Here is a 166,096-nt window from a genome sequence, read left to right on the forward strand (position 1 = left end):
AGACATTATTTGTTTTACTTCTTTATCGTCTGCCAGTTTTATAAAACCAATTAACTCATTGGTTGATTTATCAATCGTAATGCCAACTAAATTATTATATTTTAACATCGGTAAATGCTTTTTAAAGAATTCATTCATTATTACAATTTAAGGTAATTATAACAAACAAAACCAAAAATCATTAGCAAAAAGACAAAAAGCTGAAACAATTAGTTCATACGAATTTCACATGAATCTATTACTATAAGAATTGTACATAGTGAAATTACTAACAATGACGTTTATTCATATATAATTTCATTTGAAAGGGGTTGAAAAGATGAAAACTAAATATCGCTTTATGATCTCATCATTTGCTGCTTGCGCCTACATGATTTGGTGTTTAGTATAATAACAACTTCACTTGTAAATAAGAAAAGGTGTGTATATAAATGGAATATAACCAATCAACCGTTAACTACTGGAAAGCTTTTGTATTACCTTATACATTTGCTTTAGAAGAGTTAAAAACTAAATTTGAAATTATGAACCGGGAAGCTCAATTTTTAGAAGACTACAACCCGTTTGAACATATAAAAACAAGACTTAAACAACCCGAAAGTATCATCAGGAAGCTTGAGCGTAAAAACTTATCACCAACAGTTGAAAATGCTCAAACACAATTACAAGATATTATTGGCATCCGTATTACATGTTGCTTTGTAGAAGATATTTATCATTTAAAAGAAGTTATTGAAAATCGTGGAGATATGGAAATTGTAGAAGTAAAAGATTATATTGCTAATCCAAAAGGAAATGGCTATAAAAGTTTGCATATGATTATTAAATATCCATTGTCACTAAATTCTGGTACGAAAGATGTCTTTGCAGAAATTCAATTACGTACACTTGCCATGGACTTTTGGGCAAGTTTAGAACATAAACTTTACTACAAATATGAAGGAAATATACCTGATTATTTGAAGGATGAACTACATGACGCTGCTATGAAAGCTGAAGATCTCGATAATAAGATGGCAACAATCCGTCAAGATATTGATGACATTGAAGCATGTTCAAACCAAATTTTATTACCACTATAACAAGGTTCTCTCCTATGAGAACCTTGTTTATCCCGATTGGTGATGGCTAATAATCAGTGGGGGATGGACAAAACCCCCACTGATTAAAGTTTCACTTTATTTCTTCTCTATCGTACGAACCTCTTCAATCTTCCACCCTTCGTCTTCTTTTCCAAGTGCATACCGCATTTTCTTTTGAAGAGTAACCCCTCCATCTACTTCTTTTTCCTCCGTTTCAACAATAACAAGCCCACCTTTAAGAGCTTTCATATTCATATGTTCTAACTCTATTTCCTTATTTCCCTTTTGAAATGCCGCTTCCTTTTGTGTTTTTAAGTCTTCAGCACTAGGCATCTTCTTTGAAAATAACTCCATATGTTCAGCAAGATTTTTTTCATTCGTCGTCCGTACAAATGCCTCAATAACATCTTGAATGAATTTCTCTTCTTCTTTCGTTATATGTACCTTTTCCTCAGTTTTTCCAGCAGATTTTTCTTCTATATTATTCTCTTGAGATTGACATCCAACTAGCAATAATACAAATACTAGAAGGAATCTTAATTTCCCTAAAAAAACGCTCATCTTTCCATCTCCTAAAAAGAAAAGTGAGGCATTTCGCCTCACTTTCATTTATAATTAGCGTCTTCCTTTATTTGGATCGCCGCCGCCAATAATGTCAAAGACACGTTTAGCTATATTTGTATTCTCTTGAACGCCAGAGAATAAGTATTTACCTGGTCCGAATGCATATACGTTCACATCTTCACCTGTATGTCCACCCGTTGTCCAACCTGTAACCGAACGCTTATTGAAGATATCTTCAATTGCATTATCAATCTTTGTTACATCTTTTGATGGAGCTATATCATTTACAGCTTTAATTTCTTCTGGTGTTAATTGTAGATCAATATACTTTTTCAATGTTTCTTCTACATTTGCACCTTTTACAATCTCACTTGCCATAAAGTCTGGCGTACGTTTCGCAGCTTTAATCGGATCTACTTTAAAATTATACTCACCATTCGCACCTAAAGATAATCCGCCAGTAGAATGATCTGCAGTTGCAACAACTAATGTGTTCTTATCTTTTTTCGCAAACTCAATTGCTGCTTTAAACGCTTTTTCGAAGTCTTCCATTTCACTCATTGCACCGACAATATCATTATCATGTCCAGCCCAATCAATTTGACTACCTTCGACCATTAAGAAGAAACCGTCTTTATTTTTGTTCAAGCGCTCAATCGCTGCATTTGTCATCTCTTCTAATGAAGGTGTTTTGTCAGTACGGTCAATCATTTTGTCTAAACCACCTGGTGCAAATAAGCCAAGAACTTGATCGCTTTTATCATTTAATAATTGATTACGATCTGTTACATAACTATAACCAGACTTCTTAAATTCTTCTGTAAGATTGCGGTCTTTTCTAACAAAGTTATTTACACCACCGCCAAGCATAACATCTATTTTATGCTTACCTTTAATTTTCTCATCAAAGTAATCATTTGCAATTGCGTCCATATTTTTACGACTAATATCATGTGCACCGAATGCAGCTGGTGTTGCATGCGTAATTTCAGAAGTTGCAACGAGTCCCGTTGACTTCCCTTTTTCTTTCGCTTGCTCCAATACTGTTTTCACTTCAGCTTTATCATTATCTACTGCAATAGCTGCGTTATATGTTTTTATACCTGCTGACATCGCAGTAGCTGCCGATGCAGAGTCTGTAATATTTTCATGTTCATCTTCTGGATATGTTTTTTGTGTTCCTACAAGATGCTTATCAAATTCTGTAGATTCCATCTCAAATGTTTTTGGATTATCTTTCATATAACGATGAGCTGTCATATATGAAGGCCCCATACCGTCCCCAATTAATACAATGACATTTTTAATTTTTGCATTGTTTCCGTTCTCATCTGCATTAACCTCACTAGAACGCGTAAAATTCCATGTTGCTACTGAAGTAACTGCTAACGACGCCACAACTGCAAATGGCCATGCTTTTTTTACAAACTTTTTCACTGTCTTGTCCCCCTAATTAGGTTATTCATTTCCCTCTATCAAATTTAATAGAAGACTGTTAAGAGAAAATGAGTTATATGTAAATTTTTTGTTAACTTATGTAAATTTAAGTTATAATTTGTATAAGTTTGTCTTTTCATATCAAGCATACTCCCCTTTACAAAGATAAATATAAACATGTTGGATTTCTTTTAATACGAACCTATTATTTTACATTTCGTAATATTATTCTTATTTTTTCTAATTTAAATAGAAATATGGTGAACTTTATGAAAACAGTAAAACTAGACGCATCTTCCATTCCAGATTTACTCTCTCTTTGCAAATCAGTCGGGTGGTTACAGCATGAGAGTTTTATGAAAGAGCAATTCCATATGTACCTTTCCATTGGCACAATTTTTGGCTATGTACATGAGAATAAACTTATTGCAGCGGGCGGGGTCTTTTCGTTTGCCCCTGGATATTCTTCTATCGGTATGTTAATCGTGCATCCTGATTTTCAAAGAAAAGGAATTGGCCGTATTTTGTTAAACAATAGCTTAAAAGTAACTTATCCATCGCTCCCTATTACGCTCATTGCAACAAAAGCTGGTGAATCCTTATATGAATCTTATGGATTTCAATCAATAACAACAATTCATCGTTTCGAAAAACAAGCGGCTCATATAAGTATAAATTCTTTTCCCATAAAACAAATTCAGCAAGCCGATCTTCAATCTCTCATTTTTCTTGATCAAACTGCGACTGGTGCAGATCGTTCTAATCTTTATTTATCACTACTATCGAGAGCAACTTACTCCTTTAAAATAGAGCGGGATAATCAAATAGATGCTTTTGCTTTATGCATACAAAAAGGAGATGTACTATGTATCACTCCACTTATTTCAAAAAAAGAAAAAGACGCTATTCAGTTATTAGAAATAATTTGTAACTCGTGGAATGGGTCAATACGCATTGATGTTCCGCACTCACAATTCATTTTCCGTCAATTTCTTCAAACAGAAAATTTCCAGGAAACGCTCCTTTCACCTCTTATGATAAAGAATGGTAATCAACTTCCTGGAAATCGTAATATACTATTTGCTATGATAGATGCAGCATTATGTTAGAAAGGAGACACCTAATTGAAGCAATTTAGCTATTTTATGGTAGGTTGTCTTACTCTTACACTATTAGTAGGATGTAGTGCAGCAAAAAAGCCAGTAGAACAAGTAAAACAAGTTAAAAATACAATTACAGCGAAACTAGCTACCGAGGAAAAAATGGTAGAGATAGATGGTCAAACGATTTACTTTAAAAAGATTGGTGATGAAAAACCACCTTTACTTATGATCCATGGATTTGGAGGATCATCCGATGGTTTTCAAAAGGTTTACTCAGATTTAGCAAAAGATCATACGATTATTTCTGTTGATGCTTTAGGATTCGGACGTTCCTCTAAACCGATGGATTTTTATTATTCTTTCCCAACTCATGCAAATTTGTATTATAAGTTAATGAAAAAACTAGGGTATGACTCATTCGCAATACTGGGACATTCTATGGGCGGAGAAATTTCTCTTAATTTAACATATTTATACCCCGAAGCGGTTACCCACCTTATTTTAACTGATGCTACAGGCGGCCCTCATACGTTCGTTAATAAACAAGGTTCACCAAAACCAAAGTTGTCGACTGATTTAAGTGCCGTTTCTTCTATTGCAGATTATGATGAGAGCAAAGTTAAATTCAAGCGTAATGATGAAGAGCATTATAATAAAATGAAATTATGGCCTAGGCGTCTTCAAATCAATGCAACTGAAATCAAGCAACCAACTTTAATTATATGGGGAAGAAATGATAGTAGCGTTTCTTGGAAAGAAGGAGAAACTTATCATCAATTCTTAAAAAATAGCACTTTCCATATTATTGAAAAAGGTTATCATGCTCCATTTCGTCAAGAGCCACAAGAATTTGTAGGGTATGTAAAAGATTTCTTCGAGAAAAATCCTATAAGTGCTGAAAAATAAACGGGTATCTCATTTTGAGATACCCGTTTTCATATATTAAGCAGCTTGCTTTTGGCGTTTTTGAATTTTTGATCCTAGTACTTTTGGAATAACTAAGCCATCAATTCCAAGTTTTCCAGCATTCATACCAGAAACAAGAACGAACATGGATAAGATAACCATTTCAGGGTTTACACCAATTGACCCACTAAACATATAGGAAAAGTTCATTACAAGGCCGAAAAAGACCGCTGTTTTTGTTAAACAGCCTACAATTAAACCAATTCCGACTAAAATTTCTCCCCACGTCACAAGTGTATTAAATAAATCAACGTTTGGAATTGCAAAATCTTGTAAGAATGATGCCCACCAAGATTGAACAGCTGGTTGTGCTCCTTTAGATTTTTCAATTGCACCTTGTAAATAACCAGTTGCATCGAAGCCTTTTCCTTGTAGTTTACCGATTCCAGCCATTACCCATGTGTAACCAAGATACACTCGAATTATCGCTAATACAAAAGAAACTGCTTTGTTTTCTCTTAAAAATTGAATAATCATATCTTCCTCCTAAAGTTGTAATTAAGTCAGTTACAGATAATATAATAACATTAGTTGCTTACTTTTAAAATGTTAATCGTGAATAATTTGTGACATACATAAAAAACATTAAATACTAACGTTTATATAGTAACTTTCATTACCTGTAAAAACTTGAACATATCATACCACAGGTGATAATCATTTTCATTGAATAAAATGTAAAAAAACTGTGAGTTAAATGTGAAACGCATTTATTCGAATATAGAATAAATCCGTTTCATATTGTTTATATACTCGAAATGTACATGTCTCCTCATCGGTTAATCTCGCTTCTCGAACAACTTCTTCTAACGTTTTGTCATGGTTAATAAACCCGTAAAATAGGCGTATTGTAAACATAATTGCTACATTTCCATCTACATAATCTATCAATCCAACATATGATTTTACACCACTATGTAAAAAGGATTCTACTAGTTTCAACTCCCCAAACTTATACCAACCATTTACAATATGTGTAATATGCAATTTTGCATATTACTTAATTTCCGCTACGCTAAAGTATACTCTCGGCTCATTTAAGTCGTACACATCTTCTCCTAACTCTTCCATTACAAATTTCCTCTCCTATAAGTCCATTTCATATATACCCGTTTCTTTCAAAAAATCAGCTCTAGTTAAAGCGACTTTCTGTAAATATTGCCTATACGCTGTAATTGTTCCATCGTGTGCAACGATACAAATTTTTTCTGCTTTTAACTGATAGCACCAGTGCAGAAATTCATCTACTATTTGCTGAAATTCCATCTCCAAGATGATATTGACTCCCTCATTCCATAACAATTCATTTCTACTTTCTTCTAATGAAAAATGTGGAAATAAATTTTGTATTATCTTTCGATCTAACAATTGATCGCACGGTAATGTTTTGGCGGATTCCCGATAAGGAAAAATACGCGGGGATATATATGGGTGAACAATTTTTTGACAAGCAACTTCCGCACTCCATATTGTCGCAGTTTGTAAAGTTCGAAGTGTAGGACTAGCGATTAATATATCCTTTTCTTGTAATGGTACATCGCACTGAAGCAATTTAGCCTGCTTCTTTCCCACGCCTGTCAATGGCGGATTCACTGCTTGTAAACTTAATGGTAAATCTTTCGTATGTTCACCTTCACCATGCCGAACAAAAATAAGTTTCATTCTCCTCTTCCTCTCACTATCAAATAGTCTCACATATTTCTTCCCTATTTTTTTCTTTACTCCTGCTATTTTAAAAAGCAGAATGTAAAAAGTCTTTAACATCAACGTTTGGAAAATATTACAATTATATATAAAAAATATTTTTTACAAGAAGAGGAGGATTACAAATATGAAATGGATTATCGTCTTTATGGGAATGATCATATGGGGATACATAAATGGCTTTTTTAATAGTGATAAAACTGCTAATCCTTGGATTACAGATGATGAGCGTGAAACAAAAAGCAATTATCGCAAGCTGGTCTGGTGTTTTCATATTTTGTATCATTAACCTCTTAAACAAATGGTTAGGTTTAGGAACGAGCGATACATCACCTTACTTACCATCTTCTGTCGCAACTATTTTAAAAGAAAATGTAGAGTTACAAGTTTTACTTATGTTATTCATTACGTACGGACTATTTTACTTATACTACCGAAGAAAACTAAGCGCTTAACTTTTATCTCATGATTTTCCTCCTAAATGGTTATAGTAACTAGGACGCAATGAAAAAAGGAGAGATATAAAAATGAGTAACTCAAATGACTTTTTAGATACATTACATGAAAAACAAGCAAAAGATGAACAAAATAGAAAGCGCCAAGGGAACGGAAACCCTGCGAAAAAAAAGCCAAATAAAACACATAAATAACATTGAAAAACCTGCCTGAAAATTATATTTCAGGCAGGTTTTTTTACTCGTCTTTAACCGAAACGACATCTTCCCAATTCCATTTCTCATAATACCACTCTGGCACATCTATATTTTCAATCCACTTCTTCTCATGTTTTCCATCGTTATGAGCAAGCCATACATCAGCTTTCTTACGATTTGAACGGAGCCACATTAATTGGTTGCTTTTCTTACTAAAAATAGGGTTATAATCGCCTTGGCTATTTGATGGCTTTGTAATTTGATGTTGTTCATCTGTTGTACTATTTATTTCATATAAAGATGGTAGTGGTCTTTTTTCTAGAGGGACCGATAGCTCTGCTTCCCTTGCCCTTGAAACGATAATTACATTATCGTTCTTCCATGTGAAATCCCAATCAACATAGCCTTTTGGAGTAAATGTATTTTGCTGGAGAGCCGGCAATTCTTTTATTTTTAAATGCTTATTCTCTAAAGCCACTCTCCCGCTTCCTTCAATATAGGCTAATATATTCTTTGATGGCGCCCATTTGAACCATTGTGTGTTTAATAACATTTGATCTACTGTTTCAAAACGACTGCCGTCTGATCGAATTAAGCAAAGGGTATTACTATCAGCTGACAAAGAAGCTGTTGGTACTGCCAAAAACGAAATCCATTTTTGATCTGGCGACCAATTAAATCCACTTCCAACTAATGCTAAAAAGTCATCATGCTCATTCGGTAGTGCATATAAATGCTTCATCTTATGAGGATTCATATTTGCATCCTTTTGTATTTCATATAACTGAGCACCTGTCCATCCTGTTGGAAGCAAGTACGCTTCTGATGATACAAGAAACTTCTTACCATCAGGATACCATGCATAGTCACCTACACCATTAGCTACGTTTTCAAAATCTGCTTTCTTTTTTTCAGCATCAAATGTATTTAATGTGCGTGCAAATACAAATGCAATTATATTCTCTGTTGGTGACCATTGATAATTCGATACTTCTGATTGAGATGGTGTAACTTTCTTTCCATCTTTTAGCCGATACAGTTCAAAGTGATTTCGCTTCTTTCCTTTTGCATATGCAAGCCATTCTCCATTATGTGACCATTTCGGCCCTGTTATGTAATCTCCTTTTGTAATTTGTTTTTCTTTTTCACCGACTTTAATCCATAGATTATGATTACGAATAAAGGCAACTTTCACTCCATTGTTTTCTGCCCTAGTAATAGAACTTGAACAGAAAAAAAGGAACAAAATCACGATTCCACTTACTATAAACCTTTTCATGTAGCACCCCCATTTTCCCCTTTAGCATTCCTCATATTCCGCTTACTATATGCAAATTTTAGCCATTCGACATAATCCCAAAAAATTTCCCAAGAAATTTTCAATTCAAAGAGGATTGGTATGAATTATGTCGAATGTATAGTCTAGCCAACATCCGCACCTATAATTAACGATAAAAATGTAATATTTATTTTCGTAAAATTGACACTTTTTATTAGGGGGAGTTTCAATGAAGAAAACTACATCAACACTATTAAGTATAGCGCTCGTCTTTTCGAGCTTTGGAGCATTAAGCGCCCATGCTGAATCACTGCAAAAAGAGAAGCAATTTAGCCCACAGTTAAAAGCAAATATTGAACAATGGGGAGAAAACAAAATCGCGCAAAATGTTGAAACAAAAACATCAAAAGAAATTTCAGTTATTGTAGAATTGCAACATGCTCCGGACCTACAAAATAGCAATGTGCAATCATACCATGCACAACTAAAAAAAGCACAAGAGGATACAACAAAGAAAATAAAAGAAAAAGCACCGAAAGCAACCATAAAAGAAACGTATAGTACGTTATTTTCTGGATTTTCTATTTCTATCCCAGGGGATCAAATTGCCGCTCTAGCTTCTTTACCTGAAGTAAAAGCAATTTATCCGAACTTAACATATAAATTACATGAAACGTCAAAAAGCCTAGCAGATCAAGAAACACCAAACGTTGGAGGCCCTACAGTTGGTGCACCTGAAGCTTGGAATTTAAAAGATCCGACTGGCAAACCCCTTGATGGAAAAGGGATGAAAGTCGCTATTATCGATTCAGGTGTCGACTATACCCATCCTGATTTACAAGCAAATTATATCGGTGGCTATGATACAGTCGATGAAGATAATGATCCGATGGATGGAAACGTCCACGGTACCCATGTTGCAGGAATTATTGCTGGTAACGGAAAAATAAAGGGGATTGCTCCGAATGCTTCTATACTCGCTTACCGTGTCATGAATGATGGTGGTACCGGTACGACCGATGATATTATTCAAGGTATTGAGCGAGCTATTCAAGATGGTGCCGATGTTTTAAATCTATCTCTTGGTCAAGATTTGAATGTACCTGATCAACCTGTAACAATGACGTTAGAACGCGCAGCAAAACTTGGTGTTACTGCAGTCGTCTCAAATGGAAATGATGGACCAAAACCTTGGTCTGTTGACGCTCCTGGTAACGCAAGTAGTGTCATCTCTGTTGGTGCATCTACTGTTTCTATTCCATTTCCAACATTCCAAGTAGCTGGTTCCAATAAATCTTACCAAGGATTACCGTTATCAAAATCAGATTTCCAAGTAGGCAACGATGCTCAGCTTATATATGTTGGTTATGGTAATTCAAGTGATTACGCTAAACAAGATGTGAAAGGTAAGTTCGCCCTTGTTTTACAAGGAACCTCAAGCACGTTAGTAAAAGCAGAACAAGCGAAACAAGCTGGTGCTCTTGGCGTGCTACTAATTTCTAATGAAAAAGAAATTAATATTATGCCCGAATATTTTGGACGTGAAAATCTAGCTGTTCCAGTAATGCAGTTATCAAATACAAATGGCGAAGAGTTAAAAACTTTAATTACAAAACGAAAGAAAAATATAAAAATTGGACAACCAAAGCAAACAGAACTTATTGGTAACTTTAGTTCAAGAGGACCATCACAAGGTAGTTGGCTAATAAAGCCTGATATTGTTGCACCTGGAGTACAAATTACTAGTACAGTGCCGAGAGGTGGCTATGAATCTCACAACGGGACAAGTATGGCTGCGCCACAAGTGGCGGGAGCTGTTGCCCTACTCCGTCAAATGCATCCTGATTGGACGACAGAACAATTGAAAGCAGCTCTTGCCAACACTGCAAAAACATTAAAGGATGTCAATGAAAATACATATCCTGTCATGGCACAAGGATCTGGTTTAATTAACATTCCAAAAGCAGCCCAAACAGATGCATTAGTGAAACCTAACAATGTAAGTTTCGGTCTTATTAAACCTAATAGCGGCAAAGTGAAGTTAACACAAAATATTACGTTACAAAATCTTTCTAACAAAAAGAAAAACTTTTCAACTCGCATTGAATTACTAGATACAAAAACAAAAATCCAGACTTCTTTCTCTTCTTCTATTAGTGTGAAACCTAATAGTAACAGCGAAAAGCCCTTTACTATTACTGTAGATAGCTCCTTACCACAGGGTGTATATACAGGAAATCTATATGTGAAAGAGCAAGGGAAGACTGAAGAAATGCGTATTCCATTTACGTTTAGCATTGATCCGAAAGAATACAAACGTATTGATGGTCTTGAAATCGTTAATTCTACTTTTAGTCCAAATAATGATGGAATACTAGATGACAACCTGATCAATTACTATTTAGTTACACCAGTGGAGGATGTAACATTTCACGCTAATTTAATTACGAAAGACCGTGTAACATATCAAGGCATGATACATCAAGGTAAAAACGAAACACCTGGTTATAAATCTTTCAAATGGAATGGTACGAAAACTGACGGATCTCCTCTACCTGATGGCTTATACCAAATCGAAGCTGTTGCTTCTAACTCTGGTGGAGAAACGAAACAGACAGGAGCTGTGTTTGTCGATCGTACTGCACCGAAATTATCGTCTGAAGTAGATCAAGAAAACCTCGTAATTAGAGGTAAAGTAGATGATATACTTTTAGATTGGATGGCAGAATCCGGATGGGTTGCTCCAGGACATCCCGTAACGATACAGTATGAAATTAACGGAAACGGAGCATGGGAAAGTGCATACCTAAATCCTTGGGAGAAAAACTATGAAATTTATTTCGATCGTAGTCAATTACAACAAGGAAAGAATACAATTCATATTGTAGCAACCGATGCAGCTGGAAATAAATCTAATTTAAACGTCGATTTAGAAGTGAAATAATAAAATTATTGTTGACAAGCTTTTAAATATAGTTTTATAATACAAAACATAGTTTAGTTGAACGAATTATATATCGGCTTTGAAGGAATACTAGTAGCGACTTATATCCCTGTCTCAGAGAACTGATGGTTGGTGCGAATCAGTACATATACAAGCGTGAATTACAATTCTGGAGCTTCTTTCCCGTAATGCTTTTTATGCATGAAGAGAAAGACGGATCTTTCCGTTATCTTAAAGTAAGTGGTAAACAATTAATTGTTTACAAATAGGGTGGTACCGCGATTTTTATCGTCCCTATCGGATTTTCCGATAGGGGCTTTTTTGCGTCCTTCCCTTTTAAATAACTTCATATATACGCGTTGAAAGAATCGCAGTAGTATCTTGTATCCCTGTTTCAGAGAGCTAATGGTCGGTGGGAATTAGCACATATATAAGTACGAATTACAATTCTGGAGCTTCTTTTTCGTAGTGCTTTTATGCATGAAGGAAAAGACGGAATTTTTCCGTTATCATTAGTTGAGATGTAAGTATATTTTCACTTACAAATAGGGTGGTACCGCGATTTTTTCGCCCCTATCGGATTTTCCGATAGGGGCTTTTTCTATTTCTCACGCAAACAGTTGTTAAATAATTTAGAATGTTATGATAAAATTTTATAAGCGCTTACAATTCTGAAAGGAGGTGGTACAAGCTATACAAAACTGGTATTCATTTTTATAGAGAAAAAGGAGGACGTCTAAATGACAAAAAAAACAGAAATTCCATCACATTTAAAACCATTCGTATCCACACAGCATTATGATCAATACACACCGGTGAATCACGCTGTTTGGCGTTACATTATGAGACAAAACCATAGCTTCTTAAAAGATGTTGCTCATCCATCCTATGTTAACGGACTACAATCATCTGGTATTAATATAGATGCAATTCCCAAAGTAGAAGAAATGAATGACTGTTTAGCACCAAGCGGCTGGGGTGCCGTAACGATTGACGGCCTTATTCCCGGCGTCGCATTCTTCGATTTTCAGGGGCATGGATTACTACCAATCGCAACAGATATTCGTAAAGTAGAAAATATCGAGTATACACCCGCTCCTGATATCGTTCATGAAGCTGCAGGCCACGCACCGATTTTGCTTGATTCTACATATGCAAAATATGTGAAACGCTTTGGACAAATTGGAGCGAAAGCTTTCTCCACAAAAGAAGAACATGATGCTTTTGAAGCCGTTCGTACATTAACGATCGTAAAAGAAAGCCCTACTTCTACACCTGAAGAAGTTGCAGTTGCTGAAAATGCTGTAATCGAAAAACAAAACTTAGTTTCTGGTTTATCAGAAGCAGAACAAATTTCACGTTTATTCTGGTGGACAGTGGAATACGGCTTAATCGGCAATATAAATGATCCGAAAATTTACGGTGCTGGTCTCCTTTCCTCTGTCGGTGAAAGTAAGCATTGCTTAACAAACGCTGTAAAGAAAGTCCCATTCTCAATTGAAGCTTGCACCGGGACAACTTATGATGTGACAAAAATGCAACCACAGCTATTTGTTTGTGAATCATTTGAAGAATTGACTGAGGCCCTTGAGCAGTTCTCTACAACGATGGCATTTAAGACAGGTGGCACAGAAGGATTAGAAAAAGCAATCCGCTCCGAAAATCATGCTACAACTGAGCTAAGTAGTGGATTACAAATTACGGGTACATTTACAGAGGCAATTAAAAATGATACTGGTGAAGTTATTTACACACGAACAAGCTCACCAACTGCATTAGCAATTCATAATAAACAACTAGCAAATCATTCTACATCTGTGCACAGCGATGGATTCGGGACACCAATCGGATTACTAGATGGAGATATTGCATTAGAAAATTGTACAGAAGAACAATTACAATCATTAGGCATTACAATTGGAAGCAGTGCAGAGTTTACTTTTGCAAGTGGCATTCATGTAAAAGGAACAGTAACAGACATTGTAAAGAATGATAAAAAAATTGCTCTTATCTCCTTTATAAATTGTGCAGTTACTCATAAAGATCGCTTATTATTTGATCCTTCATGGGGAGCATTTGATATGGCTGTCGGCTCACAAATCACTTCTGTATTCCCAGGAGCGGCAGATGCGGCTGCATTTTTCCCGATGAATGAAGAAGTACAAGAAACGCCTGATCCACTTGTACTGAATAAGCTTGAACGTATGTATCAAACAGTTCGAGATATACGTAACGATAGTATTTTACACGATACTCATACTAATCAATTAATAGCTATTCAAGAAGTATTAAATAAATTTTATCCGAAAGAATGGTTGCTTCGTCTTGAAATTTTAGAATTGCTTTTAGAACATAACAAAGGTCACGAAGCATCAGCAGCATTATTACAACAACTTTCTACTTTCACAACTGAAGAATCTGTAACACGTCTTATTAACAATGGTCTTGCGTTACTGCAGGTAAAGGATGTGAAAAATGATGCTACGATTAACTAATGAAGAAGTACAAGAGGAATTAACAAAGCTGGATAAATGGACAGTGAAAGATGAAAAATGGATTGAAAGAAAATATATGTTTTCCGACTACTTAAAAGGAGTCGAATTTGTCTCTGAAGCCGCCAAACTATCAGAAGAACATAATCACCACCCATTTATCCTTATCCAGTATAAAGCAGTCATTATTACTTTGTCATCATGGAATGCAAAAGGTTTAACGAAACTAGATTTTGACCTTGCAAAGCAATTTGATGAACTATTTTTACAAAATGAAAAAGCTATTATAAGAAAGTGAAAAAAGAGAAGCCTTTTTAGGCTTCTCCTTTCACTTTAAAATGTATACAATGTCCAAACGGATCCTTGGCCTGTAATATTCCATCTTTATACGTAGCAACTACGCCCATATATTTTAAACTTTCACACACTTGCTCTTTTTGTTTTTCATCTGCTAGTACAATTGTGAAATATTTCAAACCAACGGAATTTGGCATTTGTGGTGGTATACCTTCACCCTGCCATGTATTTAAACCGATATGGTGATGATAACCACCTGCTGATACGAACAACGCTCCATTACGAGCTGGAATCGTTACATCAAAACCAAGGCCATCAACATAGAAATGTTTCGCTTCTTCTAAGTCAGCTACATGTAAATGAATGTGCCCCATCACAGTACCAGCGGGGAACCCATTCCATGTACTTCCTTGCTGTAATAATCCTTCGCCGTCTAACGGGTTACTAACAAATGGTAGCTCTCCATTTTCATCATGCCAAACTTCTTTTTGGCGATCATGATAAATTTCAATCCCGTTTCCATCTGGATCAGCTAAATAAAGAGCTTCACTAAAGTAATGGTCAGCCCCACCATGTAATGGGTGTACTCTCTCAACAAAATGACGAAGAATATTTGCTAAGTCTTGTCTGTTTGGTAATAAAATTGCATAGTGATATAAACCAGTTCGACCTCTTTGCTTCGGAAGAGCGTCTTCCTTTTCTTCTATTATGAGAAGTGGCTCATTGTCCTCATTACCAAACGTAACGATTGTACTTTTTTCTTCCAGTACCTTCATACGCAATACTTCTGTATAAAACTCTAGCGATTTCTTTAAATTTGATACATATAAATGAACAACCCCAAGTGTTGTTTCGGGATGAAGTGGAAAGCCCATTTTGTTATACCCCCATTTTAATTAATTCTTCTTTAACATTTTCTCTTTTAAGAAATTATCTACAAAACCATTAGCTTTCGCAACAAATAAGTAAGCACCCATCGCTAATAATGCAAGTTCTAACTCAAATCCAGGATTTTTCCCGTCTCCTAACAAACCAGCTGACCATTTTACTTTCACAATCGCTCCAACCATAACAAGTGCAAATAATAAGCCAATATACCTTACGCCTAAACCTAGAATTAACAATAGACCTCCAACTAATTCAACTGTTGCTACACCGTATGCAAGTCCTCCTGGTAAACCAATGCTTGTAAACCACCCTGCAATATTGTCAATTCCTGATTGGAATTTTGTTAAACCGTGCATAAAGAACGTTACCCCTAACACGATACGAATAATTAAGTTACCAATATGTTGATTCATTTCTTTCTCTCCTTTATAGTTTTGTTATACAAAACTTTTATTTACATTACAAAACATACACTAATTATTTTTATTCGTCAATTCATTTTTCATGAGAAAAAATATTTTTTTTTTGCTATGATACAAATAGTTGTTTACAAAAAGGAGCATGATTTTATGAATATCGGTTCTGCGATTCGTGAAATTCGTCAACGTAGAGGAATTACGATTGCCCAAATTTGTGAAGGAACAGGTCTTTCTAAAGGCTTTATGAGTCAGGTTGAAAACAATAAAACATCACCATCTATCTCAACTTTAGAAATGATCGCTAATTTTTTAAATGTCCCCCTTCCATATTTATTGTTAGAACAAAAAGATCGTTTGAAAATTGTAAAAAAAGAAGAGCGTAAATACAGTGTGTATGGAAAAGATGAACAAAGAATTGAGCATGTTGCGGAGCAAGGTGGTCTCCGCCTATCTCTAGTAGAAATTTCTGCCGGATTCCCGAAAGAAAACTCACCAAATGCTCATGAAGGTGAAGAGTGTCATCTTGTATTACGCGGAAAACTAGAAGTTCAACATGGAGAAGATATTGCGATTGTAGAAGAAGGTGATTCTTTCTCTTGGAATGCATGCGTTCCTCATATTGTTCGCAATATAGGTGAAGAATCTGCATTATTACTTATCTCTAGTCATGCGGAAAATCGAAAACGTGTTTACTAAACGATAAAAAGAAGCCTGTTTCGTAACAGGCTTCTTTTTTATCCCCTTATAATTCCATAACTCGTCCCAACTAGTACGGTCTTTTCATGTTGATTGCGATAAACTGACTCAATTGAAACTTTTTTATATCCTTCCATTTGCTCAATATTTGTTAAAGTTAATTCACAAGTAACCGTATCCCCTGTAAAAACTGGTCTAATAAACTCACTTACTAATTCCCTCGCTATGTAATGTAACTCTTCGCCTACTTTCGTCCCAATGCTAGCAGTCAATAAACCATGGACCATTAATCGTCCATTCTCATCATATTCCATATGATGTCTACCTTTATCGCCTGTAATATTTGCAAATTCAAAAACTTCTTCCTCGGTAAATCTTCTTTCGTATTTAAATATATCCCCAACTTTTACATTCATTTTTATCCCCCGTTTAATAAACTGAATTTTCTTTTATTTTATCACAAAATGAGTCTCAGTTCAGTTTATATTATTAAAATAGCAATCCTTTTTCTTTATTACCTTATAAGTTATCGATGCCCTTCCTCTTTGGCCACTTGATACCCATAGTACGCACATGTTCCATTTCTTGATAACTCTCTTACTTCAAAATCACAACTTCTATAAAAATCAAAATTGTTAGCGGACGTATGCGCAAACCAATCGCCATGCGGAAGCTTTTGTAAACAAAGAGCTACAAGTTTCTTACCTAACCCTTTCCCCCTATACTCACACTTCACAACTAAATTTACTATGTTAGCAACCATGATTTGATCAGAAATCACTCTAACCATCGCGACCATTTCTTCTTCATCCCAAATTGTGAAAGCCCATGTTGAATTTTCAAATGCAATCGTAAACTTTTCAATTTGCCAAGAAGGGATATTATCATTACTCCAGCCAGCATCTTCAAATAATGTCTTAATCGCATATGCTGGCACTCCATTCGTTCCTTCACGAATAATTAATCCATTATGATAAATATACATGTAATCCCTCCCTTTATTTTTTATATACCATTCTCCAAAAAATGCAATTCACCTTTTTTCATCCAACCCGCTTAATGGAATAAACGAGAACTTCCATCTCATGAAATGAAGTTGTTTTCTCATAACTAAGCCCTGTTTTTCTAGCAACAAATATTGAAGCTGGGTGGTTCGGATTAATAAGTGAAATTAATTTATTCATTTGTAATGCTTGAAAACCATAGTCTCGAAAAGCCGCCGCAGCCTCTTTCGCATACCCTTTCCCCCAATATTTAGGAAGTAGCCAATAGCCAATCTCAATTTCCTCTTTTCCATCTACCTTCTGCTTGACAAGTCCTGCATGACCAATTCTTATCCCTGTTTCCTTTTCAATCATTACAAATAAACCGAGACCATTTTTATAATTTGGAAGTACCCTCTCCTCCAAACTTTTTTTACATTGCATAAATGTTTTTAACGTTCCATTTCCAATATAGCGCATTACCTTCTCATCCCCCCATAAAGAAGCATAAAATGGTAAATCATCCATTGTATATTTGCGAAATTGTAAGCGATCTGTATGGAACACTCTTTTATTCACTCCCATCATTTTGAACCTCATTACATAACAACATATTTCAAACTACGTAAGTGTTGAATAATTCATATCAAGAAAGTTACCAAAAAGAAAGAAAATTCAATCTTATAAAAGTGTATTATATCAAAAAAAAGCAGTAGACAAAAGAGTGTCTACTGCATCCATATCATAACTAGTATAAAGAAAACTACAATTGAGGGGGTGTAGGATTTTCAAATATACTAGATACTTATCCCGTTCTAACGGGCGGTAAACCTTCCAATCCTTTGAGTGGAAAGTTTACCGCACATAAGAACTTTGCGGTCATTAAGAAAGCACTGTTAAGTACTCAAATACACGCTGAGCTTTTTCTCCACCCATTCGTGCATGTTGAAGAAGAGAGATGCCATGTGGGCCAGATGCACGTAATGCTTCTGGTTGTGCTACTAAAATGGCTTGTACGACTTCAAGTTCACCCAGCATAGCTGCTGCAAAAATATCCATCCGAGCTCCCTTTTCCAGTAAATAAAGAGCAATATCTTTACGGCCTACATGGGCCGCTGCTCCTAAGGCACTTTCCCAATCTGAGCCACCCCAATTATAAGAAGCATGAAGTAAGCTCGGTGATTCGGCCAAAAGCTCCTGTACTCTTTCTAGATCTCCGTGAGCTGCCATAACAAATTCCCTTACTAACTCAGTGGTAATACGCTCGTCTGTTTGCATCTCTCTTCTCCCTTTTCACAAATTCGTTTCGGTGTAAAAAATGGCTTGTCACTCCCTTGGAATATATCAACTTCAATTCCAAATACACGCTGAAACATTTGATGACATAGTACTTCTTCTGGTACGCCATCATACTGAATCTTCCCTTGTTTTAATACGAGTAAACGATCGCTATATTGAGCCGCTTGATTAATATCATGTAAAACCATTACAATCGTCATACCAAACTCTTCGTTTAATCGTTTAACAAGTTCCATTACTTCTAACTGATGGACGATATCTAAAAAGGTTGTTGGTTCATCTAATAGTAAGACATTTGTGCGTTGTGCAAGCGTCATTGCAATCCAAGCACGTTGCCTTTCTCCTCCTGATAAGGATTGTAAAAGACGATATTCATACCCTTCAAGCTTTGTAACAGACAATGCCCAATCAACAATTTCTTCATCTTCTTTATTTAAGCGACTACTCCATGATTTATGAGGACCTCTTCCGAACTCTATTAGTTCTTTCACTGTTAAATCTAATTGATGATCGTGCATTTGTGGTAACATCGCTAATTGCTTCGCTACATCTGCACTCTTCATCGTATAAATATTTTCCCCATCTAAAATGATGTCTCCTTCGCTTTGTTTAAGTAGCCGTGCTATTAAACGAAGCAAAGTAGATTTCCCCGATCCATTCGGGCCGATTAAACTAACGATTTCTCCAGCTTTAATATGTACATTCATATTTTGCATTTGAAATCTTTCAGAATGTGCGTAAAACACTTTGTTAACGGAAATCACGTTGTTTTCCTCCTCTATGGATTAAATATAAGAAGAACGGACCACCTAAGAAGGACAATAAAATACCAACAGGCAATTCGATTGGATCGAACCAACTTCGAGCTATCGCATCCGCAAAAACAAGTAATATCCCACCGCCAAGGCATGATAATGGCAGTAAATATTTATAGTCATTTCCAACTAATAAACGTAACATATGCGGTACAACAAGACCGACAAATCCAATAAGACCAGAAACACTAACTGCTATTCCAGCTAACATTGTACTTACTACTATTAAATAAAACCGACTTCTTTCCACGTTATACCCTAATAATTTTGCCATTTCATCCCCAAGCATTAATACTCGAATATGTTTAATACCGAAGAAAGCTAATATAATAGCGAATATCGCATAGTAAATAATCATATTTAAATGTGCCCAACTAACACCACCAATACCACCAGCTAACCACGGTAAAACTGATTGTACTTTGTCGCTATGTAATAACATTAGCGCTGAAGTCGCTGCACCAATTAATGCGTTTATTGAAACACCTACTAATACAATTCGTGAAGGTGGCGCCCCCTTTTGCCATGATAGTGCGTAAATGACCATTGCTGTAATAAAAGCTCCTAAAAACGCTCCTAGTGGTAAGAATGCCATATGTTGAGGAAATAAAATCATGATTATAATTGCTACAAGACCTGCTCCTGATGAAACTCCGATAATTCCAGGATCTGCAAGAGGATTTCTCATAACCCCTTGCAATAATGCTCCTGATGCAGCTAAACACGTTCCTACTATAAAACCAACGAGCACTCTCGGTATACGAAGATCCCATACAATTCGATGAACTGTCGAACCTTCATCTTGTATACCTTCTATAATGTCTCGTAAAGAAAAAGATAAGCTCCCTGCAAAAAGGCCATAAAAAAGACCTAGAACAGTTAATACGACTAAAGTAACTGTTATTATCCACCTTTTTCTCGCAAAAGGATGTTCCTTTTCTCTTACTATTTCACTACTCTCCATACTTATCATTTCCTTACATCTTGTATACTTTTATACATAAAGTCCATCGCTTCTGTAACTTTTGTCCCAGGATTTGATCCAAATAAATCTGGTGGTAAAATAACTACACGATTTTGTTTTACTGCATCTAAATTTTTCCATGCTTCATTTTTCATCATTTCGCCTTCAAATGCTTTTTTCACACTATTGGGATCTCCATGTGTAATTAAATAAATCACATCTGGATTTGCTTCAATAATACGTTCTACACTTAGCTGTGCATATTGCGGATACTCTTTCATTTCTGGAAAACTAGCTGCGATATTTTTCCCGCCTGTTTTTTCTAAAATATCCCCTGATAGAGATGTTGGTAATGCTGCTAAATAAGTGCCTGGTGCTCCATAAACTAGCAACGCTTTAACGTCACTCTTTTTCTCATATTTCTTCATTTGATCATTAATTTTTTGGTTAAGCTCTTTTGCTTTATCTTCTTTCTTCATTACTGTTCCATACATTTCAATACCCTTTTGAATATCTTTTACAGAGTTGGCTGAAGAAATGATTACTTTTGTTCCTTGTCCTTCGACCGTTGGAATGTTCTTTTGGAATCCATTGTTAGCAACAAGTACATCCGGTTTTAAACTAGCAATTTGCTCAAAATTCGGTTGATGTGCATTCCCGATTACTTGTGCTTTCTTTAATTCCTCTGGGAGAGTTAATTTTGTATCCGGACGACCTACTATTTTTCCACCTAAAGCATGAATAATATCCATGTCTCCCATACTCAACGTAGCAAAACTTTCAGGGACTTTATTGAATGTTATCTTTCTGTCTGAGAGATCGGTAATTTCGATTTTGTCTGTTCCTTTGTCTGTTTTTGTTGCGGATGCTTTTTCGTTTTCTTTTGCACTGCAACCTATTAATAAGAAAAAAATAGATAAGATCGCTGTGAACAGCGTAATAGATTTGTTCATTCTTTCACCTCTAATTGATAATAATAATCATTAACTACTATCCTACTTTAATTGATAAGGATTATCATTGTCAATATGAAACGCATACATTTTCTACAAAAATGAAAAAACGCTACAAAAAGATTTCTTCTTTTCGTAGCGCCCTATTTAACAATTTTCTTCATATTCGCTGTCCTCTAATTGATCACGCATCGTTCTAACACGCTTAAAGAAGAAAAAAGCAAGAACTAAAAATACAATAATACTCCCCATCATAACAAAAGACTGTACCATACTTTTTATTCCACTTGGAATTAATAAACCGATCATTAAAAATGTACTTATAGCTAAAAGTACTTGTGCAAACCGGGTATAATCTGCTATTTTTTCTTGTAATTCTTTCATCTGCTTATCACTCCCATCCTCACTTTATCACATTCTATCAAGCTTAAAGACAAGTAAATAGAACCAATCTGGGAGATGTTTTCCAAAGTAAAAAAGAGCCGCTTACTCGCGGCTCTTTTTTATCTATTATACGCCTTTATATGCTTCTATATAGATTTCTTTCAGCTCTGAAATGAGCGGTAATTTTGGATTAGCTGTTGTACATTGATCTTCAAAAGCTCTTTCTGCTAATAATCCAACAACCCCTTCAAATTGGTCTTTAGCAACTCCTTGTCCTGCAATACTCATATTTATATTTAAGCTTTTTCCAAGCTCAATAATTGCTTGGACGAGTGATTCCACACCTTCCGCTGTTGAGCTTGCTGGAAGCCCGAGCATTCTCGCAATATGTGCATAGCGTTCATCAGCCACAAAGTGCTCATATTTTGGGAACAATGCGTGTTTTCTTGGCTTAATAGCATTATAGCGAACTACGTGCGGCATAAGAATTGCATTCGCACGTCCATGCGGAATATGGAATTCCGGTCCAATTTTATGCGCTAAACTATGATTAATACCTAGGAAAGCATTTGCAAATGCCATCCCTGCGATTGCGGAAGCATTATGCATTTTTTCTCGTGCTTCTTCATCATTTCCATCTTTATATGCTCTCGGCAAATATTTAAATACGAGATCAATTGCTTTTAATGCTAAACCATCAGTATAGTCATTTGCCAGAACAGACACATACGCTTCAATTGCATGTGTTAATACGTCCATACCAGTATCTGCCGTCACATGAGGTGGTACTGTCATTACAAATTGCGGATCAACAATCGCTACATCTGGTGTTAATTCATAATCCGCAAGCGGGTATTTAATATTATTTTTCTTATCTGTAATAACCGCAAATGGCGTCACTTCTGATCCCGTCCCTGATGTTGTTGGAATGGCAACAAATTGTGCTTTATTTCCCAAGTTCGGATACTTACATGTACGTTTTCTTATATCTAAAAACTTCTGTTTTATTCCATAGAATGTCGTTTCTGGGTGCTCATAGAATAGCCACATCCCTTTTGCTGCATCCATAGCTGAACCGCCACCAAGCGCGATAATTACATCTGGTTTAAAGCTTTTCATCATGTCCGCACCTTTAAATACAGTTTCATCTGATGGATCTGGCTCAACTTCAAAGAAAACTTCAACTTTCACATCATTTGTATGCTTACGTAAATAGTGCGTAACTGTATCTACATAACCGTGCTCAACCATCCCTGGATCCGTTACAATAAATGCGCGGGAAATGTTAGGCATGTTTGCTAAATATGCTGTCGCATGTTTTTCAAAATAAATTTTGGGTGGTAATTTGAACCACTGCATATTCTTTTTTCTATTTGCCAACCTTTTTATATTTAATAAATGAGTCGCCGTTACGTTTTGGGAAACTGAGTTTTTCCCGTAGGAGCCACAACCAAGCGTAAGTGATGGAATAAATCCATTATATATATCACCAATTCCACCTTGTGATGAAGGTGCATTTACAATGAGACGGCAGGCTTTCATACGTAACCCAAATTGTTTTTGTACTTCTTTATTTGTAGAATGGATAACCGCTGAATGCCCTAGGCCACCAAGCTCTAACATTTCTTCGCAATATGTAAATCCTTCTTCTAATGAATTTGCTTTTACACAAGCTAACACTGGGCTCAGTTTCTCACGAGATAGTGGATACGCTGCTCCGATGCCTTTAATTTCAGCTACAAGCATTTTTGTATGTTCAGGTACAGTAATTCCTACTAATTCAGCAATATACTGTGCTGATTTCCCAACAATATCACTATTTACTGCACATGTATTTTCATTAATAACAAGCTTTTCTAATTTCTTTCTCTCTTCCTCTGTTACAAAATAACAATTATTTGCAATCATTTCTGCTTTAACATCATTATAGATTTCCTTATCTACAATGATGGCTTGTTCTGACGCACAAATCATACCGTTATCAAATGTTTTCGATAAAATCAAATCATTAACAGCACGTTTTACATGTGCCGATTTCTCTATATAACATGGTACATTACCTGGCCCTACACCTAGCGCGGGTTTACCAGTAGAATAAGCCGATTTCACCATACCAGCCCCTCCAGTTGCTAGAACGAGTGCGACACCATCATGGTTCATTAATTGTTTCGTTGCTTCCACAGAAGGTCTTTCAATCCATTGAATACAATGCTTTGGTGCACCAGCTTTCACTGCTGCATCATATACTGTTTTTGCCGCTGCAACGGAACAGTTTTGTGCAGAAGGATGAAATGCGAAAATAATTGGATTTCTCGTTTTTATCGCGATTAATGCTTTAAACATTGTTGTCGATGTTGGGTTCGTTACTGGCGTTACCCCAGCTACTACACCGACAGGTTCTGCGATTTCTATTATTTCTTCATGAGGATCTTCATGAATAATCCCTACCGTTTTATCTTTCTTTATACTATGCCAAATATATTCAGTGGCAAAAATATTTTTAATGCATTTATCTTCATATACGCCACGGCCCGTTTCTTCAACAGCCAACTTCGCAAGCGGCATATGTTGATCGACACCCGCAAGCGCCATTTCATGAACAATGTTGTCAATTTGCTCTTGTGTAAAACTTTCTAATGCTTGTAAAGCTTTTTGACCGTTATTTACTAACGTATCAATCATCTCTTTTACCTCTTGCATTTCATTTACAACTTTCTCTTTGACTACCATGTAAATTTCCTCCTATTCTGTTATCACGGTCTTTATAAGTCCCTATAGGTCATAACAAGTCCCGATTAGCGAAAAAAAATAGAGTTTCCGTCCTACATGAATCTCATTGTTTGTGAAATATTTCACAAATTTATTCGTGAATAACATTTCATGAATTCAATATACATGAAATCATTTCATTTGTGTATGTCTAATTTGTGAAATGTTACACAAATTAATATAATAAAAATGCACTGCTCTACATTAGCAGTGCATTTTTATTATGCTAGCGCTTGTGCTAAATCTTCAATTAAATCTTCACCATCTTCAATTCCGACAGAGATACGAATTAATGTATCTGTAATTCCTAATTCTTTACGGCGATCTGCTGGGATTGATGCATGTGTCATTTGAGATGGGATAGAAATTAAACTTTCTACTGCTCCTAAGCTTTCAGCAAGTGTAAAGTATTGCAGTTTCTCAAGTACTTTATTCAACGTTTCCGCACTATCTACATCAAATGAGATGATAGCACCAAATCCATTTGCTTGTTCTGTTGCTAGTTCATGGTTTTGATGGGATTCAAGACCTGGATAATATACTTTATTTACTTTTGGATGGTTATTTAAAAACTCGGCAATCGCACGTGAATTCGTTTCATGTTCTTCCATACGAATTCCTAATGTTTTTAAACCACGAAGTAGTAAGAAGCTATCTTGTGGGCCAAGAATACCTCCTGTTGAGTTTTGTACAAAGTGAAGGTCTTCTGCTAATTGCGGGCTATTTACAACTACTAGGCCTGCAACTACATCACTATGTCCTCCTAAATATTTCGTTGCACTATGAAGCACAATGTCTGCTCCTAAAGAAATTGGCGACTGCCAATATGGCGTCATGAATGTGTTATCAATAATTGTTAATAAATCTTTCTCTTTAGCAAGAGCAGATATTTTCTTAATATCAGTAATTTTTAGTAATGGGTTCGTTGGTGTTTCTACATAAATCGCTTTCGTATTTGGACGAATCGCTTCTACAACTTCCTCTAGGTTTGTTGTATCTACAAATGTATGCTCAATGCCGAAGCGGTTTAATACTTTTGTAATAACACGGTACGTTCCGCCATAAACATCATCTGTTAAAATGACGTGATCTCCTTTTGAGAATAGCATAATAGTTGCTGTAATAGCTGCCATCCCTGAACCAAATGCAAATCCAGCATGACCATTTTCTAAGACTGCAATCATTTCTTCTAAAGCTGCACGTGTTGGGTTGCCTGTACGTGAATATTCATATCCTTGATGCTTACCAACTGCTTCTTGTTTATACGTACTTGTTTGATAAATCGGTACGTTTACAGATCCAGTTGAAGGTTCTCCTATGCGAATACCATGAATTAATTTTGTCTTTGCTCTCATTTTTTATTCCCATCCTTTGTATATGTCTTTACTTAAATAGCGCTCACTACTATCAGGAAAAATCGTTACAATATTCGTACCTGGTGCTGCTTTCTCTGCCTCAAGTAAGCTTGCATGAAACGCTGCTCCTGAAGAGCTCCCAACGAGAAGGCCTTCTTTTTGCGCTAACTCTTTCACTCGTAAAAATGCATGTCGATCAGAAATTGTATGAATTTCATCAAAATAAGATGTTTTTAAAAATGGCGGGATGAATTCAAGACCAATCCCTTCTGTTTCATGTGAACCAGCTTTACCACCATTTAAAATAGATCCTTCTGGTTCTACAATAACCGTCTTAATATCAATGTTTTTCTCTTTTAAATAAGACGCAGTTCCCATAAACGTACCGCCAGTTCCTGCCCCTGCAACAAATATGTTAATTTCTCCATTCAATGCATCCCAAAGTTCAGGACCTAATGTTTTGAAATAAGCACGAGGGTTTGCTTCATTCGCAAACTGACTTGGAGAGTATGAATTCGGTATTTCATTTACTAATTCTTTTGCCTTTGCAATTGCGCCGGTCATTCCTTGCTCAGTCGGTGTATGCACGACCTTTGCACCTAGTGCTTTCATTATTTCTTGTTTTTCAATACTAAATTTCTCTGGTACACAAACAATAACGCGTAAATCATGTTCTAACGCTGCAAGTGCCAGTCCAATGCCGGTATTTCCAGCCGTCGGTTCAATAATTGTTCCGCCCTCTGCAACAAGCCCTTTTTCTAGCGCATCTTCAATTAATTCTCTTCCTAAACGATCCTTAACGCTTCCGCCTGGGTTGTAAAATTCAAGCTTTGCAAATAAACGGACTCCTTTCGGAAGTGAAAAACGAGTAATTTCTACGATTGGTGTATGGCCAATCAACTCATGAACTCCACGATATACATTCATCGTGTTCTCCCCCTTATTTGCCAATAAAGAAAAGGCAACTGTATGTATTTTCTTTATATGAGACAGTTGCCTTTTTGTTACATTACTTTAACTCTTCTAGTACTTTTACGATAAAGTTTGTAGAATGAAGAGCTGCTTGATCTAAAAATTGATCAAATGAAACATTTGATTCTTTACCAGCAATATCAGAAAGTGCACGAATAATAACAAACGGAACTTCATATTGGTGGCATACTTGCGCAACAGCTGCTGCTTCCATTTCTACTGCATAAAGGTCTTCAAATTTATCACGAATTGCTGCAACGCGGTTCGGATCACTCATAAATGAATCACCTGTTGCAATCATACCTTTTACAACTTGAATATTTTCTTCTGCCTGCATACATTTCTCAGCTAATGCAACTAATGCCTCATCAGCTTTAAATCCAGGTGGCATTCCTGGCACTTGACCATATTCGTAGTTAAATGCTGTTACATCTACGTCATGGTGACGAACTTCTGTTGAAATAACTACATCACCAACATTTAGAGAGTGATGGAATCCACCAGCTGAACCAGTATTAATTACTTTTTCAGGCTTATATTTTTCTAATAAAATTGTCGTTGACATCGCTGCATTTACTTTACCAATACCAGACTTTAGCAAGATTACTTCATGTCCTGCCAATAGCCCTTTCGTAAATTCACAACCTGCAACAGTTTCTGTTTCTGCTTGTTCTAGTTTGTCACGTAAAATACGTACTTCTTCTTCCATTGCTCCAATTACAGCAATTCTCAATCTAATCCCTCTTTCTATTGCTTAGTTGCCTCCATTACCCAAACGAAATGATTTAATCTCGTAAACGTTACGTGGAAGCCATTGTTTTCAAAAATAGATTGCATGATCGGAATACGTGTATAGTATTCTGTTTGCAAATCGTTTGCTAACTGATGAAAACCTCTTTGTTTTGCTACTTCGACAGTTTTATCATATGCATCTTGATCTGCAAATATCGTATCAGCAAACACTATTTTACCACCTTTGTTTAGCAATTGACTATACTTCGCAATTGCTACGTCTTTTTCTTCATCTATTAAATGATGAAATGCGTAAGTGCTCACAATAGTATCGATTGAATTTGGGACTTCAAATGAAAGAAAATCACCCTCTGTAATTGAAAATTCTTTTGGTAATTTCTCTTTTGCAATAGTACGCATTTCGCGTGACGGTTCTATACCGTAAACAGTGCGACCAGCAAGTAATAATTTATTTGTTAAATTGCCAGTACCAACACCAAATTCTAATACGTTGCCAAATGACTTGTTAACTACATCCTCTAAAATGTCCTCATAACGGGCGAAAACTTCTTTATATTGTATATCTTCGCCTTGTACAAATGAGTCGTACGTATGAGCCCATTCATCAAATAAACCATTAAATTCTGTTCCCATAAAAATTCCCCTTTTTCTTATCGGTTTTATCAGTATGATATTCTCTCTTTCTAAAAATGTCAATTGAAATGTGCGTAGTATTTCCTTCTTTTCTTTGTTACACTATAGGTGATTATCATAGGAGAGGGGGCATCTTCGTGTCATTTACCTTTGAAATGTTAGAAGATAAAGTAGAATTTTTCGAGGCTGCAAACTTAGTTTCTCTAGAAAAAAAAATTAACGAACAAATTGATAATAATAAAGCACTTATGCTCGAAGTTCATCATATTTCTCACCAAATGATTATGGATCCTGAAAGCAAAAGACCTTATTATAGTGCGGTTGTTCATTTTAAATTAAAGAAATTACGCTAACTAAAAAAAGAGAGGCTCTTAAGAGCCTCTCTTTTTTTAGTTTAGAGTTTGAACGAGTACTGGTTTCCAGCCCTCATTGTCTACCCAATCAATATTCACATAATATTTTTTACCTGATTGTTTATCTTGTACGTTACCGTAAGCTTTATTCTTACCGTTATTTCCAATTCTATGGATAACTAATTGATTTACTGGAACGTCAATTGCAGCTGAAATCGCTTGATTCATCTCATTCCAATCTGCTGTACCTTTTTTAAACGTCATCGCAGGTGTTGCACCTTGCTCTGTACCTACTGGCTTCCAAGAAGATTTCGTATAAGCATCTGTTGCCTGTGACTGTGTTTTTTCAGCTGGTGCTTTCTCGTTAGCTTTCGCTTCTTCTTCAGCTTTTTTCTTTTCTTCCTCAGCCTTTTGCTTCTCTTCTTCTTCCTTCTTCTTAGCCTCTGTCTTATCTTGCTCATTCTTCTTCGGCTCTTCTTTACCTTTAGCTTTCTCAGCTTTATTCTCTTTTGTTGTTTGCTGAGCTACCTTTTTATCATTAGAAGACGCTTGCTCTTTTGTGTCAGGAACAAACAATTGATATGCTACAATAGCTACTGCTACTAATACAATAGCGATTGCAATATTTAAAACACCGTTTTGACGACGTTTTTGTTGTTTCTGTTGGAATCTAGATCCTCCTGCCATTCTTCAAACCTCCATGCAGTTTTTCATACTTGCTATTGTAACATTAAATCTAGAAAGGTTGAACATTTACAATAATATTTTCACGAAATGAAAACATTTCATAAATAATTGCAAGATTACTTTTCAATTTCTAATTGATGAATTGCCTCTACCATTTCTGCAAAAACTGGTGTGACTACATTTTCATTACTATCTGTTTCTATATCAACTACAACTAAAGCATATCTTGGGTTTTCATATGGAAAATAACCTGCAAACCAGCGATTCACCCTCTCTCCTTTTCCTGTTTGTGCCGTCCCAGATTTTCCAGCGACAGTTAGTGGCAACGAACGGAATGCGGTTCCCGTTCCTTTCTCCATCGTTACAACGGCTCTTAACAACTGTTGTAATTTTTTCATCGTTTCATAAGAAAGCTGTTTCCCATTTAATTTATGATTTTCAAATGCAAAAAAGTCGGTTCCATTTTTATACACTATTTTTTTCACAGCTTTCACTTCCATCTTCTCTCCACCTCTAGCAATTGTCGCCATCATATTCACTATAGCTAGAGGTGACACACGTACATCTTTTTGTCCGACCATCGTTTGAGCAATCGCTTTTCTACTATCTTTATTTTCTTCGCTTCCCCAAATAATAGCACTCTTTTCTTCTGGCAATTGCTCAAATTCTGGTGTATGAAACACTGAACCTTTCCAACCTACCTTCTCACTTGCTCCTAAGGCCTCTAAATACGTTTCTAATACTTCCCTATCCTTTTGCATTAGTTCATCACCTAATACGGCAAACGTTCGATTACAGCTTCTAGCAAAGCTTTCCTTAAAGTTTAATGACCCCATCATAACTTGTGGAAGATTTTCACCGTATAAATCCGTATTACAGTTAAATGTACGATTAAACCGCACCAAATTCTCATCAATTACTGCTGCTGCAACTACTGTTTTAAAAACAGACCCCGGAAAATGAGGAGTTAACATTTGATTTTCAAGTGTAGATTTATATATCCTCCTATCATTCATCTGTAAAGAAGGCCTACTTACCATTGCTAAAACTTCACTATTCTTTATGTCTAGTAATACTAACCCACCTTTTTTTATTCCGTTTTCATCTATAATCTTCTCTGCTCGTCGTTGCAACGTTTTATGTATTGTTGTTTGAATAGTAACTGGATAAAATGGATTTCCTGGTGAAGTGTATTTCGCCTGCTTCCCAAAAATCGGTTCTCCTTGTCGATCCACTTGATATAGTACTTTCGCTTCTCCATCAGTCAGTAAAAATTCATCAAATGATTGTTGCAATCCAGAAATACCAATTGGCGTTTGTTTCGAAGTTTTTTTCATTTCTCCATAACGCTTTTGAAATTCCTGTTCATTCTCTCCCACATCACCAATTAAATGATTTGCCTCCCCCATTTGCTTCAGTCGAACTTCTGCTGCTACAATACCTAAAATATCTAATTGATTTACCTTCTTCATCTGCTCGAGCGTTAATTGAAATGGGGTATTCTCCTTTCGTAATATAAATGCTTGATTCTTATTTTTCATTTGCAGTCTTATCTCTTGTCTCGACACACCAATGATATGCGCAATTTTCTCTAACATGTCATTTTTTATTTGTAAAAATGGAAAAACAATTAAGACTGGATATTTCTCTTCACCAATTTCCTTACCATTTCGATCTGTAAAATGCCCTCTTCCATTATCTACTGTAAGTGATTGTGTTCGTTGCGTAACACTTTTTTCAATCAGATTGATATTTCGGTCAGTAAATGATTCCGTATCTATAATCTGTATTTGGATTAAACGACAAAGTAATAAAAAAATCACACCCATAAAACAAATTAAAACAATTATAATTCTCCGTTTCATTTTCATAAAAAACACCTCGTCTATTGTAGTTTAGACGAGGTGTTTCACCTTTTATACAAATAAAAAACCACTCGTTTTTACACGAGTGATTTTTTACGTTATTTTACAGAGATAATCTCTACTTGCATTTCTCCACCTGGTGTTTGGATTGCTACCTTTTCACCAATTTGCTTACCTAATAAGCTTTTTGCGATTGGAGAATCGTTAGAAATTCTTCCTTCAAATGGATCGGCTTCTGCGCTACCTACGATTATGTACGCTTCTTCGTCTCCACCTGGTAACTCTTTAAATATTACTGTTTTACCTAATGTTACAACTGTAGACTCTTCACCATTGTCTTCAATGATAACCGCATTACGAATCATGTTTTCAAGTTGTGTAATACGTCCTTCTACGAATGCTTGCTCATCTTTCGCTGCATCATACTCAGAGTTCTCTGAAAGATCTCCGAAGCTACGTGCGATCTTAATACGCTCTACAACTTCTTTACGTCTTACTGTTTTTAATTGTTCAACTTCGTTCTCTAGTTTTTGCTTACCCTCTTGCGTCATAGGGTATGTTTTTTCTGTTGCCATGTTTTCCACTCCTTTTATATACCAATCCCCCGAAAAAAAGAGGAGTTCCATATGAAAACTCCTCCGCTTATATAGCGGAGGTTTCTAGCACACGTAGCACTAGTGGAGTTGTCACATACAACCCCTTATTCTCCAATTCTTCCTTATATAAAGAAGGTATGTATGGAAAGTTGATATAAATATGCCCTCACCTATTGGTAGGTGAGGTTTCATGTTTCATTGTATTCGATAAGAAGGGAAAAAATCCCTTCCTATCGTATATCTTTTACTATGCTATTACAAATTTACTTTTTGTTCAAGAATTGTTGCAATTTTTGTAACCATAATATCAATTGCAACATGGTTTTGTCCACCTTCAGGGATAATAATATCCGCGAATTTCTTAGAAGGCTCAATAAATTGATTATGCATTGGACGTACAACGTTTACGTATTGGTCGATAACTGAATCCATTGTACGACCGCGCTCTTCAATATCGCGCTGCATGCGGCGTAAAATACGAAGGTCTGCATCTGTATCAACGAACACCTTAATATCCATTAACTCACAAAGACGTGGGTCTTCTAAAATAAGAATTCCTTCTAAAATGATTACATCTTTCGGCTCAACTGGAATAATTTTTTCTGAACGCGTATGCAATGTATAGTCATATATAGGCTTTTCCACTTGCTCATATGCAAGCAACTGCTGCAAATGGTCAATTAACAAATCATTATCAAACGCTAACGGATGATCGTAATTTGTTTTTAAACGTTCTTCCATTGGTAAATGGCTTTGATCTTTGTAATAATAATCTTGCTCCAAGATTAAAATGGAATGACCTTTAAAATGGTCAAAAATCGCTTTCGTTACACTTGTTTTTCCTGATCCTGAACCACCAGCGATTCCAATTACAACAGGCTTATTCGTCCCCATTCGACTACCACTCTTTCTTATTGAAGTATGTTTTTGCGCATCATATTATTCACATACACTGGTTGATCCACTTTGAATTTCACGATTTGCAACGGATGTCTCGCTGCATCTAATTCGTTTCCATCCTCATCCCAAATTTTCTCCACCGTCTGCGTAAAGTTTTCTATTTCTGGCCCAAAGAACTCCACTTCATGTCCTGGTTTGAAGTGATTACGTTGCTCAAGCGTTACGATGCCCGTTTCTTCATTATAATCTAACACTAAACCAGCAAAATCATACGTTGTTTTCTTACTATGATTTCCAAACATTTGCTCTTGATGTCCTGGAACCCCTTCAAAGAATGCAGGAGCTGTATCACGATTTGCACATTTATCAAGTTCATCTAACCATTCTTGTTTAAACTCAAAGTTATCCGGATCCGCACAATACGCATCAATTACTTTACGATATACAGTTGCTACAGTCGCTACGTAATGGATAGATTTCATACGTCCTTCAACTTTTAAGCTATCAATTCCAATTTCAATCATTTTCGGAATTGATAAGATTAAATTTAAATCTTTTGGGCTCATCGCAAAGTGAGCATCTTCTTCTTGGAATAGAGGAAGCTCTTTTGCATCTTTATGTTGTGATACCGTTTGAACTAAATCATAATCCCAGCGGCAAGATTGACAACAACCACCACGGTTAGAGTCACGCGCTGTCATATGGTTACTTAATGTACATCTCCCTGAATACGCGATACACATTGCACCATGGACGAATGCTTCAATTTCAACATCAACTTTTTCTTTAATTTCTTTCATTTCTTCATAGCTTGCTTCACGAGCTAATACAAGACGATGTAAACCTTCTTCTTTCCAATACTGTGCTGCTTTCCAGTTGGATAGTGATTGTTGTGTACTTAAATGCACCTCAACAGAAGGAGCTACACGTTTACATGTCTCAATAATAAGCGGATCGGCAACGATAATTCCCGTTACGCCAGCTTTTTCAATCCCTTTTAAATATTCCTCTAGCCCATCCATATTTTCATTATGTGCAAAAATATTTGTTGTCACGTATATTTTTGCTCCATATTTCTTTGCAAATTCAACGCCTTCTGCCATGTCTTCCAGCGTAAAGTTACCTGCATTAGAACGAAGACCAAATTCTTGTCCACCTAAATATACAGCATCTGCCCCATAATGGATAGCTACTTTTAATTTTTCTAAGTTACCCGCAGGGATTAACAGTTCAGGTTTTTTCACAATAACGCGTTTGCCATCGATCACTCGTGAAATTTCTTGTACAGTCATTTCCTACACCCTCCTCGTTTAGTAAACCGTTTCTTTAAAGAAGAATCCTGTATCTAACGGACGATTTACCGGTTGTATTTCTTCTATCTCTTTAAATAAATCATCTTTCACGTCATAATACGCATCACGATCTTCTACACATAAATCAATCGCCTTACGATATTTCTTCGTCACCTCAATAATGTACTCAGAACTTTTTAGGACACCATCAATTTTTAAGCTATCGACTTCAGCATCGATTAGTTCCTCTAACTCATCGATGAAACAAATATCATTCGGACTCATAATGTGAGTACCATTTTCATCTTCATAAATTGGATATTTGTTATTACGTTCTGGGTCGTATAAGAACATATTCTCTTCATACTTTTTCTTTTCGATGTCGAGATTACGCCCTTGATACTCAAAGTAGTTTCCTACTAGTGAACGCTTCGATTGGAACATACAAGTCATACCGTGAATTTGCACTTCAAGTTCCACTTCAGCATTTTCTTTTAATTCAGCAATTTCATCTAAGCTAAGCTCACGAGCTAATACAGCGCGTTTCGCTCCTCTTTGCCCCCAATAGTTACAAGTAAACCAGTTTGTTGCTGTCGTTTCTGTATTCCAGTGAAGTTGCATATTTGGTGCAACTTCACGAACAGCCATTAATACCGCTGGATCTCCGAAAACAATCGCATCTACATTTACCTCATTTAAAAAGGCAACATAGTCCGTTAATTCTTCTACTTTATCATTGTGGAACATCGCATTCATTGCAACGTATACTTTCACACCATTTTCATGTGCAATGTTTACAGCTTGTTTCACATCTTCACGTGAAAACTCTCCTGCCAAACGTAAACCAAACTTTTGTTCACCAACCATTACTGCATCTGCCCCTGCTTTCGCAAGAGGTTCAATATCCGCCACCGCTCTAGGCGTTACTAACAATTCAGGTTTCTTCATACTTTTGTCACCCTCTCTTTTTACTTACAGCCACTCCATCGCCAATTGGGAAAATCGTTGTATCATATCCTTCATGATTCATAAGCCATTCATTGTACGTCTTAATACGACGAATCAAACCACGGGTACGTCTATTTTCAATTTTCTCTTTTGTCGTCACAAGACCATGGTACATAACGTTATCTGAAATAATAACGCCACCAGGATTTAATAACGGTTCGTATAAGTCAAAAAAGCGACGATACTGCCCTTTCGCTGCATCAATAAAAATAACATCAAATGTTCCATGTTCTTTCACTTGTTCGCCCGTTTCTAAAGCATCACCGTAAATAACAGAAATACGGTCTGTTACCGAGGAACATTCTATATATTCAAGTGCCTTTTCATATCGTTCACGATTGCGCTCTACTGTCACAATGCGAGAGTTCGGAATAGCTTGCATCATACGAATACTAGAATAACCGATTGCTGTTCCAAGTTCTAAAATACTTTCCGGTCCAACTAAACGTAAAAATTGCAGCATAAATTCCATTCCAAGTCGATCCATAATCGGCACATGGTTTTCAGTTGCATACTCTTCCATTTCAAGAATTAATTTATCTTTTGGATCAATAAATGATAATAGGTACTCGTTAACTGCATCCTCCATAATTGGTCCTCCTTATTTACATGGAGAAGTGCCTCTATGACGCGTCAACCTTTGTCTTTTCACACATAGAATGCAATAAAAATACAAGCCAGTTTCACCCTTAGCTTGTACGTCCCGTTTTGATATTAAAAACGATTCTTCTGCCAGTTTTTAACCCGATATATTTTACCACAAAAAAGAGGGATATGCGACCCTTTTCGCTATCCCTCCCCATTTCACTGTTTTTTCGTAATGTATTTTTGCTTTAATGCATTATGTTCTTCTAATGTTTTCGCATAATACACTTCACCACTTGGTGCAGCTAAGAAATAATAATAATCTGTTTGCTCAGGATCTAACGCTGCTTCCACTGAATGTTTACCAGAGTTTGCAATCGGTCCAACTGGCAACCCTTTCACAACATACGTATTGTACGGTGAGTTTATTTTCAAGTCTTCGTATAATACACGTTGTTTATGCTTTCCAAGCGCGTATAATACCGTCGGATCCGTTTGAAGCGGCATGCCTTTCGCTAAACGATTATAGAAAACACTAGAGATTTTTTGGCGATCAGTAAAGCCAGTAGCCTCTTCTTCAATAAGTGAAGACAACGTGAGAAGTTGATGAACATCCCAGTTCTTCGCTTTCATTTTCGCCTCATTTTGAACAATAATTGCATTTGTTTTCTCAAGCATCGGGATTACAATTTCTTCTAATTTCGTATCCTTTTTATAGAAAGAATACGTTGCTGGATATAAGTATCCTTCTAGTGGATATTTAATGTTGCTATCAAAAATTTTATCCGTTAATAGCTTCGGATACTTTTGCTGCATTTTTTGAATAAATGCTTTATCGTTTAATTGACGCACAACATCATCTTTATTCCACTTTGATTCTGCCGCAATCACTTCAGCAATTTCATTTACTTGCGCTCCTTCTTTAATCGTCACTTTATAAAGAGCCGGACGATGTACGTTGCCAGATGACATTTGTTCAATGACATCGTTAGCACTCATCGAAGGATTTAATAAATATGTACCTGCTTGTAAGCTTTTCGACTTAAATTTCGTATAAAAACTAAAAACTGTACTGCTTTTCACAGCACCTTTTTCTTCTAAAATCTCACCGATTTTACTTGTAGATGACCCCTTTGGAATCTCTACCTCAATCTCTTTTTTATTTCCACTATCAACTGGCCCTAATGCAGATGAAATATACGCATAGACTGATCCACAAACTAAAAGCAGTGCGATAATCGAAATTAAAAAAATGCGTCTACGCTTCTTCTTCACTTGATTCTCTACCAAAATTCTTCCTCCTTATTTAATTGTAGACCGTATACACTTCCTCTATACAATGCCCTACAAACATAAAGCAAAACCAATCATTTCTAAATAATCGGTGACAGCTACTTATTTAAAGCCTTTTTTCATACAACCCGTCTTATTATACTATAAACAATTAAGTAGTTTCGACAAAAAATCTGTCATTTTGCATATGAATACAAAAAAGGCGAACTGTGTACACAGTTCGCCTTTTTATCCATTACTATTCTTCTTCTTGCTCATCAGCAAGAGTGTTAAACATTTCTTGTACCATTTCCCACTCTTCTTCAGATTCAATTGAAAGTAATGTTCCGCCCTCTTCTTCGCTTTGCTCGTATGCCATTGCATCGAAGATTTGGTCTCCATCTTCGTCTACTTCACCGATTGGAGAGAAGACTACGTAAGATTTTTTGCCGAATTTTTCAGCATCAAAAGTGAAAATAATTTCACATAAATGTTCGTTTCCTTTTTCGTCTACAATTGTAATTTGATTTTCTTCCATTTTGGTCACCTCTTATTTACTATCTAAAAATCCTTGTAAGATCACGACTGCAGCCATCTTATCGATTACCTGTTTTCGCTTCTTACGGCTCACATCAGCTGAAATGAGCAGACGTTCCGCTGCCATCGTCGACAAACGCTCGTCCCACATTACAACTTCTAATTGTAACAGATTTCGCAGGTTTTCTGCAAATTGCTGGCACGCTTCACCACGAGGGCCGATTGTACCATTCATATTTTTAGGTAAACCTACTACTATTTTGTCCACATTGTACTGTTTTACCAACTCAGAAATACGGTCAAAACCAAAGTGGCCTCGTTCTTCGTTAATCCTGATTGTTTCCAGCCCTTGTGCTGTCCAGCCCATCTCATCGCTCATTGCAACACCGACTGTTTTAGTACCAACATCTAAACCTAATATCCGCATAAACTACTCCTCACGATGATGTTTCAAGTAAGACTTCACAAGCTCTTCAATTATCTCATCACGTTCAAGCTTGCGAACGATGCTTCGTGCATCTTTATGGCGAGGTATGTATGCTGGATCTCCACTTAATAAATAACCGACGATTTGGTTAATCGGATTATAACCTTTTTCTTGAAGTGCATCATACACAGTTAAAAGTACATCATTTACATGGACACTCTGTTTTTCATCTTGAATGCTAAACTTCATTGTCTTATCAAAACCGTCCATTTCAAGCACCTCACTTGTAAGTAGTAAGTATAGGGAGAAGAACTTCTCCTCTCCCTACCATTGTACACTACTATCTCTTTATTTTGAAACAGATTTAACGTACTCTTGTACAAACGCTAAAGCTTCCTCTACTTGCGCTGGGTTTTTACCGCCTGCTTGTGCCATATCAGGACGGCCACCACCGCCGCCTCCACAACGAGAAGCTACTTCTTTCACAAGTTTACCCGCATGGTAACCTTGACTAATTAAATCTTTCGTTACGCCAGCTAAAATATTTACTTTATCTTCATTTACAGACGCTAATACAACAACTGCAGACTCTAATTTATTTTTAAGGTCATCCATCATTGTACGTAAGTTGTTCATATCTGCAACATTTACTTTTGCCGCTAATACGTTCACGCCATCAACTGTCATTACTGAATCAGTTAAGTTTCCAGCTTCGATATTGCTTAATTTCGCAGCAAGAGATTCGTTTTCTTTTTGAAGTTGTTTTACTTCAGCAAATAAACCATCAACTCTTGTTAAAATATCTTTCGGATTTGTTTTCATTTTTCCTGCTGCTTCTTTTAATAAACCTACTTGATCGTTCATTAATTCGTATGCAGACTTACCAGTTACCGCCTCAATACGACGAGTTCCTGCACCGATACCAGACTCAGCAACGATTTTGAAAATACCGATAGAAGCTGTGTTATCAACGTGACAACCACCGCAAAGCTCTAAGCTGTAATCGCCTACTTGTACAACGCGTACAACATCACCGTATTTTTCACCGAATAATGCCATTGCGCCCATTTCTTTCGCTTCTTCGATTGCTTTTTGAGAAATCGCAACATCAATACTTTCCCAAATTTTTTCGTTTACGATACGCTCAATTTTTTCTAATTCATCAGCTTGTACTTGACCGAAGTGAGAGAAGTCAAAACGTAAACGTTCAGATGTTACAAGAGAACCCGCTTGGTTAACATGCGTTCCAAGTATATCTTTTAATGCTTGGTGCAGTAAGTGAGTTGCTGTATGGTTTTTCACAACGCTACTACGGTTTTTCGTATCGATAAGAGCTTTTACAGCCGCTTCTTTCGTTAATGTACCCTCTTCAACAACAACTTTGTGTAAGTTTTGACCATTTGGTGCTTTTTGTACGTCTTTTACAACAACTTTCACGCCGTCAGCAAGAAGATAACCACGGTCTGCAATTTGCCCACCGCTCTCAGCGTAGAATGGCGTTACATCAAGCATTAATTGTCCTTCTTCACCTGCTTGTAAGCTATCTGTATACTCACCATTTTTCACAAGTGCAACAACGTTACTTTCTGTTGCAACTGTACCGTAACCAACGAATTCGCTCGCTACTTTAACTTCACCAAGTACACCGCCTTGAACTTGCATAGAATCAACGTCTTGACGAGCAGCACGTGCACGCTCACGTTGTTTCTCCATTTCATTTTCAAAGCCCGCTTGATCAACTGTCATACCAGCTTCTTCTGCATATTCTTCTGTTAATTCAATTGGGAAACCGTACGTGTCGTATAGGCGGAACGCATCTACGCCAGAAATAACAGTTGTTTTTTCTTCTTTCGCTTTTGCAATTACTTCAGCTAAAATTGATTCACCATCATGAAGTGTTTCATGGAAACGCTCTTCTTCATTCTTCACAACTTTTGCGATGAAATCTTTCTTTTCAAGTACTTCTGGATAGAAGTCTTTCATTACTTCTCCAACAACCGGTACTAATTCAAACATGAACGGACGGTTGATGTTTAATTTCTTAGAATAACGAACAGCACGGCGTAATAAACGACGTAACACATAACCACGGCCTTCGTTAGATGGAAGAGCACCGTCACCAACAGCGAATGTTACTGTACGGATATGGTCAGCAATTACTTTAAACGCCATATCTTTTTCTAAATCGCCATTACGATATTTCTCACCAGAAATTGATTCTGTTGCACCAATCATCGGCATGAATAGGTCTGTATCAAAGTTCGTAGGTACATCTTGAACGATAGATGTCATACGCTCTAGACCCATTCCTGTATCGATGTTTTTCTTAGGAAGTGGCGTATATGAACCGTCTGGATTATGGTTAAATTGAGAGAATACAAGGTTCCATACTTCTAAGTAACGCTCGTTTTCTCCGCCCGGATATAATTCTGGGTCACTAAAGTCATTACCGTAAGATTCACCGCGGTCATAGAAAATTTCTGTATTCGGTCCACTTGGTCCTTCACCGATATCCCAGAAGTTTTCTTCTAAACGGATGATGCGTTCTTTTGGAACACCCATTTTCTCATTCCAAATTGTGAATGCTTCTTCATCTTCCGGATGAATTGTAACAGATAGTAATTCTTTATCGAATCCGATCCATTTGTCGCTCGTTAGAAATTCCCAAGCCCAAGTAATTGCTTCTTCTTTGAAGTAATCACCGATTGAGAAGTTCCCTAACATTTCAAAGAATGTATGGTGACGAGCCGTTTTCCCAACGTTTTCAATATCGTTTGTACGAATTGATTTTTGTGCATTTGTAATACGTGGATTTTGTGGGATTACACGACCATCAAAATATTTCTTTAATGTCGCTACACCACTATTAATCCATAGAAGAGATGGATCCTCATGAGGAACTAGTGATGCACTTGGTTCTACTGCATGTCCTTTTTCTTGGAAAAAGTCTAAAAACATTTGACGAATTTGTGCGCCTGTTAGTTGTTTCATTGTATTTTCCTCCTTAAATATAAAAAACTCCCGCCCCTAATAAAAGGGACGAGAGTTAACTCGCGATACCACCCTAATTATGAATTGATTATTATAACAATCAATTCATCACCTCATGGTGCCGTAACGTGGCAAGACGGCAGTGATTAGCTGCTCTCAGGATTAGCTTTCTGTTACCCTTCATTTAAAGCTTCTTTCAGCCATTGGAAGCTTCTCTCTATAAATGGACTGTAACATACTTGTTCCGTCATTGATTTAATGTATTATATGACTAAATATAATAGAATTCTCTTAAGTTTGTCAATGTAGATAATAATAATTATATTGTACTACACACATTTTCGTTAGCTACATAAGCATCTACTTTTCATTTTAAATATCTTCTCTTTTCCAAAGAGGCCTCACATGAACGATCACTGTACGAATAACAGCTAAAATTGGAACCGATATTAGCAATCCTACAATCCCGGCTATCTCTCCTCCAACTAGTAATGCGAGCATAATAATAACGGGATGCATACGAAGCGACTTACCAACGATGTAAGGCGATAAAATGTTACTTTCCAAAAATTGCAAAATAGCAATTGTAATCCCCGCCTTAATGAGTAAACTCGTTGATACCGTTGCCGCAATCATCAACGTGGGAATCGCCCCTAAAATAGGACCAAAGTACGGGATTATATCCGTTACCCCAATAATAATGCCGAGCAGCAATGGATATTTCATACCGATAAACCAAAAAGAAAGAACAGATACTCCCCCTAATACTAAGCAAACAAATAACTGTCCTCGAATATAACTTCCGAGTGACTTATCAATTTCTTTCGCAAGCATTTGACCCGTACTACGCCACTTACTCGGGACTAATTTCCAAAATATATGATAAAACTCACCGTAATCTTTTAATATGTAAAATACAATGAATGGAATTAAGAAAATAATGAGTAACGAATCCAGTACACCACGAGCTGTGCTCATGACTTTATTTAAAAGCGCTTGAATCTTCGTTTCTACACCACCAAAAATTTGTTTCACCTTTTCATGAATAAATGATGGGAAATTCGCTGTTTGTTCTGTAACTCCATCCATCCAAGAATCGTACATTTTTGTAAACTGTGGAAATTGTTCATTAATTTCTTGTAACTGTTTAATAACAACTGGCGTTCCTTTATAAATTCCATAGCCAATTCCGCCAAAGAAAAGAATATAAATGAGCAAAATAGCAAGTGTGCGTGGCATTCCTTCCTTATGGATTTTTTCAATTAAAGGGTGTAATAAATAAGCAATAAAACAAGCAATAAAGAACGGTGTGATCGCCACTTTAAATACAAAAATAATCGGTGCCCATAGTGGCTTAATTTTTAAAAAGACGAGCAAACAAAGAAAAACGAGTAACAATAATCCTAAACGATATATCCAAATGATTTTAAGATTCTTCACACGAAAAACCTCCTCCATCTTTATTTTGAAAATAAATAGGTTAGGTTATGTGCAAAAGTTTTAAAATCTTTTTATACAGACCATACTGTTTTTTAAAGACGTACATATATTTAACATAATAAGGACAACCACCCCTGAAAATACAGAATGTCAAAATATAATCAGGAGGGCTCATAATGATCTTATTTATGCTTGCATTATCCGCACTTTTTATGCTTCTTGAATGGATTTGTATCGGGTTTGGTATTTGGAAAGGCTTCTTTATTCGTTCCTCACGAAAGGAAAGAGCTAAGCACTTATGGCATTATGGAATGCTTGGCGTTGGATGCTACGGTTTATCTTATCTCTTCTCTGAAATCGGACTTTTATATTTGCATACAAGCGCATAAAAAAACTCCCTTATCATAAAGGGAGTTTTTTACGCCTTATAAATAAGACTTAATCATCTTACGTGCTTTTTTCACATTGCGTTTTGAGAATACATCTTGTTTGCGAGCATATTGATATGCTGCAGCTCCAACACCTAATGCGATTAATGAATTGCGTAGATTCAAAGTAAATCCCCCTTTTCGTTATCCGATCGTTCTTTCATTATCATCAAATAAATCATCAAGAGAGCTTAATGAACCATCTTCCTCTACTTGATGTGTATGGATTTTCCCCTTTGAAACCGATAATTCGATATAACAATTCCAGCAATAAAATTGGTTGACACCTATTTTTCCGATGTCTTTCCCTTTACAATTTGGACAACTGAACATATGGCTTTCATCTCCTTACAGTCTCCCAGATTCTATTCGCCATTATGTCCAAACTGCATTCATTTATACATTGCTAGAACCTTTCAACGTTATACGTTTGAAAGGTTCACTATATAATTTCACCTTGTTACATGAAATCATACGGTGAAATGTTTTCCACGTCCATTTCTTCACCATTAACCGTCACCATCTGCACTTCTCCTTGTGATTCTTGCAATCGGCCAGCTAAAGTCGTTTGACGCATTGCATCATCAAGGCGATTTACACCGGATTGAAACGCTGCTTCCTCCCCGCAAATAATAAGGAATTTCTTACTCCTTGTAATACCCGTGTAAATTAAATTACGACGTAACATACGGTAGTAGCTCTTTACAATTGGCATAATAACTATTGGGAATTCACTACCTTGTGATTTATGAATCGAGCAGCAATAGGCATGCGTAATTTGATTTAAATCCGGCTTTGTATATGTTACTTCAATTCCATCAAATGAAACGATAATCATATCTTGTTGCTCGACATTTTCTTTCGCATAAAATACTGAAACAATTTCTCCAATATCACCATTAAACACTTGGCTTTCCGGCTGATTGACTAATTGAAGTACTTTATCACCTCGCCGGTATACAACGTCACCGTAGGCAATTTCTTTACTCTTTTCTTTTTTCGGATTAAACACTTCTTGAAGAGCTTCATTTAACACATTAATACCTGCTGGTCCGCGGTACATTGGTGCCAACACTTGTACATCTCTTGCACTAAAGCCTTTTGTCTTAGCATTTTCACAAACCTTTTTAACAACCTCAACAATTTGAGCACCTGCACAGCTGATAAATGAACGATCTTTTTTATTTTGTGCTAAATCTGACGGAAGTGTTCCGTCTTTTATCGCATGGGCAAGCTGAATAACAGACGAACCTTCTGCCTGACGATAAATTTCTGTGAGTTTTACCGTTGGAATGGCACCTGCATTTAATAAATCTTTCAACACTTGTCCAGGTCCTACCGATGGTAATTGGTCTTCATCACCTACAACGATTACTTGGATGTTCGTCGGCAAGGATTTAAACAATTGATTTGCCAGCCAAATATCTACCATCGAAAACTCATCAATAATAAGGAGCTTCCCTTGAACAGGGTCTGTTTCATTGCGCTGGAAAGACCCTTCTGGCGTCCATCCAAGCAGGCGATGAATTGTGCACGCCGGAAGCCCCGTCGATTCACTCATTCGCTTCGCTGCTCTTCCTGTTGGAGCCGTTAATAGTATTGGAAATGGATTATCATCACTATATTCATTCGGATTTAATGATACTCCGTGAAGTGACGCATACATTTCAACAATTCCTTTAATAACTGTTGTTTTCCCCGTCCCTGGTCCACCTGTTAATAACATCATCGGCTTATGAAGTGCAGTTTGAACTGCTTCTTGCTGAAGCGGCGCATACTGTACCTTTAGCTGTTCTTCAATTTCACCTAATGTCTTTAACACTTCTGCTTCAGGAAATGCAGGGGTTTCTTCTTGATTCATAAGCCTGCGAATGGACTTTACAACGCCTTTTTCAGAGTAAAATAACGAAGCTAAATACACACGCTCTTCTTCTATGATGACTTTCCCTTCACTTTGCATCATTTCAACGCAGCCTACAATATCTTCCTCAGTCACTCCGCCTTCTTGATTATTTAAAAGTGACATCGTTTCTCTTACAAGCTGACCTTTTTCCATATACACGTGACCGAGTTGTAATGAAATATTCTCTAACGTATAAAAACACCCTGCACGTACACGGTCGTCGTGATTGCCCGTTATTCCGATTGCACGCCCTATATCATCTGCTCTTCCAAATCCAATTCCGTCCACTTCTTCAATAAGTTTATACGGATTATTACGAATCACTTCTAATGTCATCTCTTTATATTGCTGATAAATTTTAATAGAAAGTTTTGTTCCAAAACCGTAACCATTTAAAAAACTCATCACTTTCTCGAGCCCTTGATGCTCAATAATCGTCTCATATATTTCCTGCGCCTTTTGCTTGTTTACAACACCATTTAGCGCATCAGGATCATCCATAATTTTAGAAATCGCATGCTCACCGAGATGGTCCACGATCTTTTCGGCTGTACGCTTTCCAATCCCTTTAAATAAATCGCTCGCTAAATATTGCACCATACCTGCTTTTGTTTGTGGCAGTTCTTTTTTAAACGTTTCAACTAAATATTGTTTTCCATACTTTGGGTGGTCTTTAAAATGACCTGTTAATGTAAACACTTCATCTTCATGCATACGGGGAAAATGACCGTTTATCATTACTTTTTTTTCGTCGTATGTTTCATTCGTTTCAATGACTTTCATACTGACAACGGAATAGAGGTTTTCTTCGTTGTGGAAAATGGTATGAAGAACTTGCGCTTTTATAAATTTTTTCTCTTCCTCAAACAAATCCATTGCATGTTGATTTCCCATATTTCCTCTCCTTTCCGAGTTCTTTTCACTTTAATGAGCAGTACATCCCCCACCTCTTTCACAGTCTTTAGATGAGGGGTAACTGCGCATTAAACTATAATTTCACTTTATTCAGCTTCTTGCTCTAATAAACGAATACCATTACCAGCTAAAAAGTGGTCTGCTTGAATTTCAGTCGCTTTCTTAAATAAAGTAAGAGCTTTCTCGTTATTTTCTTCGAATACGTACGCAACACCTAAATTATAATACGCATCTGCATGCTCTTCATCCATTTCTAATACCTTTTCAAAATAAGGTTTCGCCTCTTGAATATGTTCTAGTCGCGCGAAGCAAAGTCCGCATTGGAAAACAGCTTCTACATCATTTTCATCTAATTCAGTTGCTCTTTGTAAAAATGGCAGCGCAAGACGGTCATTGCCAAGTTGCACATGCGTGATACCTAACATAAATGTTACATCAGCTGATTGTAATCCCACTTGCATCGCTTGTTCAAATACAGCCTTTGCCTCTGCAAATTGCTCTTGACCGTAATATACATTTCCTAAGCCATAATAAGCAGCCGCAGATTTACCATCTAATTCTAATGCACGTTTATAAAATACAATTGCTCGCTCACTATCACCTAATACATCTAATAAATTCGCAAAGTTAATGTATCCAAGCGCATCTTTCGGATTTTCTTCGATTGCTTCTGTGAAATTTTTAGCTGCTTCTTCCCAGTTTCCTTCTTGCATATATTTAATACCTGTTTCAAGTTTGTTTGACATATCCTTCACCTCTACAACAAATTATAACAAAGAATGTATTTTCCAAGCGAACAAAAATTCGCTTTATGTAAAAGAAACCTCTAACCGCTAATCGGCAGAGGCTTCTCGTGTTATCCTAAATAATCTAATTTCTTACCACTATGATATACTTCATCAATTGTAGCGCCGCCTAAGCACTCATCTCCATCATAGAAAACAACTGCTTGGCCTGGCGTAATCGCACGAATTGGCTCATCACAAAGAATACGAACTGTATTTTCATCAACGATTTGAACCGTTACTTTATTGTCTGCTTGACGATAACGGAATTTCGCTGTACACGTAAATTCTTTTTCCTTCGCTTTATTACTTACCCAGCCTACATTCGTAGCAATAACTTCATCACCATATAGAAGTTCGTTATGGAATCCTTGATCAACATATAAAATGTTTTCTTTCAAGTTTTTCCCCACAGCAAACCACGGATCACCATTACCACCAATACCAAGGCCATGACGTTGTCCAATTGTATAATACATTAAACCATCATGTTTCCCTTTCACTTCACCAGATAATGTTTGCATCACACCTGGTTGCGCCGGTAAATAGTTACTTAAGAAATCTTTAAAGTTACGCTCACCGATGAAGCAAATACCAGTACTATCTTTCTTCGCCGCTGTCGCTAAACCAGCTTCTGTCGCCATTTCGCGAATTTGTGGTTTCTTTAATTCACCTAATGGGAACATTGTTTTTGATAGTTGCTCTTGGCTTAATTGATTTAAGAAATATGTTTGATCTTTATTGTCATCAACGCCGCGAAGCATTTTATATTCGCCGTCCATATAAGCAACGCGTGCATAATGACCTGTTGCTACATAATCAGCACCAAGTGCAATTGCATGCTCTAAAAATGCTTTAAATTTAATTTCTTTGTTACACATTACATCTGGGTTTGGTGTACGACCAGCTCGGTACTCATCTAAAAAGTACGTAAATACTTTATCCCAGTATTGTTTTTCAAAGTTTACTGCATAATACGGAATGCCGATTTGGTTACACACTTCAATTACATCATTGTAATCTTCTGTTGCTGTGCAGACACCATTTGCATCTGTATCATCCCAGTTTTTCATAAAAATTCCGATTACATCATAACCTTGCTCTTTTAATAAAAGAGCTGCTACAGATGAATCGACGCCACCGGACATCCCGATGACAACGCGTGTTTCTTGAGGTAGTTTGTTCATCATGTCACCTCCCATGCTAATTTTGTGTTAATCGCTTCACGATTTTCACTGTTTCGTACGCCGCTTTTTCAATTTGCTCTTTCGTATTTCCAAGTCCGAAACTAAAGCGTACGGATGAACGTATTTGATCGGAGTCTTTTCCGAACATCGCCACTAATACATGTGATGGATCAATCGAACCAGCTGTACAAGCAGAACCACTTGATACTGCAATACCAGCTAAGTCTAGGTTTACAAGAAACGGTTCAATATTCATTCCTGTAAAACTTATATTAAACACATGTGGTAAGCGATATTCCAAGTCTCCGTTTACCTCGAAATGAATGTCCTCATTTTTGAAGACAGATACCATTATATCTTTAAACTCTTCATATTGGGCATTTTTTTGCTCACGAGTTTTTTCAGCTAGCGAAACTGCATGTTGAAGTCCAGCAATACTAGGTACATTTTCAGTACCAGCACGACGTTTTCTTTCTTGCTCTCCGCCTATTAATAACGGTTCAAATTTCACATTTGCACCAGCATATAGGAACCCTACACCTTTTGGGCCGTTAATTTTGTGAGCAGAAATCGATAATAAATCAATACCAAACTCTTTCACATCTATTTCTATTAAACCGTAAGCTTGTACAGCATCTGTGTGGAAATAAGCTTGATGCTCTTTTAACAGCTTTCCTATTTCCACAATTGGTTGTATTGTCCCTACTTCATTATTCCCGAACATAATAGATACAAGAATCGTCTCTTCCGTTAGTGCCTTTTGTATGTCAGAAACTTGAACACGCCCTGTTTCATCAACAGGTAAATATGTCACTTCAAATCCTTCACGCTCTAACAATTCACACGTATGCAAAATCGCATGATGTTCAATTTGCGTTGTAATAATGTGGTTACCTTTATGACGATTCGCACGCGCTACACCTATAAGTGCTAAATTATCAGCTTCTGTACCACCGCTCGTGAATATAATTTCATTTGGACTCGCGTGAATGCTACGTGCACACACACGTCTCGCCTCATCTACCGCATGGCGCGTTTGACGCCCATAAAAGTGAATACTAGACGGGTTTCCAAATGTTTCTGTCATATATGGAATCATCTTTTCGACCACTTCTGGGTGAGTCGGAGATGTCGCAGCATGATCTAAGTAAATGCGTTCCATTAAATCTCCTTCTTTCCAAATCGTTTCACAAGGAATTAAATGTAAAACATATAGCCCCCGTGATTTTCTTCCTCATAACGTACTAAATCTTCTAAAGTTGTACTATCTAATACTTCTTGCACCGCATCACGAACACGCATCCATAATTGGCGTTGTGCTGGTTCTTCTTCTTCTATCATTTCTACAACACTAATTGGACCCTCTAGTACACGGATTACATCTCCAGCTGTAATGTTGACTGGCTGATCAGATAATACATATCCGCCATATGCCCCGCGCGTACTCTTTACAAGACGAGCGTTACGAAGTGGTGAAATTAATTGCTCTAAGTAATGCTCAGATAGGTCATGTGCCTGTGCAATTGATTTTAATGAAATTGGGCCTTCACCAAACTTTTTTGCAAGGTCGATCATAATTGTTAAGCCGTAGCGGCCTTTTGTTGAAATCTTCATCTATTTTGCACCTCTTTTCAAATTTTCACTTCTATTGGTTATATCTTATTTATCCCGCTATTTGCGGGCAGTAAAACTCCCACCTCACAATTCGGCTGGAGCAAAGAAGTAAGGTGGGGGATGAACAAAACCCCCACTAATTAAAGTTTCACTTTATAAAAGAACACAATTTAAAATCCTATGAAATTATAGCATAATATAGTATTATAAGAAATTTCAACTTGTGTATCAAAATGATAACATAAAATCACATTGAAAAACTCGGAAATTATTACAATTGAAAGAAAAATAGGAATATTCGTATTCGTTTTCCCCACAAAACAGCATCCTATTTCAAATTTCATCAAAAAAAATGATACGATAGAATGAGATTATACATTAAGGGAGAGGGTCAAATGAAACAACCACTCGCACATCGAATGCGCCCTACAAATATTCAAGAAATTATCGGACAACAGCACTTAGTTGGTGAAGGCAAGATTTTATGGCGTATGGTCCAAGCAAATCATTTTCAATCAATGATTTTATACGGTCCTCCAGGCACAGGAAAAACATCAATCGCTAGCGCAATTGCAGGAAGTACTGGAACCCTGTTTCGCCTCTTAAACGCTGTTACTCATAATAAAAAAGATATGGAAGTTGTCGTACAAGAAGCGAAGATGCATCGGCACCTCGTTTTAATTTTGGATGAAGTTCATAGGCTAGATAAAGCGAAGCAAGACTTTCTATTACCCCATTTAGAAAGCGGACTTCTTACTTTAATTGGTGCAACGACAAGCAATCCGTTCCATGCTATTAATTCTGCTATTCGAAGTCGTTGTCAAATCTTCGAATTACACGCATTAACAGAAGATGATATTTTAATTGGCTTAAAACGAGCGCTTGAAGATAAAGAAAAAGGGCTTGGGGAATATGATGTAACTGTTACGGATGAAGCATTACATCACTTTGCAAATGCGTCAGGCGGAGATATGCGCTCAGCTTATAATGCACTTGAACTAGCTGTTTTATCTAGCTTTACAACTGACGACAAAGCCGCGGAAATTACACTTGAAATCGCGGAAGAATGCTTACAGAAAAAGAGTTTTGTTCACGACAAAGGTGGCGATGCTCACTATGACGTTTTATCTGCTTTTCAAAAATCAGTACGCGGAAGTGATGTGAACGCCGCGCTTCATTATTTAGCACGTCTTATTGAAGCTGGTGACTTACAAAGCATCGGTAGACGTCTGCTTATTATGGCATATGAGGATATCGGACTTGCTAGCCCACAAGCTGGACAACGTACACTTGCAGCGATTGAATCAGCTGAACGGGTCGGCTTCCCAGAGGCACGCATACCACTTGCAAATGCTGTTATTGAACTTTGTCTATCACCGAAATCAAACTCGGCCTATAAAGCACTCGATGCCGCACTACACGATTTACGTAATGGCCAAACAGGCGATATTCCAAGTCATTTAAAAGATAGTCATTATAAAGGAGCCGAATCGTTAGGAAGAGGCATCGGATACTTATATCCACACGATCACCCAAACGGTTGGGTACAACAACAATACTTACCTGATAAAATTAAAAACAAGCAATATTATAAACCGAAAACGACAGGAAAATTTGAACAAGCACTTTCTACTGTTTATGAAAGATTACAAAGTTCGCATAAAACGAAGAATAAAGGGTAATATAAGCGAAAACGTCACCATTACGGAGGGTTCGCTTATGAAAACACGTCAAGATGCATGGACAAAAGAAGACGATCTCCTTTTAGCAGAAACTGTTTTACGACATATTCGCAGCGGAAGTACACAAATAAAAGCATTCGATGAAGTCGGTGATACATTAAACCGAACTTCAGCAGCTTGTGGCTTTAGATGGAATGCTGAAGTAAGACCATATTATGAAGATGCGGTGCAAATCGCAAAAAAACAACGTAAAGAATTAAAGCGTTCGGAAGCTAAAATAGAAAAAGAGCAGTTCACACAAACTCGGCAGCTCGTAATCGATGCCGAGTTTTCAGAAGATATTGTCCCAAATAAACAAGGTCTTACAATGCAAAATGTCATCTCATTTTTGCAAAACTTGGAGCACAATAACCCTTCACTCGCAAAGTTACAAACTGAAAATGACGTATTACAAGATCAGCTCACTTCCCTGCAAAAAATGAATAATGAACTTGAAGCAAAATTAGCTGTTCTCACAAAAAAACAACAAGCAATCGAAGAAGATTATGCAATGCTTGTTAGAATTATGGATCGTGCTCGAAAACTTGTTTCGGTCGAAGAACAAGAAGAGCAAATTGCTCCGATTTTCAAAACCGATCAAAATGGAAATTTAGATATTATATATTCTGCAGAAAACTAAAAACAGGGATGCCACTTTTTCAACTAAGTGACATCCCTGTTTATTTTCCCTTAGTAAAAAAGCACCACAGTAAATGTAATTATATTAACGATTCGACATCGATATTTCTTTAAAACATACAAAAAGCATATATCCTAAACGATATATGCTTCCTTTTTATTCTTGCCCTACACGCTTCACTTCTACGTTTTTAATACGCTCACGTACAACGTGACTTGCCATAATTAAACCAGCCACAGATGGTACGAACGCATTTGAAGAAGGTGGTAATTTCGCTTTACGAATTTTTGCATTTTCGTCTGGTACGATTTCTTTACGTACTTCTTCACGAATTACGATTGGGTTTTCGTCAGAGAAGACAACTTTTACACCTTTTTTAATACCATCTTTACGAAGCTTCGTACGAATTACTTTCGCAATTGGATCTGTATGCGTTTTAGAAATGTCCGCAATACGGAAACGAGTTGGGTCCATTTTATTTGCCGCACCCATACATGAGATAATTTTGATTTTACGACGTAAACATTGTTTAATTAAATGAATTTTGAACGTAATCGTATCAGATGCATCTACTACGAAATCTAAACCGTGTTTAAAGAACTCTTCATATGTTTCATCTGTATAAAACATCTCTAGTCCAATTACTTCACACTCTGGATTAATATCTACAATACGCTCTTTCATTAATTCTACTTTTGAACGTCCTACAGTAGATACTAACGCGTGAATTTGACGGTTTACGTTTGTAATATCTACAACATCTTTGTCAACTAATACAAGACGTCCTACGCCAGAACGTGCTAACGCTTCTGCCGAAAATGATCCTACACCGCCAATACCTAAAATACCGACTGTACTATTTTTTAATATTTCAAGGCCTTCTTTTCCAAAGGCTAATTCATTACGTGAAAATTGATGTAACATTCAGCTCTACACTCCTATTACAAAAATGGTCTACCATGTATTCTAGCGTTTTTCCGACTATTTGTATAGAAAAAGTTATAGAATCCTTAAAAATACATATTTTAAAAATGAAAACATAGTGTAAACCGGGCTTTTACTTCTTCCTAAATGCAAGTTTACAAAGGAGGATTCAGATGGCCGAGCAGATCGAGGCACTTATGCTAGGAGAAGCACAGTGTAGCTTTACTACTCGAGCACCGGACTAGCATAAGCAACGATGAGATGCGACGGTTATCTGAACCGGACTTTTTAAACAACCTCTTCAATATACGTTTAAAAAGGAGGATTTAGAGAACCGAGCAGATCGAGGCACTTATGCTAGGAGGAGCACAGTGTAGCTTTACTACTCGAGCACCGGACTAGCATAAGCAACGATGAGATGCGACGGTTATCTGAACCGGACTTTTTAAACAACCTCTATAAAAAAAGCCTAGATGGGGTTAGTATAACCATCTAGACTCTATTCTTACTTCTCTTCTTTCAAGCTCAATTTTAAGCTTAGCTCTTCAAGCTGAGCTTCTGCAACTGGGCTTGGCGCTTCTGTTAATAAGCAGCTTGCGCTTGCTGTTTTCGGGAATGCAATTGTATCACGAAGGTTCGTACGACCTGCAAGTAACATAACAAGACGGTCTAAACCTAATGCGATTCCGCCGTGTGGTGGTGTACCGTATTCGAATGCTTCTAATAAGAATCCGAATTGTTCTTGTGCTTCTTCTTGTGAGAATCCAAGTGCTTTGAACATTTTTTCTTGTACGTCACGCTCGTAAATACGAAGTGATCCACCACCAAGCTCATAACCGTTTAATACAAGGTCATATGCTTGTGCACGTGCTTTTTCTGGTGCTGTTTCTAATAACTCAACGTCTTCACGGAATGGCATTGTGAATGGGTGGTGAGCTGCGAAGTAACGATCTGCATCTTCATCGTACTCAAGAAGTGGCCAATCAGTTACCCATAGGAAGTTAAATTTACTTTCGTCAATTAACTCAAGCTCTTTACCTAAACGTAAACGAAGTGCACCTAAGCTATCTGCAACAACGCTTTTCTTATCTGCTACGAATAGTAATAAGTCACCAGCATCCGCTTCTAATGTACTCATTAACACGTTTGCATCTTCTTCACCGAAGAATTTCGCAATCGGTCCTTTTAAGCCGTCTTCTTCAACTTTAAGCCAAGCTAGACCTTTTGCACCGTATACTTTGGCGAATTCAGTTAATGCATCGATGTCTTTACGAGAGTATTTGCTCGCTGCACCTTTTGCGTTAATCGCTTTTACTTGTCCGCCGTTTTCTACAGCACTTGTAAATACTTTAAATCCACAACCTACTGCAAATTCAGATAGGTCTTTTAGTTCCATTTCAAAGCGTGTATCCGGCTTATCAGAACCAAAGCGAGCCATTGCATCAGCATATTTCATACGAGGGAATGGTGCACTAACTTCTACACCTTTTGCATCCTTCATGACTTTCGTCATCATACGCTCCATCATTTCTAAAATTTCATCTTGCGTTAAGAATGATGCCTCGATATCAATTTGCGTGAATTCCGGTTGACGGTCCGCACGTAAATCTTCGTCACGGAAACAACGTGCTACTTGATAGTAACGTTCAAATCCACCGACCATAAGAAGCTGTTTAAATAGCTGCGGAGATTGAGGTAATGCATAAAATTCACCATCATGCACACGGCTTGGTACTAAATAGTCGCGAGCTCCTTCTGGCGTGCTCTTCGTTAAAATTGGTGTTTCAACTTCTAAGAACTCTTCTGTATCTAAGAAGTTACGAATTGTTTTCGTTACGTCATGACGCATTTTGAATGTGTTGAACATTGCAGGACGACGTAAGTCTAAGTAACGATATTTTAAACGCACATCTTCTGATGCATCTGTATCATCAGCAATAATGATTGGCGTTGTTTTCGCTGCGTTTAATACATTTACTTTCGATGCTTGTACTTCAATACGACCAGTTGCCATATTATCATTAATTGCGCCTTCACCACGTTCAACAACTGTACCTTCTACGTGTAATACGTATTCGCTACGAATCGTTTCTGCTACTTCTAACGCTTCTTTTGATGTTTCAGGATTAAATACAACTTGTACGATACCTGTACGGTCACGTAAGTCGATAAAGATTAATCCACCTAAATCACGGCGTTTTTGTACCCAACCTTTTAATTGAACTGTTTGTCCAACCGCTTCTACTGTTACTTTCCCGCATGCATGTGTTCTTTCAGCCACTTTAAGTTCCCCCTATATTAATTTCTCTGCTACATATGAAGCAAATACATCTAACGCTACTTCTTCTTGTCCGCCTGTTGCCATATCTTTTAAGTTAATGATGCCTTTATCTAGCTCATCTTCCCCTAATACAGCTACGTATTTCGCATTTAAACGATCTGCAGATTTAAATTGTGCTTTCATTTTGCGATCTAAATAATCTTTTTCAACTGATAATCCAGCTTTACGAAGATCGAACGCAACTTTTGCAGCACGGTCTTTCGCTTTTTCACCAAGTGCTACAACGTAACAATCAATACTATGTTCAATTGGTAACTCAATATTTTCAGCCTTCAGTGCCATAATTAAACGCTCAATACTCATCGCAAAACCGATACCTGGCATTTCCGGTCCACCGATTTCTTGTACAAGTCCGTTATAACGGCCACCGCCACTTAATGTTGTGATGGCACCGAAACCTTCTGCCTCACTCATAATTTCAAAAACAGTGTGTTGGTAGTAGTCTAAACCACGTACTAAATTCGGATCTTTCTCAAATGGAACATCCATCATCGTTAGTAGTTCTTGTACTTTGTCGTAGTATACTGCTGAATCTTCGTTTAAGTATTCTGTAATAGATGGTGCCGTGCTCATTAATTCATGATTACGGTCCTTCTTACAGTCTAAAATACGAAGAGGGTTTTTTTCTAAGCGAGATTGGCAATCAGAACAGAATTCTCCGATGCGCGGCTCAAAGTGAGCAATTAACGCATCACGGTGTGCTTGACGACTCGCTGCATCACCTAAGCTATTTAATACAACTTTAATATTTTTTAAGCCCATACCGCGGTAAAACTCTACAGCAAGTGCAATTACTTCTGCATCAATTGCTGGGTCGTTACTACCAATTGCTTCAATACCGAATTGTACGAATTGACGATAGCGACCTGCTTGTGGTCTTTCATAACGGAACATTTGGCCGATATAGTATAATTTTGTTGGTTGTGTTGCATCACCGAACATTTTGTTCTCAACGTAAGAACGTACAACAGGTGCAGTACCTTCTGGACGTAATGTTAAACTACGCTCTCCACGGTCTTGGAATGAATACATTTCTTTTTGTACGATATCTGTCGTATCACCAACACCACGTAAAAATAGCTCTGTGTGCTCAAAAATTGGTGTACGAATTTCTTTATAATTGTAACGACGGCAAATGTCGCGCGCTTGCCCTTCGATATACTGCCATAACTCAACACTACCTGGAAGAATATCTTGCGTTCCGCGTGGGATTTGAATAGACATATTCAGTTCCTCCTCAAATTGTTTTAATCTTAATAAAAATAAAAAAACTCCCGCCTCTACTGTTTGAACAGTAGGGACGAGAGTATTATACCCGTGGTGCCACCCTAATTGAAGCACGTATGCTTCCACTTTTTTAATAACGCTTAAATTTGCGTTCATCTCTACTAAGCGTATAAGCCTTTCAAGTTGAAACCTACAGAGTGTCATTCAATCAGTCATCATGTAGAAATGTTTTCAGCCTAGGACATTTCTTCTCTTTCCATGTGTATCTCATTTACTCTCCTCTATCAACGGCTATATTCATATGTAAATATAAAATTACTATACGTTTGTTGAGTAGGATTGTCAAGTGCTCTAAGAGCGCTCAATTTGCTTCTTTAGGCGCTTTACATCTTGCAGTGAAATTCCGAACTCTGAAGCAAGCTCCATTGAAGTATTGTTTTGCTCTTTTGAAATAAAATCATGAAAATTCACGTTAAACAGTTGATTTGCACCATTTGTAACAGAATGCCCTTTTTCATTCATACGCATACGTATATCCCTCACATTCAATATGGATGTTTTACTTGTTATTGTTCCATATTGATGAAAGAGTTATACATAACTGAAAACAGCTATTGATTCCAAATAAAGTGAAACTTTAATGAATAGGGGTTTTGTCCATCGCCACTCATTATTAGCCCTCACTAATCAGGCTTTTACGAGCAGTGGATCTCCCACAAATAGCGGGATAAATGAACAAAACATACAACAATGTATAAAAAAGAGAGGATTATATAATCCCCTCTTCTTAAGCAACACTATTTACTATCCACAATTAAGGTCACCGGACCATCATTGATTAAAGAAACGTCCATCATTGCTCCGAACTGTCCTGTCTCCACATGCAGTCCTTGTTTACGAACTTCTTCATTAAAGAAATCATATAAATGTTCTGCATAATCAGGTTTCGCAGCATCCATAAAGTTTGGACGTCTTCCCTTGCGGCAATCTCCGTATAATGTAAATTGCGAAATAGATAGAACTTGTCCCTTCATATCAAGTACAGAGTGGTTCATCTTTCCGCTCTCATCTTCAAAAATACGTAGGTTTGCAATTTTTTCTGCGATATAAGTTGCATCTTTTTCTGTATCTTCATGCGTAATGCCAACTAGTAATGTTAAACCGAATGGAATTTGTCCTACAATCTCGCCATCTACTGTGACAGACGCTTCCTTTGATCGTTGTAAAACAACTCTCATCTTTTCTACACTCCCTATTAATGCATCATGCGTCGTACGGCATAAATTTCCGGAACACGTTTAATGCGCTCTACTACTTTTTTCAAGTGTTGTAAGTTTCGAATAGAAATCGACATGTTAATCGTTGCCATCTTATTACGATCACTTCTACCAGAAACAGCTGAGATATACGTCTTCGTTTCTGTAACAGCTTGTAATACTTCATTCAATAAACCACGACGATCATAGCCTGAAATTTCAATATCAACATTGTACTCAATTTCTTTTTCAGGACTACCTTCCCAATCTACTTCTAGTAAACGCTCCACCGCTTCTTCTGTATGCACATTGACGCAATCGCAACGGTGAATTGATACGCCTCGACCTTTCGTAATATAACCAACGATATCATCACCTGGAACTGGGTTACAGCATTTTGATAAACGAATTAACAAATTATCTGCACCACTTACCTTTACACCAGAATCCCATTTTCGAATTTTCATCGGTTTACGAACTTCTTTAACTTCAACGATGTCTTCTTCTTCACGTTGTTTACGGAACTTGTCCGTTAGTCGCGTAACAATTTGCGCTGCTGTAATTCCGTTATATCCAACTGCTGCAAACATATCTTCTTCATTTGCAAAGTTAAACTTCTCAGCGACACGTTTTAAATTATCAAGCGCTAATACTTCTTTCATCTCATACTCTAAGCCACGCACTTCTTTTTCAACAAGCTCACGGCCTTTTTCAATATTTTCATCTCTACGTTGTTTCTTAAAGAATTGACGTATTTTATTTTTCGCATGAGATGTTTGAGCAAGCTTTACCCAATCTTGACTTGGGCCATAAGAATGTTTCGATGTTAAAATTTCAATGATGTCACCCGTTTTTAATTTATAATCAAGGGTCACCATTTTCCCATTTACTTTTGCACCAATTGTTTTATTCCCAATCTCTGAATGGACACGATACGAAAAGTCAATTGGAACAGATCCAAGTGGTAATTCCATTACATCGCCTTTCGGTGTGAAGACGAATACCATGTCAGAGAACAAATCAATTTTTAATGATTCCATAAACTCTTCTGCATTAGAAGCTTCATTTTGCCATTCTAATATTTGACGGAACCAAGTTAGTTTCTTCTCTAATGTACCAGTTGTTTCTGCTGTTTTTCCTTCTTTATACGCCCAGTGTGCCGCGATTCCGAATTCTGCAATCTCATGCATTTCTTTCGTACGAATTTGCACTTCTAGCGGATCACCTTTTGGTCCAATTACAGTCGTATGAAGAGATTGATATAAATTTGCTTTCGGCATTGCAATATAATCTTTAAAACGACCTGGCATTGGTTTCCAGCACGTATGAATAATTCCAAGCACCGCATAGCAATCTTTAATACTATTCACAACGACACGTACAGCTAGTAAATCGTAAATTTCATTGAATTGTTTATTTTGCAATGCCATTTTACGATAAATACTGTAAATATGTTTTGGTCTTCCAGAAATCTCAGGTTGAATTGAAACTTCTTTTAATTTCTCACGAATACCAGTCATTACTTCATCTAAATATTCTTCACGCTCTGCACGTTTACGCTTCATTAAATTTACAATACGATAATATTGCTGTGGGTTTAAATAGCGGAGTGACGTATCCTCTAACTCCCATTTAATAGTACTAATTCCGAGTCTATGTGCTAAAGGTGCAAAGATTTCTAACGTTTCATTCGCAATGCGACGCTGCTTCTCTTGAGGCAAATGTTTCAATGTACGCATGTTATGAAGACGATCAGCTAGTTTAATTAAAATAACTCGAATATCTTGAGCCATTGCAATAAACATTTTGCGATGGTTTTCTGCTTGTTGCTGCTCATGGGATTTATATTTAATCTTTCCAAGCTTTGTAACACCATCGACAAGCATAGCGATTTCTTTATTAAATTCCCGTTCAATGTCTTCTAATGTAATTTCTGTATCTTCCACTACATCATGTAAGAAACCTGCCGATACTGTAGCCGGATCCATGTGTAAATCAACTAAAATACCTGCAACTTGAATTGGGTGAATAATATATGGTTCACCCGATTTTCTATATTGTTCGCTATGTGCATCACGCGCATATTCATAGGCACGTGCCACTAGCTCAATATCTCCATCCGCTAAATATTGACTTGCTTTCTCGAGTACCTGTTCAGCTGTTAGTACTTGCTCATTTGCCATCGAATCACCTTTTATTGAAAATTGACTTTATCTTTATTGAATAGAATAAATTATATTCTATCATTATAACCCAATGATTGTGAATTGTGAAAAGGAAAAGATTTTACTGACATTTCACCATGTTTTTTTGTGCAATTATACAAAAGTACCCGCTCCTCTCCAAGAGATTCACGGGTACTTTTTTATCACCGTAGTTTCACCTATATAATGATTAGTATTTTTCTAATACTAATACATCGTAACCATCTAACATTTTACGACCATCTAAGTAAGTAAGCTCTACTAAAAATGCAATTCCTGCTACAACTCCACCAAGTTCTTCAACTAGTTTAATTGTCGCTTCGATTGTTCCACCTGTAGCTAATAAGTCATCTGTAATTAATACACGTTGGCCTGGCTTAATTGCATCTTTATGGATTGTTAAAACATCCGTTCCATATTCTTTACCGTAGTCAACTGTAATTACTTCACGTGGTAATTTTCCTAATTTACGAACTGGTGCGAAACCTACTTCTAATGCATAAGAAACTGGGCAACCAATAATAAAACCACGCGCTTCTGGTCCTACTACAACATCAATGTCTCTTTTATTTGCATACTCAACGATTGCATCTGTTGCTGCTTTATATGCTTTTCCGTCGTTCATTAAAGGTGTAATGTCTTTAAACACAATACCTTCTTTCGGATAATCTGGTACAATTGCGATATGTTGCTTGAAATCCATATTTCTGAATCCTCCTCAGATATAAAAGGTTTGTAAATACAAATCCTTTACCCTAACTGTTCTACTTATTTATGATCACGAATCGTTTCAAACCATGTATATAGTTGCTGATATGTGCTATAAACCAATTCTTTCTCTAATTGTAAGTGGTTCATTTTCTCACGATATGTGTTCGATTCAATTAAATCACGCTTTTGTTTTTTGTCTGCCATAAAAATGACACCGTCTTTTATTGTAACAAATTCTAACTCAAAAAACACCTGTGTCATGAAATTTACTGTATCTTTTGACCAACCTTTATGACGACACAGTTGTTCCCCATATTGCCTTAAAGAAAATGGTGTTTTTTGGCTTAAGAAAGAATAGTACCATTTAAAATGTTCCCTCGTTGGGACCGTACTAAATAAATGATTATTCTCTTGATAAAATAGCGTGTAAATTCGAGCTGGGAATCCAGCCTTAAATACATCACCTAATTCATCTGTTCCTTTCGGCAAATCAAGTAGCACAATGTATTGATCATCAAAATGAGCTACCTCTGATGCATGCACGAGCTGTTCTTTATAGCCTTCTAAAGAAAATTTATTCAATACCTCTTCAGAAAAATACACCATTGTTATTTTTTCTTTCGGAAGTTCTGCTAAATTTGCTTCTACATTACGCATACTACGCCAGTCAAATAATTGCCATGCCTCTACAGCAATATCTTGCACCATTAATTGCGGCTTTTTAAAGTTATTCCATTCATTAATGGACACTTCTCCTACTACAGAAACCTTCGCAACTGGAGAGATTTCTTTCGCATAAGTACCAAATCCAAATCCAATCGTGTCCAGTGTTGCTTGTCCATCACGAAGAGCCATTTTCAAATGCGAACCATCAGATCCAATTGCACGGATACTTTCTAAGTCGGCATCTTTCACCGCAATACGCGGTTTCGGATTTCCTACGCCAAATGGCGCTAACTTTTGCATATCCTCAATCGCGGCAAGCGTTACATCCTCTACTTTACAAAATGCATCCACTGCTGTAATCGGAATAAAATCTTCTGCTGTTAAAATTACATCAGCTTGCTCATTTAACCTGCGTCTTAATTCATCCACATCATTCATATTAAGCGTCATTCCCGCTGCCATCGGATGACCTCCGAAATGCGGTAACAATTCACGGCAATCTGAAAGGTTTGCAAACAAATCAAATCCTGCAATACTACGAGCCGATCCCTTTGCTGTTTCTTTATGAGGATCAATGCTTAATACAATCGTCGGACGATAAAAACGTTCAACTAACTTAGAAGCGACAATTCCAATTACCCCTGGATTCCAACCTTCTTTTGCAAGGACTAATACTTTATTTTCTTCTGGCGGGAAATTATTTTCGACTTCAGCGATAGCTTCTTCAGTAATTTGCTTTACAATATCTTTTCGAAGTTTGTTCAGCTCATCAATTTCTTCAGCTAGCTCTTTCGCTTCCTCTGGATCTTCTGATAATAAAAGGTGTACAGCAGGTGTTGCATCTTCCAAACGACCAACCGCATTAATACGAGGTGCGAGTGAGAATCCGATGCTTTCTTCTGTAATTTCGCTTTGCGAAACGTTAGCGACTTTAAATAACGCCTTTAAACCGATATTTCGAGTCATTCGCATATGCTTCAGTCCACGCTGTACTAATAATCTATTTTCACCGTGAAGCGATACTAAATCGGCTACCGTACCGATTACTGCAATTTCCAACAAATGCTCTGGTACACGACCCAAAAGTGCATGTGCAACTTTAAATGCAACACCAACACCCGCTAAATAATGAAACGGATAAACACCGCCTTCTAATTTCGGATGAATAATCGCAAGTGCCTCTGGTAATTCTGGTGGTGGCTCATGATGATCTGTAATAATAAGATCTATTCCAAGTTCCTTCGCTACCTTCGCTTCATGTACCGCTGCGATACCAGTATCGACAGTAATAATTAGTGAGAACCCTGCACTGTGCGCCCAACGAAACGCTTCTTCATTTGGCCCATAGCCTTCAGTAAAACGATTTGGAATATAAAACTCTACTTCTGCACCTAATTCTTTGAGAGCAAGATATAACACAGTCGTACTACTTACTCCGTCCGCATCGTAATCGCCAAATATTAATATTTGTTCTCCATTTTCAATAGCTTTTTTCACACGTTCTACAGTCCGATCCATTCCTTCAAGTAAAAATGGATCATGAAATTCTTGATCTGCTGTATTTAAAAAGTCTACAATCTTATCTTCTGTATTTAAGCCTCTGCCAAGAAATAATGAAGTCACAAGAGGTGATAGTTGCAATTTATTTGCTAATTCACTCACTAGTTCCTCATTATATTCTTTTTCTTTCCAACGCGTCTTCGGTTGTAACACGAAATCACCCCTTAACCTATCCATTATACAAGACAGATTAAGGGGTGACAATATAATGCAAACTACGATTAGATATCTATATAATTAAATATCTGTTATGTTTAATTTGGAGAATACGGATTAATATGTACAAAAACGTTTTGTACGTTATCTTGTTTCATAAGTTTTTCTTTTACATGTTTTCCGATGCGGTGACCTTCTTCTACAGTGATATATGGATCTACAGATACTTTAATATCGACAATAACATAGTGGCCATGTTCTCTTGCATATAAAGAGCCGATTTTTTTCACACCTTCCACTTGAAAAACTGCCTCCCTAAGCGGAACAACATCTTCTTCATGCAGAACATGATCGAGCGTTGCATGAATAGCTTCTGCTCCAATACTCCACGCCATCTTAGCAACGAGAATTGAAACAAATAATCCCGCAATTGGATCGGCATATACAAGCCAATCTATACCTAACTTACCGCCGATAATAGCTGCACAAATGCCGATTAAAGCTGCAATTGAAGAAAACACATCCGAACGATGTTCATATGCATTTGCAATAATTGCAGCACTATTTATCCTCTTCCCTAATCGATATTTATACTGAAACATCCCTTCTTTCACTACAATCGAAAGAATAACTGCAAAAATCGTAATTCCTTTTGGTGGTTCCAAATCTTGTGAAAAAGCTTTTATAGACGAAATCGCTATCTCTATTCCAACAATAAATAATAATACCGCAACAATAATCGCTGAAATCGATTCCGCTTTACCATGACCATACGGATGATCTTCATCAGGCGGTTGCTTTGCCGCTCGTAATCCAAAAAGTACAGCTAACGAGCCAATTACATCTGATCCAGAATGCACTGCATCCGCTAAAAGTGCCTTACTGTTTCCAATATAACCAATTACCGCTTTTACAATCGCTAATATAATATTACCAACGATTCCGACAATAGCACCAAACTCGGCCTGTTTAAAACGTTCATCTTTTTCCATAATTGAAATCCCTTCTTTTCTTAACCTATCTTTTTATCCCGCTATTTGCGCCCCACCTCAAAATCCGGCAAATACAAGGAAGTTAGGTGGGAGATCAACTGCCCGTAAAAGCCCGATTGGTGAGGGCTAATAATAAGTGGGGATGAACAAAACCCCCCACTTATTAAAGTTTCACTTTATTTTAACAAAATCAGCGATAACATCACCACTTTATTCCATTTCATTCTTTCAAAAGTTGCTATCTTATTGTATCCACAAACGAAAAAAGAGATGCCTCATAATGAGACATCATCTTTTTTATACTTGCGGTTCAGGTTCTTCTTTCTCAACCTTCTTCTTGTTTTTTCCCCTTTTCAAACGACGGTTTTCAAGCATTAACCAAATTTGAGAAGCAACGAAAATAGAAGAGTACGTACCTACAACTAATCCAATTAATAACGCAAGTGAGAAGTTACGCAGTGATTCACTACCGAAAATAAGTAGTGCAATTACTGGGAACAACACTGTTAAAACAGTATTAATTGAACGACCAATTGTTTGGCGAATACTTGAGTTTACGATTTCTTCTAGGTCTTTTATGTCGCGAACTCGTTTTTTCTGTTTGTATAACTCACGGTTTCTATCAAACGTAACGATTGAGTCATTGATAGAGTAACCAATAATCGTTAATACCGCAGCGATAAACGTTAAGTCTACCTCTATCTGGAAAAGACTAAACACAACAATCATAACGAACGCATCATGTAATAATGCGATTACTGCAGATACTGCGTACGTAAGACGGAAACGAATACTTACGTATAAAACGATTACTGCAGAAGCAATTAATACTGCGATAAATGCATTTCGTGCAATCTCTTTACCGATTGTCGGTGAAACTGTACTTACATTCGGATCTGTACCGTATTTATCGTGGAAGAATGTTTTTGTTTTCGCAATTTCATCTTTTGATAGAACACCTAATGTACGAACTGCGAAACCTTTATTGTCATCTCCAGTCGGTACAATATTTTCTTCCTTCACATCGATGTTCAATTCTTTAAAATCTTTATGAACATCAGACACAGTAACTGCTTGTTTTGATTGCAAGTCGATACGTGTCCCACTTGCAAAGTCAATACCAAGATTCATTTTGAAAATCGGTAATATAATTGCCCCAGCAATTACGACTACAATTGAGAATAAGAAGAATTTATGACCGATATTTACGAAGTTAATACGATCAAATCTCGTTGGCGGATGTACTACACCTTTTGTTAATGGAATAATATCCTTTTCCTTAACACCAAAGTAAGATTGTTTTTTATCGAAGTAACGGCTCTTTACAAGTAAACCTAGTAAGAAACGAGTACCGAATACGTTCGTAATGAAACCGACTAAAATACTAACAATTAAACTTGTTGCGAAACCTTTTACAGAGCTATTACCGTAAGCAAATAATACACCCGCTGCTGCAATCGTTGTAATGTTCGCATCTAAAATTGTTGCTAATGAACGATGGTTACCAGCACGAAATGCTGACATCATTGACTTACCAATTTTCAGCTCTTCCTTTAACCTCTCGTACGTAATAATATTCGCATCTACTGCGATACCTACCCCGAGCACTAATGCCGCAATACCTGGCAACGTGAGAACCGCATGCATCCAGTTAAAGACAAGTAATGTAACGAAAATGTATAAACCTAACATAATAACCGCTACAAGCCCTGGTAAACGGTAGAATACAAGCATGAATAAGAAGATAATAGCAATACCGATTGCACTAGCGAAAATCGTTTGCTCTAATGCTTGTTGACCAAATTTTGCTCCAACAGATGTTGAATACATTTCTTTTAAATCAACAGGAAGTGCACCTGCATTTAATAAAGATGACAGTTCTTTCGCACTTTCAACTGTAAAGTTTCCACCTACGATAGATACTTCAGCTTGATTAAATACTTGTTCTACTGTTGCCGCTGATAAAAACTTTGGATTCGGTTTTGCAGATTCTGCTTTATACGAATCTTTTCCTTCTTCAAAATCAAGCCAAATTACCATTAAATTCGTTGGTGGTGGCATTTTTGAAATCTTCTCTGTTACTTCACGGAATTTTTCAGCGCTTTTTAACGTAAGTCCAACACTTGGACGACCTTTATCATCAAATGTTTGCTTCGCTCCGCCGCCTTTTAAATCCGCTCCATCCATAAGAAGGTTGTCATCTACATCACGGAATGTTAATTTCGCTTGCGTTGATAACATTTCACGTGCTTTTTGCTGATCTTGTACACCAGCAAGCTGCACACGAATTCGATCCTGTCCTTCGATTTGAATGTTCGGCTCACTTACACCGAGTGCATTGACACGATTTTCAAGAGCACCTACTGTACTTACAAGTGCCTCTCGGTCAATTTTATCACCTTTTTTGGCTGGTTTTACTTCATACAGAATTTCAAAACCACCGCGAAGGTCTAGTCCTAGACTAATTCCTTTTGCTATGTCTTTTCCTGCCGCACCAATTACGCCACCGATTAATAAAACGATGAGGAAAAAGGCGGCAATTCTTGTACCACGCTTTGCCATATGTACCCTCTTTCTGCTACTAACACTTTCAATAAATCTCTTACGATTCATTTTCGCACGTGTGCATACGCCTAGTTAGTAGACTTACTTTCTATAAAATACATGTATTTCCGCTAGTTCATCACTAGCTGTGTCGGTAAGCTTTTCACAATACCTACACTATTCATTATTTATTTTCCCTCTTCACTACCTCCTTTATATATAATCTTAGACATAATTAATTCCTCTTTATCAATACCTATCATTATACTGCAAAAGGAAGAACAAACCAATTACAGCCGGTTATTTATTTTCATATTCATCAAACGACCAAAGTGGCGCTTGATATGCTTCAACAGTTAAATAATTCATATATTCATTAGTACTTACTCTTAATACATCATTTACTAATTCATATAACCTAACATCACTATCTATCTTTTTCCACTTTTTCGCCTTGAGAAACTTCCAAATATCATTATCTGTCACTCGGTCGTAACCGAACAACTGAAACTCTTCTACTTTACTTTCTAAAACGACTTGTAACTGTCCGCGGTATGATTCTACCAAAGCCTCTTTATCCAACATATATAACATCTCCTTCTTATTTCAGCACGAAAAGTCGCTTTTAATCCCGCTCTAATGGACAGTAATAACTTCTTTCAAGAGTACCATTCATACTTCACTCTCTTAAATGCTTGTCATTCTTGTCTCATACGTGCATATAAATTATTGTAAATCATTCCATTGATTTTGAGAAGGTAGGAGAAGAGTATGACGAGACAAAGCTTTTTAAAAGGCGCATTTATTTTAATGATAGCCGGTTTTATTACAAAAATCCTTGGATTTATTAACCGCATTGTAATGGCACGTATTTTAGGAGAAGAAGGCGTTGGCCTTTATATGATGGCTGTCCCCACCTTCATTTTAGCAATTACATTAACACAAATTGGCCTTCCTGTTGCGATTGCAAAATTTGTAGCAGAAGCGGAAGCAGTGAACGACAAACAAAGAGTTAAAAAAATATTAACCGTCTCCCTAGCTGTTACATCCTTTATTAGTATCATTTTAACAATTGGTATTATGCTACTCACACCTATTTTAGCAAAAACATTATTAACAGATGAAAGAACTTACTATCCATTAATGGCTATTTTACCTGTCGTCCCCGTTATTGCAGTTTCTTCCGTTTTACGTGGTTATTTCCAAGGGAAACAAAACATGAAGCCGAGCGCTTACGCTCAAGTCATAGAACAAGTTGTCCGCATTACAATTATCGCTGTATGCATTCGGTTATTTTTACCTTACGGCGTAGAATATGCTGCAGCCGGTGCTATGCTATCAGCTGTTCTTGGCGAAGTTGCATCTTTATTATTTTTACTTACTTTATTCCAGCGCGAAAAACATTTATCTATACGCTCTGGTTTTTTCACTACGGTAAAGGAGAGCAAAAATACATTTTATTCTCTTATGGATATCGCACTTCCAACTACAGGAAGCCGTTTAATCGGTTCCGTTTCATATTTCTTTGAACCTATCGTTGTTATGCAAAGCTTAGCAATTGCCGGGGTTGCCGCTTCTGTCGCAACACAGCAATACGGTATATTGAACGGTTACGCCTTCCCGCTTCTATCACTACCTGCCTTTATTACATACGCTCTTTCTACAGCACTCGTCCCATCAATTAGCGAGGCAATGGCAAAGAGACAGCACAAATTAGTGGAACACCGTTTACAACAAGCCCTTCGAATTTCCTTAATTACTGGTGGATGGTCAGTCGTTATTTTATATGTATTTGCTTCACCCATCTTAACGCTTATGTATGGATCGGACAGTGCAACAGCGTTCATCCAACTTCTTGCACCTTGCTTTTTATTTCATTATTTTCAAAGCCCACTTACATCTGTGTTGCAAGCTTTAAACTTAGCAAGAGCTGCAATGATGAACACATTTATTGGCGCTATCGTGAAATTAATCGTTATTTTTGTACTAGCTTCAAAGCCAGAGTTTCAAATGATGGGAGTTGCCCTCGCTATTGCAGCAAATATAGTGACCGTAACATTCCTTCACTATGCTACTGTTTTAAAGAAAATTAAATTTACCATTTATGCAAAAGACTATATTTTTGGAGGACTTGCCATCGGTATTGCAGGCGCCTTCGGTTTTTACCTTCATAAGTATATTATTTTCTCTCATTCACTTGGCGTACAAACATTATGGGAAATCACTTTAACAACAATCGTTTATATTTTCCTCCTCTTTGCTTTCAAACTCATTCGAAAAGAAGAATTAAGTCGTCTCCCTATCATTCGGAAACTTTCATTTTTGAAGTAAGCAGGCTTGCCATTCAAAATGGTAAGCCTCTAATTTTCTTTCAAATCAACGAAAAACTGTCCATTTTGAAAACTACAATATAAAATCTGTTTCACATCTTTATAACCTAAGTTATTCAGTTTCTCAACGAGCCACCCATCTGTATGTTCGATCATTTGCAAATGATTGTATTGAATTTCTCCATCAATAATTAGTGGGAGTGTAAAAATTGGTGTATCATTTTTGCTCTTTTTACTTTTTTGTTTTTGAAAGACAGATAACTTTCCAGATGGTTCTAAAATAGCGTATTCTACATCACGCACATCTCCGATTCCTTGCTCACGTAGTTGCATCAATAAATCATCTATGTTATATCGCTGCTTCCGCATCTTTTTTTCATCAATTTTACCTGCATTCACAAGAATCGCAGGCTCCCCTTCTATTAAATGCCGAAAACGCTGGAACTTTAAAGAAATGACCGACAAAATGATTTGTATACACATAAGAAAAGTCATTGGAACTAATTGATGCCAAAGTGATTTATCTGTATTTTCAATTGCCACTACAGCCATTTCACCTAGCATAATGAATACAACTAAATCTAATACACTTAATTCTCCAATTTCACGTTTACCCATAAGACGAAAAATAATTAAAATGATTATATATAAAAGCATTGTTCGTCCGATTATTGATACCCATTCCATTTCTACATCCCCTTTTTTTACTTATAGGCTCCCCTACAAAAAAGAAACTAGTCTAACTTAAACAAAATGAAAATATGCTTGTATTAAAAAGGGGGAATGCATAATGGATGGAACGAAAAAATTATCGAGCGCAATCGGCTTCGGTATTATTACCCTATTAATCCTCGCATCTATTACAAGTATGGTCATGGCTCTTTTATTAAAATTTACGAATATTAATGAAGGGACATTAGTAATTATTATTTTTATAATAGCCCTTCTGTCTATGCTTATATCTGGATTTATTGCTGGTAAAAAGGCACAAGGAAAAGGATGGCTAGTAGGTTTCACAACAGGCCTTACATTCGCTATTCTCGTCTTTCTCGTTAACTATTTAGGCTTCTCTCAAACTTTATCGAACTCACAGTTACTCTACCAATTAGCATTAATGGGTGCGAGTACACTCGGAGGTATTTTCGGTGTAAATATGTCAAAACAAAATAGTTAAAAAAAGGCCCTGCACATTTCATGCAGGGCCTTCATCATTAGTTTTTCACAACTTCACGAATCGCATTGCGATCGAAAGTTAAGTGTGCACCACCAGATTTAACAACAATTTTTGTTTCATCCACTGATTCGATTGTAGCGTGTAAACCACCGATTGTTACGATAGCATCACCTTTTTTGATTTCATTTTGCATTTGTGCAACTGCTTTTTGACGCTTTTGTTGCGGGCGAATTAATAAGAAATAGAAAATCGCAAACATCGCAACAATCATAACGATATTCATCATACCTGCATTCATCTTGTGTTCCTCCTTTTAAATTATGTATTAGAAGTTTTTAGCATTCGGTTTATTAAAGCCATACTGTTCAAAGAACTCTTCGCGGAAATCGCCAAGACGGTCTTCACGAATAGCTTGTCTCACCTGCTCCATTAAGTTTAACAGAAAATGAAGGTTGTGATAAGACGTTAAACGAATTCCGAACGTTTCATCACATTTCATTAAGTGACGAATGTACGCACGAGAATAGTTTTTACATGTGTAGCAATCACAGTTCGGATCAAGCGGCCCGAAGTCTCTAGCGAATTTCGCATTTTTCACAACTAAGCGGCCTTCACTTGTCATACATGTACCATTTCGAGCGATACGAGTTGGAAGTACACAGTCAAACATATCAACACCGCGAATCGCACCATCAATTAACGAGTCAGGAGAACCTACACCCATTAAGTAGCGTGGTTTATCATCAGGAAGAAGTGGTGTTGTAAACTCAAGAACACGATTCATAATATCCTTCGGTTCACCAACAGATAGACCGCCTATAGCATAGCCAGGGAAGTCCATTGAAACAAGATCTTTCGCACTTTGACGACGAAGCTCTTCAAACTCCCCGCCCTGTACAATACCGAATAAACCTTGATCTTGTGGACGTTCATGCGCCTTTAGGCAACGCTCTGCCCAGCGGCTTGTACGCTCTACAGACTTTTTCATGTATTCAAAAGTAGCAGGGAACGGTGGACACTCATCAAATGCCATCATGATATCTGAACCTAATGCATTTTGGATTTCCATCGCTTTTTCTGGAGATAAGAATAATTTATCGCCATTTAAGTGATTGCGGAAATGAACACCTTCCTCTTCAATGCGTCGGAAATCACTTAAGCTAAATACTTGGAATCCACCTGAATCCGTTAAGATTGCACGATCCCAGTTCATAAACTTATGCAAGCCACCTGCTTCACGAATAATTTCGTGGCCTGGACGTAGCCATAAATGATACGTATTGCTTAAAATAATGCCAGAATCCATTGCTTTTAATTCTTCTGGTGACATTGTTTTAACTGTTGCAAGTGTACCAACTGGCATAAATGTCGGTGTATCAAATGAGCCGTGTGGCGTGTGCACTCGACCTAAACGCGCACCCGTTTGTTTACAAGTTTTAATAAATTCATAACGAATTGCTGTCATAATTTACTCCTTTTATTTGTTTCTCATTTTAGCGTGAGATGCAACGAACATCGCATCACCGAAACTAAAGAAACGATATTTTTCTTTTACTGCTTCATTATAAGCATGAAGTACATTATCTCTATTTGAAAATGCACTTACAAGCATAATTAATGTTGATTTCGGCAAATGGAAGTTTGTAATTAAACCATCAATTGCTTTAAATTCATATCCTGGGTACATAAAAATATCTGTCCAGCCAGAAGCTGCGCAAAGCTTACCACTATGATCTGTCGCAATCGTTTCTAACGTACGTGTTGATGTCGTACCTACAGTAATAATACGGCCGCCATCCTCTTTCACGCGGTTTAATAAAGCCGCAGTCTCTTCAGACATATGGTAATACTCTGCGTGCATATGATGCTCTTCAATAGTATCTGCAGAAACTGGTCTAAATGTTCCAAGTCCTACATGGAGTGTAATGAATGCTAACCCGACGCCTTTTTGCTTCAATTTCTCAAGTAACTCTTCTGTAAAGTGAAGGCCAGCCGTCGGTGCTGCTGCTGAACCGATTTCCTTCGCATATACCGTTTGATAACGATCGCGATCTTCTAGCGTCTCTTTAATATATGGAGGAAGTGGCATTTCTCCAAGCTCGTCTAAAATTTCATAAAAGATGCCGTCATATGAAAACTCAAGTTGACGCCCACCTTGATCTGCTGTTCCAATGCAAGTTGCTTTTAACTTTCCTTCACCAAAAGAGATGACAGTTCCTTCTTTTACACGCTTCGCTGGCTTTATAAGCGTTTCCCACTTATCGCCTTCCTCTTGTTTCAAAAGAAGCACTTCAATGTGTGCACCTGTATCTTCTTTCACACCGTGCAAGCGAGCTGGCATCACTTTCGTTTCATTTAAAACTAAGCAATCCCCCTCTTGTAAGTAAGAAAGAATGTCCGTAAAATGTTTATGCTCAATATCTCCTGTTTCACGGTCTAACACCATCAATCTTGATGTTTCACGCTCTTCAAGCGGAATTTGTGCAATGAGTTCTTCTGGTAAATGAAAATCAAACAGATTAATATCCATAACTGTATCCACCTATTTCTTATTTGAATCGATTTATTATATACATAATGAAAGATAATGCAATACTTAACACAATACATGTAATGATAGGAAAATAAAAGGTAACGTTACCTTTTTTCACAAAAATATCGCCTGGAAGCCTTCCTATGAACTTCCAAGCTAATCCAACAACAATGAGCAAAATACCAGCTGTAATAAGCAGCTTTGGCATCTCCGTCATACTTTTGGCATCTCCATTCCGAAATGCTCATATGCAAGCGGTGTTACGATCCGGCCTCTTGGCGTTCTTTGTAAAAAGCCAATTTGTAATAAATACGGTTCATACACATCTTCAATCGTATGCGATTCTTCTCCAATCGTTGCTGAAACAGTTTCTAATCCAACTGGACCACCGCGGAACTTTTCAATAATACCAAGCAGTAATTTATGGTCGATATGATCAAGTCCTAATTTATCTACTTGTAATAGTTCTAACGCCATTTGTGTAATTTCCATCGCAATCGTTCCGTCACTGCGAACTTGTGCGAAGTCACGTACACGTCGTAATAGACGATTCGCAATACGAGGTGTACCACGGGCACGTCTTGCAATTTCTAATGCTGCTAACGAATCTATTTCAACTTCAAACACTTCTGCTGTACGTTCTACAATCGCAGAAAGCTGATCTACTGTATAGTACTCTAATCGTGAAAGTACACCGAAACGGTCACGAAGTGGTGCTGATAATGCACCTGCACGCGTCGTTGCCCCAACTAGCGTAAATGGAGGTAAATCTAGACGTACAGAGCGAGCTGACGGTCCTTTCCCAATAACGATATCAAGGCAAAAGTCTTCCATCGCTGGGTATAGCACTTCTTCAATAGATCTATGCAAACGATGAATTTCATCAATAAATAATACATCTCCTGGCTGAAGCGCTGTTAATACAGCTGCTAAATCTCCTGGTCTTTCAATTGCGGGACCTGACGTCGTTCGAATGTTAACACCCATTTCATTGGCAATAATATTCGCAAGCGTCGTTTTACCAAGTCCAGGTGGGCCATATAAAAGTACGTGATCTAACGTTTCTTCACGCATTTTCGCCGCTTCAATAAACACTTCTAAATTATGTTTCGCTTTATCTTGGCCAATATACTGACGGAGCGTCTGTGGCCGTAATGAATACTCTAAATCCGCATCTTCGTATCCAGATTCCCCTGAAAGGAGACGTTCGTCCATTATACTCACCTCTTACCATTTAGTAAAAGACTAAGTGCCTTTTTAATATATTGATCCGTCGTTAGTGATTCTTTTAATAACTCTGGTACAACGCGAGAGACTTCTCGTTCTGCATAGCCAAGTGCACGCAGTGCTTCCAGTGCTTCATCAAGTTCAACTGATGAACCTTTCTTCGTATCAAAACTTTCAGTATCTGAGAACAAATCAACAAACGCATCTGGTACAACATCTGCTAGTTTTCCTTTTAAATCTAAAATCATTTGGCGCGCTGTTTTCTTTCCGACGCCTGGGAACTTCACTATGAACTTCTCATCTTCATGTTCAATCGCTTGAACGACCTGTCCGGTTTGACCAGAAGCTAAAATTGCAAGAGCACCTTTTGGTCCAATCCCCGATACACCTAACAATTTTGTAAATAATAAACGCTCTTCACGTGTTTTAAACCCGTAAAGTGCCATAATATCTTCTCTCACATAGTGATATGTATAGACACGGATTTCTTGCTTACTTCTTTGAAATACATACGGATTTGGTGTGAAAATTTGATAACCAATTCCATTATGGTCAATTACGACATATTCCGGTCCTACATACTCCACGTAACCTGTAACATATTCAAACAAAATACGATCTCTCCCTCTCAAATCATGTATTCCATTTTAACATATTTAACAATAGAAAAGCGAGACTGCCCCAACAAATGTTCCCCGTTTACAATTTCCGTTTTTTTCTATTGACATAAATACAAAAAGAACATTAATATACAGAAGTCGATAATGATTATCAATATTAATTAAAGGGGTTACATCAGGATGAAACAAAAGCTATTTATTTTATTTACTATTATGCTAGTTGTTCTTTCTATCGTTGGCTGTTCTTCTCAAAAAGAAGAAGCAAAAGCAAAAGAACAACCGAAAACAAAAGTTGTAAAACATGCTAAAGGGGAAGCAACAATTCCAGCTAATCCAAAGAGAATTGTTGATTTATCTGGATCAACAGAGGAATTATTAATCCTTGGACATAAACCTGTTGGCACAGCAAACACATATAAAGATAAAATCCAAAATCACTTAACGGACAAGCTAGACGGTGTAAAGGCAGTCGGCTGGTACTGGGCACCTAAAGTTGACCTAGAGGCTGTTACAGCTTTAAAACCAGACTTAATTATTTTAAACAATCGTCAATTGAAAATTTATGATCAACTAGAAAAAGTGGCACCGACAGTTGTTCTAGAAACAAATCTAGAAGACTGGCGCGGTAAGTTTAAAGAAGTAGGTAAACTATTTGGCGAAGAAAAGAAAGCCGACAAATGGATTGCAGATTACGATAAAAAAGCAGACTCTTTATCTAAAAAAATTAAAGAGAAAACAAAAGATGAGAACTTTATGTTCGTTGCAGTAACACCACAAAACTTCCGTGTATACGGTAGCTTCGGATATGGTGACATCATCTTTAACGACTTAAAACTTCCAGCAACAAAAGGTACAGATTTAAAACAAACGATGGCACAAGTATCACTAGAAGGTCTTGTTGCATTCCAGCCTGATCAAATGTTTATTGTAAACTTCGGCGGAGAAGCTGATAAAGTGTACGAAGACTATAAAAACAGTGCGGTTTGGAAAGATAATAAAGCAGTAAAAAACAATCACGTATATGAAGTATCGAATGAAATCTTCAATACGAAAGCATTCAATCCAATCGGAAAAGATATGCTAATTGATGAAATCGCAAAAGAGATTTTAGCTAAGAATAAATAAGAAAAAAAGCAGCTCACCCTGAGCTGCTTTTTTTCTTATTTTGCACTGCGTATTGCTTCATTTTTTCGATTGTCTTTACAAAACCTTCTTTTGATTTTATGCGAATACCACGTTTCAATTCCGCACGCTCATAACTTTCAAGCTTTTTCATATCAATTTGAAAGAAGGAATGGATCGCGTTATCACTTTTCGGTACCCCTTTAAAAATTTGCAATATCCCTTCCTCTGAAACACCAAAATAACCGCTCGTTTTCAGTAAAGGAGAAATATCATCAACTTTCCTTTGTAATACGATTTGCACATCATCACGATCAACAAGTTGCCATTCTTTATATTGCTGCAAAAACTTTTCTAAATCCGCTACTTTTTCTGTCAGTATTTCCTCGCTTACTTCTCCATCAACATACATACGCTCTAATAAAATTGTAACCTCAGGTACTTTTTCTGTTATTTCTGCCCTCACATCGGATCCATAAGCTAAGCAAAACATCACAACAAAAGCTTGCACTGCAATTAGCATCCATTTCATTTCCGTTCACCTCTTCTAGGCAAAATCATACTTTCATTTGTAGCTTTTCCGGAAATGGGGGTTTTATCCATATAAACAATAGCATTAAATTTCTAAGGAAAATAAAAAATGCAGATAAGGGTTAATCCTCATCTGCATGTATCATTTACTTTTATATAAAATGAAAGACGCCTGCAAAGCAGGCGTCTGATGCGTTTACGGCGAAAGACCAGGCGACCACATTCGCGTGTTTAGCACTTAAGCATATCTCTCGACTTACGTAAATTAGCTCATCGCTTTGCTAATATAACATTAACAAGGTAGAAGCGCAATATATTTCTAAATATATTTTTCTTCCTCTTTCAACCAATTGAAATCTATGTAAATTATAAATTGATTAATGCAATATATATGTTACAATTGATACTATAAATATAAACAGGGGATGAATGCTTTGAAAAAAATTAAAGATGAACGCCTCATACTTCAAACGTTAAAAAACATACGTATTGCCTTTCTTTTTCAATCAATTGGTATAATCGGAATTTTAGGCTATATCGGATTCACAGAAGGAATGGATCAAATTACGAAATCTCCATTGTGGTTATTATTTATTCTTACAAGTATTGTACTTAGTTATTTACAGTTAAGCGTTTCTATCGATGTAGAAGAAAGCGAAAAGGAAATAAAGTTAACTCCTTATTACAAAATTATTTTACGCTCTCTTATTGTAGGAATTATCATAGCTATTATTTATATCATTTTCAGTCCAGAAAGACCTCTATTTGAAGCTATTTTAACAGGTGGTATTCTCTTCATATGCTTTTTAGCGTCTTACTCCGTTAGTTATTTTATAACAAAACGCCGTTTACAAGACGATGATGAATAAAGAGGAAGGGCTAGCCCTTCCTCTTTAATTTGTTATCGCATAGTACCAGTCAGGCCGTAACGAATGTCTCGGAACATATTTGTTATGTCACGATTAAAATCGTTTGTAGCTGTGCCGTTACGTAAACGCGTACTCATTGCATCGACACGAGTAAACATGTCATTTCTTACAGAAACATATACGTTTCTATTTCCAACTTCATTCACAACAGCTTGACGAATTTCGTTCGCCATCGCTGTTTCATTCGTCGCTGTATTACGTGGTTTTACCGCAATCGCTACATCGTTTCCATATACAACTGTAGAAACTCGGTCTACGTTATTCATACGTTTCACACGATTCGTAATTTTCTCCGCAGTTTTACCATCATTGTTAATGTATGAATTGTTCATTGTAATATTACGAGTTGGATGTGGATTAGCAATTTGCCCATTGTAATTTACATCACGGTAATAATTATTATATCCTGTATCGTTACGACCGTTTCTATATGTTACATAATCTGTAGAACGATCGTTACGCGCTACATTATCACGATACTGGTGTGTATCATTATAAGATGTACGCTCGTAATTATAGTTACGTCCATCCATCGCATTATTATCTTTTGGTGTACCACATGCAGCTAATGCACTGGTAACTAACAAAGAAGCAGCAATAACTTTTACTTTCGTATTCAATACAAAAACCCCCTCTGTTAGAATGAACTTCTCTTTCGAAAAGCTCCCCCTTATGATGAGTAACAGAGAGGTTTTTTACACTGTTAATATTTCACTAGGAATTTTCTAACACTTAATGTAAATTCACCATATTCCTAACTATCACGAATACAAAAAAGGTGGGAATAACCCCACCTTTTTTTAAACTTCCTCTTCGTCCTCTTCTTCTGAAACTGGTTCTCCAAATACGTTTGGTGGGTCCGGCTGATAATACATCGTTCCTGGCTGTGGTGCATATGCTGGCTGAGTTGGTTGATAATATAAAGGATTAGCATATTGTGGTCCACCCGGTTGTGGACTATATAACCTACTTTCTCCTCCGCATCCACAATCTTCTTCACCTTGCACGAGTGGCGGCATATTATTATCCATTGGCATCATATTTGGATTTGGCATAGAAGTATATTGCGGTGCCATTTGTTGATACGGCATTTGATTGTATGGATTTTGTTGCTGATATTGCGGATATGGCGGCATCATTGGCTGTTGATATGGCATCATGTTTGGCATTTGATTGTTATCCATTATCGGCATCATGTTTGGCATTTGATTGTTATCCATTATCGGCATCATGTTCGGCATTTGATTGTTATCCATCATCGGCATCATGTTCGGCATTTGATTGTTATCCATTACTGGCATCATATTTGGCATTTGATTGTTATCCATTATTGGCATCATATTTGGCATTTGGTTGTTATCCATTATCGGCATCATGTTTGGCATTTGATTGTTATCCATTATCGGCATCATATTTGGCATTTGGTTGTTATCCATTATCGGCATCATATTTGGCATTTGGTTGTTATCCATTATCGGCATCATGTTTGGCATTTGATTGTTATCCATTATCGGCATCATGTTCGGTATTTGATTGTTATCCATTACTGGCATCATGTTTGGCATTTGATTGTTATCCATTATCGGCATCATGTTTGGCATTTGGTTGTTATCCATTATCGGCATCATGTTTGGCATTTGATTGTTATCCATTATCGGCATCATGTTTGGCATTTGATTGTTATCCATTATCGGCATCATGTTCGACATTTGATTGTTATCCATTATTGGCATTATATTTGGCATTTGATTGTTATCCATTATTGGCATTATATTCGGCACTTGAATATTAGGCGGTATTACTTGCGGGATAATAACACTTTCTTTTGATACGTTTGGTGAGACTATGCTTCCTATATTTTCTTTCTTCACTTGTGGCGAGACTATGCTTCCTACATTCTCTTTCTTCACTTGCGGCGACACTATATTCCCTACATTCTCTTTCTTCACTTGCGGCGACACTATATTCCCTACATTTTCTTTTTTCACTTGCGGCGACACTATATTCCCTACATTCTCTTTCTTCACTTGCGGCGACACTATATTCCCTATATTTTCTTTTTTCACTTGCGGCGACACTATATTCCCTACATTCTCTTTCTTCACTTGCGGTGACACTATGTTTCCTATATTGTCTTTTTTCGTTTGCGGAGAAATGACATTGTTAGGTTTCATTTTATTAATTTGAGGAGCAATTAACTCGCTTCCCTTTTTTATTACATCTGAAATTTTATATTCTTTTTTCGCTTTAATTGGTGGTTGCGGTGGCTGTGGTAACACATTGATAGAAAATTTAGTGTTTTCTTTCGTAGTAGGTTTTAGTTTTTCTACTTTCTCTACAACAGGTGGTTTTTGAATGACAGGCGGCTTTTCAACTGGCTTCTCTTTTTGAATCGGAATTTCTTTTTGCACTTCTTTTTGTGGCTTCACTTGCACTTCCTTTTGCGGCTTCACCTGTATTTCCTTTTGCGGCTTCACTTGCATTTCCTTTTGCGGCTTCACCTGCATTTCTTTTTGCGGTTTTATCTGCATTTCTTTTTGCGTTTGTTGCATAGCTGGTTGTTGTGTAATAGGTGTTGATTGATACGTGATCTCATCTTCATCTTCTATTGCAAGTGGCGTTGGTGTTGATGCAAACTCTTTTTGCTGCACCTCTTTTACATATTGTTTCGGGGGCGCTGAACCCGATCCAGTTTGTTGTTTCACATGAACGCTATGCGATGGCACTTTAATTTTCATCCCTGGCATAATTAGGTCTGGATTACTAAGCTGTGTATTTGTTTTTTTTAGCGTTTCAAAATCCACTCCGTACTTTTTTGCAATTTTCCAAAGGGTCTCCCCTTTTTGCACGATATGAATTTTCAAATTTTCCCCCTCCTGTATAACTTATCTATAAGTAAAAACACTTTGAAGTAACACTTTCTAAACAACATTAACTTCTTTTACTTTTATCACTTCTTCTATTTTCAATATGATTCGAAGTGGAATAAGCATAGAAAAACCGCAATGATTTCCTCAACACAATGTATGCCTATTTCATCCTTGTTATGATTATATGTACGAAAAAAAGCAACGGAAATCCCGCTGCTTTAAACGCGCTCTAACATACGATTTAATGCAAGAACTGCCTCTTCTGTTACTTGTTTCTCTACACGAATAACGTTAATTTGTTCTCCTCTTTCTATGTTCTCAAGTGCCCATAACAGGTGAGGTAAGTCAATTCGGTTCATCGTTAAGCAAGGACACATAAACGGATTTAGCGAAATAATTTCTTTATCTGGATGTTGCTGAATAATTCGGTTCACTAAATTCATCTCTGTACCAATCGCCCACTTACTTCCCGCCGGAGCTGCTTCAATCATATCAATAATATATTTCGTTGATCCTGCATAATCAGAAGCAGCAACCACTTCATAACAACATTCAGGGTGAACAATAATATTCATATCCGGATGATTTTCCCGCACATTTTCAATATTTTTCACAGTGAAGTTTTGATGAACAGAACAATGGCCTTTCCATAAAATCACTTGAATTTCTTCTATATCTCCATCGTACTCTAATGAATCTGTATGCGGGTTCCACACTGCCATTTTTTCTAACGGAATACCTAAATCATACGCTGTATTTCTTCCTAAATGTTGGTCTGGTAAAAAGACGAGACGCTCTTTTTGTGTAAACGCCCAAGACACCATTTGTTTTGCATTAGAAGAGGTTACTGTTGCCCCTCCATTACGACCACAAAACGCTTTGATCGCAGCTGTTGAATTTACATACGTTAATGGAATCATCGTATCCCCAAATAATTTCGCGAGCTCTTTCCACGCTCTTTCTGTTTGTTCAATATCTGCCATATCTGCCATAGAACAGCCGGCACGCATATCTGGTAAGATGACAATTTGATCATCTGTCGTTAACATATCTGCCGTTTCTGCCATAAAGTGCACACCACAAAACACAATATATTTTGCCTCTTTATTATTCGCTGCAACTTGCGCGAGTTGCAGTGAGTCCCCTGCTGCATCTGAAAATTGCACCACTTCATCTTTTTGATAATGATGTCCTGGAATAAATAGTAATGCCCCCATTTTTTCTTTAATTTCACGGACACGCTCTTCCATCTCTAATGTAGACATCGTTTGATAACGCTCTGGTAACATTACTTCAATTGGCTGAACTTTCTCTAAAATACCCATTTATGATTCTCCCCCTCTAAACCACTCTCATTAGGCCTCAATATTAAAACTAATATCAAGTGCTTTCACTGAATGTGTTAACGCTCCAAGTGAAATATAATCTACCCCTGTTTTTCCGTATTTTGATAAATCTTCAATTGTAATACCACCTGAAGCCTCCGTAACGATGGCACTTGGTACAATTTTTGAAAACTCACGAATCTCTTCTGGCGTACGATTATCGAACATAATAACATCTGCGCCGGCCTCTACTGCTTCTCTTACTTGCGCCTCTGTCTCTGTTTCGACTTCTACTTTCACCATATGTCCCAATCTTTCTTTCACCGATGTAACAGCTTTTGTAATCGAGCCAGCAAAAGCAATGTGATTGTCTTTAATCATGACACCATCATATAAACCGAATCTGTGGTTAAATCCGCCCCCGCATACTACAGCATATTTATCAAACATACGTAGTCCTGGCATCGTTTTTCTCGTATCACAAATGCGTGTATGACTGCTATCTAAAGCAAAAACCGCCTTACGTGTCATCGTCGCTATCCCGCTCATACGCTGAATAACGTTTAATATAACGCGCTCTGCCGTTAATAATGATGCGATTGGGCCTTGCACGGTTGCAATTATTTCGCCTTTTTCTACAAGATCCCCATCTTTTTTATGAAGTTCAACTTCAATTCTCTGATCAATTAATTTAAATCCTTCTTCAATTACTAAGCACCCTGCAAATACCCCTGTATCCTTTACAAGAAACGTTCCTTTCGCAAGTGCATTATCGGGAAAGATAAGCTGAGATGTTACATCTCTTTCTCCTATATCTTCTAGAAAAAATCGATTTAATGCTTCCTTAACTTTTAACGTATTCATAAAATCCCTCTTCCCCTTATTAAACAAGTTGTAGTTTTCTTCTCACTCGGATAATCTCTTTTTTCACGCTATTTCTTTCTGGATAATCAATGCGATAATGACCACCAACACTGTCTTCTCTTTGCAAAGCTGATACTGTTATAAGCTCACAAACTGTTAACATATTAATAAGCGTTATCTCTTCATTTGTAAGTGCATCATATTGTAAGATCATATTTCGCACACCGTACCTACTAAACCATCTCTGAGCATATGATAAATTTTTCTCAGTTCGCACAATCCCAACATGCTTCATCATGTATTCTTGTATTTCTTCTTTCAACGGTAAATCATTAAGAGCTATAAAACTTTTCCCTCTCTCTTCCGGCACATTTTTTCTTTCCTCTGCTGGCTTAGCTAAAATGTGTTTTCCTATTCGTCTTCCAAACACAAGACCTTCTAATAATGAATTACTCGCCAATCTATTCGCACCATGAACTCCATTACAAGCCACTTCACCGACCGCATATAAGTTTGAAATGGACGTCTCTCCGTCACAATTCGTCTTCACGCCGCCCATATGAAAATGAGCGCCCGGTACGACCGGAATAGAATTTTCTTTTAAATCAACACCATTCTTTTTACATAATGATGAGACGGTCGGAAAACGTTGTTCAAAGTTTTGAATGGTTTCGATGTTTAAGTACACTGTTTCACCCGCAAGAAGTTGTTCATGAATAGCCCTTGCCACTACATCACGCGGTGCGAGATCTTTCCCGGGATGTATATCCATCATAAAACGCTGTCCTTTTGCATTTATAAGGACAGCTCCTTCACCACGGACTGCTTCAGAAACGAGACCACAACATCGCCCGTCCACATATAACATTGTCGGATGAAATTGTACAAATTCTAAATCAACAAGTTCTCCCCCAGCTCGATATATCATCGCAAGTCCATCGCCTGTAATTGTCTCATCATTCGATGTAAAGGCGTACAAACCACCTATTCCTCCTGATGCTAACACCGTATTATCAGCATAGTAACGCTTCAGCTTCCCTTCACTATTTCGCGTTAAAGCTCCTATGCATTTATTATTTTCTATAATAAAATCGAGTACCATTTCATGCTCAACGACAGTAACGTTCGGAACTACTTCTTGTATTAAATGCTCTAATAGATTTTTACCAGTTGCATCTCCTCCGGCATGTAAAATGCGCCGTTTTCGATGCGCCCCTTCTTTACCAAGGTGGATCCCTTTTTCATCCCCATCAAATTTCATTCCATTCGTAATAAGCTTACTTATTTCTTTCGGTCCCTCTTCAACTAAATAACGAACTGCTTCTTCGTTGTTATAATGGCAACCTGCCACTAATGTATCTTCAAAATGCCCACTCGGATCGTCATATGTAGCAACAGCTGCTGCAATTCCTCCTTGAGCTAAATGTGTATTGTTATTACGTCCTGTTTTTTTTGTGATAATTATCACATTCTTTTCGTGACAAAGCTCTTTCGCAACACGAAGCGCTGCAACGCCGCTTCCGATAATCAAGACATCTGCACTTGGCATAATTGTTGCCTCCTACTTTACACTTTTCAACTGTCTTGACACCTATATTTACATAGTTTTAAAATAATGACAAGAGTTTTTTTACAATTCTTATTTTCACTACCATTCTAAAAACGAAAACAAATGTCACTCTTACTGAAGAGAGGAAATTACATGATGATATATCTAGATTATGCAGCGACAACACCTATGAGCGAAGAAGCCTTAGAAACATATATAGCAGCGGCAAAAACATATTTCGGAAATGAACAAAGTTTACACGATATCGGCGGAAGTGCATCATCTTTATTACAAGTTTGTAGAGAAACATTTGCAGAAATGATTGGGGGTAAGGAACAAGGTGTATTCTTTACAAGCGGCGGTTCAGAATCTAACTACCTTGCGATTCAATCCCTTCTAAATGCTAGAAATGGAAAGCACATTATTACGACACCTATGGAACACGCATCGATTCGAAGTTATTTCCAATCCTTACAATCGCAAGGTTATACTATTACTGAGATTCCTGTGGATAAAAGTGGGATAATTCATTTAGTTGATTTAGAAGCAGCTATTACAGAAGATACTGCTCTAGCAAGTATACAGCACGGAAACTCTGAAATCGGGACCGTTCAAAACATTGCAGAGATCGGAGCACTTTTAAAAAAATATAATGTTTTATTTCATTCGGATTGTGTTCAAACGTTTGGTAAACTTCCAATAGACGTTAAAGCGATGGAGATTGATAGTCTCTCTGTTTCAGCTCATAAAATATACGGACCAAAAGGAGTTGGAGCTTGCTATATAAATCCGCAAGTTCGCTGGGAACAAGTATTTCCGGGAACTTCTCATGAAAAAGGCTTTCGCCCTGGTACAGTGAACGTTCCTGGAATTGCTGCTTTTTTAACAGCCGCAGAGCATATATTAAAGAATCAAAAGGAAGAGAGCTTCCGTTTTAAACAATTACGATCTTATTTTTTAGAGCAATTACAAACACTTCCTCTAGAAATTGAAGTGAAAGGACATTCTACTTCTTGTTTACCACATATTATTGGGGTTACAATAAAAGGAATAGAAGGTCAGTATACAATGTTAGAATGTAACCGTCATGGTATAGCCATTTCAACTGGAAGTGCTTGCCAAGTCGGTAAACAAGACCCTTCAAAAACAATGCTTGCAATTGGAAAAACGTATGAAGAGGCAAAACAATATGTCCGCTTTTCTTTCGGACATCACACAACGAAAGAACAAATTGATACAACTATTCATGCACTACACACAATTGGAAATCAATTTTATAGAGGTGTTAAATCATAATGAAACAAAATGATCAAAAAAAGATTTTAGGCGAAGAAAGACGACAACTCATCCTTGAGTGGCTTCTTGCTGCAAATGAACCGTTATCGGGGAATGAGCTATCTAAAAAGACAAACGTAAGTAGGCAAGTTATCGTTCAAGACATTTCCTTACTAAAAGCACGAAATGAACCAATTATTGCGACTGCACAAGGGTATTTATATTTAAAACCACAAACAAGACAACAAGCTTTTGAACGCGTAATCGTATGCCAACATAAACCGGCAGAAGTACGTCAAGAACTTACTATGTTAGTTGACCACGGCATTACGATTAAAGACGTAAAAGTTGAGCATCCTGTATACGGCGATTTAACAGCATCAATTATGGTAAGTAATCGCTTTGATGTAGAGCAATATTTACAAAAAATCGAAAACACAAACGCTTCCTATCTTTCGCAACTAACAGATGGTATTCACTTACATACAATTGAAGCAGATTCTAAAGAGAAATTAGATGCCGCTTGCGAGGCACTAGACCGCGCTGGATTTCTCGTTTATTAATGTAAAGCACAGAGTTTTTTATCATTCTCTGTGCTTTTTTAGTGATATAATATTGTAATCAATTGTAAAGGGGGTCAAATATGGGAATTGAACTCGTTCACTTTAGCACCGGTAAACCGAAACAAATGAAATATGGCGAAGATAAAGAAATGATAACAGGTATATGTAAAGATCCTACAGAAGAGGCCTTCCTCTCAAAAGACGGATTCCGTGGTGATGATGTAGCGGATTTAAAACACCACGGGGGACCTGATCGCGCAGTTTGCGTGTACCCACACGAGCATTACGCACTATGGGAAGAAGAATTTCAAACTACACTTCCGGCTTCCACATTTGGCGAAAACATTACCGTAACAAATATGTTAGAGCGTGATGTATGCATCGGAGATACATATCAACTAGGCGAAGCAATCATTCAAGTTACACAAGCGAGAGTACCTTGTAGCACAATTTCAAAACGCCTTGGTATTCCTGGTATTTTGCCACGCATTGTAGCAACTGGATATACTGGTTATTTATGCCGCGTTCTTCAAGAAGGTACTGTACGTCAAGATTCTAAAATTACATTATTAGAGCGTCCATCAAACAATGTATCTGTTTTGTTCTCTAACGAAATTTATTTTCATAATAGGAAAGATAAAGATGGCATTGAGAAGGTTCTTGCTGTTCCAGAACTAGCCGAGATTTGGCGTGGTCAGTTAGAGGATCGTCTTGCGAAGTTAAAATAAATAGAATCCCACCATTTATAGGTGGGATTCTATTTATCTATCACAAAATGTATTATCCGATAAAATTATATCAGCGATTAGAAGGGAAATATCGACAGTTCATCCACCTCTCTTACAACCAATAAGAAGAATAACTCCCCAGCACTGTAACAGAAAAACCGAGTGCTTCAAGTTCCATCATTACGCCTGGCAATAATACGTCATCATATGCTTTATCTACGTCGATTAAGAAAAAGTAATTTCCAAGACCTGTTTTCATCGGGCGAGATTCGATTTTTGATAAGTTTAATTTTCTCCATGCGAAAGCTGATAACACTTGATATAGTGCCCCTGCGTAATCAGCAGGTAACGTTATCATAAGCGTCGTTTTCTCTCCTCGGTTTTCTCCGTTATTTGGGAGTACTGCTTTCTTTTTCTTATGGAGAACAAGGAAACGTGTATGATTGTTTTTATGCGTATGAATATCACGCCTTACAATTGTTAATCCGTATTTTTCTGCCGCTGCTTCATTTGCAATAGCTGCAATTTTTTCTTCAGGATGTTCTTTCACATATTGCGCAGCAGCGCTTGTTGATGTCATATCGCGAACGGTTACCCCTTTTAATTCCTCATTTAAAAATTTATGGCACTGTGCAATGGCATGCGGATGAGAATGTACAGCGTATACTTCTTTCCACACTTCTTCGTACTGCGGGTGTACGAGTAAATGCTGCTGAATTGGCACTGTAATTTCTCCTACAATGGAAAGTGGCTGCTCATGTACGAGATAATCAACCGTTATATTAACTGAACCTTCTATGGCGTTCTCTAACGGTACGACCGCATAATCTACATTTTCATTTGCAGCTGCATCAATACAATCTGGAATCGTTCGATACGGTACATGCTCTGCTTCCGGAAAAAAACGACTCACCGCCATATTTGTAAATGTTGCCTCTGGTCCTAAATATCCTACTCGAATCATCGTCTTTTCCCTCTCTTTTTCGTTTTCTTACTGTTATACCACAATTTTAAATATTCTTCTATGTAAATTTCGAATATTTAAAAAATACTAGCATTCGCTAGTCTAAATGTTTCCTATATTCTCTTTGAGCGAAGAAGAAATACATAATGCATGCAGCAATGTAAAATAAAATAAACAAGCCTACTTTTCTTAATGAACCGTCCATAAAGATCGTATTATGAAACGTATATAACGCAACTGCACTATGCATACTCCCTACTATAATAGGCGCAAAAAATAGCATACATAATTGCCAACGAGAAATCTTCCACACCTCTTCCTTTGTCATCCCAAGTTTAGAGAGTGCACCATACTGTTTACGATCCGATGCAATATTATGAAACCATTTAAAATATACGATACTGCATGAAGTAAGGAAGAATAATATACTAATGAATGAGCCTACAAATAGAGTAATATTACCGAACTCTTTCATATTCACATATAACTCCATATTACTTCGAAATGCATCATTTGTATCTTGTTTCATATGTTTCCGTAAATCTGCATTCAAATCTTTCGTATTTTCGATATTTGGTAATGTGTAACCTCTATATATCATTTTTTCAGAATCCGTAATTGTATTTGATATAATCTCAAAATCTTCATCATTCATGACGAAAAACAGACCATTAATGTGCGAAGGGTGATAGTTAAATTGTACCCCTTCTTTCTGACCGTTAAATGCAAATTGATATGTTTGATTTATTACTTGTAATTGAATCTCTTTTTGATTATATACATTCGGATGATTGTGTTTATTATAATAAACAAGTGTAACTGTTCCTTTTTTAGGATGATACGTTTTCTGTTTTTGTTTTCTCGCCTCTTGATTGTATTCACTTTCCTTTATAAGCGGCGCTACCTCTGTTTCTCCCTTATTGGACTGAAAAGATGCATACACTCCAACAAAACTCATATATTGAAAATCATCATATCCATATTGATGTAATAAGTTTTCAACCTTGTCTTTCTCGAAAACTTCATGAGCAGAAGTGCCTTTTTCTATGTATGAAAATGAGTGTACTCCTCCGCCACGCCACATATCTTGCATGCTAGAAAAATATAAGAACACCGTACCTGTCGCCGTAACGACAAACGTTGTTGCCATAGACAACAGAAAGAAAAAGCGACTATTTTCCTTCATTCGATGTGACAATTGATTCACTATAAATAAATACGGATATGTATACATAATCCTTTTATTTCTTTTTATCACTTCTAATATTTGTGTAGCGCCATGTGTAAATGAAAAATACGTCCCAAAAGAAATGAGTATAACAACCGGAAAAAAGTATAATGCTATCGTTGTCATCGTCACTTGTAGCGCTAACGCATATCCCGTCCCTAAACAAGCAAAACCGAATAAACAAAGCCACTTTGATGTTTTCCTCTCTCGTTTATCTGTTCGAAATTCTTTTAATAACCGTATGATTTTTATATTCCATATACGTAAAGCACTTATAAAAGATAACAGAACAAAGACAAGCATATATGTAACAAACGTTACACCAATCGCTCTCATGTCAAATATGACAGGGAGTTCTTTCGGAAGATGAAGTAACATACTAAATACCATAAAAAAGAGTTTTAAAGAAATCATGCCCAGCCCAATACCGAAAATATTAGCGAAAATTCCGATCAATATTTGCTCGGTCATAATCACTCCTATTACGTTAGACTTCGTCGCTCCCATTAACATATATAACCCTAATTCTTTCTTACGTGCTTCTATGAAAATAGAAGTAGAGTACAAAATAAATATGACGAAAAAAGAAATAATTATAACGTTACATATGATAAGTCCCCAGCGTACATTTTGATACCACATCGTCTCTTGCATATACGGATGTACAATGACAGACATGTATGCATAAGAAGCAAATATTGCAAAACAACTACTTAAGAAAAACACTTTATAATTACGCCAATTTCCCTTTATATTTTGTAGCGCTAGTTGCCGAATGTTCATCTATCGTCCTCCTGTACCTTACTACATAGGCAAAAAGCTAGAGGTTTCCCTAGCTTTTCACGTGTTTTAAATATCCTCTTTGCGCGATCATAAAGTAAATGGCAGAAGCTAAAATATAAGCCCCTATTACAATCGCACCTGATTTCCATAAATCGATATAAAGCATTTTCCCTAACGTATGAAGAGCAAACCCACTATGAATTGTACCGATTAAAATTGGGATAAAGAAGATAACACCCATCTGACGAATTGCAATTTTACGAATTTCTTTATCTGTCATACCAATTCTTTTTAATGACTTAAATTGAATACGATCTTGTTCTTTATCATTAAACCATTTAAAGTATGTCATGCTACAAGCAAAGAAGAAGAACAGTACTGCTACGAAGAAGCCGATGAACATTGTAATCGCTCCTTGCTCCTTTATCGCTTTATACGTAAGGATAGAATTGTGGAAATTCTGTTGTTGTTCTTGTGCAATTTCTTTCTTTAAGTCTAGTACAAGATTTTCTGTTCCTTTCCAATCTTCAATATAATATCCATAATATTTTGTCTTTTCTTCATCTGCTACGAGCTGTGAATATTTCACAAAATCCTCATCATTCACAATCAAATAGCCATCATCATTAAAAACAGACTTTGATACTGGATCATTTAGCTTAATAGACTGTTTTTGTCCGTTCAATTTAAATTCAAATGGCTTCGTAAGATCCGGCTTGACAATATCATTCATCATATCAACTACAACCATCGTTGCACTTCCCGGCTTATTTTGCACTTCTGGCACGTTCTGTTTACGCGCTTCTTTATTATATTCCTTTTCAGAGATAATCCCTAACGGCATCTCATGTTCACCGTTAAACATCGTTACCTTTTGAGTTGCAGGAAGTTTTACATACATTACTTTTCGCGCTTCTTCAAATCCGTGTTTTTTTATTAGTTCTTGTGCTTTCCCTTCACTAATGATGTTATGCGTATTTACCCCCTTTTCTTCATACGAAATAGCATGCGGAGCACTAGCCACTGTTTTATAACTCATATCCTCAAAGAACACGTACAGTGTACCAACTGCTGAAGAAACAACCGCCGTAATGATAGAAATTACAAATAGAAAACGAGCATTATCTTTCATTTTGTAAATAAGATTGCTAAATACGAACATATTTGGATACGTATAAAAAGATTGTTTTCTTTTTTGCAGTGCTTTTAATACGACTGTACTACCTTGCGTAAACAGTAAATACGTTCCGCCTATTGTCAGCCCTACAATCGGTAAAAACAGCATTATAAAATTCATAAATGTCACTTGGAAGCTAAGCACATATGCAGCAATAATACAGCCTATACCAACTACCCCTAACCATGTAAATGCAAAAGGTTCTACTTTTTGTTTTCTTGCCTCTCTTAATAAATCAATAATTTGCAAGCGGCCTACTGTCCAAACACTAAACAATGATAGTATTAAAAAGAGGACAAAGTATATACCAACTGTAATAAGAACTACTTTTCCATTCCACACAAGCGGCAGTGTTTTATCAATTTTTAGTAAGACACTGAGTGCTTGGAAGAAAAGTTTTGAACAAAGCATTCCAATCCCAATACCTACTACAATGGCAATACTCCCTAACATCAGTTGCTCTAATATAATCATTCGGCCGAGCTGAGACTTTGTTCCACCTATTAACGTTAATAAGCCAAATTCTTTTTTTCTTGCTCGTAAAAACGTTGAATTCGCATATAAAATAAAGAGTGCTGAGAAGATGACTACAATATAATTCATCGATTCTAACCCTTTTGTAATCATCGTCTTCATACTAATATTACCGCTTACGACATCTGGATGATAAATGAAGGAAGCATACATGAAAAATACGACAATCGATAAACAACTACTAATAAGAAACGCTTTATAATTACGCCAATTTCCTTTTACATTATTAAGCGCGAGCTGGCGAAAGTTCATGATATTCTCCTCCTAGCATCGCAAGTACGTCTAAAATTTCTTGGAAAAAGGCTTGCTTCGTTCTTCCTTTATGTATTTCTGAAAAAATCTCTCCATCACGTATGAAAAGGATACGTTCGCAATAACTAGCGGCTACTGGATCATGTGTTACCATTGCAATCGTTACTTTCTTTTGCTCATGCAAATCTTGAAGTGCTCCCATTAATGATTTCGCTGACTTAGAATCTAGGTTTCCTGTTGGCTCATCCGCTAAAATTAATGTTGGTTCATGAATAATCGCCCTTGCAGCTGCTGCACGTTGTTGTTGTCCACCTGATACTTCGTATACTTTTTTATTTAAAATTTCTTCAATGTTTAAAAACCTCGCAATTTCAAGTACTTTCGCATCAATTTCTTTTACAGATTTCTTCGCCATTACAAGCGGCAAAATAATATTTTCTTTAATCGATAATGTATCAAGTAAGTTGAAATCTTGGAAAATGAATCCTAGATGTGTACGGCGAAATTCCGCCAATTTTGCAGCACGCATTTGATTAATTTCTTCACCATTTACAAGCACATGACCTGAAGTTTGCTTATCAATTGTTGCTAATAAATTTAAAAGCGTTGTTTTTCCGCTTCCTGAAGGCCCCATAATCCCTACAAACTCGCCTTCTTCAATTTTAAAATTTATATCATTTAAAGCAGTCGTCGCTACTGAACCTTTTGATTGGTACACCTTTGTTAATCCTTTTACTTCAAGAACACTCATTTCTAATCCCCCTATGTGTTTTCTTCTTACACTTACTATAAGAAAAATAAGAAAAAGAAACGAGTGATTTCCCTTACAAAACGTTTTGTTATCTTACAGTTTTGTCATTTTTCTCATTAATGTATGATATTCTTCATCTTTTGCAAATTGGAACGTGAATGTTGTCCCTTCCCCTTCAGCCGATTGCACATACATTCCATGATGTAAATTATCGCAAATTTCCTTCGTAATATATAAACCCATACCTGTCGCTTCCCTTGTTTTACGGCCGTTTATTCCCGTAAAGAACGGATCAAATATACGCTTTACATCTTGCTCAGGAATACCAATTCCATTGTCCTTAATATGTAATAACACCTTTTGATCTTTCTCTTCAATTTGAAATTGAATTTCTTTTTTCTCTGCTTCTGAAATTTTTGTATACTTAATTGCATTCACAACAATTTGGCTCATCGCGATACTAAGCCACTTTCTATCAGACGCAATCATACAAGTCTCTTCTTCAAACATCATTTTCGGAAATACAGAAGATTGAATGAACGACTTCCGATTTTCATTAATAATATCTCGAATGACCTCTATAACATTTACTACTTCTACTTTATAGTCTTTCGAAAATTGATCTAACCTTGCCATATGTAAAGCTAAATCTAACCCATTTAAAATACGGTTATTTTCTTCACGAATACTTTCAATCGTTCCCCTTGCTTCACGGTGTTCCTTACCATATTTCTGTAACAATAATTCAATAACGGATACTGGTGTTTTCATTTGATGGATCCACTGGTTCATAAAAATCATTTGCTGTTGCTCTTTTGCATGCTGCTTATGAACCTCATTCATATATTGCTGCCTTAATAGCGTAAACGCTTCAACGACCAGTTCTTGCTCTGCTGTATAAGAAGTATCAATAAGTAAAGAGTCATGTAATGTATGTCCACCGGCAATATACTGTTCTATCCTCTTTAAAAACACACTTCGTTTTCGGTAATCGTAAATAAGGTATACACTAAACACAACTGTCCCTAATAAAAGTCCGTATAACCATGTACTCCAGTCCAGCGCACGCTTTTCTAAAAGGCTTTGCAGCTGCAATACGAGTCCAAATAAACAAAGGCTTACAATATAAGTAATAATTAAAGAAAAGCGGTCTATGAGGTAATTTTTAACCTTCATGCCCTTCGCCCCACTCAGTAAGAAGAGCATAACCGTACCCACGCTTTGTGACAATTGCATTTTTAATGCCTAACTCCTCAAGTTTCTTCCTTACACGCTTTACATTCACGGTTAATGTATTATCATCAACAAAAGCTACTTCATCCCATAAAGCCTCTAACAGCTCTTCACGTGTCACGTATTGATTTGATTGTTTCATTAAACATTCTAATAAATAAAACTCATTTTTTGTAAGTTCCGTTTGTTGACCTTTCCACTCTACTGTGTGCTGTGATGGGAATAATAACAATCCATTAACACCTAAGCAGTCACTTTCCGCGGCCAAAGCATACTCACCATACCCGCGGCGGAGTGCACTTTTCACCTTTGCCATTACGATATCTAAATGGAATGGCTTTGTAATGTAATCATCTCCGCCATTTTCAATCGCCATTACTTGATCCATTTCCCCTGTTCTTGCAGAAACAAAAATAATCGGCGCATTCGATACAGTGCGGATTTGGCGGCACCAGTAGAAGCCATCAAAGTATGGTAAATTAATATCAAGTAACACAAGATGAGGACTTACTTTTACAAACTCATCTTTTATATGCCGTAAATCGCTCACTCTGAAAGATTGATATCCATACCTTTCTAAATGCTCCTCTAATATCTCTGCAATTTTTTCATCATCTTCTACAATTAATATTTTATACATATTCCTTTTCTCCCCATAAAATATTCTTCTAAAATCACTCCTTTTTCTATTATAAATTGAAACTTTAATCAATGGGGATTTTTTCCTATATCGACTTATGGTTCACCTATATGAATTGGGTTTTTACTGGACTCAAATAACGAAAAAAAAAGACCGCCATATTTCGGCAGTCTTAATCGATAAATTCAAATTGATATTCAAGAATTTTTACAATATCTCCGTCTGTTGCACCACGTGCACGAAGGGCTTCATCAATACCCATTCCACGCATTTGACGAGCAAATCGGCGTACAGATTCATCACGTGAGAAGTCTGTCATCTTGAATGTTTTCTCAATGTCATAACCAGAAATAACAAATGTGCCATCACTTTCGCGTGTAATTTCAAAATTAGATTCAGATTCAAATTTGTACATTACACTTGCTTCAGATTCTTCTACATCATCGTACATTGGGAATTCTGGTGTTGTTTCTAATAAGTTCGCTACTTCAAATAGTAAGTCACGAACACCTTGTTTCGTTACAGCTGAGATTGGGAAAATTTTCACTTCGTCTCCCAATTTCTCTTTAAATGCTTGTAAGTTTTCTTCTGCATCTGGCATATCCATTTTGTTTGCAACAACAACTTGTGGACGCTCAGTTAAACGCATATTGTATTCTTTTAGTTCATTATTGATTGTGACATAATCTTCATATGGCTCACGTCCTTCTAAACCAGACATATCGATAACGTGTACAATTACACGTGTACGTTCGATATGACGTAAGAATTGGTGTCCAAGTCCAACGCCGGAGTGTGCGCCTTCAATTAGTCCAGGAAGGTCAGCCATAACGAAGCTGCGGTTATCACCAGTTTCAACAACACCAAGATTCGGAACGATTGTTGTAAAGTGATATTCTGCAATTTTCGGACGCGCTGATGATACAACAGATAATAATGTAGATTTACCTACACTTGGGAATCCAACAAGTCCAACATCTGCTAGCACTTTAAGTTCTAGCGTGACATCACGTTCTTGACCTGGTTCCCCGTTCTCAGCGATTTCTGGCGCTGGGTTCGTCGCTGTTGCGAAACGTGAATTACCACGGCCACCACGGCCACCTCTTGCGATTACAGCTGTTTGTTCATGCGTTACTAAATCGGCAAGAATTTCACCTGTTTTTTCATCTTTCACTATTGTTCCTGGTGGAACCTTTACGATTAAATCTTCAGATTTACGACCGTGCTGACCTTTACTCATTCCGTGCTGACCGCGATCAGCTTTGAAATGACGTTGGTAGCGGAAGTCCATTAATGTACGTAAGCCTTCCTCAACAACAAAAACAACATCTGCACCTTTACCACCGTCGCCACCTGCTGGGCCACCTTTAGGTACATACTTCTCACGACGATACGCAACCATTCCGTTACCACCGTCGCCGCCTTTTACATATATCTTGACCTGATCTACAAACATTATTTCACCACACTTTTTTCGATTAGTTGTAATATAACTGAGACTTCTTCGTCTCGTACTGTATAAGAAATGGAATACCATTTATTGTTTTCGTTCGCAAGCCACGTTTGTAGTTCTTCTACATTCGTTAGCTTTCCACGAAAATCAAAAAAGAAACGAGCATTCTCCGCGTCACTTTCAATTGTGATACAAACATAATTTTCAACATATACGTCTAAACTATGCTGAAGCATTAAGAAAAACTGATTCGTCCATGTACATACAGTCTCATCTAGATGAGATAAGTTATGTAATTTTCCTAATACTTCGTACTCCAATAAGCACGGTTGCTGTTTCCAATTATATGTTAAAATCCACTCTGAAAATAAAGGCATTGATAGCCCCATCAGATTGGATTCTTGTCTCGCTTCTTGGACAAAACGATCGATGAGCCTATGAATCTCTTCCACTTTTCCAAGGGAAAGATTTCCTTTAACCATCTGCAAACGATTGAGCCAATCATGTCTCGAGTGGCTCAACGCATCTATAATTGTCCATTTTTCATTCATTTAGATACCCCTTAATATAGAAAAACTCTAACCTGCACTCAGGTTAGAGTTTTCCGTGAGTTCTTATGCTTCTTGAGCAACAGGATATACGCTCACTTGTTTGCGGTCACGACCAAGACGCTCAAAGCGTACTACGCCGTCAACTTTCGCGTATAAAGTGTCATCGCCACCACGACCAACGTTAACACCTGGATAAATTTTTGTACCGCGTTGACGGTAAAGAATTGAACCACCTGAAACCGTTTGACCATCTGCGCGTTTAGCACCAAGACGTTTTGACTGAGAGTCACGACCGTTCTTTGTACTACCTACACCTTTCTTAGATGCGAAAAACTGAAGATCTAATCTTAACATACGTTACACCTCCTGCACTTTTTCTATTAAACGGATATACTTTCCGTAATCAAGTTCAATCGTCTTAAGTGAAACAACCAATCCTTCTAAAAGTATTTGTGCTTTTTCTGCTGTATGAACGTCTAAATCATTAGGCAATTCATACGTCAAGAATCCGCCATCACTTCCGAGTTCAATAGTTGCCTGCACATTACAAAGTTCTTCCACTGCATTTATAGAACCAAACACAACCGCTGTAGTTCCAGCACAGACAAGATCTTGTCCATGTGGCGCATAATTGGCATGTCCAGTCATTTTAAATGATCGGATACTTCCTAGTTTCGTGCGACTTATCGTAATCTTAATCATCTTAACCAGAATTAAGCGTTGATAGCTTCAACTACTAGCTTAGTGTAAGGTTGACGATGACCTTGTTTCTTACGATTGTTCTTTTTCGCTTTGTATTTGAAAACGATGATTTTCTTAGCGCGACCTTGTTTTTCAACTTTCGCAGTAACTGTTGCACCCTCTACAACTGGGCTACCAACTTTCACGTTTTCGCCACCAACGAAAAGAACTTTGTCAAAAGTAACAGTTTCACCAGCTTCAACATCTAATTTTTCAATGTAGATTGCTTGACCAGCTTCAACTTTAATTTGTTTTCCACCTGTTTCGATAATTGCGTACATACTTGCACCTCCTCTTAATTACTAAGACTCGCCAAAAACGAGGTAGACATAAAATGTCTTTAGGGAACCTGTCTTGTGCGGTTGTAGCATATAGCAGTTTAGGTGCTATAAACTATAACATAAAAATATTACCATGACTCATTGACTATTGTCAATGAATGTTCTGCTAACTATTTTTTCCGTTCTACAATTTCTTTCTTACTTCCAAAACGGATAATAGCGTACTTTTCGATAATATCATCTTTGAAATAAATTTCAAATGGAATATTTTTTTGTAATTCTTTTTGTGAAAAATGTTTTTGTACTTTTTTTGAAGCACCAATCAATACAGCTTCATCCTCTATATTACCATAAGTAATAAGCTCTCTCTCTAGCTCATACGCAATTGTTTCATTAGATATAACGTAACCTGTCGCTTTACAAGGCGCACACTCTTCTAATAATACGTCACGTAACGAATGTTTCTTGCGCTTACGCGTCATCTCTAAAATACCTAACTCTGTAAACCCAAGCACTCTTGTATATGTGCGATCATCTTGTAAAGCTATCATTAAACGCTCTCTTACCTTCTCTTTATCTTCTCGTCTTTTCATATTAATAAAATCAATTAATATCATCCCGCCAATATCACGAAGTCTTAATTGACGAGCAATCTCTTCAGCAGCCATTTCATTTGTGCGAAATACGGTATCTTGTAAATTTTGTTTTCCAGTAAATTTACCTGTATTCACATCAATTACAGTCATCGTCTCCATTTGTTCTACAATTAGATAGGCACCATTTGGTAGCCACACAATTTTTTGAAGTGCTTTCTCGATTTCACGATCTATTCCAAAATGGTTAAACATCGAAGATTTTTCATTATAAAAGGATACTCTTTCTTTCCCTACTTTTTCTTCTAATTCTTTTACTATACTTCTCGTATCTACAACTATTTTTTCAATTGTTTCAATTGGGTTCTCCTGAAATACACGATCTAAAAACGTCGCTGGTTGATGAAGTAGTAAGGGCGCTTTCCCTTGATCTTCTTTTCTTTTTAACTCTTCATATAACTGCTGCAACCCTTGCATTTCAGCATGTATTTCATCGATTGTTCCTTTTTCAGAAGCAGAACGGAAAATATATCCACCTGTTCCTTCTACTTCAATTCCCAGTAACTGTTGTCTTCTTTTATTATTTTTTATTTTTCGAGAAACAGCGCGCATGTCATCATAGGGCATGTAAACGACATATTTTCCGGTAAATTCTATCTTCGCCGTTAATTTTGGCCCCTTCGTATCAATTGCCTCTTTCACAACTTGTACAAGTATCGCCTGTCCTTCATGTATGCGATATGAAGATGGTACATCATCAAATGAAAGATATGCATGTTTTTCTAATCCGATATTTACAAAGGCTGCGTTCATTCCAGCAATTGTTCTTACGATACGCCCAACATAAATATGTCCGACAATCTCCTGCTCTTCATTCCGTTTCCATAAAAGCTCGACAACTTTTTGCTTCTCTTCTATCGCAACACGCTTTTCCGAACCAGTGTAGTTAATATATAACGTCTTCAAAATTCTTTCCTCACTTTTCATTTCTTTTCCTTACAATATAAAGTGAAACTTTAATCAGTGGGGGTTTTATTCATCCCCCACTGATTATTAGTTGAACCAATCGGGCGTTTACGGGCAGTTAATGCGGGGTAAAAGGTTAGTGTCGTCGTCAACACTAACCAATTAATTCTTCAACAGATGAGGTTGTTCGTTTTTCAGCAAAATACGCATACAACAATTCATTTTCGTCCAATGTGTAATGCTCTTTATATTTTCCATGGACGATAATAGAGTGTTTATATCCTCTGCGAAATTTTGTGAAAATCGTATATAAATGATCTTCCGTTTTCACCTCAATAGGTGCTATTTTTTCAATATCTCTTTTATTCCCATAATAACGCTCTAATAAAAAACGCATAAATGCGTACCGTCTTTGTTTCCATTCTTGATATAAAGAAATCGCTAGAAAAACGAGTAATACCCACATCATAATGTTATTACTATTCCAAAGTAACTGCCATCCTAATATTACACTAAAAAAAACACATGACAATTTCATCATCTTTTCATGTGCTTGTAAATAGGGAAAACGATATGATAATACATTAAATAATACTTTTCCGCCATCAAGTGGCCAAATAGGCAATAAATTAAACCCTAAAATAATGACATTATTCCATACAAAGAAATGGTACAAATCATCAGTTACCCAGCCCGCTTTATACAAAATATAAGCGACCGCAATCATCCATATATGCTGAATTGGCCCCGCCATAACGACAATTAATTCTTCTTTTAATGATTTATTCCCATGTTCTTCCATCTCGACTACGCCACCAAACGGCAAAAGCTGAATTTGTTTAATACGCCAATTATAATACGCTGCGGCAAAAGCATGCCCAAGTTCATGAACTAAAACGATACAAAATAACAATAGTAACTCTTTAAAACGCGCCGTAAAAATACCAATGACAATAATAACCCAAAATAACGGATGCACAGAAATTTTCGTGAAAACATCCCTATATTTAATCAAATGAAATCACCTGAATTGGATCAATAAATTTTTCATTCTTTTTTATTGCAAAATAAAATTTTCCATTTTTATTGTTTTCATCATTACTCACTATTCCAATTCTTTGTTTCTTGGAAACGTAATCATATAATTTTACTGACATATCATTTAAATTTGCATACCATGACTCCGTGCCATCAGCGTGCTGAATTTGAACTGTATTTCCAAGTTCCTCTTTCTTGCCCGCAAAAACAACTATACCTTCATTTACTGACTCCACCGTTGCATTTGTAGCCGTTTGAACAAATACACCCTGGCCGTTTTTTTGAAATCCTTGCATCACCTTTCCAGAGGCAGGAATCGCATAATCCTTTTGCTGAATAGCCTCTTCTTTTTTCTCATTTGGAGAAAAGAACACGAGAGGTTTTCCAAACTGATTTTCATACCATTTCGATATAGTAGCAAATTGAAATTCTTCTTGCATAACTTTTTCTGTAACAGCTCTAGTACCATCAAAAGAAGAAGGTGCGTTCTTAAATAAAATAGCAACCGAAAGAACTAATATTGCTGATAGCAAAACTTTGAAGAGAAAAACTTCTTTTCGAAATAGAGGATGAATTTCCTTCTCCCCCTCTTCAATAAAGACCGTTTCGCTATCAAAATCTCCTCCCGCAAAATACTGCTCTTCTTCTAGCAATTCTTGCTCTGCTTTCCTTTTCGCAATCCGCTTTTTAATTTCTTCCACACGTCTATTCTTCATACTGTCTCCTTTCTTTCGTTAGCCTTATTCAAATAGAAACAGTTATATACAGTTTGTACATATGTATGAGTTATAGAAGGAAGATATTCATGCGAAGAAAAAAGAAAGCACTCCGCATTTATGCGAAGTGCTTTTAACGGATTCCAAAGAAATTTTTCATCTTTGTAAATACCGATACTTTTTCTTGTTCAAATGCTTGTAATGGTACATTCTCACCTAACAAGCGTCTTGCAATATTACGATAAGCTATTGCTGCTTTCCCACTAGGTTGCAGCGCTACAGGTTCACCTGTATTCGTAGCACGAATAACTTCATCATCATCCTCGACAACTCCAAGAAGCTCGATTGACAGTGTACGTACGATTTCATCAACGTCTAACATATCCTGTTCATGAAGCATATGACTACGCACACGGTTAATGACAAGTTTCGGTGGTTCAATATCCTCTTTCTCTAAAAGCCCGATAATACGATCCGCATCACGCATTGAGGATACTTCTGGTGTTGTTACAACGATTGCTTTATCCGCACCTGCTACTGCATTTTTAAACCCCTGCTCAATCCCCGCAGGACAATCAATTAATATGTAATCATAATCTTGACGTAATACTTGTATTAATTCATCCATTTGTTCAGGTGTTACCGCCGATTTATCGCTCGTTTGTGCTGCAGGTAATAAATAAAGATCATCAAAACGCTTATCTTTAATAAGAGCCTGAGGTAAACGACAACGCCCTTCAACGACATCAACAAGATCAAATACAATACGATTTTCTAGCCCCATTACTACGTCTAAATTGCGTAAACCGATATCTGTATCAATTAAACACACTTTTTTTCCAGATAACGCAAGGGCTGTACCAATGTTCGCAGACGTTGTAGTTTTACCTACTCCGCCTTTTCCAGATGTAATTACTATTGCCTCTCCCACAGCTATACAATTCCCCTTTCTAACTTTGTTAAATTAGGTCTAAGATGAGTGAGAAGTTGCAGGCGATCGACAACAATGTGATTATTCTCATTAATGTACGCACATTCTGCCGCCTCTGCTCCGTCTTCTTTCTCTTCCGGAGCCCGCATTGTCACATCACTAATTCGGAGTTGCATAGGGTTCATAATAGATGCAGCAATAACAGCTTCTGAATCTCCATCATACCCCGCATGTGCAATTCCTCTTAATGATCCCAAGACAAAAATATTCCCCCCAGCGATAACCGTTCCGCCTGGATTAACATCTCCAATTAATAATAAATTGCCTTTTACATGTAACACTTGTCCAGAGCGAACAATTTTGGAAATAGGGACAATTTCTGTTTCTTCTTTCCAAGCTATTGCTTCTGCTTTTGTTATAACATCACTTTCGATTGATTCTACAACAAGGTTCTTCTTATTGCGAATTAACGTACGAATCTCTTCTTGTTGTACTTCTGTTAAATAGCGATTTCCTACTTTAACACGCACTTCAATTAAAGAACGTCCGTCACTCTCATAGTAATGTGTAGAAAGCTTTTCATCCAATTCTTTTAGTAGCTCAGAGAATGAACAGCAATCATCTAAATGAAGTGTTATTCCATCTTTTGTCCCTTTTATCGTTACATTTTGTTGCTTTTTTTCTTCCACTAAAGTTCACCCCACCGATTCAATTCGACATAAAATTAGAAAATCCTTTTTTCTTTTTCTTCTATCGCTTTTGAAAGACGCACTAAATATCGTCTCAGTGGGAAACAAACTATTAATAAGAAAATTCCATTTAGCAATAAAGTAGCAAGGAGACGATCTGTGAAAAAGACAGATGCTGACATGTGAGTACGTCCTAACAAAGTTAAAAACCCATACACATAATACTCTAATGCTGCAATGCCAGCCAGTACGATAGAAGCGACAATAAATAAATTCAATTGTAATACTTTCATCACACTATAAACTAAATAAGCTAAAATCGGATAAGCAAATATATATATACCGACAAGTTCCGTGTATACGGTATCAAATAAGAAACCAAATAATAGTCCGTAGTAAATCCCTTGAACCGGACTATAGTACACTGTAATAAAACATAACACAATTATAAAGAAATGCGGTGCTGCTATACTGCCTTTCCAAAAGACGTCTGTTGGAACAACAGTAGAGAACATATTTTCAAATAAAAAAACAAAAAGGAGCAAAAGAGGAAGAGCTGCTCTTTTTAAAATCGTCATCATCTCTTCTCTCCCTCCTATTCTAACGGCGCTGTAGGCATATCACGTTTTGCAACTATAATATGCTCTACATCATTCAAATCAGCGGATGGTTTTACATAAGCTGTTTTTGTTAAACCGTATGGATCTGGCTGAACATCAACAATTTTCCCAATCGCAAGACCTTTTGGGAAGATATCACCAAGTCCAGATGTTACAACTAGTTGATCTTTTTCTACTTTTGCATCAGAGCTAATCTTTGTGAAAAGAAGTAGTTGTTTTTCTTTATCGTAACCTTCAATTAATCCAAAGATATTTTCTTGTCCTTGTACAATAGCAGAAACACGGTTTGTTCGGCTCATCGAACTTAACAACTCTACTGAAGATGTAAACTGAGATACACTTTTTACGCGTCCAACTAAACCTTTCGGAGTTACAACAGCCATATCTTTTTTGATCCCCTGCTGTGCTCCTTTATCAATTCCAACTAAATCGTACCATTTATCGGGATTACGAGAAACCACACTAGCTTGTACTTCCGTATAATCACCACGGGACTTTTCTTTACCAGTTAATTCTCGTAGTTTTTTATTCTCATCGTCTAAATTTTTCACTACTGCAGATAAATCTGCGGTAGAATCTAATTTTGCTTTCAGCTTTTTATTCTCTTCATACGTGCGCTTTACATCTTCTACGTTCTCGAAGAATCCGGCAACATAATTCGCTGGCTTTTGGAATACACGTTCTACAACACCGACAGTATCTTTTATAAACTGCTCTGGCCATGATAAACTGTTCCGTTCTTTCAATGAGATTCCAATCAATGCCACGAGAAGAATAATACTAACTAACAAAACAATTAATCTTTTGTTTAAGAAAAACTGTGGCACGTTCACACCCTCTTAATTTCATTGATTTTTATTTTGCAATATTATCGAGCAGCAGTTTTGAAAAGGTCGATATTGTCTAATGCTTTACCCGTTCCAATTGCTACGCAATCTAATGGATCCTCTGCAACAAGAACTGGCATATTTGTTTCTTCACTAATAACTTTATCTAAGTTACGTAGTAATGCCCCGCCACCCGTTAATACGATACCGCGGTCCATAATATCCGCTGCTAATTCAGGTGGAGTTTTTTCTAACGTATTTTTAACTGATTCTACAATTGCATCTACTGTATCTTTTAATGCATCTGCAATTTCTTCTGGTTGAATTAGTACTGTTTTAGGTAAACCACTTACTAAATCACGACCGCGAATTTCCATAGGCTCAATACCTTCTGGCTCGCCTGCAGAACCGATTTCTAATTTTAGTGCTTCTGCTGTTCTTTCACCAATCATTAAGTTGTAGCTTTTCTTAATGTACTGAATGATTGAATCGTCCATATCATCACCAGCAACACGAACTGATTGACTTGTTACGATACCACCTAAAGAAATAATTGCAACTTCTGTTGTACCACCACCGATATCAACAACCATACTACCAGTCGGCTCCCAAACAGGTAAGTTTGCACCAATTGCTGCTGCAAATGGCTCTTCGATTGGATAAGCATCACGAGCACCAGCTTGACGAGTCGCATCGATTACTGCACGTCTTTCTACAGCTGTAATACCAGATGGTACACATACCATTACATATGGTTTACGTGAGAAGAATCCATTTGATTTTTGAGCTTGTTGAATGTAGTATTTCATCATTATTGCTGTTGTTTCGTAATCAGCAATTACACCATCTTTCATAGGGCGAAGTGCCACTACATTTCCTGGTGTACGACCAATCATTTGTTTTGCATCGCTACCTACCGCAACGATTTGTTTCGTATCAGTTTGTAATGCTACTACTGAAGGTTCACGTAAAACTACACCTTTCCCTTTCACATATACAAGCGTGTTCGCCGTTCCTAAGTCTATTCCAAGATCGCGAGTAAATCCACCAAATCCAAACATATCATTTATCTTCCCTTCTTATTTTCACGGACTCATTTTTCTTACTTTATATTTATAAAAACAGTACGTTTTTTTATATCTGCATCCTTTTTGTAGATAATTTTCTACAAAAAACTCATAAATCACATTATAAAACAAAATAAGTAAAAAGAATAGTCTTAAATATGACCTTTTTCCTTTAAACTCACGAATTTATGGTCACCTATTATGATATGATCAAGTACTTCAATTCCGATAATTCGACCACATTCTACTAATCGTTTTGTAACTTCAATATCTTCACGGCTCGGCGCCGGATCTCCTGAGGGATGGTTATGAAGACATATAATAGAGGCTGCTGCCCGACGGAACGCTTCTTTAAAAACTTCCCTTGGGTGCACAATCGACGTATTTAAACTTCCAATAAAAATAGTTTGCCTATGTATAACTTGATTTTTCGTATTCAAATATAAACAAACAAAATGCTCCTGTTGCAAAAAACGCATCTCTTCCATCATATAACTCGCACAATCTTCTGGACTTCGAATACTATATCTATTTTGATATTCTAAACGTACCATTCTTCTACCTAATTCAAAAGCAGCCATAAGCTGCGACGCCTTTGCAATCCCAACACCATGAATGCTCATCATCTCTTCTAACGTTGCATCCTTTAACATTCGTAAGCCGTCAAAATGATGTAGAATATTATCTGATAACGTTAACACCGTTTCTTCTTTAGAACCCGTTCTGAGTAAAACTGCAAGAAGTTCTCGATTCGATAAACTTCCTGCTCCTTCTAACAATAAACGCTCCCGTGGCTGTTCTTCTCTCACAACATCACGAATACCGTTCATCTCTCCACCCCTTTTTTTACGATTTCTCCTAAAGAAAACCCCATGCAATTTTACACATGGGTTACATCGCTATCAAACTGTTTTAATTCACGGACAAGACGTGCAATTGGCAAGCCAACTACACTGTAGTAGTCCCCTTGAATATGTTGAACAAAAATAGACCCTTTACCTTGAATTCCATAGCTTCCTGCCTTATCAAGTGGTTCCTTCGATGCAACGTATACGTCTATTTCTTCTTCTGTTAATCCCCAAAATGTTACTTCTGTACGTTCATAAAAAGTTACAGTTTTTTCTTTCGATATAATTGCAACACCTGTGTATACTTCGTGTGTTTTCCCTGATAATAATTGTAGCATTTCTTTCGCCTCAGCCCCATTAGACGGCTTTCCAAGAATACGCGAATCATATGTAACAATTGTATCTGCACCTAGTACAACTTGATTACTATGGTTTTCTGCCACAGCAGATGCTTTTTGCAAAGCAAGCGACATGACAATATCAGAAGGTGATGAATATGCACCAATCTTCTCTTCTACTTCACTAACAACGATGTCAAATGGCACATCTGCTAATTCAAGCAGTTCCTTCCTCCTAGGTGACCCTGAAGCTAAAATAATTTTCCTCATATTTTCTCCTTCCCTTCTCACATGAAGCAGAATAATTCAAATCAATCGTATCAAAGGAATAGTTTCCCCACAAATTCTAGAAATATCATTTTCTCTAAACAAAATAATAGTTCTTTTTAAATACGATTATATGCTGCCCATACAGAAAGCACTTTGTTCTAAATTCAAAAGAAAAGAAAGAAGTATATGTACTTCTTTCCCCTTCATCATTATCTTATTATTTTACTTTTTGTGAAACCATTTTTTCATACGAAAGTATACCATCAATAATAACTTGATTTAATTTAGCTACAGATTCCTTATCGCTCTTCCCTTCCTTAATCGTTTGCACCGCTATTGACGTATACGTATAAAGCTTCTTTGCATCTTCACGCTTCATACTCTTCCCTTCCTTTTCCATAGCTTTCCACTCTTTTTGAATCGCTTCTATATCTTTTGGATTACTTTTTCCACTAGTTTGTACGCTGGACACATATTTTGCTAAATGAGTATATAATGGCTGCACTTTCGCTAAAAACATTCCTACTTCTTTATCATTTTTGAGCAATGCTTTATCTGTAATATCCCAATTTTTTTTCAAAACTGAAACACCATCTTGCTTATACTGATCTATTAATTGATTAACAGCCTGTTCATCGCTCGTAATAGCAACAACTAACGCATACTTATCACCACTCGGTTTCAAAGTAGCCACGCCCCCATTACTTTTCCACTCTTCAATAGCAGCCTGTCCTTTTTCTTCAGAGGAATAAAGCCCTCCTTGAACGAAAAATAGTTTCATTGGGTCTAATGACGTTCCTACCTGTGCTTTTGGTTTTTCCTCTTTCGGTGTTGGTGTTTGTTCTGCCGTTCCACCCACCTTTTGTTCCTCATTACCTGCCTGCTTCGAAGCCGTTACCTTACCTTCTTCTGTCGTCCCTTGTCCAGTTAATAAATGAATCATACCCATCCCAAATGCAGTACCAATAATTATTGCAGTTGCAACGATTGCGATTATTGTATTGCTCCACTTCTTTCGATATTTTTCCATAGATACTGATTTCGCTTTTTGAAACGGAACGACATTTTTCGGTCTCTCACTTTCTGCTACCATCCAGTCAAACTCATCCTTCTTTTTTTCCTCATACTTCGCTTCTGTTCCATTTACTTTCACCGAGATCGTTCGTGATTGCTTGTCCATACACTCACACCTCACCTCTTGTCATTGTCCGCATCATATCATATTCATTCCACAAAAAAACGAGATATTTGTCAGAGGAATTCGTCAAATAACCCTATATTATTATCTTATATGTATGCATTTGACTTCATTTGTAGAACAAAAAACTAGATAGCAAAGACTATCTAGTTTTTCTCGCGAATATATTTTCGAACTTCAGAAATGAAATAAAGAGAACCTGTTATGATAAAGACATCATTTTCTCCAATCATATCAACTTTTGTATCAATTGCCTCTTTCCAATCTTCAAAAACTAATTTTGATTCTTGTTGTGAATACGATGCAAGCTTGTCAGCAGAAATGGCACGATCAAAGGCAAACGTCGTAAATATTATTTCATCAGCAACTTTTTCTAATTGCCCTACCATGTTATGTAACTGTTTGTCACCAAGAGCAGTAAATAAAACTATTACATTCTTCTTTTTATAATGTGCCTCTACTGTTTTTACAAGACTTTCAATACCTTCTGGATTATGAGCACCATCTATTATAATATCTGGATTACTTTGTAACTTTTCAAATCGACCAATCCAGTATGCTTCTTGTAAGCCAGCTTTTATTTCCTCTTCATTAATTAAAAATGATAAATATGTTTTTAAATACATGACTGCCATAAGTGCTAGCGCTGCATTGCCTACTTGATGAATACCTTTCATTGAAATCCGAACATTTTCAAACGAGGCGAATGGACAAGCAAAATCAAAATGTTCCCCATCTTTATTAGAATGTTTATGTAATGTTGTAAACTGTTTTCCAAATTCATATAAGCTTGCATGATTTTCCTTAGCAACCTTTTGAATTACTTGCAATGCTTCTTCATTTTTCACACCAGTAATAACTGGAACACCAGACTTAATAATCCCTGCCTTTTCATATGCAATTTCTCCTAGTGTATTGCCTAAAATATGCATATGATCGTGACCGATATTCGTAATAATCGTGAGAACCGGATGAATAACATTTGTAGAATCAAATCTTCCCCCAAGCCCCGTTTCAAATAAAACGACATCACAGAAATTAACTCTACCGAAATAATAAATTGCCATTACTGTAATAATTTCAAACTCAGTCGCTTCTCCTAAATCCGTCTCATCTAATTTTTCAACGACTGGCTTTACCATATTTACAAGTTCTGCAATCTCTTCATCTGCAATCGGTATTCCGTTTACACTAATACGTTCATTGAATGTTTCTATGTAAGGCGATGTAAACGATCCTACTTTATATTTCGCACCTTCTAACATGTAGCGCATGTATGTTAAAGTTGAACCTTTTCCATTTGTGCCGGCTAGATGAACACATTTTATATGACGCTCTGGATTTCCGAGTTCTTCTAACATCCATTGCATTCTTTCTAGCCCTGGTTTTATCCCAAATTTCAATCGGCTATGAATCCAGTTTATCGCTTCTTCGTATGTATGTATCACGTGTGTTATTCCCCTTTCAAAAGACAACCTTCATACTTCTATTATACGCAAAGAAAAGAGACTCACCAATATAGTGAGTCTCTGAAAAACATTTTTATTTCTCAAGATCAGCTAGACGTTGACGAACCGCTTCGCGTTTTTCTAGATAATCTTGCTCTTTCGCACGCTCTCCGTCAATAACTTCTGCAGGAGCTTTCGCTACGAATCCTTGGTTTGAAAGTTTCTTCTGTACACGTTCTACTTCTTTACCAAACTTCTCAAGTTCTTTTTCAAGACGCGCTTTCTCTTCATCAAGATTGATAAGATCAGCTAACGGTAAGAATAACTCTGCACCTGATACGATTGCAGTCATCGCTTTTTCTGGCGCTTGTAAATCAATCTTAATTGTTAGTTCACTTGGGTTACAGAAACGCTCAATGTAAGAGCTATTTTTCGTAAGCTGGGCTAGTACTGCCTCGTCTTTTGCTTTAATTTGCATTTGAACTTTTTTGCTCATTGGCGTATTTACTTCCGCACGGATGTTACGAACAGAGCGAATGATATCAACTAGAAGGTGCATTTCCGCTGCCGCTTCTTTATCTTGTAAATCTTCGCGAACTGTTGGCCATGCTGCTACTGTAATAGACTCGCCTTCATGCGGTAAATGCTGCCAAATTTTCTCTGTTACAAATGGCATGAATGGATGTAATAGACGCATTGTTTGGTCTAATACGTAAGCTAAAATCGAACGAGTTGTTTTCTTAGCTGCTTCATCTTCACCGTATAGTGGAAGTTTCGCCATCTCAATGTACCAGTCACAGAAATCATCCCAAATGAAGTTGTATAATGAACGACCAGCTTCACCGAACTCATATTTATCCATGTTACGTGTTACACTTTCGATTGTTTCGTTTAAGCGAGTTAAAACCCACTTATCTGCAACTGATTTTTCACCAGTTAAATCGATTTCTTCATACTTCATGTCATCCATGTTCATTAATACGAAACGTGATGCGTTCCAAATTTTATTAATGAAGTTCCAAGTAGATTCTACTTTTTCCATGCTGAAACGTAAATCTTGACCTGGTGCACTTCCTGTTGATAAGAAGTAACGCATCGCATCTGCACCGTACTTCTCGATAACATCCATCGGATCAATACCGTTACCAAGAGATTTACTCATTTTACGTCCTTGCTCATCACGAACTAAACCGTGAATTAATACATCTTTAAATGGACGCTCTCCTGTAAACTCTAAACCTTGGAAAATCATACGAGATACCCAGAAGAAGATGATGTCATAACCAGTTACTAAAGCATCTGTTGAATAGAACTTTTTAAAGTCTGCTGCATCTTCATTCGGCCAGCCAAGTGTTGAGAATGGCCATAATGCTGAACTGAACCATGTATCAAGCACGTCATTATCTTGATTCCAGTTTTCAAGATCTGCTGGCGCTTCTGTACCTACGTATACTTCACCAGTTTCTTTATGATACCAAGCTGGAATGCGGTGTCCCCACCATAATTGACGAGAAATACACCAGTCATGAATGTTTTCCATCCAGCGTAAGTATGTGTTTTCAAAACGCTCTGGTACGAACGTTACTTTTTCTTCTTCTTTTTGTTGAAGTTCTACCGCTTTTTCTGCAAGTGGAGCCATTTTTACGAACCATTGTGTTGATAAATAAGGCTCAACAACTGCACCGCTACGCTCACTATGACCTACTGAGTGCATATGAGGCTCGATTTCTACTAATACGCCAGCTTCTTGTAAATCTTTCACTAACTCTTTACGGCATTCGAAACGATCCATACCGTTATACTTACCAGCTTTTTCGTTCATCGTTCCATCTTCGTTCATTACTAAAATACGTGGTAAGTCATGACGGTTACCTACTTCAAAGTCATTCGGGTCATGAGCTGGTGTAATTTTCACAACGCCTGTTCCGAAGTCTTTTTCTACGTATTCATCAGCAATAATCGGAATCTCTCGGCCTACGATTGGAAGTGTAACTGTTTTTCCGATTAAATGTTTGTAGCGATCATCTTCTGGATGAACTGCTACCGCTGTATCACCAAGCATTGTTTCTGGACGAGTAGTTGCAAGGCGAATGTGACCAGAACCGTCTGTTAGCGGATAGTTCATATGGTAGAATGCACCTTGAACTTCTTTATGAATTACTTCAATATCAGAAAGAGCTGTGCGTGTTGCTGGATCCCAGTTGATGATATACTCACCGCGGTAAATTAAGCCTTTTTCATATAATTGAACGAATACTTTATTAACAGCGTTAGATAAACCTTCGTCTAATGTGAAGCGTTCACGAGAATAGTCTAGTCCTAAACCAACTTTCCCCCATTGTTGACGAATGTGAGAAGCGTATTCTTCTTTCCATTCCCAAGCTTTTTCAAGGAATTTCTCACGACCAAGATCGTAACGTGAAATACCTTCTTCACGAAGTTTCCCTTCTACTTTCGCTTGCGTTGCGATACCAGCATGATCCATTCCTGGAAGCCATAATACATCGTAACCTTGCATACGCTTTGTACGAGTTAAAATATCTTGAAGCGTCGTATCCCAGGCGTGACCTAAGTGTAACTTACCAGTTACGTTCGGAGGTGGAATTACAATTGTATATGGTTGTTTCTTCTCATCTCCTGTTGCTTCGAAATATTTGCCTTCAAGCCACCACTTGTAAAGGCCTTCTTCAACGGACATATGATCATATTTAGTTGGTAAATTATTTTCCGTGTTTGACATTATTTTCCCTCCTTAAAATAAAAAATGCCCCTCATCCAAAAAAGGACGAGGGACATCGCGGTACCACCTTTATTTACAAACAAATTCAGAATTTGCTTATACTCTTAATTTGATAACGGACAAATCCGTCTTTTCCTAATAAGAATCATTCCGTTCAGAAAAGATGCTCCAGGGCTACCTTCTAACATAACTATCTAGAGAACCTCCCAGCCAATGGTTCCCCTCTCTGAAGACGTTTCATGTTATACTCTTCCCCTTCAATGCATTTATGTGATTGTTAATTATTATATACAATAGTGTAAAAAACGAAACCTTATTCGTCAAGATAAATTTGAAACTACGGCTTTTATCTCTTTATGGAACTAATAAAAAAAGATAAGCAGGGTTCTCCCTACTTATCTTCTTTATCCGTTCCCTTGCTGGGCAGCTTGTAATTGCGAAAGGAAATATTCTGTATTACTAATGAGCCAATGCGATTGCTGCAGAATTTTCACCCCGCGAAGCTCATTTTCTTCATTACGACTCTTTCTTCTTTTCGTATACGACTGAATTTGCCGAATAAAATGCGACGGGTACGTCATATACGCAAACATAAGAAGCTGCTCCTCTTTCGTAAATGGAAAATTTTTTTGATACATTTGATACCATTCAAAGCGGTCGCTCCGCGCAATTGGATATGTGTTCAAAGACCTTGAATAAAAGCTGACGATATCCTGTACCGGTGTAGCAAACTGAGACTTTTCTAAACTAATAAAATAACCGTTTCGTTCATAATCAAATAAAAAGTGATTAAGCGATACATTTCCATGAACGAAAGTAGTACGTGTTTTTTCCTTTTCTTTCATTGCATCATGCCATTCACTTAATTGTTTCGTTGCGAACTCACGTGCTCTCATAACGTGGTGATAATACGTACAATATTGTAATTCAAATGGAGACATATACCACTTCGCTTCAGATTCTATGAGAAACTCTTCTAATATCTCGCCATCATTTTCCCAACGGTCGGATATATTTGTATAATGTTTTTCTAAATCTTCTTCTGTATAAGTCTCCTCTTTCACCGTTTTTTGATGCAACGTCCCGAGCGTTTGAAACATCTTATGGTATTGATCATTATCTTCGCCGTTTCCTTCCGCACGTTCTAACCAAGGCATTAAATAATAGCTATACGCCCCATCACTTAAAACATAATTCCCGTCCGTCGTGTGATAGATAGGTACATAATTCGAAAAACCTTTCTCCTTCAAATATTGAATATGGTGTAAAAAATTATTCCGCTCTAATTTTCTATCTTGTATTTTCTTTAACGCATACGGACCTTGATTCGTATAAATTTTCATTACACTTCCGTGCTCTTCCATATGCTGAGTGTCCAATCTATATTGCCTCACAATGGGTTCATAGCGATTTCGTAATTCAATATCCATACGAATAACCCTTTCTTATTCAAAACATAGCTTCTAGGAAAAGAAAAGAGGTGAGTGAAAAAACTCACTCACTTATTTCACTGTTGCTTTTGAAACAGGAATATATATAATTTGCCCTGTAGTTAAATATATATCTTCTGATTGATTTACACGATATAAGCTTTGTACAGTCGTTTCATAACGTTCTGCAACCGATTCAATTGTATCTCCTTCTTGTACGAAGTACATTCTTAACTTCGTAAATTCTTCTTCTGGTTCTTTCGTAAATAATTTCGTTAAATAAAGTGCATTTTCATCTCGCTGTGAATATGCTTCTTCCTCTGGCTCTTCCTGCTTTTTCGCTTTTTCTTTCTTGAAATTTTTCCGCCCGAACAATTCAAATTGTGGCGTCTTTTCTTGCTCCTCTTCACGCTCCACAAGTTCATGTTCTTCTAATGCCTCTTCTTCTATTTCTTGCTCTTTTCTTTCCTCTAGCTGAAACGGTTCAAATGCATAATCTTCCCATCCATCTGATTCTTTATAGACTGGTACCTCTTCGTGCAGCACAGGTCTACTTTCATCCTCTTCAGCTGAATCAGCTTCCAACTCAGCATACACCGTCTCTTCCTCTTCATCCTCGGTTCTTTCCTCATCACATAAGCCTGTAATAGATATATCCGCTAATAGTTGTAAGCAACCATTTTCCTTTAATTCATAATCAAATTCCTCGATTGATACATATAATTCTTCAATTACTTTCACTCGATTTCTTGGAATTGATATTTCGAGCGGAAAGGAATGGACAAGCTCATTAACCCCGTCTCCCCTTGTTTCTACATAATCAATTGCCTTTGCTGGTGATAGCTCTCTTAATGAATAAGCTGAATCATCTTGCCTTGCAACGTACTCTCCCGTTAAATCTAATTGCCCCCTCACGATAACTTCATGATCGAGCTCCTCTATCTCAACGTCTGGATCTAACGAAATTGACAAAAGTTCTTCGACTTCCTGTCCCTTCTGGAACCAAACAGATTCTTTTAATGAAAATCGTAATGAATGATCTGTTGCCACTTCTTTTCCCCCTCCCAAACTATATGTCATTACAGATTTATGTTCCCTAAGGCTACTTTATGAATAAAAAAAATCGCTCCCCTAATGGAAAGCGATTTTCTCTAAGAAATTATGCTTTTAATTTTGACATTGCAATTTCGGCCGCTGCAATTGTCGCCTCAATATCTGCATCACTATGTGCTGTCGATAAGAATAAACCTTCAAATTGAGAAGGTGGTAAAAATACACCTTGTTCTACCATTTCACGATAGTAAGCTGCAAAGAATTCTAAGTTTGAAGATTTTGCTGCATCATAATTAATAACTTGCTCATCCGTAAAGAAAATACCAATCATAGAACCTGCACGATTAATGTGATGCGGGATATTATGCTTTTCAGCTGCCTTACGTAGTCCAGCCTCTAATATTTCTGCTTTACGCTCAAATTCCACATATGATTCTGGCGTTAACTGCACTAACGTTTCATAACCTGCTGTCATTGCAAGTGGATTACCCGATAATGTTCCAGCTTGGTAAATCGGTCCGCTTGGTGCAACTTGACGCATAATCTCTGCCTTCCCACCGTATGCTCCTACCGGCAAGCCACCACCGATTACTTTACCTAAACAAGTTAAGTCAGGAGTTACACCGTAATAACCTTGTCCACAATTATAAGCAACACGGAATCCTGTCATTACTTCATCAAAAATAAGTAGTGCACCGTTTTGCTCTGTCACTTCACGAAGTCCTTCTAAAAACCCTGGTTGCGGGGGAACAACACCCATATTCCCTGCCACTGGTTCTACAATTATACAAGCGATGTCATCACCGAATTGTTCGAAAGCATATTTTACACTTTCTAAATCGTTATACGCTACTGTAATCGTATTTTTCGCTACACCTTCTGGTACACCAGGGCTATCTGGTAAACCTAGCGTTGCTACACCCGAACCTGCTTTAATCAATAAAGAATCACCATGACCGTGATAACAACCAATGAATTTCAAAATTTTGTTACGTCCAGTGTAACCACGAGCTAAACGTAGTGCACTCATTGTCGCCTCTGTTCCAGAGTTAACCATACGCACAATCTCAATTGATGGTACACGCTCAATAACAAGCTGCGCTAATTTATTTTCAATTTCTGTTGGTGCACCAAAGCTTGTTCCTTTTTCAGCAACAGCTTTTAAAGCCTCAACAACACGATCATTCGCATGACCATGAATTAAAGGTCCCCACGATAATACGTAATCGATGTATTCATTCCCATCGATATCATATACTTTAGAGCCTTTTCCGCGCTCCATAAACAGCGGATTCATACCAACAGACTTAAAAGCACGAACAGGGCTGTTTACGCCTCCAGGCATTAAATTTTGAGCCTCTTCAAACGCCGCAATCGACTTATCAAATTTTTTCATTATTTAGCGCCTCCTTCTTGTAACCATCTTGCTGCATCTTTTGCATGATACGTAATAATCAAGTCTGCTCCTGCGCGTTTCATGCTAATTAATTTCTCAAGTACAACTTCTTTTTCATTAATCCAACCATTTTGTGCTGCTGCTTTAATCATCGAATATTCACCACTTACGTTATAAGCAACGACTGGTAAGTTAAAGTTATTTTTCACATCACGAACGATATCTAGATAAGAAAGAGCTGGCTTTACAATTAAGAAGTCTGCCCCTTCCATTACATCTGATTCTGCTTCACGGAATGCTTCCATACGGTTCGCTGGGTCCATTTGATATGTTTTACGGTCACCAAACTGCGGTGCACCGTGTGCTGCATCACGGAACGGTCCGTAAAATGCTGATGAATATTTCACAGCGTACGACATAACTGGTACGTGCGCGAAACCATTTTCATCTAATGCATGGCGAATTGCTGTTACAAATCCGTCCATCATGTTAGATGGTGCAATAATGTCTGCCCCTGCTTTCGCTTGACTTACAGCTGTTTTTGCAAGAGCTGCAAGAGACTCATCATTTAAAATAACGCCATCTTCAATAACACCGCAATGACCATGGCTTGTGAATTGACATAAACATGTATCTGCAACTACTACTAGCTCTGGGAACTCATCTTTAATTTGCTTAATTGCACGCTGTACAATTCCATGCTCACAATATGCCGATGATCCAACTTCGTCCTTTTCAGCAGGTAAACCAAATACAATAACAGAACGAATACCTAAATCAACGACCTCTTGCATTTCAGCTTGCAATAAATCTAAAGACATTTGATATACGCCTGGCATAGAAGGAACTTCATTACGAGTATTTTCTCCTTCTAATACAAAAATAGGGTAAATAAAATCTTCTGTATGTAAAAATGTTTCACGTACAAGCGCACGCATGCCCCCGCTTTGTCTTAAACGACGATGACGATTAAATTGTAAAGAATTCATAGATTTCTATCCCCATTCTTTTATTTTATAGATTCACAAATGCATTGCAGTAATGCTTCTACAGTGTACTCTTTTGGCACAATAACATGTGGAAAATAGAGGTTCGCCTCTTTTTCCGTAATAGGCCCTATACAAGCAATTGTACATTTTTTCGTCCATTCTCTCCAGTTTGTACCCTCAAGTAAACGAACAAAACTATCAACAGTTGAAGGGCTCGTAAATGTAATAATATTTACTTCTCCTAATTTCAATGCTGTTATAAGTTCTTGTTTTTTCTCTACATTCACCTTCGTACCATATACAATTAACTCATCTAGAAAAACACCAAACTCCCTAAGTTTAACCGGGATTACATCTCTTGCTAAATTCCCTTTCGGAAATAAAATACGCTCGTTTCCACTTAATTCTTTTAGAAACTCTTCGGCAAATGTTTCTGCAACAAACGAGGTCGGAACAAAATGAACTTGATAGCCCCTTTTTTCTAACTCTAATTTTGTTTTCACGCCTACCGCAGCGATTTTAATAGTTAATGGTATTTTTGTTTCTAAACCATCTAGAAAAAAAGCTACACCATTTTTACTCGTAAAAATAACCCAGTCATACGAATGTAGTTGCCTTGTTATACGTTGAATTTGCCTATGAGATGTGCCTTTCATACGCAAAAGCGGAATTTCCAATGGAATTCCGCTCCTTTCTTTCACTGCTACACTCATTTGTTTCGCTTGATGCTGGGCACGTGTAATCAATACTGTTTTGCCAGCGAGAGCGTTCATATTTATTGTTGCTCCTTATTTGCAGCAAGGATGAGCTCTTTTGCTCCTTGTTTAATTAAACGGTCCGCAGCCTCTAATCCAACTTGCTTCGGATCATTGCCTACTACTATCTCTTTCAATAAAACAGAACCGTCCATAGAACCGACAAGCGCTGTTAATTCGATTGCATCATTTTCTTTAAGAGTTGCATATCCAGCGATTGGAACTTGGCATCCACCTTCAAGTTTATGAAGAAATACTCGTTCAGCAGCCACTGTTCTTTCTGTTACTGCATCATTAATATGCGCTAACAACTGAAGTAAATCCGTATCATCCTCACGACATTCAATCGCTAATGCACCTTGCCCTACGGCTGGTACACATAACGTTTCATCTAAATGTTCTGTAATAACTTCTCCGTCCCAGCCCATTCTCTGTAATCCAGCTGTCGCTAAAATAATTGCATCGTAATCTTCATCTTTTAACTTACGTAAGCGTGTATCGATATTCCCACGAATCCATTTCACTTGTAAATCTGGTCTCGCAGCTAGTAGTTGTGCACTACGTCTCAAACTACTCGTTCCTAAGATCGCGCCTTCTGCTAAGTCTTTAAACGATTCTCCGTTTTTAGAAATAAAAGCATCACGAGGGTCAACGCGCTTTGGCGTACAACCAATCGTTAATCCATCTGGAAGTACAGCTGGCATATCTTTCATACTATGTACAGCCATATCAATTTCTTTCGTAAGTAACGCATGTTCAATTTCCTTTACAAATAAACCTTTTCCGCCTACTTTTGAAAGAGTAACATCTAAAATAACATCACCTTTTGTGACGATTTCTTTCACTTCAAATTCATATGGTAAACCAAGCGCTTTTAATTGATCAATAAACCAATTAGTTTGTGTTAATGCTAGTTTACTCTTTCGTGAACCTACAATAATTTTGCGCATAATTCTCTCTCCTCATTATAAATACCAAAAGTGGAAATTAGATAAACTGCTTAATAGAAAAATGTTAACTAGCATTACGAGAAATGCCCCGATATTCCACTGCACAATTTTCTTACCTTGCAACACATCTGCCGCTCGTAAATATAAGCCCACGCAATATACAAATAGAACGACAAAAGACCCAATTACTTTCGTATCATACCAATGGAAATTATCCAATTTTGTATATCCCCATATGCATCCTAATATAATTGCTAATAAGAAAAACGGAACAGAAAATAAATTTAATCCGTAAGACATAGATTCAAGCTTCGGCAAATTTCCTAATCTTCTTAATCTCGCATTCCACTTTTTCTTTTTTAATAGTCGGTATTGCAATAAATACATAATAGAAAAAATAAACGATACAGTAAACGTTGCATAAGAAATAATCGCCATACCGACATGCACGTATACAAGTTCTGAAACTAGTTGCTCTGCAAGTACTGGCGACATCTTCCCGAGCGGTGTAAAAATAGAAAAAGCGCTTACGCCAAATGCTACAACATTTGTAAAAAAGACTAAAAAGTCAATACGCATAAATCGATTAATGACTAATGACATCGTAATCAATAACCAAACATAAAAATAAATCCCTGATAATAAAGTTAAAATAGGATTCGTTTCTGAATCTGTAGCCCTAAGCAACATAAAGATAGACTGCAGAACCCATACAATCGAAAGTAACCAAAAAGCAAAGCGGTTCGCCTTTCGGTTACTTTGGAAATAATCTATAAAATATAAACTAATGCTACAAGCATATAAAATAATTGCAATATGATAAATAATACTGTTATTTAAAAAACTCATCCGATCATCCTTCCAAGTTATAAAGATGGAACGGATGGTGTCCACGCTCTTTTATGTTCTACTTCTTCCGTATTTCCCGCTTCTTCCACTTCTAAATCAAAAATCTTCGCAAATAAAGCTAATTTTTCGCCAGCTCCCTCTTCAACAGCTAATTCTTTAGCTACTAAAATTGGGTCTTTTAACAATTGGTTAATAATACTTTTCGTATGTTTACTAATTACTTTTTTCTCACGATCACTAAGGTTTGGTATTTTTCGCTCAAGGCTTTCCATCGTATCACTTTGAATTGCTAGCGCTTTATCACGAAGAGCTGATATTAACGGTACAACACCTAGCGTACTTAACCACGTTTTAAATAAAACCATTTCTTCTTCAATCATAAATTGAATTTTCTCTGCTTCTTTTAAACGTTCAGCACGGTTTGCTTCAACTACACCTTGCAGATCGTCGATATCATATAAGAAAGAGCCTTCTAATTCATCAATCGCCGGATCAATATCACGTGGTACTGCAATATCAACCATAAATAACGGACGACCAGAGCGCATTCTCTCTACTTTTGTCATCATTTCTTTCGTAATGACATATTCTGATGCACCCGTTGAACTAATTAAAATATCCGCTTCTAATAATGCACATTGCAATTCACTTAAAGGCTTTGCATGTCCCATATATTTCTCAGCCATCACTTCCGCTTTCGTAAGCGTCCTATTCATAACCGTTACTTTACGAGCTCCACTTCCGTATAAGTTTTGCAGTGCAAGTTCACCCATCTTACCCGCACCAAGAATAAGTACATGACAATCTGTTAAATCGCCAAATATTTTCTTTCCGAGCTCAACAGCAGCATAACTAACAGACATCGCACTTTCACCAATCGTTGTTTCTGAGTGCGCACGTTTTGCTAACGTAACCACTTGCTTAAACAACTCATTAAAAATTGTACCTGTCGCTTTTACTTGTTGTGCTTCTAAAAAGCTATCTTTTATTTGACCTAAAATTTGCGTCTCTCCAACAACCATAGAATCCAAACCGCATGTTACGCGGAATAAATGATCTATTGCGCCATCTTGTTCAAAAATAGACAAGTATGGTGCGACTTCTTCTATTTCAAGCTGAAACCAATCAGCTAAAAACTTCTTAATGTAATACCGTCCCGTGTGTAATTGATCGACAACAGCGTAAATCTCAGTGCGATTACAAGTTGATACAATGACATTTTCTAGCACGCTCTTTTGGTTTTGTAATGTAGTCATTGCTTGCTCTAGCTCTGCTGCCTGAAATGTGAGTTTCTCACGAAATTCTACAGGGGCTGTTCGATAATTTACACTAACAACAAGAATATGCACGCAGCATGTCCCCCTTCACCCGTTTTATCACTTTATCTACTATCATAATACAACTTTCCTCTTATGAATCTGACAATCGTGTGAACAACTGATTATTTTTTATTTATTCTCCATATGTAATAAAGGAGCTTCAGTAAGATTAATAAAGAACTTTCTACTTTATAATAATTATAAAATAATAACTCTATTTGTACGTTACCAAAAAAAGTCCTCATAATCAAGTGATGGAAACTATTCCATATTAATTATAACATCATCTTTTCTATCTTCTTTCATCATGAAGGAAAATATGTATGATTGTTCCAAAATATAGTACTCACTTTCTCGATGCAATGCATTTGACATTGTATTTCTTTTTCGTTATATTGGTTTTACAAAATTAAATTGTGCACAACTTAAAAATATAAGGAGTTGCCTATGAAAGAAAATCCTTTGCATCTAGATAACCAACTTTGTTTTTCTATTTACGCTTGTTCTAGAGAGGTTACCCGTTTTTACCGCCCCTATTTAGAAGAAATGGGCATTACGTATCCCCAGTACATTACTTTACTCGTACTCTGGGAACAAGACGGACTAACAGTGAAAGAAATTGGAGAACGTCTATTTTTAGATTCTGGTACTTTAACACCTATGTTAAAACGGATGGAATCATTAAAACTTGTACAACGTGTTCGTTCAAAAGAAGACGAGCGAAAAGTTTGTATTGAATTAACAGAACAAGGTAAAGATTTAAAAGAAATAGCTTGTTCATTACCAACAACGATGGCTACAAATTTAGGAATTACAGAGCAAGAATATCATTCTTTATTAATCCAATTAAACACATTAATTGAAACAATGAAAAAAATTAATGACAGAAAAGGGGAATAAACATGGATAAATTATATACTGCTTCAGTAACAGCAACAGGTGGAAGAAACGGTAAGGTAGTTTCAGATGATGGCATATTAAATCTTGATGTAAAAATGCCAAAAGCATTAGGTGGCGCAGGCGGAGAAGCAACAAATCCAGAACAATTATTTGCAGCTGGTTATGCAGCTTGCTTTGATAGTGCATTGCAACTTGTAATTCGTACAAAACGTATGAAGGTGGAAAGTACAGAAGTGGCTGCACACGTTTCTATCGGTAAAGATACAGATGGTGGTTTCGGACTATCTGCTGTACTTGACGTACATGTTGCTGGTGTTTCTCATGCCGAAGCACAAGAACTTGTAGAAGCCGCTCACGGTGTATGTCCTTACTCTAAAGCAACAAGAGGAAATATTGAAGTTACATTAAACGTACGCTAAAAATTTAGTAAATAAAAAAAACGCGCGACATTCGTCACGCGTTTTTTGTTTTTGTCATTTTATGAATTGCTTTCCATGCTTCTTCTTTTCCAAGTCCTGTTTCAGAAGAGAATAGAACGATTTCATCGCCAATTTCAACAGCAAGCGTTTCTTTTACAACTTTTAAATGCTTTTGCCATTTCCCTTTCGGAATTTTATCGGCTTTCGTTGCAATAATAATTGTTGGGATTTCATAATGCTTTAAGAAATCATACATCATAATGTCATCTTTTGTTGGTTGGTGACGTAAATCAACTACTAATACAGCTGCGTCTAATTGCGTACGTGTTGTAAAGTAAGTCTCAATCATTCTGCCCCATGCCGCGCGCTCTGTTTTAGATACTTTCGCATATCCATAACCTGGAACGTCAACAAAATGCATCATTTCATTGATTAAGAAAAAGTTCAGCGTTTGCGTTTTTCCTGGTTTAGAAGAAATACGTACTAACTTTTTACGATTTAAAATTTTATTAATAAAGGAAGACTTCCCGACATTAGAACGACCTGCTAAGGCAATTTCTGGTAAATCACTGTCTGGATATTGTTCCGGTTTAACGGCACTAATTACAATATCTGCTTTTGTTACTTTCATTGTTTCACTCCTACTAATGCGTGCTCCAATACTTCGTCTAAATGAGATGCAAGCACAAACGTAAGGTTTTCTTTTACGCTCTCTGGAATATCATCTAAATCTTTCTCATTTTCCGCCGGTAAAATAATTTTTGTTAATCCCGCGCGGTGAGCACTTAATGTTTTTTCTTTCAAACCACCAATCGGTAATACACGACCACGAAGTGTAATTTCACCTGTCATACCAACTTCTTTACTTACAGGAATACCTGTTAGTGCAGAAATAAGTGCCGTTGCCATCGTAATACCTGCTGACGGTCCATCTTTTGGAACTGCTCCTTCTGGAACATGAATATGAATATCGTTTTTCTCATGGAAATCCGGATCAATATGAAGTTCTTCTGCACGAGAACGAATATAGCTAAACGCGGCTTGTGCGGATTCTTTCATAACATCCCCAAGTTTCCCTGTTAAAATTAATTTCCCTTTTCCTGGCGCTACAGACACTTCAATTGCAAGTGTATCGCCGCCCGCTGCTGTGTAAGCTAAACCTGTTGCCATACCAACTTGGTCTGTTTTTTCAGCTTGACCATAACGGAATATATGCTTACCAAGTAAATCAACAATATTTTTCTCTGTTACAACAATGCGCTTGCGTTCTGCTGTAACGATAATTTTTGCTGCTTTACGGCAAACTTTTGCAATTTGACGCTCTAACGTACGAACACCAGCCTCGCGTGTATAATAACGAATAATTTCAAGAAGCGCTTCATCACGTACTTGCAAATTACCTTTTCGCAAACCGTGCTCTTTTAATTGTTTCGGCAATAAGTGCTCACGAGCAATATGCACCTTTTCAAGTTCTGTATAACCAGCAATCGAAATGATTTCCATACGGTCAAGCAATGGGCCTGGAACACTTGCAAGTGTATTAGCAGTTGCAACGAACATAACTTTCGATAAATCATATGGCTCTTCAATGTAATGATCACTGAAGTTATGGTTTTGTTCTGGATCTAACACTTCAAGTAACGCCGCTGATGGGTCTCCCCTGAAATCGTTAGACATTTTATCAATCTCATCTAATAAGAAGACTGGATTAACTGTTTTCGCCTTTTTCATACCTTGAATAATACGTCCTGGCATCGCTCCTACATATGTACGACGGTGACCACGAATTTCAGATTCATCACGCACACCACCAAGAGAAACACGTACAAAATTACGATTTAACGATGTTGCAATAGAACGTGCTAACGAAGTTTTCCCAACCCCAGGAGGTCCTACTAGACAAAGAATTGGCCCTTTTAATGAATTCGTTAACTTCTGTACAGCTAAATATTCAAGTACTCGCTCTTTCACTTTTTCAAGACCGTAATGATCTTTATTTAAAATTTCTTCCGAATGAGTGAGGTCAATCATATCCTCTGTTGCTGTTGTCCATGGGAGAGCTAATAACCAATCAATATAATTACGAATGACACCACTCTCAGCAGAACTTACAGGTAATTTTTCATAACGATCTAATTCTTTCAGTGCAGCCTGCATTGTTTCTTCAGGCATTCCTGACTGTTCAATTTTCTCACGAAGTTCTTCAACTTCCCCGCCCTTGCCTTCTTTATCACCAAGTTCAGTTTGAATTGCCTTCATTTGCTCACGTAAGAAATATTCTTTTTGCGTGCGCTCCATTGAACGTTTCACTTTTTGTCCAATTTTCTTTTCTAGGCTAAGTAACTCTTGTTCATCTTGAATAATTGAAATAAGTGTATGTAGTCGTTCTTTCACAGATACAATCTCTAAAATCTCTTGTTTCTGCTTCGTTTTAATCGGTAAGTGAGAAGCAATTAAATCAGCTAGTCTTCCCGGTTCTTCTACATCAGCTACCGTTGCAAATGTTTCATTTGAAACTTTTTTCGAAACTTTAATATATTGTTCGAAATGCTCCAGTAACGTACGCATAAGAGCCTTCTCTTCTAAATCATCTTCTACTTCTTCCGTTACCGTTTTAATAGAAACTTGCACTATATTTTCTTCTTCGATAAACTCTACTACTTCTGCTCTATGTAAACCTTCTACAAGGACACGAAGCGTACCGTTCGGCAATTTTAACATTTGCTTCACTTTCGCCACTGTACCTACACTATATATGTCATCTTCTTTCGGATCGTCGATATTCATTTCTTTTTGCATTGCTAAAAAGATGATATTTTCATCCATTGCCGCCTGCTCTAGTGCTTGTATCGATTTATCACGTCCTACATCAAGATGCAGAACCATCGTTGGATATACGAGAATGCCTCTTAATGGTAGGAGGGGCACAATTCTTTCATTCGTATTCATACTAGACATAGCACCTCCATAATAAATTAAACTCCTGTTCAACTATTTTATATTACAATACATCTAGATGCAATTGCAGAGATTCTTCGCAATTGTTAATCCCCTGTTTTTTTGTGCCTCACGAAAAGAAAAAAGACTCCGCTTAAGCATACAAACTTAAACGAAGTCTGGCAAATTTTTATTATTGTATATTCTCACATTGATTGTGCATCTGTTTCGTCCAAATCATTATGTGCATCAAGCTCACGATGCATATTTTCCTGCATAAATGTTAATTCAAATACTTCTTTTAATTTGCGAACAGGAATGATCTCAATTCCCTTTATTGTATACAAAAATGGTTGCATGTTTTCAGCCGGAATGATGACTTTCTTAGCTCCCGCTTTTTTCGCAGCTTTTATTTTTGCGTACACACCACCAATAGGTTTCACTTCTCCGTGGATACTTATCTCACCTGTCATCGCTACTTCATTATTCACATACGTACGATGCACTGCTGAATAGACACCTGTTGCCATAGCAATACCTGCTGAAGGACCATCAATCGGGATACCACCAGGAAAATTAATATGTATATCATATCCTTCTGGCAACACATCTAGAGAACGAAGTACTGTTAACACATTATCAACAGAACCTTTCGCCATACTTTTACGGCGGATTGATTTCGTTTGATTTCCAATACTTTCCTCTTCTACAATTCCAGTGACATTTACTGATCCTTTATCTTTCGCAGGAATAGCTGTTACCTCAATTTCTAATAACGCACCTGTATTCGGCCCATATACAGCAAGCCCGTTCACAAGACCGATTCTCGGAATTGGATAAATACGTTTTTCGTACTTTGGTGTAAGCTGACTAGAATGAACAACCCACTCAATATCTTCATCTTTAATGAAAGGTCGTTCTTCATTTATCGCCATACCAGCAGAAATTTGCACGAGATTAATTGCTTCTCGTCCATTTCTTGCATACATTCCAATCATTTCGATACCGTTCTCACCTACTTGCATCTCCACTTTGTCAGCTGCATTTTTCGCTACTTTTTGAATTTCTTCTGTATCTAACTCACGGAAGAACACTTCTAAACAACGCGACCTAATTGCAGGAGGAATTTCCTCTGGTGAACGTGTCGTTGCACCAACTAAGCGAAAATCTGCAGGTAAACCTTTTTGAAAAATATCATGTATATACGTTGGAATCATCGAATTTTCTTCACTATAATACGCACTTTCCAAAAACACTTTCCGATCTTCTAACACCTTTAGCATTTTATTCATTTGAATTGGATGTAATTCACCAATCTCATCAATGAACAAAATACCACCATGCGCATCTGTTACAGCCCCTTTTTTCGGTTGCGGGATACCCGCTTGTCCCATTGCACCTGCTCCTTGATAAATAGGATCATGCACTGAACCAATTAATGGATCCGCAATACCACGCTCATCAAACCTAGCTGTCGTCGCATCAAGTTCGATAAATGTTGCATTTGTACGAAATGGAGATTTCGGATTTCGTTTCGCTTCTTCTAATACAAGGCGTGCTGCCGCTGTCTTTCCGACACCTGGCGGACCGTATATGATCACATGTTGCGGATTAGGACCACAAAGAGCCGCTTTTAACGACTTAATCCCGTCTTCTTGCCCTACAATGTCTATAAAGGATGTAGGACGTACCTTTTCCGCAAGCGGCTCTGTTAAAGAAACCTCACGCATTTTACGAAGCTGCTCTAATTCTTTTTTCGATTCTCGATCAATTGAAACTTTTTGTGTTCGCTGATTTCGAAGTAAATGCCAAAAATACAATCCGACAATTACGCCAAAAACAAGTTGAACAAGTAAAAATATATTTGTCCAGCTCATAATTCATTTCCTCCCGCTATGTTTTACCTTTTAGTATTTCCTGGGAGGAATAGTGCTAAACATAAAGAAAAACAGCAATTATAAAAATTGCTGTTTCTTCTTCGAATTATGCAGATGTTTTTGTATCAAGTACAGTACCGTCTTGTAACACCAATTTCGGCGGTTCATTATCAGCTACTGTTTCTTTCGTAAGAATACACTTCTCGATATCTTTGCGAGATGGAAGTTCGAACATTACATCAAGCATCAAACCTTCAATAATAGAACGAAGTCCACGAGCACCTGTTTTACGTTCAATTGCTTTTTTCGCAATCTCAACTAGTGCACCTTCTTCAAACTCTAACTCAACATCGTCAAGCTCCAATAATTTTTGGAATTGCTTAACAAGTGCATTTTTCGGTTTAGTTAAAATATCTACAAGAGCATCTTCATCAAGCGGCTCTAGGTTCGCAATAACTGGAAGACGACCGATAAACTCCGGAATTAAACCGAATCTTAAAAGATCCTCTGGTAAAACGTGAGATAAAACATGCTTCTCATTTACATCAGCATTTTTCTTCTCAGCACCAAATCCAATTACTTTCTCACCAAGGCGACGTTTAATAATAGGCTCGATGCCATCAAACGCTCCACCACAAATGAATAGGATGTTCGTTGTATCAATTTGAATAAACTCTTGATGTGGGTGCTTACGACCACCTTGAGGTGGAACGCTTGCTACAGTACCTTCTAAAATTTTCAGAAGTGCCTGCTGTACACCTTCACCAGATACATCACGTGTAATTGATGGATTTTCGGACTTACGTGCCACTTTATCAATCTCATCAATATAAATAATTCCTTTTTCCGCTTTTTCTACATCGTAATCAGCCGCTTGAATTAGTTTTAGTAAGATGTTTTCTACATCTTCCCCAACGTATCCAGCTTCTGTTAAAGATGTTGCGTCCGCGATTGCAAATGGAACATTTAAAATACGCGCTAATGTTTGTGCCAATAATGTTTTACCACTACCAGTTGGCCCAATAAGTGAAATATTACTCTTCGCTAATTCTACATCATCAATTTTGCTGTTAGAATTAATGCGTTTGTAATGGTTATATACCGCTACCGCTAGTGCTTTTTTCGCGTTATCTTGTCCGATGACATACTCATCTAAGATTTCACGAATTTCTACCGGTTTCGGTACATCTTTGAATTCTACTTCTTCGTCCTTCGCAAGCTCCTCTTGTACAATTTCAGTACAAAGCTCGATACACTCGTCACAAATGTAAACACCTGGACCTGCAACTAACTTTCGAACTTGCGTTTGTGTTTTACCACAGAAAGAACATTTTAATTGACCTTTTTCATCATTAAATTTAAACATATTTTCACACCCCTTACAAAGTGCTAACCTCTTGCCTTCGTATGTACACGATAAATGTATCGTATGTAAATACATATTATGTCACTACGTAGCGAGAAATACAAATAATATGACTAGTTATGTACAAATAAAAAAATTTTAAAACTTTTGAAATATGTATATTCGACTTACAAAGGCACTTTTCCTTCTTCATCGAAAAGTTTTATAAATATATTTCTATATTTATAAAACAAGGCACGATTAAAATCGCGCCTTGTTATTTTATTATGCAGCGTTGTCTACTAAGAAGTCTACAGCTTTACGCACTTTAAGATCTTCAGATAAAGCGTCTACGCTTCCAAGAGCTTGCTTGATAGCGTCTACTGGCATACCGTACATTTCAGCCATTTTTTCAACTTCTGCAGTTACTTCTTCTTCAGTAACTTCGATGTTTTCAGCTTCAATGATAGCTTCAAGAACAAGATTGATTCTTACACGTTTTTGTGCGTCCTCTTTCATTTGCTCTTTTAATTTGTCAGCGTCAGTACCTGTGAATTGGTAGTAAAGCTCAAGGTTCATACCTTGTTGGCTTAAACGTTGCTCGAATTCACGAACCATACGATCTAACTCAGTGTCGATCATAGCTTCTGGAATGTCGATTTCAGCGTTAGCAGCAGCTAATTCTACTACTTCGTCACGTACTTTGTGCTCAGCTTCGTGCTTTTTGCCTTCTTCTAAGTTTGTACGAAGTTTTGTTTTTAATTCATCAAGAGTTGCAACTTCTTCGTCAGCATCTTTAGCGAACTCGTCGTTTAACTCAGGAAGTTCTTTTGTTTTGATTTCGTGAATTGTTACTTTGAATGTTGCTGGTTTACCAGCTAATTCAGCAGCATGGTACTCTTCTGGGAATGATACTTCAACTTCTTTAGAATCACCAGATTTAAGACCAATTACTTGCTCTTCGAAACCTGGGATGAAAGTACCAGAACCGATTGCAAGAGAATAGTTTTCGCCTTTTCCGCCTTCAAATGCTTCGCCATCAACGAAACCTTCGAAGTCGATTACAGCTGTATCACCATCTGCAGCAGTTCCTTCTTCTTTAACAACTAGTTCAGCTTGACGCTCTTGTAAAGCTTTTACTTCGTTTTCTACATCCTCGTCAGTTACAGTTGTTTCAACTTTTTCTACTGCTAAACCTTTGTAATCACCTAATTTAACTTCAGGTTTTACAGTAACTTTTGCAGTGAAAATTAAGTTTTGGCCTTTTTCGAATTTCTCGATGTCAATCTCAGGATGAGCAACTGGGAAGATACCAGCTTCATCGATTGCTTCACCGTATGCTTTTGGTAAGATGATATCTAAAGCATCTTGGTATAAAGATTCAATACCAAAGCGTTGTTCGAATAATGGACGAGGCATTTTCCCTTTACGGAAACCTGGTACATTAATTGTTTTTACTACTTTTTTGAATGCAGCGTCGATAGAGTTATTTACTTCTTTAGCATCAACTTCGATTGTTAAAACGCCAACGTTACCTTCTAATTTTTCCCATTTTGTAGACATTTATTCTTTCCCTCCAACTATAATAATGTATGCACATACCTTTATAGATCAAAATTTTTATTATCTCTTTCTTGAAATAACAAATGTACAAATAACCCTCTAGCAAAAAGCTTTCAGATACAATGTTCCAATCTACTAATTGTCTAAAAGACAACTACGGTATATTTTGTTCGAGACTAATATGAAACATATTAAGTAAGAGAATTATACTCCTCTTCTCTTACAAACAGGCAGATTTCTGCCTTTTGCAACCCTTACATTATAACATAGAATGTGCTCGTTTCAATAACTGAACGATTCTTTTTCATAATTATACGGGCAAATACCCTTCTCTTTCAATGCGCAGTAACCATTGATAGGCAATATGAAATTCCTCAAACTCAATATTGTATGCTGTCATAAGTTCTTCTTCATCAATAGCCAATCCGAAACGCTTTCTTCCAATTCTCTCTAAGACAGCAGCCCAAATTTCTACTTTATCCATTAATAGAGGGAACGGAAAAATGCTAATTTGTAATTCTTTCCAGTATGTAACCATCGTACTAAATATATCTGGATAATTTTGCTCTAATCGGTTTGAGAATTTATGTATAATTTTATCGGATTGCTCCTCATTATGACCTGTAAATGCTGGAATCACCTTTATCGTATTTCCAAACTTCTCTACTTCTATCTCTTCTTCTATTTGATTTTCTACCATTTTATACAAAATAGAAGTTTTTAAATAAGGATGCTGATCTTCGTCTATTAAAAATTTCTTTAAAGTAGGAAGTGCGAGATCCAGGTCTTTTAACGAAAGTTTCTGGATCACTCTTAGCTTTTGACCAAAGTTTTCTCCAAAAAGCCCATCGGTAAATTCTTCTAATTCAAAATTCGAATCCACTAGCGGTTTATCTTCTTCATTCAGCATCCCTTGCGCAAACAAAGCAAGCTGCGCCAATTTTTCCTTTTGCTCAGGAATTATATCTTTCGTTTGCAAAACTTCCTCAACAGTTTCAATGACACCTTCATAATCATTTGTTTGAACTAAAATAGTTACATACGTTTCAAGAATATCACCAAATAATACAGCTCCTGTTTCAAGCAACTGCTCACATTTTTCTTTCGCTTCTTCCATACGTTTTAATTCTAGCAAACAAATAACGGAAGCTAATTCTGTTTGTTCCGTTTCTGCATTATACTGACGTAATATTTCAAAGCAGCGCAATGCATCTTCGAATTCCCGCTCTTTCAACGCTAAAAAACCTTTATCAATATAGCGTTCTGATAGTTGCGGAAACAATACGACCGTATTTTCTTTTTTATCCATACGTCCGCCTCTTTTTCTAGATTTTAATGATCTTCAAAGTAAATATATCAAATGCGTAATGAGAACACAACATTCCAAAATCATTTATTCGAAATATAGGAATATTCTATTTTCATAACAAAAAAGCAACAAACTTCTAAATGAAATTCATTTTTCACAAACAAAAACCCTCAGCAACAGACGGCAGAGGGTTCATCATTAATGGAAAGCTTTTATAATTGTGGGGTATATAACAAGGGTAATAATTTGGAGAACAATAATTGCCATAACAATCATGCTAAAATAGAAGATTGGTTTACTTCGCTTCATTAAAAACATAATAATGAGCATCGTACAAGCAAACAAACTTAAAAAAAACAAACTCGTTGTCGAACTGAGTATACCACTCGGGACAAAGAACAATAAAACTACACTACAAGTACCTATAATTCCAAATAACCATTCCATTCATTCACTCATTCCCTTTCCCTCTCATGGCAGTTTTTTCTACGCTACTAAATGTTTTACAACATCAATTACATATGTTAACTTTTCATACGCCACAAACCCAAAAGCTACTGTTAAACCCGTTACGATTAATCCTTTCATCATCTCTTCCTCCTCATTTATCGTTGTTATCTTCATTATATAGGATTAGTAATTTGTTACCATCGAACTTCCTTACACTTACCTTACAGAATTGTAAGATTTCAAAAATAGATTTAAAATCATGTTAATATATTTTTGTACAATTAAGAATTTAATTTACAAGGGGGATTATATATGTTCAAAAAAATGGCAGCTGACGTTTTAGGATTAAGCGATGTAGGTTCCGTTATCACACCAAAAGATTACGATAAGGTCGATGCTGATGATTACGTAATGCATGAAGATGGGGAGAAAATTTACTTTCTTATTAAATCAAAATCAGATGAATATTGTTTCACAAACAAAGGATTAATTCACCTAGATGGTACAAGTGCCACAAGCAAAAAACGTACATTACGCCGCTTTAGCTATAGTAAATATCAAATTAAAAACGTAGCACTTGAAACTGCAGGAACGATTGATTTAGATGTAGAAATTAAATTTCAAATGGGAGATGAGCATTACTCAATTGATGTTCATAAAAAACATATTGAAGAATTAAAAGATTTATATAAGGCTCTTCTTAAAATCGAAGAAATTTCATACGACAACGACATTAAATTGCAGTATGCACATAAAAGTTTAGATATGGCATCTAACGCTTTCAGCCGTATTTCAAATGCACAAGTAAATTTAGCAGAACAGTTTAAAGAGATGAACGAGATCGCCTTTAACTGGCTCGTTGATACGAAAAAGCAATATAACGTGAAAGATTACGGTTTTGTCTTTGAAAAATTTATTAATAACTAATTTAAAACAAACAAAAAACCTTGTTATCAAAAGATAACAAGGTTTTGTTAGCGTCCCAGGAGAGATTCGAACTCCCGACCGTACGCTTAGAAGGCGTATGCTCTATCCGGCTGAGCTACTGGGACATGGAGCGGGTGAAGAGAATCGAACTCTCGACCAGAGCTTGGAAGGCTCTTGTTTTACCACTAAACTACACCCGCATATGTTATTTTATTTTTCTTCGTTAGCGCCGTTGCCCTATCGACAATATTTATTATATTCATAACTACTTATAAAGTCAACACTTTTTTAAAAGAGGATAATTTTTCTTATCCTCTTTTAAAAATTGCTTGTTCCACCAGCTGTCCATCTAATGTTTCAAAACGAACTTCTATATGATTTTCATCCATTTCTAATAAAGCGAATGTCTTTTCCACACGAGAGCGTGGGAGCAAAATACTTCCTGGATTAATAAATAAAATCCCATCAATTAATTCTGCCCCTAATATATGAGAATGTCCAAAGCATGCTACTTGCGCTCCTACTTCTCCTGCATGATACGCTAACGTTTGTAACGTCATTTTCACATTATGACGATGACCGTGTACAACTAAGAAACGAATTCCATCTACATCAGTTACAATTTCATCTTGAAAGTTAGCATAATCACAATTCCCTTTTACAACTTGGAAACCTTGTAGCTCTTCGTGAGCAGGCGTTAGCTCTGAATCACCACAATGAATCATGGCATCTACTTTCCCTTCGTAATTCTCTTTTAACTGCTGTAATTCCTTCACAGAGCTATGACTATCGCTTACGATTAAAGCTTTCATCAATCTCTCTCCCTTATTCTTCTAAAAACCATTCTGGGATTTTTTCTTCTAATTTACGAAGAGCGCGTCCGCGGTGACTAATCGCATTTTTCTCATCCGAATTTAGCTCAGCCATCGATTTTTTATATTCTTCTACATAAAAAATCGGATCGTATCCGAAACCATTTTCCCCGCGGCGCTGTTCTAGAATTTTCCCTTCGCACGTTCCGTTTACAATAACCGGCTCTTTATCCACTTCAGGGAAAGCAACTGCTAGCGCACAGTAAAAACGAGCTGTACGTTTTTCTAAATCGAAGTCAGTTAACCCTTGTAACACCTTATCTATATTCGCCTGATCATCTTTCGGCTCCCCAGCAAAACGAGCTGAATACACACCTGGTTTCCCGTTTAAGGCATCTACAATAAGACCAGAGTCATCCGCAATTACGATGGAATTCAACTGTCTACTAAGACTGTCCGCCTTTAAAATTGCATTTTCTTCAAATGTTTCACCAGTTTCTTCGACTTCTTCAATATGAGGAAAATCGTGTAAAGATTTCACTTCTAAGTCAAATCTCTCAAATAACTCAGCAAACTCACGTACTTTCCCAAGATTTTTCGTCGCTACAACAACTTGCTTCATATTTTCCACCTCTACTCTATATGAGATACGATGTCACCTAATGCTTCTTTTTGCTTTTCAACAAGTTGGAAAATCCCTTGTTCAGCAGCATCAAGTAATTCATTTAATTCAGCTCTGCTAAACGTCGCTTCTTCTCCAGTTCCTTGCACTTCAACAAACTGACCTTTTCCAGTCATAATAACGTTCATATCAACGTCTGCTTTAGAATCTTCAGCATAATTTAAATCTAAAACAACACCTTGTTCTTCAACAACACCTACTGACGTTGCCGCTAAATAATCTTTCACCGGAATTTTAGATACTTTGTCTGCTTGCAATAATTTTTCAAAAGCTAATACCATCGCTACATAAGCACCTGTAATAGAAGCTGTTCTCGTTCCGCCATCCGCTTGAATTACATCGCAGTCAATCCAAACCGTTCTTTCGCCAAGCGCTTCTAAATCAACAACCGCACGCAATGCTCGTCCAATTAAACGCTGGATCTCCATTGTGCGCCCTGTTACTTTCCCTTTACTTGACTCCCTGATTGTACGTTGCTCTGTCGCACGTGGAATCATTGAATATTCTGCTGTTACCCAGCCTTTTCCTTCTCCGCGCATAAACGGCGGTACACGCTCTTCAATTGTCGCTGAACAAATTACCTTTGTATCCCCAACTTCAATTAGTACTGATCCCTCTGGATGTTTTAAATAATTTGTATGAATATGTATATGGCGTAGCTCTGCTTTTCCTCTACCATCTACTCGCATAAAAATAACCCCCTCATAAATACTCTCATTAGTATAGCCAAATTTAAATGTACGATATGTATAACAATAAAAGAAGGGGAACTCAAAAAGCAATTCCCCTTTCTTACATAAGTATATCAAATTATTCGCGATTAAAAACTACCTGTATTCACGTTTTGTGGACGATTAACAGGTTTTATTAACTTTTCACCTTTCTCATCCATAAGATTTGCTTTCCCATTCACTTCAATAGAAACATTTTTCACACCTTGTTTTTCCGTTAAAGATAAGACTAACGATTTCAACACATAATTTGAAATCATATTTTTGTCTGGGTTCACAAATATATTTTCATTAAAGTTTAATGTAATATTTCCGTCCTTCACTTTCGGATTCGTAATAAGCTTAGCTCCTGGATTAAAATCATTTAGTAGTGATCCTTGAATCGGACCTTTTACAAGCTCATCCACAATTGCCGAGTAATCATTTTCTTTTCCTTCTGCAACGCGCCTTGTTACCGGTACGTAATATTGCTGCTTATTATTTTGCGCCATAAAGTAAAGTGTAACCGGTTTTGTATGCGTCACATCTGCTACTTGTTCATCATCAAAGTTAATTCCATTCGCACGACTTACACCTTCACCAAGCGGTGTACCCGCAACAGGCATCTTCGCTAACTTTTCACCATTTATTTGGAACTGCACTTGTTTTATTTCTGTAAATTGAGTCAAAGTCCACGCTACTGATTCAACAATTTGACGTTCTTCTTCTTTTGAATAATTTTTCATTTCTTTAGAGAAATCAATTACTGCTGTCCCGCCTTTTTTCAAATTCAAGGTCATCGTCGTATTCGCTGGAAGGACTGCTCGAAATCCATTTGGCAATAAATTTGTAACTGGTCCATCTTTCACAAGATACTCTAACGTTTGCTGTACAACTTCATTCGCTTTCGGAGTAGGCATTGCAATAGTTTGCGGTACGACATATCCATTTTTATCAACGAGGTATAACTCTCTATTTACTGTTTGCTCTTGTTTATCTTTTTTAGCAGTTTCTTTCTTTTCACCTTCTGTATACGTAACTTTTTTTGGCGGATCAATTTGTTCTGTCGCTTTCTCTTGATTTAACAAGCCACACCCTGATAATAAAATCGCACTCACAGTAGCACCAACAACCCATTTAAAAGTGGATTTAGGCATGCCATTCCCCCCTAAAATCTAAGTTTGTACTTTTATGTATACGAGCTGTTTCATATTTTAGAACAAGCTATAGCTACTTACACAGAAAAAACCCCTGATTTCTCAGGAGTTCTCTTATATGAATCTACTATTATTCTGTTTCTAAATTGATATGCTTCACATTTTCAATCGGCTGACCGAACCACTTTGATGCAATTTCTTTAAACAGACCTATTTTACCAGTCGTTAAGAAGAGATGATCACTTTGTTCTTCTCCCTCATTTAACATCTTACTATGGTATAAAATCGTGCTTACCTCACGCGCTGTTTCATCACCCGAACTAATTAATTGTACTTGATCCCCCATTACCTTTTTAATAACAGGACCTAAAATCGGATAATGTGTACATCCTAGAATAAGCGTATCAATGTCAGTACTTTTCAACGGTTGCAATGTTTCTCTTACAACTTCATACGCCATTTCACTTTCGAAATTCCCACTCTCTACAAGCTCAACGAAAGGTGGGCACGCTAAACTTTCTACCATAACACGGTTATTAATAGACTTTAGTGCCTCTTCATAGGCGCCACTTTTTACTGTTCCAATCGTTCCAATAATCCCAACATGATACGTATTTGTCACTTTTAAAGCTGTACGTGATCCTGGATGAATAACTCCAACTACTGGAATTGGTAATTGTTTCTGCATTTCTTCTAAGACAACCGCAGTTGCTGTATTACACGCAATAACTAACATTTTGATATTTAAATCTAATAAATGCTCCGTCATTTCCCACGTAAATTGACGCACTTCTTCACGAGAACGCGGACCATAAGGGCAACGTGCTGTATCTCCTAAATATATAATACGTTCTTTCGGCAACTGACGAATTAATTCCTTCGCTACTGTTAAACCGCCCACTCCTGAATCAATAACACCGATCGCTCTATTCAACTTAATCACCCGTTTTCTCATTCATCATCTTATTTTATCATTATATTTTATACACTTTAAGTTCGCTCACTTAAACTGCTTCTGTATGAAAATTTTCATTTGTACCTGTATAGACTAGGACCTTTTTTATTTTGCTCCTTTTTTTCATAATTTGCAAGACAGAAAAATAACCGACCTTCTATATGAAAGTCGGTTTCTTCCATACAAAATACGCATTTATCCCACTAATTAAAGTTTCACTTTATTGCTCCATCTTTTTTTGGAAAGAAGACATCCCTATTAATAAGAAGAAATGAGCAGAAATTAAAATGATGATTAAAATAAAATTCAAACGATAACTATTTGTAGATTCCATAACTTTGCTCGCTACAGCTGGTCCAAATGCCATACCGAAAAAGTTAATTAAATTATATAAACCAAGACCGACTCCAACTTTAGCTGGATGTAATGTTTTCGGTATAAATGTGTTTAATGATACTTGAATAGCTGAATAACTCATAAATGTTAAAATAATCGCCAATACAATAACGACTATGCTTCCATTCGGAATAAACCCTAAAATTAAAAAGCCAACGATCATAATGACAGACGCTACATAAATCATATTCACATTTCCAAACGAAGGGACAATCTTTCCCGTAATAAAACTAGATACAATACCAAAGAGTGATGCAACAAACAGTGCAATTCCGATAACGAATGGCGACAATCCGTGCACTCTTCCTAACAGTGATGGCAATAATAATAGACTAGCACATAACGCCACATTAATTATAAACCCGACCGCTATTAAACGAAGAAATGGTTTGTTCGAAAATAACTCAATATCAATAAATGCATGCTCCGCGTTCTTCATACGAACCGTGAATAAAAATAAGAAAGCTACCGATAACACAAATAGCCAACTATTAATATTGACACCTAATAAAACAGTCGTAATGAATGCAAATAATAACGCCGCTCCAATGTAATCAAAATGAAACGCTTCATCCGTATGCTGCGCTTCTTCTGGCATAAATTTTATAAGCAAGAAAATCCCAACTACTGAAATAACCATAAATAAAAATAAATATGGCCACCCTAATGTATTTGTAATAGCCCCGCCAACTAAAGGACCAATGCCTATTGCTAATGCAATAGAAGAACTAATCATCGCTAATGCACCAGGCTTCTTAGCAGGAGCAACTAATTTTGCCACTACAATCATACTAAGCGCAATAAACGCCGCGCCCCCACTCGCCTGCACTAATCTTGCAAGAATGGTAATCGCATAAGATTGATTCATAAATCCAATAATAGAACCCGCTACAAATATGATAATTGAAATAATCAATAGTTTTTTTACGCTATAACGATCAGCCAACTTCCCATATATCATCGAACCAATACCGACAACTAAGGAATAACCTACTACAACCCAACTTACTTTCTATTGACTAATAGATAAATCATTAGCAATATCCTCTAACGCTACATTAAATAAAACCGCATTCATCGGTCCTAATAAAACGATAAAACATAATGTGAAAACAAACCATTTTGAATGGTTACTTATATCTTTCCCCATGCGTAACACCTCTTCTGATTGTAGTAACTGTAAATGAAAAATAAAGTTGTTTAGCTCCTCTATCACTACTAAACAACTTCATCAAATGTATAAATTTATCGCGCGACAAATTGAATTCGAAACGTAACATTATGTTGTTCGATATTCATGGAACTATCATAGTTTCAGCATTACAGTTTGTCAACGAAAAATATACAAAGTAAACTAATTTAGTGTTTTTAGTTTACTTTGTCCAAAAATTGTTATACACTAATTTCGAATCCGGTATAAGGGGGACTGACATGGTTATTCAAATTTGCAATTTCTAACTTAATAAAATCAAGTAAATAAAGAACTTTTATATAGAAGAAACATTACAGGAGGATTATGATGAAGAAAAAAATGTTAGTTGTATTAACGAGCGTAGAAAAATACCCAAATTTAAATAGAGCTACTGGGCTTTGGCTTGGTGAAGCTGTCCATTTCGTTAAAAAAGTAGAAGAAGCTGGTTACGAAGTAGATTATGTCAGTCCACAAGGCGGCTATACACCGATTGATCCGCATAGTTTAGCGATGGCGGAGAGCATCGATTGGGAATGGTATCAAAAGAAAGAATTTATGAATCGTCTCGGCTCTACAATGAAACCGAGTGAAGTGGATCAAGAAGACTACGCTGTTATTTATTACGCGGGTGGTCACGGAGTTATTTGGGACTTCCCAGAAAACAAAGAACTTCAAAATATTAGCCGCAACATTTATGAAAATGGCGGAATTGTTTCCTCTGTTTGTCACGGAGCTGCTGGTTTATTCCATATCACATTAAGTAACGGGGATCGTTTAATTAACGATAAAAAAGTAACAGGATTCTCAAATGAAGAAGAGAAACTAGCTGAATTGGATCAATTCGTTCCATTTTTAACAGAAGATGAACTCATTAAAAATGGAGGGCTTTACGAAAAAGCTGCGCAGCCTTGGGAAGCTTACGCTGTAGAAGATAATCGTGTAATTACTGGTCAAAACCCTGCTTCAGGTGGTCCAGTAGCTGAATTAGTATTAAAACAGTTGCAAAAATAATATGTACTAAAAAAGCAGATTTCCCTCTAGTAAGGGAAATCTGCTTTTTTTACGAAATCATTTGTAAATTAGCTTTAATTTCTTTTTCAATTTCAGAATCATCAACTACATCTAAAAATTCCGGTTTAAACAGTTGATATTTCTTCAAATTGTAGAAATCAAGTATCGCTTGCTTTAACGTAATATCGTACTGAATGCAAAAAGTATGATCTATAATGCGTCTTAACATCACATCATCTTGCACCATAAATAGTTGCGCATTCATTTTATTAAAGTAACCTTGTTCCATACCCGACTCAAAAAACATTTGCAAATTACGATTGCGATTTTGTTGTGCAGCGACTAATTGATCCGACAAATGCGGATACGCTTCTTTCAAATCTTGTAAAAAGACATCCGAAATATACGTCACACATTTTAAAGAATGGATAAACGTCTTTTGGAAACGTTCTGTAAACGACATACTTTCATCTTGATTATCCGCATCTCCTTCAAGAAGATAGTTTATAAAATCCTCTACTACTGCCTCAATAATCTCATCTTTCGAAGAAAAACGTTTATATAAAGTAGCTTTACTAATATCCATATATTTCGCAATTTCATCTATTTTTAATTGGCTAAAACTCGTCTTTCGAATAACGGGCTTTATTTTATTAATATAAGTATTTGCACACGCTACTTTTCTCATTTAAAAGAGCCTCCTCTTTTGTTCATACAAAATAGTATAGCAAATTCATGAATGTTTATAAATGAAGTTATTATACTCATTACGTCTTTTTAGTTTATTACAATTTCAATCTACGCTATACATAAAAAGTACCCGCTACCTTTGTTAGTAGCGGGCACCTTTTCTATAACTTATTTACAGCTCTTTTTATAGCCTTACCTATTCCCATACTAGACTGCGGATTCTGCCCTGTAATCAAACGCCCATCTACTACAACATGCGGCGTGAAATTAGGTGCTACATAAAATAATGCCCCTTCTTCTTTCAACTTACTTTCTAGCAAAAAAGGAACTCGATTTTCTAAATGTACAGCTTTTTCTTCATCGTTTGTATAACCTGTTATACGCTTACCAGCAACAAAAAACGAGCCATCTTTATTTTTCACACCAACTAAAGAACTTACCCCGTGACAAACAGCCGCTACAACCCGGTTATTGTTATACATATTTACAATCAAATTCGCTACATATGTATTACCAGGAAAATCTACAATAGCCCCGTGCCCACCACCAAATAAAACTGCATCATAATCTGAAAAATGAACCTTCGAAATCGGCTTCGTATTTTGCAATATCGTAGCTACCTGCTTAAATTCACGAGGTATCCCATTTGGAATTGACACTCTATCAATAGGTACCCTTCCACCTTCTATAGATACAAGATCAACATCGAACTTAGCCTTTTTAAATAAATTATACGGAGCTGCGAGCTCTTCAAGCCATAAACCAGTCGGGTGTCCATTCAAGTTATGAGCGCTTGTTGAAACTAATAATACCCTTTTCAACATATCCCCTCCTTACTACCTATTTATGTAGGAAACATTCTTATCATTCATATGGAGCATGAAATAAATAGAAAAATAGCCGACCTCTTTTATAAAAGTCGGCTGCTTTCTTATAGTTCGAGCTCTCCCATACGAAGAAGCTCAACAACTGCTTGTGAACGTCCTTTAACCCCTAGCTTTTGCATTGCGTTTGAGATGTGATTACGTACTGTTTTTTCACTTATAAACAGTTCACCTGCAATTTCCTTCGTCGTTTTATCTTGAACCAGTAATTCAAATACTTCTCTTTCTCTCTTTGTGAGTAACGGTTTAGATTGATACGCTTTTTCCTTCAACTGGTATAACCCTCCTTGCTTAAGCCAGAGCTGTATATGTGTAAGTTGGGTGTTTATTTAGTCAAGATATTGTATGAACGAAATGTGCAGGTGGTGAATGAAAATGGGCTTTATTTCTTATGTTATTTTAGACTTTTATACAGTGCGTACACTCTTTTTATCCACTTACTTTTCAGTACGCCATATTTGTTCTAGTAATATGCTGACAACTGTACCTACGAACAAGCCATTTCCGAATATATATTGCATCACAGACGGCAAGGATTGGAGTGCTCCAGACGGTAAAAACATAACACCACTTCCAAATAATATAGCAACTCCTAAAATCGTTATATTCCTTTCGCTCATTGGCACTTGTTTTATATTATGAAACCCAATTCCAATTAACTGTACGAACGAAGCCATTAAAACCGCAGATGCGACCGCGGATGGCAGAGAGGCTAAGTAGCGGATAATACTTGGAAATAGCGACATACCGACTAATAGTACACATGCAAATAAGAATGAACGCATGTACTTTTGATTTGTTAAACGTATGAAACCTGCCGTTGCTGGTAATGGAACGACACCTACAGTTGAAAACAAAGAGGAAATCATATGCGAAATCCCTCCGACCCACGTACCATTTCTCAACTGTTTTTGTTCAATAGTCGCTTTATGAATCGTAGCTTGATTGATTGCTATAATAGCTGCCACTGTATTTGAAACTAAAATACATACCATAACGAAACTTGATACAGCCATACCTGTATTCCATTTTGGAATTCCCCACGCGAATATATGTGGAAGTTGCACAAAATGAGTTACTTGAGATGGGATCGTCACTTTTCCTGCAATGAGAAAAATAATCCAGCCACTAATTAACCCTATTAAAACCGCATAACTTTTAACAAACCCTTTTCCGAAGTTGGAGAGTATGACTACGAATAAAAATATGCCAAAAGCAATTAATGCTGTAAATCCATCAATTTGAGAAACAGTAGCTGTAATTCCTAGCATTCCTTTTAAAAATACACCACTTAATTGTAAACATAATAAAAGTAAGAACGTCCCTGTCACGAGCGGCGTAAATAAAAATAAAATACGCCCAATAACTCCCGTTACTCCTAGCGCTATTAAAACAACTCCCGCAACCATCATTCCTAATTCTAAAATTTGCAATGTACTATGTAATTGATCCTGCCCTACAGTTGCATAAGCAAGCACGGTAAATACACCAACCCAAGATCCAGCTGGTCCATCCGCAATCGGAAGCTTATGTCCAAGCCATCCTTGTAAAAAAGAAGATATACCAACTACGAAAAACGTACGCTGCATTAAATAAAATACTTCTTCCGTCGTAAGATGAAATAATCCGCCAACAACAATTGGTAGCGCGATTGAGTTTGCTAATAAAAAAATAAACCATTGCAAAGTTCCCATAATATGATTTTGATTATGTTGATTGTCCAAACTTTTCATCCCTTCTTGCTTCCTTATAAGGAAGTATAGTACTTCCCTGTTTCTACTAAATAAAAAAGAAGGGTTCTATTTTCACAATTAGAACCCTTCTCAAAACATCTAAACGATTCCTCTATACAAGATTATCAGATTTCACTTGATCTAAATCTCCTATAACAACATTCCCTTTATACATAACTACACGCTTCTCTGTTTGACGAGCCACTGCTTCCGCGGCGCATGTTGCATTCGTCAAGACAAAACTTGCCTCATCTCCTACATTTGGCCATAATCTCTTGCCTTCATCGTTTAGCGTAGCTTTCCCTCCTGTAATAAAACGAAGAGCTTTTCCTAAAGATTTTTCATCACTCCAACCAAATCGTTCTGCCAATCGATTTGCCTTTTGAAGCATATCACCTGTGCCAAACGGAGACCAATGATCTGTAATACTATCATTTCCTAATGAAACTTTAACTCCTTTTCGATCTAGTAACGGAATTGGGATTACTTGTTTACCGATTGGAACGGTTGAAGTGATATCAATCTTTAATGCTGCTAGTCTTTCTGCCACTTCTTCAGCTTCTTTATTAGTAACACCACCAAGTCCAAGCGCATGACTAATTGTTACACGACCTTGCCATCCTGCTTCCTCTGTTAGACTTGCCAATCTCTTCATTGTAAACGTTCCAAGGTTATTTGCATCATGCAAATGAATATCAACATCCGCGTTAAATTCTACCGCAATGTCCATAATCGTATGTAATGATTTTTCAATATCATTATCTACTGTAGCTGGGTCCACTCCGCCAACTAATTGTGCGCCCATACGCATCGCATCTTTCACAAGTTGCATAGAATTACTTCGCAATAATCCATGTTGCGGAAATGCAACTATTCTACCAGACAACCGATCTTTATATGTTTCTAAAGCTGCTAACGTTGCCTCTAAATTACGAAGTCCAATAACCGGATCCACATTACAATGAGTTCTAATATTTGTTGCGCCATTTCGAAGCAATAACTCTAGCATATTTTCCGCCCTGTCTTGAGCAGTTGCTAATTGCTTTGGTAAAATCGTTTTTTCTTCATTAAAACGTGTAAAAATATTTTTTGCTGGCATACAAGCTTTCCAAGGCCCACTATAATATGTTTTATCAATATGAATATGCATCTCTTCAAAAGCTGGTAAAACTAATAAACGATTAGCATCAAAAGTTAACGTCCCTTCCTCTTGGGCGATTCCCGATATAATTCTTTTAATTCGCCCATCTTCAATAAGAAGACTGCATATCTCAGTTTCCGTTTGTGAAATTTTCGCTTCTTCATATGTATAACCTGTTTCAAGCTTTACATTAGTCAACCAATATAATGTCATTACCATTTCCCCACCTTATATTAGAAAATACGTCACACCCTCATTTTCATTTTAATACCAACTGAAAATTAAGACAATTAATCCACTGTATTGTCCTTTCACAAAAAAATGTAATATAACCTAATGGTCTTCTCATAAAGTGAAACTATAATCAGTGGGGGGTTCATCCTCCACTGATTATTAGCCTTCACCAATCGGGCGTTTACGGGCAGTTGATCTCCCACCTAACTTCTTTGCTTCAGCCGAATTTTGAGGTGGGAGTTTTACTGCCCACAAATAGCGGGATAAATTTCCATATAGAATAAAAGTACACTGTATCACTCATACATAACAGCGGTGATATAAAAAGGAGAGGATCATAATATGTCGAAGAGGTTATATAAATCCGAAACTGATAAAATGTTATTTGGTATATGCGGTGGTTTAGGAGAATATTTTGATATTAGCTCTACTCTCATTCGTATTATTTGGGTCATTGCTATTCTATGTTTTGGAACGGGATTTTTAGTTTATTTTATTTGTTTATTACTTATGCCACGCGCGTACTAACTGGTATCATTCCATATACGTAAGAAGAGCATATAAAAAATCACCTATAGAATTCTTTTCTATAGGTGATTTTTTCATGAAGAATATTTCATCGTTAAATGTAATACCGCCACTTCATCCTCTTCATTTTTATAACTATGTTTCTTATTCGCTTCAAACTGAATGGAGTCAAACTCATTTAGCACATATACGTCATTCTCAACTTGAATAGAAACTTTCCCTTTCATTACTGTTACAAGCTCAATTGCTCCTTCATGATGAGCTTCCGGTTCATATATACTATTCGCTCTTAAACAAGCACGGTGCATTTCCATCCCTGTTTCTTTCGTGTAACGGAACATCGTTTCTAAATGCCATGCTTGTCCTACATCTACTGCAAATCCTTCTCCGCAGCGCGCAACAGCTACAGGTTCTCCAACAACCATTAATCTCGATAAAGGAATCGATAACCCTTTCGTTATTTTCCAAATGACAGCTAACGTTGGATTCGTTTCACCTCTCTCAATTTTCCCTAATGTTAATTTACTAACCCCTGTTTTTTGGGCTAAATCTTCTAAACTTAATTTTTGTTCATTTCGAATTTGTCTTAATAACTGACCTACTTGCTGGATCACTTCTTTTGTTTGCATGTCCTCATTTTCTTTCATCTATAAAACCACCTTAAAATATAAAATAGTTTACTTTTATTCACTTTAAGTATATTATACTATACATAAATACTCAATTTCGAAAGGAGTGCCATACTTCATGCGCGCAATACTACTAGGTCTTTTATCATCGGCCTTTTTTTCTGCAACCTTTATTATTAACAGAGCAATGAATGTATCTGGAACAAGCTGGGCTTGGACTGCTTCCTTCCGTTTTCTATTTGCTCTCCCTATTTTATTCCTTATCGTTTTATTTCGCAAAAACTTAGGAGCTTTATGGGAAGAATTAAAAAAACATCCATTTGTATGGATCGGGTGGGGCTCTGTCGCTGGCATCGGCTTCTATTCTTTATTAAGTTTCGCAGCTGTTTTTTCTCCAGCTTGGCTCGTTGCTGGAACTTGGCAAGTTACGATATTAGCAGGTTTACTTTTATCGCCATTATTCTTCATTAAAATAGAAACAAAATCAGGTACAAAACTTGTACGTGGAAAAATCCCACTGCGCAGTTTATACGTCGCTTTATTTATTTTACTTGGTGTACTTTGTATGCAAGCTACTGAAGCAGGGCATATTACAATGACTCAATTCATTTCTGGTTTTTTACCTGTCGTTTTAGCAGCTTTCTTATATCCCTTCGGTAACCGAAAAATGATGGAACTTGTTGGCGGGCGTCTTGATACATTCCAACGTGTATTAGGAATGGCAATCGGAAGTCTCCCTATTACAATTCTACTTGCTATATACGGATTTTCCACTACCGGTATTCCATCATCAAATCAAATGATGCAAGGATTTTTGTTAGCATTATGTTCCGGAGTTATTGCGACGATGACATTTTTCTTTGCTACTGACTTAGCAAAAAACAATCTTGCTTTACTTGGAGCTGTTGAAGCAACACAAGCTGGAACGATGGTCTTCACTGTGCTTGGTGAGATTATTTTCTTAAATGGTTCATTCCCTAGCGGTCTGTCACTGATTGGGATGATTATTATCATGCTAGGAATGGTCGTAAATAGTGTTTTAAACCGTTCTGTTCCAGTCATTAAACAAAAAAAATCAGCATAAAAATGGATATGGTTCTTCTTTATAGAACCATATCCATTTTTATTGTCTCCCTATTTCGCCTTATCAGAATAGTATTTCATTAGCTATTTATACTAAAACCTATGTTATAATACGTTTCATGCGCATTAATAGGAGGTAAATTATGTTAAAAAAAGCAATTGCTGAATTTATTGGTACATTTGTACTTGTATTATTCGGAACTGGAGTAGCTGTCATTGGTGGCGGAATTGAAGGAATTGGAACGTTAGGTATCGCTATGGCTTTCGGATTATCTATCGTGGCTATGGCATATAGTATTGGAACAATTTCTGGGTGTCATATTAATCCAGCAGTATCAATCGCTATGTTCATCAATAAAAGAATGAACGCTATGGAACTTAGCTATTATTTATTAGCCCAAATTTTAGGTGGTTTATTAGGAACTGCAACGTTAGTAACAATTTTACGATCTGCTAAATTACCTTTAGATAATTTAGGACAAAATAGTTTTGGAACTCTTGGTTTATCTGGAGCATTTTTAGTTGAATTCATTTTAACTTTCGTATTTGTTTTAGTTATCGTTGCTGTAACAGGTAAAAAGGGAAGTTCTTCTTTAGCTGGACTAGTAATTGGTTTCACATTAGTATTAATTCACTTATTAGGTATTCCGTTAACTGGAACATCTGTTAACCCAGCTCGTAGTATCGCACCAGCTCTATTCGCTGGCGGAGAAGCAATTTCTCAACTATGGGTGTTCATCGTTGCCCCAATTTTTGGTGGTATCGTAGCAGCTGTTGTAGGAAAGTTTATTTTAAATACTGAAAAATAGAATTTTCAATATTTCCGAATAAAAAAATGCGAGCCCTCATCATGAGGAAGCTCGCTTTTTTTTATTCTTTAATTTTCGACTTTAAATTTGTAACTAATTGCTGCACCGTTACATTTGCAAGTACGTTTTCCATCGCTTCTTGCGATTGTATTAAAACAATCTCTAATACCGATTGAATATTAGCTCCTACTGGACATTCAATGTTGGGATTTTCATGGAAAGAAAATAGATGTCCTTCTTCTACAACTTCCACAGCTTTATATACATCAAGTAATGTAATTTCATCTAAATCACGAGCAAGTGTCGTACCACCTTTACCAGCTTGTACATCAACAAGTCCTGCTCTCTTCAACATTCCTGTAATGCGACGAATCACAACTGGATTTGTATTCACACTACCAGCAATCCATTCAGAGGTACAGCGAGAGTTTCGATCTATTGCAAGTAACGTTAACATATGAACACCTACTGTAAAACGACTACTAATTCCCATCTGCACACCCTCCTTTTTATTCATTCTATTAAAAGACAACTCTTATTATTATATACTATTTTTAATTTATACATAAAGTGAAACTTTAATCAGTGGGGGTTTTGTTCATCCCCCACTGATTATTAGTTGAACCAATCGGGCGTTTACGGGCAGTTGATCTCCCATCTAACTTCTTTGCTCCAGCTGAATTTTGAGATGGGAGTTTTACTGCCCGTTAATGCGGGGTAAAGAAAAAGCATGATTCCATTAGAAAATCATGCTTTTCTCCCATTATTGACGCTTTATAAATTTCGCCAAATCTTTAAACTTCACTTTATCAGAGTAATTCATTACACCATTTACATAGATACGGCTTGTAATAGCATTTAATATACCAATCGTCGCCAATAAAACTACTAATGTTATCGTAATCTCTAACATACCAGCTTCACCAGCTACAATCCGCGAGAAGGTAACCATCGGTGTGAAAAACGGAACATACGAACTTACAACAACAATAGTACTATTCGGATCACTTAATGATTTAATACTAATGAAGAATGCAGCCATGATCAAAATCATTACTGGGAAAGATACAGCTTGTAAATCCTCTGTCTTAGACACAACAGCTCCAGCCGCAGCGTACATCATCGCATAAAGTAAATACCCCGTAATGAAATAAACAAGGAACATACTTATAACCTTTGCATCTAATTTTGTAAAGTCAATGGGAACACCAAATAATGAAGCACTTTCTAAATCGACCCAACCTAACAAATAAGGAATAAGATAACCACAAGCCAATATTACAAGTTGCAATAACGCCGTTGAAACAACCGCTAAGATTTTCGCATACATCATCGTAAGAGGCTTTACTTTCGGAAGCATTACTTCCATTACACGTGACGCCTTTTCAGATGCAATATTCATTGCGATTGTATTTCCGAAAGCTACAATAAACATATACAAAGCAAATGTAAAGAAATATGCAATTCCGAAAGAAGATGTACGATCTTTTATCGCTTCTTGCTTCACTTGAATTTCTGCTTGTAATTGCTGCGCAATTTCTGGTGAAACATTATTTTTTGCAATCGTCACCTTCGTATATTGTTGTTTTAAATAACCCGCCATAATCGCAGAAGTCGCTTGGCTTGGAAATCCATTATACATATATGTAACTGCTGGAGTCCCATCCTTTTCCGTCACATGGAATAGACCATCTAAATCTCCCTCTTCTACTTGCTTATGTAGTTTATCAAAATCATCTTTTGAACCGACCGTTATTTTTGCTGATGGCAATAGCTTATTTAGCTCTTCTTTTTGTACTTTGTATGTGGAACTCTCTACTACAACTGCAATTTTATCTTTATCCTTATTTTTATCATCGCCTGAAGTAAAATGATTAAATGCAAAAATCCCAAACACAACCAAAAATAAAATCGCACTCGTAATTAATGATTTTTTAGATAAAAATGCTTCTTTAAAATAAAATGAAAATACATGAGAAAATTTACGCATCTTTATTTCGCCCTCTCTACAAAGATTTCGTTTAACGTCGGCTCTAACATTTTAAATTGTCGTAAACCAACACCTTGTTCTTGCAACTGTTGCAAAATCTTTAGAGCTTCTGCATCGCCTTGTACTTTTACATAAAGAAGGCCTTGTTGTTTTTCATACGGAACGTGTATAGCTTCTAATCCCTTTTCATTCTCTACTGTATCTTCAATCGTTAAATTACGAAAACCGTATTCTTTCTTAATATCACTTAACTGTCCTTCTACAACCGCTTCGCCTTTTTTCAAAATACATACATGTTGGCAAAAAGCCTCTACTTGCTCCATACGGTGACTTGATAAAATAATTGTCTTTCCGTCCTGTACTTGTTCTCCAATAATACTAGCTAGCATTCCCGCATTAACTGGATCAAGTCCGCTAAATGGTTCATCTAAAATAAGAAGTTCTGGATCATGAAGAAGAGCAGCAATCAATTGAATTTTTTGCTGATTCCCTTTCGAAAGTTCTCCCGCCGTTTTAAATTTATATTCTGGAATTGCTAAGCGTTCTAACCAGTGATCAATTGCAAGATCCACTTCTTTTTTCGTCATTCCTTCTAATCTGCCAAAATATCGCAACTGATCTATTACTCTACTTTTTGTATATAATCCTCTTTCTTCTGGTAAATATCCAATTGTTACCCCGCTATCACCAAATGATTTTCCATCCCACGTAATAGAACCTTCATTTGGCGTTAATAAACCTAGTAACATTTTAATTGTCGTTGTTTTCCCTGCACCATTTCGGCCAAGTAACCCTAACACTTCACCTTTCGGTAACGAGATTTGCAAACCATTAACTGCTTTAGATTCTCCGAATATTTTTGTTAAGTTTTGAATTTGTAAACTCAATGTATAAAGCCTCCCCTTTAGTATCATTCGTACCCTCTGTTAAAGCCTATGATTGTTCAGAATGAAATATAGTACTATATTTCATTCTCTTATATGTATCACTACATCTAACCCATCATTTGTTTCATTTAGTTAAAATTGTAAATAAAAATCCTGTTTTTGTCAATTATAATTGTCATTACGACAATAAAACTTGTCAAAATAATTATTATTATTTAACCCATCTTTCTAATATAGGACAAACTACTACATATACAAAAGACAATATGCAAATGTTCATAAAAAAAAATATAAAAAGCATTATATTTTAATATATAATATTAAATGATTTACTAACATCAAGGAGGATACATATGAAGATGAAGAGGGGTATTACCACTTTATTATCTGTAGCCGTTCTTTCCACATCGCTTGTAGCATGTTCAGGAACAGCTGAGAAAACAGTGGCGAAAGAAGAAAAAGTAAAATTAACAGACCAGCAATTGATGGCTGATTTATGGTATCAAACAGCTGGTGAAACGAAAGCACTATACTACCAAGGATATAATATTGGTCAATTGAAGCTTGATGCAGCTCTTGCAAAAGGCACAAACAAAAAACCTGCTATCGTACTTGATTTAGATGAAACTGTTTTAGATAACAGTCCTCATCAAGCAATGAGCGTAAAAACAGGAAAAGGCTATCCTTATAAATGGGACGATTGGATTAGTAAAGCTGAAGCTGAAGCTCTTCCAGGCGCGATTGATTTCTTAAAATATACAGAGTCTAAAGGTGTAGATATTTACTACATCTCAAATCGCAAAACGAATCAACTAGATGCAACTATTAAAAACCTTGAGCGCGTAGGGGCTCCTCAAGCAACGAAAGAGCATATCTTATTACAAGATCCGAAAGAAAAAGGGAAAGAAAAACGTCGTGAACTTGTTTCTCAAACACATGACATCGTCCTATTCTTCGGTGACAACTTATCTGATTTCACTGGTTTTGATGGAAAATCTGTAAAAGATCGCAATGAAACAGTGGCAGAATCAAAAGCACAATTTGGTGAAAAATTCATCATTTTCCCTAACCCAATGTACGGTGACTGGGAAGGCGCTTTATACGATTATAATTTCAAAAAATCAGATGCAGAAAAAGACAAAATTCGTCATGAAAACTTAAAATCATTTGATGCAAAATAACAAAGAGGATGGCTTGCGCCATCCTCTTTTATTGCATATTTCTTGTTAAAGGCAAGATAAACACTTCAACACGTCTATTTTTCGCTTTTCCTTCTGGCGTATCATTTGGTGCAATTGAGCGGTATTCTCCATAACCAACTGCACTAAATTTTTCTGGTTGCAATTCTTTATTTTGGAGTAACACCTGCATGAAATTAACTGCACGCTGTGTACTTAACTCCCAGTTTGATGCAAACTGAGCATTTGCGATAGGAACCGTATCTGTATGACCCGACACTGTAATTTCACGAGGTGATGCTGAAACAAGTAGGTTAGACATCTCTTTTGCAATCCCTAACGATTCCAACTTCACATCTGCTTTCCCTGAATCAAATAGTACATTTTCTAATATCGTTAACATTAATCCTTTTTCAGTTAACTTAGTTTGAAAAGAAGAGGATAATTGTTTCTCATTAATATATTGATCAATCTTTTTTTGTAATGCTTTCAACTCATCCATTTCTTTTTTTTCTTTAGCTCTATCTTCCGCTTGTTTTTTTGCTTGTTCTGCCTCAAGGCTATTTGCTGATAATTCTTTTTCCTCATTTGGTTTTTGATCGCTTAAAAATTCTTTATTTCCTGTTCCACCGGCTAACTCACTTCGAAAAGCAACTGCCATCTGTTTAAACTTCGCAGCATCTATACTACTCATTGCGAATAATACGATGAACAATGCAAATAACAACGTTAACATATCAGAATATGGAATTAACCAAGTTTCATCGATATGCTCATCATGTTTTTTCTTTTTACCTCTTCTATTTTTCTTACTCCGCATTTTTTTCTGCTCCTTTTTCTAGCTTTTTACGCTCAGTTGCAGAAAGTGCACCTAAAATACGGTTCTTCATAATAAACGGATATGTACCTTCTTGTAACATTAATAAACAATCAATAATTAAACGTTTCTTCTCTAATTCAGCAGCAGACTTTTGCTTCAATTTGTTTGCAAATGGATGCCATAATACGTAACCTGAAAAAATACCGAAAATCGTTGCAATAAACGCACCTGAAATAGCATGCCCTAGCTTTTCAATATCAGTTAAATTTCCAAGTGCAGCTACAAGACCAATAACAGCACCTAAAACCCCTAGTGTAGGTGCATATGTACCAGCTTGCGAAAAAATAGCAGCCCCTTTTGCATGTCTCTCTTCAATCGCTTCTAATTCGGCTTCTAAAATTTGTTCTAAATCCTCTGCAGATACACCATCAATAACAAATTTCATACCACGCAAAAGAAATTCATCTTCAATTTCATCTAATTGTTGCTCTAAAGACAAAATACCGTATTTTCTACTCTCAGATGTCCAATGAACAAATAATTCTAGCAATTGTTCATAACTTAAATCTTTTTTATTTGAACCAAAAAGAACTTTAAATAATTTTGGAACTCTTTTTAGTTGATTCATCGGAAATGCAATACACACTGCAGCAAATGTACCGACGAAAATAATTAGTGCTGCCGCAGGGTTTAGTAAGGCTGTTATGTCAGCACCCTTGACGACCATTCCTACTACTACTGCCAACACTCCTAAAATGATTCCAATAATTGTTGCAAAATCCATTCCCATTCACTCCTAGTCTATACAAGAAGTCCTTTATCCTTAATAATCGCTACATCTTCTTATATACATATATTACATAAAAAATGAACTTCATGAAAGATAATAAATGAATTATATGAAAAAACACTACATTTTCTGACATTTTCTTTGCGTTTCTATTACGTTATGACTCTTATATTTCTTTTTCAATAAACTAGACTTATAATAAAAACGATACATATTTTATTAAGAAAGGACAGTGATTACAAGGTATCATGAAAAAGATAATAATTATTTCTGTCACTACTATTGTAATCGGTATCACATCTTTCGCTTACTTTGGTTCTAAATCACCACTGCAAAATGAGGCGAAAGCTGTCGAAAGTCAAAAACATAGTAACCATCCAAAAGAAGAGATTCCTGCTTTCCCAAAAGCTGATCATAATGCAAAGAAACTAGATGATAATTTTTCCGTTGTAACAAACCCAGATTCTGCTCTTGTGTTAGTCAATAAACATCGTAAATTACCAGATGGGTACATTCCAGAAGATTTAACGAAACCGAACGTACCATTTACTAGTCCAAAAGATAAAGAGAAAACATTACTTCGCAAAGATGCTGCAGACGCTCTTGAAAAAATGTTCCAAGCAGCGAAAAAAGAAAGTTTAGAACTTACAGCAGTTTCAGGTTACCGTTCTTACAAACGCCAACAGTCATTACATAATACATATATTAAACGCCAAGGAAAAGCTGAGGCTGATTCGGTAAGTGCAATTCCTGGAACAAGTGAGCATCAAACTGGTCTAGCAATGGATATTAGCTCAAAATCCGCCAAATTCCAATTAGAACCAATTTTCGGAGAGACAGCAGAAGGAAAATGGGTTGCAGAACATGCCCATGAGTTCGGATTTGTCATTCATTATTTAGAGGATAAAACAGAGACAACAGAATATTCATATGAACCGTGGCACTTACGCTACGTTGGCAATCCATATGCCGCATACATATATAAGCACCACCTAACATTAGAAGAGGCAACGAAGGACAAAAAATAAGAGAGCGAATCGCTCTCTTATTTTTCTTTTATTCTATTATTGTAATAATTCCTTCCATTCCTCAGGCCACGGTTCGCCTCTTCCAGTTTTTTTCGATGCTTGGACCATCATACCGCGTCCAACTAAACAAACTTCTCCTTCTGCATTTTTGACCATATAGTGTAAATCTAAAGAGGAATTCCCAACCGCTCCCGCCTTTACATATACTTTCAACTGCTCATCAAAATAAATTTGTTTAATAAAATTGCATTGTAGATCTGCGACGACTATCATCGTTTCTGATGATTCATGTGTCCATTCTTGCATAAATCCGAGTTCTTTAAACAATGCGATACGCGCTTCTTCAAAATATGTAAAAGCAACGACATTATTTACATGTCCAAACATATCTACTTCACCAAAACGAACTTTGACAGGATTATAAAATGAAAAACCACTTTCCCATTGCTCAAAGTCTTCAATATAAGAAATTCTCTTCATCGTTCCCTCTCCTTTTCGCCCTTAAAATAAAGTGAAACTTTAATCAGTGGGGGTTTTGTTCATCCCCCAATGATTATTAGTTGAATCAATCGGGCGTTTACGGGCAGTTGATCTCCCACCTAGCTTCTTTGCTCCACCTGAATTTTGAGGTGGGAGTTTTACTGCCCGTTAATGCGGGATAAACAGAATAAACAGAAATATAAAGTTATAAATATTGCCTCTTCAACATGAAGAGGCAATATTTATTAATAGTTATTGTCGCTACCAAAGAAATCTTTGAACGATTGAATTGTTGTATCACGGTTTAATGCTGCAATTGAAGTTGTTAATGGAATACCTTTCGGACATGATTGCACACAGTTTTGAGAGTTACCACAGTTTGCAAGTCCTCCATCACCCATAATTGCACGTAAGCGATCTGCTTTATGCATTTCACCAGTTGGATGCGAGTTAAATAAACGCGCTTGTGAAAGCGGTGCTGGTCCAATAAAGTCAGACTTACTGTTTACGTTCGGACATGACTCTAAGCAAACACCACATGTCATACATTTCGAAAGTTCATATGCCCATTGACGCTTTTTCTCTGGCATTCTTGGACCTGGCCCTAGGTCGTACGTACCGTCGATTGGAATCCAAGCTTTAACACGTTTTAACGCGTTAAACATACGGCTACGGTCAACTTGTAAATCACGTACAATCGGGAATGTCTTCATCGGCTTTAAGCGAATTGGTTGCTCTAACTGGTCAATAAGGGCTGTACATGATTGACGTGGTTTTCCGTTAATCACCATCGAACATGCTCCACATACTTCCTCTAAGCAGTTCATATCCCATGCGATCGGAGTTGTTTGGTTCCCTTTTGAGTCGACAGGATTACGGCGAATTTCCATAAGCGCCGAAATAATATTCATATTAGGACGATATGGAATTTCAAACTCTTGGTCAAACTCTTGTGCATCTGGGCCATCTTGTCTCGTAATGATGAGGCGGATTGTTTTCTCAGACATGTTGTTTATCCCCCTTCTCTTCACCCTTAGCAGCTACATCATGTTTTGAGGAATAGTCACGTTTACGTGGTTTAATTAATGAAACATCCACTTCTTCGTAATGGAATGCTGGTGCCTTTCCTTCTCCCTCAAATTTCGCCATCGTAGTTTTTAAGAAGTTTGCATCATCACGATTTGGGAATTCTGGTTTGTAATGCGCTCCGCGGCTTTCATTACGGTTATATGCGCCAATTGTAATAACACGTGCTAACTCGAACATATTTGCAAGTTGGCGTGTAAATGAAGCACCCTGGTTACTCCATCTTGCTGTATCGTTAATGTTAATGCGTTTGTAACGCGCCATTAACTCTTCAATTTTCGCATCAGTTTCTAGTAACTTTTTATTTTCACGAACTACTGTAACGTTATCTGTCATCCATTCTCCAAGCTCTTTATGAAGAACATATGCATTTTCGTTACCATCAAGCATTAAAATATTGTTAAATTTCTCTGTTTCGATTAATTCATTTTGCTCATATACAGTAGATGAAACAGCATCAGATGATTTAGAAAGACCTTTCATATACTCAATTGCGTTCGGTCCTGCTACCATACCACCGTAAATTGCTGATAATAATGAGTTCGCACCAAGGCGGTTACCACCGTGCATAGAATAATCACACTCACCTGCTGCAAATAAACCTGGAATGCTTGTCATTTGCTTATAATCAACCCATAATCCGCCCATTGAATAGTGAACTGCTGGGAAGATTTTCATTGGTAGTTTACGAGGATCATCACCTGTAAATTTCTCATAGATTTCAATAATTCCACCAAGTTTAATATCTAGTTCTTTCGGATCTTTATGAGAAAGATCTAAGTACACCATGTTTTCACCGTTAATACCTAGTTTTTGCTCTACGCAAACATCAAAGATTTCACGCGTTGCAATATCACGAGGTACAAGGTTTCCGTAAGCTGGATATTTTTCTTCTAAGAAGTACCATGGCTTACCATCTTTATACGTCCAAACACGTCCACCTTCACCACGTGCAGATTCACTCATAAGACGTAACTTATCGTCTCCAGGAATTGCCGTTGGATGAATTTGAATGAACTCACCGTTCGCATAATATGCACCTTGTTGATATACAGCAGACGCTGCTGTACCTGTATTAATAATAGAGTTTGTTGATTTTCCAAAGATGATACCAGGGCCCCCTGTTGCCATAATCACGGCATCAGCTTGGAAACTTTTTATCTCCATAGTTTGTAAGTCTTGCGCGACGATTCCTCGGCACACACCTTCATCATCTACAACAGCTCGTAAGAAATCCCAACCTTCATATTTCGTTACAAGTCCTGCTACTTCATGACGACGTACTTGCTCATCTAATGCATATAGTAATTGTTGACCAGTTGTTGCGCCAGCAAATGCTGTACGGTGATGTTGTGTTCCACCGAAACGACGGAAATCCAGAAGTCCTTCTTCCGTACGGTTGAACATAACACCCATGCGGTCCATTAAATGAATAATACCAGGTGCTGCATCACACATCGCTTTAACTGGTGGTTGGTTCGCTAAGAAGTCCCCACCATAAATTGTATCGTCAAAGTGGATCCATGGAGAATCCCCTTCACCTTTTGTATTTACGGCACCGTTAATTCCACCTTGGGCACATACAGAATGTGAACGTTTTACTGGTACTAAAGAAAATAGTTCAACATTTACTCCTGCTTCTGCCGCTTTAATCGTTGCCATTAAGCCGGCCAAGCCACCGCCGACTACTATAAGTTTCCCTTTCATGCTCTCCCACTCCTTACTGGTTTGCTAGCTGTGGATCGATGAACGCTAATAATGCACTCACACCTACATAAGATAGACCTAAGAAAATAGCTAATGTTACATAAGTAGAGATTCTTTGTGAACGTGGAGATACTGTAATTCCCCAGCTTATGCAGAATGTCCATAGTCCATTTGCAAAGTGGAAAATTGTTGAAACAACACCAACTAAATAGAAACCAAACATAAATGGGTTGTTTAAAATATCTGCCATCATATCATAGTTTACCTCTTTACCTAACAATGCTTGAATACGAGTTTCCCAGACGTGCCAAGAAATGAAGATCAGCGTAACGATACCTGAAATTCGTTGGAAGACGAACATCCAGTTACGGAAATAGCCGTAAGATACCGCATTGTTCTTAGCTGTAAATGCAATATATAAGCCATATATAGCATGGTACAGTATAGGTAAAAAGATGATGAAAATTTCTAGCGCATACCGGAATGGAAGGAGCTCCATAAAGCCTGCAGCTTTGTTAAAAGCCTCTGCTCCTCTTGTTGCAAAGTTGTTTACAATTAAATGTTGCGTCAAAAAGACACCAACCGGGATGACCCCCATTAATGAGTGCCACTTACGAAACGTATACTCGCGGCCTTTCATGTCCCCATTACCCCCTTGAATGTTTGACTGCTGTTTTCAGATTAATTTACAACAATAATGTTTTTTCACTATTGGCATAAGAAAAACTGAAAAAATTATTCAAAATATTTCAGCATAATTTGATTCCAAGTTCATTTTACCCCTATTTTTGTCGAAGCGTCAAGAAAACGTATACATAATTTGCATATAATTTGCCAATTCTTTTTTTTTCTTATATATTCAGATTTACCCAAAGAAAAATCTGTTTTTATAAATGAAAAATGTTATATAATAATCCCTATAGAAAGAGGGGAATATTGTGAGCAAAAATACAATCGATATAACATCTTTAGAAGATGTTTCATTGAACGCCTTCGCTTATGAATTGCTACGTGAAGAATTACTACCTGATTTAATTGGTAACGATTTAGATGGTATTTTATACTGGGCCGGTAGAAACCTTGGGAGAAAATATCCGCTAGAAACAATTGAAGAAGTCATTCAGTTTTTTGAAAAAGCTGGTTGGGGCACTTTAAGCATCATTGAACATAAACGTCGTGAAATGCAGTTTCAACTTAAAGGTACACTTATTACTGAGCGTCAAAAACAAAAAAGACATTCATCTTATCAATTAGAAGCTGGATTTATCGCCGAGCAAATTCAAAGACAAAGAAACGTCGTTGCAGAGTCCTATGAGGAACAGAAAAAACGTTCAGACTCTATTACATTTCTTGTTAAATGGGATATGAAAGATCTCATTGAAGTGTAGCATCTACTTACAGTCAACTAGACATATAAGTTTAGTTGACTTTTTTGTATATTCATTCAGGTGAGTTTATTTTAAATATTCAGAAATTATACCAAAAAACAGAAGACGTTGTAAACTACAACGTCTTCTTATCTGTTAAATAAGTATATATCATCTCTGCAACATTTTTCGGCATACCTGCTTCGACAAATTCAGCTATGGAAGCTTCTTTCATCTTTTTTAACGAGCCAAAATGTTTTAACAATACCTTTTTTCGTTTATCGCCGATTCCTGGAATATCATCCAATGCTGATTGAATGACCGATTTCCCGTGCAACTGGCGATGGAATGTAATTGCAAATCTATGCACTTCATCTTGAATGCGTTGTAATAAATAAAATTCTTGGCTATTCCTCTCAAGCATCACAGGTTCAGGCGGATCTCCAATGATTAAATGTGATGTTTTATGTTTGTCATCTTTTACAAGCCCTGCCATTGGAATATATAATCCGAGTTCATTCTCCAGAACATCACTTGTAGCGGCCAGATGGCCTTTTCCACCATCAATAATGATTAAATCTGGTAAAGGTAAATTTTCTTTAAGCGCCCTCGTATAACGGCGTCTTACAACTTCCCTCATAGACTCGTAATCATCAGGACCTTGAACCGTTTTAATTTTATATTTCCGATATTCTTTCTTCGCTGGTTTCCCATCGATAAAAGCAATCATTGCTGAAACAGGATTTGTTCCTTGAATATTCGAATTATCAAACGCTTCAATACGATATGGTGTTTCAATCCCTAGTTGCTTCCCGAGATTATCAACAGCTTTAATCGTCCGTTCTTCATCACGTTCAATTAAGTGAAATTTCTCTTCTAGTGCAATTTTTGCATTTTTATTTGCTAATTCCACAAGATCTTTTTTCTTCCCACGCTTCGGCTGTGTCGCTTCAACTTCTAAAAAGCGCTCTACTAATTCTGAATCTATACTTCCTGGAACAACAATTTCCTTCGGCTTGAAATGACTACTGTTTTCATAAAATTGACCGATAAAAGTTAAAAATCCCTCTTCTGGTTCATCATAAATCGGGAACATAGAAACATCACGTTCAATTAGCTTTCCTTTTCGAACGAAGAAAACTTGAACACACATCCACCCTTTATCAACTGCATATCCAAACACATCACGATCCACTAAATCACTCATAATCATCTTTTGCTTTTCCATAATTGCATCAATATGAGCAATTTGATCTCGCAACTCTTTCGCCCGTTCAAATTCTAGCTTTTCTGAAGCCTCATACATCTTCGTTTCTAATTCTGAACGAATTTCTTTATGCCCACCGTTTAAGAATTTAATAATTTCATCAACAATTTCTTTGTTTTGCTCATCCGTTACTTCTTTCACACAAGGTGCTAAACATTGACCCATATGATAATACAAGCAAACTTTATCTGGCATATTTGAACATTTACGAAGTGGATACATACGATCTAATAATTTCTTTGTTTCATGTGCCGATTGCGCATTTGGATAAGGCCCAAAGTACTTTCCTTTATCCTTTTTTACATTTCGCGTAATGAGTAAGCGCGGCTGTTTTTCAGCTGTAATTTTAATGAAAGGATATGTTTTATCATCTTTTAATTGAATATTATATTTTGGATCATATTTTTTTATTAAATTTAACTCTAAAATAAGAGCCTCCAAATTTGAGGAAGTCACAATATATTCAAAATCAACAATTTCTCCAACAAGCCGAAGTGTTTTCCCATCATGCGAACCAGTAAAGTACGAGCGCACACGATTTTTGAGTACCTTTGCTTTTCCGACATATATAACCGTTCCCTGCTTATCCTTCATTAAATAACAACCAGGTTGATCGGGCAAAATTGCTAACTTCTCTTTTAAATGCTCGTGCACTCGTCTCCCTCCATTTCTACATGCTTATCATTTTTATTTTCACATAAAAACATACTATGCCAAAACACCCAACATACGTTCTTTTATTGTAACGGAAAGGTTGTAAAAAAGAAAATAAAAAAAGCTACCAACTGGTAGCTTCTTTATTTTAGAAGTGTTTAGAAACTAATTCTACTAACGCTTCTTTCGGTTTATATCCTAACGCTTGATCAACCACTTTACCATCTTTTAATACGAAAAGAGCTGGAATGCTCATTACTTCGAATTGACGAGCAGTTTCTTGGTTTTCATCAACGTCAACTTTTACTACTTTTACTTTCTCGCCTAACTCTGAATCGATTTCCTCTAATACAGGAGCGATCATTTTACAAGGTCCGCACCAAGGCGCCCAGAAATCTAATAGTACAACACCTTCGCTAGTTTCAGCTGCGAAGCTTTGGTCATTTGCATTTATAATTGCCATTTTATTTCCTCCTTCAAGTATATTCTACCAAGAGTATATCATTAACTTTTATACGTGGCGAATATTATGTATCGTTATGTATTGTAACAAAAAAATGTTCCTTTATACTATATAAAAATATGGATGAAATACTAAAAAGATGAGAGACAGGGGATCTCTCACCTTTTTCTATATATAGGGGTACTTCACTTGGAACTCAAGGGTACTCAAATCATGAATGTACTTTTAACTTTTTAAACTCTTCTGTTAAAAGAGGTAATACTTCAAACAGATCACCGACAATACCATAGTCAGCTACTTTGAAGATACTAGCTTCTGGATCTTTATTAATCGCAACAATTATTTTTGAATTAGACATACCAGCTAAATGCTGAATCGCACCAGAAATCCCGCATGCAATGTATAGGTCTGGTGTAACAACTTTACCTGTTTGACCAATTTGTAATGAATAATCACAGTACTCTGCATCACAAGCACCACGAGATGCTCCAACAGCGCCGCCTAGTACGTCAGCTAATTCTTTTAACGGTTTAAATCCTTCTTCACTCTTCACACCACGTCCACCAGCGATAATAACTTTCGCTTCAGAAAGATCAACACCTTCTGCCGTTTTACGGACAACGTCTTGAATGATTGTACGTAGATCTTTCACATCAACTGTAATAGAAGACGCTTCACCTGTGCGAGATTCATCTTTTTCAAGAGTTGCGATATTATTTGGGCGCACTGTCGCAAATAATATACCATCTGTTACAATCTTCTTCTCGAATGCTTTACCAGAGTAAATTGGACGAGTGAAGATAACATTTCCACCTTCAACTTCTAAAGCCGTCACGTCAGAAATTAAACCAGCTTCAAGCTTCGCTGCTAATTTTGGTGATAAATCTTTACCAAGTGCTGTATGTCCAAATACAATGCCTTCTGGATTTTCTTCAGCATATACAGCTAAAAATGCTTGTGCATAACCATCAGATGTATATGATTTTAATTTATCATTTTCAACTGTCACAACGCGATCTGCACCGTAATGAATCAATTCATTTGCAAAAGAGGCAACGCTGTCTCCAACTAGAAGACCTACCACTTCACCGCCTTCTGCAATTGTTTTTGCTGCTGCTACCGCTTCAAACGAAACGTTACGTAGCGATCCATCACGAACTTCACCCATTACTAATACTTTACGAGCCATAGATTTTCCCTCCTGCATATATAATTTCGTATTTTATTAGATTACTTTCGCTTCTGTATGGAGCAACGATACAAGTTCTTTTACTTGATCTTGCAGCTCGCCTTGTAACACTTTTCCTGCATCTTTCTTAGGAGGCAAATAGATTTCAATTGTTTTTGTTTTTGCTTCCACATCATCTTCTTCTAAATCTAAATCATCTAATTCTACTTCTTCTAGTGGCTTCTTCTTCGCTTTCATAATACCTGGAAGTGATGGATAACGCGGTTCATTTAAACCTTGTTGCGCTGTTACTAGAATAGGTAATGATGATTCAATTACTTCTGTATCCCCTTCAACATCACGCTCAATCTTCACATTTGTACCATCAATTTCAAGCTTCGTAATCGTCGTTACGTATGGGATATTTAACGCTTCAGCTAATCGTGGACCAACTTGTCCAGATGCACCGTCAATCGCAACGTTCCCGCCTAAAATTAAATCTATTTCTTTATCTTTTAAATATTCAGCAAGTACTTTTGCTGTTGTAAATTGGTCACCATTCTCAACATCATCTTCAATGTTAATTAGTACCGCTTTATCGCAGCCCATCGCCAATGCTGTGCGAAGTTCTTTTTCACTATCCTCGCCACCAACTGTTATAACAGTAACTTCTCCACCTTGTGCATCTCTTACTTGAATTGCTTCTTCAATCGCATATTCATCGTAAGGGTTGATGATGAATTCCGCTTCGCCATCGTAAATTGCACCGTTTTTAATTACGATTTTTTCTTCTGTATCAAATGTTCGTTTCATGAGTACGTAGATGTTCATTTCATTTACCCCCTTATTTTTCAGAAAGATTCTATCAATTTTAAAATTCTGTTAATTTGCATTAAAAAAATAATTGGATTACCTACCACTAAATGAAGGCTTACGTTTTTCTAAAAACGCTGCTACGCCTTCTCTTCCATCTTCACTCGTAAATACTTCACCAAAAATCTGTGATTCACGCTGTACACCTTCATAATAATGAGACGATTTTGTCGTTTGTAATAACTCTAGCACAGCACGAGTTGTTGCTGGGCTTTTTCCAGCAATCTGTTTTGCAATTTTAAGCGTATCTTCTAAAATGGATTCTTCAGAAAACACTCCGTTAACAAGTCCCCATTGTAATGCTTCTGCGCCAGTAATTGGTGTACTTGTTAACATCATTTCACAAGCTTTCGCTTTACCAACATAACGTGGTAAGCGCTGTGTACCTGCAAAACCAGGAATTAATCCAAGTGTTAATTCAGGTAAACCAAGCTTTGTACTTTCAGTTACAAAGCGCATGTGGCAAGACATAGCAAACTCCAGGCCGCCGCCAAGTGCCGCTCCATGAATTGCCGCAATAACTGGTTTTGAACATTTTTCAACACGCTCAAACGTAACTTGTCCAAGCTGTGCTAACTCTGTTGCTTGCTTCGCTTCAGTAACAGATGTAAATTCTTTAATATCTGCCCCTGCTGAGAAGAAGCGTCCTTCACCATGTAGAACAACAACACGAATGTTATCATCCTTTTCCACTTGATCGATTAATTCAGTAACGTCATGCATAACTTGTGAAGACATCGCATTAGCTGGAGCATGGTTTAACGTCGCCACCGCGATATGATCTTCAACTTTTACAGATAGGAATTTCAACATGATCCCTCCCATTATTTACGATAACCACAAGCTGCAATAAGTAGCCCATGTACCGTTTTTGAAAGTGCGACCAGATCATACTTATGATCGCTCATTACCCAATTGGTCACAACTTCATCTACTGTTCCAAAGATCATTTGTCTTGCCACGCGAACGTTTAAATCCGCCTGAAATTCACCTTGCTTTATACCTGTCTCTAAAATCTCATCCATAACTTGTAAGTAGCCTTTTAATACTTCATTTATTTTAAGGCGCAAGTCTTGATTGGACTGCCTTAGCTCTAATTGCGTAACGATAGCAAGAGGATCATTCTGTGACAACAGCAAGAAGTGCGTTTCTACCAACATGAATAACTTCGCTACAGCGCTTTCAATTCCTGCTATTTTTTGACGAATTGTTTCAACAAATTCTCCCATCTTCTCTTGGAATAAGGATATTAATATATCTTCTTTATTTTTAAAATATAAATAAATCGTGCCATCAGCTACCCCAGCTTGCTTTGCAATTTTAGAAACTTGCGCTTGATGGTATCCATTCTCCGCAATCACAATGACTGCAGCATCAATAATCTGATTGTATTTCGGTCTATTTTTCTTCACTTTACTGTCCCCTTCAAGAAGATGACTGAATGAATAGTCATTCATATTCTTATAATACTGACTATTTAGAAAAGTGTCAATCCTATTTTTTCAAAAAGAAAGGGCCTTAGCCCGTTTGCTCATCCTCATTCTTTCTCTTCTCTTCATCTATTAGGACACGACGTAAAATTTTTCCGACTGTCGTCTTCGGCAACTCACTTCTAAACTCATATACCTTCGGAACTTTGTAAGCTGCTAAATATTTACGTGCAAACTGATCTAATTCTTCTTCAGAACACTCAGCGCCTTCTTTCAAAACAACAAACGCTTTTACAGTTTCCCCTCGATACGGATCAGGAACACCGATTGTTACCACTTCTTGCACCTTTTCGTGCTCATATAACACTTCTTCTACTTCACGAGGATATACGTTAAAGCCACTAGCAACGATCATATCTTTCTTACGATCTTTCACATAGAAAAAGCCATCCTCATCCATGCATCCTACATCACCTGTATGGAGCCAGCCATCTTGCAGTACAGCTGCCGTTTCTTCTGGCTTATTCCAATACCCTTTCATAATTTGTGGGCCCTTTACAACAATTTCACCAATTTCACCTGGAGGTAATGACTCTCCTGTTTCAAGTGACATGATGATTGCCTCTGTATCCGGCCACGGTACCCCAATACTTCCCGGCACACGCTTTTCCCACAAAAAATTCCCATGTGTAACTGGTGATGACTCCGTTAATCCATAACCCTCTACTAATTTACCACCTGTAACTCTCTCAAACTCCTCCTGCACTTCTACAGGAAGCGGTGCAGAACCACTAATACAAGCCTGAATTGAAGAAATATCATATTCTTTTAAAAGAGGACTATTTAATAGAGCAATATAAATGGTTGGTGCTCCTGGAAATAGTGTAACTTTATGTTTCTTAATTGCTTCAAAAACCATTTTCATATCAAACTTCGGAATAAGCACCATTTTATATCCTTGCATAATACTTAAATTCATTACAGCTGTCATCCCGTACACATGAAAAAACGGAAGAACACCAAGAATTACCTCTTCTCCTTCTTTACAATTATATAACCAATGCGCTCCCATTAAAGTGTTCGAAACGAGGTTTTTATGCGTTAACATAACCCCTTTTGGAAACCCTGTCGTTCCCCCTGTATACTGCAAAAGGGCTAAATCATTTTCAGGATCACATGGAACTTCAACATTAGTACTACTTTCCCTTTCTACCGATTTCCAAAGATGAATCGTTTCGCTTTCCGACACATTCACAACAAGATTTGCCTGCTTTTTTTGTACAAATGGATAAAGTAAATTTTTAGGAAATGGTAAAAAATCTGCAATACGGGTCACGATAATGTGCTCAAGCTTTGTTGCAGTTTGAACGTTAGTAACTCTCGGAAACACTAAATCCAGGCAAAGAATAACTTTTGCCCCTGAGTCATGAAGTTGGTACTCCAGCTCTCTTTCTGTATAAAGAGGATTCGTTTGTACGACAATCCCTCCCGCAAGCAAAGTACCATAATAACCAATTACAGATTGCGGACAATTCGGTAACATAATCGCAACTCTATCGCCTTTTTCAATACCAAGCCTTTGAAGGTAATTCGCAAATTTCTTTACCTTGTCATGGAAATCTGAAAATGTAACATCTTTACCTAAAAAGTGAAGCGCTTTCTTTTCTGGATAACGAGCAGCCATTTTCTCTAAATATCCATGAAGTGGCTGAATATCATAAGAAATTGTCCCTGGAATTTCATCTGGATAACTCTGCAGCCAAGGTTTTTCCACTCTCATTCCCCCTTCCAATACTTGTGAAAATAAATGAATGTTCATTCATGATAGTTGTTTTCATTATATTATAGTCATAACAGCGTTACAATCATAATATTCTGACTTTTTTATAACTATGCTTTACTTCCTTAACTTCTTATTATATGTAGAAACTCTCCTAATTTTAAAAGAATAAGAGAGTTCACGTTACTTAGCTTAATCTTATAATCGTTAAAACTGCACCAGGTGTAGTCGTTGATAACGTGGCAACAGCTAACAATCCAAATAACTGCAAACTAATTGCACTCCCCGCTGCAAGAGTCGTAATAATTGTTGCACTAAATGATGTCGTTGCTAATGCAGGGGAATTGATAGTTCCAGCAAGCGGTGCACCATTAATTGTAATTCGCGAACTAACTAATAATGAAGCCGTTATATTAATTGTATATGAAATATAATAATTCCCCGCATTTGCGGCCGTAAATACTGTGTTCCCCCCCGATACTGTAATTCCTGGACCGATATTTTGATTATTTGGAAGTGGGACATTTGTTCCACCAAGAAGCACTGATATTGCCGCTCCTGATGTATTATTCGCAAATGCATACGTCGCAGTTATACTTGTACCTGTTACTCCCGTCGCTCCTGTTTCACCCGTTGCTCCCGTTATTCCCGTTGCTCCTGTTGCTCCTGTTGCTCCTGTTGGGCCTGTTGGACCTGTTGGACCTGTCGCTCCTGTTGCTCCCGTTGCTCCTGTTGCTCCTGTTGCTCCCGTTGCTCCTGTTGCTCCCGTTGCTCCCGTTGCTCCCGTTGAACCTGTCGCTCCCGTTGGACCCGTTGCTCCCGTTATTCCCGTTGCTCCTGTTGCTCCCGTTGCTCCTGTTGCTCCTGTTGCTCCTGTTGCTCCTGTTGCTCCTGTTGCTCCTGTTGCTCCTGTTGGGCCTGTTGGACCTGTTGGACCTGTCGCTCCTGTTGCTCCCGTTGAACCTGTCGCTCCCGTTGCTCCCGTTGCTCCCATTATTCCCGTTGCTCCTGTTGCTCCCGTTGCTCCCGTTATTCCCGTTGCTCCCGTTGCTCCTGTTGCTCCCGTTGCTCCCGTTGCTCCCGTTGCTCCTGTTGCTCCCGTTGCTCCTGTTGCTCCTGTTGCTCCTGTTGCTCCTGTTGCTCCCGTTGCTCCCGTTATTCCCGTTGCTCCCGTTGCTCCTGTTGCTCCCGTTGCTCCTGTTGCTCCCGTTGCTCCTGTTGCTCCCGTTGAACCTGTCGCTCCCGTTGGACCCGTTGCTCCTGTTGCTCCTGTTGCTCCCGTTGCTCCCGTTGCTCCCGTTGCTCCCGTTGCTCCCGTTGCTCCCGTTGCTCCCGTTGCTCCCGTTGCTCCCGTTGCTCCCGTTGC

Annotated in this window: 159 protein-coding genes, 2 tRNA genes, 5 pseudogenes and 6 other annotated features (1 of these 172 only partly in view); of the genes and pseudogenes, 30 read left to right on the forward strand and 136 right to left on the reverse strand. The window is 37.0% G+C overall.

Annotated elements, in window-relative coordinates; all coding sequences use genetic code 11:
• Positions 1 to 141, reverse strand: a pseudogene (locus ABH955_RS10710) (YcdB/YcdC domain-containing protein); its annotated part reaches 471 nt to the left of the window's first position; the annotation flags it as partial.
• Between the two features lie 290 nt (positions 142 to 431).
• On the opposite strand from ABH955_RS10710, the gene ABH955_RS10715 reads away from it, so the two are divergent.
• Positions 432 to 1,082 (forward strand): GTP pyrophosphokinase, encoded by a 651-nt coding sequence (locus ABH955_RS10715; RefSeq protein ID WP_002015229.1) that lies wholly within the window; start codon positions 432 to 434, stop codon positions 1,080 to 1,082.
• 96 nt (positions 1,083 to 1,178) lie between these two features.
• Here the strand turns inward: ABH955_RS10715 and ABH955_RS10720 are convergent, their stop codons facing one another.
• On the reverse strand, positions 1,179 to 1,643 hold the full coding sequence (locus ABH955_RS10720) for a hypothetical protein (protein WP_404454099.1): 465 nt from the start codon (positions 1,641 to 1,643) through the stop codon (positions 1,179 to 1,181).
• A 54-nt stretch (positions 1,644 to 1,697) separates the two neighbouring features.
• Positions 1,698 to 3,083: an alkaline phosphatase gene (locus tag ABH955_RS10725; protein ID WP_113935607.1), complete on the reverse strand. Its 1,386-nt coding sequence runs from the start codon at positions 3,081 to 3,083 to the stop codon at positions 1,698 to 1,700.
• A gap of 269 nt (positions 3,084 to 3,352) precedes the next feature.
• On the opposite strand from ABH955_RS10725, the gene ABH955_RS10730 reads away from it, so the two are divergent.
• Complete coding sequence (locus tag ABH955_RS10730) at positions 3,353 to 4,192, forward strand: GNAT family N-acetyltransferase (protein WP_113935608.1); 840 nt, start codon at positions 3,353 to 3,355, stop codon at positions 4,190 to 4,192.
• Positions 4,193 to 4,207: 15 nt separating this feature from the next.
• The gene (locus ABH955_RS10735; protein ID WP_404491105.1) at positions 4,208 to 5,092 is read left to right on the forward strand and encodes an alpha/beta fold hydrolase; all 885 of its coding nucleotides are present in this window, start codon (positions 4,208 to 4,210) and stop codon (positions 5,090 to 5,092) included.
• A gap of 36 nt (positions 5,093 to 5,128) precedes the next feature.
• On the opposite strand, the gene ABH955_RS10740 is transcribed toward ABH955_RS10735, so the two are convergent.
• From ABH955_RS10740 to ABH955_RS10750, 3 genes and pseudogenes are all read right to left on the reverse strand, one after another.
• On the reverse strand, positions 5,129 to 5,629 hold the full coding sequence (locus tag ABH955_RS10740) for a DoxX family protein (RefSeq protein WP_002015237.1): 501 nt from the start codon (positions 5,627 to 5,629) through the stop codon (positions 5,129 to 5,131).
• A gap of 216 nt (positions 5,630 to 5,845) precedes the next feature.
• A pseudogene (locus ABH955_RS10745) lies at positions 5,846 to 6,238 on the reverse strand (hypothetical protein); the annotation flags it as partial.
• The gene (locus ABH955_RS10750; RefSeq protein ID WP_002015239.1) at positions 6,239 to 6,814 is read right to left on the reverse strand and encodes a histidine phosphatase family protein; all 576 of its coding nucleotides are present in this window, start codon (positions 6,812 to 6,814) and stop codon (positions 6,239 to 6,241) included.
• 169 nt (positions 6,815 to 6,983) lie between these two features.
• On the opposite strand from ABH955_RS10750, the pseudogene ABH955_RS10755 reads away from it, so the two are divergent.
• Together ABH955_RS10755 and ABH955_RS10760 are read left to right on the forward strand one after the other, a co-directional pair.
• A pseudogene (locus ABH955_RS10755) lies at positions 6,984 to 7,311 on the forward strand (phosphoglycerate mutase).
• 72 nt (positions 7,312 to 7,383) lie between these two features.
• Positions 7,384 to 7,506 (forward strand): DUF4023 domain-containing protein, encoded by a 123-nt coding sequence (locus ABH955_RS10760; RefSeq protein ID WP_000071861.1) that lies wholly within the window; start codon positions 7,384 to 7,386, stop codon positions 7,504 to 7,506.
• Positions 7,507 to 7,549: 43 nt separating this feature from the next.
• Here the strand turns inward: ABH955_RS10760 and ABH955_RS10765 are convergent, their stop codons facing one another.
• A complete protein-coding gene (locus tag ABH955_RS10765; RefSeq protein WP_404454105.1) occupies positions 7,550 to 8,788 on the reverse strand; it encodes a TolB family protein in 1,239 nt (412 codons plus the stop codon).
• Between the two features lie 229 nt (positions 8,789 to 9,017).
• On the opposite strand from ABH955_RS10765, the gene ABH955_RS10770 reads away from it, so the two are divergent.
• The 3 genes from ABH955_RS10770 (at position 9,018) to ABH955_RS10780 (ending at position 14,522) form a co-directional block, all read left to right on the forward strand.
• Positions 9,018 to 11,732 carry a S8 family peptidase gene (locus ABH955_RS10770; RefSeq protein WP_404491106.1) on the forward strand — a complete coding sequence of 905 codons (2,715 nt, stop codon included), beginning with the start codon at positions 9,018 to 9,020 and terminating at the stop codon, positions 11,730 to 11,732.
• A gap of 70 nt (positions 11,733 to 11,802) precedes the next feature.
• Positions 11,803 to 12,031 (forward strand) — a binding site (T-box leader).
• A 51-nt stretch (positions 12,032 to 12,082) separates the two neighbouring features.
• Positions 12,083 to 12,310: a binding site (T-box leader), on the forward strand.
• Positions 12,311 to 12,472: 162 nt separating this feature from the next.
• Entirely contained in the window at positions 12,473 to 14,227 is a 1,755-nt protein-coding gene (locus ABH955_RS10775) for an aromatic amino acid hydroxylase (protein ID WP_404454111.1), read from the forward strand.
• A complete protein-coding gene (locus tag ABH955_RS10780; RefSeq protein WP_002167644.1) occupies positions 14,208 to 14,522 on the forward strand; it encodes a 4a-hydroxytetrahydrobiopterin dehydratase in 315 nt (104 codons plus the stop codon). Before ABH955_RS10775 ends, ABH955_RS10780 begins: the two co-directional genes overlap by 20 nt.
• 16 nt (positions 14,523 to 14,538) lie before the next feature.
• Here the strand turns inward: ABH955_RS10780 and ABH955_RS10785 are convergent, their stop codons facing one another.
• Together ABH955_RS10785 and ABH955_RS10790 are read right to left on the reverse strand one after the other, a co-directional pair.
• On the reverse strand, positions 14,539 to 15,396 hold the full coding sequence (locus tag ABH955_RS10785) for a VOC family protein (protein ID WP_404454113.1): 858 nt from the start codon (positions 15,394 to 15,396) through the stop codon (positions 14,539 to 14,541).
• Positions 15,397 to 15,417: 21 nt separating this feature from the next.
• A complete protein-coding gene (locus tag ABH955_RS10790; RefSeq protein ID WP_002015248.1) occupies positions 15,418 to 15,822 on the reverse strand; it encodes a DoxX family protein in 405 nt (134 codons plus the stop codon).
• A gap of 156 nt (positions 15,823 to 15,978) precedes the next feature.
• Between ABH955_RS10790 and ABH955_RS10795 the strand changes: the two genes are divergently transcribed.
• Positions 15,979 to 16,524 carry a helix-turn-helix domain-containing protein gene (locus ABH955_RS10795; protein ID WP_002015249.1) on the forward strand — a complete coding sequence of 182 codons (546 nt, stop codon included), beginning with the start codon at positions 15,979 to 15,981 and terminating at the stop codon, positions 16,522 to 16,524.
• Positions 16,525 to 16,562: 38 nt separating this feature from the next.
• On the opposite strand, the gene ABH955_RS10800 is transcribed toward ABH955_RS10795, so the two are convergent.
• The 13 genes from ABH955_RS10800 to ABH955_RS10860 form a co-directional block, all read right to left on the reverse strand.
• A complete protein-coding gene (locus tag ABH955_RS10800; protein WP_002129189.1) occupies positions 16,563 to 16,940 on the reverse strand; it encodes a hotdog family protein in 378 nt (125 codons plus the stop codon).
• A 110-nt stretch (positions 16,941 to 17,050) separates the two neighbouring features.
• Positions 17,051 to 17,509, reverse strand: a complete 459-nt coding sequence (locus ABH955_RS10805; protein WP_002129190.1) for a GNAT family N-acetyltransferase — start codon at positions 17,507 to 17,509, stop codon at positions 17,051 to 17,053.
• A gap of 58 nt (positions 17,510 to 17,567) precedes the next feature.
• A complete protein-coding gene (locus ABH955_RS10810; protein WP_002129191.1) occupies positions 17,568 to 18,095 on the reverse strand; it encodes a GNAT family N-acetyltransferase in 528 nt (175 codons plus the stop codon).
• A gap of 294 nt (positions 18,096 to 18,389) precedes the next feature.
• Complete coding sequence (locus ABH955_RS10815; protein WP_002129192.1) at positions 18,390 to 18,785, reverse strand: ankyrin repeat domain-containing protein; 396 nt, start codon at positions 18,783 to 18,785, stop codon at positions 18,390 to 18,392.
• Positions 18,752 to 19,570, reverse strand: coding sequence for an ABC transporter ATP-binding protein (locus ABH955_RS10820; protein ID WP_002129193.1), 819 nt, complete (start codon positions 19,568 to 19,570; stop codon positions 18,752 to 18,754). The genes ABH955_RS10815 and ABH955_RS10820 overlap by 34 nt, the downstream gene beginning before the upstream one ends.
• Positions 19,557 to 20,585: a FecCD family ABC transporter permease gene (locus tag ABH955_RS10825; protein WP_002015259.1), complete on the reverse strand. Its 1,029-nt coding sequence runs from the start codon at positions 20,583 to 20,585 to the stop codon at positions 19,557 to 19,559. Before ABH955_RS10825 ends, ABH955_RS10820 begins: the two co-directional genes overlap by 14 nt.
• Positions 20,586 to 20,590: 5 nt before the next feature.
• The gene (locus tag ABH955_RS10830; RefSeq protein ID WP_002015260.1) at positions 20,591 to 21,538 is read right to left on the reverse strand and encodes an ABC transporter substrate-binding protein; all 948 of its coding nucleotides are present in this window, start codon (positions 21,536 to 21,538) and stop codon (positions 20,591 to 20,593) included.
• A gap of 147 nt (positions 21,539 to 21,685) precedes the next feature.
• Entirely contained in the window at positions 21,686 to 21,922 is a 237-nt protein-coding gene (locus ABH955_RS10835) for a YrhC family protein (RefSeq protein WP_404454116.1), read from the reverse strand.
• A 126-nt stretch (positions 21,923 to 22,048) separates the two neighbouring features.
• Complete coding sequence (gene adhE, locus ABH955_RS10840; protein ID WP_063226540.1) at positions 22,049 to 24,652, reverse strand: bifunctional acetaldehyde-CoA/alcohol dehydrogenase; 2,604 nt, start codon at positions 24,650 to 24,652, stop codon at positions 22,049 to 22,051.
• A 260-nt stretch (positions 24,653 to 24,912) separates the two neighbouring features.
• Complete coding sequence (locus ABH955_RS10845) at positions 24,913 to 26,046, reverse strand: bifunctional cystathionine gamma-lyase/homocysteine desulfhydrase (RefSeq protein ID WP_002067265.1); 1,134 nt, start codon at positions 26,044 to 26,046, stop codon at positions 24,913 to 24,915.
• Positions 26,047 to 26,049: 3 nt separating this feature from the next.
• Positions 26,050 to 26,973, reverse strand: a complete 924-nt coding sequence (locus ABH955_RS10850; protein WP_002129198.1) for an O-acetylserine dependent cystathionine beta-synthase — start codon at positions 26,971 to 26,973, stop codon at positions 26,050 to 26,052.
• Between the two features lie 82 nt (positions 26,974 to 27,055).
• On the reverse strand, positions 27,056 to 27,751 hold the full coding sequence (mtnN, locus tag ABH955_RS10855; RefSeq protein ID WP_002015266.1) for a 5'-methylthioadenosine/S-adenosylhomocysteine nucleosidase: 696 nt from the start codon (positions 27,749 to 27,751) through the stop codon (positions 27,056 to 27,058).
• Positions 27,752 to 27,765: 14 nt separating this feature from the next.
• The gene (locus ABH955_RS10860; protein ID WP_219303571.1) at positions 27,766 to 28,404 is read right to left on the reverse strand and encodes a class I SAM-dependent DNA methyltransferase; all 639 of its coding nucleotides are present in this window, start codon (positions 28,402 to 28,404) and stop codon (positions 27,766 to 27,768) included.
• Between the two features lie 137 nt (positions 28,405 to 28,541).
• On the opposite strand from ABH955_RS10860, the gene ABH955_RS10865 reads away from it, so the two are divergent.
• Positions 28,542 to 28,757, forward strand: a complete 216-nt coding sequence (locus ABH955_RS10865) for a YrzA family protein (RefSeq protein WP_002015268.1) — start codon at positions 28,542 to 28,544, stop codon at positions 28,755 to 28,757.
• A gap of 36 nt (positions 28,758 to 28,793) precedes the next feature.
• Here the strand turns inward: ABH955_RS10865 and ABH955_RS10870 are convergent, their stop codons facing one another.
• From ABH955_RS10870 to ABH955_RS10930, 13 genes are all read right to left on the reverse strand, one after another.
• Positions 28,794 to 29,444: a YrrS family protein gene (locus ABH955_RS10870; RefSeq protein WP_002138429.1), complete on the reverse strand. Its 651-nt coding sequence runs from the start codon at positions 29,442 to 29,444 to the stop codon at positions 28,794 to 28,796.
• A gap of 116 nt (positions 29,445 to 29,560) precedes the next feature.
• Positions 29,561 to 31,315, reverse strand: a complete 1,755-nt coding sequence (locus ABH955_RS10875) for a peptidoglycan D,D-transpeptidase FtsI family protein (protein WP_404454120.1) — start codon at positions 31,313 to 31,315, stop codon at positions 29,561 to 29,563.
• 92 nt (positions 31,316 to 31,407) lie between these two features.
• Positions 31,408 to 31,884: a transcription elongation factor GreA gene (gene greA, locus ABH955_RS10880; protein ID WP_078213491.1), complete on the reverse strand. Its 477-nt coding sequence runs from the start codon at positions 31,882 to 31,884 to the stop codon at positions 31,408 to 31,410.
• A 276-nt stretch (positions 31,885 to 32,160) separates the two neighbouring features.
• Complete coding sequence (udk, locus tag ABH955_RS10885) at positions 32,161 to 32,799, reverse strand: uridine kinase (protein ID WP_002015274.1); 639 nt, start codon at positions 32,797 to 32,799, stop codon at positions 32,161 to 32,163.
• A 17-nt stretch (positions 32,800 to 32,816) separates the two neighbouring features.
• Complete coding sequence (locus ABH955_RS10890; RefSeq protein ID WP_002015275.1) at positions 32,817 to 34,097, reverse strand: peptidase U32 family protein; 1,281 nt, start codon at positions 34,095 to 34,097, stop codon at positions 32,817 to 32,819.
• Between the two features lie 18 nt (positions 34,098 to 34,115).
• Positions 34,116 to 35,045, reverse strand: a complete 930-nt coding sequence (locus ABH955_RS10895; RefSeq protein WP_002015276.1) for a peptidase U32 family protein — start codon at positions 35,043 to 35,045, stop codon at positions 34,116 to 34,118.
• A 7-nt stretch (positions 35,046 to 35,052) separates the two neighbouring features.
• Complete coding sequence (locus ABH955_RS10900) at positions 35,053 to 35,694, reverse strand: O-methyltransferase (RefSeq protein ID WP_012261742.1); 642 nt, start codon at positions 35,692 to 35,694, stop codon at positions 35,053 to 35,055.
• A 215-nt stretch (positions 35,695 to 35,909) separates the two neighbouring features.
• On the reverse strand, positions 35,910 to 36,980 hold the full coding sequence (gene mltG, locus ABH955_RS10905; protein WP_404491107.1) for an endolytic transglycosylase MltG: 1,071 nt from the start codon (positions 36,978 to 36,980) through the stop codon (positions 35,910 to 35,912).
• Positions 36,981 to 37,221: 241 nt separating this feature from the next.
• On the reverse strand, positions 37,222 to 37,500 hold the full coding sequence (locus tag ABH955_RS10910) for a DUF1292 domain-containing protein (RefSeq protein WP_002034112.1): 279 nt from the start codon (positions 37,498 to 37,500) through the stop codon (positions 37,222 to 37,224).
• Between the two features lie 12 nt (positions 37,501 to 37,512).
• The gene (gene ruvX, locus ABH955_RS10915) at positions 37,513 to 37,926 is read right to left on the reverse strand and encodes a Holliday junction resolvase RuvX (RefSeq protein ID WP_001221204.1); all 414 of its coding nucleotides are present in this window, start codon (positions 37,924 to 37,926) and stop codon (positions 37,513 to 37,515) included.
• Positions 37,927 to 37,929: 3 nt separating this feature from the next.
• Complete coding sequence (locus tag ABH955_RS10920; RefSeq protein ID WP_000348591.1) at positions 37,930 to 38,196, reverse strand: IreB family regulatory phosphoprotein; 267 nt, start codon at positions 38,194 to 38,196, stop codon at positions 37,930 to 37,932.
• A 78-nt stretch (positions 38,197 to 38,274) separates the two neighbouring features.
• Positions 38,275 to 40,917 carry an alanine--tRNA ligase gene (gene alaS, locus ABH955_RS10925; protein WP_404454129.1) on the reverse strand — a complete coding sequence of 881 codons (2,643 nt, stop codon included), beginning with the start codon at positions 40,915 to 40,917 and terminating at the stop codon, positions 38,275 to 38,277.
• Positions 40,918 to 40,958: 41 nt separating this feature from the next.
• Positions 40,959 to 41,177: a binding site (T-box leader), on the reverse strand.
• Between the two features lie 112 nt (positions 41,178 to 41,289).
• Positions 41,290 to 42,375, reverse strand: a complete 1,086-nt coding sequence (locus ABH955_RS10930) for an AI-2E family transporter (RefSeq protein ID WP_219303574.1) — start codon at positions 42,373 to 42,375, stop codon at positions 41,290 to 41,292.
• 158 nt (positions 42,376 to 42,533) lie between these two features.
• On the opposite strand from ABH955_RS10930, the gene ABH955_RS10935 reads away from it, so the two are divergent.
• Positions 42,534 to 42,746 (forward strand): hypothetical protein, encoded by a 213-nt coding sequence (locus tag ABH955_RS10935; protein ID WP_002015285.1) that lies wholly within the window; start codon positions 42,534 to 42,536, stop codon positions 42,744 to 42,746.
• Positions 42,747 to 42,782: 36 nt separating this feature from the next.
• On the opposite strand, the gene ABH955_RS10940 is transcribed toward ABH955_RS10935, so the two are convergent.
• The 7 genes from ABH955_RS10940 to cymR form a co-directional block, all read right to left on the reverse strand.
• Complete coding sequence (locus ABH955_RS10940; RefSeq protein ID WP_002015286.1) at positions 42,783 to 42,911, reverse strand: YrzQ family protein; 129 nt, start codon at positions 42,909 to 42,911, stop codon at positions 42,783 to 42,785.
• Positions 42,912 to 42,929: 18 nt separating this feature from the next.
• A complete protein-coding gene (locus ABH955_RS10945) occupies positions 42,930 to 43,118 on the reverse strand; it encodes a hypothetical protein (protein ID WP_002015288.1) in 189 nt (62 codons plus the stop codon).
• A 127-nt stretch (positions 43,119 to 43,245) separates the two neighbouring features.
• Positions 43,246 to 45,582 (reverse strand): SF1B family DNA helicase RecD2, encoded by a 2,337-nt coding sequence (recD2, locus tag ABH955_RS10950; protein WP_404454131.1) that lies wholly within the window; start codon positions 45,580 to 45,582, stop codon positions 43,246 to 43,248.
• 107 nt (positions 45,583 to 45,689) lie between these two features.
• Positions 45,690 to 46,349, reverse strand: a complete 660-nt coding sequence (locus ABH955_RS10955; RefSeq protein WP_113935633.1) for a tetratricopeptide repeat protein — start codon at positions 46,347 to 46,349, stop codon at positions 45,690 to 45,692.
• 110 nt (positions 46,350 to 46,459) lie between these two features.
• The gene (mnmA, locus tag ABH955_RS10960) at positions 46,460 to 47,575 is read right to left on the reverse strand and encodes a tRNA 2-thiouridine(34) synthase MnmA (RefSeq protein WP_002088752.1); all 1,116 of its coding nucleotides are present in this window, start codon (positions 47,573 to 47,575) and stop codon (positions 46,460 to 46,462) included.
• Between the two features lie 16 nt (positions 47,576 to 47,591).
• Complete coding sequence (locus ABH955_RS10965; protein ID WP_002067246.1) at positions 47,592 to 48,737, reverse strand: cysteine desulfurase family protein; 1,146 nt, start codon at positions 48,735 to 48,737, stop codon at positions 47,592 to 47,594.
• A 35-nt stretch (positions 48,738 to 48,772) separates the two neighbouring features.
• Positions 48,773 to 49,189 carry a cysteine metabolism transcriptional regulator CymR gene (cymR, locus tag ABH955_RS10970; RefSeq protein WP_000704117.1) on the reverse strand — a complete coding sequence of 139 codons (417 nt, stop codon included), beginning with the start codon at positions 49,187 to 49,189 and terminating at the stop codon, positions 48,773 to 48,775.
• 395 nt (positions 49,190 to 49,584) lie between these two features.
• On the opposite strand from cymR, the gene ABH955_RS10975 reads away from it, so the two are divergent.
• A complete protein-coding gene (locus ABH955_RS10975; RefSeq protein WP_002067244.1) occupies positions 49,585 to 50,871 on the forward strand; it encodes a replication-associated recombination protein A in 1,287 nt (428 codons plus the stop codon).
• A 37-nt stretch (positions 50,872 to 50,908) separates the two neighbouring features.
• Positions 50,909 to 51,550, forward strand: a complete 642-nt coding sequence (locus ABH955_RS10980) for an RsfA family transcriptional regulator (protein WP_113935634.1) — start codon at positions 50,909 to 50,911, stop codon at positions 51,548 to 51,550.
• Between the two features lie 156 nt (positions 51,551 to 51,706).
• Here ABH955_RS10980 and ABH955_RS10985 read toward each other — a convergent pair whose 3' ends face one another.
• The 11 genes from ABH955_RS10985 to ABH955_RS11035 all read right to left on the reverse strand — a co-directional run bounded on the left by ABH955_RS10985 (position 51,707) and on the right by ABH955_RS11035 (position 66,716).
• Positions 51,707 to 52,474 (reverse strand): tRNA threonylcarbamoyladenosine dehydratase, encoded by a 768-nt coding sequence (locus tag ABH955_RS10985; RefSeq protein ID WP_404491108.1) that lies wholly within the window; start codon positions 52,472 to 52,474, stop codon positions 51,707 to 51,709.
• Positions 52,475 to 52,979: 505 nt separating this feature from the next.
• Positions 52,980 to 54,755: an aspartate--tRNA ligase gene (aspS, locus tag ABH955_RS10990; RefSeq protein WP_002067242.1), complete on the reverse strand. Its 1,776-nt coding sequence runs from the start codon at positions 54,753 to 54,755 to the stop codon at positions 52,980 to 52,982.
• A 12-nt stretch (positions 54,756 to 54,767) separates the two neighbouring features.
• Positions 54,768 to 56,039, reverse strand: coding sequence for a histidine--tRNA ligase (gene hisS / locus ABH955_RS10995; protein ID WP_012261743.1), 1,272 nt, complete (start codon positions 56,037 to 56,039; stop codon positions 54,768 to 54,770).
• 69 nt (positions 56,040 to 56,108) lie between these two features.
• Positions 56,109 to 56,339 (reverse strand) — a binding site (T-box leader).
• A gap of 54 nt (positions 56,340 to 56,393) precedes the next feature.
• Entirely contained in the window at positions 56,394 to 56,570 is a 177-nt protein-coding gene (locus ABH955_RS11000) for a hypothetical protein (RefSeq protein ID WP_001242605.1), read from the reverse strand.
• A gap of 269 nt (positions 56,571 to 56,839) precedes the next feature.
• The gene (locus tag ABH955_RS11005) at positions 56,840 to 57,280 is read right to left on the reverse strand and encodes a D-tyrosyl-tRNA(Tyr) deacylase (RefSeq protein WP_016092357.1); all 441 of its coding nucleotides are present in this window, start codon (positions 57,278 to 57,280) and stop codon (positions 56,840 to 56,842) included.
• A 17-nt stretch (positions 57,281 to 57,297) separates the two neighbouring features.
• Positions 57,298 to 59,481 carry a GTP diphosphokinase gene (gene relA / locus ABH955_RS11010; protein WP_002138443.1) on the reverse strand — a complete coding sequence of 728 codons (2,184 nt, stop codon included), beginning with the start codon at positions 59,479 to 59,481 and terminating at the stop codon, positions 57,298 to 57,300.
• 211 nt (positions 59,482 to 59,692) lie between these two features.
• Positions 59,693 to 60,205 (reverse strand): adenine phosphoribosyltransferase, encoded by a 513-nt coding sequence (locus ABH955_RS11015; protein WP_002015305.1) that lies wholly within the window; start codon positions 60,203 to 60,205, stop codon positions 59,693 to 59,695.
• Positions 60,206 to 60,270: 65 nt separating this feature from the next.
• Positions 60,271 to 62,592 (reverse strand): single-stranded-DNA-specific exonuclease RecJ, encoded by a 2,322-nt coding sequence (gene recJ, locus ABH955_RS11020; protein WP_002138444.1) that lies wholly within the window; start codon positions 62,590 to 62,592, stop codon positions 60,271 to 60,273.
• A 101-nt stretch (positions 62,593 to 62,693) separates the two neighbouring features.
• Positions 62,694 to 63,587, reverse strand: a complete 894-nt coding sequence (locus tag ABH955_RS11025; protein WP_002034095.1) for a cation diffusion facilitator family transporter — start codon at positions 63,585 to 63,587, stop codon at positions 62,694 to 62,696.
• Between the two features lie 297 nt (positions 63,588 to 63,884).
• A complete protein-coding gene (gene secDF, locus ABH955_RS11030) occupies positions 63,885 to 66,149 on the reverse strand; it encodes a protein translocase subunit SecDF (RefSeq protein WP_113935635.1) in 2,265 nt (754 codons plus the stop codon).
• Between the two features lie 282 nt (positions 66,150 to 66,431).
• The gene (locus ABH955_RS11035) at positions 66,432 to 66,716 is read right to left on the reverse strand and encodes a post-transcriptional regulator (protein ID WP_002015311.1); all 285 of its coding nucleotides are present in this window, start codon (positions 66,714 to 66,716) and stop codon (positions 66,432 to 66,434) included.
• A 186-nt stretch (positions 66,717 to 66,902) separates the two neighbouring features.
• Between ABH955_RS11035 and spoVB the strand changes: the two genes are divergently transcribed.
• Positions 66,903 to 68,462: a stage V sporulation protein B gene (gene spoVB, locus ABH955_RS11040; RefSeq protein ID WP_113935636.1), complete on the forward strand. Its 1,560-nt coding sequence runs from the start codon at positions 66,903 to 66,905 to the stop codon at positions 68,460 to 68,462.
• 29 nt (positions 68,463 to 68,491) lie between these two features.
• On the opposite strand, the gene ABH955_RS11045 is transcribed toward spoVB, so the two are convergent.
• Positions 68,492 to 69,148 (reverse strand): DUF421 domain-containing protein, encoded by a 657-nt coding sequence (locus tag ABH955_RS11045; protein ID WP_002015314.1) that lies wholly within the window; start codon positions 69,146 to 69,148, stop codon positions 68,492 to 68,494.
• Positions 69,149 to 69,251: 103 nt separating this feature from the next.
• On the opposite strand from ABH955_RS11045, the gene ABH955_RS11050 reads away from it, so the two are divergent.
• Complete coding sequence (locus tag ABH955_RS11050; protein WP_404491110.1) at positions 69,252 to 69,635, forward strand: TIGR04086 family membrane protein; 384 nt, start codon at positions 69,252 to 69,254, stop codon at positions 69,633 to 69,635.
• Positions 69,636 to 69,672: 37 nt separating this feature from the next.
• Here ABH955_RS11050 and yajC read toward each other — a convergent pair whose 3' ends face one another.
• Genes yajC through ruvA form a run of 6 tightly spaced genes read right to left on the reverse strand, consistent with a single transcriptional unit; the run spans position 69,673 to position 74,006 of the window.
• A complete protein-coding gene (gene yajC / locus ABH955_RS11055) occupies positions 69,673 to 69,933 on the reverse strand; it encodes a preprotein translocase subunit YajC (RefSeq protein ID WP_002015317.1) in 261 nt (86 codons plus the stop codon).
• Positions 69,934 to 69,960: 27 nt separating this feature from the next.
• Complete coding sequence (gene tgt / locus ABH955_RS11060; RefSeq protein ID WP_002015319.1) at positions 69,961 to 71,100, reverse strand: tRNA guanosine(34) transglycosylase Tgt; 1,140 nt, start codon at positions 71,098 to 71,100, stop codon at positions 69,961 to 69,963.
• 12 nt (positions 71,101 to 71,112) lie between these two features.
• Positions 71,113 to 72,165: a tRNA preQ1(34) S-adenosylmethionine ribosyltransferase-isomerase QueA gene (gene queA, locus ABH955_RS11065; RefSeq protein WP_113935637.1), complete on the reverse strand. Its 1,053-nt coding sequence runs from the start codon at positions 72,163 to 72,165 to the stop codon at positions 71,113 to 71,115.
• A gap of 19 nt (positions 72,166 to 72,184) precedes the next feature.
• Positions 72,185 to 72,385 (reverse strand): DUF2905 domain-containing protein, encoded by a 201-nt coding sequence (locus ABH955_RS11070; RefSeq protein ID WP_000138161.1) that lies wholly within the window; start codon positions 72,383 to 72,385, stop codon positions 72,185 to 72,187.
• Positions 72,382 to 73,383: a Holliday junction branch migration DNA helicase RuvB gene (gene ruvB, locus ABH955_RS11075; protein ID WP_000344470.1), complete on the reverse strand. Its 1,002-nt coding sequence runs from the start codon at positions 73,381 to 73,383 to the stop codon at positions 72,382 to 72,384. The genes ABH955_RS11070 and ruvB overlap by 4 nt, the downstream gene beginning before the upstream one ends.
• Positions 73,384 to 73,388: 5 nt before the next feature.
• Positions 73,389 to 74,006, reverse strand: coding sequence for a Holliday junction DNA helicase RuvA (ruvA, locus tag ABH955_RS11080; RefSeq protein ID WP_404491112.1), 618 nt, complete (start codon positions 74,004 to 74,006; stop codon positions 73,389 to 73,391).
• Positions 74,007 to 74,195: 189 nt separating this feature from the next.
• Between ruvA and ABH955_RS11085 the strand changes: the two genes are divergently transcribed.
• On the forward strand, positions 74,196 to 75,140 hold the full coding sequence (locus ABH955_RS11085; RefSeq protein ID WP_113935638.1) for an iron-hydroxamate ABC transporter substrate-binding protein: 945 nt from the start codon (positions 74,196 to 74,198) through the stop codon (positions 75,138 to 75,140).
• 13 nt (positions 75,141 to 75,153) lie between these two features.
• Here ABH955_RS11085 and ABH955_RS11090 read toward each other — a convergent pair whose 3' ends face one another.
• A complete protein-coding gene (locus ABH955_RS11090) occupies positions 75,154 to 75,669 on the reverse strand; it encodes a BofC C-terminal domain-containing protein (RefSeq protein ID WP_113935639.1) in 516 nt (171 codons plus the stop codon).
• Positions 75,670 to 76,102: 433 nt separating this feature from the next.
• Between ABH955_RS11090 and ABH955_RS11095 the strand changes: the two genes are divergently transcribed.
• Complete coding sequence (locus ABH955_RS11095) at positions 76,103 to 76,537, forward strand: hypothetical protein (RefSeq protein ID WP_002143234.1); 435 nt, start codon at positions 76,103 to 76,105, stop codon at positions 76,535 to 76,537.
• Positions 76,538 to 76,569: 32 nt separating this feature from the next.
• On the opposite strand, the gene ABH955_RS11100 is transcribed toward ABH955_RS11095, so the two are convergent.
• From ABH955_RS11100 to nadB, 5 genes and pseudogenes are all read right to left on the reverse strand, one after another.
• Positions 76,570 to 77,217, reverse strand: coding sequence for a YhcN/YlaJ family sporulation lipoprotein (locus ABH955_RS11100; protein ID WP_002034140.1), 648 nt, complete (start codon positions 77,215 to 77,217; stop codon positions 76,570 to 76,572).
• Positions 77,218 to 79,304: 2,087 nt separating this feature from the next.
• Positions 79,305 to 79,461: pseudogene (gene safA / locus ABH955_RS11105) on the reverse strand (SafA/ExsA family spore coat assembly protein); the annotation flags it as partial.
• Between the two features lie 224 nt (positions 79,462 to 79,685).
• Positions 79,686 to 80,792, reverse strand: a complete 1,107-nt coding sequence (gene nadA / locus ABH955_RS11110) for a quinolinate synthase NadA (RefSeq protein WP_113935641.1) — start codon at positions 80,790 to 80,792, stop codon at positions 79,686 to 79,688.
• 30 nt (positions 80,793 to 80,822) lie between these two features.
• Positions 80,823 to 81,656, reverse strand: coding sequence for a carboxylating nicotinate-nucleotide diphosphorylase (gene nadC / locus ABH955_RS11115; protein ID WP_002184918.1), 834 nt, complete (start codon positions 81,654 to 81,656; stop codon positions 80,823 to 80,825).
• A gap of 19 nt (positions 81,657 to 81,675) precedes the next feature.
• The gene (nadB, locus tag ABH955_RS11120) at positions 81,676 to 83,205 is read right to left on the reverse strand and encodes an L-aspartate oxidase (protein ID WP_113935643.1); all 1,530 of its coding nucleotides are present in this window, start codon (positions 83,203 to 83,205) and stop codon (positions 81,676 to 81,678) included.
• Positions 83,206 to 83,358: 153 nt separating this feature from the next.
• Here nadB and ABH955_RS11125 point away from each other — a divergent pair, with 153 nt between their 5' ends.
• The 3 genes from ABH955_RS11125 to ABH955_RS11135 all read left to right on the forward strand — a co-directional run bounded on the left by ABH955_RS11125 (position 83,359) and on the right by ABH955_RS11135 (position 85,771).
• Positions 83,359 to 84,501: an IscS subfamily cysteine desulfurase gene (locus tag ABH955_RS11125; RefSeq protein WP_002034158.1), complete on the forward strand. Its 1,143-nt coding sequence runs from the start codon at positions 83,359 to 83,361 to the stop codon at positions 84,499 to 84,501.
• Positions 84,501 to 85,043 (forward strand): transcription repressor NadR, encoded by a 543-nt coding sequence (locus ABH955_RS11130; protein ID WP_113935644.1) that lies wholly within the window; start codon positions 84,501 to 84,503, stop codon positions 85,041 to 85,043. The genes ABH955_RS11125 and ABH955_RS11130 overlap by 1 nt, the downstream gene beginning before the upstream one ends.
• 80 nt (positions 85,044 to 85,123) lie before the next feature.
• A complete protein-coding gene (locus ABH955_RS11135; protein WP_002088802.1) occupies positions 85,124 to 85,771 on the forward strand; it encodes an MOSC domain-containing protein in 648 nt (215 codons plus the stop codon).
• A gap of 112 nt (positions 85,772 to 85,883) precedes the next feature.
• On the opposite strand, the gene pheA is transcribed toward ABH955_RS11135, so the two are convergent.
• From pheA to hemA, 32 genes are all read right to left on the reverse strand, one after another.
• Positions 85,884 to 86,735, reverse strand: a complete 852-nt coding sequence (pheA, locus tag ABH955_RS11140; protein ID WP_002015384.1) for a prephenate dehydratase — start codon at positions 86,733 to 86,735, stop codon at positions 85,884 to 85,886.
• Between the two features lie 97 nt (positions 86,736 to 86,832).
• Positions 86,833 to 88,746, reverse strand: a complete 1,914-nt coding sequence (locus tag ABH955_RS11145; RefSeq protein ID WP_404491114.1) for an ABC transporter permease — start codon at positions 88,744 to 88,746, stop codon at positions 86,833 to 86,835.
• Between the two features lie 49 nt (positions 88,747 to 88,795).
• Positions 88,796 to 90,709, reverse strand: coding sequence for an FtsX-like permease family protein (locus ABH955_RS11150; RefSeq protein WP_404491115.1), 1,914 nt, complete (start codon positions 90,707 to 90,709; stop codon positions 88,796 to 88,798).
• On the reverse strand, positions 90,684 to 91,460 hold the full coding sequence (locus ABH955_RS11155; protein ID WP_002015381.1) for an ABC transporter ATP-binding protein: 777 nt from the start codon (positions 91,458 to 91,460) through the stop codon (positions 90,684 to 90,686). The genes ABH955_RS11150 and ABH955_RS11155 overlap by 26 nt, the downstream gene beginning before the upstream one ends.
• A gap of 93 nt (positions 91,461 to 91,553) precedes the next feature.
• A complete protein-coding gene (locus tag ABH955_RS11160; protein WP_404491116.1) occupies positions 91,554 to 92,636 on the reverse strand; it encodes a HAMP domain-containing histidine kinase in 1,083 nt (360 codons plus the stop codon).
• Positions 92,626 to 93,333 carry a response regulator transcription factor gene (locus ABH955_RS11165; RefSeq protein ID WP_061689570.1) on the reverse strand — a complete coding sequence of 236 codons (708 nt, stop codon included), beginning with the start codon at positions 93,331 to 93,333 and terminating at the stop codon, positions 92,626 to 92,628. The genes ABH955_RS11160 and ABH955_RS11165 overlap by 11 nt, the downstream gene beginning before the upstream one ends.
• A 172-nt stretch (positions 93,334 to 93,505) precedes the next feature.
• A complete protein-coding gene (gene obgE, locus ABH955_RS11170; RefSeq protein ID WP_002015378.1) occupies positions 93,506 to 94,789 on the reverse strand; it encodes a GTPase ObgE in 1,284 nt (427 codons plus the stop codon).
• Positions 94,789 to 95,337: a sporulation initiation phosphotransferase B gene (locus ABH955_RS11175; protein WP_002015377.1), complete on the reverse strand. Its 549-nt coding sequence runs from the start codon at positions 95,335 to 95,337 to the stop codon at positions 94,789 to 94,791. Before ABH955_RS11175 ends, obgE begins: the two co-directional genes overlap by 1 nt.
• Before the next feature lie 63 nt (positions 95,338 to 95,400).
• Positions 95,401 to 95,691, reverse strand: coding sequence for a 50S ribosomal protein L27 (gene rpmA, locus ABH955_RS11180; RefSeq protein WP_000944957.1), 291 nt, complete (start codon positions 95,689 to 95,691; stop codon positions 95,401 to 95,403).
• A 3-nt stretch (positions 95,692 to 95,694) separates the two neighbouring features.
• Positions 95,695 to 96,039, reverse strand: coding sequence for a ribosomal-processing cysteine protease Prp (locus tag ABH955_RS11185; RefSeq protein WP_002138477.1), 345 nt, complete (start codon positions 96,037 to 96,039; stop codon positions 95,695 to 95,697).
• Positions 96,040 to 96,050: 11 nt separating this feature from the next.
• Entirely contained in the window at positions 96,051 to 96,359 is a 309-nt protein-coding gene (rplU, locus tag ABH955_RS11190) for a 50S ribosomal protein L21 (RefSeq protein WP_000270907.1), read from the reverse strand.
• A gap of 14 nt (positions 96,360 to 96,373) precedes the next feature.
• Positions 96,374 to 96,452 (reverse strand) — a sequence feature (ribosomal protein L21 leader region).
• Between the two features lie 77 nt (positions 96,453 to 96,529).
• Positions 96,530 to 97,939, reverse strand: coding sequence for an Rne/Rng family ribonuclease (locus tag ABH955_RS11195; RefSeq protein ID WP_404491117.1), 1,410 nt, complete (start codon positions 97,937 to 97,939; stop codon positions 96,530 to 96,532).
• Between the two features lie 133 nt (positions 97,940 to 98,072).
• Positions 98,073 to 98,933, reverse strand: a complete 861-nt coding sequence (locus tag ABH955_RS11200; protein WP_002088816.1) for a M50 family metallopeptidase — start codon at positions 98,931 to 98,933, stop codon at positions 98,073 to 98,075.
• Positions 98,926 to 99,672: a M23 family metallopeptidase gene (locus ABH955_RS11205; RefSeq protein WP_002165033.1), complete on the reverse strand. Its 747-nt coding sequence runs from the start codon at positions 99,670 to 99,672 to the stop codon at positions 98,926 to 98,928. Before ABH955_RS11205 ends, ABH955_RS11200 begins: the two co-directional genes overlap by 8 nt.
• 133 nt (positions 99,673 to 99,805) lie before the next feature.
• Positions 99,806 to 100,603, reverse strand: a complete 798-nt coding sequence (gene minD / locus ABH955_RS11210) for a septum site-determining protein MinD (protein WP_000503308.1) — start codon at positions 100,601 to 100,603, stop codon at positions 99,806 to 99,808.
• Positions 100,604 to 100,605: 2 nt separating this feature from the next.
• The gene (minC, locus tag ABH955_RS11215; RefSeq protein WP_002015372.1) at positions 100,606 to 101,292 is read right to left on the reverse strand and encodes a septum site-determining protein MinC; all 687 of its coding nucleotides are present in this window, start codon (positions 101,290 to 101,292) and stop codon (positions 100,606 to 100,608) included.
• A 35-nt stretch (positions 101,293 to 101,327) separates the two neighbouring features.
• Positions 101,328 to 101,873 (reverse strand): rod shape-determining protein MreD, encoded by a 546-nt coding sequence (gene mreD / locus ABH955_RS11220; RefSeq protein ID WP_002015371.1) that lies wholly within the window; start codon positions 101,871 to 101,873, stop codon positions 101,328 to 101,330.
• A gap of 14 nt (positions 101,874 to 101,887) precedes the next feature.
• Positions 101,888 to 102,739: a rod shape-determining protein MreC gene (mreC, locus tag ABH955_RS11225; RefSeq protein WP_002138478.1), complete on the reverse strand. Its 852-nt coding sequence runs from the start codon at positions 102,737 to 102,739 to the stop codon at positions 101,888 to 101,890.
• Between the two features lie 41 nt (positions 102,740 to 102,780).
• Positions 102,781 to 103,800: a cell shape-determining protein MreB gene (gene mreB / locus ABH955_RS11230; protein ID WP_002015369.1), complete on the reverse strand. Its 1,020-nt coding sequence runs from the start codon at positions 103,798 to 103,800 to the stop codon at positions 102,781 to 102,783.
• A 158-nt stretch (positions 103,801 to 103,958) separates the two neighbouring features.
• A complete protein-coding gene (gene radC, locus ABH955_RS11235) occupies positions 103,959 to 104,636 on the reverse strand; it encodes a DNA repair protein RadC (RefSeq protein ID WP_002015368.1) in 678 nt (225 codons plus the stop codon).
• Positions 104,637 to 104,686: 50 nt separating this feature from the next.
• Complete coding sequence (locus ABH955_RS11240; RefSeq protein ID WP_002143262.1) at positions 104,687 to 105,262, reverse strand: Maf family protein; 576 nt, start codon at positions 105,260 to 105,262, stop codon at positions 104,687 to 104,689.
• 217 nt (positions 105,263 to 105,479) lie between these two features.
• Positions 105,480 to 106,442 carry a stage II sporulation protein B gene (locus ABH955_RS11245; RefSeq protein ID WP_098167963.1) on the reverse strand — a complete coding sequence of 321 codons (963 nt, stop codon included), beginning with the start codon at positions 106,440 to 106,442 and terminating at the stop codon, positions 105,480 to 105,482.
• Between the two features lie 164 nt (positions 106,443 to 106,606).
• Positions 106,607 to 107,908: a bifunctional folylpolyglutamate synthase/dihydrofolate synthase gene (locus ABH955_RS11250; protein WP_113935651.1), complete on the reverse strand. Its 1,302-nt coding sequence runs from the start codon at positions 107,906 to 107,908 to the stop codon at positions 106,607 to 106,609.
• A 94-nt stretch (positions 107,909 to 108,002) separates the two neighbouring features.
• Positions 108,003 to 110,648 (reverse strand): valine--tRNA ligase, encoded by a 2,646-nt coding sequence (locus tag ABH955_RS11255; protein WP_404491118.1) that lies wholly within the window; start codon positions 110,646 to 110,648, stop codon positions 108,003 to 108,005.
• A gap of 38 nt (positions 110,649 to 110,686) precedes the next feature.
• Positions 110,687 to 110,918 (reverse strand) — a binding site (T-box leader).
• A 134-nt stretch (positions 110,919 to 111,052) separates the two neighbouring features.
• Positions 111,053 to 112,078 carry a spore coat protein YsxE gene (ysxE, locus tag ABH955_RS11260; RefSeq protein WP_002088823.1) on the reverse strand — a complete coding sequence of 342 codons (1,026 nt, stop codon included), beginning with the start codon at positions 112,076 to 112,078 and terminating at the stop codon, positions 111,053 to 111,055.
• Positions 112,079 to 112,150: 72 nt separating this feature from the next.
• Complete coding sequence (spoVID, locus tag ABH955_RS11265; protein WP_181777885.1) at positions 112,151 to 113,158, reverse strand: stage VI sporulation protein D; 1,008 nt, start codon at positions 113,156 to 113,158, stop codon at positions 112,151 to 112,153.
• A 79-nt stretch (positions 113,159 to 113,237) separates the two neighbouring features.
• Positions 113,238 to 114,527, reverse strand: coding sequence for a glutamate-1-semialdehyde 2,1-aminomutase (gene hemL, locus ABH955_RS11270; RefSeq protein WP_002138492.1), 1,290 nt, complete (start codon positions 114,525 to 114,527; stop codon positions 113,238 to 113,240).
• A complete protein-coding gene (gene hemB / locus ABH955_RS11275) occupies positions 114,527 to 115,516 on the reverse strand; it encodes a porphobilinogen synthase (protein WP_002015358.1) in 990 nt (329 codons plus the stop codon). The genes hemL and hemB overlap by 1 nt, the downstream gene beginning before the upstream one ends.
• Positions 115,517 to 115,536: 20 nt before the next feature.
• Positions 115,537 to 116,289 (reverse strand): uroporphyrinogen-III synthase, encoded by a 753-nt coding sequence (gene hemD, locus ABH955_RS11280; protein ID WP_113935653.1) that lies wholly within the window; start codon positions 116,287 to 116,289, stop codon positions 115,537 to 115,539.
• A 2-nt stretch (positions 116,290 to 116,291) separates the two neighbouring features.
• Positions 116,292 to 117,221 carry a hydroxymethylbilane synthase gene (gene hemC / locus ABH955_RS11285; RefSeq protein ID WP_002034194.1) on the reverse strand — a complete coding sequence of 310 codons (930 nt, stop codon included), beginning with the start codon at positions 117,219 to 117,221 and terminating at the stop codon, positions 116,292 to 116,294.
• 15 nt (positions 117,222 to 117,236) lie between these two features.
• Positions 117,237 to 118,070 (reverse strand): cytochrome c biogenesis protein, encoded by an 834-nt coding sequence (locus ABH955_RS11290; protein WP_002015354.1) that lies wholly within the window; start codon positions 118,068 to 118,070, stop codon positions 117,237 to 117,239.
• Between the two features lie 17 nt (positions 118,071 to 118,087).
• Positions 118,088 to 119,419: a glutamyl-tRNA reductase gene (gene hemA, locus ABH955_RS11295; protein ID WP_002034196.1), complete on the reverse strand. Its 1,332-nt coding sequence runs from the start codon at positions 119,417 to 119,419 to the stop codon at positions 118,088 to 118,090.
• Between the two features lie 417 nt (positions 119,420 to 119,836).
• On the opposite strand from hemA, the gene ABH955_RS11300 reads away from it, so the two are divergent.
• Complete coding sequence (locus ABH955_RS11300; protein ID WP_002015350.1) at positions 119,837 to 120,289, forward strand: MarR family winged helix-turn-helix transcriptional regulator; 453 nt, start codon at positions 119,837 to 119,839, stop codon at positions 120,287 to 120,289.
• A 2-nt stretch (positions 120,290 to 120,291) separates the two neighbouring features.
• A complete protein-coding gene (locus ABH955_RS11305) occupies positions 120,292 to 120,708 on the forward strand; it encodes an organic hydroperoxide resistance protein (RefSeq protein ID WP_002067365.1) in 417 nt (138 codons plus the stop codon).
• A 34-nt stretch (positions 120,709 to 120,742) separates the two neighbouring features.
• Here the strand turns inward: ABH955_RS11305 and yihA are convergent, their stop codons facing one another.
• From yihA to ABH955_RS11340, 7 genes are all read right to left on the reverse strand, one after another.
• Positions 120,743 to 121,339: a ribosome biogenesis GTP-binding protein YihA/YsxC gene (yihA, locus tag ABH955_RS11310; protein ID WP_002088829.1), complete on the reverse strand. Its 597-nt coding sequence runs from the start codon at positions 121,337 to 121,339 to the stop codon at positions 120,743 to 120,745.
• Positions 121,336 to 123,666, reverse strand: a complete 2,331-nt coding sequence (gene lon / locus ABH955_RS11315; protein WP_002067361.1) for an endopeptidase La — start codon at positions 123,664 to 123,666, stop codon at positions 121,336 to 121,338. The genes yihA and lon overlap by 4 nt, the downstream gene beginning before the upstream one ends.
• Positions 123,667 to 123,851: 185 nt before the next feature.
• Complete coding sequence (gene lonB, locus ABH955_RS11320) at positions 123,852 to 125,522, reverse strand: ATP-dependent protease LonB (protein ID WP_002034202.1); 1,671 nt, start codon at positions 125,520 to 125,522, stop codon at positions 123,852 to 123,854.
• 106 nt (positions 125,523 to 125,628) lie between these two features.
• Positions 125,629 to 126,888, reverse strand: a complete 1,260-nt coding sequence (gene clpX / locus ABH955_RS11325; protein ID WP_000472285.1) for an ATP-dependent protease ATP-binding subunit ClpX — start codon at positions 126,886 to 126,888, stop codon at positions 125,629 to 125,631.
• A gap of 264 nt (positions 126,889 to 127,152) precedes the next feature.
• Positions 127,153 to 128,430, reverse strand: coding sequence for a trigger factor (gene tig / locus ABH955_RS11330; RefSeq protein WP_002034203.1), 1,278 nt, complete (start codon positions 128,428 to 128,430; stop codon positions 127,153 to 127,155).
• Positions 128,431 to 128,740: 310 nt separating this feature from the next.
• Positions 128,741 to 129,739 carry a hypothetical protein gene (locus ABH955_RS11335; protein WP_113768839.1) on the reverse strand — a complete coding sequence of 333 codons (999 nt, stop codon included), beginning with the start codon at positions 129,737 to 129,739 and terminating at the stop codon, positions 128,741 to 128,743.
• Positions 129,740 to 129,937: 198 nt separating this feature from the next.
• On the reverse strand, positions 129,938 to 130,186 hold the full coding sequence (locus ABH955_RS11340) for a hypothetical protein (RefSeq protein ID WP_001983650.1): 249 nt from the start codon (positions 130,184 to 130,186) through the stop codon (positions 129,938 to 129,940).
• 315 nt (positions 130,187 to 130,501) lie between these two features.
• Here ABH955_RS11340 and ABH955_RS11345 point away from each other — a divergent pair, with 315 nt between their 5' ends.
• Positions 130,502 to 131,116 (forward strand): PH domain-containing protein, encoded by a 615-nt coding sequence (locus ABH955_RS11345; RefSeq protein ID WP_016092377.1) that lies wholly within the window; start codon positions 130,502 to 130,504, stop codon positions 131,114 to 131,116.
• 51 nt (positions 131,117 to 131,167) lie between these two features.
• Here ABH955_RS11345 and ABH955_RS11350 read toward each other — a convergent pair.
• From ABH955_RS11350 to ABH955_RS11385, 8 genes and pseudogenes are all read right to left on the reverse strand, one after another.
• A tRNA-Arg gene (locus ABH955_RS11350) sits at positions 131,168 to 131,241 on the reverse strand.
• 1 nt (position 131,242) lies between these two features.
• A tRNA-Gly gene (locus tag ABH955_RS11355) sits at positions 131,243 to 131,316 on the reverse strand.
• Between the two features lie 108 nt (positions 131,317 to 131,424).
• Positions 131,425 to 131,928, reverse strand: a complete 504-nt coding sequence (locus ABH955_RS11360; RefSeq protein ID WP_404491119.1) for a metallophosphoesterase — start codon at positions 131,926 to 131,928, stop codon at positions 131,425 to 131,427.
• Between the two features lie 13 nt (positions 131,929 to 131,941).
• Positions 131,942 to 132,550 carry an XTP/dITP diphosphatase gene (locus ABH955_RS11365; protein ID WP_113935654.1) on the reverse strand — a complete coding sequence of 203 codons (609 nt, stop codon included), beginning with the start codon at positions 132,548 to 132,550 and terminating at the stop codon, positions 131,942 to 131,944.
• An 11-nt stretch (positions 132,551 to 132,561) separates the two neighbouring features.
• Complete coding sequence (gene rph, locus ABH955_RS11370) at positions 132,562 to 133,299, reverse strand: ribonuclease PH (RefSeq protein WP_002138500.1); 738 nt, start codon at positions 133,297 to 133,299, stop codon at positions 132,562 to 132,564.
• A gap of 131 nt (positions 133,300 to 133,430) precedes the next feature.
• A complete protein-coding gene (locus tag ABH955_RS11375; RefSeq protein WP_113935655.1) occupies positions 133,431 to 134,477 on the reverse strand; it encodes a GerMN domain-containing protein in 1,047 nt (348 codons plus the stop codon).
• Positions 134,478 to 134,607: 130 nt separating this feature from the next.
• Positions 134,608 to 135,420 (reverse strand): glutamate racemase, encoded by an 813-nt coding sequence (gene racE / locus ABH955_RS11380; RefSeq protein ID WP_002015338.1) that lies wholly within the window; start codon positions 135,418 to 135,420, stop codon positions 134,608 to 134,610.
• A gap of 232 nt (positions 135,421 to 135,652) precedes the next feature.
• Positions 135,653 to 136,978, reverse strand: a pseudogene (locus tag ABH955_RS11385) (MFS transporter).
• Between the two features lie 369 nt (positions 136,979 to 137,347).
• Between ABH955_RS11385 and ABH955_RS11390 the strand changes: the two are divergent.
• Positions 137,348 to 138,031 carry a type 1 glutamine amidotransferase domain-containing protein gene (locus tag ABH955_RS11390; protein WP_404491120.1) on the forward strand — a complete coding sequence of 228 codons (684 nt, stop codon included), beginning with the start codon at positions 137,348 to 137,350 and terminating at the stop codon, positions 138,029 to 138,031.
• A gap of 49 nt (positions 138,032 to 138,080) precedes the next feature.
• Here the strand turns inward: ABH955_RS11390 and ABH955_RS11395 are convergent, their stop codons facing one another.
• From ABH955_RS11395 to ABH955_RS11415, 5 genes are all read right to left on the reverse strand, one after another.
• Entirely contained in the window at positions 138,081 to 138,719 is a 639-nt protein-coding gene (locus tag ABH955_RS11395; RefSeq protein WP_242307490.1) for a TetR/AcrR family transcriptional regulator, read from the reverse strand.
• 163 nt (positions 138,720 to 138,882) lie between these two features.
• Positions 138,883 to 139,545 (reverse strand): type 1 glutamine amidotransferase domain-containing protein, encoded by a 663-nt coding sequence (locus ABH955_RS11400; protein WP_404491121.1) that lies wholly within the window; start codon positions 139,543 to 139,545, stop codon positions 138,883 to 138,885.
• Between the two features lie 107 nt (positions 139,546 to 139,652).
• Positions 139,653 to 139,877, reverse strand: coding sequence for a spore germination transcription factor GerE (gene gerE / locus ABH955_RS11405; protein ID WP_000659484.1), 225 nt, complete (start codon positions 139,875 to 139,877; stop codon positions 139,653 to 139,655).
• Between the two features lie 165 nt (positions 139,878 to 140,042).
• Complete coding sequence (locus ABH955_RS11410) at positions 140,043 to 141,338, reverse strand: purine/pyrimidine permease (protein ID WP_113935681.1); 1,296 nt, start codon at positions 141,336 to 141,338, stop codon at positions 140,043 to 140,045.
• 112 nt (positions 141,339 to 141,450) lie between these two features.
• Positions 141,451 to 142,692, reverse strand: coding sequence for an amidohydrolase family protein (locus tag ABH955_RS11415; RefSeq protein ID WP_404491122.1), 1,242 nt, complete (start codon positions 142,690 to 142,692; stop codon positions 141,451 to 141,453).
• Between the two features lie 363 nt (positions 142,693 to 143,055).
• Between ABH955_RS11415 and ABH955_RS11420 the strand changes: the two genes are divergently transcribed.
• Entirely contained in the window at positions 143,056 to 143,241 is a 186-nt protein-coding gene (locus ABH955_RS11420) for a PspC domain-containing protein (RefSeq protein ID WP_002088845.1), read from the forward strand.
• Between the two features lie 74 nt (positions 143,242 to 143,315).
• Here the strand turns inward: ABH955_RS11420 and ABH955_RS11425 are convergent, their stop codons facing one another.
• On the reverse strand, positions 143,316 to 143,888 hold the full coding sequence (locus ABH955_RS11425; RefSeq protein ID WP_002015333.1) for a helix-turn-helix domain-containing protein: 573 nt from the start codon (positions 143,886 to 143,888) through the stop codon (positions 143,316 to 143,318).
• Between the two features lie 100 nt (positions 143,889 to 143,988).
• Between ABH955_RS11425 and ABH955_RS11430 the strand changes: the two genes are divergently transcribed.
• Together ABH955_RS11430 and ABH955_RS11435 are read left to right on the forward strand one after the other, a co-directional pair.
• Positions 143,989 to 144,954 (forward strand): DMT family transporter, encoded by a 966-nt coding sequence (locus ABH955_RS11430; RefSeq protein WP_002145507.1) that lies wholly within the window; start codon positions 143,989 to 143,991, stop codon positions 144,952 to 144,954.
• Positions 144,955 to 145,096: 142 nt separating this feature from the next.
• A complete protein-coding gene (locus ABH955_RS11435) occupies positions 145,097 to 145,762 on the forward strand; it encodes an aquaporin (RefSeq protein WP_002067333.1) in 666 nt (221 codons plus the stop codon).
• Positions 145,763 to 145,823: 61 nt separating this feature from the next.
• Here ABH955_RS11435 and ABH955_RS11440 read toward each other — a convergent pair whose 3' ends face one another.
• From ABH955_RS11440 to ABH955_RS11450, 3 genes are all read right to left on the reverse strand, one after another.
• Positions 145,824 to 146,255 (reverse strand): Rrf2 family transcriptional regulator, encoded by a 432-nt coding sequence (locus ABH955_RS11440; protein WP_002112095.1) that lies wholly within the window; start codon positions 146,253 to 146,255, stop codon positions 145,824 to 145,826.
• 270 nt (positions 146,256 to 146,525) lie between these two features.
• Positions 146,526 to 147,752: an ABC transporter permease gene (locus ABH955_RS11445; protein ID WP_404491123.1), complete on the reverse strand. Its 1,227-nt coding sequence runs from the start codon at positions 147,750 to 147,752 to the stop codon at positions 146,526 to 146,528.
• Between the two features lie 2 nt (positions 147,753 to 147,754).
• Positions 147,755 to 148,639, reverse strand: coding sequence for an ABC transporter ATP-binding protein (locus ABH955_RS11450; protein WP_404454173.1), 885 nt, complete (start codon positions 148,637 to 148,639; stop codon positions 147,755 to 147,757).
• A 353-nt stretch (positions 148,640 to 148,992) separates the two neighbouring features.
• Between ABH955_RS11450 and ABH955_RS11455 the strand changes: the two genes are divergently transcribed.
• On the forward strand, positions 148,993 to 149,820 hold the full coding sequence (locus tag ABH955_RS11455) for a 5'-nucleotidase, lipoprotein e(P4) family (RefSeq protein ID WP_404443469.1): 828 nt from the start codon (positions 148,993 to 148,995) through the stop codon (positions 149,818 to 149,820).
• A 28-nt stretch (positions 149,821 to 149,848) separates the two neighbouring features.
• On the opposite strand, the gene motB is transcribed toward ABH955_RS11455, so the two are convergent.
• Both motB and motA read right to left on the reverse strand, forming a co-directional pair.
• A complete protein-coding gene (gene motB, locus ABH955_RS11460; protein WP_002184884.1) occupies positions 149,849 to 150,637 on the reverse strand; it encodes a flagellar motor protein MotB in 789 nt (262 codons plus the stop codon).
• Complete coding sequence (gene motA, locus ABH955_RS11465) at positions 150,627 to 151,421, reverse strand: flagellar motor stator protein MotA (RefSeq protein WP_002129301.1); 795 nt, start codon at positions 151,419 to 151,421, stop codon at positions 150,627 to 150,629. Before motA ends, motB begins: the two co-directional genes overlap by 11 nt.
• Before the next feature lie 254 nt (positions 151,422 to 151,675).
• Between motA and ABH955_RS11470 the strand changes: the two genes are divergently transcribed.
• The gene (locus tag ABH955_RS11470; protein ID WP_404491124.1) at positions 151,676 to 152,455 is read left to right on the forward strand and encodes a M15 family metallopeptidase; all 780 of its coding nucleotides are present in this window, start codon (positions 151,676 to 151,678) and stop codon (positions 152,453 to 152,455) included.
• A gap of 36 nt (positions 152,456 to 152,491) precedes the next feature.
• On the opposite strand, the gene ABH955_RS11475 is transcribed toward ABH955_RS11470, so the two are convergent.
• From ABH955_RS11475 to sdhC, 4 genes are all read right to left on the reverse strand, one after another.
• Complete coding sequence (locus tag ABH955_RS11475; protein ID WP_002015410.1) at positions 152,492 to 152,935, reverse strand: acyl-CoA thioesterase; 444 nt, start codon at positions 152,933 to 152,935, stop codon at positions 152,492 to 152,494.
• 245 nt (positions 152,936 to 153,180) lie between these two features.
• Positions 153,181 to 153,942 carry a succinate dehydrogenase iron-sulfur subunit gene (gene sdhB, locus ABH955_RS11480; RefSeq protein WP_002088861.1) on the reverse strand — a complete coding sequence of 254 codons (762 nt, stop codon included), beginning with the start codon at positions 153,940 to 153,942 and terminating at the stop codon, positions 153,181 to 153,183.
• Positions 153,935 to 155,728, reverse strand: a complete 1,794-nt coding sequence (gene sdhA, locus ABH955_RS11485) for a succinate dehydrogenase flavoprotein subunit (protein ID WP_002034228.1) — start codon at positions 155,726 to 155,728, stop codon at positions 153,935 to 153,937. Before sdhA ends, sdhB begins: the two co-directional genes overlap by 8 nt.
• A 13-nt stretch (positions 155,729 to 155,741) precedes the next feature.
• The gene (gene sdhC, locus ABH955_RS11490) at positions 155,742 to 156,368 is read right to left on the reverse strand and encodes a succinate dehydrogenase cytochrome B558 (protein WP_002015407.1); all 627 of its coding nucleotides are present in this window, start codon (positions 156,366 to 156,368) and stop codon (positions 155,742 to 155,744) included.
• A 298-nt stretch (positions 156,369 to 156,666) separates the two neighbouring features.
• On the opposite strand from sdhC, the gene ABH955_RS11495 reads away from it, so the two are divergent.
• A complete protein-coding gene (locus ABH955_RS11495; protein WP_404454176.1) occupies positions 156,667 to 157,116 on the forward strand; it encodes a YslB family protein in 450 nt (149 codons plus the stop codon).
• A gap of 115 nt (positions 157,117 to 157,231) precedes the next feature.
• Here the strand turns inward: ABH955_RS11495 and uvrC are convergent, their stop codons facing one another.
• The 8 genes from uvrC to ABH955_RS11535 form a co-directional block, all read right to left on the reverse strand.
• On the reverse strand, positions 157,232 to 159,016 hold the full coding sequence (uvrC, locus tag ABH955_RS11500; RefSeq protein ID WP_002088863.1) for an excinuclease ABC subunit C: 1,785 nt from the start codon (positions 159,014 to 159,016) through the stop codon (positions 157,232 to 157,234).
• Positions 159,017 to 159,164: 148 nt separating this feature from the next.
• Positions 159,165 to 159,479: a thioredoxin gene (trxA, locus tag ABH955_RS11505; protein ID WP_000974757.1), complete on the reverse strand. Its 315-nt coding sequence runs from the start codon at positions 159,477 to 159,479 to the stop codon at positions 159,165 to 159,167.
• Between the two features lie 211 nt (positions 159,480 to 159,690).
• Positions 159,691 to 160,668, reverse strand: a complete 978-nt coding sequence (gene etfA, locus ABH955_RS11510; protein WP_404454182.1) for an electron transfer flavoprotein subunit alpha — start codon at positions 160,666 to 160,668, stop codon at positions 159,691 to 159,693.
• Between the two features lie 36 nt (positions 160,669 to 160,704).
• Positions 160,705 to 161,478, reverse strand: coding sequence for an electron transfer flavoprotein subunit beta (gene etfB / locus ABH955_RS11515; protein ID WP_404491125.1), 774 nt, complete (start codon positions 161,476 to 161,478; stop codon positions 160,705 to 160,707).
• Between the two features lie 78 nt (positions 161,479 to 161,556).
• Positions 161,557 to 162,333: an enoyl-CoA hydratase gene (locus tag ABH955_RS11520; RefSeq protein ID WP_002088868.1), complete on the reverse strand. Its 777-nt coding sequence runs from the start codon at positions 162,331 to 162,333 to the stop codon at positions 161,557 to 161,559.
• Between the two features lie 11 nt (positions 162,334 to 162,344).
• Positions 162,345 to 162,932: a fatty acid metabolism transcriptional regulator FadR gene (locus ABH955_RS11525; protein WP_087945806.1), complete on the reverse strand. Its 588-nt coding sequence runs from the start codon at positions 162,930 to 162,932 to the stop codon at positions 162,345 to 162,347.
• Positions 162,933 to 163,038: 106 nt separating this feature from the next.
• Complete coding sequence (locus tag ABH955_RS11530; protein WP_404454185.1) at positions 163,039 to 164,724, reverse strand: long-chain-fatty-acid--CoA ligase; 1,686 nt, start codon at positions 164,722 to 164,724, stop codon at positions 163,039 to 163,041.
• A gap of 193 nt (positions 164,725 to 164,917) precedes the next feature.
• The coding region (locus ABH955_RS11535; protein WP_404491126.1) for a BclA C-terminal domain-containing protein at positions 164,918 to 166,096 on the reverse strand (1,179 nt) is incomplete at its 5' end.

This window comes from Bacillus sp. RC240 (assembly GCF_044907945.1).
In the GTDB taxonomy this organism is placed as follows: Bacteria; Bacillota; Bacilli; order Bacillales; family Bacillaceae_G; genus Bacillus_A; species Bacillus_A mycoides.

Excerpts from the sequence above, each read along its gene's own strand:
- ABH955_RS10965 (WP_002067246.1), bottom strand. The coding sequence starts at position 48,737 with ATGGAACGCATTTACTTAGATCATGCTGCGACATCTCCGACTCACCCA.
- ABH955_RS10765 (WP_404454105.1), bottom strand. The coding sequence starts at position 8,788 with ATGAAAAGGTTTATAGTAAGTGGAATCGTGATTTTGTTCCTTTTTTTC.
- ABH955_RS11340 (WP_001983650.1), bottom strand. The coding sequence starts at position 130,186 with ATGGAATGGTTATTTGGAATTATAGGTACTTGTAGTGTAGTTTTATTG.
- ABH955_RS10825 (WP_002015259.1), bottom strand. The coding sequence starts at position 20,585 with ATGGAGAGTAGTGAAATAGTAAGAGAAAAGGAACATCCTTTTGCGAGA.
- udk (WP_002015274.1), bottom strand. The coding sequence starts at position 32,799 with ATGGGGACGAATAAGCCTGTTGTAATTGGAATCGCTGGTGGTTCAGGA.
- adhE (WP_063226540.1), bottom strand. The coding sequence starts at position 24,652 with ATGGTAGTCAAAGAGAAAGTTGTAAATGAAATGCAAGAGGTAAAAGAG.
- ABH955_RS10920 (WP_000348591.1), bottom strand. The coding sequence starts at position 38,196 with ATGGACGGTTTTGATAAGACAATGAAGTTTAGCATTCAAGATGAAAAA.
- ABH955_RS10910 (WP_002034112.1), bottom strand. The coding sequence starts at position 37,500 with ATGGAAGAAAATCAAATTACAATTGTAGACGAAAAAGGAAACGAACAT.
- ABH955_RS11000 (WP_001242605.1), bottom strand. The coding sequence starts at position 56,570 with ATGCGTATGAATGAAAAAGGGCATTCTGTTACAAATGGTGCAAATCAA.
- ABH955_RS11135 (WP_002088802.1), top strand. The coding sequence starts at position 85,124 with ATGGGAATTGAACTCGTTCACTTTAGCACCGGTAAACCGAAACAAATG.
- ABH955_RS11435 (WP_002067333.1), top strand. The coding sequence starts at position 145,097 with ATGTTAAAAAAAGCAATTGCTGAATTTATTGGTACATTTGTACTTGTA.
- ABH955_RS11475 (WP_002015410.1), bottom strand. The coding sequence starts at position 152,935 with ATGAAGAGAATTTCTTATATTGAAGACTTTGAGCAATGGGAAAGTGGT.
- yihA (WP_002088829.1), bottom strand. The coding sequence starts at position 121,339 with ATGAAAGTAACAAAAGCAGATATTGTAATTAGTGCCGTTAAACCGGAA.
- ABH955_RS10795 (WP_002015249.1), top strand. The coding sequence starts at position 15,979 with ATGAATATCGGTTCTGCGATTCGTGAAATTCGTCAACGTAGAGGAATT.
- pheA (WP_002015384.1), bottom strand. The coding sequence starts at position 86,735 with ATGATTCGAGTAGGATATTTAGGACCAGAGGCAACATTTACAAATATG.
- ABH955_RS10930 (WP_219303574.1), bottom strand. The coding sequence starts at position 42,375 with ATGGAGGAGGTTTTTCGTGTGAAGAATCTTAAAATCATTTGGATATAT.
- ABH955_RS10835 (WP_404454116.1), bottom strand. The coding sequence starts at position 21,922 with ATGAAAGAATTACAAGAAAAAATAGCAGATTATACCCGGTTTGCACAA.
- ABH955_RS10780 (WP_002167644.1), top strand. The coding sequence starts at position 14,208 with ATGATGCTACGATTAACTAATGAAGAAGTACAAGAGGAATTAACAAAG.
- rph (WP_002138500.1), bottom strand. The coding sequence starts at position 133,299 with ATGCGAGTAGATGGTAGAGGAAAAGCAGAGCTACGCCATATACATATT.
- ABH955_RS10935 (WP_002015285.1), top strand. The coding sequence starts at position 42,534 with ATGATCTTATTTATGCTTGCATTATCCGCACTTTTTATGCTTCTTGAA.
- ABH955_RS10740 (WP_002015237.1), bottom strand. The coding sequence starts at position 5,629 with ATGATTATTCAATTTTTAAGAGAAAACAAAGCAGTTTCTTTTGTATTA.
- mreB (WP_002015369.1), bottom strand. The coding sequence starts at position 103,800 with ATGTTTGGATTTGGTGGATTTACTCGCGATCTTGGAATAGACTTAGGA.
- ysxE (WP_002088823.1), bottom strand. The coding sequence starts at position 112,078 with ATGGATATTGAATTACGAAATCGCTATGAACCCATTGTGAGGCAATAT.
- etfA (WP_404454182.1), bottom strand. The coding sequence starts at position 160,668 with ATGGCTCGTAAAGTATTAGTAATGGGTGAAGTTCGTGATGGATCGCTA.
- ABH955_RS11375 (WP_113935655.1), bottom strand. The coding sequence starts at position 134,477 with ATGCCTAAATCCACTTTTAAATGGGTTGTTGGTGCTACTGTGAGTGCG.
- secDF (WP_113935635.1), bottom strand. The coding sequence starts at position 66,149 with ATGGCAAAGCGTGGTACAAGAATTGCCGCCTTTTTCCTCATCGTTTTA.
- motB (WP_002184884.1), bottom strand. The coding sequence starts at position 150,637 with ATGCGGAGTAAGAAAAATAGAAGAGGTAAAAAGAAAAAACATGATGAG.
- ABH955_RS11430 (WP_002145507.1), top strand. The coding sequence starts at position 143,989 with ATGCGCGCAATACTACTAGGTCTTTTATCATCGGCCTTTTTTTCTGCA.
- ABH955_RS11145 (WP_404491114.1), bottom strand. The coding sequence starts at position 88,746 with ATGAACATTCGGCAACTAGCGCTACAAAATATAAAGGGAAATTGGCGT.
- ABH955_RS11205 (WP_002165033.1), bottom strand. The coding sequence starts at position 99,672 with ATGAAGAATAGACGTGTGGAAGAAATTAAAAAGCGGATTGCGAAAAGG.
- ABH955_RS11365 (WP_113935654.1), bottom strand. The coding sequence starts at position 132,550 with ATGAAGCAAGTTGTTGTAGCGACGAAAAATCTTGGGAAAGTACGTGAG.
- ABH955_RS10770 (WP_404491106.1), top strand. The coding sequence starts at position 9,018 with ATGAAGAAAACTACATCAACACTATTAAGTATAGCGCTCGTCTTTTCG.
- ABH955_RS10985 (WP_404491108.1), bottom strand. The coding sequence starts at position 52,474 with ATGTTACATCAATTTTCACGTAATGAATTAGCCTTTGGAAAAGAAGGC.
- radC (WP_002015368.1), bottom strand. The coding sequence starts at position 104,636 with ATGAACGGTATTCGTGATGTTGTGAGAGAAGAACAGCCACGGGAGCGT.
- queA (WP_113935637.1), bottom strand. The coding sequence starts at position 72,165 with ATGGATATTAATCTGTTTGATTTTCATTTACCAGAAGAACTCATTGCA.
- ABH955_RS10830 (WP_002015260.1), bottom strand. The coding sequence starts at position 21,538 with ATGAACAAATCTATTACGCTGTTCACAGCGATCTTATCTATTTTTTTC.
- ABH955_RS10720 (WP_404454099.1), bottom strand. The coding sequence starts at position 1,643 with ATGAGCGTTTTTTTAGGGAAATTAAGATTCCTTCTAGTATTTGTATTA.
- sdhC (WP_002015407.1), bottom strand. The coding sequence starts at position 156,368 with ATGAAAGGCCGCGAGTATACGTTTCGTAAGTGGCACTCATTAATGGGG.
- ABH955_RS11445 (WP_404491123.1), bottom strand. The coding sequence starts at position 147,752 with ATGCGTAAATTTTCTCATGTATTTTCATTTTATTTTAAAGAAGCATTT.
- ABH955_RS10890 (WP_002015275.1), bottom strand. The coding sequence starts at position 34,097 with ATGACTGTACAAGAAATTTCACGAGTGATCGATGGCAAACGCGTTATT.
- ABH955_RS11395 (WP_242307490.1), bottom strand. The coding sequence starts at position 138,719 with ATGAGAAAAGTAGCGTGTGCAAATACTTATATTAATAAAATAAAGCCC.
- ruvB (WP_000344470.1), bottom strand. The coding sequence starts at position 73,383 with ATGGACGAACGTCTCCTTTCAGGGGAATCTGGATACGAAGATGCGGAT.
- hemL (WP_002138492.1), bottom strand. The coding sequence starts at position 114,527 with ATGAAAAAATTTGATAAGTCGATTGCGGCGTTTGAAGAGGCTCAAAAT.
- motA (WP_002129301.1), bottom strand. The coding sequence starts at position 151,421 with ATGGATTTTGCAACAATTATTGGAATCATTTTAGGAGTGTTGGCAGTA.
- ABH955_RS10775 (WP_404454111.1), top strand. The coding sequence starts at position 12,473 with ATGACAAAAAAAACAGAAATTCCATCACATTTAAAACCATTCGTATCC.
- yajC (WP_002015317.1), bottom strand. The coding sequence starts at position 69,933 with ATGAATGCAGGTATGATGAATATCGTTATGATTGTTGCGATGTTTGCG.
- ABH955_RS10800 (WP_002129189.1), bottom strand. The coding sequence starts at position 16,940 with ATGAATGTAAAAGTTGGGGATATATTTAAATACGAAAGAAGATTTACC.
- ABH955_RS10975 (WP_002067244.1), top strand. The coding sequence starts at position 49,585 with ATGAAACAACCACTCGCACATCGAATGCGCCCTACAAATATTCAAGAA.
- ABH955_RS10900 (WP_012261742.1), bottom strand. The coding sequence starts at position 35,694 with ATGGAGGATGCAGTTAACGAGTACCTATTATCATTTATTGATCCAAAA.
- ABH955_RS11335 (WP_113768839.1), bottom strand. The coding sequence starts at position 129,739 with ATGGATAAAAAAGAAAATACGGTCGTATTGTTTCCGCAACTATCAGAA.
- ABH955_RS10895 (WP_002015276.1), bottom strand. The coding sequence starts at position 35,045 with ATGAAGAAACCTGAATTGTTAGTAACGCCTAGAGCGGTGGCGGATATT.
- ABH955_RS11245 (WP_098167963.1), bottom strand. The coding sequence starts at position 106,442 with ATGGACAAGCAATCACGAACGATCTCGGTGAAAGTAAATGGAACAGAA.
- ABH955_RS10845 (WP_002067265.1), bottom strand. The coding sequence starts at position 26,046 with ATGAGAGCAAAGACAAAATTAATTCATGGTATTCGCATAGGAGAACCT.
- ruvX (WP_001221204.1), bottom strand. The coding sequence starts at position 37,926 with ATGCGGATATTAGGTTTAGATGTTGGTACTAAAACAGTCGGTGTTGCA.
- ABH955_RS10810 (WP_002129191.1), bottom strand. The coding sequence starts at position 18,095 with ATGATGGGAGTGAATAAAAGAGTGTTCCATACAGATCGCTTACAATTT.
- nadB (WP_113935643.1), bottom strand. The coding sequence starts at position 83,205 with ATGCCAAGTGCAGATGTCTTGATTATCGGAAGCGGCGTTGCAGCGCTT.
- ABH955_RS11125 (WP_002034158.1), top strand. The coding sequence starts at position 83,359 with ATGATGATATATCTAGATTATGCAGCGACAACACCTATGAGCGAAGAA.
- ABH955_RS11300 (WP_002015350.1), top strand. The coding sequence starts at position 119,837 with ATGAAAGAAAATCCTTTGCATCTAGATAACCAACTTTGTTTTTCTATT.
- spoVID (WP_181777885.1), bottom strand. The coding sequence starts at position 113,158 with ATGACATATAGTTTGGGAGGGGGAAAAGAAGTGGCAACAGATCATTCA.
- ABH955_RS11015 (WP_002015305.1), bottom strand. The coding sequence starts at position 60,205 with ATGGATTTCAAGCAACATATCGCAATTGTACCAGATTATCCGAAAGAA.
- lonB (WP_002034202.1), bottom strand. The coding sequence starts at position 125,522 with ATGAGCTGGACAAATATATTTTTACTTGTTCAACTTGTTTTTGGCGTA.
- ABH955_RS11035 (WP_002015311.1), bottom strand. The coding sequence starts at position 66,716 with ATGTTGGATAAAGAGGCTTTGGTAGAATCATACCGCGGACAGTTACAA.
- ABH955_RS11420 (WP_002088845.1), top strand. The coding sequence starts at position 143,056 with ATGTCGAAGAGGTTATATAAATCCGAAACTGATAAAATGTTATTTGGT.
- nadA (WP_113935641.1), bottom strand. The coding sequence starts at position 80,792 with ATGGGTATTTTAGAGAAAGTTCAGCCAATTGAAGTAATGTTACCAGAG.
- ABH955_RS11160 (WP_404491116.1), bottom strand. The coding sequence starts at position 92,636 with ATGAAGGTTAAAAATTACCTCATAGACCGCTTTTCTTTAATTATTACT.
- ABH955_RS11410 (WP_113935681.1), bottom strand. The coding sequence starts at position 141,338 with ATGAAAAGTTTGGACAATCAACATAATCAAAATCATATTATGGGAACT.
- recD2 (WP_404454131.1), bottom strand. The coding sequence starts at position 45,582 with ATGGGAAATCAACATGCAATGGATTTGTTTGAGGAAGAGAAAAAATTT.
- ABH955_RS11520 (WP_002088868.1), bottom strand. The coding sequence starts at position 162,333 with ATGTTGAAATTCCTATCTGTAAAAGTTGAAGATCATATCGCGGTGGCG.
- ABH955_RS10850 (WP_002129198.1), bottom strand. The coding sequence starts at position 26,973 with ATGAATGTATATCGTGGAGTTCATGAGTTGATTGGCCATACACCAATC.
- etfB (WP_404491125.1), bottom strand. The coding sequence starts at position 161,478 with ATGAACATCTACGTACTCATGAAACGAACATTTGATACAGAAGAAAAA.
- ABH955_RS11050 (WP_404491110.1), top strand. The coding sequence starts at position 69,252 with ATGGATGGAACGAAAAAATTATCGAGCGCAATCGGCTTCGGTATTATT.
- ABH955_RS11255 (WP_404491118.1), bottom strand. The coding sequence starts at position 110,648 with ATGTCAAACACGGAAAATAATTTACCAACTAAATATGATCATATGTCC.
- tig (WP_002034203.1), bottom strand. The coding sequence starts at position 128,430 with ATGTCTACAAAATGGGAAAAATTAGAAGGTAACGTTGGCGTTTTAACA.
- ABH955_RS11425 (WP_002015333.1), bottom strand. The coding sequence starts at position 143,888 with ATGAAAGAAAATGAGGACATGCAAACAAAAGAAGTGATCCAGCAAGTA.
- ABH955_RS11085 (WP_113935638.1), top strand. The coding sequence starts at position 74,196 with ATGAAACAAAAGCTATTTATTTTATTTACTATTATGCTAGTTGTTCTT.
- greA (WP_078213491.1), bottom strand. The coding sequence starts at position 31,884 with ATGGCAACAGAAAAAACATACCCTATGACGCAAGAGGGTAAGCAAAAA.
- rplU (WP_000270907.1), bottom strand. The coding sequence starts at position 96,359 with ATGTACGCAATTATCGAAACAGGTGGAAAACAAATTAAAGTTGAAGCT.
- ABH955_RS11390 (WP_404491120.1), top strand. The coding sequence starts at position 137,348 with ATGAAGAAAAAAATGTTAGTTGTATTAACGAGCGTAGAAAAATACCCA.
- obgE (WP_002015378.1), bottom strand. The coding sequence starts at position 94,789 with ATGTTTGTAGATCAGGTCAAGATATATGTAAAAGGCGGCGACGGTGGT.
- ABH955_RS11155 (WP_002015381.1), bottom strand. The coding sequence starts at position 91,460 with ATGAGTGTTCTTGAAGTAAAAGGATTAACAAAGGTGTACCAATCAAAA.
- nadC (WP_002184918.1), bottom strand. The coding sequence starts at position 81,656 with ATGAATACGTTAAAAGTTAAGGAAGCATTAAATCGATTTTTTCTAGAA.
- cymR (WP_000704117.1), bottom strand. The coding sequence starts at position 49,189 with ATGAAGATTTCAACAAAAGGCCGCTACGGCTTAACAATTATGATCGAC.
- clpX (WP_000472285.1), bottom strand. The coding sequence starts at position 126,888 with ATGTTTAAATTTAATGATGAAAAAGGTCAATTAAAATGTTCTTTCTGT.
- sdhA (WP_002034228.1), bottom strand. The coding sequence starts at position 155,728 with ATGAAAGGGAAACTTATAGTAGTCGGCGGTGGCTTGGCCGGCTTAATG.
- ABH955_RS10805 (WP_002129190.1), bottom strand. The coding sequence starts at position 17,509 with ATGTATATTTATCATAATGGATTAATTATTCGTGAAGGAACGAATGGA.
- lon (WP_002067361.1), bottom strand. The coding sequence starts at position 123,666 with ATGTCTAGTATGAATACGAATGAAAGAATTGTGCCCCTCCTACCATTA.
- ABH955_RS10945 (WP_002015288.1), bottom strand. The coding sequence starts at position 43,118 with ATGTTCAGTTGTCCAAATTGTAAAGGGAAAGACATCGGAAAAATAGGT.
- mreD (WP_002015371.1), bottom strand. The coding sequence starts at position 101,873 with ATGATGACGATTTTAAAAAGAGCAGCTCTTCCTCTTTTGCTCCTTTTT.
- ABH955_RS10750 (WP_002015239.1), bottom strand. The coding sequence starts at position 6,814 with ATGAAACTTATTTTTGTTCGGCATGGTGAAGGTGAACATACGAAAGAT.
- ABH955_RS10790 (WP_002015248.1), bottom strand. The coding sequence starts at position 15,822 with ATGAATCAACATATTGGTAACTTAATTATTCGTATCGTGTTAGGGGTA.
- ABH955_RS11345 (WP_016092377.1), top strand. The coding sequence starts at position 130,502 with ATGTTCAAAAAAATGGCAGCTGACGTTTTAGGATTAAGCGATGTAGGT.
- ABH955_RS11440 (WP_002112095.1), bottom strand. The coding sequence starts at position 146,255 with ATGGGAATTAGTAGTCGTTTTACAGTAGGTGTTCATATGTTAACGTTA.
- ABH955_RS10715 (WP_002015229.1), top strand. The coding sequence starts at position 432 with ATGGAATATAACCAATCAACCGTTAACTACTGGAAAGCTTTTGTATTA.
- ABH955_RS10730 (WP_113935608.1), top strand. The coding sequence starts at position 3,353 with ATGAAAACAGTAAAACTAGACGCATCTTCCATTCCAGATTTACTCTCT.
- ABH955_RS11185 (WP_002138477.1), bottom strand. The coding sequence starts at position 96,039 with ATGATTAAGATTACGATAAGTCGCACGAAACTAGGAAGTATCCGATCA.
- ABH955_RS11415 (WP_404491122.1), bottom strand. The coding sequence starts at position 142,692 with ATGACATTATATTGGTTGACTAATGTAAAGCTTGAAACAGGTTATACA.
- ABH955_RS11305 (WP_002067365.1), top strand. The coding sequence starts at position 120,292 with ATGGATAAATTATATACTGCTTCAGTAACAGCAACAGGTGGAAGAAAC.
- tgt (WP_002015319.1), bottom strand. The coding sequence starts at position 71,100 with ATGACAGCAATTCGTTATGAATTTATTAAAACTTGTAAACAAACGGGT.
- rpmA (WP_000944957.1), bottom strand. The coding sequence starts at position 95,691 with ATGTTAAGATTAGATCTTCAGTTTTTCGCATCTAAGAAAGGTGTAGGT.
- ABH955_RS11240 (WP_002143262.1), bottom strand. The coding sequence starts at position 105,262 with ATGAGGAAAATTATTTTAGCTTCAGGGTCACCTAGGAGGAAGGAACTG.
- trxA (WP_000974757.1), bottom strand. The coding sequence starts at position 159,479 with ATGGCAATTATAAATGCAAATGACCAAAGCTTCGCAGCTGAAACTAGC.
- ABH955_RS11455 (WP_404443469.1), top strand. The coding sequence starts at position 148,993 with ATGAAGATGAAGAGGGGTATTACCACTTTATTATCTGTAGCCGTTCTT.
- ABH955_RS11360 (WP_404491119.1), bottom strand. The coding sequence starts at position 131,928 with ATGAAAGCTTTAATCGTAAGCGATAGTCATAGCTCTGTGAAGGAATTA.
- hisS (WP_012261743.1), bottom strand. The coding sequence starts at position 56,039 with ATGTCTATTCAAATCCCACGCGGAACGCAAGATATTCTTCCAGGTAGT.
- ABH955_RS11165 (WP_061689570.1), bottom strand. The coding sequence starts at position 93,333 with ATGTATAAAATATTAATTGTAGAAGATGATGAAAAAATTGCAGAGATA.
- ABH955_RS11005 (WP_016092357.1), bottom strand. The coding sequence starts at position 57,280 with ATGAGAGTTGTTTTACAACGATCAAAGGAAGCGTCTGTCACAGTAGAT.
- mnmA (WP_002088752.1), bottom strand. The coding sequence starts at position 47,575 with ATGAACAAACTACCTCAAGAAACACGCGTTGTCATCGGGATGTCCGGT.
- ABH955_RS11025 (WP_002034095.1), bottom strand. The coding sequence starts at position 63,587 with ATGGAAAAAGATGAACGTTTTAAACAGGCCGAGTTTGGTGCTATTGTC.
- ABH955_RS11470 (WP_404491124.1), top strand. The coding sequence starts at position 151,676 with ATGAAAAAGATAATAATTATTTCTGTCACTACTATTGTAATCGGTATC.
- sdhB (WP_002088861.1), bottom strand. The coding sequence starts at position 153,942 with ATGTCTGAGAAAACAATCCGCCTCATCATTACGAGACAAGATGGCCCA.
- ABH955_RS11070 (WP_000138161.1), bottom strand. The coding sequence starts at position 72,385 with ATGACGGAGATGCCAAAGCTGCTTATTACAGCTGGTATTTTGCTCATT.
- ABH955_RS11150 (WP_404491115.1), bottom strand. The coding sequence starts at position 90,709 with ATGAACTTTCGCCAGCTCGCGCTTAATAATGTAAAAGGAAATTGGCGT.
- ABH955_RS11090 (WP_113935639.1), bottom strand. The coding sequence starts at position 75,669 with ATGAAATGGATGCTAATTGCAGTGCAAGCTTTTGTTGTGATGTTTTGC.
- ABH955_RS11195 (WP_404491117.1), bottom strand. The coding sequence starts at position 97,939 with ATGAAAAGTGAGGAAAGAATTTTGAAGACGTTATATATTAACTACACT.
- ABH955_RS11045 (WP_002015314.1), bottom strand. The coding sequence starts at position 69,148 with ATGGAATGGGTATCAATAATCGGACGAACAATGCTTTTATATATAATC.
- ABH955_RS11290 (WP_002015354.1), bottom strand. The coding sequence starts at position 118,070 with ATGAGTTTTTTAAATAACAGTATTATTTATCATATTGCAATTATTTTA.
- hemB (WP_002015358.1), bottom strand. The coding sequence starts at position 115,516 with ATGAATTCTTTACAATTTAATCGTCATCGTCGTTTAAGACAAAGCGGG.
- hemD (WP_113935653.1), bottom strand. The coding sequence starts at position 116,289 with ATGAACGCTCTCGCTGGCAAAACAGTATTGATTACACGTGCCCAGCAT.
- ABH955_RS10760 (WP_000071861.1), top strand. The coding sequence starts at position 7,384 with ATGAGTAACTCAAATGACTTTTTAGATACATTACATGAAAAACAAGCA.
- ABH955_RS10860 (WP_219303571.1), bottom strand. The coding sequence starts at position 28,404 with ATGGGAACAGAATTTAATGGTTTATTTGATGAATGGGCTCATACGTAC.
- ABH955_RS10785 (WP_404454113.1), bottom strand. The coding sequence starts at position 15,396 with ATGGGCTTTCCACTTCATCCCGAAACAACACTTGGGGTTGTTCATTTA.
- ABH955_RS10815 (WP_002129192.1), bottom strand. The coding sequence starts at position 18,785 with ATGCAAACAGACGAGCGTATTACCACTGAGTTAGTAAGGGAATTTGTT.
- ABH955_RS10980 (WP_113935634.1), top strand. The coding sequence starts at position 50,909 with ATGAAAACACGTCAAGATGCATGGACAAAAGAAGACGATCTCCTTTTA.
- ABH955_RS11400 (WP_404491121.1), bottom strand. The coding sequence starts at position 139,545 with ATGTTGAAAAGGGTATTATTAGTTTCAACAAGCGCTCATAACTTGAAT.
- ABH955_RS10955 (WP_113935633.1), bottom strand. The coding sequence starts at position 46,349 with ATGTCAAACAAACTTGAAACAGGTATTAAATATATGCAAGAAGGAAAC.
- ABH955_RS11130 (WP_113935644.1), top strand. The coding sequence starts at position 84,501 with ATGAAACAAAATGATCAAAAAAAGATTTTAGGCGAAGAAAGACGACAA.
- relA (WP_002138443.1), bottom strand. The coding sequence starts at position 59,481 with ATGGCAAATGAGCAAGTACTAACAGCTGAACAGGTACTCGAGAAAGCA.
- hemC (WP_002034194.1), bottom strand. The coding sequence starts at position 117,221 with ATGCGCAAAATTATTGTAGGTTCACGAAAGAGTAAACTAGCATTAACA.
- alaS (WP_404454129.1), bottom strand. The coding sequence starts at position 40,917 with ATGAAACAACTAACAGGCGCACAAATTCGTCAAATGTTTTTAGACTTT.
- ABH955_RS10875 (WP_404454120.1), bottom strand. The coding sequence starts at position 31,315 with ATGAAAATGAAACGGAGAATTATAATTGTTTTAATTTGTTTTATGGGT.
- spoVB (WP_113935636.1), top strand. The coding sequence starts at position 66,903 with ATGACGAGACAAAGCTTTTTAAAAGGCGCATTTATTTTAATGATAGCC.
- ABH955_RS10870 (WP_002138429.1), bottom strand. The coding sequence starts at position 29,444 with ATGGCAGGAGGATCTAGATTCCAACAGAAACAACAAAAACGTCGTCAA.
- ABH955_RS11175 (WP_002015377.1), bottom strand. The coding sequence starts at position 95,337 with ATGAATGAAAAATGGACAATTATAGATGCGTTGAGCCACTCGAGACAT.